At 61.8% G+C, this 223,594-nt stretch carries 223 protein-coding genes and 5 tRNA genes (2 of these 228 cut by a window edge); 110 read left to right on the plus strand and 118 right to left on the minus strand.

Translation table 11 applies throughout. The features are described 5' to 3' along the window. A protein-coding gene (cobS, locus tag ACR1XV_RS06215) for an adenosylcobinamide-GDP ribazoletransferase (RefSeq protein ID WP_480529523.1) crosses the window boundary here: on the minus strand, positions 1–657 show its 5' portion. The gene continues 108 nt to the left of window position 1, outside the view; only the first 657 of its 765 coding nucleotides appear in the window; it begins with the start codon at positions 655–657; its stop codon lies off the left edge, out of view. A 79-nt stretch (positions 658–736) separates the two neighbouring features. Between cobS and cobT the strand changes: the two genes are divergently transcribed. Continuing rightward, positions 737–1,747, plus strand: a complete 1,011-nt coding sequence (gene cobT / locus ACR1XV_RS06220; RefSeq protein WP_480529524.1) for a nicotinate-nucleotide--dimethylbenzimidazole phosphoribosyltransferase — start codon at positions 737–739, stop codon at positions 1,745–1,747. A gap of 88 nt (positions 1,748–1,835) precedes the next feature. Here cobT and ACR1XV_RS06225 read toward each other — a convergent pair whose 3' ends face one another. Continuing rightward, positions 1,836–3,719 (minus strand): monovalent cation:proton antiporter-2 (CPA2) family protein, encoded by a 1,884-nt coding sequence (locus tag ACR1XV_RS06225; protein WP_480529525.1) that lies wholly within the window; start codon positions 3,717–3,719, stop codon positions 1,836–1,838. A gap of 20 nt (positions 3,720–3,739) precedes the next feature. Next, positions 3,740–4,195, minus strand: coding sequence for an Lrp/AsnC family transcriptional regulator (locus ACR1XV_RS06230; RefSeq protein ID WP_480529526.1), 456 nt, complete (start codon positions 4,193–4,195; stop codon positions 3,740–3,742). Between the two features lie 146 nt (positions 4,196–4,341). Here ACR1XV_RS06230 and hppD point away from each other — a divergent pair, with 146 nt between their 5' ends. Further along, positions 4,342–5,439, plus strand: a complete 1,098-nt coding sequence (gene hppD, locus ACR1XV_RS06235; protein ID WP_480529527.1) for a 4-hydroxyphenylpyruvate dioxygenase — start codon at positions 4,342–4,344, stop codon at positions 5,437–5,439. 56 nt (positions 5,440–5,495) lie between these two features. On the opposite strand, the gene ACR1XV_RS06240 is transcribed toward hppD, so the two are convergent. Continuing rightward, complete coding sequence (locus ACR1XV_RS06240; protein ID WP_480529528.1) at positions 5,496–7,382, minus strand: hypothetical protein; 1,887 nt, start codon at positions 7,380–7,382, stop codon at positions 5,496–5,498. A gap of 164 nt (positions 7,383–7,546) precedes the next feature. On the opposite strand from ACR1XV_RS06240, the gene ACR1XV_RS06245 reads away from it, so the two are divergent. Further along, positions 7,547–8,242, plus strand: a complete 696-nt coding sequence (locus tag ACR1XV_RS06245; RefSeq protein WP_480529529.1) for an SIMPL domain-containing protein — start codon at positions 7,547–7,549, stop codon at positions 8,240–8,242. A gap of 2 nt (positions 8,243–8,244) precedes the next feature. Here ACR1XV_RS06245 and ACR1XV_RS06250 read toward each other — a convergent pair whose 3' ends face one another. The 3 genes from ACR1XV_RS06250 to ACR1XV_RS06260 all read right to left on the minus strand — a co-directional run bounded on the left by ACR1XV_RS06250 (position 8,245) and on the right by ACR1XV_RS06260 (position 11,314). Next, complete coding sequence (locus ACR1XV_RS06250) at positions 8,245–8,949, minus strand: GNAT family N-acetyltransferase (RefSeq protein ID WP_480529530.1); 705 nt, start codon at positions 8,947–8,949, stop codon at positions 8,245–8,247. A 4-nt stretch (positions 8,950–8,953) separates the two neighbouring features. Next, on the minus strand, positions 8,954–10,246 hold the full coding sequence (locus tag ACR1XV_RS06255; protein WP_480529531.1) for an O-acetylhomoserine aminocarboxypropyltransferase/cysteine synthase family protein: 1,293 nt from the start codon (positions 10,244–10,246) through the stop codon (positions 8,954–8,956). Between the two features lie 72 nt (positions 10,247–10,318). After that, positions 10,319–11,314 (minus strand): hypothetical protein, encoded by a 996-nt coding sequence (locus ACR1XV_RS06260; protein WP_480529532.1) that lies wholly within the window; start codon positions 11,312–11,314, stop codon positions 10,319–10,321. A 151-nt stretch (positions 11,315–11,465) separates the two neighbouring features. On the opposite strand from ACR1XV_RS06260, the gene ACR1XV_RS06265 reads away from it, so the two are divergent. From ACR1XV_RS06265 to preA, 3 genes are all read left to right on the plus strand, one after another. After that, entirely contained in the window at positions 11,466–12,098 is a 633-nt protein-coding gene (locus ACR1XV_RS06265; protein ID WP_480529533.1) for a cupin domain-containing protein, read from the plus strand. 163 nt (positions 12,099–12,261) lie between these two features. Beyond that, positions 12,262–13,596 (plus strand): NAD(P)-dependent oxidoreductase, encoded by a 1,335-nt coding sequence (locus tag ACR1XV_RS06270; protein WP_480529534.1) that lies wholly within the window; start codon positions 12,262–12,264, stop codon positions 13,594–13,596. A 45-nt stretch (positions 13,597–13,641) separates the two neighbouring features. After that, the gene (gene preA, locus ACR1XV_RS06275) at positions 13,642–14,946 is read left to right on the plus strand and encodes an NAD-dependent dihydropyrimidine dehydrogenase subunit PreA (RefSeq protein ID WP_480529535.1); all 1,305 of its coding nucleotides are present in this window, start codon (positions 13,642–13,644) and stop codon (positions 14,944–14,946) included. 51 nt (positions 14,947–14,997) lie between these two features. Here preA and ACR1XV_RS06280 read toward each other — a convergent pair whose 3' ends face one another. Next, on the minus strand, positions 14,998–15,144 hold the full coding sequence (locus ACR1XV_RS06280) for a hypothetical protein (protein WP_480529536.1): 147 nt from the start codon (positions 15,142–15,144) through the stop codon (positions 14,998–15,000). Between the two features lie 112 nt (positions 15,145–15,256). Then, positions 15,257–15,865 (minus strand): TetR family transcriptional regulator C-terminal domain-containing protein, encoded by a 609-nt coding sequence (locus ACR1XV_RS06285; RefSeq protein ID WP_480529834.1) that lies wholly within the window; start codon positions 15,863–15,865, stop codon positions 15,257–15,259. Positions 15,866–16,036: 171 nt separating this feature from the next. Between ACR1XV_RS06285 and ACR1XV_RS06290 the strand changes: the two genes are divergently transcribed. From ACR1XV_RS06290 to ACR1XV_RS06340, 11 genes are all read left to right on the plus strand, one after another. Continuing rightward, positions 16,037–17,287, plus strand: coding sequence for a Zn-dependent hydrolase (locus tag ACR1XV_RS06290; protein WP_480529836.1), 1,251 nt, complete (start codon positions 16,037–16,039; stop codon positions 17,285–17,287). Positions 17,288–17,378: 91 nt separating this feature from the next. Then, positions 17,379–18,833 (plus strand): dihydropyrimidinase, encoded by a 1,455-nt coding sequence (hydA, locus tag ACR1XV_RS06295; RefSeq protein ID WP_480529537.1) that lies wholly within the window; start codon positions 17,379–17,381, stop codon positions 18,831–18,833. Between the two features lie 10 nt (positions 18,834–18,843). Continuing rightward, positions 18,844–19,338 (plus strand): DUF4760 domain-containing protein, encoded by a 495-nt coding sequence (locus ACR1XV_RS06300; RefSeq protein WP_480529538.1) that lies wholly within the window; start codon positions 18,844–18,846, stop codon positions 19,336–19,338. Next, the gene (locus ACR1XV_RS06305) at positions 19,335–20,126 is read left to right on the plus strand and encodes an ABC transporter ATP-binding protein (protein ID WP_480529539.1); all 792 of its coding nucleotides are present in this window, start codon (positions 19,335–19,337) and stop codon (positions 20,124–20,126) included. Before ACR1XV_RS06300 ends, ACR1XV_RS06305 begins: the two co-directional genes overlap by 4 nt. Further along, positions 20,126–20,557, plus strand: coding sequence for an N-acetyltransferase family protein (locus ACR1XV_RS06310; RefSeq protein ID WP_480529540.1), 432 nt, complete (start codon positions 20,126–20,128; stop codon positions 20,555–20,557). Before ACR1XV_RS06305 ends, ACR1XV_RS06310 begins: the two co-directional genes overlap by 1 nt. Beyond that, a complete protein-coding gene (locus ACR1XV_RS06315) occupies positions 20,554–21,471 on the plus strand; it encodes an ABC transporter permease (protein WP_480529541.1) in 918 nt (305 codons plus the stop codon). The genes ACR1XV_RS06310 and ACR1XV_RS06315 overlap by 4 nt, the downstream gene beginning before the upstream one ends. Continuing rightward, positions 21,468–22,313: an ABC transporter permease gene (locus ACR1XV_RS06320; protein ID WP_480529542.1), complete on the plus strand. Its 846-nt coding sequence runs from the start codon at positions 21,468–21,470 to the stop codon at positions 22,311–22,313. Before ACR1XV_RS06315 ends, ACR1XV_RS06320 begins: the two co-directional genes overlap by 4 nt. 53 nt (positions 22,314–22,366) lie before the next feature. Next, the gene (locus ACR1XV_RS06325) at positions 22,367–23,356 is read left to right on the plus strand and encodes an ABC transporter substrate-binding protein (protein ID WP_480529543.1); all 990 of its coding nucleotides are present in this window, start codon (positions 22,367–22,369) and stop codon (positions 23,354–23,356) included. Positions 23,357–23,512: 156 nt separating this feature from the next. Continuing rightward, the gene (locus ACR1XV_RS06330) at positions 23,513–24,226 is read left to right on the plus strand and encodes an ABC transporter permease (protein ID WP_480529544.1); all 714 of its coding nucleotides are present in this window, start codon (positions 23,513–23,515) and stop codon (positions 24,224–24,226) included. Further along, positions 24,219–24,953, plus strand: coding sequence for an ATP-binding cassette domain-containing protein (locus ACR1XV_RS06335; protein WP_480529545.1), 735 nt, complete (start codon positions 24,219–24,221; stop codon positions 24,951–24,953). The genes ACR1XV_RS06330 and ACR1XV_RS06335 overlap by 8 nt, the downstream gene beginning before the upstream one ends. A gap of 22 nt (positions 24,954–24,975) precedes the next feature. Continuing rightward, positions 24,976–25,788: an ABC transporter substrate-binding protein gene (locus ACR1XV_RS06340; protein WP_480529546.1), complete on the plus strand. Its 813-nt coding sequence runs from the start codon at positions 24,976–24,978 to the stop codon at positions 25,786–25,788. 54 nt (positions 25,789–25,842) lie between these two features. On the opposite strand, the gene ACR1XV_RS06345 is transcribed toward ACR1XV_RS06340, so the two are convergent. From ACR1XV_RS06345 to ACR1XV_RS06390, 10 genes are all read right to left on the minus strand, one after another. After that, a complete protein-coding gene (locus tag ACR1XV_RS06345; protein WP_480529547.1) occupies positions 25,843–26,715 on the minus strand; it encodes a substrate-binding domain-containing protein in 873 nt (290 codons plus the stop codon). Then, positions 26,716–26,841, minus strand: a complete 126-nt coding sequence (locus tag ACR1XV_RS06350; protein WP_480529548.1) for a hypothetical protein — start codon at positions 26,839–26,841, stop codon at positions 26,716–26,718. A gap of 13 nt (positions 26,842–26,854) precedes the next feature. Then, positions 26,855–28,117 (minus strand): c-type cytochrome, encoded by a 1,263-nt coding sequence (locus ACR1XV_RS06355; protein WP_480529549.1) that lies wholly within the window; start codon positions 28,115–28,117, stop codon positions 26,855–26,857. After that, positions 28,118–29,299 (minus strand): formate dehydrogenase subunit gamma, encoded by a 1,182-nt coding sequence (locus ACR1XV_RS06360; RefSeq protein ID WP_480529550.1) that lies wholly within the window; start codon positions 29,297–29,299, stop codon positions 28,118–28,120. Between the two features lie 96 nt (positions 29,300–29,395). Then, a complete protein-coding gene (gene fdh3B, locus ACR1XV_RS06365; protein WP_010439472.1) occupies positions 29,396–29,989 on the minus strand; it encodes a formate dehydrogenase FDH3 subunit beta in 594 nt (197 codons plus the stop codon). Positions 29,990–30,000: 11 nt separating this feature from the next. After that, positions 30,001–32,895 carry a formate dehydrogenase subunit alpha gene (locus ACR1XV_RS06370; RefSeq protein WP_480529551.1) on the minus strand — a complete coding sequence of 965 codons (2,895 nt, stop codon included), beginning with the start codon at positions 32,893–32,895 and terminating at the stop codon, positions 30,001–30,003. A gap of 129 nt (positions 32,896–33,024) precedes the next feature. Then, complete coding sequence (locus tag ACR1XV_RS06375; protein ID WP_039535039.1) at positions 33,025–33,213, minus strand: ubiquinol-cytochrome c reductase iron-sulfur subunit N-terminal domain-containing protein; 189 nt, start codon at positions 33,211–33,213, stop codon at positions 33,025–33,027. Positions 33,214–33,270: 57 nt separating this feature from the next. Then, positions 33,271–33,879, minus strand: coding sequence for a TorD/DmsD family molecular chaperone (locus ACR1XV_RS06380; RefSeq protein WP_480529552.1), 609 nt, complete (start codon positions 33,877–33,879; stop codon positions 33,271–33,273). Positions 33,880–33,883: 4 nt separating this feature from the next. Next, positions 33,884–34,474 carry a DUF3306 domain-containing protein gene (locus ACR1XV_RS06385; RefSeq protein ID WP_480529553.1) on the minus strand — a complete coding sequence of 197 codons (591 nt, stop codon included), beginning with the start codon at positions 34,472–34,474 and terminating at the stop codon, positions 33,884–33,886. Continuing rightward, positions 34,471–35,025 (minus strand): DUF3305 domain-containing protein, encoded by a 555-nt coding sequence (locus tag ACR1XV_RS06390; protein WP_480529554.1) that lies wholly within the window; start codon positions 35,023–35,025, stop codon positions 34,471–34,473. The genes ACR1XV_RS06385 and ACR1XV_RS06390 overlap by 4 nt, the downstream gene beginning before the upstream one ends. A gap of 258 nt (positions 35,026–35,283) precedes the next feature. Between ACR1XV_RS06390 and ACR1XV_RS06395 the strand changes: the two genes are divergently transcribed. Then, the gene (locus ACR1XV_RS06395) at positions 35,284–37,239 is read left to right on the plus strand and encodes a 4Fe-4S binding protein (protein WP_480529555.1); all 1,956 of its coding nucleotides are present in this window, start codon (positions 35,284–35,286) and stop codon (positions 37,237–37,239) included. Here the strand turns inward: ACR1XV_RS06395 and ACR1XV_RS06400 are convergent. Then, positions 37,233–37,961: a hypothetical protein gene (locus tag ACR1XV_RS06400; protein WP_480529556.1), complete on the minus strand. Its 729-nt coding sequence runs from the start codon at positions 37,959–37,961 to the stop codon at positions 37,233–37,235. The genes ACR1XV_RS06395 and ACR1XV_RS06400 overlap by 7 nt on opposite strands. A 108-nt stretch (positions 37,962–38,069) precedes the next feature. Here ACR1XV_RS06400 and ACR1XV_RS06405 point away from each other — a divergent pair, with 108 nt between their 5' ends. From ACR1XV_RS06405 to ACR1XV_RS06415, 3 genes are read left to right on the plus strand one after another with little or no spacing between them, the layout of a single operon-like run. Continuing rightward, on the plus strand, positions 38,070–39,131 hold the full coding sequence (locus tag ACR1XV_RS06405) for an Mrp/NBP35 family ATP-binding protein (protein ID WP_480529557.1): 1,062 nt from the start codon (positions 38,070–38,072) through the stop codon (positions 39,129–39,131). Further along, positions 39,128–39,823, plus strand: a complete 696-nt coding sequence (locus ACR1XV_RS06410; RefSeq protein WP_480529558.1) for a biotin/lipoate--protein ligase family protein — start codon at positions 39,128–39,130, stop codon at positions 39,821–39,823. The genes ACR1XV_RS06405 and ACR1XV_RS06410 overlap by 4 nt, the downstream gene beginning before the upstream one ends. Continuing rightward, the gene (locus tag ACR1XV_RS06415; protein WP_480529559.1) at positions 39,823–40,302 is read left to right on the plus strand and encodes a DUF6505 family protein; all 480 of its coding nucleotides are present in this window, start codon (positions 39,823–39,825) and stop codon (positions 40,300–40,302) included. The genes ACR1XV_RS06410 and ACR1XV_RS06415 overlap by 1 nt, the downstream gene beginning before the upstream one ends. Here the strand turns inward: ACR1XV_RS06415 and ACR1XV_RS06420 are convergent. From ACR1XV_RS06420 to acs, 8 genes are all read right to left on the minus strand, one after another. Beyond that, complete coding sequence (locus ACR1XV_RS06420; RefSeq protein ID WP_480529560.1) at positions 40,299–40,799, minus strand: flavin reductase family protein; 501 nt, start codon at positions 40,797–40,799, stop codon at positions 40,299–40,301. The genes ACR1XV_RS06415 and ACR1XV_RS06420 overlap by 4 nt on opposite strands. Before the next feature lie 87 nt (positions 40,800–40,886). Then, complete coding sequence (locus tag ACR1XV_RS06425) at positions 40,887–42,299, minus strand: 3'-5' exonuclease (protein WP_480529561.1); 1,413 nt, start codon at positions 42,297–42,299, stop codon at positions 40,887–40,889. Positions 42,300–42,301: 2 nt separating this feature from the next. Next, the gene (locus ACR1XV_RS06430) at positions 42,302–42,820 is read right to left on the minus strand and encodes a hypothetical protein (RefSeq protein WP_480529562.1); all 519 of its coding nucleotides are present in this window, start codon (positions 42,818–42,820) and stop codon (positions 42,302–42,304) included. Between the two features lie 27 nt (positions 42,821–42,847). Next, positions 42,848–44,671 carry a DUF294 nucleotidyltransferase-like domain-containing protein gene (locus ACR1XV_RS06435; protein ID WP_480529563.1) on the minus strand — a complete coding sequence of 608 codons (1,824 nt, stop codon included), beginning with the start codon at positions 44,669–44,671 and terminating at the stop codon, positions 42,848–42,850. Between the two features lie 108 nt (positions 44,672–44,779). Further along, positions 44,780–46,564, minus strand: coding sequence for a sodium:solute symporter family protein (locus ACR1XV_RS06440; RefSeq protein ID WP_480529564.1), 1,785 nt, complete (start codon positions 46,562–46,564; stop codon positions 44,780–44,782). A 4-nt stretch (positions 46,565–46,568) separates the two neighbouring features. Beyond that, the gene (locus tag ACR1XV_RS06445) at positions 46,569–46,853 is read right to left on the minus strand and encodes a DUF4212 domain-containing protein (protein WP_480529565.1); all 285 of its coding nucleotides are present in this window, start codon (positions 46,851–46,853) and stop codon (positions 46,569–46,571) included. Between the two features lie 182 nt (positions 46,854–47,035). Then, complete coding sequence (locus ACR1XV_RS06450; RefSeq protein WP_480529566.1) at positions 47,036–47,719, minus strand: adenylate kinase; 684 nt, start codon at positions 47,717–47,719, stop codon at positions 47,036–47,038. Positions 47,720–47,726: 7 nt separating this feature from the next. Then, a complete protein-coding gene (gene acs, locus ACR1XV_RS06455; protein ID WP_480529567.1) occupies positions 47,727–49,691 on the minus strand; it encodes an acetate--CoA ligase in 1,965 nt (654 codons plus the stop codon). Positions 49,692–50,090: 399 nt separating this feature from the next. On the opposite strand from acs, the gene ACR1XV_RS06460 reads away from it, so the two are divergent. From ACR1XV_RS06460 to ACR1XV_RS06470, 3 genes are all read left to right on the plus strand, one after another. Beyond that, positions 50,091–51,107 carry a C4-dicarboxylate TRAP transporter substrate-binding protein gene (locus ACR1XV_RS06460; RefSeq protein ID WP_480529568.1) on the plus strand — a complete coding sequence of 339 codons (1,017 nt, stop codon included), beginning with the start codon at positions 50,091–50,093 and terminating at the stop codon, positions 51,105–51,107. Positions 51,108–51,168: 61 nt separating this feature from the next. After that, the gene (locus ACR1XV_RS06465) at positions 51,169–51,798 is read left to right on the plus strand and encodes a TRAP transporter small permease subunit (protein ID WP_480529569.1); all 630 of its coding nucleotides are present in this window, start codon (positions 51,169–51,171) and stop codon (positions 51,796–51,798) included. A gap of 3 nt (positions 51,799–51,801) precedes the next feature. After that, positions 51,802–53,205 carry a TRAP transporter large permease gene (locus ACR1XV_RS06470; protein WP_480529570.1) on the plus strand — a complete coding sequence of 468 codons (1,404 nt, stop codon included), beginning with the start codon at positions 51,802–51,804 and terminating at the stop codon, positions 53,203–53,205. A 222-nt stretch (positions 53,206–53,427) separates the two neighbouring features. Here ACR1XV_RS06470 and ACR1XV_RS06475 read toward each other — a convergent pair whose 3' ends face one another. After that, positions 53,428–53,751 (minus strand): HesB/IscA family protein, encoded by a 324-nt coding sequence (locus ACR1XV_RS06475; protein ID WP_480529571.1) that lies wholly within the window; start codon positions 53,749–53,751, stop codon positions 53,428–53,430. Here ACR1XV_RS06475 and ACR1XV_RS06480 point away from each other — a divergent pair. After that, positions 53,750–54,970: a deoxyguanosinetriphosphate triphosphohydrolase gene (locus ACR1XV_RS06480; RefSeq protein WP_480529572.1), complete on the plus strand. Its 1,221-nt coding sequence runs from the start codon at positions 53,750–53,752 to the stop codon at positions 54,968–54,970. The genes ACR1XV_RS06475 and ACR1XV_RS06480 overlap by 2 nt on opposite strands. Here the strand turns inward: ACR1XV_RS06480 and ACR1XV_RS06485 are convergent, their stop codons facing one another. Then, the gene (locus ACR1XV_RS06485; protein ID WP_480529838.1) at positions 54,971–55,519 is read right to left on the minus strand and encodes a putative pterin-binding protein; all 549 of its coding nucleotides are present in this window, start codon (positions 55,517–55,519) and stop codon (positions 54,971–54,973) included. Positions 55,520–55,655: 136 nt separating this feature from the next. On the opposite strand from ACR1XV_RS06485, the gene argS reads away from it, so the two are divergent. The 6 genes from argS (at position 55,656) to ACR1XV_RS06515 (ending at position 61,271) form a co-directional block, all read left to right on the plus strand. Then, positions 55,656–57,407: an arginine--tRNA ligase gene (gene argS / locus ACR1XV_RS06490; protein WP_480529573.1), complete on the plus strand. Its 1,752-nt coding sequence runs from the start codon at positions 55,656–55,658 to the stop codon at positions 57,405–57,407. A gap of 39 nt (positions 57,408–57,446) precedes the next feature. Beyond that, positions 57,447–58,538 (plus strand): SPOR domain-containing protein, encoded by a 1,092-nt coding sequence (locus tag ACR1XV_RS06495; RefSeq protein WP_480529574.1) that lies wholly within the window; start codon positions 57,447–57,449, stop codon positions 58,536–58,538. After that, positions 58,535–59,542, plus strand: coding sequence for a beta-N-acetylhexosaminidase (gene nagZ, locus ACR1XV_RS06500; RefSeq protein ID WP_480529575.1), 1,008 nt, complete (start codon positions 58,535–58,537; stop codon positions 59,540–59,542). The genes ACR1XV_RS06495 and nagZ overlap by 4 nt, the downstream gene beginning before the upstream one ends. After that, the gene (locus tag ACR1XV_RS06505) at positions 59,532–60,326 is read left to right on the plus strand and encodes a segregation and condensation protein A (protein WP_480529576.1); all 795 of its coding nucleotides are present in this window, start codon (positions 59,532–59,534) and stop codon (positions 60,324–60,326) included. Before nagZ ends, ACR1XV_RS06505 begins: the two co-directional genes overlap by 11 nt. Then, a complete protein-coding gene (gene scpB / locus ACR1XV_RS06510) occupies positions 60,319–60,966 on the plus strand; it encodes an SMC-Scp complex subunit ScpB (RefSeq protein WP_480529577.1) in 648 nt (215 codons plus the stop codon). The genes ACR1XV_RS06505 and scpB overlap by 8 nt, the downstream gene beginning before the upstream one ends. A gap of 65 nt (positions 60,967–61,031) precedes the next feature. Beyond that, positions 61,032–61,271: a hypothetical protein gene (locus tag ACR1XV_RS06515; RefSeq protein ID WP_480529578.1), complete on the plus strand. Its 240-nt coding sequence runs from the start codon at positions 61,032–61,034 to the stop codon at positions 61,269–61,271. A gap of 3 nt (positions 61,272–61,274) precedes the next feature. Here ACR1XV_RS06515 and ACR1XV_RS06520 read toward each other — a convergent pair whose 3' ends face one another. The 8 genes from ACR1XV_RS06520 to ACR1XV_RS06555 form a co-directional block, all read right to left on the minus strand. Beyond that, a complete protein-coding gene (locus ACR1XV_RS06520) occupies positions 61,275–62,354 on the minus strand; it encodes a 2'-deoxycytidine 5'-triphosphate deaminase (RefSeq protein WP_480529579.1) in 1,080 nt (359 codons plus the stop codon). Positions 62,355–62,415: 61 nt separating this feature from the next. Continuing rightward, positions 62,416–62,492 (minus strand) — tRNA-Pro (locus tag ACR1XV_RS06525). A 61-nt stretch (positions 62,493–62,553) separates the two neighbouring features. After that, entirely contained in the window at positions 62,554–63,126 is a 573-nt protein-coding gene (locus ACR1XV_RS06530) for a MerR family transcriptional regulator (RefSeq protein WP_480529580.1), read from the minus strand. 18 nt (positions 63,127–63,144) lie between these two features. Beyond that, entirely contained in the window at positions 63,145–63,447 is a 303-nt protein-coding gene (gene ihfA / locus ACR1XV_RS06535; protein ID WP_008755922.1) for an integration host factor subunit alpha, read from the minus strand. A 96-nt stretch (positions 63,448–63,543) separates the two neighbouring features. Beyond that, entirely contained in the window at positions 63,544–64,515 is a 972-nt protein-coding gene (locus tag ACR1XV_RS06540; RefSeq protein WP_480529581.1) for a beta-ketoacyl-ACP synthase III, read from the minus strand. A gap of 24 nt (positions 64,516–64,539) precedes the next feature. After that, positions 64,540–65,625, minus strand: a complete 1,086-nt coding sequence (plsX, locus tag ACR1XV_RS06545) for a phosphate acyltransferase PlsX (RefSeq protein ID WP_480529582.1) — start codon at positions 65,623–65,625, stop codon at positions 64,540–64,542. 24 nt (positions 65,626–65,649) lie between these two features. After that, positions 65,650–65,856 carry a 50S ribosomal protein L32 gene (gene rpmF, locus ACR1XV_RS06550; protein WP_037316137.1) on the minus strand — a complete coding sequence of 69 codons (207 nt, stop codon included), beginning with the start codon at positions 65,854–65,856 and terminating at the stop codon, positions 65,650–65,652. Positions 65,857–66,061: 205 nt separating this feature from the next. Beyond that, positions 66,062–66,598: a YceD family protein gene (locus ACR1XV_RS06555; protein ID WP_480529583.1), complete on the minus strand. Its 537-nt coding sequence runs from the start codon at positions 66,596–66,598 to the stop codon at positions 66,062–66,064. 85 nt (positions 66,599–66,683) lie between these two features. Between ACR1XV_RS06555 and ACR1XV_RS06560 the strand changes: the two genes are divergently transcribed. From ACR1XV_RS06560 to ACR1XV_RS06570, 3 genes are all read left to right on the plus strand, one after another. Next, positions 66,684–67,160 (plus strand): outer membrane protein assembly factor BamE, encoded by a 477-nt coding sequence (locus ACR1XV_RS06560; protein WP_480529584.1) that lies wholly within the window; start codon positions 66,684–66,686, stop codon positions 67,158–67,160. 96 nt (positions 67,161–67,256) lie between these two features. Further along, complete coding sequence (locus ACR1XV_RS06565; RefSeq protein ID WP_480529585.1) at positions 67,257–67,991, plus strand: GNAT family N-acetyltransferase; 735 nt, start codon at positions 67,257–67,259, stop codon at positions 67,989–67,991. 68 nt (positions 67,992–68,059) lie between these two features. After that, positions 68,060–69,868: an ABC-F family ATP-binding cassette domain-containing protein gene (locus tag ACR1XV_RS06570; protein ID WP_480529586.1), complete on the plus strand. Its 1,809-nt coding sequence runs from the start codon at positions 68,060–68,062 to the stop codon at positions 69,866–69,868. Positions 69,869–70,039: 171 nt separating this feature from the next. On the opposite strand, the gene ACR1XV_RS06575 is transcribed toward ACR1XV_RS06570, so the two are convergent. Next, the gene (locus ACR1XV_RS06575; protein WP_480529587.1) at positions 70,040–70,795 is read right to left on the minus strand and encodes a 3-hydroxyacyl-CoA dehydrogenase; all 756 of its coding nucleotides are present in this window, start codon (positions 70,793–70,795) and stop codon (positions 70,040–70,042) included. A gap of 181 nt (positions 70,796–70,976) precedes the next feature. On the opposite strand from ACR1XV_RS06575, the gene ACR1XV_RS06580 reads away from it, so the two are divergent. Further along, complete coding sequence (locus ACR1XV_RS06580) at positions 70,977–71,786, plus strand: hypothetical protein (protein ID WP_480529588.1); 810 nt, start codon at positions 70,977–70,979, stop codon at positions 71,784–71,786. Between the two features lie 77 nt (positions 71,787–71,863). Here ACR1XV_RS06580 and tyrS read toward each other — a convergent pair whose 3' ends face one another. Both tyrS and ACR1XV_RS06590 read right to left on the minus strand, forming a co-directional pair. Next, positions 71,864–73,108: a tyrosine--tRNA ligase gene (gene tyrS, locus ACR1XV_RS06585; RefSeq protein WP_480529589.1), complete on the minus strand. Its 1,245-nt coding sequence runs from the start codon at positions 73,106–73,108 to the stop codon at positions 71,864–71,866. An 81-nt stretch (positions 73,109–73,189) separates the two neighbouring features. Further along, on the minus strand, positions 73,190–74,458 hold the full coding sequence (locus ACR1XV_RS06590; RefSeq protein ID WP_480529590.1) for an MFS transporter: 1,269 nt from the start codon (positions 74,456–74,458) through the stop codon (positions 73,190–73,192). Between the two features lie 255 nt (positions 74,459–74,713). Here ACR1XV_RS06590 and ACR1XV_RS06595 point away from each other — a divergent pair, with 255 nt between their 5' ends. Beyond that, complete coding sequence (locus ACR1XV_RS06595) at positions 74,714–75,841, plus strand: anhydro-N-acetylmuramic acid kinase (protein ID WP_480529591.1); 1,128 nt, start codon at positions 74,714–74,716, stop codon at positions 75,839–75,841. Positions 75,842–75,915: 74 nt separating this feature from the next. Here ACR1XV_RS06595 and ACR1XV_RS06600 read toward each other — a convergent pair whose 3' ends face one another. Further along, a complete protein-coding gene (locus ACR1XV_RS06600; RefSeq protein ID WP_480529592.1) occupies positions 75,916–76,335 on the minus strand; it encodes a cupin domain-containing protein in 420 nt (139 codons plus the stop codon). An 87-nt stretch (positions 76,336–76,422) separates the two neighbouring features. On the opposite strand from ACR1XV_RS06600, the gene ACR1XV_RS06605 reads away from it, so the two are divergent. The 8 genes from ACR1XV_RS06605 to ACR1XV_RS06640 all read left to right on the plus strand — a co-directional run bounded on the left by ACR1XV_RS06605 (position 76,423) and on the right by ACR1XV_RS06640 (position 82,623). After that, a complete protein-coding gene (locus ACR1XV_RS06605) occupies positions 76,423–77,841 on the plus strand; it encodes a protein adenylyltransferase SelO (protein ID WP_480529593.1) in 1,419 nt (472 codons plus the stop codon). A 144-nt stretch (positions 77,842–77,985) separates the two neighbouring features. Next, complete coding sequence (locus ACR1XV_RS06610; protein WP_480529594.1) at positions 77,986–78,249, plus strand: hypothetical protein; 264 nt, start codon at positions 77,986–77,988, stop codon at positions 78,247–78,249. 45 nt (positions 78,250–78,294) lie between these two features. Further along, positions 78,295–78,999 carry an endonuclease/exonuclease/phosphatase family protein gene (locus ACR1XV_RS06615; RefSeq protein WP_480529595.1) on the plus strand — a complete coding sequence of 235 codons (705 nt, stop codon included), beginning with the start codon at positions 78,295–78,297 and terminating at the stop codon, positions 78,997–78,999. Between the two features lie 71 nt (positions 79,000–79,070). After that, the gene (locus ACR1XV_RS06620; RefSeq protein ID WP_480529596.1) at positions 79,071–79,484 is read left to right on the plus strand and encodes a Fur family transcriptional regulator; all 414 of its coding nucleotides are present in this window, start codon (positions 79,071–79,073) and stop codon (positions 79,482–79,484) included. A 137-nt stretch (positions 79,485–79,621) separates the two neighbouring features. After that, on the plus strand, positions 79,622–80,500 hold the full coding sequence (locus ACR1XV_RS06625; protein WP_480529597.1) for a DMT family transporter: 879 nt from the start codon (positions 79,622–79,624) through the stop codon (positions 80,498–80,500). Positions 80,501–80,636: 136 nt separating this feature from the next. Next, positions 80,637–81,914: a phosphopyruvate hydratase gene (gene eno / locus ACR1XV_RS06630; protein WP_480529598.1), complete on the plus strand. Its 1,278-nt coding sequence runs from the start codon at positions 80,637–80,639 to the stop codon at positions 81,912–81,914. A gap of 121 nt (positions 81,915–82,035) precedes the next feature. After that, positions 82,036–82,353 carry a hypothetical protein gene (locus ACR1XV_RS06635; protein WP_480529599.1) on the plus strand — a complete coding sequence of 106 codons (318 nt, stop codon included), beginning with the start codon at positions 82,036–82,038 and terminating at the stop codon, positions 82,351–82,353. A 102-nt stretch (positions 82,354–82,455) separates the two neighbouring features. Further along, a complete protein-coding gene (locus ACR1XV_RS06640) occupies positions 82,456–82,623 on the plus strand; it encodes a hypothetical protein (RefSeq protein WP_480529600.1) in 168 nt (55 codons plus the stop codon). Here the strand turns inward: ACR1XV_RS06640 and ACR1XV_RS06645 are convergent. From ACR1XV_RS06645 to mazG, 3 genes are all read right to left on the minus strand, one after another. Then, a complete protein-coding gene (locus ACR1XV_RS06645) occupies positions 82,620–83,069 on the minus strand; it encodes a GNAT family N-acetyltransferase (RefSeq protein ID WP_480529601.1) in 450 nt (149 codons plus the stop codon). The two genes, ACR1XV_RS06640 and ACR1XV_RS06645, sit on opposite strands and share 4 nt — an antisense overlap. After that, positions 83,066–84,004: a nucleoside hydrolase gene (locus ACR1XV_RS06650; RefSeq protein ID WP_480529602.1), complete on the minus strand. Its 939-nt coding sequence runs from the start codon at positions 84,002–84,004 to the stop codon at positions 83,066–83,068. Before ACR1XV_RS06650 ends, ACR1XV_RS06645 begins: the two co-directional genes overlap by 4 nt. Positions 84,005–84,070: 66 nt before the next feature. Then, on the minus strand, positions 84,071–84,928 hold the full coding sequence (gene mazG, locus ACR1XV_RS06655) for a nucleoside triphosphate pyrophosphohydrolase (protein WP_480529603.1): 858 nt from the start codon (positions 84,926–84,928) through the stop codon (positions 84,071–84,073). Between the two features lie 67 nt (positions 84,929–84,995). Between mazG and ACR1XV_RS06660 the strand changes: the two genes are divergently transcribed. The 4 genes from ACR1XV_RS06660 to ACR1XV_RS06675 are packed head-to-tail and all read left to right on the plus strand — an operon-like array spanning position 84,996 to position 88,603. Next, on the plus strand, positions 84,996–86,159 hold the full coding sequence (locus ACR1XV_RS06660) for a M20 aminoacylase family protein (protein ID WP_480529604.1): 1,164 nt from the start codon (positions 84,996–84,998) through the stop codon (positions 86,157–86,159). 12 nt (positions 86,160–86,171) lie between these two features. Next, complete coding sequence (gene speB / locus ACR1XV_RS06665) at positions 86,172–87,137, plus strand: agmatinase (protein WP_480515242.1); 966 nt, start codon at positions 86,172–86,174, stop codon at positions 87,135–87,137. Between the two features lie 59 nt (positions 87,138–87,196). Then, the gene (gene speB / locus ACR1XV_RS06670; protein ID WP_480529605.1) at positions 87,197–88,144 is read left to right on the plus strand and encodes an agmatinase; all 948 of its coding nucleotides are present in this window, start codon (positions 87,197–87,199) and stop codon (positions 88,142–88,144) included. Between the two features lie 57 nt (positions 88,145–88,201). Continuing rightward, complete coding sequence (locus ACR1XV_RS06675; RefSeq protein ID WP_480529606.1) at positions 88,202–88,603, plus strand: DUF1499 domain-containing protein; 402 nt, start codon at positions 88,202–88,204, stop codon at positions 88,601–88,603. On the opposite strand, the gene ACR1XV_RS06680 is transcribed toward ACR1XV_RS06675, so the two are convergent. After that, entirely contained in the window at positions 88,529–88,831 is a 303-nt protein-coding gene (locus ACR1XV_RS06680; RefSeq protein ID WP_480529607.1) for a hypothetical protein, read from the minus strand. The two genes, ACR1XV_RS06675 and ACR1XV_RS06680, sit on opposite strands and share 75 nt — an antisense overlap. Positions 88,832–88,894: 63 nt before the next feature. Between ACR1XV_RS06680 and prfA the strand changes: the two genes are divergently transcribed. The 3 genes from prfA (at position 88,895) to ACR1XV_RS06695 (ending at position 91,603) form a co-directional block, all read left to right on the plus strand. Beyond that, positions 88,895–89,950 carry a peptide chain release factor 1 gene (gene prfA, locus ACR1XV_RS06685; RefSeq protein WP_480529840.1) on the plus strand — a complete coding sequence of 352 codons (1,056 nt, stop codon included), beginning with the start codon at positions 88,895–88,897 and terminating at the stop codon, positions 89,948–89,950. Continuing rightward, on the plus strand, positions 89,947–90,792 hold the full coding sequence (gene prmC, locus ACR1XV_RS06690; protein WP_480529608.1) for a peptide chain release factor N(5)-glutamine methyltransferase: 846 nt from the start codon (positions 89,947–89,949) through the stop codon (positions 90,790–90,792). Before prfA ends, prmC begins: the two co-directional genes overlap by 4 nt. 241 nt (positions 90,793–91,033) lie before the next feature. Then, the gene (locus tag ACR1XV_RS06695; protein WP_480529609.1) at positions 91,034–91,603 is read left to right on the plus strand and encodes a DUF4167 domain-containing protein; all 570 of its coding nucleotides are present in this window, start codon (positions 91,034–91,036) and stop codon (positions 91,601–91,603) included. A 59-nt stretch (positions 91,604–91,662) separates the two neighbouring features. Here ACR1XV_RS06695 and rsmA read toward each other — a convergent pair whose 3' ends face one another. The 5 genes from rsmA to lptG all read right to left on the minus strand — a co-directional run bounded on the left by rsmA (position 91,663) and on the right by lptG (position 98,045). Beyond that, positions 91,663–92,505 carry a 16S rRNA (adenine(1518)-N(6)/adenine(1519)-N(6))-dimethyltransferase RsmA gene (gene rsmA, locus ACR1XV_RS06700; RefSeq protein ID WP_480529610.1) on the minus strand — a complete coding sequence of 281 codons (843 nt, stop codon included), beginning with the start codon at positions 92,503–92,505 and terminating at the stop codon, positions 91,663–91,665. Between the two features lie 65 nt (positions 92,506–92,570). Continuing rightward, entirely contained in the window at positions 92,571–93,551 is a 981-nt protein-coding gene (gene pdxA / locus ACR1XV_RS06705; RefSeq protein ID WP_480529611.1) for a 4-hydroxythreonine-4-phosphate dehydrogenase PdxA, read from the minus strand. Further along, entirely contained in the window at positions 93,548–94,795 is a 1,248-nt protein-coding gene (locus ACR1XV_RS06710) for a peptidylprolyl isomerase (RefSeq protein WP_480529612.1), read from the minus strand. Before ACR1XV_RS06710 ends, pdxA begins: the two co-directional genes overlap by 4 nt. Beyond that, positions 94,786–96,945, minus strand: coding sequence for an LPS-assembly protein LptD (locus ACR1XV_RS06715; protein WP_480529613.1), 2,160 nt, complete (start codon positions 96,943–96,945; stop codon positions 94,786–94,788). The genes ACR1XV_RS06710 and ACR1XV_RS06715 overlap by 10 nt, the downstream gene beginning before the upstream one ends. After that, positions 96,945–98,045, minus strand: a complete 1,101-nt coding sequence (gene lptG, locus ACR1XV_RS06720) for an LPS export ABC transporter permease LptG (RefSeq protein ID WP_480529614.1) — start codon at positions 98,043–98,045, stop codon at positions 96,945–96,947. The genes ACR1XV_RS06715 and lptG overlap by 1 nt, the downstream gene beginning before the upstream one ends. A 219-nt stretch (positions 98,046–98,264) precedes the next feature. Here lptG and ACR1XV_RS06725 point away from each other — a divergent pair, with 219 nt between their 5' ends. The 3 genes from ACR1XV_RS06725 to ACR1XV_RS06735 are packed head-to-tail and all read left to right on the plus strand — an operon-like array spanning position 98,265 to position 101,281. Then, positions 98,265–99,743, plus strand: a complete 1,479-nt coding sequence (locus ACR1XV_RS06725) for a leucyl aminopeptidase (RefSeq protein WP_480529615.1) — start codon at positions 98,265–98,267, stop codon at positions 99,741–99,743. 4 nt (positions 99,744–99,747) lie between these two features. Next, positions 99,748–100,206, plus strand: a complete 459-nt coding sequence (locus ACR1XV_RS06730) for a DNA polymerase III subunit chi (protein WP_480529616.1) — start codon at positions 99,748–99,750, stop codon at positions 100,204–100,206. 28 nt (positions 100,207–100,234) lie between these two features. Next, complete coding sequence (locus ACR1XV_RS06735) at positions 100,235–101,281, plus strand: aldo/keto reductase (RefSeq protein ID WP_480529617.1); 1,047 nt, start codon at positions 100,235–100,237, stop codon at positions 101,279–101,281. A gap of 69 nt (positions 101,282–101,350) precedes the next feature. Here ACR1XV_RS06735 and ACR1XV_RS06740 read toward each other — a convergent pair whose 3' ends face one another. Further along, positions 101,351–102,337, minus strand: coding sequence for a GlxA family transcriptional regulator (locus ACR1XV_RS06740; RefSeq protein ID WP_480529618.1), 987 nt, complete (start codon positions 102,335–102,337; stop codon positions 101,351–101,353). 131 nt (positions 102,338–102,468) lie between these two features. Here ACR1XV_RS06740 and bcoG point away from each other — a divergent pair, with 131 nt between their 5' ends. Both bcoG and ACR1XV_RS06750 read left to right on the plus strand, forming a co-directional pair. Continuing rightward, a complete protein-coding gene (gene bcoG, locus ACR1XV_RS06745) occupies positions 102,469–103,383 on the plus strand; it encodes a 3-dehydrocarnitine:acetyl-CoA trimethylamine transferase BcoG (RefSeq protein WP_480529619.1) in 915 nt (304 codons plus the stop codon). Positions 103,384–103,461: 78 nt separating this feature from the next. Next, positions 103,462–104,925, plus strand: coding sequence for a carnitine 3-dehydrogenase (locus ACR1XV_RS06750; protein WP_480529620.1), 1,464 nt, complete (start codon positions 103,462–103,464; stop codon positions 104,923–104,925). Here ACR1XV_RS06750 and ACR1XV_RS06755 read toward each other — a convergent pair. Together ACR1XV_RS06755 and ACR1XV_RS06760 are read right to left on the minus strand one after the other, a co-directional pair. Then, on the minus strand, positions 104,922–105,104 hold the full coding sequence (locus ACR1XV_RS06755) for a hypothetical protein (RefSeq protein WP_480529621.1): 183 nt from the start codon (positions 105,102–105,104) through the stop codon (positions 104,922–104,924). The genes ACR1XV_RS06750 and ACR1XV_RS06755 overlap by 4 nt on opposite strands. 72 nt (positions 105,105–105,176) lie before the next feature. Beyond that, positions 105,177–106,037 carry a helix-turn-helix domain-containing protein gene (locus ACR1XV_RS06760; protein WP_480529622.1) on the minus strand — a complete coding sequence of 287 codons (861 nt, stop codon included), beginning with the start codon at positions 106,035–106,037 and terminating at the stop codon, positions 105,177–105,179. A 108-nt stretch (positions 106,038–106,145) separates the two neighbouring features. On the opposite strand from ACR1XV_RS06760, the gene ACR1XV_RS06765 reads away from it, so the two are divergent. From ACR1XV_RS06765 to ACR1XV_RS06775, 3 genes are read left to right on the plus strand one after another with little or no spacing between them, the layout of a single operon-like run. Beyond that, positions 106,146–106,349 (plus strand): DUF2061 domain-containing protein, encoded by a 204-nt coding sequence (locus ACR1XV_RS06765; RefSeq protein ID WP_480529623.1) that lies wholly within the window; start codon positions 106,146–106,148, stop codon positions 106,347–106,349. Next, positions 106,342–107,244, plus strand: coding sequence for a fatty acid desaturase (locus ACR1XV_RS06770; RefSeq protein WP_480529624.1), 903 nt, complete (start codon positions 106,342–106,344; stop codon positions 107,242–107,244). Before ACR1XV_RS06765 ends, ACR1XV_RS06770 begins: the two co-directional genes overlap by 8 nt. Before the next feature lie 21 nt (positions 107,245–107,265). Next, entirely contained in the window at positions 107,266–108,168 is a 903-nt protein-coding gene (locus tag ACR1XV_RS06775) for an EamA family transporter (protein ID WP_480529625.1), read from the plus strand. Here ACR1XV_RS06775 and ACR1XV_RS06780 read toward each other — a convergent pair. From ACR1XV_RS06780 to ACR1XV_RS06790, 3 genes are all read right to left on the minus strand, one after another. After that, entirely contained in the window at positions 108,165–109,562 is a 1,398-nt protein-coding gene (locus ACR1XV_RS06780; RefSeq protein ID WP_480529626.1) for a DEAD/DEAH box helicase, read from the minus strand. The genes ACR1XV_RS06775 and ACR1XV_RS06780 overlap by 4 nt on opposite strands. Before the next feature lie 184 nt (positions 109,563–109,746). Then, the gene (locus ACR1XV_RS06785) at positions 109,747–110,688 is read right to left on the minus strand and encodes a glycosyltransferase family 2 protein (RefSeq protein WP_480529627.1); all 942 of its coding nucleotides are present in this window, start codon (positions 110,686–110,688) and stop codon (positions 109,747–109,749) included. A 21-nt stretch (positions 110,689–110,709) separates the two neighbouring features. Further along, the gene (locus ACR1XV_RS06790) at positions 110,710–112,314 is read right to left on the minus strand and encodes a peptide chain release factor 3 (protein WP_480529628.1); all 1,605 of its coding nucleotides are present in this window, start codon (positions 112,312–112,314) and stop codon (positions 110,710–110,712) included. Positions 112,315–112,423: 109 nt separating this feature from the next. Here ACR1XV_RS06790 and ACR1XV_RS06795 point away from each other — a divergent pair, with 109 nt between their 5' ends. From ACR1XV_RS06795 to ACR1XV_RS06830, 8 genes are all read left to right on the plus strand, one after another. After that, positions 112,424–112,786: a SnoaL-like domain-containing protein gene (locus ACR1XV_RS06795; RefSeq protein WP_480529629.1), complete on the plus strand. Its 363-nt coding sequence runs from the start codon at positions 112,424–112,426 to the stop codon at positions 112,784–112,786. Positions 112,787–112,855: 69 nt separating this feature from the next. After that, on the plus strand, positions 112,856–113,635 hold the full coding sequence (locus ACR1XV_RS06800) for an SDR family oxidoreductase (RefSeq protein WP_480529630.1): 780 nt from the start codon (positions 112,856–112,858) through the stop codon (positions 113,633–113,635). A gap of 2 nt (positions 113,636–113,637) precedes the next feature. Continuing rightward, positions 113,638–114,750 carry a hypothetical protein gene (locus ACR1XV_RS06805; protein ID WP_480529631.1) on the plus strand — a complete coding sequence of 371 codons (1,113 nt, stop codon included), beginning with the start codon at positions 113,638–113,640 and terminating at the stop codon, positions 114,748–114,750. Positions 114,751–114,848: 98 nt separating this feature from the next. Beyond that, complete coding sequence (locus ACR1XV_RS06810) at positions 114,849–115,895, plus strand: methyltransferase domain-containing protein (RefSeq protein WP_480529632.1); 1,047 nt, start codon at positions 114,849–114,851, stop codon at positions 115,893–115,895. A 122-nt stretch (positions 115,896–116,017) separates the two neighbouring features. Beyond that, on the plus strand, positions 116,018–117,061 hold the full coding sequence (locus tag ACR1XV_RS06815) for an ABC transporter ATP-binding protein (protein ID WP_480529842.1): 1,044 nt from the start codon (positions 116,018–116,020) through the stop codon (positions 117,059–117,061). Positions 117,062–117,181: 120 nt separating this feature from the next. Further along, positions 117,182–117,964 carry a 5'/3'-nucleotidase SurE gene (gene surE, locus ACR1XV_RS06820; RefSeq protein WP_480529633.1) on the plus strand — a complete coding sequence of 261 codons (783 nt, stop codon included), beginning with the start codon at positions 117,182–117,184 and terminating at the stop codon, positions 117,962–117,964. Further along, complete coding sequence (locus tag ACR1XV_RS06825) at positions 117,961–118,611, plus strand: protein-L-isoaspartate(D-aspartate) O-methyltransferase (protein WP_480529634.1); 651 nt, start codon at positions 117,961–117,963, stop codon at positions 118,609–118,611. Before surE ends, ACR1XV_RS06825 begins: the two co-directional genes overlap by 4 nt. Before the next feature lie 59 nt (positions 118,612–118,670). After that, the gene (locus ACR1XV_RS06830) at positions 118,671–119,828 is read left to right on the plus strand and encodes a peptidoglycan DD-metalloendopeptidase family protein (protein ID WP_480529635.1); all 1,158 of its coding nucleotides are present in this window, start codon (positions 118,671–118,673) and stop codon (positions 119,826–119,828) included. Positions 119,829–119,891: 63 nt separating this feature from the next. Here the strand turns inward: ACR1XV_RS06830 and ACR1XV_RS06835 are convergent, their stop codons facing one another. Further along, entirely contained in the window at positions 119,892–120,563 is a 672-nt protein-coding gene (locus tag ACR1XV_RS06835; RefSeq protein WP_480529636.1) for a helix-turn-helix transcriptional regulator, read from the minus strand. 21 nt (positions 120,564–120,584) lie between these two features. After that, positions 120,585–120,890 carry a hypothetical protein gene (locus tag ACR1XV_RS06840; protein ID WP_480529637.1) on the minus strand — a complete coding sequence of 102 codons (306 nt, stop codon included), beginning with the start codon at positions 120,888–120,890 and terminating at the stop codon, positions 120,585–120,587. 221 nt (positions 120,891–121,111) lie between these two features. Between ACR1XV_RS06840 and ACR1XV_RS06845 the strand changes: the two genes are divergently transcribed. The 4 genes from ACR1XV_RS06845 to ACR1XV_RS06860 all read left to right on the plus strand — a co-directional run bounded on the left by ACR1XV_RS06845 (position 121,112) and on the right by ACR1XV_RS06860 (position 123,629). Then, entirely contained in the window at positions 121,112–121,327 is a 216-nt protein-coding gene (locus ACR1XV_RS06845; protein WP_480529638.1) for a twin-arginine translocase TatA/TatE family subunit, read from the plus strand. Between the two features lie 6 nt (positions 121,328–121,333). After that, positions 121,334–121,792: a Sec-independent protein translocase protein TatB gene (gene tatB, locus ACR1XV_RS06850; RefSeq protein ID WP_480529639.1), complete on the plus strand. Its 459-nt coding sequence runs from the start codon at positions 121,334–121,336 to the stop codon at positions 121,790–121,792. Continuing rightward, a complete protein-coding gene (gene tatC, locus ACR1XV_RS06855) occupies positions 121,789–122,670 on the plus strand; it encodes a twin-arginine translocase subunit TatC (RefSeq protein WP_480529640.1) in 882 nt (293 codons plus the stop codon). The genes tatB and tatC overlap by 4 nt, the downstream gene beginning before the upstream one ends. A gap of 116 nt (positions 122,671–122,786) precedes the next feature. After that, complete coding sequence (locus tag ACR1XV_RS06860) at positions 122,787–123,629, plus strand: ATP-binding protein (protein WP_480529641.1); 843 nt, start codon at positions 122,787–122,789, stop codon at positions 123,627–123,629. A 62-nt stretch (positions 123,630–123,691) separates the two neighbouring features. On the opposite strand, the gene ACR1XV_RS06865 is transcribed toward ACR1XV_RS06860, so the two are convergent. The 3 genes from ACR1XV_RS06865 to purF form a co-directional block, all read right to left on the minus strand. Next, positions 123,692–124,336 carry an SDR family NAD(P)-dependent oxidoreductase gene (locus ACR1XV_RS06865; RefSeq protein WP_480529642.1) on the minus strand — a complete coding sequence of 215 codons (645 nt, stop codon included), beginning with the start codon at positions 124,334–124,336 and terminating at the stop codon, positions 123,692–123,694. Between the two features lie 42 nt (positions 124,337–124,378). Further along, on the minus strand, positions 124,379–124,627 hold the full coding sequence (locus ACR1XV_RS06870) for a hypothetical protein (RefSeq protein ID WP_480529643.1): 249 nt from the start codon (positions 124,625–124,627) through the stop codon (positions 124,379–124,381). A 249-nt stretch (positions 124,628–124,876) separates the two neighbouring features. Then, positions 124,877–126,397: an amidophosphoribosyltransferase gene (purF, locus tag ACR1XV_RS06875; protein WP_480529644.1), complete on the minus strand. Its 1,521-nt coding sequence runs from the start codon at positions 126,395–126,397 to the stop codon at positions 124,877–124,879. A 323-nt stretch (positions 126,398–126,720) separates the two neighbouring features. Here purF and ACR1XV_RS06880 point away from each other — a divergent pair, with 323 nt between their 5' ends. Beyond that, positions 126,721–126,942 (plus strand): hypothetical protein, encoded by a 222-nt coding sequence (locus ACR1XV_RS06880; protein WP_480529645.1) that lies wholly within the window; start codon positions 126,721–126,723, stop codon positions 126,940–126,942. Between the two features lie 60 nt (positions 126,943–127,002). On the opposite strand, the gene ACR1XV_RS06885 is transcribed toward ACR1XV_RS06880, so the two are convergent. From ACR1XV_RS06885 to ACR1XV_RS06900, 4 genes are all read right to left on the minus strand, one after another. Next, entirely contained in the window at positions 127,003–127,596 is a 594-nt protein-coding gene (locus ACR1XV_RS06885) for a CvpA family protein (RefSeq protein WP_480529646.1), read from the minus strand. Between the two features lie 41 nt (positions 127,597–127,637). Then, positions 127,638–129,002, minus strand: coding sequence for a DNA repair protein RadA (gene radA, locus ACR1XV_RS06890; RefSeq protein WP_480529844.1), 1,365 nt, complete (start codon positions 129,000–129,002; stop codon positions 127,638–127,640). Positions 129,003–129,123: 121 nt separating this feature from the next. Further along, on the minus strand, positions 129,124–129,900 hold the full coding sequence (locus ACR1XV_RS06895) for a DNA repair protein (RefSeq protein ID WP_480529647.1): 777 nt from the start codon (positions 129,898–129,900) through the stop codon (positions 129,124–129,126). 148 nt (positions 129,901–130,048) lie between these two features. After that, positions 130,049–130,501 carry a paraquat-inducible protein A gene (locus ACR1XV_RS06900; RefSeq protein ID WP_480529648.1) on the minus strand — a complete coding sequence of 151 codons (453 nt, stop codon included), beginning with the start codon at positions 130,499–130,501 and terminating at the stop codon, positions 130,049–130,051. 121 nt (positions 130,502–130,622) lie between these two features. Between ACR1XV_RS06900 and ACR1XV_RS06905 the strand changes: the two genes are divergently transcribed. Further along, positions 130,623–131,033: a hypothetical protein gene (locus ACR1XV_RS06905; protein ID WP_480529649.1), complete on the plus strand. Its 411-nt coding sequence runs from the start codon at positions 130,623–130,625 to the stop codon at positions 131,031–131,033. Here the strand turns inward: ACR1XV_RS06905 and ACR1XV_RS06910 are convergent. The 3 genes from ACR1XV_RS06910 to alr are packed head-to-tail and all read right to left on the minus strand — an operon-like array spanning position 131,030 to position 133,586. Then, complete coding sequence (locus tag ACR1XV_RS06910; protein ID WP_480529650.1) at positions 131,030–131,776, minus strand: ABC transporter ATP-binding protein; 747 nt, start codon at positions 131,774–131,776, stop codon at positions 131,030–131,032. The two genes, ACR1XV_RS06905 and ACR1XV_RS06910, sit on opposite strands and share 4 nt — an antisense overlap. After that, positions 131,773–132,555 carry an MlaE family ABC transporter permease gene (locus ACR1XV_RS06915; RefSeq protein WP_480529651.1) on the minus strand — a complete coding sequence of 261 codons (783 nt, stop codon included), beginning with the start codon at positions 132,553–132,555 and terminating at the stop codon, positions 131,773–131,775. The genes ACR1XV_RS06910 and ACR1XV_RS06915 overlap by 4 nt, the downstream gene beginning before the upstream one ends. Further along, entirely contained in the window at positions 132,552–133,586 is a 1,035-nt protein-coding gene (alr, locus tag ACR1XV_RS06920; RefSeq protein WP_480529652.1) for an alanine racemase, read from the minus strand. The genes ACR1XV_RS06915 and alr overlap by 4 nt, the downstream gene beginning before the upstream one ends. Before the next feature lie 294 nt (positions 133,587–133,880). On the opposite strand from alr, the gene ACR1XV_RS06925 reads away from it, so the two are divergent. Further along, entirely contained in the window at positions 133,881–134,426 is a 546-nt protein-coding gene (locus ACR1XV_RS06925; RefSeq protein ID WP_480529653.1) for a GNAT family N-acetyltransferase, read from the plus strand. Between the two features lie 3 nt (positions 134,427–134,429). Here ACR1XV_RS06925 and ACR1XV_RS06930 read toward each other — a convergent pair whose 3' ends face one another. From ACR1XV_RS06930 to ACR1XV_RS06955, 6 genes are all read right to left on the minus strand, one after another. After that, the gene (locus ACR1XV_RS06930) at positions 134,430–135,920 is read right to left on the minus strand and encodes a replicative DNA helicase (protein ID WP_480529654.1); all 1,491 of its coding nucleotides are present in this window, start codon (positions 135,918–135,920) and stop codon (positions 134,430–134,432) included. 198 nt (positions 135,921–136,118) lie between these two features. Then, positions 136,119–136,796 (minus strand): orotate phosphoribosyltransferase, encoded by a 678-nt coding sequence (locus ACR1XV_RS06935; RefSeq protein WP_480529655.1) that lies wholly within the window; start codon positions 136,794–136,796, stop codon positions 136,119–136,121. Between the two features lie 136 nt (positions 136,797–136,932). Next, entirely contained in the window at positions 136,933–138,114 is a 1,182-nt protein-coding gene (locus ACR1XV_RS06940) for an ammonium transporter (protein ID WP_480529656.1), read from the minus strand. Between the two features lie 185 nt (positions 138,115–138,299). Continuing rightward, positions 138,300–138,776 carry a CinA family protein gene (locus ACR1XV_RS06945; RefSeq protein ID WP_480529657.1) on the minus strand — a complete coding sequence of 159 codons (477 nt, stop codon included), beginning with the start codon at positions 138,774–138,776 and terminating at the stop codon, positions 138,300–138,302. Further along, entirely contained in the window at positions 138,773–139,270 is a 498-nt protein-coding gene (locus ACR1XV_RS06950) for a phosphatidylglycerophosphatase A family protein (protein WP_480529658.1), read from the minus strand. Before ACR1XV_RS06950 ends, ACR1XV_RS06945 begins: the two co-directional genes overlap by 4 nt. Next, positions 139,267–140,397 (minus strand): bifunctional 2-C-methyl-D-erythritol 4-phosphate cytidylyltransferase/2-C-methyl-D-erythritol 2,4-cyclodiphosphate synthase, encoded by a 1,131-nt coding sequence (locus tag ACR1XV_RS06955; protein ID WP_480529659.1) that lies wholly within the window; start codon positions 140,395–140,397, stop codon positions 139,267–139,269. Before ACR1XV_RS06955 ends, ACR1XV_RS06950 begins: the two co-directional genes overlap by 4 nt. A gap of 178 nt (positions 140,398–140,575) precedes the next feature. Between ACR1XV_RS06955 and dusB the strand changes: the two genes are divergently transcribed. The 5 genes from dusB (at position 140,576) to ntrX (ending at position 147,796) form a co-directional block, all read left to right on the plus strand. After that, on the plus strand, positions 140,576–141,559 hold the full coding sequence (gene dusB, locus ACR1XV_RS06960) for a tRNA dihydrouridine synthase DusB (protein WP_480529660.1): 984 nt from the start codon (positions 140,576–140,578) through the stop codon (positions 141,557–141,559). Continuing rightward, positions 141,556–142,635 carry a two-component system sensor histidine kinase NtrB gene (locus tag ACR1XV_RS06965; RefSeq protein ID WP_480529661.1) on the plus strand — a complete coding sequence of 360 codons (1,080 nt, stop codon included), beginning with the start codon at positions 141,556–141,558 and terminating at the stop codon, positions 142,633–142,635. Before dusB ends, ACR1XV_RS06965 begins: the two co-directional genes overlap by 4 nt. Next, positions 142,635–144,002 (plus strand): response regulator, encoded by a 1,368-nt coding sequence (locus tag ACR1XV_RS06970; protein ID WP_480529662.1) that lies wholly within the window; start codon positions 142,635–142,637, stop codon positions 144,000–144,002. The genes ACR1XV_RS06965 and ACR1XV_RS06970 overlap by 1 nt, the downstream gene beginning before the upstream one ends. 162 nt (positions 144,003–144,164) lie before the next feature. Next, positions 144,165–146,390 (plus strand): sensor histidine kinase NtrY-like, encoded by a 2,226-nt coding sequence (locus tag ACR1XV_RS06975; RefSeq protein WP_480529663.1) that lies wholly within the window; start codon positions 144,165–144,167, stop codon positions 146,388–146,390. Then, positions 146,387–147,796: a nitrogen assimilation response regulator NtrX gene (gene ntrX / locus ACR1XV_RS06980; RefSeq protein WP_480529664.1), complete on the plus strand. Its 1,410-nt coding sequence runs from the start codon at positions 146,387–146,389 to the stop codon at positions 147,794–147,796. The genes ACR1XV_RS06975 and ntrX overlap by 4 nt, the downstream gene beginning before the upstream one ends. A gap of 9 nt (positions 147,797–147,805) precedes the next feature. On the opposite strand, the gene ACR1XV_RS06985 is transcribed toward ntrX, so the two are convergent. Continuing rightward, positions 147,806–148,285, minus strand: a complete 480-nt coding sequence (locus ACR1XV_RS06985) for a hypothetical protein (RefSeq protein WP_480529665.1) — start codon at positions 148,283–148,285, stop codon at positions 147,806–147,808. A 96-nt stretch (positions 148,286–148,381) separates the two neighbouring features. Here ACR1XV_RS06985 and trkA point away from each other — a divergent pair, with 96 nt between their 5' ends. The 5 genes from trkA (at position 148,382) to ACR1XV_RS07010 (ending at position 153,263) form a co-directional block, all read left to right on the plus strand. Beyond that, the gene (gene trkA, locus ACR1XV_RS06990; RefSeq protein ID WP_480529666.1) at positions 148,382–149,758 is read left to right on the plus strand and encodes a Trk system potassium transporter TrkA; all 1,377 of its coding nucleotides are present in this window, start codon (positions 148,382–148,384) and stop codon (positions 149,756–149,758) included. Then, positions 149,758–151,299 (plus strand): TrkH family potassium uptake protein, encoded by a 1,542-nt coding sequence (locus tag ACR1XV_RS06995; protein ID WP_480529667.1) that lies wholly within the window; start codon positions 149,758–149,760, stop codon positions 151,297–151,299. The genes trkA and ACR1XV_RS06995 overlap by 1 nt, the downstream gene beginning before the upstream one ends. A gap of 131 nt (positions 151,300–151,430) precedes the next feature. After that, complete coding sequence (gene hfq / locus ACR1XV_RS07000; RefSeq protein ID WP_005982826.1) at positions 151,431–151,670, plus strand: RNA chaperone Hfq; 240 nt, start codon at positions 151,431–151,433, stop codon at positions 151,668–151,670. Next, positions 151,670–152,941: a GTPase HflX gene (gene hflX, locus ACR1XV_RS07005; protein WP_480529668.1), complete on the plus strand. Its 1,272-nt coding sequence runs from the start codon at positions 151,670–151,672 to the stop codon at positions 152,939–152,941. Before hfq ends, hflX begins: the two co-directional genes overlap by 1 nt. A 31-nt stretch (positions 152,942–152,972) precedes the next feature. Continuing rightward, positions 152,973–153,263 (plus strand): putative quinol monooxygenase, encoded by a 291-nt coding sequence (locus ACR1XV_RS07010; RefSeq protein ID WP_480529669.1) that lies wholly within the window; start codon positions 152,973–152,975, stop codon positions 153,261–153,263. Positions 153,264–153,269: 6 nt separating this feature from the next. On the opposite strand, the gene ACR1XV_RS07015 is transcribed toward ACR1XV_RS07010, so the two are convergent. From ACR1XV_RS07015 to hemB, 4 genes are all read right to left on the minus strand, one after another. After that, a complete protein-coding gene (locus ACR1XV_RS07015) occupies positions 153,270–153,665 on the minus strand; it encodes a nuclear transport factor 2 family protein (protein ID WP_480529671.1) in 396 nt (131 codons plus the stop codon). 105 nt (positions 153,666–153,770) lie between these two features. After that, the gene (locus ACR1XV_RS07020; RefSeq protein ID WP_480529673.1) at positions 153,771–156,233 is read right to left on the minus strand and encodes a penicillin acylase family protein; all 2,463 of its coding nucleotides are present in this window, start codon (positions 156,231–156,233) and stop codon (positions 153,771–153,773) included. Between the two features lie 165 nt (positions 156,234–156,398). Continuing rightward, positions 156,399–156,971, minus strand: coding sequence for a lipid-binding SYLF domain-containing protein (locus ACR1XV_RS07025; protein ID WP_480529675.1), 573 nt, complete (start codon positions 156,969–156,971; stop codon positions 156,399–156,401). Between the two features lie 143 nt (positions 156,972–157,114). Further along, positions 157,115–158,113 carry a porphobilinogen synthase gene (gene hemB, locus ACR1XV_RS07030; RefSeq protein ID WP_480529677.1) on the minus strand — a complete coding sequence of 333 codons (999 nt, stop codon included), beginning with the start codon at positions 158,111–158,113 and terminating at the stop codon, positions 157,115–157,117. A gap of 120 nt (positions 158,114–158,233) precedes the next feature. On the opposite strand from hemB, the gene ACR1XV_RS07035 reads away from it, so the two are divergent. Both ACR1XV_RS07035 and mfd read left to right on the plus strand, forming a co-directional pair. Then, entirely contained in the window at positions 158,234–158,758 is a 525-nt protein-coding gene (locus tag ACR1XV_RS07035) for a component of SufBCD complex (protein WP_480529679.1), read from the plus strand. 22 nt (positions 158,759–158,780) lie between these two features. Beyond that, positions 158,781–162,236 carry a transcription-repair coupling factor gene (gene mfd / locus ACR1XV_RS07040; RefSeq protein ID WP_480529681.1) on the plus strand — a complete coding sequence of 1,152 codons (3,456 nt, stop codon included), beginning with the start codon at positions 158,781–158,783 and terminating at the stop codon, positions 162,234–162,236. Here mfd and ACR1XV_RS07045 read toward each other — a convergent pair. The 5 genes from ACR1XV_RS07045 to ACR1XV_RS07065 all read right to left on the minus strand — a co-directional run bounded on the left by ACR1XV_RS07045 (position 162,233) and on the right by ACR1XV_RS07065 (position 168,085). Beyond that, a complete protein-coding gene (locus ACR1XV_RS07045; protein WP_480529683.1) occupies positions 162,233–162,910 on the minus strand; it encodes an SH3 domain-containing protein in 678 nt (225 codons plus the stop codon). The two genes, mfd and ACR1XV_RS07045, sit on opposite strands and share 4 nt — an antisense overlap. Further along, positions 162,907–164,571: a tetratricopeptide repeat protein gene (locus ACR1XV_RS07050; protein ID WP_480529685.1), complete on the minus strand. Its 1,665-nt coding sequence runs from the start codon at positions 164,569–164,571 to the stop codon at positions 162,907–162,909. The genes ACR1XV_RS07045 and ACR1XV_RS07050 overlap by 4 nt, the downstream gene beginning before the upstream one ends. A gap of 58 nt (positions 164,572–164,629) precedes the next feature. Then, on the minus strand, positions 164,630–165,838 hold the full coding sequence (locus ACR1XV_RS07055; protein ID WP_480529687.1) for an MFS transporter: 1,209 nt from the start codon (positions 165,836–165,838) through the stop codon (positions 164,630–164,632). Positions 165,839–165,911: 73 nt separating this feature from the next. Then, positions 165,912–166,571, minus strand: coding sequence for a DsbA family oxidoreductase (locus tag ACR1XV_RS07060; protein ID WP_480529689.1), 660 nt, complete (start codon positions 166,569–166,571; stop codon positions 165,912–165,914). Continuing rightward, on the minus strand, positions 166,568–168,085 hold the full coding sequence (locus ACR1XV_RS07065) for a class I adenylate-forming enzyme family protein (protein ID WP_480529691.1): 1,518 nt from the start codon (positions 168,083–168,085) through the stop codon (positions 166,568–166,570). The genes ACR1XV_RS07060 and ACR1XV_RS07065 overlap by 4 nt, the downstream gene beginning before the upstream one ends. Positions 168,086–168,151: 66 nt before the next feature. On the opposite strand from ACR1XV_RS07065, the gene ACR1XV_RS07070 reads away from it, so the two are divergent. Beyond that, complete coding sequence (locus ACR1XV_RS07070; protein WP_480529693.1) at positions 168,152–168,775, plus strand: helix-turn-helix domain-containing protein; 624 nt, start codon at positions 168,152–168,154, stop codon at positions 168,773–168,775. Here ACR1XV_RS07070 and ACR1XV_RS07075 read toward each other — a convergent pair. The 5 genes from ACR1XV_RS07075 to ACR1XV_RS07095 all read right to left on the minus strand — a co-directional run bounded on the left by ACR1XV_RS07075 (position 168,764) and on the right by ACR1XV_RS07095 (position 173,022). Then, entirely contained in the window at positions 168,764–169,000 is a 237-nt protein-coding gene (locus ACR1XV_RS07075) for a hypothetical protein (RefSeq protein WP_480529695.1), read from the minus strand. The two genes, ACR1XV_RS07070 and ACR1XV_RS07075, sit on opposite strands and share 12 nt — an antisense overlap. A 190-nt stretch (positions 169,001–169,190) precedes the next feature. Next, the gene (locus ACR1XV_RS07080; RefSeq protein ID WP_480529697.1) at positions 169,191–169,850 is read right to left on the minus strand and encodes an aquaporin; all 660 of its coding nucleotides are present in this window, start codon (positions 169,848–169,850) and stop codon (positions 169,191–169,193) included. Further along, positions 169,847–170,323, minus strand: a complete 477-nt coding sequence (locus ACR1XV_RS07085) for an arsenate reductase ArsC (RefSeq protein ID WP_480529699.1) — start codon at positions 170,321–170,323, stop codon at positions 169,847–169,849. The genes ACR1XV_RS07080 and ACR1XV_RS07085 overlap by 4 nt, the downstream gene beginning before the upstream one ends. Before the next feature lie 27 nt (positions 170,324–170,350). After that, entirely contained in the window at positions 170,351–171,175 is an 825-nt protein-coding gene (locus ACR1XV_RS07090) for an arsenate reductase/protein-tyrosine-phosphatase family protein (RefSeq protein WP_480529701.1), read from the minus strand. A gap of 32 nt (positions 171,176–171,207) precedes the next feature. After that, on the minus strand, positions 171,208–173,022 hold the full coding sequence (locus ACR1XV_RS07095; protein WP_480529703.1) for an extracellular solute-binding protein: 1,815 nt from the start codon (positions 173,020–173,022) through the stop codon (positions 171,208–171,210). 293 nt (positions 173,023–173,315) lie between these two features. On the opposite strand from ACR1XV_RS07095, the gene ACR1XV_RS07100 reads away from it, so the two are divergent. After that, the gene (locus ACR1XV_RS07100) at positions 173,316–174,089 is read left to right on the plus strand and encodes a 3-hydroxybutyrate dehydrogenase (protein WP_480529705.1); all 774 of its coding nucleotides are present in this window, start codon (positions 173,316–173,318) and stop codon (positions 174,087–174,089) included. A 64-nt stretch (positions 174,090–174,153) separates the two neighbouring features. Next, on the plus strand, positions 174,154–175,179 hold the full coding sequence (locus ACR1XV_RS07105) for a patatin-like phospholipase family protein (protein WP_480529706.1): 1,026 nt from the start codon (positions 174,154–174,156) through the stop codon (positions 175,177–175,179). Here the strand turns inward: ACR1XV_RS07105 and ACR1XV_RS07110 are convergent, their stop codons facing one another. The 4 genes from ACR1XV_RS07110 to ACR1XV_RS07125 all read right to left on the minus strand — a co-directional run bounded on the left by ACR1XV_RS07110 (position 175,180) and on the right by ACR1XV_RS07125 (position 178,391). Beyond that, positions 175,180–175,857, minus strand: coding sequence for a DUF502 domain-containing protein (locus ACR1XV_RS07110; RefSeq protein ID WP_480529708.1), 678 nt, complete (start codon positions 175,855–175,857; stop codon positions 175,180–175,182). 72 nt (positions 175,858–175,929) lie between these two features. Further along, positions 175,930–176,838, minus strand: coding sequence for a pseudouridine-5'-phosphate glycosidase (locus ACR1XV_RS07115; RefSeq protein ID WP_480529710.1), 909 nt, complete (start codon positions 176,836–176,838; stop codon positions 175,930–175,932). Next, positions 176,835–177,728, minus strand: a complete 894-nt coding sequence (locus tag ACR1XV_RS07120) for a PfkB family carbohydrate kinase (protein WP_480529712.1) — start codon at positions 177,726–177,728, stop codon at positions 176,835–176,837. The genes ACR1XV_RS07115 and ACR1XV_RS07120 overlap by 4 nt, the downstream gene beginning before the upstream one ends. Before the next feature lie 45 nt (positions 177,729–177,773). After that, positions 177,774–178,391: a thiamine phosphate synthase gene (locus ACR1XV_RS07125; protein WP_480529714.1), complete on the minus strand. Its 618-nt coding sequence runs from the start codon at positions 178,389–178,391 to the stop codon at positions 177,774–177,776. Between the two features lie 162 nt (positions 178,392–178,553). On the opposite strand from ACR1XV_RS07125, the gene ACR1XV_RS07130 reads away from it, so the two are divergent. The 4 genes from ACR1XV_RS07130 (at position 178,554) to ACR1XV_RS07145 (ending at position 183,235) form a co-directional block, all read left to right on the plus strand. After that, entirely contained in the window at positions 178,554–179,297 is a 744-nt protein-coding gene (locus ACR1XV_RS07130) for an RNA methyltransferase (protein WP_480529715.1), read from the plus strand. 61 nt (positions 179,298–179,358) lie between these two features. Further along, a complete protein-coding gene (gene ctaA / locus ACR1XV_RS07135) occupies positions 179,359–180,501 on the plus strand; it encodes a heme A synthase (protein WP_480529717.1) in 1,143 nt (380 codons plus the stop codon). 5 nt (positions 180,502–180,506) lie between these two features. Continuing rightward, positions 180,507–181,976 (plus strand): carboxypeptidase M32, encoded by a 1,470-nt coding sequence (locus tag ACR1XV_RS07140; protein WP_480529719.1) that lies wholly within the window; start codon positions 180,507–180,509, stop codon positions 181,974–181,976. A gap of 86 nt (positions 181,977–182,062) precedes the next feature. Then, a complete protein-coding gene (locus tag ACR1XV_RS07145; protein ID WP_480529721.1) occupies positions 182,063–183,235 on the plus strand; it encodes a DsbA family protein in 1,173 nt (390 codons plus the stop codon). Positions 183,236–183,280: 45 nt separating this feature from the next. Here the strand turns inward: ACR1XV_RS07145 and gyrA are convergent, their stop codons facing one another. Continuing rightward, entirely contained in the window at positions 183,281–186,007 is a 2,727-nt protein-coding gene (gene gyrA, locus ACR1XV_RS07150) for a DNA gyrase subunit A (RefSeq protein ID WP_480529723.1), read from the minus strand. A 192-nt stretch (positions 186,008–186,199) separates the two neighbouring features. Between gyrA and ACR1XV_RS07155 the strand changes: the two genes are divergently transcribed. Continuing rightward, positions 186,200–186,469, plus strand: a complete 270-nt coding sequence (locus ACR1XV_RS07155; protein WP_480529725.1) for an usg protein — start codon at positions 186,200–186,202, stop codon at positions 186,467–186,469. A 3-nt stretch (positions 186,470–186,472) separates the two neighbouring features. Here the strand turns inward: ACR1XV_RS07155 and ACR1XV_RS07160 are convergent, their stop codons facing one another. After that, positions 186,473–187,426, minus strand: a complete 954-nt coding sequence (locus tag ACR1XV_RS07160) for a radical SAM protein (protein WP_480529727.1) — start codon at positions 187,424–187,426, stop codon at positions 186,473–186,475. Between the two features lie 175 nt (positions 187,427–187,601). On the opposite strand from ACR1XV_RS07160, the gene zwf reads away from it, so the two are divergent. The 4 genes from zwf to ACR1XV_RS07180 all read left to right on the plus strand — a co-directional run bounded on the left by zwf (position 187,602) and on the right by ACR1XV_RS07180 (position 193,060). Then, entirely contained in the window at positions 187,602–189,050 is a 1,449-nt protein-coding gene (gene zwf, locus ACR1XV_RS07165; RefSeq protein WP_480529729.1) for a glucose-6-phosphate dehydrogenase, read from the plus strand. Next, on the plus strand, positions 189,047–189,718 hold the full coding sequence (gene pgl / locus ACR1XV_RS07170) for a 6-phosphogluconolactonase (protein ID WP_480529730.1): 672 nt from the start codon (positions 189,047–189,049) through the stop codon (positions 189,716–189,718). The genes zwf and pgl overlap by 4 nt, the downstream gene beginning before the upstream one ends. A gap of 5 nt (positions 189,719–189,723) precedes the next feature. Continuing rightward, a complete protein-coding gene (gene pgi, locus ACR1XV_RS07175; RefSeq protein ID WP_480529732.1) occupies positions 189,724–191,334 on the plus strand; it encodes a glucose-6-phosphate isomerase in 1,611 nt (536 codons plus the stop codon). A 106-nt stretch (positions 191,335–191,440) separates the two neighbouring features. Beyond that, positions 191,441–193,060, plus strand: coding sequence for a long-chain-fatty-acid--CoA ligase (locus ACR1XV_RS07180; protein ID WP_480529734.1), 1,620 nt, complete (start codon positions 191,441–191,443; stop codon positions 193,058–193,060). 6 nt (positions 193,061–193,066) lie between these two features. On the opposite strand, the gene ACR1XV_RS07185 is transcribed toward ACR1XV_RS07180, so the two are convergent. From ACR1XV_RS07185 to ACR1XV_RS07195, 3 genes are all read right to left on the minus strand, one after another. Continuing rightward, positions 193,067–193,141 (minus strand) — tRNA-Asn (locus tag ACR1XV_RS07185). A 118-nt stretch (positions 193,142–193,259) separates the two neighbouring features. Then, positions 193,260–193,334, minus strand: a tRNA-Asn gene (locus ACR1XV_RS07190). A gap of 75 nt (positions 193,335–193,409) precedes the next feature. Then, positions 193,410–194,324 (minus strand): MBL fold metallo-hydrolase, encoded by a 915-nt coding sequence (locus ACR1XV_RS07195; protein ID WP_480529736.1) that lies wholly within the window; start codon positions 194,322–194,324, stop codon positions 193,410–193,412. A gap of 44 nt (positions 194,325–194,368) precedes the next feature. Here ACR1XV_RS07195 and ACR1XV_RS07200 point away from each other — a divergent pair, with 44 nt between their 5' ends. After that, a complete protein-coding gene (locus tag ACR1XV_RS07200; protein ID WP_480529738.1) occupies positions 194,369–195,688 on the plus strand; it encodes an ATP-binding protein in 1,320 nt (439 codons plus the stop codon). A 2-nt stretch (positions 195,689–195,690) separates the two neighbouring features. Here the strand turns inward: ACR1XV_RS07200 and ACR1XV_RS07205 are convergent. Next, positions 195,691–195,767: transfer RNA gene (locus tag ACR1XV_RS07205), tRNA-Ile, on the minus strand. A 107-nt stretch (positions 195,768–195,874) separates the two neighbouring features. Between ACR1XV_RS07205 and purM the strand changes: the two genes are divergently transcribed. From purM to rnd, 3 genes are all read left to right on the plus strand, one after another. Continuing rightward, positions 195,875–196,921: a phosphoribosylformylglycinamidine cyclo-ligase gene (purM, locus tag ACR1XV_RS07210; RefSeq protein ID WP_480529740.1), complete on the plus strand. Its 1,047-nt coding sequence runs from the start codon at positions 195,875–195,877 to the stop codon at positions 196,919–196,921. Next, complete coding sequence (gene purN / locus ACR1XV_RS07215) at positions 196,918–197,514, plus strand: phosphoribosylglycinamide formyltransferase (RefSeq protein ID WP_480529742.1); 597 nt, start codon at positions 196,918–196,920, stop codon at positions 197,512–197,514. Before purM ends, purN begins: the two co-directional genes overlap by 4 nt. A 112-nt stretch (positions 197,515–197,626) precedes the next feature. Beyond that, a complete protein-coding gene (gene rnd, locus ACR1XV_RS07220; RefSeq protein WP_480529744.1) occupies positions 197,627–198,784 on the plus strand; it encodes a ribonuclease D in 1,158 nt (385 codons plus the stop codon). Here rnd and ACR1XV_RS07225 read toward each other — a convergent pair. Further along, positions 198,781–199,305, minus strand: a complete 525-nt coding sequence (locus tag ACR1XV_RS07225; RefSeq protein ID WP_480529746.1) for a hypothetical protein — start codon at positions 199,303–199,305, stop codon at positions 198,781–198,783. The genes rnd and ACR1XV_RS07225 overlap by 4 nt on opposite strands. 141 nt (positions 199,306–199,446) lie before the next feature. Here ACR1XV_RS07225 and ACR1XV_RS07230 point away from each other — a divergent pair, with 141 nt between their 5' ends. Continuing rightward, entirely contained in the window at positions 199,447–199,857 is a 411-nt protein-coding gene (locus tag ACR1XV_RS07230; protein WP_480529748.1) for a SufE family protein, read from the plus strand. Positions 199,858–199,860: 3 nt separating this feature from the next. Here ACR1XV_RS07230 and ACR1XV_RS07235 read toward each other — a convergent pair whose 3' ends face one another. Next, positions 199,861–200,520: a DUF1638 domain-containing protein gene (locus ACR1XV_RS07235; RefSeq protein WP_480529750.1), complete on the minus strand. Its 660-nt coding sequence runs from the start codon at positions 200,518–200,520 to the stop codon at positions 199,861–199,863. A 100-nt stretch (positions 200,521–200,620) separates the two neighbouring features. After that, the gene (locus tag ACR1XV_RS07240; protein ID WP_480529751.1) at positions 200,621–201,319 is read right to left on the minus strand and encodes a corrinoid protein; all 699 of its coding nucleotides are present in this window, start codon (positions 201,317–201,319) and stop codon (positions 200,621–200,623) included. Positions 201,320–201,626: 307 nt separating this feature from the next. Here ACR1XV_RS07240 and ACR1XV_RS07245 point away from each other — a divergent pair, with 307 nt between their 5' ends. Beyond that, positions 201,627–202,694, plus strand: coding sequence for a PA0069 family radical SAM protein (locus ACR1XV_RS07245; protein ID WP_480529753.1), 1,068 nt, complete (start codon positions 201,627–201,629; stop codon positions 202,692–202,694). 9 nt (positions 202,695–202,703) lie between these two features. Here the strand turns inward: ACR1XV_RS07245 and ACR1XV_RS07250 are convergent, their stop codons facing one another. From ACR1XV_RS07250 to gltX, 3 genes are all read right to left on the minus strand, one after another. Beyond that, positions 202,704–203,645, minus strand: a complete 942-nt coding sequence (locus ACR1XV_RS07250; protein WP_480529755.1) for an autotransporter outer membrane beta-barrel domain-containing protein — start codon at positions 203,643–203,645, stop codon at positions 202,704–202,706. A gap of 180 nt (positions 203,646–203,825) precedes the next feature. Further along, positions 203,826–205,121, minus strand: a complete 1,296-nt coding sequence (gltA, locus tag ACR1XV_RS07255) for a citrate synthase (protein ID WP_480529756.1) — start codon at positions 205,119–205,121, stop codon at positions 203,826–203,828. Positions 205,122–205,241: 120 nt separating this feature from the next. Beyond that, entirely contained in the window at positions 205,242–206,642 is a 1,401-nt protein-coding gene (gene gltX / locus ACR1XV_RS07260; RefSeq protein WP_480529758.1) for a glutamate--tRNA ligase, read from the minus strand. 77 nt (positions 206,643–206,719) lie between these two features. Here gltX and ACR1XV_RS07265 point away from each other — a divergent pair, with 77 nt between their 5' ends. Then, positions 206,720–208,747: a ComEC/Rec2 family competence protein gene (locus ACR1XV_RS07265; RefSeq protein ID WP_480529760.1), complete on the plus strand. Its 2,028-nt coding sequence runs from the start codon at positions 206,720–206,722 to the stop codon at positions 208,745–208,747. On the opposite strand, the gene lexA is transcribed toward ACR1XV_RS07265, so the two are convergent. The 6 genes from lexA to ACR1XV_RS07295 form a co-directional block, all read right to left on the minus strand. Then, positions 208,741–209,439, minus strand: a complete 699-nt coding sequence (gene lexA / locus ACR1XV_RS07270; RefSeq protein WP_480529846.1) for a transcriptional repressor LexA — start codon at positions 209,437–209,439, stop codon at positions 208,741–208,743. The genes ACR1XV_RS07265 and lexA overlap by 7 nt on opposite strands. Positions 209,440–209,509: 70 nt before the next feature. After that, complete coding sequence (locus tag ACR1XV_RS07275; RefSeq protein ID WP_480529762.1) at positions 209,510–210,682, minus strand: molybdopterin molybdotransferase MoeA; 1,173 nt, start codon at positions 210,680–210,682, stop codon at positions 209,510–209,512. Then, entirely contained in the window at positions 210,679–211,152 is a 474-nt protein-coding gene (gene moaC, locus ACR1XV_RS07280) for a cyclic pyranopterin monophosphate synthase MoaC (protein WP_480529763.1), read from the minus strand. Before moaC ends, ACR1XV_RS07275 begins: the two co-directional genes overlap by 4 nt. Beyond that, a complete protein-coding gene (gene trpC / locus ACR1XV_RS07285) occupies positions 211,152–211,964 on the minus strand; it encodes an indole-3-glycerol phosphate synthase TrpC (RefSeq protein ID WP_480529765.1) in 813 nt (270 codons plus the stop codon). The genes moaC and trpC overlap by 1 nt, the downstream gene beginning before the upstream one ends. Then, the gene (trpD, locus tag ACR1XV_RS07290) at positions 211,961–212,980 is read right to left on the minus strand and encodes an anthranilate phosphoribosyltransferase (protein ID WP_480529767.1); all 1,020 of its coding nucleotides are present in this window, start codon (positions 212,978–212,980) and stop codon (positions 211,961–211,963) included. Before trpD ends, trpC begins: the two co-directional genes overlap by 4 nt. After that, on the minus strand, positions 212,977–213,558 hold the full coding sequence (locus ACR1XV_RS07295) for an anthranilate synthase component II (protein WP_480529769.1): 582 nt from the start codon (positions 213,556–213,558) through the stop codon (positions 212,977–212,979). The genes trpD and ACR1XV_RS07295 overlap by 4 nt, the downstream gene beginning before the upstream one ends. Before the next feature lie 197 nt (positions 213,559–213,755). On the opposite strand from ACR1XV_RS07295, the gene ACR1XV_RS07300 reads away from it, so the two are divergent. Further along, a complete protein-coding gene (locus tag ACR1XV_RS07300) occupies positions 213,756–215,231 on the plus strand; it encodes a divergent polysaccharide deacetylase family protein (RefSeq protein ID WP_480529771.1) in 1,476 nt (491 codons plus the stop codon). Positions 215,232–215,262: 31 nt separating this feature from the next. On the opposite strand, the gene trpE is transcribed toward ACR1XV_RS07300, so the two are convergent. From trpE to fabI, 5 genes are all read right to left on the minus strand, one after another. Beyond that, positions 215,263–216,774: an anthranilate synthase component I gene (gene trpE, locus ACR1XV_RS07305; RefSeq protein WP_480529773.1), complete on the minus strand. Its 1,512-nt coding sequence runs from the start codon at positions 216,772–216,774 to the stop codon at positions 215,263–215,265. Positions 216,775–216,786: 12 nt separating this feature from the next. Next, on the minus strand, positions 216,787–218,628 hold the full coding sequence (locus ACR1XV_RS07310; RefSeq protein WP_480529775.1) for a peptidyl-prolyl cis-trans isomerase: 1,842 nt from the start codon (positions 218,626–218,628) through the stop codon (positions 216,787–216,789). Positions 218,629–218,699: 71 nt separating this feature from the next. Beyond that, positions 218,700–219,875 carry an aminotransferase gene (locus ACR1XV_RS07315; protein ID WP_480529777.1) on the minus strand — a complete coding sequence of 392 codons (1,176 nt, stop codon included), beginning with the start codon at positions 219,873–219,875 and terminating at the stop codon, positions 218,700–218,702. Between the two features lie 61 nt (positions 219,876–219,936). Then, entirely contained in the window at positions 219,937–220,446 is a 510-nt protein-coding gene (gpt, locus tag ACR1XV_RS07320) for a xanthine phosphoribosyltransferase (protein WP_480529779.1), read from the minus strand. Between the two features lie 3 nt (positions 220,447–220,449). Beyond that, the gene (gene fabI, locus ACR1XV_RS07325; protein WP_480529781.1) at positions 220,450–221,256 is read right to left on the minus strand and encodes an enoyl-ACP reductase FabI; all 807 of its coding nucleotides are present in this window, start codon (positions 221,254–221,256) and stop codon (positions 220,450–220,452) included. A 135-nt stretch (positions 221,257–221,391) separates the two neighbouring features. On the opposite strand from fabI, the gene pdxH reads away from it, so the two are divergent. From pdxH to ACR1XV_RS07345, 4 genes are all read left to right on the plus strand, one after another. Further along, positions 221,392–221,997, plus strand: coding sequence for a pyridoxamine 5'-phosphate oxidase (gene pdxH, locus ACR1XV_RS07330; protein ID WP_480529848.1), 606 nt, complete (start codon positions 221,392–221,394; stop codon positions 221,995–221,997). A 121-nt stretch (positions 221,998–222,118) separates the two neighbouring features. Further along, the gene (locus ACR1XV_RS07335; protein WP_480529783.1) at positions 222,119–222,646 is read left to right on the plus strand and encodes a cold-shock protein; all 528 of its coding nucleotides are present in this window, start codon (positions 222,119–222,121) and stop codon (positions 222,644–222,646) included. Positions 222,647–222,653: 7 nt separating this feature from the next. Then, positions 222,654–223,121 carry a DUF192 domain-containing protein gene (locus ACR1XV_RS07340; protein ID WP_480529785.1) on the plus strand — a complete coding sequence of 156 codons (468 nt, stop codon included), beginning with the start codon at positions 222,654–222,656 and terminating at the stop codon, positions 223,119–223,121. Between the two features lie 43 nt (positions 223,122–223,164). Beyond that, positions 223,165–223,241 (plus strand) — tRNA-Pro (locus tag ACR1XV_RS07345). A gap of 6 nt (positions 223,242–223,247) precedes the next feature. Here ACR1XV_RS07345 and ACR1XV_RS07350 read toward each other — a convergent pair. Then, positions 223,248–223,594: the 3' portion of a hypothetical protein gene (locus ACR1XV_RS07350; RefSeq protein WP_480529787.1), read on the minus strand. Its footprint extends 193 nt past the window's final position; 347 of the gene's 540 nt are visible here — the last part of the coding sequence; the start codon falls outside the window, past its right edge; it ends in the stop codon at positions 223,248–223,250.

The following is a 223,594-nucleotide window of genomic DNA, read 5'->3' on the forward strand; positions in this document are numbered from 1 at the left end:
GATAATCACAGCCCCCAGCAGGGCGCACAGCATTGGGGCGATGGCCGATCCGCCCAACAGCAGCAGAGACAGCAGGGCGGCCAGTCCAAGACCTGCCAACACCGAAGGCAACGGAGGTGCGCCGACCGAATGGCTGAGCCCCGCGCGCCGCGCATTCGGCAGGGCGCGCATCAGCACGGGCATCAGGGCGCGGGAAAACAGGCAGGCGGCCAGAACTCCGGTCAGCAGGCCTGCACCGATTAGGGTCATGATCGCCGCGACGCGCAGCATTTGGGATAGCAGCAAGGCCAGCACGCCGTAGGTGCCGATATGGCTGTCTTTCATGATCTCCAGGCGGCGTTCGGTCGTGAACCCGCCCCAGAGCCCGTCGGCTGTATCGGCCAGCCCGTCCTCATGCATCGCTCCGGTCGCGAGGATCAGGACGGCGACCAGCAAGGTGGCAGCGGCAAGGGTCGGCAACTGCGCCCAGACCGCAATCCACGCGACCCCGCAGGCCAGCGCCCCGACAACCAGCCCGGCCAGCGGATATGCCCATGCCGCACGCGACTGGCGGGCAAAGGCGTCCTCAGGCAGGTGTGGCAAGGGCAGGCGAGTCAACAGGACCAGAGCCAGCGGGATATCCCACAGGGAAAACGGGGTGGTGTCGTTTTTGGTCACTCCCAGGCCTTTCAGGGTCTTGTTGCTGTGCCAGCATTGGTTAAACACACAGGACCACTCTGATGCAACGAGGCTTTCCATGCTGCCCGAACTCACTGACCTCAATAGTTTCCGCGATGCGCTGACCGGCGCACCTGGCCCGGATACATCCGCCATACAGGGTGCCGAGGAGCGGAATGGCCAACTGACCAAACCTCCGGGCGCGTTGGGGCGGCTTGAGGATTTGGCGATCTGGTATGCGGGCTGGCGCGGAGATGCGCGGCCTCAGATCAATGCGCCTCAGGTCATTGTGTTTGCGGGCAATCATGGGGTGACGGCGCAGGGCGTGTCAGCCTTTCCGCCCGAGGTGACGGTGCAGATGGTCATGAATTTCGAACATGGCGGGGCGGCAATCAACCAACTGGCCAAGGCCGCGGGTGCGAAGATGGATGTGCACGCGCTGGAGCTTGATCGACCCACCGCAGATTTCACCCAAGGCCCAGCGATGAGCGAAGAGGAGCTGTTGAGCGCCCTTCGCACCGGCTGGCAGTCGGTTGACCGCCAAGCTGATCTGCTGGTGGTCGGCGAGATGGGGATCGGCAACACCACCCCCGCCGCCGCCATCGCCTGCGCTCTGTTTGGCGGGGATGCCGCTGATTGGACCGGGCGCGGCACCGGGGTGGACGAGGCAGGGCTGGTCAACAAGACCCTTGTCGTGGCCGAAGGTGTTGCCCTGCACGGGCATGACGACGGTCTGGAGGTCCTGCGCTGTTTGGGCGGGCGCGAGATTGCGGCTATGGCGGGGGCGATTGCCGCCGCGCGTCTGTTGCGCATTCCGGTCATTCTGGACGGGTTTATCTGTACGGCTGCAGCGGCCTGTCTGGCGCAACTTTCGGACACGGCGCTGGATCATGCGGTTGCCGGCCATCAGAGCGCCGAAGGGGCCCATGCGGCCATGCTGAGCCGGTTGGGCAAGGCACCGTTGCTGAGCCTTGGCCTGCGTTTGGGAGAGGGGTCCGGCGGTGCGCTGGCGATCGGTATTCTGAAAAGCGCGGTGGCGTGTCATTCCGGCATGGCCACCTTTGCCGAGGCCGGGGTTTCGGACGGCTGACGTCGGGGGGGCTCTGCCCCCGTCGCCCGTGGCGACTCCCCCGGGATATTTTTGGCCAGATGAAGCTGACGGGACCCGCTTTGTAGGGTCAGGCCGATTTTTTGGCGTGTTCTTCGGCAAGTTCCAGAAGGGCTGTTTCCAGGTCCTTTTCCAGTTGCTGCGCGCGTTCGATGTATTTCTTGTTTTCGGCGGTCGGCATTCCGGGGATCCAGAGCTCGGCCAGTTCCCGGACCGAGGTGCGGTCATGGTGGTAAAAGGTTTGTTCCGCCTGGGCGGCCTCGTATTCGCTGAGCCCGATGTTTTCCAGAACGTAGCGCCCGGCGCGCAGCGAGCCGTCGAACATCTCGCGGACGATGTCATTTGCGCCCGCCTGATACAGTTCGTAGACGTGGTTGCGATCCTTGGCCCGGGCGATGATATGAAGGTCGGGCCTTTGACGGCGGGCATAGCCGACCAGGCGGGTGACCTGTTTGCGGTCGTCCATGGCGGCCACCAGAACGGCTGCTTTTTCGATTCCGGCGGCGCGCAGCAATTCGGGGCGCGTCGGGTCGCCCAGAAAGCCTTTGACGCCAAACCGGCGCATCAGTTGGATGGTTTCGATATCATGGTCCAGAACCACGGTCTTGAATCCGCTGGCCTGTACCAGCCGGTTGACGATCTGGCCGAACCGTCCGATCCCCGCGATGATGACAGGGCCTTTTTCGTCGATCATATCGGGTTCGACCTGCGGTTTGTGTTCGCTGATGTAGCGCGAGAGCATCTCGTACACGATGAACAGCAGCGGCGTGATCAGCATGGTCAGCGCGATGATCATCAGCAGCTTCTGTGACAGGCCGGGAGGGATCACGTTCTGCTGGGTCGAGAAGGCCAGCAGGACAAAGCCGAACTCGCCCGCCTGCGCCAGCCCCAACGTGAACAGCCAGTGATCGCGCCCCCGCAGTTTGAAGGCGCGCCCGACGATGAACAGGATGATCCCCTTGGCCAGAATGACCAGCAGCGCCAGACCGATCAGGTCGAACGGATCGGCGAAGAAATAGCCGACGTCGATCCCGGCCCCGACGGTGATGAAGAAGAGGCCCAGCAGCAGGCCCTTGAAGGGTTCAAGGTCGCTTTCCATCTCGTGCCGGAACTCGGAGCTGGCCAGCACGACGCCCGCCAGAAACGCGCCCAGTGCGGGGGAGAGGCCGACCAGCGTCATCAGGAAGGAAATCCCGACCACGATCATGAGCGCCAGCGCCGTATACATCTCGCGCAGGCGGGTGGCGTGGATGAAGCGGAACAGCGGGCGGGTCAGGTAGATTCCGGCCAGCACGACAAAGGCAACTGCCCCGATGGTGACAAGCGTGACGGCCCATCCCGGCAAGCCTTCGACCAGCGACAGGGTGGCGTGGTGATCGGCGCCATGAGCCGCGTCGATGCCGCGGTCGATCGAGCCGTCATCCTCGATATGAATACTGGCAGGCAGCGCCAGCAGCGGCAGGAAAGCGAGGATCGGGATCACCGCGATGTCCTGTGTCAGCAAAACCGAAAAGGTGGCGCGTCCGCCGTTGGTTTGCATCAGGCCCTTTTCGGACAGGGTCTGCAACACAATCGCCGTTGAGGATAGTGACAGAGTCAGCCCGACCGCCAGCGCCACGGACCATGGATGGTTGGCGTAAAACGCCACCGCAGCAATCACGACCGTCGACAATGCGACCTGCAGGCCGCCCAGACCCAGTAGCTTGTCGCGCATGTCCCACAGGGCGCGGGGTTCCAGCTCCAACCCGATCAGGAACAGCATCATCACGACGCCGAATTCTGCCACATGCTGCAGGCTTTCGGTTTCGGCCCCCACCAGCCCCAGAACCGGACCGATTGCGATACCGGCGGCCAGATAGCCCAGGACCGATCCCAGCCCCAGTCGCGCCGACAGCGGAACCGCGATCACCGCCGCTGCCAGATAGATGGATGCCTGATACAGGAACTCGTTCATGATCGTCCTCGTTAGTGCGCTCAGGTCGGGAGCGGCGCGTCGCGTTTGAGTTGGTCCATCACGATCTGGCTTTGGACCCGTGCAACCGCAGGATGCGGCAGGATGACCTCGTGAAGCAAGCTGTTGAGCGCTGACAGGTCGTCACAGTAGACATGCAGCAGGTAGTCGGCCTCGCCGGTCATGGTCCATGCGCTGCTGATCTCGGGGCGGGCGTTGACCATGCGGGCAAAACTGGCGGACTGGTCGGGGCCGTGGGTGCCCAGATGTACCTGGATGAACCCCTGCACCTGCAGTCCGAGTTTCAGCGGGTCGAGCCGGGCGGTGTATCCGGTGATGTAGCCCTCGGCCTCCAGCCGTTGGCGGCGGCGGCCCGCCTGGCTGGCCGACAGGTTCAGCATCTCGCCCAATTGATGCGCGGTCAGATGCGCATCTTTCTGCAACGCTGAGAGCAGTCGTGTGTCGGTGGCGTCCAGCATATGCGGGAATTCCTCACATTATGATAGTTTCGCGCGGGATTTGCGCGTCTTGATGTAGTTTAGCTGAAAACAACGCGCAGAAACAGCGCCGATTAAAGCGTATTTTTGAATCAGCAAAGAAATTCCTCTTTTTCAGGAGACGCGCCATGGGTCCTTTCCCGCACAACGCCCCGAAATCTGTCATCAGTGACGAAAACCCCGCCGGCACCGACGGGTTTGAGTTCGTCGAATTCGCCCACCCCGAGCCGCAGGAGCTGCGCGATCTGTTTGCCCGGATGGGGTTCGAATATGTCGGCTATCGCCGCGATACGCCCAAGGTGGAACTGTGGCAGCAGGGCGATGTCACCTATATCCTGAATTCCGACCCCGACAGCTTTGCCGCCAAATTCGTGGCCGAGCATGGCCCCTGCGCCCCGTCGATGGGCTGGCGCGTGGTGGATGCGCAAAAGGCCTATGAGCACGCGATTGCCAAAGGGGCCGAGCCTTATGACGCTGCCGACAAGACCATGAATGTTCCGGCCATCAAGGGCATCGGTGGGTCGCTGATCTATTTCATCGACCAGTATTACGACACCTCGCCCTATAACGAAGAGTTCGAGTGGCTCAAGCAATCCAAGCCGGGCGGTGACGGGTTCTATTACCTCGACCACCTGACCCATAACGTGTTCAAGGGCAACATGGACAAGTGGTTCAAGTTCTACGGCGACCTGTTCAACTTCCGTGAAATCCGCTTCTTTGACATTCAGGGCAAATTCACCGGTCTTTACAGCCGCGCGTTGACCTCGCCCTGTGGTCGCATCCGTATCCCGATCAACGAAGACCGGGGCGAGACCGGGCAGATCGTGTCTTACCTGAAGAAATACAACGGTGAGGGCATTCAGCACATCGCCGTGGGCAGCGACGATATCTACGGCTCGACCGATGCGATTGCCGAAAAGGGGCTGAAATTCATGCCCGGCCCGAACGAGGCTTACTATGATATGTCCTATGACCGCGTCTCGGGCCATGACGAGCCCAAGGACCGGATGATGAAACACGGTATCCTGATCGACGGCGAAGGCGTCGTGGACGGCGGAGAGACCAAGATTCTGCTGCAGATCTTCTCTAAAACCGTGATCGGGCCGATCTTCTTCGAGTTCATCCAGCGCAAAGGCGATGATGGGTTTGGCGAGGGCAACTTCAAGGCCCTGTTCGAATCCATCGAACGCGAGCAGATCGAAACCGGCGAGATTTCCGCCGCCTGATCGCAGATCCATGAAAACACCAAAGCGCCGCGTCTGCCCGACGCGGCGCATTTCTTTTATCCGCGCGGCATTTTCAGCGTCACGTTCTGTCCGCGCTTCTGATAGCGCAGCTCGCTGTCACCGATGGCAACCACATTGCCACCGTCGATCCGGTCGCCGACTTTCAGCTTTTTGTAGCGCCCGCTGGGCAGGCGCACCAACGCGCGGCGGTTGGCCGGGGTGCCATAGACGCCGATCAGGTTGAGCTTACGCAGGTTGAGCGCATTGTCGATGGTCGCCTGACGCGCGACCGACGCTGTGGTGGGGATTTTGGGCTGCACCGCCTTGGGCTGGAATGATCCGGCCTCGTCGGTGCTGGCTGTCACGTTGGCGGTTGAGCCAAGCGGCGCGCTGCCTGTCTTTGGCTTTTGGGTCGCCCGGGCGGTGACGCTTGCGGGGCGCGTCTTGGGGCGCGGGACGCGGACCACCGCCAGCGCAGTCGGCGTGTGATCGACCTGCGGTTTGACCTGCAGCGTCTCAGGGCGCAGGCGGGGCCGGACCGAGGCCAGCTCCTCGCGCGAGCGTCCGCCAAGCTGCTGGCGTTCGAACTGGTCCACAAGGTTTTCGGGGCGCGGGCGGGGGCGCAGACCGGCCAACCGCTCGTCAACGGCATCAACGACCGGTTCGGCCTCGAACCGCGTGGGCGGCTCGGGCGGCACCGAGGAGGGGCGCCCGAGATAGACCATGACCCCATCGGGGTTCAGTGTGCCGTCGGTGCTGGGGGTCACCAGCCCCTGTTCATCGACGACAACCACCGGTTCCTCGGCCCCCGGCAATCTGATCGGCGGGAGTGGCTGGTCGGTGTTCAGGCTGGCCGCAGGGGGCAGGGCGACCGTATCCGTGGACAGATCGGCGCGATCGACCGATGTCAGATAGATATCGGCGGTCTGCGCGGGGGGCGGTCCCGGCAGTTCGGCGGGCTCGACCGGGGCGCTGCCGGTGAAGTCCTGAAACAGCGTCCGCGTTTCCGGCAGTTCGGCGATGTCCTCGACCGGCTCGGGCGCGACGTTCAGCGCCTCGAGGATGGCCTCATCGGTTGCCGACAGCGCGGTTTCATCCTCGGCTTCAGCTTCGGGCAGAGGTACGTCCTCCGGGGGGCTCTCGTCCTGCGCAACTTGTGTCTCGGCCGGTGTGGTGTCGGGCGTCGCTTCGACCGCGGGGATGGGACGTTCGGCAACCTGCGGGTCGTCGGCGGGCTCGGATCGGTTCAGGGACCATACCCCAAGCACCATCCCCAGCAGGACCGAGGCTGCCACCACGGGGATCGCAAACCGTCTGACGTCGGGTGTCGACAATCCGGTCTGCGCGCCCGTGGCCGACTGAAATGTAGCGGGTGTCGCGTCGCCTGCGATGGCATGAATCGGAACCTCGGGCTCTGGGTCGGCTTCGGGGGCGGACGGCGCTGCGGTCTCGGCTTTGTCGCTTTGCTGCGTCACCGGCAATTCAAAGACGGCATCGGTCAGGGCGTCCCCACCCATTGCGCTGGCCCAGAAGACCAGAGGTCTGAACCCGTGATCCACGGCGAAGGCACTGGCTTCGTCCAATGTTTGCCGGGCAACGGCGGCGACGCGGGTTTCGGCACCTTCGGAAGCCGTGACATAGACCAGCTCAGACAGATCGTAGGGGGTGGCCGAGGCCAGCGTGGCTTCGATCTGCTCCTCGGATACCTCTGCGTCCGTCCCCTCGACCTCGACGGTTATCAGTCGCACCTGATCAGGCGGAAGGATCAGCGCGCAGCCCAGATCGTTCTCCAGCGCGAACCCCTGATCGCGCAGCGCCTGCATCTGGTCGGGCAGATTCGGTGCATCCAGCGGCACGGTTCCGATGCAGTACCAGTCATCGTCTGACTGGTGATGCAGCGAAATGCCGGTATCAGAAAATGACAGCGCAAAGGCGGGTTTCATAATCCGGATGAACCATAATTATCAGCTTCAACGCAAACGCTTGGATGCCTGCCGTCCGAGATTAGGGCAGGAACCCGCCGAGGGAAAGAAAAAGGCGCGTTACCCTCTTGCCGTGTGCGGTGCGAGGTACCCATCTTAGGGCCAAGTCAATAGGAGGGATCACCTTGAAGACACTTGCTTTTCTGGCTGCGATGACCGCAGCCGTCGCCGCCATGCCGGCCCATGCGGAAGAACGTCGCATCTCGGTCAGCGGCACCGGAACCACCCTTGTCGCGCCCGATATGGCCACGATCACGCTGGGGGTGACGAACCAGGACAAACAGGCATCCGTGGCGATGCAAGCGACGTCAGATGCGGTGGCGCAAATCCTCAAGCGGCTGGATGAGATGGGGCTCGAGACACGCGACGTGCAAACCCGCGATCTGTCGCTGTCGCCGGTCTGGTCGGGGCGCAACAGTTCCGGCAACCAGCCGCCCGAGATCACTGGCTTTGCCGCCTCCAACCGGGTGTCGGTCCGGGTGCGTGATTTGGACAAGCTAGGTCAGATCATGGACGCGGTGATCAAGGACGGGGCCAACGATTTCGGCGGCTTGAGCTTTGGTGTGCAGGACCCCAAACCGCTTGAGGCCGAGGCGCGCGCCAAGGCCGTTGCGGATGCCACCGCCAAGGCGGAACAACTGGCGCAGGCGGCTGGGATCACGCTGGGGCCGGTGATATCGATCAACGATCACGGCGGCGGCGTGCGCCCGGTGGCTCAGATGCGCGAGCTGGCGATGTCAGATGCCGGTGGCGTCCCGGTTGCCGGTGGTGAGGTCTCGGTGTCGGTCAATATCGCGATGGAGTTCGCGATCGCCGAGTAACCTCAGGCGCGGGCTTGCAGCGGCTGACGCTGCTGGCCCGTTTCATCGAAGTTGTCGGGCGACAGCCATGCCTGAAAGGCATCCCGAATACGCGGCCATTCACTGTCGATGATCGAATACCAGGCCGTGTCGCGGTTGCGTCCCTTGTAGTGGGTCGCCTGCCGGAAAACGCCCTCGAAGGTGAACCCCAGCCGCTCGGCGGCCCGACGCGACGGAGCGTTCAACGCATCGCATTTCCATTCATAGCGGCGATAGCCCAATTCATCGAAGACGCGCTGCATCATAAGGAACATCACCTCGGTTGATTGCGGCTTGCGCTGCAAAAGCGGTGAAAAGTGGATGTGGCCGACCTCGACTGCGCCAGCCGCAGGCTCGACGCGCAAATAGGAGGCCATGCCGACAGGCGTCTCGTCCGCATCCAGAACGGTGTGAAACATCGGATCGGCATCCATGCAATTGGCCTGTGCCCAAGCGATGAATTCGGCCTCGGTCTCGAACGGACCGTAGGGCAGGTAAGTCCAGTTGCGACCGTCCACGTCATTGGCAAACGCCCGGTACAGGCCGGGCGCATGTCTGTTCACATCCAGGGGTGCGACTGAACAGAACCGGCCAACCATCGGCGTATAAGGCGGTGTGGGGCGCGGGAACGCGCCCGTGACCGGCAAGCCGATCGGTTGGCCCAGATCGTTGCTGTCGTGCCCGGCCATCGGATCAGGCGCTGGCTTTGGCGAGGGCCTGATCGAGATCGGCGATCAGATCGTCTGCATCTTCGATCCCGATGGAGACGCGCACCACGCCGGGGCCAGCACCCGCCGCTTCCTGCTGCTCGGGCGTCAACTGGCGGTGTGTGGTCGAGGCCGAGTGGATGATCAGCGACCGCGCATCGCCAAGGTTGGCCACATGGCTGAAAATCTCCAGCGCGTTGACCAGCTTGACGCAGGCGTCATAGCCGCCCTTGACCGCAAAGGTGAACAGCGCACCAGCCCCGCGCGGGTAATGCGCCTTGACCCGGTCGTGATAAGGCGATGAGGGCAGACCCGCGTAGGTCACGTAGTCCACGCGGTCATCCGCCTCGAGCCACGCCGCGATCTTCTGGGCGTTTTCGACATGGCGCTCCATCCGCAGCGACAGGGTCTCGATCCCCATCAGCGTGTAATGCGCCGCTTGTGGGTTCATGGTCATGCCCAGATCGCGCAGACCGATGGCGATGCCGTGGAAGGTGAAGGCCAGCGGGCCGAAGGTCTCGTGGAATTTCAGGCCGTGATAGGCTGGTTCCGGTTCACTGAGCGAGGGGAATTTGTCATTCGCAGACCAGTCGAACTTGCCCGAATCCACAATGCAGCCGCCGGTGACGGTGCCGTTGCCGGTCAGGTATTTGGTGGTCGAGTGCACAACCAGAGTGGCACCGTGTTCGATCGGGCGGCACAGGTAGGGCGTGGCCGAGGTGTTGTCGACGATCAGCGGAATGCCTGCTGCGTCGGCCACATCCGCCAGCGAACGGATGTCGGTGACATAGCCGCCGGGGTTGGCGATGGATTCGCAGAACACGGCGCGGGTGTTTTCGTCAATGGCGTCCTTGACGGCGTCCAGATCATCGGTGTCGACAAACTTGGCCGACCAGCCAAAGCGCTTGATGGTCTGGCTGAACTGCGTGACCGTGCCGCCATACAGACGGGTCGAGGCCACCACGTTGCAGCCCGGTCCCATCAGCGGGAACAGCGCCATGATCTGCGCCGCGTGACCCGAGGAACAGCACACCGCGCCGACGCCGCCTTCAAGCGTCGCGACACGTTCCTGCAGCACGGCAACGGTCGGGTTGGTCAGGCGCGAATAGATGAAACCCACTTCCTGAAGGTTGAACAGCGCGGCGGCGTGTTCGGCATCGCGGAACACATAAGCGGTGGTTTGATAGATCGGCGTCTGGCGCGCGCCCGTCGCAGGGTCGGGGCGGGCCCCGGCGTGAATTTGCAGCGTGTCGAAACCGTAGGTGGGGCCGTCAGACATCTTTGAAATCTCCTGTTGGAATGTGTGTTGCAGAATCTCTAGGACATTGCCCCGCTGCGCACAACGCCCGCGTCACCGTAGCCAAAGCCCCTTGGATTTGATCGTCTTGCGAATGACCTGTTCCCGCGCGGGCAGGTTGTCCCGGTCAAACAGCGCCCGGATCTTTGCGCCTTTGCGCTGGATCACCAGCTTTTTCAGCGGGTCATAGCCTTTGAGCACCTTCTTGATCTTGTTCGGGGCCACAACGGTTTCCAGTACCTCGACCACATGATCGCTTTCGCGGGCGTAGAGCAGGGGAAACAGGCGATAGTGGCAACTGACCGCGCCGTCCAGCAGCCCCTCGGGCAGCGCATCGCGACCGCCGCCGAATGAGTGGATGACCAGCGGCAGGGCGACCTGATCCAGCCAAGGGTCCAGGCTCTGCCCGGTCAGTTCGGGGATCTCTTCGTTCTGGATGGTGCGGGCATACTCCAGAAACCGCGCGCCAAACTGACGGGGGCATTTGTAGAAGAAATACCCCGCGTTGAAATACAGATACCGCCGCCAATGGCCCGCAGGTTGGCTGAGGTCGAGGGAACTTTCGAAATCCAGCCCGAACCGGTCGTAAAGCGCGCGCCAGATGCCTTCATGGCCGGGACCGTAAAGCGTGGGTTTCGGCCACGTCCCGTCGACGCGAAGCGAAGCGCCGGGCCGGTCGAAATCAAATGGGACATCCGTCAGCTCTCCGGTGATCAGCGTATCGCTGTCGAAGAAGATAAACGGCTCGCCTTCGGGCATCGCCAACAGGGCTTCGATTTTGTTGCCATGGGGATAGCTCGCGCCAAAGGTGTGCGACTCGAAGGGCAGAATCTCTGCCCCAAGATGCTGCAGCGCTTGCAAGACCTCGGCGTCCTGAATGGCCGGGTTCTGTGGCCAAAGCGGGCCGGTCTGCGGAACGCCCACGAATAGCCGACCTTGAAATCCGGGGGCGCTGTGACGCAGGGAAGCCGCGAACAAAAGCGCTTCGTATTGCAGACGGTTGTTTTGCCCGATGATGAGGATGTTGAATGTCGCCGGGCTTGCCTGCATCGTCTTGCGCTTTCTGATCGGGCCGATGATCGGCGTCTTGCTGGTCCCGACTACAACAAGCTGTGAGGGGCGTCAAAACCCCAAAACGGCCCCGTTTGAAAAATGGAACCTGGGGCCCATCTATTATGCCAGCAACGCAGGAGGATTGCAGATGCGGGTCAATGCGGATTTCAGTCAGCGGGTCGCGGTTCACTTTGATCAGACCGAATGGGTCGCCTCACCCGCCGCCGGGGTCGAGCGCAAGATGCTGGACCGGATCGGGGCCGAGGTAGCGCGCGCCACGACGATCGTGCGCTTTGCCCCCGGCAGCGCATTCTCGGCCCACACCCATGACGGGGGCGAAGAATATCTGGTGCTGGACGGCGTCTTTCAGGACGAAACCGGAGATTTTCCGGTGGGCAGCTATGTGCGCAACCCTCCGACTTCGTCCCATACGCCCTCGGCCAGCGAAGGGGCGACTATTCTGGTCAAGTTGCATCAGTTCGACCCAGACGACCGGACCGAGCTGCGCCGGTCGATCAATGGGGTCGGCAGCATCCGGCTGTATAACGATGCGCATGAGGATGTTCAGGTCCAACGCTGGGCCGCCGGAGAGCGCGTTGAACTGGATGCAAGCAAGGGGCTCGAGGCCTTCGTGATCGAGGGCGGCTTTGTCGAGGCGGGCGAGGAATTCGGCACCTGGGACTGGCTGCGCCTGCCGCCCGGATCACGCTCGACCGCCGTTGCTGGCGAGGGCGGGGCGCGGGTTTGGATCAAATCCGGGCACCTCGGCGGGATGGTGTAAGGCGGCGTGTGCTGCGAAATTGTGCAATTTACCTTGAAATCCGGGCGGATCCGCCCGGATTTCGTATTTTTTGACTCCTTGATAAATTTTACCAATTGATAAAAAATCAGATTGTGGCAAGCTTGAGCCCATAACAAACATATCAACCACAGGGAGTTGAGTGATGGCACAGGGCCAGATGGCACCCGGGATCGTCCCAGGGCGGCTTTCCAGCGATGAGCTGACCTCGAATTTCACCGATCTGCACCCGCCACTGGCCCCGCATGAGGCCGCCGTGGCTGCAGATCGCTGCTATTTCTGCTATGACGCGCCATGTGTGACGGCCTGTCCGACGGATATCGATATTCCGCTGTTCATCCGTCAGATACAGGCGGGCCAGCCCAAGGCGGCCGGGCAGACCATTCTGGAACAGAATATCCTTGGTGGCATGTGTGCGCGGGTCTGTCCGACCGAGACATTGTGCGAAGAGGCCTGCGTGCGCGAGGCCGCCGAAGGTAAACCGGTCGAGATCGGACGGCTGCAGCGTTTCGCGACGGACGATGTGATGGCCTCGGGCGCGCATCCGTTTGAACGTGCTGCCGCGACTGGCAAGACGGTTGCGGTTGTTGGGGCCGGGCCCGCGGGTCTGGCTTGTGCGCATCGTCTCGCGATGCTGGGACATGACGTAGTTATCCACGAAAGCAAGCCCAAGCCGGGGGGCCTGAACGAGTACGGAATCGCCGCCTATAAATCGACCAACGATTTCGCGCAGGCCGAGGTCGACTGGCTGTTGAAGATCGGTGGGATTGCCATCGAGACCGGCTCGGTTCTGGGTGAGGCAATCTCGCTGGACGGTCTGCTGCAGAACTATGATGCGGTGTTTCTGTCGATCGGTTTGGCGGGTGTGAACGCGCTGCGTGCCGACGGCGTTGATAAGGATGGCGTCCGGGCTGCGGTCGATTTCATCTCGGATGTGCGTCAGGCCAGCGATCTGGTGGATCTTCCGGTGGGCCGGAACGTCGTCGTGATCGGCGGCGGGATGACGGCGGTGGACGCGGCGGTGAAGTCAAAGCTGCTGGGTGCCGAGCATGTGACCATCGCCTATCGCCGGGGCCGCGACGCTATGGGGGCCAGCCGGTATGAACAGGATCTGGCGGCGTCGCACGGGGTGCGCATTCTTTGCAACGTGCAGCCGGTTGCCGTGCATGGAAATGGAGCGGCAGCTGAGATCGAGCTGGAATACACCGCCAGCCATGATGGCAACCTGACCGGAACCGGTGAGACGGTGCGTGTGCCGGCGGATCAAGTTCTGAAGGCCATTGGTCAGACGCTGGATGGTGCCCCCGAAGGCTTGGCGCTGGACGGCAACAAAATCGCTGTGACCGGGGCCGGACGCACGTCGATGGACGGTGTCTGGGCTGGTGGTGATTGCGTCGCCGGGGGCGAAGACCTGACGGTGACCGCCGTGGCCGAAGGGCGCGACGCCGCGATGGACATCAATGCGAGCCTGAGCACCTGAAACTCGAAGACAAAGATGCTAAACTGCATCAGGGAGGCCGGATAAATGGCTGATTTGACGACAAACTTTCTGGGAATCTCAAGCCCGAACCCGTACTGGCTGGCGTCTGCGCCGCCGACGGATAAGGAATACAACGTGCGCCGCGCTTTTGAGGCCGGATGGGGCGGTGTTGTGTGGAAGACGCTGGGGGCCGAGGGACCTCCGGTCGTGAACGTGAACGGGCCGCGCTATGGGGCGATCTATGGGGCCGACCGGCGGTTGCTGGGCCTCAACAACATCGAGTTGATCACCGACCGTCCGCTTGAGGTGAACCTTGAAGAAATGGCGCGCGTCAAGGCGGATTACCCGGACCGTGCGCTGATTGCCTCTCTGATGGTGCCGTGTGAGGAAGAGGCTTGGAAAGCCATCCTCCCGCGTGTGGCCGAGACCGGCGCCGATGGGATCGAGCTGAATTTTGGCTGTCCGCATGGGATGAGCGAGCGGGGTATGGGGTCTGCCGTTGGGCAGGTGCCGGAATATATCGAGATGGTGACCCGCTGGTGCAAACAGTATTATGACCGCCCGGTGATCGTGAAGCTGACGCCAAATATCACCGATATCCGCAAACCGGCGGCGGCCGCGCGGAACGGTGGCGCGGATGCCGTGTCGTTGATCAACACGATCAACTCGATCACCAGCGTCAATCTGGACACGTTCAGCCCCGAGCCCTCGATTGATGGCAAGGGAAGCCACGGCGGTTATTGTGGTCCGGCGGTGAAGCCGATTGCGCTGTCGATGGTGTCCGAGATTGCGCGGGCTGAAGCGACGCATGGTATGCCGATCTCTGGCATCGGAGGGGTCACGACATGGCGAGATGCGGCTGAGTTTATCTCGTTGGGCTGCGGCACCGTTCAGGTCTGTACCGCCGCTATGACCTATGGGTTCAAGATTATCGATGAACTGACCGCTGGCCTGTCAGAATGGATGGATGAGAAGGGCTATGCCAGCGTTGACGAAGTGATCGGGCGCGCGGTGCCCAACGTGACGGACTGGCAGTATCTGAACCTGAACTACATTGCCAAGGCGAAGATCGATCAGGACCAGTGTATCAAGTGCGGACGGTGTTATGCGGCCTGTGAAGACACCAGCCATCAGGCGATTTCGATGTCGGCGGATCGGGTGTTTGAGGTGATCGACGAGGAATGCGTGGCCTGTAATCTCTGCGTAGATGTGTGCCCGGTCGAAGGCTGTATCTCGATGGTGCCGATGGCTGCTGGAGAGGTTGATCCGCGCACAGGAAAAGTCGTTGATCCTGAGTATGCGAACTGGACAACACACCCCAACAATCCGATGGCCAAGGCGGCGGAATAGGTCGAGATTTTTCGTCGAAAAATCTTGGCTGAGAAAATTCGCCGAATTTTCTCAGAACAGGATGTCGATGGGGCCGTTGTGGCAGATGACGATGTATTGGTTGGCGGTGCGGATCAGATGGTATCCGCGCCGTTTGACTTCGCTCTGAAAGGCCGAGTGTCCCACTTCGCGCTCGACCCACGCGACCGAGCGACGCACGACTGCGCCCGAACGCGCAGAGCGCGATGAAAAGAGTTGTGCGATCCAGGGATCGGGGTTTGGCCTGCGGGTTATCATGTCGGGAGCTTTGCCCAGTAGGGTTAATCATCCCTTAAGGCGTCAGCAGTTTTCTGTAGAGGGTTTCGACAAAGGAGCCGGCACCGTCGAAGGGGTCTTCCTCTCCGAGAATGGCGCGGACCTGGACGTCGAAATCGGCATAGTGCTGGGTCAGCGCCCAGATCGAGAAGATCAGATGATAGGGATGGACGCGCGTAATTTTTCCCTGATCCATCCATCGGGTCAGAATCGCGGTTTTTGCGTCGACCAGTTTCTTCAGATCCGTCGAGAGCGACTCGTGAATGCGCGGAGCGCCCTGAACCAGTTCATTGGCGAACAGGCGGCTCTCGCGGGGCAGATCGCGGCTCATCTCAAGCTTGCGGCGAATATAGGACAGGATTTCTTCGAGCGGGTCGCCGGTTTCATCAAGCGTGTGCAACGGGGCCAGCCAGACCTCGAGCAGGCCGGACAAAAGGGCGGCGTGAATCGCCTCTTTCGAGGGGAAGTAATACAGCAAGTTGGGTTTGCTGAGGCCCGCCTCGGCCGCGATCTGGTCGACGGTTGCGCCGCGAAACCCATGGGCTGAGAACACGTTCAGGGCGGCGTCCAGAATGGCGGCGCGGTTTTTCTGCTGGATCCGGGTTGGGGCGCGGTCTTTGGGCATTTTCACCTGATGTCTCTTTTTCGGCCAGTCGGGTGCTGAATATGTCGAAAATTCCGGCAGGGCACTGCAATTTCTTGACTGATATCGAACCCGTGATAGCGTGAGTTTGACCAGATGGTCAAATCAAGACATCAAAAGCGAGCCAAATCGCAAGCGACAGGGAAGACAATGATGGCAGCTCCGGCGCAGAACCTCAGGATCAATGGCGACAGGTTGTGGGACAGCTTGATGGAGATGGCGAAGATCGGCCCCGGTGTTGCGGGCGGCAACAACCGTCAGACCCTGACGGATGAGGACGCCGAGGGGCGCGCGTTGTTTCAGAGATGGTGCGAAGAGGCCGGGTGTTCGATGGGTCTTGATCAGATGGGCAATATGTTTGCGCATCGTCCGGGAACAGACCCCGAGGCTTTGCCCGTTTACGTCGGATCGCACCTGGATACGCAGCCCACGGGCGGCAAATATGATGGCGTCTTGGGCGTACTTGGCGGGCTCGAGATCATTCGTACGCTGAACGATCTTGGTATCAAGACCAAACATCCGATTGTCGCAACCAACTGGACCAACGAGGAAGGGACACGCTATGCGCCCGCAATGTTGTCTTCGGGTGTTTTCGCCGGAATGCACGCGCAGGATTGGGCCTATGCCCGTGAGGATGCCGAGGGTAAGACGTTCGGGGATGAGTTGAGCCGGATCGGCTGGTGTGGCGACGAGGAGGTGGGCGCGCGTAAGATGCACGCTTTCTTTGAGTTGCACATCGAACAAGGGCCAATTCTTGAGGCTGAAGGCAAGGATATCGGTGTCGTCACCCATGGTCAGGGGTTGAGCTGGACCCAGATCACCGTGACCGGCAAGGATGCGCATACAGGTTCCACTCCGATGCCGATGCGCAAGAATGCGGGGCTGGCGATGGCGCGTATTCTTGAGAAAGTGGATGAGATTGCGTGGTCGCATGCGCCTCATGCGGTTGGGGCCGCGGGACATATCGATGTGTATCCGAATTCGCGCAACGTGATCCCGGGGAAGGTGGTGTTTACGGTCGATTTCCGCTCGCCCGAGTTGGAGGTGATCACCGATATGGAGAACCGGTTGCGGGTCGCGGCCGAGGGTATTGTCGATGAGATGGGTCTGCAGATCGAATTTGAGAAGGTCGGCGGCTTTGACCCGGTGAAATTCGATGAGGGCTGCGTGGCCGCCGTGCGCGATGCGGCCGAGCGGTTGGGGTATTCGCATACGGATATCATCTCGGGCGCAGGGCATGATGCCTGCTGGATCAACCGGGTGGCGCCGACGGCGATGGTCATGTGTCCCTGTGTGGATGGGTTGAGCCATAACGAGGCCGAAGAGATCAGCAAGGAATGGGCCGCGGCTGGGGCGGATGTTCTGTTCCATGCGGTTGTCGATACTGCGGAGATCGTGGAGTAGGGGGCTCTGCCCCCGTCGCCCGAGGGCGACTCCCCCGGGATATTTTTGGCCAGATGAAGCAAGTGGCGCAGGCCGCATCAGGGAGTTTGAAATGAGTAAAGTGATCAAGAACGGAACCATTGTTACCGCTGATCTGACCTATAAGGCGGATGTGAGGGTCGAGGGTGGGGTGATTACCGAGATCGGGCCCGATCTGCGTGGGGATAAGGAACTGGATGCGACGGGCTGTTATGTCATGCCGGGCGGGATTGATCCGCATACGCATCTGGAGATGCCATTCATGGGCACCTATTCGAGCGATGATTTCGAAAGCGGGACGCGCGCGGCGCTGGCGGGGGGGACGACGATGGTGGTCGATTTTGCTCTGCCCAATCCGGGTGAGGGGCTGCTGGATGCGTTGAAGCGCTGGGACAACAAGTCGACGCGGGCGAATTGCGATTATTCCTTCCACATGGCGGTGACATGGTGGGGCGAGCAGGTGTTCGATGACATCAAGACCGTCATCGAGACGCGCGGGATCAACACGTTCAAGCATTTCATGGCCTATAAGGGCGCGCTGATGGTGAATGACGATGAGTTGTTTGCCTCGTTCAAGCGGCTGGCCGAGCTGGGCGGAATCGCGATGGTTCATGCCGAGAATGGCGATGTGGTGGCCGAGCTGAGCGCCAAGCTGCTGGCCGAGGGCAATACCGGCCCCGAGGCGCATGCCTATTCCCGCCCGCCACAGGTGGAGGGGGAGGCGACCAACCGGGCGATCATGATTGCGGATATGGCGGGCGTTCCGCTGTATGTGGTGCATACGTCCTGCGAAGAGGCGCATGAGGCCATTCGGCGGGCCAAGATGCAGGGTAAGCGGGTGTGGGGGGAACCTCTGATCCAGCACCTGACGCTGGATGAGAGCGAGTATTTCCATCAGGATTGGGACCATGCTGCGCGGCGGGTGATGAGCCCACCGTTCCGGAACAAGCAGCATCAGGATAGTCTGTGGAACGGGCTGCATTCGGGGACGTTGAGCGTGGTGGCAACTGACCATTGTGCCTTTACCACGGAACAGAAGCGGTTCGGTGTGGGCGATTTTACCAAGATCCCCAATGGGACCGGAGGGTTGGAAGACCGGATGCCGATGTTGTGGACGCATGGGGTGAATACCGGGCGCCTGACGCCGAACGAGTTCGTGGCGGTGACGTCAACGAACATCGCCAAGATATTGAATTGCTATCCGAAAAAGGGTGCGGTTCTGGTTGGGGCCGATGCGGATCTGGTGGTTTGGGACCCCGAAAAGACCAAGGTCATCAGCGCGGATACGCAGCAGTCGTCAATCGACTACAACGTATTCGAGGGCAAAGAAGTCAAAGGGTTGCCGCGCTTTACGCTCACGCGGGGGCAGGTTGCCGTGCATGACGGCGAGATTCGGACGCAGGAAGGCCATGGTGCGTTCGTGGCGCGCGAGGCCAATACCCATGTGAACAAGGCGCTGAGTACGTGGAAGGAGCTGACGGCCCCGAGGCCGGTAGAGCGGACGGGGATACCGGCGACGGGGGTTTGAGCGCGGAAAGATGGGCTTGGAGTTTTGGCTGGATATCTCGGCGGATGTCGCAGCGATCCTTGCTGCGCTGGCTGTGATCGCGACCACCGCGTTTGTCTGGCGTCAGATGCGCCTGCAGGCGCGGGGGCAGGATAAGGACGAGCGCCGGTTTCTGCGCGAGTCGATCCATGTGATCCATGAAACGCTACAGGCCAGTCAGTTCCGGGACGCACGGCAGCGTTTCTTTGCTGGCCCACATCAGCACGACTACGGCGACCTGGAAAGCGAGGAGCGTGGGTTGGCGCGTTACATACTCAGTATCTACGGGCTTATGGCCCGGATGATCAAACATGGCGCGATTGATGAGGATATCCTGCGTGACTATTGGCGCACGGCGCTCTATCGCGATTGGGACAGGCTTGAGAATTTTGTCAGCGGCGAGCGGCTGAGGGCAAAGAATGGCAACCTTTTTGCCGCCACCGAGCACATGGTTGCCCGCTGGAAGACAACGGATAAAGAAACATGAACGAAGCGGGCGCAGCTGTTATCGAGGCCAAGAATCTCGACCTCACCTTCCAAACCAACGATGGCCCCGTTCACGCCCTGAAGGATGTGAACCTGACCATCGACAAGGGTGATTTCGTCAGTTTCATTGGCCCCTCGGGTTGCGGCAAAACCACGTTTCTGCGCTGTATCGCGGCGCTTGAGCATCCGACCGGAGGGTCTTTGACCGTCAACGGCATGACCCCCGATGAAGCGCGGCGCAAGCGGGCCTATGGGTATGTCTTCCAAGCAGCGGGGTTGTACCCGTGGCGGACGATTGCGAAGAACATCAAGCTGCCGCTTGAGATCATGGGTTATTCTGCCGCGAAACAGGATGAGCGGGTAAAGAACGTTCTGGAACTTGTTGATTTGGAAGGGTTTGGTGGCAAATTCCCATGGCAGCTTTCTGGCGGGATGCAGCAGCGGGCCAGCATTGCGCGGGCGCTGGCATTTGACGCCGACATCCTGCTTATGGACGAGCCGTTTGGCGCGCTGGACGAGATCGTGCGCGACCATCTGAACGAACAGCTTCTGGCACTTTGGGCGCGCACGGAAAAGACCATCGGGTTCGTGACGCACTCGATCCCCGAAGCCGTGTATCTCAGCACCAAGATTGTCGTCATGAGCCCTCGGCCCGGGCGGATCACGGATGTGATCGACAGCCCTCTGCCGAAAGAGCGGCCTCTGGATATCAGGGATGCGCCGGAATTCATCGAGGTGGCGCATCGGGTGCGCGAAGGGCTGCGGGCCGGGCACGGGGACGAGGTCTGATGGTGGGGGGCGAGATCAGACGCGCAGCTCCCGATGATGTGGCAGCCTGCGCGCGGGTGGTGAGGACGTGGCTCGAAGAAACGGACTGGATGCCCGAGGACCTGCCGCAAGAGAAACTGGCAGATCTGATCCGCGAGGCGTTTCCACACCGCGAGATTTGGGTCTCTGGTGATCCGGTGGATTGCTATATGTCCGTCGATCCCGCTGAGAATAAGGTCGGTGCGCTGTATTGCCTCCGCACCGGCGAGGGGATCGGCAAGCGGTTGCTGGATCAGGCCAAGGAGGGGCGCGATTTTCTGTGGCTGACAACCCATGTGCCCAATCGGGATGCGCAGCGGTTTTACCGGCGTGAAGGGTTTGTCGAGAAGGGAACTGAACCTCCGACACCGCCGGATACGGTGCCGGTCATTCGGATGGAGTGGCGGGCATGAAGCAGTTTACCGCAGTCATGGTGGTGATCGCGGCGATTGTGGCCGTATGGTACATCGCCTGTATCCCGATGAATATCGACAGCGCGCTGAACGCGGCCGAGCGCGCGGGTGAGGAAGTGGACCCGCCAACCGCCAAGGAACGCGTTCTGGAATACGACATCGTTCTGGTCTGGGACAACAGCTTTGCCATCCCCGACACGTGGGAGCAGAACCGCCCGCGCCTGCCCACGCCGCATGATGTGGTGTTGGAGCTGTGGGATTCGACGGTCAACAAGAAGATCACGTCCAAACGGTCTCTGGTCTATCACGGCTGGGTCACGCTGAGCGCGACGATGCTGGGGTTTGCGATTGGAACCGGGCTGGGCATTCTGCTGGCGGTCGGGATTGTGCACAGCAAGGTCATGGACCTGTCGGTGATGCCGTGGGCGATTGTCAGCCAGACCATTCCGATCATCGCTCTGGCACCGATGATCATCGTGGTGCTGTATTCGATCGGGGTGCAGGGGCTTATTCCCAAGGCGATCATCTCGGCCTATCTGAGTTTCTTCCCCGTGGTCGTGGGCATGGTGAAAGGGCTGCGCAGCCCGGATGCGATGCAACTGGATCTGCTGCGCACCTATAGCGCCAGCCGGTCGCAGAGTTTCTGGAAGCTGCGGCTGCCTGCGTCGATGCCCTACCTGTTTACCTCGCTCAAGATCGGGATCGCGGCGTCTCTGGTCGGGGCCATTGTGGGTGAATTGCCCACCGGCGCGGTTGCCGGGCTGGGCGCGCGGCTGCTGGCGGGCAGTTACTATGGGCAGACAGTGCAGATCTGGTCGGCGCTGTTTGGCGCGGCCATTCTGGCGGCTGCGCTGGTGGGGCTGCTGGGGCTGTTGGAACGAACGGTTCTGAAACGGATGGGGATGGCGCAATGATGCTGGTCCTGGGTGCGATCTTGCTGTGGGGTCTGGGCTGGTGGCTCAACAGCCGTCTTGCCAGCGGGCCGCAGGCCGACAGCCAGATGGTGCGGTTTCTGGCCCCGCTGATCTTTGGCCTGACCATCGTAGCGATCTGGGAACTGCTGGTGCGCGGGCTCGACGTGCCGCTGGTCATTCTGCCAGCGCCCTCGGTCATCGCCGTGCGGTTTGGCGACAGCCTGCCGATCCTGTGGGCCGACTTCGTGCAGACCATCCTCAAGGGCGCGCTGAGCGGTTACATCATCGGCTGCACCGCCGCGTTCCTGACGGCCATCGCGGTCGACCGGTGGGAGTTCCTGCGCCTCGGGCTGCTGCCCGTGGGCAATTTCGTGGCGGCCCTGCCCATTGTCGGAACCGCTCCGGTTCTGGTGATGTGGTTCGGGTTCGACTGGCATTCCAAGGCGGCGGTTGTGGTGGTGATGGTGTTCTTTCCGATGCTGGTGAACACCGTGGCCGGGCTGCGCGAGGCGACTGTGATGCAGCGTGACCTGATGGAGACCTATGCCGCAACCTATTGGCAAAGCTTCCTGAAACTGCGTCTTCCCGCCGCAATGCCCTTTGTGTTCAATGGCCTGAAGATTTCTACCACTCTGGCGCTGATCGGCGCTATCGTGGCCGAGTTCTTTGGCTCGCCCGTTGTCGGCATGGGCTTTCGGATTTCGACCAGCGTCGGGCAGCTTGCGCTGGATATGGTCTGGGCCGAGATCGTGGTGGCCGCGCTGGCCGGAACCCTGTTCTATGGGCTGGTCGCTATGATCGAGAAAACGGTGACCTTCTGGCACCCGTCGCAAAGAGGATAAGAATTCAACAGACCCCGAAAACGGGGCACCAACAGCAACTAGGAGACATGAAGATGAAGAAGCTACTCAGCGGGGCGGTCGCCGCCTTTAGCCTTGCCGCTACGGCGGCCTGGTCGGCGGATGAGGTGACATTGCAGCTGAAATGGGTCACGCAGGCTCAGTTCGCGGGCTATTACGTGGCCAAGGACAAGGGGTTCTACGAGGAAGAGGGGCTGGACGTCACCATCCTGCCTGGCGGCCCCGATATCGCGCCCACTCAGGTGATTGCGGGCGGTGGCGCGGACGTAACCGTGGAATGGATGCCTGCCGCGCTGGCCGCGCGGGAAAAGGGCCTGCCGTTGGTCAATATCGCGCAGCCGTTCAAAAGCTCGGGCATGATGCTGACCTGCTGGAAAGATGCGGGGATTGCCTCGCCCGATGATCTGAAAAACCGCACGCTGGGCGTCTGGTTCTTCGGCAACGAGTTTCCTTTCATGAGCTGGATGAGCCAGCTGGGCATCAGCACGGATGGCAAAAGTGACAGCGGTGTAGAGGTTCTAAAGCAGGGCTTTAACGTTGATCCTTTGCTGCAGCGTCAGGCCGATTGCATCAGTACCATGACCTACAATGAATACTGGCAGGTCATCGATGCAGGTGTCACGCCCGAAGAGCTGGTGACCTTCAAATACGAAGATCAGGGCGTCGCGACGCTAGAGGATGGTCTGTATGTGCTGGAAGAAAACCTGAGCGATGCCGCCTTTGTCGACAAGATGGAGCGTTTCGTGCGCGCCTCGATGAAGGGCTGGAAATACGCCGAGGAGCACCCGGATGAGGCGGCTGACATCGTATTGGAAAACGACGAGACCGGTGCGCAGACGGAAGAGCACCAGAAGCGCATGATGGGTGAGATCGCCAAGTTGACCGCCGGATCGAACGGTGCGCTGGACCCGGCGGATTTCGACCGCACGGTGGCGACGCTACTGGCGGGTGGTTCTGATCCGGTGATTACGGCTCAGCCCGAAGGGGCCTGGACGCATCAGATCACGGATGCGGCGCTGAACTAGCGCGACGCATCATAGATGCCTGAGGCGCGGTCCCTTCGGGGGCCGCGTTTTTTGTTGCAGATGTCGGATTTGTGTCTGTACTCAAGCGGCCGATGGGCTAGTATTTCACTGTAATATAGCGCATTTCATGACGAAATGCTGTCAACGCGGAATAAAATGCAGGGATTTGCATCAGAATTCAATCACGCCGTGACTCTGATCCTGAACGGCGATGCCGAGCTTTGGGCGATTGTGCTGCTGTCGCTGCGGGTATCGGTCTTTGCGGTCCTGATTTCTGCGGTGATCGGGATGCCGGTCGGGGCCGCTCTGGCGGTTGCGCGGTTTCCGGGGCGGCGGGTTTTGATCATTCTGATGAATGCGCTGATGGGCTTCCCGCCGGTCGTCGTTGGCCTGCTGGTCTATCTGATGCTGTCACGCTCGGGCCCGCTGGGCGTGTTGGAATTGCTCTACACCCCGACGGCGATGATCATTGCGCAGGTGGTTCTGGTCACGCCCATCGTCGCGGCTCTGACCCGGCAGGTGGTCGAGATGCTGGCCGAGGAATACTCTGAACAGCTGCGATCCTTGGGCGTCTCCCGTCTGGCTTCGGTTCCGGTACTGCTGTGGGATGCGCGGCTGGCGCTGGTGACGGCGCTGTTGGCGGGGTTTGGACGCGCCATTGCCGAGGTGGGTGCGGTGATCATTGTCGGCGGCAACATCAACCATGTGACGCGCGTGATGACCACGACGATTGCGCTTGAAACCTCGAAGGGCAATCTGGCGTTGGCGTTGGCACTGGGCGCGATCCTGATCGGGATTGCTGTTGCGGTGAACGCAATGGTCAGCGCTCTGACCCTGCGGGCCGAGCAGGAGGGGTTGCGTCATGCGTGATGTGGTGGCCGGGATGCCGGGCGTGATCGAGGTGCGTGATCTGCAGATCAGCCGCAGCGGCAAGGCGCTGCTTGAGGTGCCGCGCCTGAGCCTCGACGGCCCGGGGCCGACGCTGATATTGGGGCCGAACGGTGCGGGCAAAAGCCTTCTGCTGCGCTGTCTGCATGGGTTGATTGTGCCGGATCGTGGACGGGTGTGTCAGGACGGGCAACCGCTGAACGCCGGTCACAAGGCGCGGCAGGCGATGGTGTTTCAAAGCCCGGTGCTGCTGCGACGCTCGGTGTCAGCCAATCTGGATTTTGTGCTGAAGCGGCAGGCTGTTCCGCGCCGGCTTCGCAAGCAGCGCATTGCCGAGTTGCTGACCGAAGGTGGGTTGGAAGGCAAGGCGCGCCAGTCCGCCCGCTCGCTGTCTGGCGGCGAGGCGCAGCGGCTGGCCATCCTGCGCGCGTTGGCACTGGAGCCTGAGACGCTGTTTCTGGACGAACCCACCAGTGCGCTGGATCCCGGTGCGACGCAGGTGATCGAACGGATGGTGCTGCGCGCCTCGGCCCGCGGGGTGCGCATCGTGATGGTAACGCACGATATCGGGCAGGCGCGGCGGTTGGCCGAGGATATCGTCATGATGCAGGCCGGTCACGTGGTTGAACATGGCGCAGCACGGCAGGTGCTGGATGCGCCGCAAAGCGATGCCGCGCGCCGGTATCTGGCGGGCGGTTTGGTGACGTAATTTCGAATGACGGAGAAATTCAATGATGGGGTATTTCGCTCGGGCCCTGACGGTTGTGGTCGGGTTGGCCGCGGGGGCCTCGGCCGAAGAGGCCTTTATCGTCGTGCAATCCACCACGTCGACGCAGAATTCCGGCCTGCTGGATTACATCCTGCCGGGGTTTGAAGCGGAAACCGGCATCGACGTGCGCGTGGTGGCGGTCGGCACCGGGCAGGCCATCCGTAACGCAACCAATGGTGACGGAGACGTTCTGCTGGTTCATTCCAAACCCGCCGAAGAGGCCTTTGTGGCCGACGGCTGGGGCGTCGAGCGGCTGGATGTGATGTATAACGACTTTGTTCTGGTCGGGCCGGAATCTGACCCGGCGGGGGTGGCCGGGGGCAAGGATATTGTTGCCGCCTTGACTGCTGTGGCCGAGGCCGAGGTGCCGTTTGCCTCGCGTGGGGATGACAGTGGCACCCACAAGGCTGAGATGCGCCATTGGGCTGATGCGGGCATTGATCCGACCGGGGCGTCGGGGCGATGGTATCGCGAGACAGGCTCGGGCATGGGCGCGACGCTGAACGTAGCCAGCGGGATGGGGGCCTATGTGCTGACCGACCGGGCGACGTGGCTGTCCTTTGGCAATAGGGGCAATCTGACGGTGTTGGTCGAGGGCGATCCGCGTTTGTTCAACCAATACGGGGTGATCCTTGTGAACCCCGAAAAACACCCGGGCGTGAGGGCTGCCGCGGGGCAGCGGTTCATTGACTGGCTGATCGGGCCGCACGGGCAGGCGGCGATTGGGTCCTATATGGTGGACGGGCAGCAGTTGTTCTTTCCCAATGCGCGGTGAATTGGCCTGCGGTCAATGCCTTCGGCGAGAGTATTTGGGAAAAGATGAAGTGCGTCAGCCGCTTGCGCCGTTGTGGTGGATGCGGCCCAGATGGGTCAGGTCATAGCTGCCGAATTCTGCCGCGCGGGTGGCGAAGCGATCGCTGTGCAGGAAGTTCAGGAGTTTTTGCAGCGGAGCGTCGAAATAGGCACGTCGCCAGATGGCAAGGTCGAGACGTTCGGAATGGGTGGGGGCGAAGCCCAGATCGTAGAGACCGGCAAGCGCGCCCAGTCCGAAACCGGCCTCGGCCTTGCTGTCGTGCAGGGCGATGGCCAGCTCTTCCTCGGTGCGGGCGCAGGTGGGCAGGGTGTCGAGATCGGCGCGTGTCAGCCCGCAGGCTTTGAGCTGGGCGTCGAACAGATGCTGGCTGGCGGCGCTGTCTTGGCGCAGGATGACGCGCCGCCCCTTGAGGTCCATGAAGCCTGAGATGTCCGAGACACCCGGGGCCAGCAACAGCCCGCGCTGACGGTGGGCGATTTCCAGTAGGATCACCGGGGCCTCGCCAAAACCGTCGCGCAGGGTCTGGGTGTTGAAGCCGTCTTCCTCATGGATATGCAGGGCGGCGGCTTGGACGCTGCGGTCGCGCAGGCGGTGCAGCCCGTCGAAGGAGCCGTCGTAATAGGTGGCGAGGCCCGAGCCGCTTTCTCGTAACGCCCAGTCCAGCAGCGGGTCATGGCTGCCCGCGACAATCGGGGGCAGGGGTGGCTCTGCAACCTGCGGGCCCGAGCGTGAGGCGTTCAGCCAGGCGATGATTTCGGCCCGGGGGAACAGCAGTTTACCCATGGCACGGACGCAGGGGATTTCGCCCGAGGACGCCAGATCATAGGCCTTGCGCTCGCCGATGCGCAGCAGATCGGCCAGTTCGCGCGTCGTCAGATAATCCTGCATTCAGTCGAGGCGCACAGCCGGGCCAGTCCCCGCATCCGCCGCGCTGAACCCGATCTGGTCGAGCGTGTAAGGCGCTGCGGCGGTGATGACGGCCATCGCGGCGACGGCGGCTAGAAAGGCTTTCATAGTCTCCTCCGGCTCAGTTTTCCGGCACCGTGGCGCGGCGCAGAAAGGCGATCAGGTCGGCCCGGTCCTGCGGGGCCGTGATGCGCTGCATCGGCATCTTTGACCCCGGAATGTAGTGGTCCGGCCCCAGATCGAAAAGAGCGTTTATCGTCTGATCATCCCAAATGATATCAGAGTCTTGCAGGATGTCCGAGTACAAATATCCCGGTAGCGTTCCCGCCTGCCGCCCGAATATGCCGTGCAGCGTCGGGCCGGCCCGTCTTTGGCTGTCGGGGGTCAGGCTGTGGCAGATCGAACATTTGCGGGCGAATTGGCGCTCGCCATTGCTCATCTCATCGGGATCGCGCAGGAAGGAGGGCTCTTGTCCGCCCAGTTGTTCGTGATCCCCAAGTGCGGAAACCGGCCAGCTATACATTGCCTCGTCGATGCCGCCCGCATGGATGTTTTCCCCATCCGCCGAGAAGGCCAGTGCCCAGACCGGCCCGCGCAGCGTGGCGCGGAAGTCGTGTGCAATGCGCCAGTCGACCGTGTCGATGAACATGATGTAGCCCTCGCCATCCCCCACCGCCAGCAGCTGCCGGTCGGGGCTAAGCGCAAGGGCAAGGATCGGTCGACGGTCGAGGGTGAAGTCTCGTTCCTCGCCCGTGGTCAGGTCGTGTATGCGGGTGACGCCGTCGACGGCACCATAGGCGATCCAGTTGTCGGTGGCGTTCAGAACAAGTTCGTTGATGCCGAACCCATGCTCGACTAGACGTTGGGTTTCCTGACCAGTTGGTACATCCCAGCGGCGTATGGTGCCGTTCATTCCGGCGGAATAGAGCGTCTGGCCGTCAGGCGAGAACACCACCGCGTTGACGCCAGCCCCCGTGGGGCCCAGCATGCGCGGGGCCGAACCATCAACGGGCCACAGGCCGATGGTCCCGTCCCAACTGGCGGTGGCGACATGGGTTTTCGAGGCCGCAATGCCGACGATCTTGCCCTTATGCTGTCCGACGATCTGACCGCCCGGCCAGCGGCGCAGGGTGAAATCATCGCCCGCCGAATAGATCGCCGTGCCGTTGAAGGCGACGCTGTTGACCGCGGCGTCGTGCCCTTCAAGCCAAGTGGGCGCGCGCTCTGACCAGATACCCACCGAATTGTCGAAACTGGCCGTCGCGATCCGCCCGTCGGGGGCGGTTGCGATGCCCATGATGGGGCCACCGTGACCCTTTAGGGTAAAGAACTCGGCTGCGGCGGGCAGGGGCAGCAGCGCCAGAACCAAGGCCAGTGCGCGCATCTATTCCGCCGGAGAGGCCACGGCTTTGTCGGCCTCTTTTTCCTGCACCTCCTGCAGCCACAGCGAGTGATGCTCGCGCGCCCATTGTTCCTCGACCTCGCCGGTGCCCATCGCCTCGAACGCGCCCTCCATCCCGACAGAGCCGAGGTAGATATGGGCGATGATGATGGCGAGAAACACATAGGCGATCATCACGTGCCAGACCTGAGCGTATTGCATTTCCTCCTGCGGCGACATCTGGACGGGCAGGTTCAAGCCCATCATCTGCGGCAGGCCGGTTGCATTGGCGACCGAGAAGGTTTTGGCAAACAGCGGCAGTTCGAACGGGAACAGCAGCGACAGGCCGGACAGGCTGATCGAGACGCCGAGGACGATGCAGGACCAGAAGATGATCTTTTGCCCCGCATTGAACTTTTTGGCGGGCGGGTGGCTGTTCTTGGTGAACAGACCGCCGCCAGCGGCCAGCCAGCGCAGGTCGGTCCGGTTGGGGATGTTGTGGGAGATCCACTTCACGGTGATGATGACAAGACCCAGCATGAACGCCCAGGCCATGTTGTTGTGCAGCCACTTGCAGCCCTGCGCGATGGTGGCAAAGCCCTCTTTCCCGACGACCGGGATCAGGAAATCACGGCCATAGAGCGTCAGCAGGCCGGTGAAACCCAGCACAAGGAACGAGCCGCCGAACAGCCAGTGGCCAAAGCGTTCGACACCGGTGAAACGGGTGACGGTGCGGCCGGTTTTTTCTCCGTCAATTCTGATCTTGCCGCGGAGCAGGGCGAACAGGATCAGGATCACGAACATGCCGCCCAGAATATAGGTGCCGTATTCGCGCAGCGGGCCGGTGCGGAAATTCAGCCACCACATGCCGCCATCCTGGATCAGAACGCCGTCTGCCGGTCCCCGCGACGATACCGTGACATCGGCAGACCCGTAGCGCAGCGCGCGATATACTTCGCTGTCCGAGGCCACGCCGCGCGTCCCCAACTGCCCCAGCAGGCCCTCGACATTGCCCGCGCCGGTGTTTTCCGCACGAAAGCTGTTATCGACCTTTTCGCCGCGTTGCCGGGCGAGGATATCCTCAAGCGTCGTGGCACCGCCGGTTGATGCACGGTCCGGAGCGTCCTGTGCCAATGCAGGGACGGTCAGAACGAACAAACAAAAGAGAAGTCGCAGAAACGCCATGTCACCCTCGTCGACGGTTGCGGCCGAGATTTTTCGTCGAAAAATCTTTTGCTGCACCGGCGCATATCGCGCGCGCCGGTGCGTTTTGCGGACGGATCAGCCGTCTTTCTGGTCGTAGGCCGTGCCCCAGCCCCAGGCGCCCGAGCCGAACCCGCGCGCCACAACGCGTTCGCGGTAAACGGCGGACACCACGTCGCCGTCACCGGCGAGCAGGGCCTTGGTGGAACACATCTCGGCGCAGATGGGCAGTTTACCCTCGGCAATCCGGTTGCGACCGTATTTGGCGAACTCTGCGGTCGAGTGCGTTTCTTCGGGGCCGCCAGCGCAGAAGGTACATTTGTCCATCTTGCCGCGTGATCCGAAGTTGCCTGCCTGCGGGTATTGCGGCGCGCCAAAGGGGCACGCGTAGAAGCAATAGCCGCAACCAATGCACAGGTCCTTGGAGTGCAGGACGACGCCTTCTTCGTTCTGATAGAAGCAGTCGACCGGGCACACCGCCATGCAAGGCGCATCTGAGCAATGCATACAGGCCACCGAGATCGAGCGTTCGCCCGGGTTGCCGTCATTGATCGTCACCACCCTGCGGCGGTTGATGCCCCACGGGACCTCGTGTTCATTCTTACACGCGGTCACGCAGGCGTTGCACTCGATGCAGCGTTCAGCGTCGCAGAGAAACTTTGCTCTAGCCATTATCGTCCTCCTTACGCTGACCAGATTTTGCAGAGCGTCACCTTGGACTCCTGCATCTGTGTCACTGAATCGTAGCCATAGGTCTGGGCGGTGTTGGAGCTTTCACCCAAGACATAGGGATCTGCGCCAGCTGGATATTTCGACCGCAGATCGTCGCCCTGGTAATGGCCGCCAAAGTGGAAGGGCATGAAGGCCACACCGGCACCGACCCTGTTGGTCAGCATCGCCATCACCTTGACCTTTCCGCCCTCGGGCCCTTCGACCCAGACCTGTTGCCCGTCACGGATACCAAGGTTGTTGGCATCGCGCGGGTTGATCTCGACGAACATATCCTGCTGCAACTCGGCCAGCCACGGGTTCGACCGGGTTTCCTCGCCGCCGCCTTCATATTCGACCAGACGACCTGACGTGAGGATTATCGGGTAATCCTTTGAAAAGTCGTTCTTCTGGATCGAAGCGTAAAGGGTGGGCAGGCGATAAGCGTGCCGGTCCTCGTAGGTCGGATAGTCCGCCACCAGATCGCGACGCGGTGTATACAGCGGCTCGCGATGCAGCGGGATCGGATCCGGGAAGGTCCAGACGACCGCGCGGGCCTTTGCGTTCCCGAAGGGCGCACAGCCATGCTTGATCGCAACCCGCTGGATACCGCCGGACAGGTCGGTTTTCCAGTTGGTCTCTGGTCCCGCAACGGCGTCGATTGCCGCGCGTTCCTCAGCCGTCAGATCGCCGTCCCAGCCAAGATCCATCAGCATCTGCATCGTGAATTCGGGATAGCCATCCTGAATTTCCGATCCAACACTATAGACCCCTTCAGCCAGAAGGTTCTCACCATCCCGTTCAACGCCGAAGCGCGCGCGGAAGGTCAGGCCGCCTTCGGCCACCGGTTTGGACATGTCATAGAGGTTTGGTGTCCCTGTATGACCCATTTCCGGCGTTCCCCAGCAGGGCCACGGCAGGCCGTAGTATTCACCGTCGTTCGGTCCACCAATGGCTTGAAGCGTGGTTCTGTCGAACGTGTGCTGGTTGGCCATATGGCTTTTCAGACGCTCAGGCGACTGACCGGTATAGCCGATGGTCCAGAGGCCCGAGTTGAACTCACGCGTGATGCTTTCAACATTCGGGGTTTCCGGGTCGTCCATCTCGATATTGCGGAAGAACCGATCCGCCCAGCCGAACTTGTTGGCGAACTTGGCCATGATGACCTCGTCCGGCAGACTTTCGAACAGGGGCTCAACGATCTTGTCCCGCCACTGCAGCGACCGGTTCGAAGCCGTGACAGAACCACGGGTTTCGAACTGCGTACAGGCAGGCAGCAGGTAGACACCATCGGTGCGGTCATGCAGAACAGCCGAGACGGTGGGATACGGGTCGATCACGACCAGCATGTCCAGCTTCTCCATCGCGGTCTTCATTTCCGTCATCCGGGTCTGCGAGTTGGGCGCGTGGCCCCACAGAACCATGGCGCGGACGTTGTTGTCCTGATCCATGTTGGCCGGGTCTTCCAGAACACCGTCGATCCAACGAGAGACCGGGATGCCGCGCTCATTCATCAGCGGCTTGTCCTTGCCTTCCTTGTCCTTGATCGTAGCGAACTGACCTTTCAGCCAATCCAGATCTTCGCCCCAGACACGGCTCCAGTGACCCCATGCACCTGCGGACAGGCCATAGTAACCGGGCAGGGTGTGTGACAGAACACCAAGGTCCGTCGCGCCCTGTACGTTGTCATGGCCGCGGAAGATGTTGGTGCCACCGCCCGATGTGCCCATGTTGCCCAGCGCAAGCTGAAGCACGCAGTAGGCGCGGGTGTTGTTGTTGCCGTTGGTGTGCTGAGTGCCACCCATGCACCATACAACGGTGCCGGGGCGGTTGTTCACCATGGTACGGGCGACGCGGCGCAGCTGCGAGCCGGGCGTGCCGGTGACGCGCTCAACCTCGTCGGGGTTCCACTTGGCGACCTCTTCGCGGATCTGGTCCATACCCCAGACACGAGTGCGGATGAACTCTTTGTCCTCCCAGCCGTTGTCGAAGATATGCCACAGGATACCCCAGATCAGCGCAACGTCTGTGCCGGGGCGGAAACGGACATATTCATCCGCATGGGCCGCGGTGCGCGTAAAGCGCGGGTCGCAGACGATCAGGGGCGCGTTGTTCTGCTCTTTCGCCCGCAGGATATGCAGCAACGAGACGGGGTGCGCCTCGGCCGGGTTGCCTCCGATGATAAAGATGGCCCGGCTGTTGTGCATGTCGTTGTACGAGTTGGTCATGGCGCCGTAGCCCCATGTGTTCGCAACGCCCGCAACAGTGGTCGAGTGGCAGATACGGGCCTGATGGTCCACGTTGTTCGTGCCCCAGTAAGCGGCGAACTTGCGGAACAGATAGGCCTGTTCGTTATTGTGTTTCGCAGAACCCAGCCAGTACACGCTGTCCGGCCCGGATTCTTCGCGGATGTTCATCATGCCGTCGCCGATCTCGTCGATCGCCTGTTCCCAGCTGATGCGCTTCCACTCTCCGCCTTCCTTTTTCATCGGGTATTTCAGGCGGCGTTCGCCATGGGCGTGCTCGCGGACCGAGGCCCCCTTGGCGCAGTGTGCACCCAGGTTGAACGGGCTGTCCCAGCCAGGTTCCTGCCCGACCCAGACACCGTTCTGCACTTCGGCAACGACGGTACAGCCGACCGAGCAGTGGGTGCATACGGATTTGATATTTTCGACGGCCTGATTGGCCGCTGTCTGGGCGCTGGCTTGCGTCACGGTTCCACCCGTGGCGCTGATCGCGGCAAGGCCGCCGATCGTCAGGCCCGAGCCACGCAGGAATGCGCGGCGATCGACGGTTTTCTCGCCGACCTGGGACAGGATACTTGTCCGCTGGGGGCGTCTCGCAACCCCGTTGGTCTTTTTCCTAAGCATTACTTTCCTCCCTTGCGCGCCGTGTCAGCCACGGCTGGCTTGGTACTTCGAAAAACCGACGTCAGGGCCAATCGCAACCGTCAGTCGGGTGGTGAAAACGTCCGATTAGAACCGGGTGCTTTCGTCGTGCTAGAAGCGCGTGCTTTCTATGTATGCGCGGGTATGCGCAGTATCCTGCATCCGGGTTTCATCCGTCGGCAGCTCGGCTGCTTCGGCTTTCCCGGTCAGGCTGGCAGCGGCGACGGCAGCAGGCGCTGCGGTTCCGGCCAGTTTGAGGAAGTCGCGGCGGGTTGCGCCTTCTTCCTTGGTCTTGCTCATGGGCTCCTCCTGTCCCAATTGCGGTTTGATGCCCAAGGGGCACCGGCGAGTGGCGGGTTACGCCGTCATTCGGAACGCCTCGCGCTCGATCTCCATGAACACCCGACCGGCGGTGCCGACGGACGCATAGAGAACCGAGTTCTCGGCGGCTTCCAAATCTGAATAGAAATGTGCGGCCCAAGGGCCGATGTGCTTGTTCCAGAACGCTTTTTGGTCTTCCAACGGGGCGGGAGGGCCGAACCGACCGACGATCATGCCTGCCATCATCTCCATCAGCGAGGCGATGTTGTCTTCGGGCTCATAGACGTTTTGCGCTCGAGTGATCCCGCGCACGGCCATGTCATTGCGCAATTGCGCCAGAGGTTTTTCGTTCAGGAACCCGGTCAGGTAGAAACTGGCATAGGGCAGCAACTCGCCACGGCCCAACCCGATGAACAGCGCATTGAACTCACGTTCGGCAGCGGCGGGTTTGGTGACCTTGGCCACCCGTGACATCGCCTGAATGGCTTGACCCAATTCGCTGTCGTCGCCGCTGAGACCGGCCATTTGGTCCAGCAGCAGCTGATCGGGTGGACCGGCCAGCAGCAGACCAAGAAAATTGTAGAAATCCGCGCGCAGTCGATCCTCGGCCGAGATATCCATGTTTTGCGCTTCGCTTGCGGTCATCGGGTTATCCTTCAAATTCAAATTTCATGCGGCGCGGGACAGGGGGAAGCTCTGCAAGCTCTTCCGCCTCGTCCATTTCGGCGATCGGCTCAGGTGCGGCGGCCAATTCTTCAGTGGGTTCAACTGTAATCGGCTGAGCCTCTGGCGCGTCCTCTGTTTCCTGAGCTTCGGTCTCAACCTCGTCTTGTTCGGCTTCGGCGGCCAGCGCCTCGACATGGGCCAGCATGCCTTTGCCGACCTGATACGCGGTCTGCAGGTTTTCGATCACGCAAGCCGCGTCGGTGTAATCTTCGCCATAGTCGACCAGACCATCGACATTCGCCAGCACCGGGTTCAGCCGCCACAACCGGCGTAACGCGCGGCGGCGCAGACGATCCGGCACAGCCTTGGCCATGAAGCCCGAGACGTCATCTCCGGCCTTCAACTGGTCGGGGTCTGGCAGATTAAACTCAGCGAGTATCTCGGCGTCACTCTTTTCTTCCAGTTCGGCCTGTTGTGTCGCGATGATCTGTTCCTCGGCGGCCACAGCTTCGGCCTCAGCTTCGGCCTGAACGGCAGCCTTGCGGCGGGACCAGAAATCACGGGTCTCGGTCATTGGACGATCCTGCGCGGGGCGCGATAGACGTCCGAGTCCTGACGGATACGCGCATCGCCCTTGCCATCTTCGACAAGATCGACACGTTTCTTGTCGCGGCGGCGTTTCACGAACACCTCATCGCGGTGATGCTTCAGTGTGAAATCCCGAACCCACGCGACCAAGCCTTCCGTCATGGGGATTTTCTCGACAATCTCTTCGCCGGTATCCGCGTAATCCTGTCCTTCGTAAGGCGAAGCGGTGACCAGAACCGCATCCATGGGCCGCTGACCATCCAGCGCATCCCTGAGGACCAGATAAATCGACGGCATTCCGTCGGACAGGTTCACCAAATAAGCCTCGGTCTCATCCGCCCAAAGAGTCAGGGGCAGCGTGGCAGCGTGATATTCGATTGCGTCGCCCTCACGACGCATTTCCAGCCAATCGGCAGGGCCTGCGCCGGGTAATACGGCCACCGCACGCCAGTTCCACTTCGCCCAGCGGGTAACACCGGGTGTTTTGCGCACGACGACGCCGATTGGCATTTCAATCTGATTTGCGGCCTTCGCCACTTAGTCCTCCCCGGAAGGCTCTCCCCTGCCTTCCTCGATGTACTATGGTACATAAACTGGCGATCTGCCAAGTCCACATTGAACCCGCTATGTCGTATTCACTAACTCTTTATTCGTATTCCTGGTCTTCGGATGCGCGGTGCCCTCGCGGATGATGAAAAATAATGCATAAACCTTGTTTTCGTGTGGCCATCGCATTGCCTCGGACCGGATTAGGTCTAAGGTGCTGACGTGCAGAAGGCAGCGCCGGGAGGGGATATGGCCAGCAAGCTAGTTTTGTGCGATTGCGAGGGAACGCAAACGCTGAATCCCGATCGCATCTCTGCGGGTTGTGAGATGGGTTGCTCGAAGGTGCACACCGCCCTTTGCACACGAGAGTTGCAGGCTGCGGCCGAACTGCTTGGGTCCGGTGATCAGATTGTGATTGCTTGCGCCCAGGAAAGCGCCGTGTTCAGCGAGCTTGCCGAGGAGTTGGGCGCCGAGGATCCCGGCTTTGTCGATCTGCGCGACCGGGCCGGGTGGTCCGAACAGGGCGCGGACGCAACGCCCAAAATGGCCGCGCTGGCGGCCGAGGCGCTGCTGCCGCAACCGATCACGCCCGGCGTGGATGTGATCAGCGAGGGCACCTGTTGCATCATCGGCCCCGGAGATGTCGCCTATCCGCTGGCGGAACAACTGTCGGGCACTCTGGCGGTGACGGTTCTGGTGACCGATGACGCTGAACCTATGACCCGTGATTTTGACGTTGCGAAGGCGCGGATGCGCAATCTGACGGGCGCATTGGGCGGTTTCATTTGGCATTTGGATCAGGTGCAGCAGCTGGAGCCCGGCGGGCGCGGCGGGTTCAGCTGGAGCGCCCCGCGAGACGGGGCGACCTCGCGCTGTGATATCGTTGTTGATGTGACCGGAGGCACACCTCTGGTCACGGCCCCCGACAAGCGCGAGGGGTATCTGCGCGCCGACCCCCGCGATGCGGTTGCAGTCGCGCGCCTTGCCTTTGATGCGGTGCAACTGGTCGGGACTTTCGAAAAGCCGCTTTATGTGCGGCTGGACGAGACACTTTGCGCCCATGCACGGGCAGAGCAGACGGGATGTTCGAACTGCCTCGATATCTGTCCGACGGGCGCGATCACCCCTGCGGGCGATCACGTTGCCATTGACCCGATGATCTGCGCCGGCTGTGGCGAGTGTTCTGCCCTTTGCCCCTCGACTGCGATCACCTACGAAGACCCGCCGGTCTCGGCGCTGCTGTCGCGGATGCATATTCTGGCCCGCACGTTCCGGCGAGCAGGCGGCACCGCGCCGCGCCTGTTGATACACGATGCGCATGGCGCGCAGATGATCCGGATGGCGGCGCGGTTTGGCCGGGGCTTGCCTGCAGATGTCATTCCGTTGGAGCTGAACGTGGTCTCGGGCTTTGGTCATGCCGAAATGCTGGCCGGGCTGGCCCATGGCTTCGCGCGGGTCGATGTCTTGATGGGGCCAAAGACCGAGCGCGATGCGCTGGATCGGGAACTGCTATTGGCGCAAGCCATTGCAGGGCAGGGTGCCCTCGGCCTGATCGATGAGGCCGACCCGGATGCGCTGGCCGATCTGCTATATGCACAAGAGGTGCCGCCGCCTTTGGCCGATCCAGTACTGCCGCTTGGCAACCGCCGCCAAATCGCGCGGCTGGCGGCGCAGGCGTTGAACCCGGGTGCCGAGGCACCTCTGTCCTTGCCCGAAGGCGCACCCTATGGCGCGGTCGCGGTCAATGCCGACAGTTGCACGCTTTGCCTCAGCTGCGTATCCCTGTGCCCCTCTGGCGCGCTGATCGACAACCCGGACAAGCCGCAGCTGAACTTCCAGCAGGACGCCTGTCTGCAATGTGGTATCTGCCGCACGATTTGCCCCGAGCAGGCGATCACGCTGGTGCCTCAGCTTGACCTGAGTGACAACGCCCTGTCGCAGCAGGTGCTGAACGAGGAAGAACCGTTCGAATGTGTCGAATGCGGCGCGGCCTTTGGTGTGAAATCAACTGTTGAGCGGATTATGGACAAGCTGTCGGGCACGCATCCGATGTTTGCCACCTCGGATCAGGCGCGGATGATCCAGATGTGCGACAATTGCCGGGTGAACGCCCAGTTCCACAGCACTGACAACCCGTTCCAGTCGGCCCCCAGACCAAAGGTTGTCACCACTGACGACTATTTCTCAAAGCGCAAGGATCACTGAAGTTGCAGCGGAGCGCCCAGATCGGCGGCGCTGAGGGCGGCGACGAAGGCCAGAATGGCCTCGAGGTCGTCCAGACTCATCTCAACCGGATGAATGGGCGAGGGCCGCTCTGGCGGGAAGGGTTCAGTCACGCCCTCGATCTGCGTGAAGGCGGGGTGCGGGTTCAGTGCAAAGAAGGCCTGAAACCGCTCGGACCAGTCGGGCATTGCGCGCAGCACGGCAAAGGACGGGGTCGAGCCCAGCCCGTTCATACGGTTCTGCGGACCGATCACATGGCAGCGGCCGCAATGGGTCATGGACAGATCCTCGCCCAGCAGCGCGTTGCCGTCGATTTCGACGTCCTCGGTGACAACGGCGATCTCAAAGCTTGCAGTGAACGGAGCGCCTTCGGAGGGCGCAAAGCCCTCGACCGTGCGCTTGCCGATATCGGATTGCAGCCAGTCGCGGAACCGCTCCTGTTTGGCACTGTCATCGATGCGCAGGTGATAGATCACCCCATCACGGGCAAAGACCGGATCGCCGGGTGCGGACGGGGCCAGTGACATGACGCCGCTTTCATCCGCAACAACGCGTATCCCGGTCTTGAGAGAGAAGCGCGGAAGAATATGTTGCAAAAGACCCGAGTCTGTTACCTCATCCGGGGCGGCAAGGCCCAACGCCTCTTGCGACCAAGAGGGGCTGGCGGTGAGCGTCAAGCTCAGGCACAACAGGACAAAGCGCATGGTCAAACCTAACGGCGGCAAACCGGATGCGTCAAATAAACTGAATGAGACGGAGAGACATGCAATGAAAATCAACCACATGGTTGGGCAGGTAAACGGGGTAAAGGCATGAGTATCCGTGACGCGGTTCTGGCGAACCTGAAAAAGATCACCGACCCGGTTTCCGGGCAGGATATCGTCAGCGCGGGTATTGTGCGTGCGCTGAATGTTGAAGGTGACACCGTGCGGTTCGTGCTGGAGATCGACCCCAAGCACGCAGAAAAGATGGAGCCCGTCCGCGCCACCGCTGAGAAAGCGGCGCAGATGGTGGATGGGGTTGCCAATGTCTCGGCGATGATGACGGCGCATTCGGATAAGGCCCCGCCGGATCTGAAGCCGAAACCCAAGCCGTCACAAACCGGCCCACAGGCGGTGCCCGGCGTGGACCGGATCATCGCGGTTGCGTCTGGCAAAGGCGGTGTCGGCAAGTCGACTGTTTCGGCCAACCTCGCCTGCGCGTTGGCAGCCGAAGGACGGCGCGTGGGTCTGCTGGATGCCGATGTCTATGGGCCGTCGCAGCCCCGGATGCTGGGCGTTTCGGGTCGTCCGGCCAGCCCGGATGGCAAGACGATCCTGCCGCTGCGCAATCACGGGGTCACGATGATGTCCATGGGTCTGATGACCAATGAAGGGCAGGCGGTTGTCTGGCGTGGTCCGATGCTGATGGGCGCATTGCAGCAGATGATGAGTCAAGTGCAATGGGGCGCGCTTGATGTGCTTATCGTCGACCTGCCACCCGGCACCGGTGACGTGCAGTTGACGCTGAGCCAGAAGTTTCAGGTGGATGGGGCCATCGTCGTCTCGACCCCGCAGGACGTGGCCCTGATCGACGCCCGCAAGGGTATTGATATGTTCAACCAGCTCAAGACCCCCATCGTTGGGATGATCGAGAATATGTCGACACATATCTGTTCCAACTGCGGGCACGAAGAACACGTCTTTGGCCATGGCGGCGTCGCGTCCGAGGCTGAATCGCTGGGCGTTCCGCTGCTGGGGGAAATCCCGCTGCATCTGGATATCCGTGTGGCCGCCGACGGAGGCGCGCCGATCGTGGTCAGCAAACCCGACACACCGCAGGCCGAGGCCTTCCGCAAGATCGCCCGTGACCTGATCGCTAAAGGCAGCGCATGACCCAGCCGGTCTTTCCCCCGCTACTCGACGGGCACCCCGCAAAGGCCGGACAGGACCCGTTCGAGCAGGCGCAAGCCATGGCGGCGCTGGGTTGCGATGGGGGGACGGTGGTCCACAACATTCAGGCAGATCGGCTGCGCGTGGCCATCGTTTTTGCGCCCGAGGTTCCGCTGCAGGACGCGATGGCGATGCTGCCGCTGTGCGCGGTCGGGTTTCAGAACGCGCTGGGCGCGCTGGCCCCGCCCGAGGTTGCAGTGCATCTGGGCTGGAATGGGCTGATCTGTGTGAACGGGGCTAAATGTGGGATGCTGAAGGTTGCCGCCTCGTCGACTGATGCGGATGCGGTGCCCGATTGGCTGATCGTCGGCTGGGAACTGGCGCTGCTGCAGACCAGCGACGCGCCGGGGGAAAACCCGGATGTCACCGCGCTCTATGACGAAGGGTGCGCCGAAGTTTCGGCGATGCAACTGGTCGAAAGCTGGTCGCGCCACATGCTGACCTGGCTGAACCGTTGGCAAGAGGACGGTAACGCGCCTCTGCACGCCGAATGGATGGGCCTGCTGCGCGGTGTCGGAGAGCCCATCGGCGACACCGGCGTCTTTCTGGGCACCGATGAGCGGTTCGGAATGCTGATCCGCGATGGGGCCGACACCCACCTGCGCCCGCTGACCGATTTGTTGGAGACCACCTGATGAAACTCGCCCGCGCAATCCACTTCGATGAAAGCGATATGAATGTGTTCCATTCTCCTGCCCGGACAGGCGAATGGTGCATCTCGGGTGGGTTCGAGTTCTCGAACTGGGGTGAGGGCGATCTTGAGGGCAAGGCGCGTCAGGCCTTCGCCAATGGCTGGTTGGGGCTGGAAACCTTCGGGCGCGTGACCTTTGTCGCCGTCACGCAGGTCGAACAGGCCGAGATTGACCAGATCACGCAGTATCTGGCCGAGCATTTCGTGCAGTTCTACGGCGCGCCCTCGGTCGAGGCCGCGATGGAAGTGGCGCAAACCGAAATCGCGCATATGGCCGAGATGTGCGAGGATCACGCGCCGAATACGCTGCTGACCGTCGCCCGCGAACTGACCGGGGCAGGGGTGCACGAGGCGTTTCGCGTGATCACCCCGCAAGAGACCCAGCTTGAGGCTTTGGCCATTCACGGGTCTCTGGACGATTAGATCAGGTCCGCGAACCCGCCAAACTGACCGCGTTTGAAGATCAGCCCCTGACCGGGGCGGTGCATGACCTTGTCGACATGACCGACAAGGATCAGATGATCCCCGGCCTCATGACGGTCTGAAAGGCGGCAGTCGAACCGGGCGAGGCATTGTGCAAGCCGGGGTCGTCCGGCGTCATCTTCCTGCCAATCCGCGTGGGAAAAATCGAACCCGTCGCGCGCGAATTGCAGCGCCTGATCATGCTGATCCTGCGCCATCACGTGGATCGCGTAATGCTCGCAGGTGCTAAACGCATCATACCGGTTCGAATTCCGATCCAGACACCACAGAACCAACGGCGGGTCCAGCGAGACAGAGGCGAACGAGTTCACCGTGATTGCAGCAGGCCCTTGCGCGGTTTGGGTGGTCACCACCGTGACGCCGGTGCCGAAACAGCCCAAGGCCTCGCGAAAGGCAAGGCTCTGTTCAGGGCCGGGAATGAAAGTCTTTTCCGTCATCGCGCGCTTATCCAATGGGCCTGTCTCAGGTGCCATGCGCCGCGGGGATTGTCCACGAAAAGCTGACGCGATTTCGGGAATTTCCGGTCAGTTCAGATCTTCCAGCAATCGCCCATGTTTGCGCGTTTCCGCGATGACGTCGCCAAAGGTCACCATGCCGCGTGCGCTCAGCATCGGCAGCATCCGAACCAGCACCTCGGCGGTCGCGACGGCATCGCCCAAAGCCGTGTGGCGTAGGGTTTCGGGGATTTCTATGCTCAGCCGGTCACAGACCGCATCCAGCGTATGCGTCTCGCTGGCTCCGAACAGGACCGCAGACAACAGAACCGTGTCCAGAATGGGGTGGGTCCACTCGACCCCCATTCGGTCGGCGTGGCGGCGCAGGAAAGCCATGTCGAATGGCGCGTTATGGGCAACAATCACCGCATCGCGGGCGAATTGGTGAAAGCTCCGCCCGGCTTCTGCAATGTCCGGCGCGCCCTGAACCATCCGGTCGCTCACCTTGTGCACCTTGGTCGAAGCGGGCGGGATCGGAATGCCGGGATCGACCAGAGTGTCCAGTCGCTCCCCCTCGACAATCTTGCCTTTGACGACGCGCACCGCGCCAATCTGTACGATTTCATCCTTGTGGGGCAGAAGTCCGGTGGTTTCCGTGTCGAACACCACAAAACAAAGATCCGACAAAGGCCGATCCTCGAACGCGTCATCACCGGGTGTGTCCAGAAGTTCGAAATCATAGACCAGCGGGCGAGCGTCGTGCGGGTCGATCCGCGCCACGCTGTCTTCGAACACCAGCATATAGCCGGGCGCGTCGCCAAGCGGCTTCATCCGCGCCGAATAGGTCTGCCGCCCATCAACGCTGCTGAGGCTGCAGTAGACGTCCTTGCCGGTCTTGATCAGCTTGGCATAGGCATCCGTCAGGCCTGTTGCTTCCAGATAGTCGAACAGCGACGCATTCAGCCGCGGATGCGCGATCTGGGCCAGTACTTCGGCGGCTTGCGCGTCATAAAGGACGATCTGGTGCTTTGGTCCGGCCAGCAACATGGCAACCGGAATTTCGGTCAGCAGCGCGGTGAGACGCTGTTTTTCCGAGGCCAGATGAGCAGTTTCTGCGGCGACGGCCTCGGCTGTGCTCATGGCGTTGGCGGCCAGTTGCTCTGCCAAGCCGGCGGCGGCGGGGGCCAGATCGCCCAAATAGCGGGCGGCCTGCAGGTCCAAATCGGTGCTGACCCCGGCATGGGCCCGGGCCCGCAACTGGGCCGAGAGCCGCTCGATCGGTTTGGCGACATTATCGTCAAACAGCAACCAGACACCGACGATCAGGGCCAGCAGACCGAAAGCGATCAGAATCTCGGCAAAGATATAGGCATCAATCAGGGCTGGGTTGTCGAGGCGCTTGTAGCTGATCCAGAGAGCCAGCGCGCTGATAATCAGCCCACCCGCTGCCAGCAATAGGAAGAACAGAAAGACCCTCAGGCGCAGGCTCAGGTGGTTGAGCATCGTCAGACTCCGCAGGTTGCCTCGATGACGGGATCATTGGCCGGGGCTTTGATCCAGTCGGCGTTCACAAGACGCCCGTCATCGGCGAATTCAGCCCCGTCAGCCAGATTGGCACGGCTGTTATCGGCGCAGTTCACCGCGACAGGGATCATGGATCGGGGGGCCCAGCGGCCAAAGAAATAGAGATCGACCAGACGTTCGTCTGGTAAGTTGTTGTTGGTGCGCACCGATACGGTGTCGATGGCGGCGAACCGGTCCACGAAGGGCACCGCATAGGTCCACGGGCGATAAAAGGCGCGGCTTTCGACCTCTTGCACGATCTCCAACCCCTCGGGCAACGTGTCGACGGTGCGGCCGTACCACGAATACTCGCTTGAGATCGTCATGCCGATCATCCCGACACCGGCGGCGACGGGCGCGGCCCATTTGGGCAGGCGGCCCCCAGTCAGCTTGTTCAGCACCATCACGATACCCGCAAACGCGAAGCCCGCGAAAACCGTGCCGATCAGTTCCAGAAACATCGTGTCTCTCCGTTCTTGCGAAGGGTCTTAGCCCAGCATTCCTTTGCCGTGGCCCACCGCCGATTGCATTGTTTTTACCACCACGAAGGCGTCGCGCAGATGACTTCGCTCAAAGTCCGACAACTCGGACGGCGGCAGGTAGTTGTCCGGCGCGGCGCCCGATTTGACCAGCCGGACCTGATGCTCCAGCCGGGTTTCGGCGATCAGGTCATAGGCGTCCAGAAGGTCGCGCGCGCCCGACGGGCTAAGGACACCTGCAGCCTCGGCTGCGCTGAGCCGGGCGCGGGTGTTAGCCTCGGTCAGCCGCCCTTGAAGGCTGTAGACCCGGGCCAGATCGACCACCGGAACCACGCCGTTGTGCTTGAGGTCCAGCGTATTTCGATGCTCGCCTGAGCGGATGGTGGCAAACCCGCGCAGCAGGCCCAGCGGGGGTGTGTGTTTCAGCGAATTTGACACCATATGCGCCACAAAAATCGAGTTCGCGTTGGCTGCCGCGAGCGTATCGGTCTGCAGATCGGTGAACAGCGCGAAGGTGCCGCCGATCGGTCGCAAATCGAACATGACCGAGGCCAGCATCTGCGCCTCGGGGTTGGGTTTGGCGATCCAGCCTTTGAAATAGTCGCGCCACACGCGCACCGGCTGGCACCAGCGCGGGTTGGTCGCCATCATGTCGCCGGGGCAATAGAAATATCCGCAGGTGTCCAGCCCGTCCGAGACGAACTTGGCCAGTTCGGCGAAATAGGGCATCTGGGCCTCGGTCACGCTGTCATCCAGCATCAGGCAGTTGTCCTGATCGGACACGCCTGTCTGTTCCTGCCGACCCTGTGATCCGCAGGCCAGCCACAGATACGGCACCGGCGGCGGGCCCAGCTTGGCCTCGGCCAGTGTCAGCAGGCGGCGGGTTGCGGTGTCGGCGATGTCGGTGATCAGGCGGGTGACGATCTCGTGCCGGTTACCGCCCGCCACAAGCTGCACCAGCAGTTGCGGGATCTCGGCGGTGACGACAGCCATTTCCGTGGCGGTATCCGCCCGCGCGATCCGGCGCACCAGTTCGGCGGAACTGACGGCCTGATAGTGGGTCAGGTCGGTCTGCGTGACCATGCCGACCAGCCGACCGCCCTCGGCGATGGGGATGTGGCCGATGCCGCGTTCCATCATCACATGCAGAACGTCCGAGCCGATATCGGACGGCGACAGGGTGGTCGGATTGCGGGTCATGATGGCCGAAACCGGGGTTGCCGCGGGCATGGCGTCAGCCACGTATTTGCCCGAGACATCACGCAGGGTCGCAATGCCCTGCAGGGTGTCACCCTCGGTGACGCACAGCGATGAGATATGGCGGTCGCGCATGATCTGCGCGGCGGTCTGAACCGGCGTGTCGGGCGCGCATGTTGCCGGGTTGCGGGCCATCAGAGTATCCACCGCGCTGGTGGCCAGGCTGTGCGGTCCGATCCGGTTGCCGCGCGTCCGGTTGAAGAATTTCGAAACGACATCATGCCCGGCAATCAGGCCGCGCACCAGATCGGGGGGCAGCACGATCAGGACCGAGGGCGTATGCGCCTGCGCCTTGGTCGCGGCTTTGCCATCCTTCAGAAGACCGCGTTCGCCGAACGAATTGCGCAGGCCCAGATGGGACACCACAGCACCGTTTTCATCCGTGATTTCGACCTGTCCTTCATAGATGACAAACACACCGGGCATGGCGTGGCCCAGTTCGTACACCGACGCGCCTTCGTCGATTTCCCAGACGTCGATATGCTTGGCCAGATCGTCCAGCGCCTCGGCGGGCAACGAATCGTAGGGGTGGACGGATTTCAGAAACCGCGTGATCTCGTCATGGGACAGGGGCATGGGGTGTCTCCGGGGTTCTGAATGAAAAATCCCGCCCGGTGGAATGCCGGGCGGGAACAGTGGATCGAAAAATGCGGTCAGAGGCAAGGGCCGCCGACCGCATTAAACTCAGTGATCCTGAGCCGCGCCCGCACCACGGGGAATGCGGATGCTTTCGACCATATCTTTGATCTCCTGCGGGGTCTCTTTGGTCATGCCGGCAACCACGTAGGCGACACCGAAGTTGACCATTGCACCGATGGCACCGAACGAGGTCGACTTGATCGGGCCCAGCAGCGGGTCAGCATCGGTGAACGAGTTGGTGCCCGGAATGAACAGCCAGCCCTTATGCAGGAAGATGTAGACCAGTGTGACGACCAGACCGGCCAGCATGCCAGCAACCGCGCCGGTGTTGTTGATGCGGGTCGAGAAGATCCCCATCATCAGCGCCGGGAAGATCGAGGCAGCCGCCAGACCAAAGGCCAGAGCAACAGTCTGCGCCGCGAAGCCCGGAGGATTCAGACCCAGATAGGTTGCCACAACGATGGCCACAGCCATTGCGATCCGTGCCGACAGAAGCTCGCCTTTTTCCGAGATCTGCGGGTTGATCGCGCCCTTGATAAGGTCGTGGGACACAGCAGACGAGATCGCCAGCAACAGGCCCGCAGCGGTCGACAGAGCGGCAGCCAGACCACCTGCAGCGACCAGACCGATCACCCAACCCGGCAGGTTGGCGATCTCAGGGTTGGCCAGAACCAGGATGTCGCGGTTGAACTTGGTCAGCTCGTTACCGACCCAGCCTTTTTCTTCCGCAATCGCCTGCATCGATTCAGACTTGTCGTTATAGTACTGAATCTTGCCGTCACCGTTCTTGTCTTCCCAGTCCAGCAGACCGGTTTTCTGCCACGTGGCCATCCAGTCATAGCGCGGATCGGAGTCAATTTCTTCGACCGAGACAGCGCCACCTTCGATGCCACCATTGGGCCACATCATGTCGGTGATGTTCAGACGCGCCATTGCGCCAACCGCAGGGGCGGTCAGGTACAGCAGAGCGATGAACACCAGCGCCCAGCCAGCCGACCAACGTGCGTCGGACACTTTGGGAACGGTGAAGAAGCGCATGATGACGTGCGGCAGACCCGCGGTACCGATCATCAGCGACAGGGTGAACAGCACCATGTTCAGCGTGTTCGAGTGGTGGGCGGTGTAATCGTTAAAGCCCAGCTCGGTCACGATGGCGTCCAGCTTGGTCAGCAGGGGCTCACCACTGGCGGTGTCACCAAACAGACCCAGCGCCGGAACTGGAGTGCCGGTCAGCTGCAGCGAGATGAAGATCGCCGGGATGGTGTAGGCGGTGATCAGCACGCAGTATTGAGCGACCTGAGTATAGGTCACACCTTTCATCCCGCCAAACACCGCGTAGGCGAACACGACTGCGGCACCGATCAGAAGACCCGAAGTATTGGACACTTCGAGGAAGCGGCCGAAGGCCACGCCAACGCCGGTCATCTGACCGATCACGTAGGTCACCGAAGCCACGATCAGGCAGACAACCGCCACGATACGTGCGGTTTGGCTGTAGAAACGATCGCCGATGAATTCCGAGACGGTGAACTTGCCGAACTTGCGCAGGTAAGGTGCAAGCAGCAGCGCCAGCAGCACGTAGCCACCGGTCCAACCCATCAGGAAGGTCGAGTTGTCATAGCCGGTAAAGGCAATCAGGCCTGCCATCGAGATGAACGAGGCCGCGGACATCCAGTCCGCCGCTGTCGCCATACCGTTGGTGACCGGGTGAACGCCGCGACCGGCGGCGTAGAATTCCGATGTGGAACCCGCACGGGCCCAGATCGCGATGCCGATATACAGCGCAAAGGACGCGCCGACAAACAGCAGGTTGATGGTAAACTGGTCCATGCTGTTACTCCTCGTCGACGCCGTATTCAGCGTCCAGCTTGTTCATGCGCCAGGCGTAGTTGAAGATCAGCACCAGAAAGACCAGGATCGATCCCTGCTGAGCGAACCAAAAGCCCAGATCGGTTCCGCCCACGGCGATCCCCGACAGCATCGGACGCAGCAGAATGCCGAATCCAAACGACACCAGCGCCCATATCACGAGGCTGATGTAGATAAGACGCAGGTTGGCCTGCCAATAGCCCTTGTCGGACTCGGCAGCCTGCGCTGAGTTGGTTGAATTATCCGCCATCGCGGGTTCCTCCTTGCTTGCTCGTTTGGCGGCCCGGTGCCCAATCCTCCAGTGCGATGGGCCGCTTCTCGATTGTGCCAAACGCCGATTGGCGCCGGGCAAAACTCCACCGGTCCGCCAAGGCGGGTCCATTGAAGTATTCTCTTTCAGGATCAAAGCCTTAAAAGGCCTCTCTCCTCCCCTTAGTTCATGACCTCGCCCACAAGGTCTTGCAGGTTGCGGGCGATGTCGTCGATCTGTCCCATGGCGTCTGTCCGTTTCAGAACGCCCTGTGAGTGGTAGTAATCAATCAGCGGCGCAGTCTGCGCGTGATAGGCTTCAAGCCGCGAGGCTACGGTTTCCGCGTTGTCATCCGCGCGGCGCTTGAACTCGGTGTGACCGCATTTGTCGCATTTGCCGTCGACGGCGGGTTGCTTGAACGTGTCGTGAAACCCTTCGCCGCAGCCCGCACAGGTGTAGCGGCCCGAGATCCGCGTCACCATCTCGGCATCCTCAACCTCGAGGCTGATGGCGGCACCGATCTTCTGATCGCTTGAGGCCAGCAATCCGTCCAGCGCCTGCGCCTGAACGGTGGTGCGCGGAAAGCCGTCCAGAATGACGCCCTTGGCGCAATCCGGCTCGGCCATGCGGTCGCGCAGGATGGCGATCACGATGTCATCGCTGACCAGATCGCCGGCTTCCATTACGGCCTTCGCGGCCTTACCTGCCTCGGTCCCGGCGGCAACGGCAGCGCGCAGCAGGTCACCGGTGCTGAGTTGAACCAGTCCGAACTGATCCTCCAGCATACGGGCCTGTGTACCCTTCCCGGCGCCCGGAGGGCCGAGAAGGATCAGAACGGCGGGGGCGGTGGTGGCTGTTGCGTCCATCACACCCTCACTTATTCGCGCGGTTCTTGATCAGATCATCGACGACCGACGGATCGGCCAGCGTCGACGTATCGCCCAGCGAGCCAAAATCGTTCTCGGCGATCTTGCGCAGGATGCGGCGCATGATCTTACCTGAGCGGGTTTTGGGCAGGCCCGGAGACCACTGGATCACGTCGGGGCTGGCAATCGGGCCGATCTCGGTACGGACCCAGGTGCGCAGCTCTTTCAGCAGCTCATCCGACGGCTCGCGATCATTCATCAAGGTGACATAGCAATAGATGCCTTGTCCTTTGATTTCATGGGGGTAGCCCACAACGGCGGCCTCGGCCACGGCGGCATGGGCGACCAGCGCGCTTTCCACCTCGGCGGTGCCCATACGGTGGCCCGAGACATTGATCACGTCATCGACGCGGCCGGTGATCCAGTAATCACCATCCTCGTCGCGGCGGCAGCCGTCACCGGTGAAGTAGTACCCCTTGTAGTCCGAGAAATAGGTCTTTTCGAACCGCTCATGATCGCCCCAGACGGTGCGCATCTGGCCCGGCCAGCTGTCTTTGATGCACAGAACGCCTTCAACACCGTTGCCCGAAATCTCGACACCCGATTGCGGGTCCAGAACCACCGGCTGCACGCCGAAGAACGGTTTCTGCGCCGCGCCGGGTTTCAGCGCATGTGCGCCGGGCAGGGGGGTCATCATGTGCCCGCCGGTCTCGGTCTGCCACCAAGTGTCGACGATGGGGCACTTACCTTTGCCGACCACGTCATTGTACCAGTTCCAGGCCTCGGGGTTGATCGGTTCACCCACGGTGCCCAGCAGGCGCAGATCGCTCAGGTTGTGCTTTTCGACCCATTCATTGCCCTGACCCATCAGCGCGCGGATCGCGGTGGGGGCGGTGTAGAACTGGTTGACCTTGTGCTTGGCGCAGACCTCCCAGAAACGACCGGCGTCGGGATAGGTCGGCACACCCTCGAACATCAACGTGGTCGCACCATTGGCCAGCGGGCCATAGACGATATAGCTATGGCCGGTGACCCAGCCCACATCGGCGGTGCACCAGTAAACGTCGCCCTCGTGATAGTCGAAGGTGATCTCATGCGTCAGCGAGGCATAAACCAGATAGCCGCCGCTTGTGTGCACGACACCCTTGGGCTGACCGGTCGAGCCTGAGGTATACAGGATGAACAGCGGGTCCTCGGCGCTCATTTCGGCCGGGGCGCAATAGTCGTCGGCCTCAAGCGCCATTTCGTTATAGTCATAGTCGCGGTTGGCGATCCATGTGGTCTGGTCACCGGTGCGCTTGACCACCAGGCACTTCACAGTGTCCTTACAGTGCAGCAGCGCCGCGTCAGTGTTCGATTTCAGCGGCGTTTTGCGGCCGCCGCGCGGGGCGTGGTCGGCGGTGATGACCACCTTGGCGTCACAGCCGTTGATCCGGGCCGCCAGCGCGTCAGGCGAGAACCCGGCGAAAACGATCGAGTGGATGGCGCCGATGCGGGCGCAGGCCAGCATGGCATAGGCCGCCTCGGGGATCATCGGCAGGTAAATGATGACGCGGTCGCCCTTACGCACGCCCATCGATTCCAGAATGTTGGCCATCCGGCAGGTGCGGCGGTGCAGCTCGGCATAGGTGATGTGCTGCGCCTCATCCTTGGGATCATCGGGTTCCCAGATGATCGCGGTCTGGTCGCCGCGTGTCTTCAGGTGACGGTCCAGACAGTTGGCCGAGACGTTCAGCGTACCGTCCGCATACCAGTTGATCCCGACCGAGCCGAAATCATAGCTGACATCCTTGACCTGCGTGTAAGGCTTAATCCAGTCAATCCGCTTGCCTTGCTCACCCCAGAAGCCCTCGGGGTCGTTGATCGAGGCGGCGTACATATCCGCATATTTGTCGGCATCGACATGGGCGCGGGCCACGGTCTCTGCGGATGGCGGATATACGTTGGCATCTGCCTGGGCAGCGGTAGTCATTGTTGAGGCTCCTCCCTCTGGACTGGATTGTGTTGGTTCGACGTTGCCCGCGGATCAGGCCATATCGATCCTGCTTCCTCCCCAAGCTGGATAATACGGAGTTCGGAAAAGAAATAAATAAATTGCCGTAATGTCAGCATTTGTTTGTAAATAAATTTCAAGATTTGCATGTAACTTGTAAATAAATTCGGTGCTGATTGAAAATATCTTTGTTAATCAATGCCTAAACTGTAACGCGCTTCGGGCTGTTATGCGTCGTGGCCAGGTTGTTGCCAGTCCACACTCGTCGTCACAACCCGGATCGGGGTGGCCGGACGCGGGGGTTGGCACATTCGGGGCGACGCGCTAGCTTCAACCTCAAGCGCCTCGGGAGGGGGCGCATCAATGGGAGAAATCACTATGAACAAGATGTTGAGCGGCGCAGCCGTCGCCGCCCTGAGCATGGCGTTTGTCACCGAGGCCGCGGCGACCGAATGGAACGCCTCGGTCTGGGGAAAACGCCGGGCCTTTACCGAGCATGTGGAGAAGCTGGCGGAGCTGGTCAGCGAGAAAACCGGCGGCGAGTTCACCATCAATGTAAGCTATGGAGGCCTGTCCAAGCCCCGCGAAAACCTCGACGGGATCGAGATCGGCGCGTTCGAGATGGCGCAGTTCTGCGCGGGCTATCACCGCGACAAGAACCGAGCGATCACGGTTCTGGAGCTGCCGTTCCTCGGTGTGAACACGTTGGATGAAGAGGTGGCCGTCAGCCACGCCGTCTATGACCATCCGGCGGTCAAGGACGAGATGGCGCAATGGAATGCGCGCATCATCATGACCTCGCCCATGCCGCAGTATAATCTGGTCGGCACTGGTGAGGCGCGCGACAAGCTGACCGATTTCGAAGGGATGCGGGTGCGCGCCACCGGCGGTCTGGGTCAGGCGTTCGAGGCGGTCGGAGGTGTGCCCACATCCGTCCCCGCGACCGAGGCCTACAATGCAATGGAATCCGGTGTCGTCGACACCGTGGCGTTCGCCCAGCACGCGCATCTGTCCTTCGGCACGATCAACGAGGCCGACTGGTGGACCGCCAACCTGAACCCCGGCACGGTGAACTGCCCGGTCGTGGTGAATATCGACGCCTATGATGCGCTGTCCGACGAGCACCGGGAAGCGCTGGACAGCTCGATTGACGAGGCCATCGCGCATTATCTGGCCAATTACGGGGGTCTGCTTGAAAAGTGGGACGGAGTGCTGGCCGAGAAGGGCGTCGAGAAGGTGATGATCGACGACGCCGTGATCGCCGAGTTCCGCGCCAAGGCCGCTGATCCGATCCGCGAAAAGTGGATCGCGGATATGGCCGCTCAGGGCTTGCCCGCGCAGGAGCTTTATGACCTTGTTCAGGCCACCCTGCAGCAGCAGCGCGGCGGCAACTGATCGCTTGGCCGGGGGCCTCTCGCGGGTGCCCGGCCTCTCCGACAGATAAAGGAACACGCGGATGGCAGGACATGCCACGGTGCTGGAGGATAGCAGCCTTCTCAGCCGTCTGGACCGCGGTCTGCTGCGGATCGAGCGGGCCTTGGCGCTGATCAGCGGGCTTGCGGTGTTCGGGCTGATGGTGCTGGCGGTCGTGTCGGTCAGCGGGCGTAATGCGCTGAACGCCCCCTTGCCGGGCTACGTGGACTGGATCGAGCAGGCGATGCCGCTGATCGCCTTTCTGGGCATCTCATATGTGCAGCGCGATGGCGGGCATATCCGTATGGATATCGTGATCTCGCGGCTGAAGGGCAGGGCGCTGTGGCTGTTCGAACTGATCTCGGTCCTGCTGATCCTGATCCTGATGCTGGCGCTGGTCTGGGGCAGCTGGTCCCATTTCGACCGGTCCTTCGATTTCTCGGCCCCGCTCTGGAGCCGTGACAGTTCCATCGATATCGGTATCCCGATCTGGCCCGCCAAGCTGTTGGCCCCCGTCGCCTTTTCGGTACTGAGCGCGCGGCTGATCCTGCAGATCTGGGGCTACGGCCGCGCCTTTGTTCTGGGTGTCGAGCACCCGGTTGCTGTGCCGCTGATACAGGATGCGGCCGCTCAGGCCGCAGCCGAGGCCGAGCAGTACGAAGGGCACAGTTGACCAATGGACACGATTGAAATCGGCCTCTGGATCACGGGCGGGTTGCTGGTGCTTGTGGTCACCGGAATGCGTGTGGCCTTTGCGGCGGGGCTTGCAGGGTTGGTGGGGCTGGTCTGGATCTTCTGGGCCAAGTTCGGCTATGATCCGGGCCGCTTTGGCAAGGCGCTTACCATCGGGATTAAGACTGCGGGGCAGGTGCCCCATTCGAAAGTGGCCTCGCACACACTCAGCCTGATCCCGACCTTCATCCTGATCGGCTATCTGGCATATTACGCCGGGCTTACGCGCGCGTTGTTCGAGGCGGCAAAACGCTGGATCGCCTGGGTCCCCGGCGGGCTGGCGGTGTCGACCATCTTCGCAACCGCGGGGTTTGCAGCGGTGTCGGGCGCGTCGGTTGCGACCTCTGCCGTCTTCGCCCGGATCGCCATCCCCGAGATGCTGGCCGTGGGCTACAACAAACGCTTCGCCGCCGGAGTGGTGGCGGCTGGCGGAACTCTGGCCTCGCTGATCCCGCCCTCGGCCATCCTGGTCATCTACGCCATCATCGTGGAGCAGGACGTCGGTAAACTGCTGCTCGCAGGGTTTATCCCGGGCGCGTTTTCGGCGGTGATCTACGGCCTGCTGATCGTGGGGATCGCTGTTGTCTTCAAGTCCGTGGGGCCGCCGGTGACGGGCTTCAGTTGGAAACAGCGGCTGGCCGCCCTGCCGGGTGCCCTTCCGATCGTGGCCGTGATCCTGATTATCATCTGCTTCGTCTACAACCCCTTTGGCGATCAGGCCTGGGGTACCCCCACCGAGGGCGGCGCAATTGGGGCCTTCATCGTATTCTGCTTCGCCCTGGTCCACGGGATGCGCTGGCCCGAGTTCAAATCGGCCCTGCTCGAGACTGCCAAACTGACCGCGATGATCTTTGCGATCATCTGGGGCGTTCTGATCTACGTGCGGTTTCTCGGCTTTGCGGACCTGCCGGGCGCGTTTTCTGACTGGATCACCTCGCTTGAAATGTCGCCGATGCTGATCCTGATCTGCATCCTGCTGGCCTATGCGGTGCTGGGCATGTTCATGGACGCAATCGGAATGCTGCTGCTGACCCTGCCGGTCGTCTACCCCGCGGTCATGGCGCTGAACGGTGGTGAAACGGTCAGCGCCGCCGAAAGCGCCTTTGGCATGTCGGGCCCGATGTGCGCGATCTGGTTCGGAATACTGGTGGTTAAGATGGCCGAGTTCTGCCTGATCACCCCACCCATCGGCCTGAACTGTTTCGTTGTCGCGGGGGTAAGGCCCGACCTCAGCGTGCAGGATGTGTTCAAAGGGGTCACTCCATTCTTCATCGCGGATGCCCTTACCATCGCGCTGTTGGTGGCTTTTCCGGGCATTGTCCTCTACCTGCCATCCTTTGCCGGGTAGCAAACGTTTTTTGCGAGGCTCTGCCTCGCGCTCCGGGATATTTTTAGCCAGATGAAGTAATGGATCCTTAACCAATCCGCGGGAGATTTCATCTGCGGTACAGGCGGGGACGCCGATGACCGCGCCAGGTGAAGCTCTCCGGCGTCACGGTCGGAGAGTGGATCCCTGCTTCATCTGGCCAAAAATATCCTGGGGGTGTGGGGGCAAAGCCCCCGCCGGTCGCTACATCGAAAAAGAGGTGCCGCAGCCGCAGGAGGAGGTGGCGTTGGGGTTTTCGATGACAAACCGCGCCCCGATAAGTTCTTGCGTGAAATCAATCACCGCATTCTCCAGAAACGGCAACGAAACAGAGTCGACGATGACCTTCTGGCCCAACCCCTCCAGCACGAGGTCGTCTTCACGGGGTTGGTCCAGCGCGATTTCGTATTGAAAACCAGAACATCCGCCGCCTTCTACCGCAACGCGCAGGGCCTGACCCTGATCGGCGGCTCCGATCTCGGCCAGGCGTTCAAAGGCGCGATCTGTGACTGTTGGGGGCAGATTCATGCCGGACTCCAAAGGTTTATTTCCTCAGCGCTCTACAATATATGAAATCCAGAGACAGGCGACAAGGACAAGACCATTGGAGCGAGCGGGTTTTGCCTCGGATCCGAGCCGCGCGCGGGGGCGGCTGGTACCCGAGGACGAAAGCAGTTTCCGGTCATGCTTTCAGCGAGATCGGGACAGGATTATTCATGCCAGCGCCTTTCGGCGGCTCAAGCACAAGACGCAGGTTTTTGTCGAACATGAGGGCGACAGCTATCGCACCCGTCTGACCCATTCGATTGAGGTCGCGCAGGTGGCACGGACCATTGCCGGGGCGCTGGGTCTGAACCCCGAACTGACCGAAGCAGTGGCGCTGGCCCATGACCTGGGGCACACGCCGTTCGGCCATACCGGTGAGGATGCCTTGCACGCTTTGATGGCGCCTTACGGTGGGTTCGATCACAACGCGCAGGCCATTCGCATCGTCACCCGGCTAGAACGTCACTATGCCGAGTTCGATGGCTGCAATCTGACCTGGGAATGTCTGGAAGGGATCGCAAAACACAATGGCCCCGTTGTGGGGCAATTGCCCTGGGCGCTGGCCGAGTGCAATCAGGGGTTCGATCTGGAACTGCACACACATGCCAGTGCCGAGGCGCAGGTGGCGGCGCTGTCTGATGATGTCGCCTACAATAACCACGATCTTCTAGATGGGCTGCGGGCTGGCTTGTTCACGGATGAAGAGATTCAGCAACTGCCCATCGTGGGCGACTGTTACGCTGAGGTGGACCGGAAATACCCCGGTCTCGACACCTATCGTCGCCGGCACGAGGCGCTGCGCAGGGTGTTTGGGGTCATGGTTTCGGATGTCATAGAGACCTCTGCAGACCTGATCGCGCGATCCGGTGCGCAGTCGGTTGATGACATTCGCCATCTGGGCCATCCCGTGATCCGCTTTTCGGCCGGGCTGTGGGCGCAGCTGAGACAAATCCGGGCGTTTCTGTTCGCCCGCATGTACCGTGCGCCCAGCGTCATGGCCGTGCGCGCGCAGGTCAGCAAGGTGGTCGAGGAGCTTTTCCCGATCTACCTGAATGACCCCCGGCAAATGCCCGCGCGCTGGCATCCGGATATCGAAACCGCGCGCGATGAAACGGCGTTGGCACGGATTGTTTCGGATTACATCGCCGGGATGACGGACCGCTTTGCTCTGCAGGACCACGCCCGGCTGACAGGGGGCTGACTACTCGATCCCGATATAGGCCAGCGCCCAGACCTGTTGCCCGGCCTGTTCCTGCGCCAGATCGGCATCGTCGGTGGGCGGGAAGACGATCATCGTCGGCCCATAGCCCCCGATCCCCATCGGCGCACCGTCTGCATGGGTCGCGACGATGGGTTGGTGTGCTTCGATGCTGGGCCATGGGATTTCGGCCTGATAACCGTCCAGCGCCATGGGCAGGGCCGATTTGCCGGTGGCCCCTGCCATGGCCATGACCTCGGACAGCAGCGGGCCCGAGAAGGTGTAGTCGCGCTGATGGCCTTCGGGGCCATAGGGGATGGTGATTTCGACCTGCGCAAGCCCGTCCAGCATGGCGGCGTCAAAACCGGCGGCCCCGTCATGGGTGACCTCAAGAAACCCAAGTAATCCGCCGTCATTTTCGCCCCGCGCGGGCAGGTTGGTTTCGTCAACCGCGCCGCCCAGCGTCAGGATCACATGGCCCTGCGGTGCGGGCATTTCAGCCCAGACAGAAGAGGCGGTCAGCAACAGGGTAAGGGGCAGGGCAAGGCGCATCACTGGGGGCTCCGGCGGTTGTATTGCAAATAGGACATTACCGGTCTGCGCGGCTGAACCAAGTGCAAACTTTAGGCGTCCATTGACCTTGGCGCTTTGCGTGATAAACCGCACGGCAAGCAGAAGGACATTCGAAATGAACCTGTTTTCCGAGATCCGCGTCCTTGTTCTGGACGCGCTGGCACAAATGCAGTCCGAAGGCGCGTTGCCCGAGGGGTTGAGCTTTGACAATGTGGCGGTCGAACCTCCGCGCGATGCGGCGCATGGCGACATGGCGACCAACGCGGCGATGGTACTGGCCAAGCCCGCCGGACTGAAGCCTCGCGACATTGCCGAAGCTCTGGCAGGTAAGCTGGCGGCGGATGACCGGATCACCAGCGCCGAGGTTGCAGGCCCCGGGTTCCTGAACCTGCGACTGGCGTTGCCGGTCTGGCAGGGCATTGTGGGATCGGTTCTGGAAAAGGGCACGGATTACGGCAAGTCTGACATGGGCGCGGGCAAAACTGCGAATGTGGAATTTGTCTCGGCCAACCCGACGGGACCGCTGCATGTGGGCCATTGCCGCGGCGCGGTGTTCGGCGATGCGCTGGCGGGTCTGCTGGATTATGCCGGGTTCGACGTCACCCGGGAATACTGGGTCAATGATGGCGGCGGGCAGGTCGATGTGCTGGCGCGGTCAGCCTATGAACGCTACCGCGAGGCCAACGGGCTGGAATTCGAGGTGAAAGAAGGGCTGTACCCCGGCGATTACCTCGTGTCGGTGGGCGAAGCGCTGAAAGAGAAGTTCGGCGACAGCATGATCGACAAGCCCGAGGCCGACTGGCTTGTCACCTTCCGCGATTTCACCATTGACGAAATGATGCGGCAGATCCGCGAAGATCTGGGCATGCTGGGGGTTCAGATGGATGTCTGGACGTCCGAGCGGTCTTACTACGACAGCGGCAAGATCGAAAAGACGCTGGAAGAGCTCAAAGAGATGGGGCTGGTCTATCGTGGTGTGCTGGAACCGCCCAAGGGCAAAGCCCCGCCCGAGGACTGGGAACCGCGCGAACAGATGCTGTTCAAGGCGACCGAGTATGGCGACGATGTCGACCGCCCGGTGCAGAAATCGGATGGCGGCTGGACCTATTTCGCGCCCGATCTGGCGTATCACTATGACAAGATCAAGCGTGGCTTTGATGTCATCATCGACGTGTTCGGGGCTGATCACGGCGGCTATGTCAAGCGGATGAAGGCGATTGTGGCCGCTCTGGACCATGAAAAGCGGGTGTCATTCGACATCAAGCTGACGCAGCTTGTGAAGCTGTTCAAGAATGGTGAGCCGTTCAAGATGTCGAAACGCGCAGGGACGTTCATCACCCTGCGCGACGTGTTGGAGCAGGTCGGCCCCGACGTCACCCGCTTTGTCATGCTGACCCGGCGCAACGATGCCTCGCTGGATTTTGACTTTGACAAGGTGCTGGAACAAAGCCGCGAGAACCCGGTGTTCTACGTCCAATACGCCCATGCCCGCGTCATGAGCGTGCTGCGCCGCGCCGCCGAGGCCGGGATCGACGCGCAGGATGCGGCCCTTGCCGAGGCGGATCTGGGCAAGATCGAGCATGGTGCGGAACTGGCCGTTGCGAAGAAGCTGGCGGAATGGCCAAGGTTGGTCGAGATCGCCGCCCGCACCAACGAGCCGCACCGGGTTGCCTTCTATCTGTATGAACTTGCAGGGGATTTCCATGCGCTCTGGAACAAGGGCCATGACGAGGTCGGGCTGCGTTTCATCCAGGATGGCGATGTTGCCACAAGCCAGTCGAAAATCGCATTGGCCCGCGCTGTTTCTGTTGTGATTTCAGCGGGCTTGGGTATTCTTGGCGTTACCCCGGCGCAGGAGATGCGGTAAACAATATCGCCCGAACCGCCGGTACGAGGTAGGCAAGAAATGACCCGCGCGCCACGTTTTAAGGCGCAATCGGGCGGTGAGGCGGATATGGCACGTTACGATTACTCGGGGCAGGCAGGCCCCGAGCAGATGCATTACACGAATCAAGCGCATCCCGAGGATGCGTATGACTATTCCGACGAAAGCTATGTCTATGACGAGGCCCCGCGCGCAAGCGCAGGGCTGGGTCGTATTGTCAACGTGCTGGGGGCGGTTGCATCTTTGGCATTGGTCGCAGGCGTTGGTGTCTGGGGTTACAAGCTGGTGATGCGGGATGTCAGCGGCGTTCCCGTGGTGCGCGCCGCCGAAGGGCCGATGCGCATCCAGCCGGAAAATCCGGGCGGAACGCCCGCTGACCATCAAGGGCTGGCGGTCAACACCGTGGCCGCCGTGGGATCTGCTGCAGCTCCGGCTGACCGGCTGATCCTCGCGCCGCGCCCGGTGTCGCTGACTGACGAAGACAAGCCGATGGGTGTGCCGCAGGCGAGAAACGCCCTGCATGTGGTCGAGGAACCGGCCTCGGATCAGGCGGCTGTGAATGCGCTGGTCGAGGGGCTGGCCGCTGAAATCCAGCCCGAACAGACGCCCGAGCAGGGTGTGCAACTGGCTGCGTTGGTGACGCCCGAGGAAGAACCGGCGATTGATCCGGTGGATTTTGCCGCTCAATTGCCTGATCCGAAGATCGCGGCGCTGCCTGGTGTGCGACGTTCGCTGCGCCCGCATGTGCGCCCGGCGCGGGCGACCCCCAGCTCGGTTTCATCCAGCAGCGCCACCGAGGCGGCCATAAATGCTGCCGTCAAGGCTGCTGTTGGTCTGGATGTGGACCCGAACGCTTTGCCCAAGGGAACGCGGTTGGCGCAGTTGGGGGCGTATGAAAGCTCGGACGTGGCGCATGCGGAATGGGCACGCCTGAATGACAGGTTTGGCGAATATATGGATGGAAAACAGCGTGTTATCCAAAAAACCTCGAGCGGTGGTCGTACCTTCTATCGCTTGCGCGCCATGGGGTTCGATGATCTGAGCGACTCGCGCCAGTTCTGTGCTGCGCTGGTGGCGCAGGGGGCTGACTGTATCCCGGTCGCCGTCCGGTGAGCTTTGGCGCGGTTATCACCGACGCAGAAGGGCTGCGCCTGACATCCGACGAAAAGGCCTTATTCAAGGAAATGAACCCGTTCGGGTTCATTTTGTTTGCCCGAAATATCGAAAGCGCTGATCAGACGCGTGCCCTGTGCGAGGATTTTCGCGAGGCTGTGGGGCGCAACTGCCTGATCACAGTGGATCAGGAAGGTGGCCGGGTGCAGCGGCTGCGAGCGCCTATGGCGCGCGAATGGATGCCGCCTTTGGATCATGTCGCCCGCGCCGGGGATCAGGCGGAACGGGCGATGTATCTGCGCTATCGCCTGATCGCGCATGAATTGCTGGGGTTGGGGATCGACAGCAACTGTGCTCCGATGGTCGATCTGGCCCGCGAAGACACCCACGCGTTTTTGAAGAACCGCTGCTATGGCTCTGATCCGAAACAGGTTTCTGCGATTGGCCGGGCAGTTGCGAACGGTCACATGGATGGCGGCGTCCTGCCGATTATCAAGCATATGCCGGGCCATGGCCTGTCGACGCTCGACAGTCATCATGACCTGCCGCATGTGGACCTTGCGCTGGAAACACTTGAGCACGCCGATTTCGCCCCGTTCCGTGCGCTCAATGACCTGCCGATGGGGATGACGGCGCATCTGGTCTATGACCGGATCGACCCTCAGCCCGCGACGATCTCTGCGGCGATGATGACGCTGATCCGCGAGCGTATCGGCTTTGACGGATTGATCATGACCGATGATATCACGATGAAGGCTCTGCAAGGCGCGCCTGCCGATCTGGCGCGTCAGGCGCTGGACGCCGGGTGTGATGTGGTTTTGCACTGTAACGGGGCGTTTGACGAACGCGCTCAGGTGCTGGACGCCGCCGGTCAGATGTCTGATGCGGCACAAGCCCGCGCAGATCGCGCGCTGGCGCTGCGCCAGCCACCGCAGGAACTTGACATCCAGGCCGCCGAGGCGGAACTATCTGCCCTAATGGGCGGGCAGGTATATGCAGGATAACCTTTTCAGCGAAGATCCGGTCTCGGTCGCGGATCGGCTTGCCGCCGAGGCGTTGATCGTCGATGTGGACGGGTTCGAGGGCCCGCTGGATGTGCTGCTGACCCTGTCGCGGACGCAGAAGGTAGACCTGCGCAAGATCTCGGTGCTGGCGCTGGCGCAGCAATACCTGACCTTTGTCGAAAAGGCGCGGCAACTCCGGATTGAGCTGGCCGCCGACTATCTGGTCATGGCGGCGTGGCTGGCCTTTCTCAAGTCCCGCCTGTTGCTGCCGCCCGACCCCGATGACGAAGGCCCCTCGGGCGAGGAACTGGCGGCGCATCTCGCGTTCCAGCTGGAACGCCTGCAGGCCATGCGCGATGCCGCTGCACGACTGATGGCACGCGATCAGCTGGGCCGTGATTTCTTCAAACGCGGGCAGGGCGAAGACGTCACCCGCATCCGCACCGTGACCTATTCCGCGACGCTGCTGGACCTGATGCAAGGCTATGCGCGCATCCGCACGCGTGACGAATTCCGCCCCTTCGTCATGGATCGCGACGCCGTTTTCACGATGGAACAGGCGCTGGAACGGATGCGCCCTCTGATCGGGTTTGCTGGCGCTTGGACGGATATGGAAACCTATCTGCCCGACGGCTGGGACGCCGATCCGGTGCGCCGCAGGTCCGCCACGGCGGCGACCTTTGCGGCCTCGCTGGAACTGGTGAAGGAAGGACATATGGAGATCAAGCAGAGCGAGACCTTTGCCCCGATCCATCTGCGCAAGAGGACCGAAACCCGTGACTGACGCCCCCGAAGAAACCGGCACCCTGTTCGAAGCGCCCCCCTTGGCCGAACAGGAACGTATGGTCGAGGCCGTGCTGTTCGCCAGCGCCGAACCGGTGACCATCGCCGATCTTGAGGCGCGGATGCCTCATGGCAGCACTGCCGCGCAAGCTGTTGAATCGCTTCAGAAACGGTACGAAGGGCGCGGCGTACGCGTGGTGCGTGTGGGCGAAGCCTGGGCAATCCGCACGGCCCCTGATCTGGGCTTCTTGATGCAGAAGGAAACCGTCGAGACCCGCAAGCTGAGCCGCGCCGCCATCGAAACGCTGGCGATTGTGGCCTATCATCAGCCCTGCACCCGCGCCGAGATCGAGGAAATTCGCGGCGTGTCCGTTTCGCGCGGGACCATTGATCAGTTGCTTGAGATGGAGTGGATCAGGCTGGGCCGTCGCCGCATGACGCCGGGTCGTCCGGTGACATTTGTCGTGACGCCCGAGTTTCTGGATCATTTCGGGCTGGAAAACGCCCGCGACCTGCCGGGTCTGAAAGAGCTGCGCGCTGCTGGTTTGCTGGAAAACCGACCTCCGCCCGGAGCGGTGCCGCTGGGGGAAGGGCAAGAGGAAGAAGACCAAGATCAGACCGAGCTGTTCGAGGAAGAGTGATCGCGCAGCCCTTTTATTGCCGCAGAACCTGCCTATTCTAGCGCGCAGGAAACGGAGTTAAGCGAATGAATGCCAATCGGATCATCGATATGATCGTGCGTCAGGTGATGGGCCGTCTTGTAAACCATGGGGTCGACAAGGGGATTGATATGGCCAGCCGCGTGGGCCGTAAACCTGACCAGTCAGCGGGCGCTGGCAGCCCGGAAGCTGATCGCCAGATGCATGAGACCGCCGCGCGCCAGAAACAGGGTGCAAAGCAGATGAAGCAGGTGTCCCGTCAGATGCGCCGGTTCATGAAGTTCTGACGATTAGCCTACGGGCTTGAAATGTTTGGACAGTTTCAGGCCCTGACCCTGATAGTTCGAGGCAATGCCAGCGCCATATAGCTGCGTCGGCATCTCGGCCATTTTCTCATAGACCAACCGTCCGACAACCTGTCCGTGTTCCAGCACGAAGGGTGCTTCGTGACAGCGTACTTCCAGTACGCCGCGTGACCCCGCGCCACCGGCCTCGGCATGACCGAAGCCGGGGTCGAAGAAACCAGCATAGTGCACCCGGAACTCGCCTACCATAGCCAGATAGGGGGCCATTTCGGCGGCATACATGGGCGGGATGTGGACCGCTTCGCGGCTGACGAGAATGTAAAACGCGCCGGGATCGAGGATGATGCGCCCGTCCTTCGTGTGCACCTCTTCCCAGTATTCCTGCGGGTCGTATTCCCCGATCCGGTCCAGATCGATCACGCCGGTATGGGGTTTGGCGCGATAGCCGACCAGATCTGTGTCGGGCAGTTGCAGGTCAACCGAAAAGCCCAGCCCGTCCTGAATGACGGCGGGCCCGTCTACCAAAGGAGTCTGGCCGTGCAGCGCGGTCAGTTCTGTGTCACTCAGCACCGCCTGACCCTTGCGGAACCGGATCTGGTTCAGCCGCATCCCCGGACGCACCAGAACCGAAAACGAGCGCGGGCAAATCTCGGCATAAAGCGGACCGGTATAGCCTGCGGGGACGCGGTCGAACTCGGTCCCGCCATCGGTGATGGTGCGGGTCAGCAGGTCCAGCCGCCCGGTCGAGCTTTTGGCATTGGCCACCGCGCTGACGTCATCGGGCAGGGCCAGCGATTCCATCAGCGGCACCAGATAGACGCAGCCCTTTTCCAGAACCGCGCCGTCGGTGATGTCGATGCGGTGCATCTCGAATTCGGCCAGACGGTCGGAAACCGAGCGGCCTTCACCCGCCAGAAACGAGGCGCGGACGCGGTAAGCCACTGTTCCCAAACGCAGATCAAGACTGGCCGGTTGCACCTGCGCGGGGATGACATCGGGGCTGGCGGTGATCTCATCACGCGCAATCATCGCCTCAAGCTGCTGATTTGGGCAAACACCTGTCATCTCGATCCCCTCTGATGCCAGAGCGGGATCTGGCCTATGTGCCATAAACGTCGGTGTGATTTGGTCGGGCTAGCAGGACTCGAACCTGCGACCTTCCGTCCCCCAGACGGACGCGCTACCAGGCTGCGCCATAGCCCGACGTTGAGGTGTTCATAAAGACTTTCCCGGCAGGGGCAAGAGGAAATCATCGCCTTTTTTGCTATCCCGCCGCGTGGTTTTCGACCCGGTCCAGCCACCGGCGCAGGTCCTTGGCGATGGGTGCGATCTGATGCAGCAGCGCATCGTCATATTCGTCCCGATTCCACGCCAGCGACGTGATGCCCCCCATCAGCGGAGCCGCGTCGACTTCATCCGGTTGCCGGGATGGTTCCGGGGCTGCCGCCACGGCGGGTTTGGCGGGCTCGCCCAGATCCATATTGATCTGATCCGCCGGTTCTGCGGGTTTGGCCGTGAAAGGGATAACCGTGCTGTCGACGATCGGCTCGGACCCGGTGCCGTCCAGAGCAGGGGACAGCGACGCCACATGCGCTACGCCTTGCTCGCGCAGGATGCGCTGAACGCCTTTGATGGTGATCCCGTCCTCGTGCAGTAATTTCTTGATGCCGCCCAGCAGCCGCATGTCATTGGGGCGGTAGTACCGCCGCCCCCCGGCGCGTTTGACCGGTTTGACCTGCGTGAACTTGCTTTCCCAGAATCGCAGCACATGAGCCTGAACTCCGAGCCAATCCGCAACTTCACTGATGGTGCGAAATGCGTCGCGAGACTTACTCATAACACGGACGTCCTGACCTTACTTGCGGTTCCCGGCGGCGACGCGATCCTTCATCAGGTGCGACGGGCGAAAGGTCAGCACGCGGCGCGGCTGAATTGGAACTTCTTCACCGGTTTTGGGGTTGCGGCCGATGCGGGCGGTTTTGTCCCGAACGCTGAAGGTCCCGAAAGACGAAATCTTGACCTGCTCGCCACGCACCAGCGCGTCGGACATATGGTTCAATACGCTTTCGACCAGTTGCGCGCTTTCGTTGCGTGATAGGCCAACCTCGCGAAAGACGGCCTCGCTCAGATCCATTCGGGTCAGTGTTTTGTCGCCCATGCTTTTTCCCCTGTTGATGGGCAAGCATATGGCGATGCAAAATTCGCTGTCAATATCAATGAATTGCGGGCGGCTTTGTAAGCCGGATTGTGCCGGTTACCAGCGCAGGGCAACCGCGCCCCAGGCCAGACCTCCGCCGATTGCCTCGGTCACGATCAGATCGCCTTGCTTGATCTGCCCGCGCTCTTTGCCAACGGACAGGGCCAGCGGGATCGATGCGGCCGAGGTGTTGCCGTGGTCCTGAACGGTGACGACGACGTTGTCCATCGGCAGGCCCATTTTCTTGGCGGTGCCCTGAATGATGCGGATATTGGCCTGATGCGGCACGATCCAGTCGACGTCATCACCGGTCAGTCCGGCGCGTTCCAGCGCGATTTCGGCAGTTTTTGCCAGTTTTTCAACGGCATGGCGGAAGACCTGATTGCCCTGCATCCGCAGGTGCCCGGTGGATTGGGTCGACACGCCGCCATCTACATAGAGAAGATCCTTATAGCGCCCGTCCGAATTCAGATCGGTTGCCAGAATACCGCGATCGTCGGGCGTGCCTTCGCCTTCCTGTTCTTCCAGCACCAGCGCGCCCGCGCCATCGCCGAACAGCACACAGGTCGACCGGTCGGTCCAGTCCATGATTCGCGAGAATGTCTCGGCCCCGATCACCAGCACGCGCTTGGCCTGACCTGACAGGATCAGCGCGTTGGCGTTGCTCAGCGCAAAGACGAAGCCGGCGCAGACCGCCTGCACATCGAAGGCAAAACCTTTGGTCATGCCCAGTCGGGCCTGCACCATGGTGGCGGCAGAGGGGAAGGTCAGGTCAGCGGTCGAGGTCGCCAGCACGATGGCGTCGATATCATCCGCGGTCAGCCCCGCATCGGCCAGCGCGGCCTCGGCGGCTTTGGTGGCCAGATCGGATGTGGTTTCACCCTCGGCGGCGAAGTGGCGACGCTCGATTCCGGATCGGCTGCGAATCCACTCGTCCGTGGTATCCAGCGTTTTTTCGAATTCCGCGTTCGGTACGACACGTTCCGGCAAATAATGCCCGACACCTACAACAACTGAGCGGCCTGCCATGCTGGGGTACTGCCTTTTTTGTTATTATTCCGATTGAGACACGGAATGGGCCGCATCTTGTGCAAGCGCGGCTGTTGATGCAACCCGTGCTGCCAATTTTTCCGAGAAACCGGATTCGGCCAGTGTAAAGGCCAGTTTGACCGCCGCCGAAACGCCGGTCGCGTCTGCTCCGCCATGGGATTTGACCACGGTGCCGTTGAGCCCTAGGAAGACGCCGCCATTCACCTGACGCGGGTCGATCCGTTTCTTCAGACGGTTCAGCGATGTGATCGCAAGGACCGAGGCCAGACGCGAGAGCGGAGAATACTTGAATGCCTGGCGCAGAAGGTCTCCGATCAGGTTAGCGGTGCCTTCGCCGGTTTTGATCGCGACATTGCCGGTGAATCCATCGGTGACGATTACGTCGGCCTTATCGCCGGGAATGTCGCTGCCTTCGACAAAGCCCACAAATTCGAAATTCGCCTGATCCGCGAAGTCCGAGATCATGGCGTGGGCCTCTTTCAACTCGGCCCGGCCTTTGTGTTCCTCGGTGCCGACATTCAGCAGCCCGATGCGCGGACGGCCAAGCGCCATGCCGTTGCGCGCGTAAGAGGCCCCCATCAGCGCGTATTGCAGCAGGTCCTTGGCGTCGGCGCGCACGTCTGCACCAACGTCCAGCATCACGTTGAACCCCTGCGGATTGCGCGAGGGCCACAGGATCGCAATCGCAGGGCGGTTCACGCCGGGCAGTTTGCGCAGACGCAGCATCGACATCGCCATCAATGCGCCGGTATTGCCGCACGAAACCGCGCCATGGGCCTCGCCCGAGCGCACCGCCTCAAGCGCCGACCACATCGAGGTGTTCTTGCCGCTGCGCACCACCTGACTGGGTTTGTCATCCATCGTGACAACGTCGGGGCAATCACGAAAAACGACGCGCCCGTCAAGGACACGCCGTTTGGAAACCAGCTTGCGCAATTCCTGTTCCTGACCGTGCAGGATGAACCCGATATTGGGGTTCTTGTCCGCAGATTTGGCAATGCCCGCCACAACGACGGCAGGGCCCGAATCTCCGCCCATAGCGTCAACCGAGATGGTGATCCGTCCGGTTTGCGTGGGCTGATCCGTCATGCCTTGGCCTGCGTCCAATCAGGCTTAGGCCGCGTCTTCGTCCAGGTCGATTTCGTCGGCCTGAGCGACGACTTCACGGTCATCATAGTGGCCGCAGGACGCGCAGACGTGGTGCGGGCGCTTCAGCTCACCGCAGTTTGCGCATTCGTTCGGGTTTGCAGCAACCAGAGCGTCATGTGCGCGGCGATTGTTGCGGCGCGACTTGGAAACTTTGTTCTGTTGGACGGCCATGGTCTCAACCTTTGTCTGATATGGGCCAGCAGATTCGCCGCCAGCCGGGTTACGTTCTTCGTTTTCTCGTGGTTTGACGCGCGTTTAAGGGGCTTGCCCCGCAATGTCCAACCCAAAATCCAATGAGCGCGCGAAAATACTGCGATTCTCGGCATGTTCAAGCGGTTTTTCTGGCCGCCTGCTATGACAGGAAATCAGCCCCCTGTCACTCGTCTTTTTTCAGCGCATCGCGCAGCCCAGCCAGACCGGCGAAGGGCTTCACGTCCTCGTCCGTCATCGCCTGTTTGCCCGGCTCGGTATAGTCCGCCTGACCCAGTTCGGCCCCGTCCTTGCGGGGGTATTGGGGCAGGGCCAGCGACAGCGCCTCGACCATGATCTGCGCGGGGTCGATCTCGGTGCCCAAGGGCTCGGTCTCGTCGCCTTCGGGGATTTCGAACTCGGGCTCGTCCGGGTCGGTCCAATCGGCCAGAAACACTCGAGTCACGGGGGTATCGATGCGCGTGGTCACCGGTTCCAGCGTCACAACGCACGGCTGGATCACCGTCGCGCCCAGTTTTGCCTCAAGCACCCAGTCGCGCTTGCCTTGCGCACGCAGCGCGCCCACAAAGCTCAGCTTGCGCAGGCCCTGCAGGCCAAGTTCCAGCTTGATCGCCTCCAGCGCCTCGCCGGTCGGGCGCAGTTCGAAGGGCGTCGGTGCGTTTTGCGGCAGGTCGGTGACGCGCAAAGATGTCGGGTTGCTCATTCGTGAGGTTTTCCTGTGTTGAACCGGGGCTGCGGTTTGATGTAATCGGATAGGGTCCGCAAGGGGCCAAGGCAAGAGGGTGTGCATGTTGATGGGTGTGAACAGGGTGAAACCGGCGTCGAAAACGCTTGTCTTTGCGGCCTGTCTGGTAATCGCGGGCGCATGTTCGCCGGTGTTCAAGAATCACGGCTACGTGCCGCCGCCCGAGGATCTGGCCAAGATCAAGGTCGGTGTCGATACGCGCGAAACAGTGGAAGAGGCCATCGGCGCGCCCAGTTCTGCCGGTCTGGTCCGGGACTCGGGCTATTATTATGTCGCCTCGCGCATCCGCACGTCGGGCGTCCGGCGGCCCGAGGTCGTCTCGCGCCGGCTGGTCGCGATCAGCTTTGATCAGCGCGGCGTCGTGCGCAATATCGAGCGGTTCGGCCTTGAAGATGGCTATGTCATCGTGCTGGACCGCCGCGTGACCGATTCCAACGTCGAGGACAAAGGGTTCCTGCGTCAGCTGCTTGGCAATATCGGCAACTTCAACCCGGCAAACATCCCCGGGGCCACCAACTAAATCGCCCGGACCTCTTGCAGAGGTCACGCGTTCGTCACACCTGTTATGGTAGGGCAGGACAAGACGAACGGTCAGCAACCGCATAAGGGGGCGATGATGGCTGAGCTGTTGAACAAAGGCCGATACCGGGCCCGGCTGGCCGGGTCTGCGCGGGATGTGGCCGCGGCGCAGGCGCTGCGGACGCTGGCGTTCGGAACGTCGGGCACGGATCGCGATATGTATGACGCCCAATGTGCCCATGTTCTGATCGAGGATATGCGGTCCGGTGGGCAGTTGGTCTGCTGTTTCCGTATGCTGACGATGCAGGACGGCTCGGAGATCGGGTGCAGCTATTCGGCGCAATTCTACGATCTGTCCGCTTTGAACGGGTTTTGTGGTCCGATGGTCGAGATGGGCCGGTTCTGCATCCACCCCGATTGGACCGATCCCGACATTCTGCGCGTGGCATGGGGCGCGATGACGGCCTATGTGGATCAGAACGGCATCGAAATGCTGTTTGGCTGTTCTTCCTTCGCAGGGACCGAAACAGACGAGTATCTCGACGCGTTCGCCATGCTCAAGCATCGTCATCTGGCGCCCAAGCGCTGGCTGCCGCGGGTCAAAGCGCCGGACGTGTTCCGCTTTGCCGCCCGTCTGCGGCGCAGGCCGAACGTGAAACAGGCGATGCTGCGGATGCCGCCCTTGCTGCGGACCTATCTGATGATGGGTGGCTGGGTCAGCGATCATGCGGTTGTGGATCGGCATATGAACACCCTGCATGTGTTTACCGGGCTCGAGATCGGGGCGATTCCCGCTGAACGCAAACGTCTGTTGCGGGCGGTGGCCGGGTGATTTGAGTATTTATGAAAAGGTGAAGCAGGGGCGTTGACGCCTTGTGTTCACCGGTTTAGCTGGCGGACATGGCGAGAATTCCTTTGTTGCAGATGTCCGGTATTTCCCTGACCTTCGGGGGCGATCCGGTGTTTTCCGATCTTGATCTGGTGGTTCAACCGGGCGACCGCGTGGCGCTGGTCGGGCGGAACGGGTCGGGCAAGTCGACCCTGATGAAAGTGATGGCTGGTCTGGTCGAGGCCGATCAGGGGGATATCGTGATCCCGCCTGGAAAATCAGTCGGTTACATGGAGCAGGACCCGGGGATGGAGGGGTTCGCGACGCTGGGCGACTATGCATCAAGCGGGTTGGAGCCGGGAGAGCTGTATAAGGTCGAACGCGCCGGAGAGGGGCTGAAATTCGACCCCGAACGTGCAGTCGAGACCGCCTCGGGCGGCGAGCGGCGGCGGGCGGCGCTGGCCAAGCTGATGGCTGAAGCACCGGATCTGATGCTGTTGGACGAACCGACCAATCACCTGGATATCGAAGCGATTGCATGGCTAGAACGCGAGCTGGGCGCCACCCGGGCGGCCTATGTTCTGATCTCGCATGACCGGGCTTTTTTGCGCGCGCTGACGCGGGCGACCTTGTGGATCGATCGCGGCGTTGTACGGCGGCAGGAGCAGGGGTTCGAGGCCTTTGAGGGCTGGCGCGACAAGGTCTGGGAGGACGAAGATCAGCAACGCCACAAGCTGAACCGTCTGATTAAGTCCGAGGCGCGGTGGGCCGTCGAAGGCATCAGTGCGCGGCGTAAGCGTAATCAGGGCCGGGTGCGCGCCCTGCAGGCGCTGCGGGCCGAGAAGGCGGCGCAGATCAAACGTCAGGGATCGGCTGCTATGGCGTTGGAATCCGGTCCAAAATCGGGACGCAAGGTGATCGAGGCCAAAGGTGTGACCAAGGCGTTTGGCGCACAGCAGATTGTGCGTAACTTTGACCTGCTGGTGCAGCGCGGGGATCGAGTGGCCTTTGTCGGGCCTAACGGGGTGGGCAAAACCACACTGTTGAAGATGCTGCTGGGTCAGATGGAGCCGGACGAGGGCAGCGTCTTGTTGGGCACCAACCTTGAAATTGCGGTGTTCGATCAGGCGCGTGCGCAGTTGGACCCCGAGATGACGCTGTGGGACAGTCTGACAGGTGACCCCGAGATGCGGGTTTCCGGCAAGGCCGATCAAGTGATGGTGGGCGGTCAGCCCAAGCATGTGGTGGGGTATCTCAAGGAGTTTCTGTTCGACGATGCGCAGGCAAGAGCGGCTGTTAAGTCCTTGTCTGGTGGGGAAAAAGCACGGTTGTTGCTGGCCAAATTGATGGCGAAGTCGTCGAACTTGCTGGTGCTGGACGAACCAACAAACGATCTGGATGTCGAGACGTTGGACCTGCTGCAAGAGTTGCTGGACGACTATGACGGGACCGTTCTGCTGGTCAGCCACGACCGGGACTTTCTGGACCGCGTGGCCACCACGACCATCGCGATGGAGGGCAACGGCCGGGCCACGGTTTATGCCGGAGGCTGGTCCGACTATATTGCTCAACGTGGCGACTTATCTGAGAAAAAAGAAGATAAAACAAAGGCATCAAAGCCAAAGGTGAAGCAAGAGGCGAAGCCGAAAGCAGGGTTGTCTTTCTCGGAACGACACCGGCTTGAAAAGCTACCCGCCGAGATCGCGCGGCTTGAGGCCGAGATTGCCAAGCTGGAAGAGTTGATGTCGGATCCGGACCTGTTCTCGCGTGAGCCGGTGAAGTTCCAGAAGGCGACTGAAGCGTTGGTTGAGCGGCAGGAAAAACTGTTGGCGGCTGAGGAAGAGTGGCTGACTCTGGAAGAGAAGGCCGAAGCCGGTTGAGTTCGTTTTGTACGTCCGCGAAACGGTGGTTTGTTTGAATTGTACAAATTTTCAGCCGCAGAGACTCCGGTTTTGCCAACGGTTTGTTAACCGATCCATGTGATGTGTCGGGTACCAAATCGGAGACCGTTCTGTGGCCGGCGGTTCGGGGCGCTGGTCCGGTCTCTCGGCTCAGCGCATCCGCAATGCGCCGTCGATGCGGATGACCTCTCCGTTCAGATAGCCCATCTCGACGATGAACCCGGCCAGTCGTCCGTATTCCCGCGGGTCGCCCAGGCGGGCGGGATTGGGGACGTCGGCGGCAAGCTGGTCCTGCACTTCTTGCGGTAGGCCAGACAGCATCGGGGTCATGAAGATGCCCGGGGCGATGGCCATGACGCGGATGCCGGTTGAGGCGAGATCGCGCGCCATCGGTAGGGTCATGCCGACCACGCCGCCCTTGGATGCGGCATAGGCAGCCTGACCTTTCTGGCCGTCGAAAGCGGCGATGGAGGCGGTGTTGATGATCACGCCGCGCGCGCCGTCGGGGTCGGGGGCGTTGCGGGCCATCTCGGCGGCGGCGAGACGCGAGACGTTGAAGGTGCCGATCAGATTGATGTCGATGGTGCGCTGGAAGGCGTCCAGCGGGTGAGGGCCATCTCGGCCAACGGTCTTTGCGCCGATGGCGATCCCGGCGCAGTTCACGGTGGCGGTGATGCGCCCCATTTGGTCCTTGGCCTGCGCGATGGCATTGGCGACCGAGGCTTCGTCGGTGACATCGGTCTGGGCGAAATACCCGCCGATCTCGACCGCGACCTGCGGGCCACGCTCGGCATCGCGGTCGAGGATGGTGACCTGCGCGCCCTGTTCGGCGAAATAGCGGGCGGTGGCTTCGCCCAGACCGGACGCGCCGCCGGTGATGATCGCTGCGGTGGTGGATAGCTGCATGGTCGCTCCTCCCAAGGATTTGAACAATTGTTCATTAAACGGATCGCCGGGGTGCTGTCTACTGTTTTGAGGGTGTCTGGCCTGTTGGGGAAGGCTCGAACTGACAGTTCACGGTCGGGTCGCTGTTTCGTGAATGAACAACCCGTGGGCCGGGCGTGTTTGGTTTTCAGGAGGTACCGATATGGTGATGTTAACGAATGCGAAGCGCACACTGGGCGCGATTGTTGCGGCTCCTGTCGTGGGGGTGATGATGGCGGGCAGCGCGGCGGCTGCCACCGAGGTATGCGATGGGCGGGTTGCACGCGATCTGGCCAACGCAGGGGATTATGCGGGGCTGTGCGATTGTGCGCAGGTGACGCCGAGTTTCCTCAAGCGGCTGCAGAGGCGGTCGGATTTCGAGACGGTTCTGGGTGTGACCGGGGCGCAATGCCCGGGTCTGGCGGGGCTGTTGACCGATCTGCCCACGGCGAGCATCGCGGCGGCGTCGCCGCGGGGCGAGGATCGCAACTCGGACCCGAATGAGTTTGACGGCGGGCCCGGCGGCGATACTGGCGGCGGTGGCGATACCGGTGGCGGTGGCGATACCGGTGGCGGTGGGGATACTGGCGGTGGTGGTGATACTGGCGGCGGTGGAGATACCGGCGGTGGTGGTGATACCGGTGGCGGTGGCGATACTGGCGGCGGTGGCGATACTGGCGGCGGTGGAGATACCGGCGGCGGAGATACTGGCGGTGGTGGCGATACTGGCGGCGGTAAGCCGGGCGCTGAGAAGGATGGTCAGGCCCGCGCTGAAAAGGCCAGAGCTCGGGCCGACGCGGCGCGCGACAATGCCAGAGCCAAAGCGGCCGAAGCCCGATCCAGAGCCGAAGCGGCCCGGTCCGGGTCCAGAGGAAACGGTGGCACTGGCAGCCAGAGCAACAATGGAAATGGCAACGGGCCCGAAGGCAGCAGCCCCGGTCAGGGCAACAATGCCAATAATGATGAAGGGTGAAGGCAAGCCTAAGCAGTAACGCGGACAAGAAACGGCCACCGATCAGGGTGGCTGTTTTTCGTTTCTGCTGTCTGGGTTTAGCCCAGCTGCACCAGCGCGTGCCGCTTTTTGCCCGCGCTCAGCTTGATCGGTGAGGACAGCGCGCCCGCGTCGATCATCAGGCCGGCATCGGTCAGGGGGGCGTCGTCCAGCTTGGCTCCGTTCTCGGCGATCAGGCGTTTGGCCTCTTTGCCCGATTTGGCGAGGCCGGATTTGACGATGATCTGCACGATCGAAGCGGGCAGGTCGGCGGCGTTCAGCGTCAGGGTCGGAAGGTCCTCGCCCACGCCACCTTTTTCGAACACTTCGCGGGCGGTGGCCTCGGCCGTTGCGGCGGCTTCGGCCCCGTGCAGCAGGGTGGTGACTTCGTTGGCGAGGCGAATTTTGGCCTCGTTGATCTCGGACCCTTCCAGCGCGGCCAGACGGTCGCATTCGTCAACGGGCAGTTCGGTGAAGATTTTCAGGAACCGGCCCACATCGGCGTCAGTGGTGTTGCGCCAGAACTGCCAGAACTCGTAGGCCGACAGCATGTCGCCGTTCAGCCAGATCGCTCCGCCCTGCGATTTGCCCATCTTGCGGCCATCGCTGGTGGTCAGCAGCGGCGTGGTCAGGCCATAGATTTCCTGATCCAGCACGCGGCGGGTCAGGTCGATACCGTTGACAATGTTGCCCCACTGATCCGAGCCGCCCATCTGCAGAACGCAGCCATAGCGGCGGTTCAGTTCCAGGAAGTCATAGGCCTGCAGGATCATGTAGTTGAATTCGAGGAAGCTAAGCGACTGCTCGCGGTCCAGACGCGATTTCACGGATTCGAAGGACAGCATCCGGTTGACCGAAAAATGCCGCCCTATATCGCGCAGGAAATCGAGGTAGTTCAGGCTGTCCAGCCATTCAGCATTGTTCAACATCAGCGCTCCGGAGGCGCTGTCATCATAGGACAGGTACTTGGCGAACACATTCTGCATTCCGGCGATATTGGCGTCGATCTGTTCGGGGCCCAGCAGGGGGCGCTCGTCCGAGCGGAACGAGGGGTCGCCCACCTTGGTGGTGCCGCCGCCCATCAGGGTGATCGGTTTATGGCCGGTTTTCTGCAGCCAGCGCAGCACCATGATGTTCATCAGGTGGCCGACATGCAGCGACTGTGCGGTGGCGTCGTAACCGATATAGGCCGTCTGCACCCCGCTGATCAGCGCGTCGTCAAGGCCCTGATAATCGGTGCAGTCGGCGAGAAAGCCGCGCTCGATCATCGTGGCGATGAAATCCGATTTGGGGTGGTAGGTCATATCGTGCCCTTTGGGTTGATGTTGCGGGGCACTGTATAGGCGGCGGGGTGGGTAAGGAAAAGATGCGTTTTTCAGCCGCTGTCAGGGCTTTTTCTGCGCGGTCGTCGCGGGCAGGCCCATGGCATAGGCCATGGCTGCCAGATTGAGCGCCGCCAGCGCAAAGATCGGCGTGATCGGATCGTGCAGATGCGCCACCGCGCCGAGGATGGCGGCAAAGACGATCCCCACCAGCCCGGCACTGACATCGCCGAGGGCGACGAGGTAGGGGCGCTCTTTTTCGTCCGTCATTTCAATGACGTAGAGGTAGCGGCCATAGATCACTCCGTTGCCGCCCAGCGACAGAAGGCCGATCACCAGCGCGTAAAGCTGGACGTTCTGGGCATAGCCCATCAGCGTGAAAGCCAGCGCCATCAGCGCTGAGGCCGCCGAGATCAGGCAGCCCATCCACATCACCGGTTTGACCGAGATGCGGCTGCTGAGCCAGCCCCAGACCAGTGATCCGATCACCATTCCGGCGCTGGCGGCGATGACGAAATAGCTGAGCGAGTGTTTGGTGCCCACGTGATAGGTGGCGGCGTGGATGGTGTAGAAAGGCATCGCCAGTTCGACCGAGATGAAGATCAGCCGCGCCAGCAGGAATTTGCGATACCACGGGTAGGCCATGCCGGTTTTGAACCCGGTCGCCAGTTCCGCCAGCGGTTTTGGCTTGGCGGTGGGTTTGGGGACAGGCCGGTCGTCTTCAAAGATGCGCACCCCGGCAAAGCTGATCCCGGCGGCGAACATGGCGAAGACGCCACACCACATCACGACGATATGGCGCTGCATGGGCTGGTCCGAGACCAGAAGGTCTTTGGTAAGCCACACCACCGCGATGGCCAGCGCGCCCGAGATCGTGGCCTGCGCAAATACCATGCGGTTGCGTTTGTGGTCGGGAATCGAAACGCCGTAAATCTGGCTGGTGCCGAGGCTGGTGATGCCCTGACACAGGCCCATCACAATCGCCGTGGTCAGAAAGAGCAGCACCACCAACAGTTGCGGAAGTCCGGTCGCGAACAGCGCCACGACGGACAGGATCAGCGCGGTCAGCAGGTTGGGGATATAGACCGCCAGCTTGGCGCGGGTGACGCGGTTGACGAAGGGTGAGACGAAGATTTCCGCGATCAGCCGCGCTGCGGTGACGAAGGGCAGAAGCAGGCTGGCGACGAATGTGGGGGCCCCGAGCGCCAGATAGAGGAAGGGCAGGACAAGGCGGGGATTGACCAGTTGCCCTCCGATCGTGGAGAGCGCGCCGGACCAGAAGATCAGCTGATAGTTGCGGTTTTCCACCGGGGCTGTGGTGTTCTTTTCCATGTCTCGGCGCTGTGTTCTGTCAGATGCATCAGGGGTTTCTTGCGTCATATTACATAAGTTCAGAAATTGGCTTGCGAAAATCTTGCCCATGGGCGTGCCTTTGCAGAGTCTGTGACCGAAAAATACCGGCTTTGCGGTGAATGCGTCTTGTCAGGGGCAGGGGTCTGGGGGCAGTTTGAAACTTGTGCAGCGTCTGGTTGAGTGGCCCTTGCGGGCCGTCGCGGATGGACGCGCGGGATTGAGCAGGAGAGAGGCGTGAGCCGGAGCAACGGAAAAACCGGGCCGATCCGGGCGCTGGGGGCGATGTCGGGGACCTCGCTGGACGGTGTGGATGCCGCTGTGGTCGAAACCGACGGGCAGCGGATTTTTGGCTTTGGCGAGAGCCGCTATCGCGCCTATTCCGAGGCCGAGCGCGCGGTTCTGCGGGCGGCGTTGGGCCAGTGGCACGGGGCCGAGGTTGAGGCGGCAGGCGAACTGGTGACGCTGGCCCATGCCGAGGCTTTGGCCGAGTTTGAAGAGGTCGACATGATCGGCTTTCACGGCCAGACCTTGGCGCATGAGCCGCGGGGACGCGGGACGCTACAGGTGGGCGATGGGATCGGCTTGTCGCAGGCTTTGGGGCTGCCAGTGGTCTGGGATTTCCGCAGCGACGACGTGGCTTTGGGCGGAGAGGGTGCGCCGCTGGCGCCGTTCTTTCACTTCGCTTGCGCCAAGTGGATTGGCGCGGATGAACCGCTGTGTTTTCTGAATCTGGGCGGTGTGGGCAATCTGACCTATGTGGACCCCGCCTTTGACGGCCCCGAAGCGCCGGGAGCGCTGCTGGCTTTTGATACCGGGCCAGCGAATGCACCGGTGGATGATTTGATGCAGGCGCGGCTGGGTCTGCCGATGGACCGGGATGGGGCGCTGGCGCGCGGCGGGACGGTTGAAACCGGCGCGCTGGAGCTGTTTCTGGCCGAGCCGTTTTTTAACCGAATGCCGCCGAAGTCCCTGGACCGCAATGATTTTGCCGAGATGATCGGGTTGGTGCAGGAACTGAGCGATGCGGATGCGGTGGCGACCCTGACCGGCATGTGTGCGGCGGGTGTGGTCCAAGGGATGGAGCATTGCCCCAAGCCGCCTGCGCGTCTGCTGGTCACCGGCGGAGGGCGGCGCAATCCGGTGTTGATGGAGATGCTGCGGGTCGCGCTGGATTGTCCGGTTGAGCCTGTCGAGGCCGTGGGTCTGGATGGCGACATGCTGGAGGCGCAGGCCTTTGCCTATCTCGCCGTGCGGGTGGCGCGGGGGATGCCGACCTCTTGCCCCGGAACAACCGGGGTTGGTGCGCTTGTCGGGGGCGGGGTTGTGTCGTCTCCGGCGCGGGAGGTTGTGGCGCGCGGGTAGGGGGCTCTGCCCCCGTCGCTGCGCGACTCCCCCGGGATATTTTTGGCCAGATGAAGAGGGGGTTCGGGGTGGGCTCAGCCGCGGGGGATGTCGAATTCGGGGGCGGCGAGGGTGAAGCCGTCGAATTCGAAGCCGGGCGAAACGGTGCAGCTGACGAGGGTGAAGCCTCCGGTACTGCGGGCGGCTTGCCAGTGGTTTTCGGGGACGATCAGTTGTGGGGTGCCTTGGGTCAGATCCGGGGTCAGCAGGTGATCGGTGGCGGGGCCGTCATCGGTGGCGCTGAGCGACAGGATCAGCGGGGCGCCGGCGTGGTAGAGCCAGATCTCGGTCGCGTCGACGCGGTGCCAGTGGCTGTGTTCGCCCTCGGCCAGCAGGAAGTAGATGCAGGTGCCGGTGGCGCGACCTGCGTTCTGGGCGCGCCAGGTTTCGCGGAACCAGCCACCCTCGGGGTGGCGTTGCAGGTTGAGGTGGGTGATGATGTCCTGTGCGGTCATTGCGGGCCTTTGGTTGTTTGAGGCGATTATGCACGGGCGGGTGCGATCTGCTATGGCAATTGTGCATGTAGGGCATATGTTTGCCGCATGACCCTGACGATCCCGTTTGACAACAGCTATGCCCGTCTGCCCGATGCGTTTTATGCGCGGCAGGCCCCGGTGCCGGTGCGCGCGCCGCATCTGATTGCGTTCAATGCCGATCTGGCGCGATTGCTGGGGATTTCGCCGGGCGATGTGGAAGAGATGGCTGAGGCTTTTGGCGGGAATAGTGTGCCCGAGGGGGCGCAACCGTTGGCGCAGCTGTATTCCGGGCATCAGTTCGGCAATTACAATCCGCAGCTTGGTGACGGGCGTGCCGTGTTATTGGGTGAGACGGTGGGCACCGATGGTGTCCGGCGTGACATTCAGTTGAAGGGGTCGGGGCCGACGCCGTTTTCGCGTCAGGGCGATGGGCGCGCGTGGCTGGGGCCGGTGCTGCGGGAATATGTGGTGTCCGAGGCGATGTATGCGCTGGGAATTCCGACCACTCGTGCGCTGGCGGCGGTCGAGACCGGTGAGATCGTGCTGCGTGAGGGGCCGATGCCCGGCGCAGTGCTGACCCGTGTGGCGCAGAGCCATTTGCGGGTGGGGACCTTTCAGGTGTTTGCCGCGCGCGGGCAGTTGAACAGTTTGCGGCGGCTGACTGACTATGCCATCGCGCGTCATTACCCGGAGACCGAGGGGCCGATGGGGTTATTGCGCGCGGTGCGGGATGCGCAGGCGCGGCTGATTGCCCAGTGGATGAGCGTTGGGTTCATTCATGGGGTGATGAATACGGATAACTGCTCGATTGCGGGGGAGACCATTGATTACGGGCCGTGTGCCTTCATGGACAGCTATCATCCGAACACGGTCTACAGCTCGATCGATCGGATGGGGCGTTATGCCTATTCCAACCAGCCCGAGATTGCGGTGTGGAATCTGGCGCAGTTGGCGACGGCTCTGATCCAGCAGGTTGAGGATAAGGAGGCCGCGGTGGAGGAGGCGACCGAGATCGTGCATGCCATGCCCGATCTGCTGCAGGCCGAGTGGTTGCGGCGGTTTCGGGCCAAGATCGGTCTGTCGCGGGCCGAGGATGGGGATTTGCAGATGATCTCGGACCTGCTGGTGCGTATGGCTGGGGGTGGTGCGGATTTTACCAATACGTTCCGGGCGCTGGGTGGGGATCGGGCGCGGGATGAGTTCATCGATCCGGTTGCATTTGACGGATGGGCCGAGGGCTGGCGTGCGCGGCTGCAGCGCGAGGCGACCCCGGCGAAGGTGATGGCGGCGGCCAATCCGGCCTTTATCCCGCGCAATCACCGGGTCGAGCAGATGATTCAGGCTGCTGTGCAGGGTGATTACGCACCGTTTCATCGTTTGAACGCGGTGTTGTCGCGGCCTTATGAGGATCAGCCTGATGCGTCTGATCTGATGCGACCGCCGGCTGAGGGCGAAGTTGTTCAGGCGACGTTCTGCGGGACGTGATAGGCGCGGTTTCTTAAAAAGAAACCGGCCCTGAAACTTTTGAAGTTTCAGGTACTGGTGGTGAGGTTTGCCGGTGGGAACTTGCGGCTTCAACTCCTGTTGCTTTGCGACTAAGTTGCAGAGACCACAAAACTGGAGAATTTTATGAAACTCGTGTTCGCTCTGACGCTCATTCTACCCTTCGTGGCGTGCTCGACCGGGCCGGTTGCGAATGTGACCAGGGAAGAAGCGATTGAGTTGCTGAATGCGGGGCGTGTCTCGGCCATTGGTGTGTCGCATTCCGGGTGGACGAGCCTGTCATTGGACGACGGTGAAACCCGTCAGAACAAGGCAGAGGTCATCGGATACCCGGACAGCCTGTTGGCGGAATGCGAAGATTGCAGCAATGTCGCCCAATGGATTGAATAGCGGGGCTAGTGGTTTGCGTGCGCGCCGATCGGATCTTTGCTTGCCATGACCCAGCCGCCAACCCTGCGCCTTGCCAGCTATAACATCCAGAAATGCGTGGGCCTCGATTTTCGGCGGCAGCCGCAGCGGATTTTACAGGTCATCGAGAGTATGCGGGCCGATATCGTGGTACTGCAGGAGGCCGACAAGCGCCTGCCGCCGCGCCCTGCCGCCCTGCCGCATTTCATGCTGGATGAGGCTGGTTGGCAGATTGTCGATCTGGGTGGTGCAGGGAGTCTGGGATGGCATGGCAACGCCGTGATCTGGCGTGGGGACGCCATCCAGGTGCGCCAGACCGGGCATCACGATTTGCCGGGGCTGGAGCCTCGGGGGGCGGTGCGGGTCGAGTTCGAAACGCAGATCGGGCCGCTGCGGGTGATGGGAATGCATCTGGGGTTGCTACCTGCATCGCGGCGGCAGCAGATCGGCCATATCCGGCGCTGCGATTCTGATCTGGATGACATGCCCACCGTCTGGGCAGGGGATTTCAACGAATGGTCGCGTCAGCCCGTGCTGGACCATCTGGCCCCGGATATGCGGTTTCTGCCGCCGGTACCCAGCTTTCCCGCGGCGCAGCCTTTGGGGGCGCTGGACAGAATCGCGCTGGGGCATGGGCTTGAGGCGACCTTGCATGGGGTGCATGACGCGCGGCCTGCGCATATTGCCTCGGATCATTTGCCGGTCTGGGCGGACCTGCGCCGCGCGGCCTGAGGCAAAATCGTCGGTGGCGCAGGGCGCGTGGACATACTAAGACTGAGGTCCGAACAAGTCCGGGGGTCACCATGTCCGACACGATCATCGCCCGTTGCGAGGCCAAGGGCCTGCGCATGACCGGCCAGCGCCGGACCATTGCGCGCGTGTTGCAGCAGAGCGCCGATCACCCGGATGTGGAAGAACTCTATGCCCGTGCCTCGGCCGAGGATGCGGGGATTTCCATCGCAACGGTATATCGCACCGTGAAGCTGTTTGAAGAGGCAGGCATTCTGGAACGGCTGGAGTTCGGCGATGGCCGCGCGCGTTATGAGGATGCCGAGCGGGATCACCATGATCATCTGATCGACATGCAATCGGGCGAGGTGATCGAATTCGTCGATCCCGAGATCGAGGCTTTGCAGGAAAAGATCGCGGCCAAGCTGGGCTATAAGCTGAAAGGGCACCGGCTGGAGCTGTACGGCGTACCTCTGGACAAGGACTGATCCATCAGGGAACGCGATTGGCCGTATCACGGCAAGTCATCGAAGCTGTCGTAATCAGGCTTGCGGTGTCGGAGATGTTCCTGTTCTGCTGACATGACGGCCCGGAGATCACCGGACCGCCCCCAACGGAAACGCGCATGAACAATGTAAACGGTATTTTGCTGATCATCGTCTCGATGGCGGCTTTCTCGATTGAAGATATGTTTATCAAGCATCTGTCGGGGAGCGTACCGAGCGGTCAGATCATGATCGTTCTCAGTCTGTTTTGCGGCTTGGTGTTTGTTGCACTGTCGGTGATCACCGGAAAGCGCATCTTTGATCCGTTGGCTTGGCGCTCGCTGACCATGGCGCGCGCGCTGGCCGAAGCGGTTGGGACATTGGCTTTTGTCGCAGCGTTGTCGCGGGTTGAGCTGTCAATCGTTGCCTCGGTGTTTCAGGCCATGCCGCTGGTGGTGACCATGGGGGCTGCGCTGTTTCTGGGTGAGCAGGTCGGTTGGCGACGCTGGAGCGCTGTCAGTATTGGCTTTCTCGGTGTTCTGATGATCATCCGACCGGGGTTCGATGGGTTCAGGCCCGAGCTTTTGCTGGTTGTGGTCGCCGTAGTTACTATTGCAGCACGGGATTTGATTACCCGGCGGCTGGACGCTCGCGTAGCGTCGTCGGTGGTTGCCGTTCAGGCTTATTTGGCTGTGGGGCTAGTCGGTGTGATTGCGATGATCTTGTTTAATCAGCCGGTTGCACCACTTCAGGCAATGCAGGTTGGCCCCTATCTGGGCGCTATCGGCTTTGGAGTTCTGGCCTACTACTGTATCGTGACGGCGATGCGGGTCGGAGAGGCTTCGGCCCTTATGCCTTATCGCTATACCCGGCTGGTGTTTTCGATCCTGATAGGCGTGACGGTCTTTGGCGAACGCCCCGATGCGATGACGTTAGCCGGTGCGACGCTGATCATCGCCTCGGGCCTTTACACCTTTGTCCGCGAACGCCGTCTGGCGCGTCAGTTGACCGCCGCCTGATCGCTGTTGGCGCAAACAGGCAAGTGTTAGCCCTAAAGGCAGGAAAATATGCTTGTTAGCGATAACGGACCCGGTTTACTTTTCGCCGGTTGCTGCTATGACGCGTGCAACCGAATGCAGCCATAGGGACAGCCTCATGAGCACGATCATCGACATCCACGCACGCGAAATTCTGGACAGCCGGGGCAATCCGACGGTCGAGGTGGACGTGATTCTGGAAGACGGCACCATGGGCCGCGCGGCGGTGCCCTCGGGCGCGTCAACGGGGGCCTATGAGGCGGTGGAAAAGCGCGATGGCGACAAAGCGCGTTACATGGGCAAAGGCGTGCTGGAGGCGGTCGCCGCCGTGAACGGTGAGATTGCCGAGGAACTGGTGGGCTTTGACGCGACCGAGCAGGTCGCCATCGACCAGACCATGATCGAACTGGATGGGACTGACAACAAGGGCCGTCTGGGCGCAAACGCCATTCTGGGCGTCTCGCTGGCCACCGCGAAAGCGGCGGCGGATTTCACCACGCAGCCCTTGTATCGCTATGTTGGTGGCACCTCAGCCCGGGTTCTGCCGGTGCCGATGATGAACATCATCAACGGCGGTGAGCATGCCGACAACCCGATCGACATTCAGGAATTTATGATTATGCCGACCGCAGCCGCGAACATCCGCGAGGCGGTACGCATGGGGTCCGAGGTGTTCCACACGCTGAAAAAAGAGCTGTCGACGGCGGGTCTGGCCACCGGTGTGGGCGACGAGGGCGGCTTTGCCCCGAACATCGCCAGCACGCGCGAGGCGTTGGACTTCATCCTGAAATCCATCGAAAAGGCGGGTTACAAGCCGGGTGAAGAAATTCATCTGGCCCTCGATTGCGCCGCGACCGAGTATTTTAAGGATGGTAAGTACGTTCTGGCGGGCGAGGGCATCTCGCTGACGTCCGACGAAAACGCCGCTTATCTGGCCGCACTGGTCAATGACTACCCGATCATCTCGATCGAAGACGGCATGTCCGAAGATGACTGGGACGGCTGGCGCGCCCTGACCGATCTGCTGGGTGACAAGGTGCAACTGGTGGGCGACGATCTGTTCGTGACCAACCCCGAACGTCTGGCCGAGGGGATCAGGAATGGCTGCGCCAACTCGATGCTGGTCAAGGTGAACCAGATCGGGTCGCTGACCGAAACCCTGCGCGCCGTCGATATGGCTCATCGTGCACGGTACACGAACGTGATGTCCCACCGCTCGGGCGAGACCGAGGACGCGACGATTGCGGATCTGGCGGTGGCGACGAACTGCGGTCAGATCAAGACCGGCAGCCTTGCGCGGTCGGACCGGTTGGCCAAATACAACCAGCTGATCCGCATCGAGGAATCGCTGGGCGAAGTCGCCGAATATGCGGGCGCGTCGATCCTGAAACGGTGATCGCAGCGCCGATCCAGACCCGGATCAGGCCTCGGCGGTAACGCCGGGGCCATTTTTTCTTTGCGTCCTTCGCGATCCGTCTAAGCTGAACCCCAGCAGCCAGGATAGGAGAGGACGTCTTATGACCACATTCAAACACATCGCAGGCGCGGGGGCGCTGTTGATCCTGCCTCAGCTTGCTTGGGCCGATCATCCACCCGAAGCGGTGTGTCAGAAGATGGTCGAGGGCGATCCCAGCGGGCAGATCACGATGGAGGAGTGCCTGTGTACCTATAACGTCGCTGACACGGTTCTGGACGACGATATCAAGGCGCTGCTGTTTCAGTCGTGGTACACGGGCGAAAACGTGACCTCGCAGTTGGAGGCGCTGCCGGAGCCCAAGCGGGTGCAAAGACAGTTCAAGACCATGGAGCGGACGTTCAAGAAGAACTGCCTCTAGGTCTCACGCTCTGCTGACATAAATTTGCGTATGTGTGAACTGGTTCCTATTACCCTCACGTAACCCCCGGTATCCTGCCTGTATTGCAGAAAGGGGGACATTATGTCTGCTTCAAAGGTCTTTCTTGTAATTTCAATGCTTTCCGCCGGAATGCTGGCCGCATGTTCAGAGCCGGGGACCTATCCGATCACGGGGATGGAGGTCTCGCAGGATGATCCGGTGCGGGAAATGTACAATCCGGGCCTGATTTTCCGGGGCGAGTCGCGCTAGAGCGATTTGCTCATGAGCATATAGCGGTCGCGCGGTTTGAAGCCTGAGCGCAGATAGAGTTTCTGCGCGGTCTCGTTGGTGCGATCGACTTCGAGGTGCAGCGCCGTCAGCCCGGCCTCGGCCAGCGCCTTTGGCAGGTCCTGCAACACTTCGCTGGCGATGCCGCGGCCCCTTACGGCGGGGCGGATGTAGATTTCGTCGACGAAGGCGTCCATGCCGCCGAACTCGACCGACCAGCCGAAGGTGAGGATGACATAGCCCAGCGGCGCGCGGCCCGGGCCGATCAGATAGATGCAGCCATGCGGTATGCCGTCCAGCAGAGGGGCCAGCGCGGTGCGGCGTTTGTCGTCATCCTGTGCGATGCCGGATTCAGAGTGGAAAGCCGACACCAGCGCCATCAGGCGATCCAGATCGTCGGGGCGGGCAAGGCGGAGAGCGGCGGTCATAGGCGGGCCAGCCTTTCTGTGAGCAGGTCGAAGAAACCCTGAGCGTCGACGTCGCCCATGAACATGGCATTGGGGGCGCGGTCTGTGACCCGCCACCAGTCGGCGACAGTCATGCCCAGCGTCAGTTCGGACTGCGTTTCGATCTCGACATTGATGTGACGGCCCGAGAACAGGTTTGGCTGGATCAGATAGGCGGTGACGCAGGGATCGTGCAGGGGAGCCCCTTCAGAGCCGTATTTCTCCTTGTCGAACCGTTCAAAGAAGTCGGTCATCTCGGCAACCGCATGGCCCACCTTGCTGTCCAGCGCGCGGAAGGCATCGTTGCGGTGCGGCGTGACCAGCGCGTCATGGGTGACATCCAGTGGCATCACCACGATAGGGGCACCGGATTTGAACACGATATCAGCGGCTTCGGGGTCGACATAAATGTTGAATTCCGCTGCCGGAGTGATGTTGCCGACCTCGAAATACGCCCCGCCCATCAGCACGATTTCCTGCACTCGGTCAATGATATCGGGCGCCTTTTGGAATGCTGTGGCGATGTTGGTCAGTGGCCCAAGCGGGCAGAGGGTCACGGTGCCGGGCTCATGTGCGCGCAGGGTGTCGATGATGAAATCGACCGCGTGCCCCATGGCCAATTCCATCTGCGGATCGGGCAGGACCGGGCCGTCGAGCCCGGTTTTGCCGTGCACATGCTCGGCCGTGACCAGAGGGCGCTTCAGAGGTCGGTCGCATCCGGCATAAACGGGAATATCCGTGTGGCCTGCCAGTTCGCAGACGATGCGGGCGTTCTTGGCGGTCAGCTCCAGCGGTACGTTCCCGGCGACGGCGGTGATGCCCAACACCTCGATCTCTTCGGGGCTGGCAAGGGCCAGCAGGATGGCGACGGCGTCGTCCTGACCGGGGTCGGTATCGATGATGATCTTGCGGGGCATGGGGGTCTCCCGGAGGGGGTGTGAGGGCCGGACACTCGCAAGTGCTGCGCGACTTGTCTAGCGGATTTACGTGCCCGCCGGGGCGTCCACCGGCGGGAGTTTGCCATTGGCGCGGTGTTCTTCGGTTTTGACCTCGTCCCACAGCGCGTCCATCTCGGCCAGATCGCTTTGCGACGGAGTTTTGCCGCGTTCGGCGAGCCGTGCCTCGACCTGTTCAAAGCGGCGGGTGAACTTGGCGTTGGTGCGGCGCAGGGCGGCCTCGGGCTCGATCCCCAAATGGCGGCCAAGGTTGACCATGACGAAGAGGAGGTCTCCGAATTCATCCTCGAGCGCGTCGGGGTCCATGCTGTTGCGGGCCTCTTCCAGCTCGGCGGCTTCCTCGGTGATCTTGGCCAGCACATGGCTGGCGTCGGGCCAGTCGAACCCCACCCGGGCGGCGCGTTTCTGCAGCTTGTGGGCGCGCAGCAGGGCGGGCAGGTTGGCAGCCACGCCGTCCAGCGCACCTTTCTGTTCTTTGCCTGCGCGTTCGGCCGCTTTGATGGTTTCCCAATCGCGGGTTTGCTGGTCGGCGGACTTGTCGCGGGACTCGTCGCCGAACACATGCGGATGGCGGGCGACCATCTTGTCGGACATGGTGCGGACCACGTCCTGAAAAGTGAAATGCCCAGCTTCTTCAGCCATTTGCGCGTGGAAGACCGATTGGAACAGCAGGTCGCCGAGTTCGCCTTTCAACTCGTCATAGGCCTCGCGTTCGATGGCGTCTGCGACCTCATAGGCTTCTTCGATCGTGTAGGGGGCGATGGTGGCGAAATCCTGTTCGATGTCCCATGGGCAGCCGGTTTGCGGGTCACGCAGGCGGCGCATGATTTCCAGCAGGCGTTCAATGCCTGCGTCCGTATCGTGGATCAGAGGATTTTCGGCCATTGCGAACCCTTTCGTTCCGGTGTCAGATGCCATCCATCCCGCAGTCCCGATCAGGAGTCCACCCCAGATGCCCGTCGTCAACCGAATTGCCGATTACGCCGCCGATATGGCCGCTTGGCGCCAGCACCTGCATACGATCCCCGAGCTGGAGTTCGAATGCTATGAGACCGCCGCTTTTGTGGCCGAGCGGCTGCGCGAGTTCGGGGTGGATGAGCTGCACGAGGGGATCGCCAAGACCGGCATGGTCGCGATTATCAATGGGCAGGCGGACGGCCCAACCATCGGCCTGCGCGCGGATATGGACGCGCTGCCGATCACCGAGGAGACGGGGCTGGACTACGCTTCGACCAATCCCGGCAAGATGCACGCTTGTGGGCATGACGGGCATACCACGATGCTGCTGGGGGCCGCGCGCTATCTGGCTGAGACGCGGAATTTCGCGGGCCGCGTGGCGCTGATCTTTCAGCCTGCCGAGGAAGAGGGCGGTGGCGCGGGTGTGATGGTCGAAGAGGGGATCATGGAGCGGTTCGATATCTCTCAGGTCTATGGCATCCACAATGACCCCGGGAACCCCGAGGGCGCGTTTTACACAACGCCCGGGCCGATCATGGCGGCGGTGGATACGTTCGAGATTCATATTCAGGGGGTTGGCGGCCATGGGGCCATGCCGCATCAGACCAAGGACCCGGTGATGGCGGCCTGCGGCATTGCGCAGGCGATCCAGACGATTGTCAGCCGCAACCATTATGCGGTTGAGGATTTGGTGGTCTCGGTCACGCAGATCCACGCCGGGACGGTGAACAACGTGATCCCGGATACCGCTTTTCTGAACGGCACGGTGCGCACGTTTGACCCGTCGGTACAGAAGATGGTGATGGAGCGAATGGAGCAGATCGTGGCGGGGCAGGCGGCTTCCTACGGGGTTGAGGCGCGGCTGGACTATCAGGTGGGCTATCCGGCGACGATCAACGACGCCGAGAAGGCGGCGTTCGCGGCAGACGTCGCGCGCGAGGTGTCCGGCGCAGAGCGTGTGGTTGATGATATGGGCCGCGATATGGGGGCCGAAGATTTCTCGTACATGCTGCAGGCCCGCCCCGGGGCTTATCTGTTCATGGGGCAGGGCGAGGGCGCGGGGCTGCACCATCCAAAATACAACTTCAATGACGATGTCGCGCCGGTTGGCGCCTCCTTCTTTGCGCGGATCGTCGAAAAGGCGCAGCCCCTGGGCTGATAAGGAAAAGACATGGCACTGGAAGATTCGAAGAACTACGTCGACGAGGCGTTCACCAACCCCGAGTTGAAAGGTGTCTCGTATGAAAACACTTTTGGCGGCGCAACGTCGTTCCTGCGGCGCCTTTATACCAAGGACCTGACAGGTGCGGATATCGCGGTAACCGGTATTCCGTTTGATCAGGCGGTGACCAATCGCCCCGGCACCCGTCTTGGCCCCCGCGCGATCCGCGAGGCCAGTGCGCTGCAATCGCCCGATGAACCCTATGGCTGGCCGTTCAAGGCGCTGAATGAGCTGGCAGTGGTCGATTATGGCGATCTGGCCTATGACTACGCCAATATCCCGGCCTTTCCCGACACGTTGACCGATCACATCCGTACCATTCTGAAGGCCAATGTCGCCTCGGTCGCGCTGGGGGGGGATCACTATATCAGCTTCCCGATCCTCAAGGCTTATGCCGAGAAATACGGGCCGATGTCCTTGCTGCAATTCGATGCGCATACGGATACGTGGGCCGATGACGATATGTCCCGCGTGGATCATGGGACGATGTTCTACAAGGCGGTGAAATCGGGGATCGTGGACCCCAAACGCTCGGTTCAGGTGGGGATACGCACGACGAATGAGGACACGCTGGGCGTTAACATCATCGACGCACGTGAGGTCTACGAATCCGGCCCTGCCGCCGTGGCCCAGAAGATCAAGGGCATCCTCGGCGACAGCCCCGTCTATCTGAGTTTCGACATTGATGGTCTGGACCCGGCCTTTGCCCCCGGCACCGGCACACCGGTCTGGGGCGGGCTGAGCTCCATTCAGGCCCAGATCATCCTGCGTGACATCGCCGGGATCAATATCAAGGGCGGCGATGTGGTCGAGGTTTCTCCGCCCTACGACACCTCGGGCGCGACGGCGATCGCGGGGGCCCATGTGGCGACGCAGATCATTTGCCTGTTGGGGTGGAACAAGCTGAGGCCTTAACCTTTGGTTAGGCATAATTCCGGTATCTGCTGGATGAGGCACCAGATCGGAGACATCACATGACCCAATACAACCAACCCATTGGCGGCAATGATCTGGCACGGTTCTCGGGGCCGAACACGTTCATGCGGCTGCCGCAGGCGGCCTCGCTGGACGGGCTGGATGTGGCGGTGCTGGGCATTCCGATGGATATCGGCACCTCGTGGCGGTCGGGCACGCGGTTCGGGCCCAAGCAAATCCGCAGCGAAAGCGCGATGATCCGGCCCTATAACATGGCCAATGCGGCGGCGCCGTTCGACAATTTGCAGATCGCCGATATCGGGGATCTGGCGATCAACACGTTCTCGCTGGCCGACAGTCTGAGGATCATCAAGGACAGCTACGACGGCATTCTGGCGCAGGATGTGATCCCGGTGGCGATGGGCGGGGATCATTCGATCACCTTGCCGATCCTGCGGGCCATCGCGGCCAAGCACGGGCCGGTGGCTTTGGTGCATGTGGATGCCCATGCCGATGTCAATGACGAGATGTTTGGCGAGAAGGAAACCCACGGTACCGTCTTCCGCCGCGCTTACGAAGAGGGGCTGATCGTCCCCGACAAGACCTTCCAGATCGGCATTCGCGGCTCGGGCTACGCCGCCAGCGACTTTACCGAGGCGAAGGGCTGGGGCTTTCGCCAGTTCCCGGCGTGGGAGCTGTGGCAGCAGAACCTGACCATGATCGGTACGCAGATCCGCAAGGCGGTGGGCGAGCATCCGGTCTACATTACCTATGACATCGACAGCCTGGATCCGGCCTATGCACCCGGCACCGGCACGCCCGAGATCGCGGGTCTGACCACGCCGCAGGCGCTTCAGCTGATCCACGCTTTGGGAGGGATGAACGTGGTGGGCTGCGATCTGGTCGAGGTGTCTCCGCCCTACGATCCATCGGGCAACACGGCGCTGACAGCGGCGAACCTGCTGTTCGAGATGTTGTGCATTCTGCCCGGGGTGACGTCACGATAGGGATGCGGGGCACCGTCCGAACAGGGTAGGCAGGGGCCAAAGGGGCAGAACAGGCATATGAAAATGGTGTTGTGGCTGGTGATTGCCGTGGGCGTGGCGATGGGGGCTTATGTCCGTTTTGCTCCGTCCGACCCTGCGCGCTGGCATGTGGCGCCCGAAGGTGCGGATCGCGACCTGAAAGGTGGGGTTGTTCGCGTTTTCGAGACCGGTCCGGACGGGCTGGCGCGTCTGGATGCCATTGCCCGCGCAACGCCGCGTACGCATGCATTGGCCGGATCGGTCCAAGAGGGGATGGTGACCTATATCACCCGCACCAAGGTGTTCGGCTTTCCCGATTTCACCACCGCTCAACAGGATGGCGACACGTTGCGCATCTATGCGCGCCTAAGATTTGGCCGGAAGGATTTCGGCGTCAATCGGGACCGGGTCACCGGTTGGCTTGCTCTGCTGCAGCCCTGACGACAAACATCCCTCCTGAACCTCGCGCCACATGGGCACGTTCAGGGACATCTGGCACTGGGCCATGAACATGCGGCCGTCGACCTGCAGGCAGATCATCTCTCCCAACTCGATGCGTGACCCGGATGTGTCGGTGCAATAGCAGTCACGGACCTTGCCATCCGGGCCGACGTAGTCCGCCAGCGCCGGTGTCGAACAGAGGGTGAGGACCAGGATTAGACGTTTCATACCCCCGAACCTAGCACAAGGCCGGGCCTTGACCAAAGCCGCCGGATGATAGAAACCGCGCGGATGATCCCCGAAGAACGCCTTGAACAGATCACACAGCGATTCCAATACCTCGAAGCGGCCATGGCCGATGGGGCTTCGGGCGGGGATATTGCGGCTTTGGCCAAGGAATATTCTGACCTCAAACCCGTGGTCGATCAGATCATGGGCTGGCGTCAATTGGTAGCCGATCTCGCCGAGGCCGAGGCGATGCTGTCCGATCCGGATATGAAAGAGCTGGCCGAAGAGGAAATCCCCGACTTGCAGGCCCGCATCCCCGAGGCCGAACACGCCCTGCAACTGGCGCTGTTGCCCAAGGACGCGGCGGATGCGCGCCCGGCGATGCTGGAAATCCGGCCCGGGACAGGTGGCGATGAGGCCGCGCTGTTCGCCGGGGACCTGCTGCGCATGTATCAACGCTACGCCGAGGCGCGGGGCTGGCAGTTTGAGATCATTGAGGAGCAGGCATCCGATCTGGGCGGGGTCAAAGAGGTCGTGGCCCATATCAAGGGTGACAACGTTTTTGCACGGATGAAATACGAATCCGGCGTGCATCGGGTGCAGCGGGTGCCCGAGACGGAAAGCGGCGGGCGCATCCATACCTCGGCGGCGACGGTGGCGGTGCTGCCCGAGGCCGAAGATGTCGACATCCAAATCGACGCCAATGACATCCGCATTGATACGATGCGGAGCTCGGGAGCGGGCGGGCAGCATGTGAACACTACGGATTCGGCGGTGCGGATCACGCACCTGCCCAGCGGGATCGTGGTGACCAGTTCCGAGAAATCGCAGCACCGCAACCGCGAGATTGCGATGCAGGTGCTGAAGACCCGTCTGTACGATCTGGAACGGCAGCGGATCGACAGTGAACGGTCGGCGGACCGGGCTAGTCAGGTGGGCTCGGGCGATCGGTCGGAGCGGATCAGGACCTATAATTTCCCGCAAGGGCGCATGACTGATCACCGCATCAATCTGACGCTATATAAGCTGGATCAGGTGATGCAGGGCGATCTGGATGAGGTGATCGACGCACTGACCGCCGATGATCAGGCGCGGCTGCTGGCGGAGATGGCGCTATGATTGCAGCGCTCACAGCAGCGCAGGCGATGGTCGCCGCAACCGCACGTTTGCGGGCGGCGGGCGTGTCCGATCCGGCGCGGGATGCGCGGGTTTTGCTGGCCCACGCGGCGCGGATCGAGGCCAGCCGGGTGACGCTGATCGCGCCCGAGGAACTGCCAGTGGACATCGCGGAACGCTATGACCAGCTGATCTCGTTGCGCGCCATTCGGGTGCCGGTGTCGCATCTGCTGGGCGAGCGTGAATTCTATGGCCGCCGTTTCAAGGTCAGCCGCGACGTGCTGGACCCGCGCCCCGAGACCGAGGCGTTGATCGAGGCGGCGTTGAGCGAGCCGTTCGATCATGTGCTGGATCTTGGGGTGGGCTCGGGCTGTATCCTGATCACGCTGCTGGCAGAGCGCGCCAGCGCGTCGGGGGTGGGTGTGGACCTCAGCGAATCTGCCTGTCTGCAGGCCAGCGCCAACGCGGTGCAGCATGGGGTGCAGGCGCGGGCAGAGATTCGGCAGTCGGACTGGTTTGAGAACATTGAGGGCCGGTTTGACCTGATTGTTTCGAATCCCCCCTATATCTCGGCAGCCGAGATGCAGGACCTGTCCCCTGAGGTGCGCGAGCACGAGCCGCGCATGGCGCTGACCGATGAGGGCGACGGGCTGGGGGCCTATCGTCGGATCGCGGCGGCGGCCCCCGATTTTCTGATGCCGGGCGGGCGGTTGCTGGTCGAGATCGGGCCGACGCAGGGAAAATATGTCGCAGCCCTGTTCGACGCGGCGGGTCTGGCCGAGCCGTGCGTGATCCCCGATCTGGACGGGCGTGATCGGGTGGTCGGCGCCAGAATGCCGCAGTAGAGGGCGATCACTGAGGCCGAAAAACGCCGATTGATGTAAAAAAGCCGCGAAATATCGGACAAACCCCTTGTCTGGGCGGGCAGGACATGCTTACTCAGGTGTAGTCGGAGAGGTTGACGCTGTTTCAGCGCGCCCCTGACGCCAAGCCCAAAAAGTCGACATCGCGTTACGGCACAAGCCACTGAGCAGCGTAAGGTACGGGTTGATCGGCAGAGAAGTGATAAGGCTGACGTAAAGTAAGATGAGATCTTCCAAATCCCGTTCGCGGGCCAAGAATAACCGCAATCGTCCTTCTGGCGGCAATGTTGTAAACCGGGTCTTTGACAGCTCGGGGCCGGAAGGCAAGGTGCGTGGCACGCCGCAGCAGATCATTGACAAATACAACCAACTGGCGCGCGATGCGCAGCTGGCCAATGACCGCGTGGCGGCCGAGAACTTTCAGCAACATGCCGAGCATTATCTGCGGTTGCTCAGCGAGGCCCAGCGCGAGATGGAGGCCCGCCGCGAGGAACAGGAGCGGCAGAACCGCGAACGTCAGGCCGAGCGCGACCGCGAACGTGCCGAGCGTCAGGAACGCGAAGCTGCCCGTCAGGCCGACCCGGCCGAGGCACCGCAGCCTGATGTGATGGATTTTGGCGCGCCAGAGGCTGCCCCGGAAAGCGGCCTGGTCGAGACGCCGGAAAGCAAAGGGGCAGAGGCCCCCGAGAAGAAGGACAAGCCCGCGCGTAAACCGCGGGCGCGCAAGCCCAAGGCTGCGCCTGCCGAGAGCGCGCCATCAGATGAGGGTGACGCGCCGGAAGCGGCCGAGTAAGACGGCCCCCGGAAAAAGACAAAGCCCCGTGGTTTGGCCTCGGGGCTTTTTTCATGGCTTCAGTTTTTTTTGATTTCGCGGGCCAGTGCGCAGAACGCCTCGAGCGGGACTTGCTCGGCGCGTTCGGTGGGCTGGATGCCGGCGGCGATCAGGCGGTCCTCGATATCGGGGGCGGTGCCTTTCAGCGCGGCGCGCAGCATTTTGCGGCGCTGGTTGAAGGCCGCCGCGACGACGCGCGACAGGGTGGCGGCGTCTGCCGGGTAGCGCGGTTGAGGCAAGGCGGTCAGGTGGACCACCGCGCTTGAGACCTTGGGCGGCGGCGTGAAGGCCCCGGGGGGCAGCGACATGGCGATGCGCGCCTCGGCCCGCCATTGGGCGAGGATGGCGAGGCGGCCATAGGCCTTGCTGCCGGGCTGGGCCACGATACGCTCGGCCACTTCGCGTTGGAACATCAGCGTCAGGCTTTGCCAGAAGGGCGGCCAGTCGGGCGGGGTGAGCCAGCGGACCAGAAGCTCGGTCCCGACATTATAGGGCAGGTTGGCGGCGACGCGGATAGGTGGGGTCAGGTGCGCCAGCGGGTCGATTTCCAGCGCGTCGCCGTTGATCACCTCAAGCTGGCCGGGATAGGCGGCGGCGATCTGGTTCAGGGCGGCGATGCAGCGGGTGTCTTTTTCCACCGCGACCACCTTGCGCGCGCCCTCGGACAGCAGCCCCCGGGTCAGACCACCGGGGCCGGGGCCGATTTCCAGCACGTCGCATTGGCTGAGGTCTCCCGCCTGCCGCGCGATCTTGGCCGTGAGGTTGAGATCCAGTAGAAAGTTCTGGCCCAGCGATTTGCGGGCCGAGAGCTGGTGGGTGGCGATGACCTCGCGCAGGGGGGGGAGGGAGTCGATGGCGCTCATGGCTTTATCGTGGTGCGGTTTGGTGGGGTGGTGCCAGAGATTTTTTGCCTCCGGCGGGGATATTTTTAGCCAGGTGAAGCATTGGGGCTGCGCGCCATGGTTTGGGCGAGGCGCAGGGCTTCGATCAGGCTGGTGGGGGTGGCGATGTTCTGGCCGGCGATGTCGAGCGCGGTACCGTGATCGGGCGAGGTGCGGATAAAGGGCAGGCCGAGGGTGACGTTCACGCCTTTGTCGAAATCCAGTGTCTTGATCGGGATCAGGGCCTGATCGTGATACATGGCGATGGCGGCGTCATAGTGGGCGCGGGCGGCGGCGTGGAACAGCGTGTCGGCCGGGTGCGGGCCGGTGAGGGTTGTGTTTTCTATCGTCAGGTCCTGCAGAAGGGGGGCGATCCAGTCGAGCTCCTCGGTGCCCATTTTACCGCCTTCGCCGGCGTGCGGATTCAGGCCGGCGATGGCGATCCGTGGTTGGGCGATGCCGAATTGGGTGCGCAGGCTGTGGGCGGTGATTGCGATCGTGTCGCGCAGCAGGTCGGGGGTGAGCGCTGAGGGGACCTGTGACAGCGGGATGTGGATGGTGGCGGGGACGACGCGCAGCTGTGCGCTGGCCAGCATCATCACCACGCGTTTGCGCCCTGCAAGGGCGGCGAGGAATTCTGTGTGGCCGGGAAAGGCAAAGCCCGCCCCGTCGATCAGCGCCTTTTTGTGGATCGGCGCGGTGCAGAGCGCCGAGGCGGCACCCGATTGCACCAGCGCGACGCCCCGTTCGATGGAATCGATGACCGAGGGCGCGTTGGCCGGGTCGGGATGGCCCGCGCGGTTGGGGGCCGGGAAATCCAGTTGCAGCACGGGCAGCGCGGTGCGGCTGGCGGCTGGGGCTTCTGCGGGCTCAGAGATTTGCGCAACCGGCGTACCCGCAGGCAGATGCGCGGCGTCGCCGATATAGAAGAAAGGGCAGCTGTCGCGCAGCGCGTCCCAGGCTTTGGCGGCGATCTCGGGGCCGATCCCTGAGGGTTCGCCACAGCTGAGCGCGATGGGCGCGGTCATTGTTCGACGATGATGGCTTCGGCCCGGAGTTGTTCCAGAAGGCTGTCGGCAAAGGCCTGCAGCCGCTGCTGGGTCAGCGCGTTGGCTACATCGGCGCGTGATGTTTCCTCGCCCAGATCGCGGGTGCGGCTGCACAGCATCAGGAACATCAGCGTCTGACCGTTGTTGCGGGTCAGCGTGGTCGAGACCTCGTTCGGGTCCAGCTTGCCAAGCTCCAGCGCCACGTCGCGCGGGATTTCAGCGGGCTTGGCGGTGACGCGGTCAAGCACCTCGGCGGGTTGGCCCTTGGCGAGGCCGTAAAGGTCGTCGCAGGTGTCGATCTCTTCCCTCAGCCGCGCCGCGCGGGACAGGGTTTCGGCGCTGCGACCGCCGGGCAGGTAATAGATCGCATAGTCGATCTCGGAATAGTTGGGTGTGCCGCTGGGGGCCTCGCGGATGCCGCGCATCTGGAACAGGGCGACGGCGTTGGGCAGGGTCAGGGGATCGGTGATCTCGTCGGTCTTGAGGCTGAGAATCACGGGCTGCAGTGCTGGGGGCAGGTTTGTGATCGGCAGCCATTCCAGACGCCCGCCATTTTCGCGCGTGGCGGCGGCGGAATATTGCGTGGCGGCGGCGGAAAAGCTGGCCTGATCGGGAAGCCGGGCGATTTCCTCGGCCAGTGCGTCGGCCTGTGCAAGGGTTTGCGGTGTGACGGGGATGATCACCTCGGACAGCAGGACCTGCAGGCCGCCGCCATTGCCCTGACCCAGAGCGCGGTTGATCTCATCCTCGGAGGGGCGGGCCTGTGACAGGTAGCGGGCGGCGACATAGTCGCGCCATGACAGCTGATCGGCGATGAAATCGCGCACGGTTTCCTGCGAGATGCCCGACTCGCCCAGCAGCCTAAGGAACTCCTCGCTGCTGAGATTGCCGCGCGAGGCGAATTCTTCGATGCCGTTCTGGACGTCCTCGGGGGCGGCCTGAATTCCGGCTTCGCGCATCGCCTGTCCGCGCAGGCGGTCGTCGATCAGGGCCTGCCGGACTTCGGATTCGGAACTGCCGGGGACGCCCAGCAGTTCAAGGAATTGCTGGCGTTGCTGAAGTTCAAACCACGTGACGATGTCCTGATTGACGCGGATGGCGGGTGAAAACAGGCTTTGCGCCTGCACCGGGGCATCCGCGATCAGCGCAGCGACAAGAACCGGCAGCACCGGGTTGCGCCAGCCAGCGCGGAGGAGTTTTGTGAAACCTGAGATCAGCTGCATCTTTTCCTGAACTTCTTACCATCGCTTTCGACGGAATACCCCGTGAGGGCTACGGTAAACCCGAATTCTGTCGAAGGCTCAATACTTGATGACGAGGTAAAGCGTCTGTTGACGGTCATATTCACCTGCACGCACTCGTTACTATAGGTCATCCCGAACCCCAGGCGCAGCGGCTCAGATTCGCTGAGGTCATAGCGGGCGTTGGCCCGGGTTAGCCAGTTCTGGTCGATCCGATAGCGTCCCGCAACCCGGATTTCAGAGATTTCATCGGTGTTGAGTTCAGCGGGGTCGGGTTCAAGCCAGACATAGCCACCGCTGATCGAGTTGTCGCCGCGGCTCCAGGCGGCGCGCAGTTCGGCCTTGGTAAAGCTGAAATCGTCATTGAGCAGCCCGCGTGCGGCAAGGGTCAGGCCGCGGCCATTGTTCAGCTGCCCGGCCAGCAGCAGATCGGATTGAGTGCCCTGCAGGCCCGAGGTCAGGGTGAAATCGGGGTCGGCATCGGCGCGGAACACCTGACCCACGGTGGCCAGCGCGTGCCAGCCATCGGCGTTGTAGCGGGCCCAGTTCAGGCCCACGACTGCCGTTGCCCCGTCCTCACGACGATCTTCGGCAGGAAACCGCGAAAGGGCCAGAAGGTTGCCCTGATCGAATTCCTGAAAGGTGCTTTCGTCATTCGGCACGTCCGTGTCCGACACATGGGTCCAGCCGACCTGAGCGATGGGCTCCAGAAACTGGGTCGCGCCGCTTTGTTCGCGCCGCAGCAGCGGATAGCGCAGGGTGAAGGCCGCGCGCGGGGTGGCGCGGGTGACGTCGCTGGGAAAGCTGCTGTCGTTGCGGATGTGGAAGGTATCAACCGCAGCGCCCAGCCGCGCATCGGCGCGCAGGCCGGTGGCAAAGGTCCAGCTGCGCAGCCATTCGGCATCGAACGTGGCGCGGGCCACGTCGCGGCCGATGATATCCTCGTCGCTGGTGCGGGTGTGGGTGTGGCCAATCAGGGCCAGCGCGACCTCGCCCCCCAGCGCCTTGGGGAAATAGCGCTTGCGGTAGTTGATGTCGAAGATGCGCGAGGGGATCTCGTCCTGTTCTTCGCTGTCCCGCAGGGTTTCATAGTGGATGAAGCTGGTCTTGAACGCGGTGTCGCGCTTGATCCGTTCCAGCGCGATTTCGCTGCGCAGGCGGTCGAAATCTGGCAGGCCGTAATCGGCCAGATAGGCGTCGTCCGAGGTGGTTCGGATGTCGAAGCTCAGCCGGTAATCGTTGCGCAGGCCGAACGCGCCGTCGGCGAACAGATAGCCGCGGTCCTGATTGGGCTGCAGGTCATCGCGCGTGAAGGCCCCGCGCAGGCGGATGCGCCCGGTCTTGAACGCCTGCCGATAGCGCAGGCCAAGGGTGCGGGTGTTGGGCGACACATAAGGCGTGACCGTCAGGTCCTTGTGGTCGCCCAGCTTGAAGAAATACGGCACCTGCACCCCGGTTCCCAGCTGCGAGGTGGTGCGGATCGAGGGCACCAGAAACCCGGTGGCGCGGTCCAGCGTCGGGTCGGGCAGGCGCAGGGCCGGGAAATAGAACACCGGTACGTCCAGCACGCGGAACTGGGCCCCTTCAAAATACAGCTGCCGCTCGACCTGATCATGGGTCACCTTGCGGGCGCGGATCTGCCACAGCGGCGGTTTGCCGTTGGCGCAGACATGGCACGAGGTCGCCGCGACCTTGCTGAACTGCGTATAACGCCCCGCCGCGCGCGTTGCCTGAACCGAGGCGATCTGCACCTGCTGGTCAAACACCATCCGCGCGCCGGTCAGTAGGCCGTTCTGAATGCCGCTGTCCAGCTGCGCCGACTCGGCCAGCAAGGTGGACTGGCCGCCCTGATCGATGCGGATCGGGCCGGTCAGCGTCAGCTCTCCGGTGTCGCGGTCATAGGTGATGCTTTGGGCGGTCAGTTTGACGTCGCCCTGATAGGCCTCGACATTGCCTTCGGCGACCAGCTTGCGGTCGGGGGTGATAAAGATCTGGTCGGCCACCAGCAGGGCGGGCTGGTCCTGTTCGGCGGTACCGTTTTGAGCAGCGGGGTCCTCGATCTGCGCGCGGACGGGGGCGGGCAGCGACAGGATCAGGGCGCTGGACAGCAGCAGGGGCAGTAGGGCGCGCATCAGCCGTCCTCCGCATGAAGCAGCAGGCCAAGGGACAGCAAGATCCCCGCGAACGGAGGGGCCCAGGCGGCGACAAGGATGGGCAATTGGCCGTTTTCGCCCAGAATCTGCGCGAAGTTGCGGATGAAATAGATGCCAAAGCCCAGCAGCACGGCGGTCAGAACCGCAATCCCAGTGCCGCCAAAGCGCACATGACGCATGGTAAAGGCCGCGCCGATCAGCACCATCGAGACCAGAAATAGCGGCCGCGCCAGTTGGACCTGCAGCCAGACCTCGTATTGCTTGGTCGAGAACCCAGCCTCGCGCAGGTCCTGGATCAGCTTGGGCAGATCGTAGACCGAGACCGAATCCTGCTGCCCCAGCGTATCCAGAATGCGGTCGCGGGTCAGCGTGGTCGGCAGGTTCAGGACCTCGTGGCTGACGGCGTTGGTTTCGGGGTTCAGATCATCGGCAAGCGTCCAGACCTTTGCGTCGTGCAGCGCCCAGTGGCCGTTTTCCAGATCGGCGCGTCGGGCGGCGATCTGTTCGGTGGGTTTGCCGTCGGGGGCGAAGGTGGTGATGGTCACGTCGCGCAGCGAGAACCGGTCGCTATTGACGGTGCCAAGCGCATGGATCACCGACTGCCCGCTGGCCGAGCCCTGCCGCAGCCACAGCCCGTCGCGGCTGATCGACAGGGCAGAACTGCCGTTGTTGCGGTAGCCGTCCGACAGGCGTTGATATTCCTCGGACGTGGCGGCGGAGATCGGATTCAGCAGGGCGACCGCCAGCGCGCCTATGGTCAGTGCCAGCAGCACCGGGGCCAGCAAGGCACGGATGCCCGAGCGCCCGATGGCGCGGGTCACCACCAGTTCCGAGCTGCGCGCCAGACCGACGAACAGCGCAATGGTGGCAAGGATCATCAGCAGGGGCAGCATCTCGCTGATGGCGGCGGGGGTGTTCAGAAGGGTCAGCCGCAGCAACTGCCCGAAGGACAGGCCAACCCCGTCAAAGCGGCGCACCTGCTCGATCAGGTCGATCAGGATCATCAGGGTCAGAAAGATTCCGCCGATCACCAGAAAGCTCTGCAGAAAGCGGCGGGCAAAGTAACGGTCAAGGATCATGCAGGCATCTCGGCCCGATCACGGCACAGGGGATTCGCGGTGGGGCATGCAATCATGCGCGACGGCCTATGCCTGCCGATTGGTGTCACGTTCTCTCCCCCGAGCCTGCCGTTATTTTGGCGCGACCATAATGCAAATGGCTGGCGGGGAAAACTGCTATCTGGTCATCTGCGACCGCGCGGGCTAGGTCTGTGGCAACGCATTTTTCAGGAGAAAGACATGAGCAGTCTGGTGCCCGTCCGTTTTACCCCCGTCGATCTGGATGCCATGGCCACGGCCAAGGGGCGTGTCGCGATCATCATCCCCGACGACGGCAAGATGAGCCCCGCCGCGCGCCGGGCCAATCGCCTGACCAAGGGCGCGGTGGCGCGGCTGGTGGAAAGCGAGCGCTTTGGCAAGGCCAAGTCCGGCGATGTGATCTCGCTGGCGTGGCCCACGGGGATGGAGGCCGAGGCGTTGGACGTGCTGGTCCTGCCGCGACGTCCCGACCATGACGAGGCGCGCAAGGCCGGGGCCAAGCTGGTGAAGCTGGCGGGCGGCAAGGCCGTTCTGGTGATGGCGGCCAATCAGGTGCGTGCCGAGGAACTGGTGCTGGGCATGGTGCTGCGCGCCTATGAGTTCGACGCGCACAAAACCAAGGACTCGGACCCGGCCGGAGAGATCGTGATCGCCCATGCCAAGCCCGACGAGGCCGAGGCCGCCTTTGCTCCGCTGTATGCGGTGGCCGATGGTGTGCGCATGACGCGTGATCTGACCAACGAGCCTGCGAATGTGCTGACCACCACCGAGTTCGCCGACCGTCTGGCCGAGATGGAAACGCTGGGCCTGAAGGTCGAGGTGCTGGACGAGGACAAGCTGGCCGAGCTGGGGATGCGTACGCTGCTGAGTGTCGGGCAGGGGTCCGACAGCCCGTCGAAGGTTGTCGTGATGGAATGGAGTGGCGGCGACAAGGATGACGCACCGCTGGCTTTGGTCGGCAAGGGTGTTGTGTTCGATACCGGGGGGATCTCGCTGAAACCCGCGGCGGGCATGGAAGACATGACTATGGATATGGGTGGCGCGGGCGTCGTTGCAGGCACCATGCGGGCGCTGGCCAAGCGCAAGGCCAAGGCCAACGTCGTGGGTCTGGTTGGGCTGGTCGAAAACATGCCCTCAGGCAATGCCACGCGGCCGGGTGATGTGGTCAAGTCGATGAAGGGCGACACCGTCGAGATCATCAACACCGATGCCGAGGGCCGTTTGGTTCTGTGCGACGTGATGTGGTACGCGCAGGATCGGTTCAGCCCGGTGGGCATGATTGATCTGGCCACCCTGACCGGGGCGATCATCATTGGTTTGGGGCATGAGAATGCCGGGGTCTTTTCCAACAATGACACGTTCTGCGATGCTTTCCTGAAATCGGCCAGGGCCGAGGATGAGGGCGCTTGGAGGATGCCTCTGGGTGAGAAATATGACGAACTGCTGAAATCGCGCATCGCCGATATGAAGAATGTCGGTGGCCGGTATGGCGGCTCGATCACCGCAGCCCAGTTCCTGCAGCGCTTCGTCAAGGAAGAGACGCCGTGGATTCACCTGGATATCGCGGGTGTGGCCTCGGTCGCGTCCGAGACGTCTTATGCGCCCAAAGGCGCCACGGGATGGGGCGTGCGCGCGCTGAGCCGGTTCGTGCAGGACAATTTCGAGACGGCGGAAGACTGATCCCGTGGGGGCCGTCTATTTCTACCACCTGACCCGTCAGCCGCTGGAGCACACCTTGCCCGTGCTGCTGGACAAGGCGCGGCAGGCCGGGTGGCGGATTGCCGTGCGGGGCGTTGACCCTGCGCGGATGGACTGGCTGGATGAAAAGCTGTGGCTGGGGCCCGAAGAGGGGTTCCTGCCACATGGCCGCGCCGGTGGGCCGCATGACGCGGGGCAGCCGATTTTACTGACCACCGGGGCCGAGGCTGCCAATGACGCGAGCTGCGTCATGGCGGTGGATGGTGCGGCGGTCGAGGCCGATGAGGTCACGGCGCTCGAGCGGGTTTGTATCCTGTTTGACGGGAATGACCCGGAGGCGGTTCAGCGCGCGCGGGGCCAGTGGAAGGCGCTGACCGGGGCGGGGTGTTCGGCGCAGTATTGGTCAGAAGAATCAGGACGTTGGGAAAAGAAGGCCGAGGCGTGATCGGCCGCGCGATTTCAGGAGAATTCGGATGGAAATGAAGCCTTTGGGCCGCACGGGGATCATGGTGTCGGATCTGTGTCTGGGCACGATGACCTTCGGCACACAGACCTCGGAAGCGGATGCGCATCGTCAGATGGACATGGCGCTGGCTGCCGGGATCAATTTCGTCGATGCGGCCGAGATGTATCCGGTGAATCCGATTTCGGCAGAAACCGTCGGGCGAACCGAGGAGATACTGGGCAACTGGAACGCCGCCAACCCCGCGCGTCGGGGCGAGTATGTGCTGGCGACCAAGCATTCGGGTGCCGGGTTCATGCATGCGCGCCGCGGGGCACCGATCTCGAAGGAGACGATCCCCGAGGCAATCGAGGGCTCGCTGCGCCGGTTGCAAACGGATTGCATCGATCTGTACCAGTTTCACTGGCCCAATCGCGGCAGCTATATGTTCCGTCAGAACTGGGATTTCGCACCATCGGGGCATAACCGGGATGAGGTTGTGGCCGAGATGCAGGATTGTCTGGTTGCGCTGCAGGCGCAGGTGGACAAGGGCAATATCCGCGCCTTTGGTCTGTCGAATGAAAGCGCGTGGGGCACGGCGCAATGGCTGCGGGCAGCGGAGGAGGTCGGGGGCCCTCGGGTCGCGTCGATCCAGAACGAATACTCCCTGCTATGTCGGTTGTTCGATACCGATCTGGCCGAGCTTTGTTTGTTCGAGGATGTCGGTCTGCTGGCGTTTTCGCCTTTGGCCGCCGGGTTTCTGACCGGCAAGTATCAGGGTGGTGCGGTGCCCGTCGGGTCGCGCATGTCGCTGGTGCCCGAGATGGGCGGGCGCAAGTCAGCGCGTGTGTTTGATGCCGTGGCAGCCTATCTGGATATCGCCGCGCGGCATGGGCTGGACCCGGTGCATATGGCGCTGGCCTGGTGCCGCAGCCGGGCGTTCATGGAGTCTGTGATTTTTGGTGCGACGACCCTGGCGCAGCTGGAGCATGTGCTGGCGGGCAAGGATTTAACATTGTCGTCTGAGGTGATGGACGAGATCAGCGCGGCGCATCGGGCGTTTCCCATGCCTTACTAAGGGGGCTCTGCCCCCGTCGCCTTTGGCGACTCCCCCGGGATATTTTTGGCCAGATGAAGGGGGATCCGGTTAGTGATGGGTGGGTTGCGTGCGATCTTGCCTGAGGTCGCGGGCCGAGAGGCCGTGGGCGGTTCGGAAGGCACGGGCGAAGCTGGATTGTGAGGTGAAGCCGGTGGCCAGCGCCACGTCCATCAGCGAGAGATTGGTGTCGGTGACCAGACGGCGGGCCTCGGCCAGTCTGAGCTGCAGGTAGTGGTCCTGTGGCGTGGTGTTGAGGCGCAGGCGGAATTGTTGCTGCAAGGTGCGCGGGCTGGTGCCCAGTGTTTCGGCGAGATTCGCGAGGGGGAGGGGATCGTCGAGCGATGCCTCCATCAGCGCGTTTGCTTTGGCAGTCAGGGCGGTGTGGCGGTGCGGCGCGCCTGTGCGGCTTTGGGGTTTTGAGGGCTCGGATGTACCTTCGTAGAGGAACAGGCCCGAGACGCGGGCGGCGAAGCCTGCGCCGTGGCGGGCGGCGATGATGTGCAGCATCATGTCGACAGCCGGGACGGCCCCGCCGGAGGTCAGGCGGTTTTCGGAGACGGTGAAGCGGTCGGGGCGGACGTCGATTTTGGGGAAGCGGGCGGCGAAGTTTTCCAGGTCTTCCCAGTGGGTGGTTGCGGCGTGGCCGTCGAGCAGACCGGCTTCGGCCAGCAGCCAGGGGCCGCCGTCGATGCCGGCCATGGTGGCCCCGGTTGCAGCGATGCGGCGTAGACCTGCGAGGAGGCTGGGTGTGGCGTGGCGGGCCAGTTGGAACCCGGCTGCGACGATCATCAGGTCGCAGCCTTGTAGACGGGCCAGCGGGATGCCGGGGACGGTCAGGGCGCTGGTGAGCATGGCGGGTTCGGCGGTAGCGGTCACATAGTCCCAGTCAAAGGCCGGGCGGTCGGCCAGCCGGTTGGCGGCGCGCATTGGATCGACGGCAGCGGCAAAGCTGAGCGTGTTGCAGTCGTCCAGCACCAGCACCGCCGTTTTCAGGGCACGATGTTCGGGCTGGAGGATATTTTTTGCGGATTTCATCAAGTTCGATTCGCATTCTGGCAAGTGTTTCTGCAAGGCTGCGTCAGAGTTGGAAACAACGCAAATCGATAACCGGGGAGAAGTCTGGGGAAAAACCACAGCACAAGCCGGTATAAACTGGGGAAAACGCCATGCCTTTGGAAATGAACCGCGACGTCTTTATTACCTGTGCCGTGACCGGCTCGGGCGGGACGCAGGATCGCAACCCGCATGTGCCACGCTCGCCAGCGCAGATTGCCGAAAGTGCCATTGCTGCGGCCAAGGCTGGGGCGGCGGTGGTACATTGCCATGTGCGTGATCCTGAAACCGGCGCGCCGAGCCGTCGGCAGGATCTGTACCGCGAGGTGACGGACCGGATACGCGAGGCGGATGTGGACGTTGTGCTGAACCTGACCGCGGGGATGGGCGGGGATATTGTGTTTGGCGGGGTGGAGGCTCCGTTCCCGGTGGCGGAGGGGACCGATATGATCGGCGCGTCCGAGCGGGTGGCGCATGTTGCCGCGTGTCTGCCCGAGATCTGTACGCTGGATTGCGGCACGATGAATTTTGCCGAGGCTGACTATGTGATGACCAACACGCCCGGCATGTTGCGGGCGATGGGGCAGATGATGACCGATCTGGGGGTGAAGCCCGAGATCGAGGCGTTTGACACCGGGCATCTGTGGTTTGCCAAACAGTTGGTGGCAGAGGGGGTTCTGGAGCCCGATGCTCTAGTCCAGCTGTGCATGGGCGTGCCGTGGGGGGCACCGGATGACCTGAACACCTTCTTGGCGATGGTCAACAATGTGCCGGATGACTGGACCTTCAGTGCGTTTTCGCTGGGGCGGAACCAGATGGCCTATGTGGCGGCCTCGGTGCTGGCGGGAGGCAATGTGCGTGTCGGGCTTGAGGATAACCTGTGGCTGGACAAGGGTGTGTTGGCCGAGAACTGGCAGTTGGTTGAACGGGCGGGGACTATCATCGAGAATATGGGGGCGCGGGTGATTGGGCCCGAGGCCGTGCGTGAGAAGCTGGGGCTGGTGAAGCGGGCTCCGGTCGCGATGTAGGGCGGATAGGGTGGATTGGGGGCCAGCCCCCAAACCCCCGGGATATTTTTGGCCAGATGAAGCTTGGGATGGGATGAGATGAAGACGGCAGCGATCATTGGGGGCGGGGTTATCGGTGGCGGATGGGCTGCCCGGTTTCTGCTGAATGGTTGGGATGTGCGGGTGTTTGACCCGGACCCCGAAGCCGAGCGCAAGATTGGTGAGGTTCTGGACAATGCGCGGCGGTCTTTGCCGGGGTTGAGTGATGTGCCGTTGCCGCCTGAGGGGGCGTTGAGTTTTCATCAGGATATGGCTGACGCGGTTCAGGGCGCGGTCTGGATTCAGGAGAGCGTGCCGGAGCGGCTTGATCTGAAGCTGAAGGTTTACAAGGGCTTGCAGGAGGTTTGTGATCCGGGGGCTGTTATCGGCTCGTCAACCAGCGGGTTCAAGCCGTCCGAGTTGCAGGAGGGCGCGGTGCGGCCCGGGCAGATCGTGGTGACGCATCCGTTCAACCCGGTCTATCTATTGCCGCTGGTCGAGCTGGTGCCCTCGGACAAGAATGCACCCGAGATGGTGGCGCGGGCGCAGGAGATGCTGAGATCGGTCGGGTTCTTCCCCCTGCATGTTCGCAAGGAAATCGATGCGCATATTGCGGACCGGTTGCTTGAGGCGGTCTGGCGCGAGGCGCTGTGGCTCGTCAGTGACGGGATCGCCACGACCGAAGAGGTGGATGAGGCCATCCGCATGGGCTTTGGCCTTCGTTGGGCGCAGATGGGGCTGTTCGAGACCTACCGCATTGCGGGTGGCGAGGCCGGGATGCGGCATTTCATGGCGCAGTTCGGGCCTGCGTTGAAATGGCCTTGGACGAAACTGATGGATGTGCCCGAGTTTACCGATGGGTTGGTCGACATGATCGCCGATCAGTCGGATGCGCAGTCGGGGATGCGTTCGATCCGGGAGCTGGAGCGGATTCGGGACAACAATCTTGTGGGCATGATGCAGGCGCTCAAGGCGCAGGACTGGGGCGCGGGGGCGGTGTTGAACCGGCATGATGCGGCGCTGAGGCCCGGGGCGCTGCCGACACTGGATCAGGCAGATCTGAGCCAGCCGATCCTGACCCTGTCGCGTGCGGTACCGTTGGACTGGACGGATTATAATGGTCACATGAACGAGGCTAAATACCTCGAGGCTTTCGCCGCCGCCACCGACCGGTTCATGGAGATCATCGGATGTGACGCCGATTACATAGCCTCGGGCGGCAGCTATTTCACCGCAGAGAATCACATCCGTTATGTGCACGAGGCCCATGCGGGCGCGCGGATCGAGTGCCGGACCCAGATGTTGTTGGGACAGGGCAAGAAGCTGCATGTGTTCCACAGCATGTATGAAGGCGACCGGCTGCTGGCCACGGGTGAAAGTTTTTTGCTGCATGTCAGTCTTGAGACCCGGCGCCCCAGCCCTCCGTCGCCCGCGATTGAGGCCGCGATGACGCGGATCGCGCAGGCGCAGGCGGGGCTGCCTTATCCAGACGGGGCGGGAGCGGCGATCCGCAAGCCCGGCTAGCCCTGATTGGGCCCGCGCATCTGGCGGATCGTGCTGCGTACGGCCTGCCAGTCCTGCGCCTGTTTCCGGTTTCCGGCGGCTTCGCATTCGCGCATCTTGCGGGCGGCTTCGGCCTCGGCCTGATCGCCGTGGGCGGTGTAGAGCGCGCGGGCGTATTCTGCGGTTTTGAGTGCGTCCATTCCTGTCATCCTCCATCTCGGATCGAAAAGGTCTGAGGGTTCGCGCAGGGTGACTATACTATAGGTTGCCGCCTAGGTCATGTTTGCGCGCAATTGCTGCAGATGGGCGGGAAACTGGCGGGCGGTCATGTCGGCCTCGCGCACGAGGCGGTCGAAATGGCGGGTAAAGACCTCGATCCGGTCGCGGTCGCGGAAGGCCATGTAGTGACTGCCGGCGTAGAACACGCACAGCAGCGGGCCGAAGATCGTGACCGGCGCGGAATAAAGTCGTTTTGCATCAAACAGATAGATGCGCAGGCGAGGGTAAAGCTGTTCGCAGAGCGTCAGCAGGTGGTCGATCTGATCCTGTCGTGTCTGCAACGGCAGCCCGTGGTAATAGCCGGTGGCGTGGGCAAAGCTGTGAAGCTCATACAGCGGCATGGCGATTTCGTAGTCCGACTGGGCGCGGCGCATCCATGACAGCCGGTCCTCGGACGCGCCGATGGCTTGATCCGCGGTGCGACCCAAATGCGGGGCATATTCCCATTCCAGCACCGCGCGGGTTTTCAGCATGTCGGGCAGGGTGGCCGGGACATAGCGGATCTTGTAGCCCGCCGCCTCTTGATGCCATTCGAAGATGCGTTCATCGACCAGCGCGCGGGCGGCCTCGGTCAGGGTCAGGGAACCCGCCAGCAGCTCGGCCGCGCTTTCGGGGCGGTCCGAGAGCCCCAGCAGCCAGTCGGCCGACACACCCAGCGCTGCGGCGCAGCTGCCGACCACATGCGCGTTGGGCAGGCGCGCGCCGGCGCCGGTCAACAGTTGCGAGACAGTCGAACGATCCACGCCGATATCGCGGGCCAGGGCGCTTTGGCTGATGTTCCGGTCCTGCATCGCGCGGGTCAGCCGCTGGCGGAACTGAGCCGCGCGGTCTCGTTTGTCGATCTTTTCAATCATGTGATTATAAATATCACAGATGATGAGGATTGTTAATCATATCCAGAATTCCCGACCCATAGCCCGATCTGTAACGCTGGGGGCATAAAAACAAGAATGGGGTCCGGAATGGAGACGCGACGAAGATCGGTCGTGAAGGCTGTGCTGTGGAATGTGATGGGGCTGGCGGTGATGACGTTGGTCGGGTTGATCGCCACGGGGTCTGCCGCCTTTGGCGGGGCGTTGGCGTTGGTCAATACGGCCATCGGTTTGACGATGTATGTGGTGTACGAGCGGATCTGGGCCGGGATCGCGTGGGGCCGTCATGGCTGAGCCCACTACGCCACAATCGCCGGAATGGGGTACGTTCGGCCTGATCGTGGGATGTTATCTTGCGTGGTTGGGGGTGATTTTCGGGCTGGTGGGTGTGACCCTTTGGCTGGCCATCCCTGCCATGGGGCTGGTCGCGGCGCTGCATTCGTCGCTGACGCATGAGGCGCTGCATGGGCATCCGTTCCGTCAGAAATGGCTGAATGAGGCGCTGATGGCGCTGCCTCTGACGCTGTTCATCCCTTTCAACCGGTTTCGGGACCTGCATCTGGCGCATCACTGTGACGCCAACCTGACCGATCCGTATGACGATCCGGAAACCAACTACCTCGATCCGCAGGTCTGGTCCGGGCTGATGGGTTGGCAGCGGCGGATGTACCGGGTCAATAACACCTTGCTGGGTCGGATGATGCTGGGGCCTGCCATCGGCCAGATCGCGTTTTTGCGCGATGAGTGGCGCGGCGCGCGGCGGGGGGATCGGGCCATTCTGCTGGCCTGGGGGCTGCATCTGCCCGGAGTGGTCGCCGTGCTGTGGATCGTAGCGCTGTCACCGATGCCGGTTTGGGCGTTTGTCCTGTCGGCCTATCTGGGCCTGGCTCTGGTCAAGATCCGCACCTTTCTGGAACATCGCGCGCATCAGAACTCCCGCGCGCGCACCGTCATAGTCGAAGACCGCGGCCTGCTGGCTTTTCTGTTTCTGAACAACAACCTGCATGTGGTTCATCACATGAATCCGGCGGCGCCATGGTACCGTCTGCCTGCGCTGTATCGTGCCGGGAAAGAGCGTTATCTGGCCTGTAATGAAGCCTATGTCTATCGCTCATACGGGCAGATATTCCGGGCCTATTTCTGGCGGACCAAGGACCCGGTGGCGCATCCGCTCTGGCCAAAGCCCTGATTTGACGACAAAAGGGAGCCCATGAGCTTGTGGATTCCCGTCACCATCGCTGCCGCCGCGTTCCAGACCGTGCGGTTCATGCTGCAGAAATCGCTGAGCAGCGTGAAACTGTCCGCCGCCGGGGCGACCTTTGCGCGGTTTGCCTATTCGATGCCGCTGGCCGTGCTGGCGCTGGTCGGCGCGCTGCAGGTCACGGGGTTTGAGCTGCCGCCGCTTTCAGCGCGGTTCTGGTTGTACGCGGTGATCGGTGGCACCGCGCAGATTCTGGCGACGATCTGTGTCGTCGCCCTGTTCAAGCAGCGCAATTTCGCGGTGGGCATTACCTTCAAAAAAACCGAAGTTATCCAGACCGCCATCGTCGGGTTTCTGGTTCTGGGGGACGAGGTCTCGACCGGGGCGCTGGGGGCGATTTTGCTGGGGCTGATGGCGGTGCTGCTGCTGTCGAAGATGCCGGGGGGCGGGGGCGCTTGGTGGCGCAATCTGACCAATCGGGCCTCGCGTCTGGGGCTGGGATCGGGGGTGCTGTTTGCATTTTCCTCGGTCAGCTACCGGGGCGCGACGCTGGAGCTGGGCGATGTTGATGCGTGGTTCCGCGCGCTGGTGACGCTGGCGGCGGTGGTGACGTTCCAGTTCCTCAGCATGGGGCTGTGGCTGCTGTGGCGCGACCGGGCCGAACTGCGCGCGGTGTGGGACACGCGGCGCACCGGCGTCTTTGTCGGGCTCACCAGCCTCAGCGGTTCGTTCTGCTGGTTCGTGGCCTTTGCATTGCAGAACGCGGCCTATGTGAAGGCGTTAGGGCAGGTCGAACTGATCTTCAGTCTGCTCGCCTCGATCCTGTTTTTCCGCGAGAAAATCACCCGGCGAGAGATCGCCGGGATTGGCCTGTTGGGTTTGTCGATACTGGCGCTGGTGCTGGCCATCTAGGACGCGTCGGCGTCGGTCAGTTCCGTCGGTGTCCCGGCGCGGCGTTCATCAAAGCTGAGCGCGATAAAGCTGGGCAGATGATCGCCCATGCCCACGACCGCCGGGCCGCCGTCATCGCGGCGGCCGCGACTGCGCGGCTTCGGATCACGCTCGCGGCGGCCTTCGCTTTTCTTGCCTTCGGACGGTTTCGCCTTTTTCTCGGGTTTCGGCCGTTCGGCTTTGGGCTTTTCGGCCTTGGGCTCGTCCTTGACCGGGTTGTCGAGGCGCGGGATGTCTTTCTGGATCAGCTTTTCAATCGCATCCAGAGCCTTTTCATCGCGGCCCGAGCAGATCGTGATCGCCTTGCCCTCGCGCCCTGCGCGACCGGTGCGGCCAATGCGGTGGACGTAATCCTCGGCATGGCCGGGGACGTCGAAATTGAACACATGGCTGACCGAGGGGATATCCAAGCCGCGCGCGGCTACGTCCGAGGCCACCAGCAATCGCAGTGATCCATCACGGAACCCATCCAGCGTTTTCATCCGCTGCGACTGATCCAGATCGCCATGGATGGCGGCGGCGTTATAGCCGTATTTCTTTAGCGACTTGGCGCAGATGTCCACATCCGTCTTACGGTTACAGAAGATGATCGCGTTGGTGCAGGCGTCGCCCTCGGCATCGATCAGCGCGCGCAGGGTCTTGCGCTTGGCGCTTGCCTCACGGTCGCGGCGACCGCCCTTGAACATGACCACACCCTGTTCGATGGTCTCGGACGCGGTGGCCTGACGGGCAACTTCGATCCGGGCGGGGGCGGACAGGAAGGTGTCGGTGATCCGTTCGATCTCGGACGCCATGGTGGCCGAGAAGAACAGCGTCTGGCGCGTGAACGGCGTCAGCGAGAAGATGCGTTCGATATCGGGGATGAACCCCATATCCAGCATCCGGTCGGCCTCATCCACCACCATGATCTGAACGCCGGTTAGCAGCAGCTTGCCGCGTTCGAAATGGTCCAGCAGACGGCCCGGCGTGGCGATCAGCACGTCGACGCCACGGTCGATCAGCGCGTCCTGTTCCTTGAAGCTGACGCCGCCGATCAACAGCGCCTTGGTCAGTTTCAGGTGTTTGGAATAGGTGTCGAAGTTTTCGGCCACCTGGGCGGCCAGTTCCCGCGTCGGGCACAGCACCAGCGACCGCGGCATCCGCGCGCGCGCGCGGCCACGGGCCAGCAGCGTGATCATCGGCAGCGTGAAGCTGGCGGTTTTGCCCGTCCCGGTCTGGGCGATGCCCAGCACGTCGCGCCCTTCCAGCGCAGGGGGAATCGCGCCTTCCTGAATCGGGGTGGGGGTTTCGTATCCGGCTTCCTCAATGGCTTTGAGGACCTTCGGGTTCAGGTTCAGTTCGTTGAATTTTGTCATGTATGTCCGGTTCATGCGGACACGTGTACCTGGCCCGCGCGTATGAAAAATGCCGGGCCCGGATGGCCATGCGCCTTGTGCGCATATCGGCTGAAGCGGGGCATAACAAAAACGTGGGGCAGGGTCAAATGAAGAGGGCTTAACCTGTTGCATCTTCGCCGGGTCGGCGAATTCCTGCAACAATTCAGAGGGTTCCGGGGAAGTGTTTCGCCACTTTCCGGTCCAGATCCAGCGGCCGGTGCCGGATCAGGTTGTGATCTTCCAGCCGCGCGCGCACATCCGGATCGGTGGCGCTCATCTCATCGTAAAAGGCGCGCAGGCCCTCGGGGCCCTGTTCGGCCTCGATCCAGCTGAGCAGTTCGTTCATGTTCAACCCGCCCCGGTCGCGCGGCATGTTGGGGGACATGCCCGCCTGATACGAGCCGCGATCCATGCGGAACCTCAGATGCGCCTGCCAGTGATCCCAGCTTGGCGCGTGGCGGTGGCACAGGTCGATCTGCGGCAGTTCGGTTTTGACCGGCAAAATCTTCTTGTTCTGAAACAGGTTATGGATGCGGTAGTTCAGGTTCTCCATCCCTGTGCGCACAAACAGCTTACCCTGCACATGGCTGAGGAACCCGCCCAGAACAAAGCCGCCATAGTTGGGGTAAAGCGTCTCAACCAGCGCCTCGCGCTGCGGGCTTCTGGGGATATGCGCCTTATAGAGGTCATCATCCCCGGCGATGGCCTCAAGCGGGCGCATGCGGACGGCGGGGATGTCTTGGGGGATATCCCGCAACAGCTCGGCCACCGGTTTGGCGGGCCACAGGAATTCGTCCATATCCAGATGGGCCAGCCAGTCCAGATCGGTGTTGCGATAGACAAAGGTGGCGTGGACGGTTTGGCGCAGCTGGTGTTTTTCAGGCCGGTTGCGTCCGCGCTTTTGCCAGAAGGCATCATCGCAGATGCGCACCCGAACCTTTGGATGCCGCCGCAGCGCGCGAAAGGCGCGGCGGTTGGGCTCGTCCAGATAGACGTACATATAATCCGCACCCAGATCGAGGTGGTGGGCGACGAATCGTAGGATATCCATCGCATCGCCACGGACCATCGAGACGGTCCCCCAGGTGGGGCGATCCTGCGTCATATCCGGGCCATCATCCGCGCGTCAGGTCATCATTTCTTTGGTCGCGGTCAGGTTCAGCGCCGGATAATCGCGCTCGACCCGGTCGATGTCCCATTGCAGCCGCGTCAGGTACACGATGTCGCCGTCGTGGTCATGGGCGATGTGCTGCTTGTTGGCGTTGACGAATTTCTCGACCTCGGCCTTTTCACCCCTGACCCAGCGGGCGCTGGTGAATTGCGACGCCTCAAAGCGCACGGGCAGGCCGTATTCCATCTCAATCCGGCTGGCGAGTACTTCGAATTGCAGCGCGCCGACGACGCCGACGATAAAGCCCGACCCGATCGAGGGTTTGAACACCTTGGCCGCGCCTTCTTCTGCAAACTGCATCAGGGCCTTTTCCAGGTGCTTGGCCTTCATCGGATCACCCGCGCGAACGCCTTGCAGCAATTCAGGCGCGAATGAGGGGATTCCCTTGACGCGGATCGCTTCCCCTTCGGTCAGCGTGTCACCGATGCGCAGCTGCCCATGGTTGGGGATGCCGATGATGTCGCCGGCCCAGGCTTCCTCGGCCAATTCACGGTCCGAAGCCAGGAACAGCACCGGGTTCGAGATTGCCATCGGCTTCTTGGTGCGCACATGGGTCAGCTTCATGCCGCGCTTGAAATGGCCTGAGGCCATGCGCACGAACGCCACCCGGTCGCGGTGCTTGGGGTCCATGTTGGCCTGTACCTTGAAGACAAAGCCTGCGACTTTCTTTTCATCGGGCGCAATCTGACGGGGTTCGGCGGACTGAACCTGCGGTTGCGGGCCGTATGCGCCTATGCCTTCCATCAACTCTTTCACACCGAATGAATTGATCGCCGATCCAAACCAGATTGGGGTCATGTGCCCTTCGAGCACCGCCTGCGGGTCCAGCTTGGGCAGCAGTTCGCGCGCCATCTCGACCTCTTCCAGCAGCTTCTCCAGCAGATGCTCGGGCACGTGTTCAGCCAGCTTTGGATCGTCCAAGCCATTGATTTCGATGCTTTCGGCCACCTTGTTGCGGTCGGCGCGGTCCATCAGCTCCAGCCGGTCGCGCAGCATGTCGTAGCAGCCGATGAAGTCGCGACCCACGCCGATGGGCCATGCGGCAGGCGTGACGTCGATTGCCAGCATTTCCTGAATTTCGTCGATGATCTCGAACGTATCGCGGCTTTCGCGGTCCATCTTGTTACAGAAGGTCAGGATCGGCAGATCGCGCAGGCGGCAGACCTCGAACAGTTTCTGCGTCTGGCTTTCCACACCTTTCGCACCGTCGATCACCATCACGGCGGCATCCACCGCAGTCAGCGTGCGATAGGTATCCTCGGAGAAATCCGAGTGACCGGGCGTATCCACCAGATTGAACCGGAAATCGCCATAGTCGAACGACATCGCCGAGGCGGAGACCGAAATACCCCGATCCTTCTCCATCTGCATAAAGTCCGAGCGCGTGCGCCGCGCCTCGCCTTTGGCGCGGACCTGACCGGCCATCTGGATCGCACCGCCATACAGCAGGAACTTTTCCGTCAGCGTCGTCTTGCCCGCATCGGGGTGCGAGATGATGGCGAATGTCCGGCGCCGCGCAATCTCGGGCGGCAGAGAGGGTTGGTTCGAGGTATCAAGCATAGTCGCGCGTATAGGCGGGGAAACCCGCCGAGGCAAGACAAAGGGGGTGGTTCGAATCATGTCACTATGGCAATAAGAACATATAGTGAACAAATAATGGAGTGGACCGATGAATTTGAAAGAGATTGCAGACGAGCTGGTCGCGGGTTGCCGCGAGAACCGGGCGAAGGAGAACCTTGAAAAGCTCTATGCGCCTGATGCCGTTTCGGCTGAAGCGGTCGATTATTCGGGTATGGGACGTGAGGTGAAGGGCCGCGACGCGATCCGTGGCAAACACGAATGGTGGGAAGGCGCGCATGAGGTTTCGGGCGCATCCGTCAGCGATCCGTTTGTGCACGGCGAGGACCGCTTTGCCGTAATTTTCGAAGTGCAGGGCAAGGTGAAGGAAAGCGGCGAGGCCTTTGATATGCGCGAAGTGGGCGTTTATCACGTTGCTGATGGCAAGATCGTCCGGGAAGAGTTCTTTTACTGACGCGGCCTGAATTCTGGTCTTCCTTGCCGGGCCGGTGCTAGATGTGTGGCAAGGACAGGGAGGATCAGAATGGATTTGGGAATTCGCGGAAAACGCGCGCTGGTCTGCGCCAGTAGCAAGGGATTGGGCTTGGGCTGTGCCGAGGCCCTGGCCGAGGCGGGCGTTGATCTGGTGATGAACGCGCGCGGGGCCGAGGCGTTGGAGGCGGAGGCCGCGCGCCTGCGCTCGGACCATGGCGTCGACGTACAGACTGTGGCTTGTGATGTGACCTCGGCTGACGGTCAGGCGCAGGTGATAAGTGCCGCGCAGGGCGTTGATATCCTTGTGACAAACGCAGGTGGCCCACCTCCGGGCATGTGGTCGGACTGGGAGCGGGACGATTTCATCAAGGCGCTGGATGCCAACATGCTGACGCCGATTGCGTTCATGAAGGCGCTGCTACCGGGGATGATGGACAAAGGTTGGGGGCGGGTGGTGAACATCACCTCGCAATCCGTGCGCGCGCCGATTGCGGTGCTGGGTTTGTCGAATGCAGCGCGGACCGGGCTGACCGGGTATGTGGCCGGAACCTCGCGGCAGGTCGCGCCGCATGGGGTGACGATCAACAATCTGCTGCCGGGCATTCATGCGACGGACCGGGCAGATGCGCTGGATGGTGCAGTTTCGCTGCAGAAAAACATCTCGATTGAGGATGCGCGCGCAGAACGGGCCGCAACAATTCCAGCACGCCGTTATGGCACACGGCAGGAATTCGGAGCGGCCTGCGCGTTCCTCTGCTCGCAACATGCGGGCTTTATCGTTGGGCAGAACATCCTGCTGGATGGCGGCGCGACCAATATGACGATGTAGCCATGGCGCAGGGCTTTTCGCTTAAGGACCAGTTGTTCAACGCCGAAAAGGTAAGCTACCTCAGTGGCTTGTTCTCTGATGCTGAGCCGGCATTTGATGGCGTAGCCTTCGAGGCGCGGGTTATGTCGCGCCTGTTGAAGTTGGAACTGAAAGAGCGGATGGCCTGGATCGCGGAATGCCTGCAAGAGGCTTTTCCGGGCGATTTACCAGCGGTTGCTCCGGTCATTCTGCAGGCATTGCCGCTGCCGCTGGATCCCGGCAAAAGCGATGATGATTTCGGCGATTTCATCTTTGCGCCCTTGGGTGATTGGGTCGTTTCGGTCGGGCTGGATCACCCGGACATGGCATTGGACGTGCTTGAGGAACTGACCCAGCGGTTCTCGATGGAATGGGCGATCCGCCCGTTTCTGAACCACCATCCCGATCTGGTCATGGCGCGGATGGCGCAGTGGTGTGACCACCCCAGCTATCACGTGCGCCGATTGGTCAGCGAGGGCACCCGGCCAAGGCTGCCATGGGGGCAGGCCGTCGGGCTGGACCTGTCCGATCCGCTACCGCTGCTGGACAGGTTGCACGGGGACAAGACGCGCTATGTCACGCGATCGGTGGCCAATCATTTGAACGACATTACCAAGAAAGACCCGGATCTAGTGCTGGACCAGCTGCAGGGCTGGCGAGGGGCCGGACAGCAGGCGGGGGAAGAGTTGGACTGGATGACCTCACATGCTTTGCGGGGGCTGGTGAAAGCGGGTCATCCGGGGGCGATGAAAGCGCTGGGATATGACCCGGATGCCGAGATCTCGGTTGAGATCACGTTGAATGCAGAGGCGCGGATTGGTGGGGCTTTGGATTTTGACGTCGCCCTCAGAGGGGATGCAGGACAGCCCGTTCTGGTGGATTATATCGTTCATTTTCAGCGCCCTGGGGACAAAATATCACCCAAGGTGCATAAGCTGAAACAAGCGGTGCTGGTGGATGGCGCGCTGACTCTGTCGAAACTGCACAAGCTTAAGGGCAATGCCACGACCTTCAAGCTGGTGCCGGGGCCTCATCGGTTGGAGGTTCAGGTGAACGGCCGTGTCCGCAACAGCACAGAATTCGACCTTTTGGCCTGATCTCGGTCACGGTTTCGTCAGATCATGCGGCATCCGATTGCGACGCGCAGGCGGCTGCACTAGCTGCGTTGTAATCACTCACGAAAGGGAATGCGGCGATGAAGCATGAGGCTGTGCAGAATTACTATGGCGAGGTGCTGCAGGGCAGCGCGGATTTGCAGACGAATGCCTGCTGTACGCCTGACGACATGCCGGATCACCTCAAGGCAATTCTGTCGCAAATTCATGACGATGTGCTGACACGTTACTATGGCTGCGGGTTGATCGCGCCGCTGGATCTTGAGGGGATGTCGATCCTCGATCTGGGCTGCGGTGCGGGGCGGGATGTCTATGCCCTGTCTGCGATGGTGGGTGAAACGGGCCGCGTTGTGGGCGTGGACATGACGCCCGAACAACTGGACGTCGCCCGCGCGCATCAGGACTATCACGCGAAGGCCTTTGGTCACGCGGCCAGCAATGTGGAATTTCACCACGGCTATATCGAAAAGCTGGACGAACTGGACCTTGAGCCGGGCAGCTTTGACATCATCGTCTCGAACTGTGTGATCAATCTGGCGACCGACAAGGCCGCTGTTTTGCGCGGTGCGCATCGGTTGCTAAAAGAGGGCGGCGAGATGTATTTCTCGGACGTTTATGCAGATCGCCGGGTTCCCAAATCGATGACTGAGGATGAGGTGCTGTATGGCGAATGCCTGTCGGGCGCGCTCTATTGGAATGACTTCCTGTCGATGTCGCGTGCTGCTGGGTTCCATGATCCGCGTCGGGTGACGCACCGCCCGTTGACCATTGAAAACCCGGTTCTGGAACAACGGGTTGCACCGCTGAGTTTCATCTCGGCCACTTACCGTCTGTTTAAACTGTCTGCGTTGGAACCTGCCTGTGAGGACTACGGTCAGGCGGTCATCTACAAGGGCACGATCCCCCATGCGCCGCATGAATTTGCGCTGGACGATCACCATGCAATCGAGACCGGCAAAGTCTTCCCGGTCTGCGGCAACACATGGATGATGCTGCAGGACACGCGCTTTGCCCGGCATTTCGAGTTCATCGGCGATTTCTCGACCCATTATGGCATCTTCGAAGGCTGCGGCGGCGACAGCCCGTTTGTGGTCGAAGGCGACACAGCGTCCACCGGGTGCTGCTGATCCCTTGCACCTGAGAGGCGGGGTTGCTATCCCCGCCCAAGCCCGATGGATTTGATCGGGAAAGGCTACGGGGTCCATCGGTGAACGTGAATACAGCTCCTCCGCGACTGGAAATCCGCAATATGGTGGCGCGCTTTGGCGGGCGCACAGTGGTGGATGACGTCTCGCTGACGGTGCAGGCAGGGAAAGTGACTTGTTTGCTGGGGCCGTCGGGCTGCGGCAAGTCGACGACGTTGCGGATGATTGCGGGGGTCGAAATGCAGACCTCGGGCGAGATTTATGTCGATGGCAAGCTGATCTGCGACACGGTGTTTCGGGTCCCGCCTGAACGGCGCGAGATTGGCCTGATGTTTCAGGACTTTGCGCTGTTTCCACATCTGAGTGTTGCGGACAATGTGGGCTTTGGCCTGAAAGGCAGTCGGGATGAAAAGCGCGCCCGGGTCGAGGAATTGCTGACCAAGGTCGATCTGATGCGGTTCATCGATGGCTTTCCGCATCAGCTTTCGGGGGGGGAGCAACAGCGGGTGGCGCTGGCCCGTGCGCTGGCTCCGCGTCCCCGGATCATGCTGATGGACGAGCCGTTCTCGGGCCTCGACAACCGTCTGCGCGACGGTATCCGGGATGAGACGCTGGCGATCCTCAAGGAAGAGGACGCCGCCGTTCTACTGGTCACGCATGAGCCGGAAGAGGCGATGCGCATGGCCGATGAGATCGCGCTGATGCGGCGCGGTAAGATCGTGCAGCAGGGGGCTCCGTACAACGTCTACACCCGTCCTGCGGATAAGGCGGCGGTTGCATTCTTCAGCGATGTCAATGTGTTGAAGGCGCAGGTTAATGGGGCGCTGGCGCATACGCCCTTTGGGCGCTTTCTGGCGCCGGGTGTGCCGGATGAAACCGATGTCGAGATTGTGTTCCGCCCCCAGCATGTGAAGCTGGATTTTGACCGCAACGGCAAAGGCCCGATGCCGACGCCCACCGATGGCGTTGCGGCGCGTGGCGTCGTGGAGCGGGCGCGCTTTCTGGGGAATGAAAGCCTGATTGAATTCCGCATGGACTATGACGGCTCGATTCTGAAAGCGACGGTGCCGAACGTCTTTGTGCCCAAAGAGGGTCGGGTGATGTGGCTGACCATTCGCCGCGACCGGTGCTTTGTGTTCCCGGCCTGAGGCCGCCATGCCACGATTTCCGGCCATGTGGTGCGCGAATGCCGCAGATTGCGGGTGCCGGTCGCTTGCCGCGGCGCGGGGGCGGGTCTATCAAGGGCGAAACGCGGGGGTAGAGCAGCCATGCGCATTCTTCTGACAAATGACGACGGCATCAACGCGCCGGGGCTGATCGTGCTTGAGGCGATTGCCAAAGAACTGGCCGGGCCTGACGGAGAGGTCTGGATCGTGGCCCCTGCCTTTGAGCAGTCGGGCGTGGGGCATTGCATCAGCTACACGCACCCCATGATGGTTGCCAAACTGGACGAGCGCCGGTTCGCTGCCGAGGGCTCTCCGGCGGATTGTGTGTTGGCGGGGCTGCATGATGTGATGAAGGATGCGCCGCCGGATCTGGTGTTGTCAGGCGTGAACCGGGGCAACAACTCGGCGGAGAATGCGTTGTATTCCGGTACGTTGGGCGGCGCAATGGAGGCAGCGCTGCAAGGCGTGCCCTCGATTGCTCTGTCGCAGTTCTTTGGCCCGCGCAATCTGGGGCTGGATGATCCGTTCGAGGCAGCCGCGCGGCATGGCGCGGCGCTTGTGCGCCGGATATTGGATGCGACGCCCGAGGCACAGGGGGACTACCGGCTGTTCTACAACGTGAACTTTCCGCCCGTTCCTGCGGATGAGGTTCTGGGCACGCGGGTTGCACCGCAGGGGTTCCGCCGCGACACGCATTTCTCGGTCGAACCGCATAGCTCGCCCTCGGGGCGTCGGTTCCTGTGGATCAAGGGTGGGTACCAGCACAATCCGACCGCGCCGGGGACGGATGCGGCGGTGAATCTGGAAGGTTACATCTCGGTCACGCCGATGAGGGCTGATCTGACGGCGCATGATGCGCTTGAGGCGTTGAAGACAATCGAATGACCGGACCAAGCGCAGAAACCACGATGCAGTTCCTGTTTGCCCTGCGCTCGCGCGGGGTGACGGACGCGCGCGTGCTGGCGGCGATGGAGCAGATCGACCGGGGCCGGTTCGTCAAGGGCCTGTTCGCCGAACGCGCCTATGAGGACACGCCGCTGCCGATTGCCTGCGGGCAGACGATCAGCCAGCCCTCGGTCGTGGGGCTGATGACGCAGGCGCTGAAGGTGCGGCCCCGGGACACGGTGCTGGAGGTGGGGACGGGCTCGGGCTATCAGGCGGCGATCCTGTCGAAACTGGCGCGGCGGGTCTATACGGTTGAGCGGCACAAGCGGCTGGTGCGTGAAACCGGGCAGTTGTTTCGCGAACTGGGTCTGACCAATGTCACCGCGATGCTGTCGGATGGCTCGTTTGGCCTGTCAGAACAGGCCCCGTTTGATCGTATCATTGTGACCGCAGCCGCCGAGGACCCGCCCGGGCCGCTCTTGGCCCAGTTGAAAATCGGCGGTATTATGGTGTTGCCGGTTGGACAGTCGGATGCGGTGCAGACCCTGATCCGGGTCACGCGGACCGAAAGCGGGCTGGACTATGACGAACTTTTACCCGTTCGTTTCGTGCCCTTGTTGGAAGGGCTGGGAAAAGACGGCGTTTAAAGCTATATTCAAAGGTACCGGAACCCCGGAGAACAGGGGCAGGTGTTGAGGACGACAAAATGAGAGCAGTTTCCAGATCAGCAATGCGCCGCTGTGCGACAGGCGTGGCCGCACTGACCCTATTGGCCGCGTGCGAGGGGCCCTTTGACTATGACCTGCGGGGCAATGTCGGCGGGTTTTCGACCGCCGATGCCGCCCTTGGGGCGACCGCAAGCCGTCCCGCGCCAGACGCGCGCGGGGTGATCACCTATCCCAATTATCAGGTTGCTGTGGCGCGTCAGGGCGACACAGTCGGTGATGTTGCGGGGCGCATCGGGATGCCGGTGGCCGAACTGGCGCGGTTCAACGGGCTGCAGCCCAATGACTCGCTGCGCGATGGCGAGGTTCTGGCCCTGCCGCGCTCGGTCGGTGGTGGCAGCAATGTCGATATTGCAAGCATCGCAGGCACCGCGATTGATGAGGCGCCCGATACCGGGTCGGTTCAGACCACGGCGTTGGCTCCGGCGCAGCCCGCACCAGCCCCTGTGCCAGCAGGCCCCGAGCCGATCCGGCACAAAGTCAAGCGCGGCGAGACGGCCTATACCATTTCGCGCCTCTATCAGGTGTCGGTGGAATCGCTGGCCGAGTGGAACGGGCTGGGCTCGGATTTCACCGTGCGTGAGGACCAGTATCTGCTGATCCCGGTCAAGGACCAGTCTGCGCCACGCGCGGCGGCTCCGGCAGCGACCGCGACGGCGGTGACCCAGCCGGGGCAGGGCTCTCCGACCCCGACGCCGCCGAGCGCGACGCAGCCTCTGCCGGATGAGCAGGTGGCCGCCGCGACGCCTGCGCCGGATGTGACGGCCGAAGCTCCGACGAATACCGGGTCTTCTGCGTTGGCCCTGCCGGTGAGCGGGTCGATCATTCGGCCTTACAAGAAGGGTAAGAACGAGGGGATCGACATTGCGGCTGCCCCCGGAACCTCGGTCACCGCGGCCGAGGCCGGTACGGTTGCCGCGATCACCGCGGATGCGGATCAGGTTCCGATCATTGTGGTCAAACACAACAACGACCTGCTGACGGTTTATGCCAATGTCGAGACGATCACCGTCAAAAAAGGGGATCGGGTGCGGCGGGGGCAGAAGATCGCCTCGTTGCGCGGGGGCGATAATGCCTATGTGCATTTTGAGGTGCGGCAGGGGTTTGAGTCGGTCGATCCTGAGCCTTATCTGAAGTGATCTGAATGGCCCGTGCCGGGCCATGCCTCCGGCGGGGATATTTATGGCCAGATGAAGGGTGGATCACCCGTTCGGGTCGTAGTCGCTGAGGCGTTTGCCGGGTTCGTCAGTGAAGAGTTTCGGTAAGGGCGTGACGCTTTCGATCAGGTCGATGCGGAAGACGCGGAAACCTGTGCGCAGCTCGCACCACGCGGTCAGGGTCCAGACGCGGCCCCAATATTCCATGTGCAGGGGGCGGATGGTGCGCTCGGTCAGGGTGCCGTCGATGCGGCGATAGCTGAGCTGCAGTTTCTGGCGCGATTTGATGGCGGCGCGGATCGGGGCCATATGGGCCAGACCGCGTGCGGCATCTGCAAAGGGGTAGACGGCGAATTTCCAGCTGTCCGCCTCGGCGATGACCTGCGTGGGCAGAACGGCGTCGATCTTTTCGGCAAGGGAATTGGCGGCGGATTTGAGGTCGGGGTCGGCGGCCTCGGCCACGATGGCCATGCCGAGGTTGAGGGCTTCGAGTTCGGCGGGGGTCAGGTTCAGCGGGGGCAGGGTGATCTGCTCGCGCACCATATAGCCCACGCCGCGTTCCCCTTCGACCGGGACGCCTGAGGCGACCAGCGTATCCATGTCGCGATAGATCGTGCGGACCGATACTTCGAGCCGGTCCGCGATGTCCTGCGCGCGGTACAGTTTGCCGTCACGCAGGATCTGGATGATGTCGAACAGGCGGTCAGTACGGCGCATGACACGCCGTCTGATCCGCGTTTAGGCGGTCATGTTCCATAGCACGGTCTCGTGGCGCATCTGAGCGCTGTCGGGGTTGATCGCGGCCATCAGGGCTGGCGCGAAATCCTGCTGCATGAAGGCAGCGGCAGCGTCCTTTGCCGATTTCATATCGGTCCAGACGACATAATCTGTCCAGCGACCATCCTCGCCCTGGCTCAGTTGGCGGTGGGCAAAGCCCGGTGCGGCGCGGACGAAAGCCTCAGTCGTCTGGCTGAGTTTCACGAACTCTTCGGGCCGGGTGCCGTCAGCAAGGCTGAAGGTGACGATTTCTGCGACATGGGTCATGTGGGTCTCCGTTGACTTGGGTTTCAATGTCGCCTTGTTAGACCTTTTCAACTGACATAAACCTGTCAGTTGGAAAATGCGAGTCTGCAAAAAATCCGGGATTTGTTCACTTTCAGGCGCAGATTTGATCTGGCTCACTTTTGCTGGCAGCCATCCGGGCGTAGACACGGGGCCAGATCATATTCCCGGCGCGTCCGCGCCGACGCAGAAGGAGACAAGACATGCTTAACAATATCGGCCTTCCCGGCCTGCTGCTGATTGCCGTCGTGGTGCTGGTGCTGTTTGGCCGCGGCAAGATCAGCTCGTTGATGGGCGAAGTAGGCAAGGGCATCACCGCGTTCAAGAAAGGCGTCAAAGACGGCACCGAAGAGCTGGAACAGGACGCGTCCGAGCTGGCCAAAGACGTCACGCCTGAGACCGACAAAGACAAGGTCTGAGCTTAGATGTTTGATCTGGGCTGGACCGAGCTTCTGGTCATCGGCATCGTCGCGCTGATCGTGGTGGGGCCGAAAGACCTGCCTGTGCTGTTTCGCAATGTCGGGCGGTTTGTCGGCAAGGCGCGGGGCATGGCGCGCGAGTTCAGCACCGCGATGAACGAGGCCGCGGACGAGGCTGGCGTCAACGAGATCAAGAAGGGCCTGAATGCGGCGGCCAATCCCGTGAGCACCGCGATGGACGGGATCAACGAGGCCGCGCGCGACGTGGCCAAATCCATCGACCCGACCAAGTTCGATCCCGACAGCGAGACCGGCAAGCTGGCCGCTGAACGGGCCGAGCAGGCCAAGAAGATACAGGCCACGACTGCCCGCGCGGCTGCTGAACGCAAGGCCAAAGAGGCCGCGGATGCGCTGACCAAGGCAGAAGAGGCCGAAGCCGCGCTGAAGACCGAAAGCAAGACATGACCAAGACCGACGAGATCGAAGACAGCTCGGCCCCATTGATTGAGCATCTGACCGAGCTGCGCTCACGGCTGATCCACAGTGTCGTGGCGTTTCTGATCGGGATGATCATCTGTTTCACGGTGGCGACGCCGCTGTTCAACTTCCTGACCCAGCCGCTGTGCGAGGTTCTGACCGAACGTGGGCAGGATTGCGGGCTGATCTTCATCTCGCCGCAGGAAGGATTCTTTGTGGCCATCAAGGTTTCGCTTCTGGGCGGGTTCATTCTGGCGTTCCCCTATATCGGGATGCAGATGTGGCGGTTCGTGGCGCCGGGGCTCTACAAGTCCGAGAAAAACGCGTTTCTGCCATTCATGCTGGCCTCGCCCTTCATGTTCCTGCTGGGGGCAAGCTTTGCGTTCTATGTGGTTACGCCGCTGGCCTATGACTTCTTCCTAGGGTTCCAGCAGTTCGGGGCCGAGGGCGAAGCCGTCGCCGATGGCACCAATGCCGCGCCGCTGAGCGTGGTGTTCCAGGGCTCGGCGCAGGAATATCTGAACCTGACGATCAAGTTCATCGTCGCCTTTGGCCTGTGTTTTCAACTGCCGGTCTTGCTGACCCTAATGGGCAAGGCGGGGCTGGTCAGCGCCGAAGGTCTGGGTGCCATGCGCAAATACGCGGTGGTCGGCATTCTGGTGCTGGCGGCGATCGTGACGCCGCCGGATGTAATTACTCAGATCATCCTCTTCGTAGTGGTTTACGGCCTTTATGAAGTGTCGATCTTCCTCGTTGCCCGCGTTGAGAAGAAGCGTGAAGAACAACTGCGCGCCGATGGCTACTATGACGATGAAGAAGCCGAGGCCGATGCGGACATGATGCAGGACTACGAAGAGACCAAGTAATCCGCTGCAAACTTTGAAAGGGCGCGCCCATCACCGGCGCGCCTTTTTCTTGTTCCGCCCTTGTTGTACCGGGCCGAACATGGTTGAACTTCGCCGAAACACCCGCGGAGAAACCGATGGACGATCAAGCCCTGAACCGTATCGCCGACGCGTTGGAACGCATGGCCCCCGCGCCACTGGCCACCCCCGATTTCAACGCAGCCCCGGCCTTCGTCTGGCATGTGGAACCCGATAGGCTGGAACCGGTGACGCATGTCAATCGCGTCGATCTGGATCTGCTCGTTGGCATTAATCGCTCGCGCGACACGCTGCTGGACAACACGCGCCGCTTTGCCGCCGGGTACAAGGCCAACAACGCTCTGCTTTGGGGCGCGCGCGGAATGGGGAAATCCAGCCTCGTCAAAGCGGTGCATGGCACGCTGCAGACCCACCACCCTGATCTGAAACTGGTTGAGCTTCAGCGCGAGGATATGGGTTCGGTCGCGCGCCTGCTAAATCACCTGCGCGCAGCCCCGCATCGGTTCATCCTGTTCTGCGATGACCTGTCGTTCAGCCACGATGACCAGCACTACAAATCGCTCAAGGCGGTGCTGGATGGTGGCATCGAAGGCCGCCCGGAAAACGTGGTGTTCTATGCCACCTCAAACCGCCGCCACCTGATGCCGCGGGACATGATCGAAAACGAACGCTCCAGCGCTATCAACCCGTCCGAGGCGGTCGAGGAGAAGGTCTCGCTATCGGACCGCTTTGGCCTGTGGTTGGGCTTCCACCCCTGCGATCAGGACGAATACCTCGCCATGATCGACCGCTACTGCGCCGCCCACGGTGTCACGGTCGACCCCGACACGCTGCGCGCCGAGGCCATCGAATGGCAGGCCACCCGTGGCGCACGCTCGGGCCGCGTCGCATGGCAATTCTTCGTCGACCTCGCCGGACGCAACGGCGTCCATATCGGGTAATCCACCCGCTTCATCTGGCCATAAATATCCCCGCCGGAGGCATGGCCCGCAAGGGCCATCCCCTAAAGCTGCGCCAAAATCCGCGCTGCCTCATCCGCCGTGCTGGTCAGAGCGTCCCGATCTTCACCCGGATGAAACCGGGCCCGCACCGCCGTGGGCATCGGCGCGGGCTCAACGATCGTTACACGGGGACCGGTCCGCGCGGTCTCGGCGGCCCAACTGCGGGCCAGAGCCATCTGCGCGGCCTTGGTGGCGCCGTAGATGCCATAGAACTTCTCACCCGCCTTGGGATCGTCGAAGAACACCGCCTGACCCGCCTCGCCCAGCAGGGGCGTGATATAGGGGATCAGAACCGAGGTTGCTGTCGCGTTGATATTGACCGCCTTTGCCCACTCCTTCGGATCAACGAAATGCGCGGGCGTCAGGGCCGAGGTGTGAATTGCCGTATGCAACCACAGATCAACCTTGCCCCAGCGGTCATGAATGCCCCGGCACAGGGTCGCCATCGCATTGGGATCGGCGATATCCATCGGGGCCAGAGTGGCCGCGCCGCCCTTGGCCTGAATGCGGTCGTCCAGCTCTTCCAGCCCGCCGGTGGTGCGGGCGACGGCGACGATGTGATACTCGGGGCTGAGGGCCTCGGCCAAAGCCGCACCCAACCCGCGCGAGGCCCCGGTAATCAGGGCGATTTTGGTCTGATCGGTCATGATTGGGGTTTGAACCCGCGCGCGCAGGGCGTCAAGTCAGGATCAACTGCCGGGAATGGCGATCCGGCGGTTCTGGCCGCTTTGTCGCAGTACCACGCCGTCCTGATCAATGGCGACCACCTTGCCCGTGCCAACACGGCTGCCGGGCTTGACCTTCTTGACCCGTCCCGATGACAGGCGCATCAGCGCCTGCAACTCGGCCGCGGGACCAAAAACGCCCAGCACCGAAACCAAATTTTTCTCGAGCGCACCCACCTGTGTGGCGGCGCTGCTGACCGTTGTATTTGCCATGATCTGCGGCCGGGCTGTGCGCCCGGACCCTGTTTTGTGAGTGGTTCAGGGCGCCCGGCTACCACAGCAACCACCGGGTCAAAAGGACCCTTTGGCCCCGTTTCAGGTGGTCCTTGAAGGGGGCAATGGAACCCGCTGCAAACGCAGCCAGTTCAGCAAAAGGTTGTAGGCGGATTTTGACCGATGGTTCGGGTCATCCCCAATTGCCTGGCCACACCCGGCCAAAGCGATTCGCCTGACCGGGCAGGGTTAGCCCGACGCCAGCTTAGCCGCGTTCCACGACCCGCCGACAACCTGCATATCCTCACGCTTCTTGCTGACCCGGCTGCTGGTTTCGAGGCTGTTCAGATAGTCCTCATCAATCCCGGTGACATAGTTGCCGTCGAAGCAGGAACAGTCAAAGGCCTCGATCTCGGGGTTGCCCTCTTTTGCGGCCCAGATCAGGTCGTCGAGGTTCTGATAGAACAGCGCATCCGCGCCCAGTTCCTCGCGGATTTCCTCGATCTCTTTGCCGTTGGCGATCAGTTCGTGCCGGGTGGGCATGTCGATGCCGTAGACATTGGGATATTTCACCGGCGGCGAGGCGCTGGCGATATAGACCTTCTTTGCGCCAGCCTCGCGGCACATCTGGACGATCTTCTTGATGGTATTGCCGCGCACAATCGAGTCGTCGATCAGCAGCACGTTATGCCCGTCGAACTCCAGCGGCACCGCGTTCAGCTTGCGGCGGACGGATTTCTGACGCTCGGCCTGACCGGGCATGATGAAGGTGCGCCCGACATAACGGTTTTTCACCAGACCCTCGCGATAGGGAATGCCGGTGATCTTGGCAGCCTCAAGCGCGACGGGGCGGGCGCTGTCGGGGACGGGGATGATACGATCTATTTCAAGTCCTGAGTCCTGAATCTGTTTCGCCAGCGTCTGACCCATCCGCATCTGGGTCTTGTAGACCGAAACCCCATCCAGCAGGGAATCCGGGCGGGCCAGATAGACATATTCGAAGATACAGGGCGTCAGTTGGCCTTCGACGGCCTGAAACTCGTGCATGTTGCCATCAAGATCGATCAGGATCGCTTCGCCGGGGTTCAGGTCGCGCAGCTTGTCAAAGCCGTTGATGCCAAAGGCCACGTCCTCGGAGGCGAAAGCATAATCATCGCCATCACCCGGCGCTGCGCGTTTGGCCACCGACAGCGGGCGGATGCCGTAGGGGTCGCGGAAGGCCAGCATCCCGACGCCTGCGACCAGACAGATCACGGAATAGGCACCCTGCACCCGCTCCATCGTCATCTTGACGCCTGCAAACAGGTTGTGGATCGGGTCGGCATTGCCGTTGACCTTGATCGCATCGGCGACCTTGTCGGCCAGCACGTTCAGCAGAACCTCGGAATCCGAAGTGGTGCGCAGGTGGCGGCTGTATTTGGCAGTGACTTTTTCGCGCTGCTTTTCGGTGTTGGTGATGTTGCCGTTATGGACCAGATAGATGCCGTAAGGTGCGTTCACAAAGAACGGCTGCGCCTCGGCCGCGCTCAGCGAGCCTGCGGTGGGATAGCGGACATGGCCCATGCCGACCCGGCCCAGCAGGGTTTCGGCGTCGCCGGTGTTGAACACGTCCTTGACCAGGCCGTTAGCTTTTTTCTCGCGGAAGAACTCACCATTATAGGTCACGATCCCCGAGGCATCCTGGCCCCGGTGCTGCAGCATCAGCAGCCCGTCATAGATTTCCGCAAAGACATCATGTGTCCGGCTTGCGATCCCCAAAATCCCACACATACACGGGCTCCGTTTTCTATGGCTTGGTCTGGCTGACGGTCTGGTCGGAGGGACTGCGGCACGGTATCTGGTGCATCCCGCGGGGACGGCACGCCTGCACAAGCGCGGCGGCCAGTGCGAGTGAGAACAGATACAGCAAGATCGGCAGCTCCGATTCCATGTCGGTACGGCCCCGACATACTGCCTAACGCTGCGCGTGTCATCAAAGGATCACATATGCGGTTTGCCGCAGGCGGGATTTCTGCAGGACGCGGGTAATGGATGACAAACCGGCTGGCCTGTGCTGTCATGTTTCCCGAACGCGATTGGGTGGAAGGCCAGCCATGTGGCAGCACAAGCAGAACGCTCCGAAGGACAAACCGGTCAAGCGGCGGTGCCATCGGTGTCGTGGGTCCGGGCGTGCGCCCTGCGAGATTTGCAAAGGCAGCGGCGAAGTGGTCAAAAGCCGCGATCAGTTCGGCAAGCCGATCCCCAGCCGGTGCGACGGCTGTTTTGGTCTGAAAAGCATCCGCTGCACGATCTGCGGTGGCGAAGGGTTTATCTGAGCGGGCATGAAAAAGCCCGGTCGGCGCCGGGCTTCTTACGTTTATTGCTGTTTTGGCGGATCAGCTGTCCGAGGCCTCGGCCGGGGTGTCCGCCGTGCTGTCGGCGGTGCAGCTTGCGACCAGTTCTTCGTATTGCGCGGTGACCCAGCCCAGAGCAGCCTCGGGGTTTTGTTCTTCGATCTTGCCGCTGAATTGTTCGAACACCTTGGCCGAGCGGCTTTCGTCGACCATCGTGTAAGATTGACCGGTCATCACGGTGTCGTAGACAAAGAACGCGATCGCCACCAGCAGGATGCCGCGCGCGATGCCGAAGAAGAACCCAAGCGCCTGATCCAGTCCGCCAATCGCCGAGCGTTGGACGAGCGACGAGAACAGCGGCGTGAAGATGCTGACCACGATCAGGGCCACGGCGAAGACGGCGGCAAAGCCCGTGATCACCGAAAGCTCGCAACTGTCGCGCAGGAACTCTCCGACCACCGGGACCTCTTTGACCAGCGGCACAGCTTGCGGCGCGAAGATGAACGCCAGAACTGCGGCGGCGACCCAGCCCGCGATGGCCAGAACCTCGCGCATGAAACCGCGCGAATAGGCCAGAAGGCCCGACAGCACGATGATCAGGGCGACAACCCCGTCAATAATTGTAAAACCTTCCATGGCCCTCGCCTGTTCTTTTTACTGCCCCTCGGGGCGCGACCTTAACCTGCTCCGAAGGTTTCGCCAACAAACCCAACCAAATCAGAGGGTCGGGTGAGTGTCAGACCTGCCACAGTGCCGGTTTTGCCACCCGCCGGAGCAATTGCCGCCGTGAAACCAAGTTTTTGCGCTTCTTTCAACCTGTTTTCGGTCTGCGGTGCGGGTCTAAGTGCCCCGGACAGCGAGATTTCTCCGAAAACCACGGTGTCTGCGGGCAGGGCAGTATCTTCGCGCGCGCTCAGCAGCGCCGCGGCCACCGCGAGGTCGGCGGCGGGTTCGGACACTTTCAGGCCACCGGCCACGTTCAGATACACGTCGAGCCCCGCGAAGGGGATGCCGCAGCGGGCCTCTAACACGGCGAGGATCATAGCGAGGCGTCCGCTGTCCCAGCCAACGACTGTTCGCCGGGGCTGAGAATGGGGTGAGGGGGCGACGAGGGCCTGCAATTCGACCAATACCGGACGGGTGCCCTCGATACCTGCAAACACGGCTGAGCCGGGGCTGGGCGTACCACGTTCCGACAGAAACAGGGCCGATGGGTTGGTGACCTGCGCCAGCCCCTTGCCGGTCATTTCGAACACGCCGATCTCGTCAGCGGGACCAAAGCGGTTCTTGACGGCCCGCAGGATGCGGAACTGGTGGCCGCGCTCGCCTTCGAAATACAGCACCGTGTCGACCATGTGTTCCACGACGCGCGGCCCTGCGATCTGGCCTTCCTTGGTGACGTGACCCACCATGATGATCGAGACCCCATGTCGTTTCGCAAATGTGGTCAATTCATGCGCTGCGGCCCGGACTTGTGACACCGAACCCGGCGCGCTGTCCACATTGTCGGCCCACATGGTCTGGATCGAGTCGATGATGGCGAGGCCGGGCTTTTCGGCCTCAAGCGTCGTCAGGATGTCGCGCAGGTTGGTTTCAGCGGCGAGTTGGACCGGAGAGTTCTCGAGGCCCAAACGACGCGCACGCATCCGCACCTGCGCGCTGGCTTCCTCGCCTGAGACGTAGATGGTTTTGATCCCATTGCGGGCAAAGCGGGCGGCGGCCTGCAGCAGAAGGGTGGATTTGCCGATGCCGGGGTCTCCGCCCACCAACAGGGCCGAGGCGGGGACGAGGCCGCCGCCGAGGACGCGGTCGAGTTCTTCGACACCGCAGAGCGTGCGAGGTGGGGGTGTTTCCTCGGTCGACAGGTCTGATAGTGCGATGGATTGGCCGCGTTTGCCGCCAAGGGATTTTTTCGCAGGGCCAGCCGAGAGAGGCGTTTCCTGAACGATGGTGTTCCATTCACCGCAGCCATCGCAGCGGCCGGACCATCTGGTGTGTGAGGCACCGCAGGCGGAGCAGGAGAAGGTTTGTGTCTTTGCCATGGCGCCCTTGGTGCCCGAGGCGGGGCGGTTCTTCAAGCCCTTGCGGGCTTTCCTCACCGCCGGGGGCGGGCCGCGTCGTCAGGCCCTGCGGGCCATCCTCTGCGGCGGGCGCTTTCAGCGCCTATTCGGCGGCCCGAGGCGGGGTCATGGCAACCACGCTGGCGGGTGTTTTGTCGTCCGTCGAGGATTGCAGTTGCGCCGAGAGTTCAGGCAGCAGATCGAACAGCTCATCTCGCAGACGCGCGAGTTGCGATTTGGCGATGGATTCCTCGATCTCGATGTCGCGCGTCCATTGGCGCAACTCGTGCTGGATGATCTGGGCCTCTTCGATGCGCTGCTGGAACTGTTCGACCTCTTGCTGGCGTTGCTGCAGGAAGGTGCGGGCGCGGTCCACTTTGGCGTCGCCATAGGTGTCGGCCAGTTCCTGACTGATCTGGCTCATCTGTGCAGCCAGTTCCAGCACCTGCGGCTCCAGCCCCTGCAGATCGGGGTGGTCGCGCAGAAAGGCCATGCGTTCCTTGACTGCGTCGAATTCGGAGGACAGCGAGAAGGCTCCGCTGCGGTCGGCGGCGTGGGCCATCTGATAGGCCCCGGCTACGTCCTGCATGTTCAGGGAAAAGTTCCGGTGGGTCCGTTCCAGCGCCATCATGCGAGCGCTGGAGGGCAGGTAGAAGGCCAGCATCAGGATTAGCGCGGTCAGGCCGATCTGGATGTAGATGCCTGCGTCGATCACGCCGGCTTCACCGAACCCGGCCTGCATCGAAAGCCAGGGAATGATGCCAAGGGCCGACAGAGCGGTGGCTGTAACCGCGCCCAGAGCGGCGGCGCAGATCAGGAAAAACGTGAACTTCAGGAAAACATTCTGGAATTGCAATGTTGCTGCGTGGAGGGCGGCCATGGTCGTCGAACTCCTTCATCTACCGATACGAAACCGGGCCGAAGCGGAGGGTCATTAAACACGATCTGGCCCGCTGCGGACCCGTGAACTACAAACACGTTGCTGCTCGAAATATCTAAATGATACCTAGAAGTGCGTTTTCAATCAATTAGGTCTGAGGTTTTCGTGAACCGAATGTCATCTCTGTAATATGCCCCAGCGTCAAAGAGGCGAGGATGCAGCCGGTGAAAAGATAGAGGCCCCAGGCGGTTTCGATGGTGGCGTAAGAGATGCCTTTGGCCAGAGTGATATACAGCGCAATGAGGAAGATATCGGCCATCGCCAGCTTGCCGAGGATGTTGAGCGCGGGCTGCACGCGCGGGTCCAGCAGGTTCCATTGTATCAGCGCGGTGCCGATGGTTTTGACGTAGGGTGCGAAGAGGGCGAAGACGGTGACGACCAGTGCGAGGAAGATGTCGGATTTCCACAAGGATTGGAGGCCGGTGATGACGCTGATCTCTGATAGCCCGAAGATCGGGAGAAGGCCCGCGCGCATCAGCGGGGCGAACCACGCGATGGGGTAGAGGATCAGGAGCGAGAGGGTGGCGAGGCGGAGGGTCATAGACAATCCCTGACAAGGCAATTGATATCTATGAGGTGGCCAGATCGCGCGCAAGTTTTTCGTTGTAGCCGCCCAAGCTAGCGCTATGGTTGCAAGCTGTTGTCAACGTCTTTGAGGTGTAATGCCTGAACCTGTCATAAAAGTTTTGAGTGGTCCTTCTGCATTGAGCAAAGGTATGTCGGACGCCCTGACAGGCGGCGCAAGCGCCGTGTTGTCGGCCGGAAGTGCGGCTGCAGATCGGTTGCCATTCGACCGAGAACAACTCTTTGGTGTGCTGCATTTTCGGCTCTATGAAGCCGATGAGGCGCGGAAGAGGGGGCGTTGGTTCGGAGGTCGGCTCTACAACAGATTTTCCGGGGAGGATCCGGCGTATATTCCGGTTTCCGGCATCCATCTTCGACAGACTCTTGAAGTCGTGCGCACTCAGACGCCTGATTTCGTTGTCAACGCAGGAAAATATCTGCTGCGTTATGACTATGCCAAGCGGGCGTATGAGCAGATAAAGCGCGATCGTGAGGCGGAGAAAGCTTAGCGCACCGCCTCAATCGGCCCTTCAGCGCTCCCACTGATAAACTGCTCCACATAAGGATCACCCGAGGCATCCATCTGACCGACCGGGCCAGTCCACTGGATCACGCCTCCGTGCAGCATAGCCACGTTATCGGCGATTGCGCGGACCGAGCTCATGTCGTGGGTGATGGTCATTGCGGTGGCACCCATCTCGGTCACGATTTCGCGGATCAGGTCGTTGATGACGCCGGACATGATCGGGTCCAACCCCGTGGTGGGTTCGTCGAAAAAGATGATCTCGGGCTCGGCGGCGATGGCGCGGGCGAGGCCGACGCGTTTTTGCATCCCGCCTGATAATTCCGCCGGGAACCGGTCGGCGACGTTGGATTTCAGGCCCACACGGCGCAGTTTCTCGATGGCGATTTCGCGGGCTTCCTCGGCGGGGCGTTTCAATGAGCCGCGCAGCAGGCGGAAGGCGACGTTTTGCCAGACAGGCAGCGAGTCAAACAAGGCCGCGCCCTGAAACAGCATCCCGAAGCGCGCCAGAAACGCATCCCGGTCACCTTTCTGGGCGTCCTTGCCGTCTACATAGATCATGCCGCTGTCGGGCTTGATCAGGCCGAGGATACATTTCAGCGCCACCGACTTGCCCGTGCCCGAGCCACCGATGATGACCATCGATGTGCCCTTGGGGATATCCAGGTTCATGCCTTGCAGGACGTGGTTGTCGTCAAAGGCCTTATGTACGTTCTCCATCCGGATCATAGCGAGAAGAACACCCCTGTGAGTACGAAATTGGCGGCGAGGATCAGCACGGCGGCGGCCTCGACCGAGCCTTTGGTGGCGCGGCCCACGCCTTGCGCGCCGCGGCCGGAGGACATGCCATAATAGCAGCCCATGATGGCAGCGATGACGCCGAAGGCGGCCCCTTTGACCAGTGACGAGACGATGTCGCGCGCCTCAAGGAAATCGACGGTGTTTTTCAGATAGGCCGCCGGATTGAAGCCCAGGTTTTGCGTGGCGACGGTGTAGCCGCCTGCGATGCCGATGATATCTCCGATCGCGACCAAGGCCGGAACCGTGATCAGCGCCGCCAGAACGCGGGGGGCGGTGAGGTATTTCATCGGGTGCGTGGATAGGGTGACCAGGGCATCGATCTGCTCGGTCACTTTCATGGTCGCAATCTCGGCAGCGATCGAGGAGGTCACGCGGGCGGCGATCATCAGGCCGACCAGTACGGGGCCAAGCTCTCGCACCATGCCGATGGCGACGATCTGGGGCACCACGGCCTCGGCGTTGAAACGCGCGCCGCCGGCATAGATCTGCAGCGCCAGCGCGCCGCCGGTGAAGATGGCGGTCAGGCCGACCACGGGCAGGGACAGCCAGCCGATATTCAGCAGGGCGATGCCGAATTCACGCGGATAGAACGGAGGCCGGAAAATATGCGAAATCGCGTCCAGCGCGAACAAAGCGACGCGGCCAAACGCGGCCAGCATGGTCAGGATAGTCCGACCAAGTTCCCCCAGCAATGAGAGGGGGGTCATTCCACGTAGCCTCGGGAATAGCGGCTGCCGAGCGAGGTCAGAATCTCATAACCGATGGTGCCGGCGGCTTCGGCCAGATCATCGACGGTTTGGTGCCCGTTCAGGATACGCAGGCGGTCAGGTTTGTACGGCAAGTCGGTAACATCCACGGTGATCAGGTCCATCGAGATACGTCCTACCACCGGGCAGGGCTGATCACCAGCGAATGTATCGATGCCGCCGCCGATGGCACGATGCAGCCCATCGGCATAGCCTGCGGCCACCGTCGCGATCTTCGACGGTCGGCGCGCGGTCCAGCTGTTGCCGTAGCCCACGGTTTCGCCCACCGCGACGTCGCGCACCTGAATCACCGGCAGATCGACCGTGACCACGGGCTTGGCCCCGGCGAATGGCATCCCGCCATAAAGGCCAATGCCCGGACGGCAGAAATCGAAATGGAATTCCGCCCCCAGCAGGGTGCCTCCGGTCGCGGCGAGTGAACGCGGCACCTCGACCCCGTCGGTCATCTGCTTGAAGGTCTCAAGCTGCTGGCGGTTCATCGGGTGTTCGGGCTCGTCGGCGCAGGCCAGATGAGACATCACGACCAGCGGATCGCGCTCTAGCGCTTTGTGCTTCAGCTCGGCCCAGTCCGCGGGCTCCAGCCCAAGGCGGTTCATGCCGCTGTCCAGCTGGATGCCGAAGGGATGGTTGGGCAGCGCCTCAAGATGGCGCTTGAACTGTTCGGGCGAGTTGATCAGCGGCGTCAGGTTGTGGTTGCGCAACAGTTCGCTGTCACCTTCCATATGGCCCGAGAACACGGCGACCAGCGCCTCGGGTCCCACCGCCTCGCGCACGATGGCGCCTTCTTCGGCGGCGGCGACGAAGAATTTGCGCACGCCTTCTTCGGCCAACGCCCAAGCCACCGGTTCCGCGCCCAGACCGTAAGCGTCGGCCTTGACGACTGCGCCGGTTTCGACATCCGTCTTTGCATCCAGTGCGCGCCAGTTATGGGCGAGCGCGTGAAGATTGATCGTTAAACGTGCGGTACTCATAATCCCGTTCAAGACATTGCCTGATCCGAGGTCAAGAGGGAATGATGATTTGCAGATGGGTTTAATGCCCGGAACTGAGAGCGCGATGTCGCAGGGCCAATAAATCCAAGGATTTGGCTGACTTGGAGGGTTGGGTGGTTCGATCCGGGATTGTGTTCACATCGGTGTTAAAGCGCGTCGGGATGGCCTATCGTTCATGTTTTGCGTGTAGGCCCTAACACGCGCTGAATTGGCGGTTGCGTTTAGGGCCTGACCGAGGGCACTCTGCCACCCTGGCAGAAATGGGTGTCGAAGATGGCTATCGGGTTTATTTCAGGTCACGACGGGCGTGAGGCCGAGATCCGGGCGCTTTTCATCGATGTGTTCACCGCCTCGGACGGCGCAGATGAGGGTAAGCTGGTCGGTGAGTTGGTGCGCGAGCTGATGGAAACCACGCCTGATGAGGACTTGTTTGTGTTCTCGGCCATGGAATATGGCGCGTTGTTGGGGTGCATCTTCCTGTCGCGTCTGCGGTTTGATCAGGACGACCGGCAGGTGTTCATCCTGTCGCCCGTGGCGGTCAGCACTGGCTATCAGAGAAGCGGTGTCGGGCAGGCGTTGATCCGTCATGGGCTAGGTCAGCTGCGTGCGGCGGGCGTTGATTTTATCATCACTTACGGAGACCCGGCCTATTATTGCAAAACCGGATTCCAGCCGATCACCGAAGGGTTTGCGCGGGCTCCGCTCAAGCTGAGCCACCCCCATGGTTGGATCGGGCAGCCCTTGTCGGCCCGTGGTGACACGCCGCTAGAGGGCACGTCGCGTTGTGTCGAAGCGTTGAACCAGCCGGCGCTTTGGTAGGGATCAGTAGCCTTCGATCTGGCCGTCCTGCTGCCACGGCTTAACGAGGTTGCCAAAGCGGGTGAACTGCGCCTCGAACGAAAGCTCGACCGTGCCGATGGGGCCGTGGCGTTGCTTGCCGACAATGACCTCGGCCTTGCCATGCAAGCGTTCCATAGCCTGCTTCCACTCTTCCATCTTATCAAGCTCGTGATCGCCGGGCTTTTCACGTTCTTTGTAGTATTCCTCGCGGAACACGAACATCACCACGTCGGCATCCTGTTCGATCGAGCCCGATTCCCGCAGGTCAGACAGTTGCGGGCGCTTGTCGTCGCGGCTTTCGACCTGACGAGACAGCTGAGACAGCGCGATGACCGGGATGTTCAACTCTTTGGCGATGGCTTTCATGCCCATCGAAATCTCGGCGATTTCGTTGACGCGGTTGTCGGCCATGCCGCGGCAGAGCTGCAGATAGTCGATCACCAAAAGGTCCAACCCATGCGTCCGCTTGAGCCGCCGGGCGCGGGCGGCAAGCTGTGAGATCGGCAGGGCAGGTGTGTCGTCGATGAACAGCGGGCAGGCTTCCAACTCTTTCGCGGCGTCCACGAAGCGGCGGAATTCGGATTCGGTCATGTCGCCCTGACGAATCTTGTGGCTCGAAATTTCCGAGGCTTCGGCCAAAACCCGACCGGCCAACTGCTCGGCGCTCATTTCCAACGAGAAGAAGCCGACCACACCGCCGTCAATCGCACCTTCGCTGCCATCGGGCTTGGTGCCGCGCTTATAGGCTTTGGCGACGTTGAAGGCCACGTTGGTCGCCAACGAGGTTTTCCCCATCGACGGACGACCGGCCAGAATGATCAGGTCAGACGGGTGCAGGCCCCCAAGCTGTTTGTCCAGGTCGGCCAGACCGGTGGAAATCCCCGCCATGCCGCCACCGCGCTGATAAGCCTCGTTGGTGACGTTGACGGCTTCTGTGACCGCCTTGAGGAAGGATTGAAATCCCTGTTCGGTCTGGCCCTGCTCGGACAACTGGTAAAGCTGTTGCTCGGCCTCGACGATTTGTTCTTTTGGTTCGCTGGACACATCAACCCGCGCCGCCTTGTCCGAGATGTCGCGACCCAGCCGGATCAACTCGCGCCGGATGGCGAGGTCATAGATCATCTGGGCATAGTCATGCACCGCGAAGGCGCTGATCGAGGCACCGGCCAGTTTGACCAGATAGGCCGGGCCGCCCAGTTCTTTCAGGCCCTCATCCTCGGCCATGAAGGATTTGAGCGTCACAGGCGAGGCCAGCGCATTTTTGGCGATACGCGTGGCCGCTACCTCGTAGATCCGTGAGTGGACCGGGTCATAGAAATGCTCGGCCCCGATGATCGAAGCCACCCGGTCATAGAGATCGTTATTCGTCAGGATCGCACCCAGAAGCTGCTGCTCGGCCTCGATGGAGTGCGGCATGGTCTCGGGGTTCTGAATCTGTGCGGCTGCCTGCTCGATACTGCTGATCTCGTTCATTGCTGCTCTCTATGCCTGTTGGCACAGTCCATAGCTCAGCCCCGCCCGAGGGGGCAAATTGTATGTTTCTGGGGATAGGCTGTGCATATCTCCGAACCCCACCATATTGACGGATGGCAGGGCTATTCGTCAACATATTGTGCGATTGGATCGCTGTGCACGGACGTTGTTTCCAAACCGTGCACAGATGTCGCAGCGTCAGCTTTTGTTGGCTTCCTGCCAGCCGCGCGGGTCGTTCAGGAAGGCTTCGACTCCGTCTAGTGTCTCTTTGTCGAACGCTTTCTGAGCCTTAGCTTCGGCCAGCACGTCCCACCAGGTGCACAGGGAATGCAGTTGCACGCCGTGATCGCCCAAGGTCTTCTCGGTCTCGGGGAAAATGCCATAGTAGAAGATCACCGCCGTATGCCCGCAGGTCGCGCCGGTTTCACGGATTGCATCCACGAAGGACAGCTTGCTGCCGCCATCGGTGGTCAGATCCTCGACCAGCAGAACACGTTCGCCTTCGCTCATCGCGCCTTCGATGCGGGCGTTACGGCCATAGCCTTTAGGTTTCTTGCGCACATAAGTCATCGGCAGGGCCATGCGTTCGGCAACCATGGCGGCAAAGGGGATGCCTGCGGTCTCACCGCCTGCGATATTGTCAAACGCCTCGAACCCGGCATCGCGCATCACGGTGACGGTCAGGAAATCCATCAGGGTCGAGCGGATGCGCGGGTATGAGATCAGCTTGCGGCAGTCGATGTAGGTCGGGCTGGGCAGGCCGCTGGCCAGCGTGAACGGTTCGCGCGAATTGAAGTGCACCGCCTTGATCTCCAGCAGCATCCGCGCGGTCAGGCGGGCGATTTCGGAGCTGTCGGGGAAGGAACTGGGGATCATGGCGCAAACCTCTGGGTTAAAGGGACGTTGCGGGCTGATAGCGTGACCCTTAGGGCAGAGTCGAGAGGGCCAAAAAAGAAAAGCGGACCCCAAGAGGTCCGCTTTCGCCCATACGGGCGGAACAGCCAAGGTGGGCCTAGCTGCTCATGTCATAGGCACGTTCTCCGTGTACCGAGAGGTCGAGCCCGTTTGTCTCGGTCTCTGCGTCTACGCGAAGCGGCGTGATCAGTGCAACCACCTTGACCAGCACAAAGGTGACAATTGCCGTAAAGGCACCCACGATGATCAGGCCGCCAAGCTGCGCTGTCCAAGTGCCCAGACCGAACAACGCGATCATGATGGTGCCGAAGATGCCGCCGACGCCGTGCACGGCGAACACGTCCAGCGTGTCGTCGATGTTCAGCTTGTTGCGGATGACGTTCACGGCCTCTTGGCACAGCACGCCCGCGACGGCCCCGATGATCAGCGCCTGTACCGGACCCACAAAGCCCGAAGCTGGTGTGATCGAGGCCAGACCTGCGATGGTGCCCGTGACCAGACCCACCATCGACGCTTTGCCGAACCGGATACGTTCCCACAGCGCCCATGTTAGCGAGGCGGTGGCGGCGGACAGGTGTGTGACGGTCATCGCCATGGCAGCACCGCCGTCAGCGGCCAATTGCGAGCCGCCGTTGAAGCCGAACCAGCCGACCCACAGCATCGCGGCACCCACCATCACGTAGCCGGGATTGTGCGGAGGCGTGGTGCGGTTGCGGCGCGGGCCGAGGATGACGGCGATGATCAGCGCGGCCAGACCTGCGGTTTCATGGACCACGATACCGCCCGCAAAATCGCGCACGCCGATCTCACCCAGTATGCCGCCGTCTGCCAACATGCCACCGCCCCAGATCCAATGGACCACGGGCGCGTAACACAGCAGCATCCAGAGGGCCGAGAAGGTGAGTACAAAGCCAAAGCCCACACGTTCCACATAGGCACCGACGATCAGGGCTGGTGTGATGATGGCAAAGGTCATCTGGAAGGCGAAGAACAGGATCTCGGGTAGGGTGCCCGCAAGGCTGTCGGCGTCGACACCGCTCAGGAACGCCTTGCCAAGTCCGCCCCAAAGACCGCTTTCACCGGGCCCGAAGGCGATGGAATACCCTGCGACCAGCCACAGAATGCTCATCAAACAGGCAATCGAAAAACAGTGCATGAAGACGCTGAGCACATTTCGCGCACGCACAAGCCCGCCATAGAACAGGGCAAGCCCCGGCAATGTCATGAACAGGACCAGTGCTGTTGCAACGATGATCCAGGCTGTATCGGCTCCGTTCATGGGCCGCTCTCCTTTCTCTGTGGGCATCCGGCGGGGTGCCCGACGCTTCGTGAGTGGTGTGCGGCGGGTTGAAGCCGAGCGACGGCGGGGAAAAAAGACGCAATGGCAGAAAATGCCGCTTATTTTGGCGGCTTTTTCTCAACTGTTGATGAAATTTGCGCCCGTTGGGCGTGTTTGCGCGAAATTTAGGCGGATTGCGAAAGGCTGTGCAGCAGCATCTGCAGCGCATGGTCGCGCGCGGCTTTGCGAACAGACTCCCGGCCCAGCGGGCCGAATTCGACCGTCTCGGTGCGGGTCGGTTGCCCCTCCATGGCCAGCCCGAAGCAGACGCGGCCTTCGGGTTTGAACTCGGACCCGCCGGGGCCCGCGACGCCGGTGATCGAGACCGCCAGCTGCGCATGTGAATGTTGCACAGCGCCCTCGGCCATCTCGCGCGCAACCTGTTCCGAGACCGCGCCGTGCGCGTCGAGCGTTTCGCGGCGCACGCCCAGCATCTCTTGCTTGGCGGAGTTGGTGTAGGTCACGAAGCCCCGTTCGACCACGGCGGAGCTGCCGGGAATGTCGGTCAGCGCGGCGGCTACCATGCCGCCCGTGCAGCTTTCGGCGGTGGCAATCATCACGCCTTGCGCTTTGGCGCGGTCCAGCAGGTCGGCGACGATCACAGGCCCATCACCCCATGCGCGATCCCGGCAAGGATCAGGACACCGATGGCGGCAAAGACCCCCGCGATCACGTCGTCGAGCATCACGCCCATTGGGTCTCCGCGCCGGTCGGCCCAGCCGACGGGGCCGGGTTTGGTGATGTCGAACAGGCGGAACAACAGGAACCCTGCGACCCAGCCGGGCCAGAGCGCCGTGATCTCGATCCCATGCGCCCAGGCCGGGTAGGACACGGCCCAAAGCGCGATGAACTGGCCCGCAACCTCATCAATGACGATCTCCGAGGGGTCGTGATCATCTTGCCCTTCGGTCATGACGCGCGTGGCCCAGAGGCCAGCGGCGAAGGCTGCCGCGGTCGCCAAGACCAGCAACGGAAAGCCACCGATCACATGCAGCAGCCAAGCCAAAGGCAACGCCGCCAGAGAGCCCCATGTGCCGGGGGCAGGGCGCAGATAGCCCACGCCGCAGACGGTTCCGATCAACTGCGCCGCCGTCATGATTTCACCAGACAGGCGGTGGCGAGCGATGCGATACCCTCGCTGCGGCCGGTAAAGCCCAGCCGTTCGGACGTGGTGGCCTTGACCGAGACCTGATCCGCGCGCAGACCCATGATCCGCGCCATCTCGGTGCGCATGGCCTCGGCATGAGGGCCGATCTTGGGGTATTCGCAGACCAGCGTGCAGTCGACGTTCGAAATGGCGTAGCCCATCTGCCCGGCCAGTTCGACGGCGTGGCGCAGGAATATCTCGCTGGCGGCCCCTTTCCATTGCGGGTCGGAAGGCGGGAAATGCTGTCCGATATCGCCCTGCGCCAGCGCGCCATAGATGGCATCGGTGACCGCATGCATCCCCACATCGGCATCCGAATGGCCCTGAAGCCCGCGATCATGCGGGACCCTCACGCCACACAGGATAACATGATCCCCGTCACCAAAGCGGTGCACATCATAGCCGTTGCCCAGCCTTACATTCATATCCGTTCCCATTGTGCGCTCGGCCCGGGTGAAATCCTCGGGTCGGGTGATTTTCAGATTATCTGCGTCGCCGGGGACGATGACCACCTCAATCCCGGCGGACCGCGCAACCTCGACGTCATCCGCCGCGTCGCCGGGGTGGGCGGCATGGGCTGCGGTGATCGCGTCATAGTGAAACCCCTGCGGCGTTTGCGCAGCAAAGAGGCCTTTGCGATCCTGCGTTCCCGTCACCAGCGATCCGTCCCCGGTCCAGAGCGCATCTGTGACCGCCAGCCCGGGCGCAGCGGCGGCGTGGCTGTCGAGCGCGGCCAGCACATCGCCAATGATCCGGGCGCTGACACAGGGGCGCGCAACGTCGTGGATCAGGACCTTGTCGACATTATGCGCCGCCAAGGCCCGCAGCCCGCTTTGAACCGATGCGGCACGGCTGGCACCGCCCGACGTCAGGATCAGATCCGAGACGCTGAATTCTTCCCACGCATCAGTGTCGTCTTCCGACAGCACCAGAACGATATGATCGACGCACCCCCGGAACCGATCGAGGGTCCAGTCCGCCACCCGTCGCCCGCCCAGCCCGCGCCACTGTTTGGGTACACCGCCCCCGGCGCGCTGGCCGCGTCCGGCGGCGACGATGATGGCGGCTGTGGTCATCTGTGGGTTCCTTCGATTGGGCTTTGTTTAGGCGGCGGTGAATGCAGAGGCAATCACCCGCGTCAAGATGCCTAAAAATTAATCACGTGATGATTTTGCGGGCTTGAATGGCGCTGTTTTGTTGTTCATATGCTGCGATTTCGATATCAAATGCACAATTGCTCAAGGATTAGGCACGTTGACCCTGCGTCTTGCTGAAAAGGATCTGACCCCTCCGGTGCTGTTGGCACCCATGGCCGGAATCACCGACCGGCCTTTCCGCGATCTCGTGATGCGCTTTGGCGCCGGTATGGTGGTCAGCGAAATGGTCGCCAGTCAGGAAATGGTGCAGGCCAAGCCGGGCGTGCGCGAACGGGCCGAGCTGTCAGCGGATGTGGAAAACACCGCCGTGCAACTGGCCGGGCGCGAGGCGCATTGGATGGCCGAGGCCGCGCGGCAGGTTGCCGACCGCGGCGCGCGGGTGATCGACATCAACATGGGGTGCCCCGCCAAGAAGGTGACGAACGGGTATTCCGGGTCTGCTTTGCTGAAGACGCCGGATCATGCGCTGACGTTGATCGAGGCTGTCGTCGCTGCGGTGGATGTTCCGGTGACGCTGAAGACCCGTTTAGGCTGGGATGACAGCCTGCTGAACGCGCCGGATGTGGCGCGGCGGGCGCAGGAGGCCGGTATCCGGATGGTCACGATCCACGGGCGCACCCGTTGTCAGTTCTACAAGGGACGCGCCGATTGGCAGGCGATCCGGGCAGTGAAAGAGGCGGTCTCGATCCCCGTCATCGCCAACGGAGATATTGTCGACACCGATACCGCGCGCATGGCGCTGGAACACTCCGGCGCGGATGGCGTGATGGTGGGGCGGGGCGCGCAGGGCAAGCCGTGGCTGTTGGCGCAGGTCTGTCATGATCTGTACGGGGCGCAGGCCCCAATCATTCCCAAGGGGGCAGACCTGATCGACATGGTGCGCGGTCACTATCAGGCGATGCTGGACTTCTACGGCACCGATCTGGGCCTGCGCGTGGCGCGTAAACACTTGGGCTGGTATATGGATGAGGCCGCAACGCCCGCCAACCTGCGGCGCGCGGTTCTGACGTCGCGCGACACGGATGAGGTGCTGCGGTTGCTGAGCGATGCGCTGAGCGGCCCGGCAGAGGCGGCGGCATGAATTCGGATCAGAGCATCTGGGCTTCGTTGCCCGTACCGGCCTTTATCATCGACGCCGAGGATCGGATATCGGATGTCAATTCCTCGGGCGAGGGTTTTTTGAACGCCTCGCACAAGGCGGTTGTCGGGCACCCGGTCTGGGACCAGATCGCCGTCGATGCGCCGCTGGAAGAGGCGTTTTTGCGGGCCCGCCAGCAGGGCACGCCTTTGTTTGTGAATGATGTGGATGTGGGGTCCGGCAACCGCGCGCCGCTGCAATGCGCGCTGCAGATCGCGCCGCTGATGGGACACCCTGGGTCGATGATCATGATCATCTCGCCTCGCGAACTGGCCGGGCGGATGACGCGCGGGAACACAGTGAAATCTGCGGCGCAATCGGCCATCGGCATGGCCGAGATGCTGGCGCATGAGATCAAGAATCCCTTGGCTGGGATCACCGGTGCGGCGCAGCTGCTGAGCATGAACATATCACAGCAAGACCTTGAATTAACAGATCTTATCGTCGAAGAAAGCCGCCGGATCGTGAAGCTGCTCGAGCAGGTCGAACAGTTCGGAAACCTCTCCGAACCCGCGTTCAAGCCGGTCAATATCCATGACGTTCTGGACCGCGCCCGCCGCTCGGCGCTGCTGGGCTTTGGCGCGCATATGACCATTGTCGAGGACTATGACCCGTCGCTGCCACTGGCCTATGGCGATCCGGATCAGTTCTTGCAGGTGGTGCTGAACCTGCTCAAAAACGCCTCGGAAGCCGCTGAGGAAAAAGGCACAATCCGGCTGCGCACCTATTTCGAACACTCGTTCCGGCTGCGGCGCAGCGACGGGTCGGGCCACTCGCTGCCCCTGCAGATCGAGATCATTGATGACGGCCCGGGGCTGCCCGAAAATATTCGAAGCGATATTTTTGATCCCTTCGTCTCAGGCAAGGAAAACGGCACGGGTCTGGGGCTGGCTCTGGTCAGCAAGATCGTGTCCGACCATGACGGCTGGATTTCGGCGGATTCGGTGCCCGGACGCACCGTCTTCCGCCTGTCCCTGCGGCGCGCGCCGCCGGACGCATATGATAAGGAGAGCATCTGATGGATGGCACAGTTCTGGTTGCCGATGACGACCGCACGATCCGCACGGTTCTGACACAGGCGCTGACGCGGGCAGGGTGCAAGGTGCACGCGACGTCGTCTCTGACCACGCTGATGCGCTGGGTCGCCGAGGGCAAGGGCGACGTCGTGATCTCGGACGTGGTGATGCCGGACGGGAACGGGCTTGAGATGCTGCCCAAGATTGCACAGGACCGGCCCGGATTGCCGGTCATCGTGATCTCGGCCCAAAACACGATCATGACCGCCATTCAGGCAGCCGAGGCGGATGCCTATGATTACCTGCCCAAACCGTTCGATCTGCCCGATCTGATGAAGCGCACGGCGCGCGCGCTGGATCAGAAACAGCGTGCTCATGCCGAACCGGTTGAGGCCAGCGAGGACCGCCCAGATGAGCTGCCTTTGGTTGGGCGGACGCCGGTGATGCAGGCGCTCTATCGTTTGGTGGCGCGTGTGATGAATACCGATCTGTCGGTGATGATCTCGGGCGAAAGCGGCACGGGCAAGTCATTGATCGCGCGCGCTATTCACGATTTCTCGGACCGGCGGACATTGCCGTTTGTCACAGCAACAGCGGCTGATCTGAGCGATCTTGAGGGCCCCGCACGGGTCATGGCGCGGGTGCGCGGTGGCACGCTGCTGATCGACGAAATCGCCGATATAGATGACGAGATTCAGGCGCGCATCGTGCGGATGATGGACACTCCGGGCGATCACGTTCCGCGCTTCATGGCCACCAGCCAATCTGATCTGACCGACGCGATGGAGAGTGGTCGGGTACGGCAAGACCTGTATTATCGCCTGTGCGGTGCGACGATCCATGTCCCGGCTCTGCGCGAACGTGTCGACGATATTACCCTGCTGACCGACCATTTTCTGGTGCGCGAAGAACGCGACAGCGGCGCGCAACGCCGCCTGAGCCCCGAGGCCGTGGAACTGGTGCGCCGCTATTCCTGGCCCGGCAATGTCCGCCAGTTAGAAAACGCGATCCGTCGCCTCAGCCTGACCAGCCGCGCCGATGAAATCTCGCGCACCGAGGTCGAGATGGTGCTGGGCAGCCAGCCCGAGGCCGAGCCGGTTTTGGGCGATGGCGAGCGCGAGAAACTGTCATCCTCGGTGGGTCGCCACCTGCGGCGTTACTTCGATCTGCATGGAAATATCCTGCCGCCTCCTGGCCTGTATCAACGTATTCTGCGCGAGGTCGAGGCACCGTTGATCGAGATTGCGCTGGATGCGACCGGGGGCAATCAGGCAAAATGTGCTGATCTTCTGGGGATTAACCGGAATACGCTGCGGAAAAAGATCACGGACCTCGATATTCAGGTGACACGTCGCCGCAAACTGATGTAATATCGCCACACAAGCCGTGGCATTCGGGTTCGCTCCCGACAACGACCACGACATATGGCGGTCAGCCGCACAGGCGGCACATCAGTAAGAGGGCAGACGGTGGCAACCCGGGCACAGAGCGGGCCGATCCTATGGATCAACCGGTGGCGTAAGTCCCGGAAAATGCGCAATTTCAGCACTCTGGGGCTGGTCGTTTTGGGCCCCGTGCTGACGCTCGCAACCTATCTGGTCATTGGTCCTTTCGATCTAGGTGCTGCGGCCCCCACGCTGCGGCTGATTCTGCTGGCCGATCTGGTCTATGTGCTGGTTGTGGCCGCGCTTGTGCTGGGGCAGCTGTTCAGCCTGATCGCGGCGCGGCGGGCGAAATCGGCGGGCTCTCGCCTGCACTTGCGTCTGATCGGCGCGTTCACGTTGCTGGCGCTGGTTCCGACGGTCACCGTGGCGATTTTCGCCGGGCTGACGGTGAATATCGGTCTCGAGGGTTGGTTTTCGGACCGAGTGCGGCAGGTGGTGGGATCATCGCTGAGTGCAGCCGAGGCTTATGAGCAGGAACATCGGCAAGGCCTGACGCAAGACGCGGCCGTATTGGCGCGGTTTCTGGATAATGCCCGCGCACTTGACTATTACATCTCGGACGCCGAACTGCGCGAGGTTCTGGCGCAGGGGCAGGCGCAGATTCAGCGCGGTCTGCGCGAGGCTTATGTGATCGACGGCAGCGGCGAGATCCGGTCGCGCGGGGACCGGTCCTACCTGTTCGATTACGAAGCGCCGACACCCGAAGAGATGGTCGAGGCCAACGATCAGGGCATGGCCATCATTGCCGATTGGGACAACAGCGAATTCCGCGCGCTGGTGCCGTTGAAGGCTTATCTGGACCGTTACCTCTATGTCAGCCGCGAGGTGGATGGTGAGCTGCTGACACTATTGGACGAAACTAAGGAAACGGCGCAGTTCTACAGCCAGTTGGAAAGCGAACGGGGCAGGGTACTGTTCGAATTTGGCCTGTTATATCTTGGATTTGCGGTCATCCTGATCCTTGCCGCCATGTCACTGGGCATGTGGTTTGCCGAGCGTCTTTCCCGGCCCGTCGGGCGTTTAACCACAGCGGCGCAACGGGTGGGCGCGGGCGATCTGAGCGTTCAGGTCTATGAAGAGGCCAGCGATGACGAGATCGCCATGCTGGGCCGGTACTTCAACCAGATGACGCGCCAGTTGAAGGGTCAGCGCGACACGTTGCTGGACAACACACGCCATATCGAACGCCGTCGGCGGCTGTTTGACTCGGTGCTGAGTTCGGTGACTTCGGGCGTGGTCGGCGTTGACCCCGATGGCTGCGTGACCTTCGTGAACCGATCAGGCGAACGTCTGCTGGGCTGGTCCGGTGGGGAACAGAACCTGGCGATCGGCATTGCCGTGCCCGAGTTCCTGCCGTTGTTCGAAGAACTGAAAGCCAGCGGACAAGAGGCGATTCAGGGTGAGGTCAAGGTGACCCGTAAAGGCCAGTTGGAAAACCTGCTGGTGCGGATGGCCACGCGGCGTGGCGAGGATGGTGGGCTTGAGGGCTATGTGGTCGCCTTCGATGACGTCACCGATCTGGTCAGCGCGCAGCGGATGGCGGCGTGGGGCGACGTGGCGCGGCGCATTGCGCATGAGATCAAGAACCCTCTGACCCCGATCCAGCTGAGCGCCGAGCGGATCAAGCGCAAATTCTCACGCAAGCTGGACGAGGATGATTGCGATAGTCTGGAATCGATGACCGACGTCATCGTACGGCAGACCAACGACCTGCGGCGGATCGTGGATGAGTTCTCGAAATTCGCCCGCATGCCCGAGCCGGAGCGGCAGGAAGAGAACATCGTAGGGTTGGTCCGAGAGGCGGTGTTACTACAGCAGGCCGGGCAGCCGGATGTGCAGATTGATGCCGACCTTCCCGATCAGCCCATCGCAGCCGATGTGGATGCCACGATGCTGAGCCAGGCGCTGACCAATCTGATCAAAAATGCCGGTGAAGCGATTGAAACCCTGAAAGAAAAAGGTGCACCGGATAATCTAAAGCCGCAGATCAAGGTGGTGGTTTCCAGCGATGACGCCGGAACGCAGATCACCATTGCCGACAACGGCATCGGCCTGCCCGAGGACCGGGCACGGCTGTTTGAACCCTACGTGACCACCCGCGACGAGGGCACCGGCCTTGGCCTGCCCATCGTCAAGAAGATCATCGAAGAACATGGCGGAGCGCTGACATTGGAAGATGCGCCCACATTCGACGGACAGGACCATTTCGGCGCGATGGCTGTCATTCGTCTTCCCGGGGCCTCAGGCGGCCCGTCAATCGCGCCAGACAAACAGGCGATTAAAACAAACAAACTGAAAGCAGGCCAAAGATGAGCGACATTCTGATCGTAGATGACGAACGCGATATTCGCGAATTGGTGTCCGATATTCTCGAGGACGAAGGCTATTCCACCCGGTTGGCGGGAAACTCGGACGATTGCATGGCGGCCATCAACGCCGAGCCTCCGGGGCTGTTGATCCTGGATATCTGGCTGAAAGACAGCCGCATGGACGGGATCGACATCCTGAAGGCGGTGAAACGCGACAACCCGGATGTGCCGGTGGTGATCATTTCAGGTCACGGCAATATCGAAATCGCGGTCGCCGCGATCAAGCAGGGCGCTTACGACTTTATCGAAAAGCCCTTCAATATTGACCAGTTGATGGTGGTGATCCGCCGCGCAATGGAAACCTCACGCCTGCGGCGTGAAAACGCCTCGCTGAAACGGCAGGAGGTCAGCTGCTCCGACATGATCGGCAAATCGGCCTCGTTCCGGGCAATGCAGGGGCAGTTGGACAAGGTGACCAAATCCAACGGTCGCGTGATGCTCAGCGGTCCGGCCGGGTCGGGTAAGGAAATCGCGGCGCGCTATATTCACGCCCATTCCAACCGCGCCAATGCGCCCTTTGTCACTGTGAACTGCGCCGGGATTGAGCCTGAGCGGGTTGAAGAAGTTCTGTTCGGCCGCGAATCCTCGGAGCGCGGGATCGAGTCCGGTCTGCTGGAAGAGGCCCATGGCGGTGTTGTGTATTTCGACGAGGTCGCGGATATGCCGCTGGGCACCCAGTCGAAAATCCTGCGGGTGCTGGTGGATCAGCAGTTCCAGCGGGTGGGCGGTAGCGACAAGGTTCGGGTTGATCTGCGCGTTATCTCGTCGACCAACCGCGATCTGGAAGAAGAGATCGCCGCCGACCGGTTCCGCGAAGAACTCTATCACCGGCTGAACGTGGTTCCGATCGCCGTACCCTCGCTGGAAGAACGGCGAGAGGATATCCCGGTTCTGGCGCAGCACTTCATCGAAATGTGCAACGAGACGCAGGGCTTGCCTGCGCGTGAGTTGTCGGACGAGGCGGTTGCTTTACTGCAAACGATGACATGGCCGGGCAATGTGCGCCAGTTGAAGAACCTGATCGAACGGGTGCTGATCCTTGGCGATGGCACCGACCCGATCGAGGCGCGCGAGCTGCCCAGCGAGGAAGAGAAATCCGACGAATCCGGGCGCGTGGTCCTGTCGGGTGCATTGGCGACCCTACCGCTGCGCGAGGCGCGCGAGGCGTTCGAGCGGGAATATCTGCTGACCCAGATCAACCGGTTTGGCGGCAATATCAGCCGCACCGCCAGCTTTGTCGGCATGGAACGCAGCGCGCTGCACCGCAAGTTGAAATCGCTGGGCGTCGTGACCTCGAACAAATCCGGTGCTCGGGTGGCGCAGATTGACGAACCTGAACCGGCGGAGTGATCCGCCGGGTTAACCCGTCTGGCCCGGCGTGATGATCTGGAACGATCCATCGTCGAATTTGACGAAACAGCTCTCGGTGCTCAGCGGCGGCAGGGTGGTTGTGCGCGCAGGCGTCACCCGTGATTTCACCCCTTGCCTGCAGGGCCGCAGGCTGACCGGCTGATAGCCTTTGGCGGCCATGCATTGCGCCTCGACCGTGCTGCGCAGCCCCGAGTTGACATCGACGGTGTAGATCCGCCCCGGCTCCCACCAGCCGGGATTGCGATAGCAGCGGCCGTTGCGGTCGCAATAGGTGCGACCGGGCCAGTAGGTCGGTGGGCTTTGCCGGACCTGATTGGCCACAGGGGCGTCTTTCAGCGCCTGCACCTGGCAGGCCGTGGTCTCGGTCTGCATCCGCGCAACGCTCTCACCTTCGCGGTAATACAGCGACAGCGGGCCGCAAGCCGAAAGGGTCAACAGGCAAATCAGGACAGGCAGCATTGTTTTCATGCGCTTATTCTGGCGCAGCTTGTGCGGCATGACAATTCAATTGACCGCTTCGGGGGCATCTGTCATTCAAAGATTTCAGGCAGAAGGGCCAGTAATATGAAGGTCATCATATGCGGTGCCGGTCAGGTTGGCTGGCAGATTGCGCGTCACCTTTCGGGCGAGCTGAACGATGTGACGGTGGTCGACAACAATCCCGATCTGGTGCGCCGCGCGACCGAAACGCTGGACGTGCAGGGGATCGCAGGCTTTGCAAGCTACCCCGACGTGCTGGAGCGGGCAGGGGCCCGCGATGCCGATATGATCATCGCCGCGACTCATTCGGACGAGGTGAACATGGTCACCTGCCAGATGGCGCATTCGGTTTTTTCGATCCAGCGCAAGATCGCTCGTTTGCGGTCGAAATCCTATCTTGAGGCGATCCATTCCGACCTCTACCGCCGCGATCACCTGCCCATCGATGTGGTGATCAGCCCCGAACGCGAGGTTGCAGCGGCTGCCATGCGCCGCCTGTCGGCGCCAGCCGCCTTTGACACCGAACTGTTTATGGATGGCAAGGCGCAGTTGCTGGGCATTCGGGTCGATGAGGACTGCCCCATCGTGAATACCCCCCTGCGCCAGCTGACCGACCTGTTCTCGACCCTCAGCTCGATTGTCGTGGGCGTCCGGCGCGAGGGGTCGCTGTTCGCCCCCGAGCCGGATGATCAGTTGTTCGTCGGCGACGAATGCTATGTCTTCACCAGCGTCAACGATGTCGACCGCACGATGGAGGTGTTCGGCAAGGCGCAACGCAAGCAGGACCGGGTTGTGATCGTTGGCGGCGGCAACGTCGGGCTGGAAGTGGCCCGCACACTCGAAGAGCGCGAAAGCCGGGTCCGGGCGAAGGTTATTGAACGCGACCGCAAATGCGCCGAGATCGCGGCCGAGGCGCTAGAACGGACGATCGTTCTGAACGGCGACGGTCTGGATTCCGCGTTGCTGAGCGAGGCGGGGATTGAACGCGCCGATGCGATGCTGGCGGTCACGGACGATGACCGCACCAACATGCTGGCCGCGGTGCGGGCCAAGGGCGAAGGCTGCGCGCTGGCCATTGCGCTGATCAACGATCCCAGCATGGTGGCGCTGATGGGGCCGCTGGGAATTGACGCTTATATCAACCCGCGCGCAACCACCGTCAGCTCGATCCTGCGGCATATCCGGCACGGGCGTGTTCGCCAGGTCTATTCCATCGGCGATGCCGAGGCCGAGGTGATCGAGGCTGAGGTGCTGTCGACCTCGCCCATGGCGGGGCAAAAGCTGCGCGATATCGATTTTCCCGAAGGCGTTCTGGTCGGGGCGGTGCGCAAAGGCGACGAGCTTTTGCGCCCGACTGGCAGCCTGCGGATCGACGAAAAGGACGTGGTCGCGATCTTCGCCATGGCCAAGGACGTGCCCGAGGTCGAACGCCTGATGCAGGTCTCGATTGATTTCTTCTGATGGTGCAGGCGCGCGCACAGCAACAGGTCGGGGTGCTGCGGCGGTTGCCGCTGCTTCTGATGATCTGGGGGATTGCCGCGCTCGCAATGTGGATACCTGCCGCCTACGCGCTGGTGCTGGACGATCATGCGACGTCGCGGGCGTTTTTCTATGCGGGTCTTCTTGGCTTGTTCTGCGTGTCGATTATCGCGGTGGCGATGTCGAACCGAACGCCGCGCCGGGGTACGTTGGGGCAGCTGGCGGTATTGCTGGCGGCCTTCACGATCATGCCGGTGTTTCTGGCGATCCCGTTCCATGATGCGCTGGGAACCACCAGCTTTCTGAACGCCTATTTCGATATGGTCAGCGCGCTGACCACAACCGGGGCAGATCTGTTCCCCGATCCGGCGCGGCTGTCTGCGCCATTACATCTGTGGCGCGCCCTTGTAGGGTGGATGGGTGGCCTGCTGATGTGGATTTCGGCGGCGGCCATCCTTGCTCCGCTGTCGCTGGGCGGGTTCGAGGTCACCGCGCGGGGGCAACCAGGCCGCCCGGTCTCGGGCGTGGCGCAGAGCGAAAAGACCGACCCGCGCGGGCATCTGATCCGCGTGACCCGCACGCTGAGCCCGGTCTATGCGGGCCTGACCGTGGTGATCTGGATTTTGCTGCTGATCGCAGGGGAACAGGGGCTGACGGCGGTTTGCCATGCGATGTCGGTGATGGCGACCTCTGGTATCTCTCCGGTCGGCGGACTGGAAGGGTCGACGGCGGGCTTCACTGGCGAGGCGATCCTGTTCCTGTTTTTATTCTTCGCCCTTTCACGGCTGACCTTTTCCACCGATACGGCGACCTCGGGCTATGCGCGGCTCGACAAGGACCCTGAGTTCCGCATCGGCATTTCGATCGTGCTGGCGGTGGCGCTGCTGCTGTTTCTGCGGTTCATGGCCGGTGTGGCCGAGTTGAGCATCGAGATTTCCCCGTTGCAGGCGCTGCAGGTGATCTGGGGCATGATCTTCACCGCGATGTCGTTTCTGACCACCGCCGGGTTCGAAAGTGCGAACTGGAACGATGCGCAGCAGCTGTCAGGTCTGGGCACGCCGGGCCTGATCCTGATGGGGCTGGCGTTGATTGGTGGCGGTGTGGCGACCACGGCAGGCGGGGTCAAGCTGCTGCGGGTCTTTGCGCTGTACCTCAATGGCAAGCGCGAGATTGACCGGCTGATTTATCCCTCATCCATCAGCGGCGAGGGCGGGGGCAACCGTCGCATCCAAAGCGATGGTGCCTTTATCGCGTGGATCTTCCTGATGATGTTCGCCCTGACGCTGGCGTTCTTCAACCTGCTGCTCGCCGCGATGGGGGTCGGGTTCGAGCAGGCGATGGTGCTGGCGGTCGCAGCACTCAGCACGACGGGGCCGCTGATCGAGCTGGCAACCGATGTGCCGATCCGCCTGATCGATCTGTCTGATGCGGCCAAGCTGACCGTCTGCGCGGGGATGGTGATTGGCCGGCTTGAGACGCTGGCCATCGTCGCGCTGATCACGCCGACGCTGTGGCGCGATTGACCTATCGTCATCGATTGGCGTTACTGCCTGATTTTTCATCTGGAATATCTGTGCGCGCCGCTCCATAGTGAGCGGGAGGGAGCGCGTTGGTCCGCAGCGCGTAGCAAGAACAATGGCGAGATTATAACAATATGGCTTCGGACAGACAAAATCTGCAGGACGCGTTCCTGAACAATGTACGTAAGGCAAAGGTCCCGGTCACGATATTCCTGATCAACGGCGTGAAATTGCAGGGTGTGATCACCTGGTTCGACAATTTCTGTGTGCTGCTGCGCCGCGACGGACAGTCGCAGCTGGTCTATAAGCACGCGATTTCGACCATCATGCCGTCACAGCCGATCAACCTGTATGAGGGCGAAGACGCCTCTTGATGGAACATGAAAGGGCGCGCACCCGGGCTTGGGTGCTGCATCCTGAAATCAAATCAGATGAACAGCGCCGCGTCCCTGAACCGGCGCTGGCCGAGGCGGTTGCGCTGGCTGCCGCATTGCCCGATTTGGATGTGATCGGGTCCGAGATCGTGCGCCTTCCGCGCGCGCAGGCCGGATTGCTGTTCGGCAGCGGCAAGATCGAGGAACTGGCTGACCGCCTGCATGACAATGACGTCGAACTGGTTCTGATCGACGGTCCGGTGACGCCGGTCCAGCAGCGCAACTTGGAAAGGGCTTGGAAGGTCAAAATCCTCGACCGGACCGGGCTGATCCTGGAAATCTTCAGCGACCGCGCGCGCACTCGTGAAGGGGTGCTGCAGGTCGAGATGGCTGCGCTCAGCTATCAGCGCACGCGTCTGGTACGGGCCTGGACCCACCTGGAACGTCAGCGGGGGGGCTTGGGCTTTGTCGGTGGCCCTGGTGAGACTCAGATCGAGGCCGACCGCCGCGCGATTGACGATCAGCTGGTGCGCCTGCGCCGTCAGTTGCAGAAGGTGATCAAGACCCGCACTCTGCACCGCGCCGCCCGGGCCAAGGTGCCGTATCCGATTGTCGCTTTGGTTGGCTACACCAACGCTGGAAAATCCACCCTGTTCAACAGCCTGACCGGGGCCGAGGTGATGGCCAAGGACATGCTGTTCGCCACGCTGGACCCGACCATGCGCCGGGTCGAACTGCCCGATGGCCCCGAGGTGATCCTGTCGGACACGGTGGGGTTCATCTCGAACCTGCCGACCGAACTGGTCGCCGCCTTCCGCGCCACGTTGGAGGAGGTGTTGGGCGCTGATCTGGTCGTCCATGTCCGCGACATCAGCCACGAAGAGACCGAGGCGCAGGCGCAGGATGTGGAAACGATTCTGACCTCTCTGGGGGTCGAGGATGACCGGCCCCGGCTGGAGGTCTGGAACAAGATCGACCTGCTGGATGCGCAGGAGCGCGAAGCCACGCTGGCACGGGCCGAGCGTGATCCGGCGATTTTTGCCATATCTGCTGTGACCGGCGAGGGGGTCACGCATTTGCTGTCCGAAATCGCCACGATCCTGCAGGGCGCGCGGCATGAAACCACGCTGACGCTGGGCTTCGCCGAGGGCGACAAGCGCGCGTGGCTGTTCCGTCAGGACGTGGTCCGCGCAGAAGAGCAGACCGACGACGGGTTCGAGATCACCGTGCTGTGGACCGACAAGCAGGCGGCTCAATTCGCGGCGCTTTGACCTCGGATTTGCCTAACCGCGGGGGGTGAGGATGACGCAGGACAACGGCAAGGTCTATCTTCGAGGGCACATCACGGTGCCACAAGATCGTCTGGAACAGGTGCGGCAGGCGTTGCCTGTGCATATCGCGCTGACGCGGGCGGAAGAGGGCTGCATTGCTTTTGAGGTCAGCGAAGATGCAGAGTACCCCGGGCGGTTCAACGTGTCCGAGGTATTCGCAAATCAGACTGCCTTTGATGCCCATCAGAACCGGACGCGGAATTCGGATTGGTTCCGTATCACACAAGGCATCCCGCGCGACTATGTGGTGACCTCAGAGTAAATCAGGTCAAGACCCGTCGATCTGGCTTTGCCGTTCATCCGCATCGAACCATTCCAATGAGCTTTGGATCTTGTGGTCCGGCGTCAGTTCCCATTGCTCCCACCCGCGCGTGATAACGCGGTTTCCTGTGGTTTTGTGGTGCCCTTCGAGTGTCCTGACGAACAGGGCATGAGGCCCGGCCCACCGCATCATGTCGCAACGGACTTCAAGATCGGGAAACTGGGCGTACAAGTCGCGCGCCATCTCGGCGATGGCGGCGTGACCTTGCAGAGGTTCGCTCCGATTGATGATGATCTGTCCGTCGGGCGCGAAGAAGTTGGCGACGGCGTCGGGATCTCCTGAACTCCAGGCGACGGCGTAGTCGCGCGCCAGATTGTTCAGGGTATCGCGAAGGCTACCCATGAAATTACCCCCTTCTTGCCAATGCCACGACCCGTTGAATTTAGGCGAAAAGCACCGGCGGCGTCCACGCGGGGTGTAAAAGGGCGCGGGTAATTGCCGATCACTTCAGCGCGGGTTCAGCACCGTCACCCCAACCGCCGCCGCGCGGGCCAACCCGATATCTAGCGACATGGGGATATATTCGCCGCGCCGCCACAGCTGCGCCTGATCATCGTAATAGCGTGACAGGAAATGGCCGGATTGGCCGGTGGCGGTGATGAAAACCGAGCTGTCGGGGTCGGCAAAATCATAGACGCCGCGATAGCCCGCGCCATGTACGTTCTGGAACGGGTCCGGCCCTTCGCCCGAGGTGCGCCCGCGCAGCAGGGTGTTGTCACCGCCGCTGGTGGACTGGCGGATGTTGACGAAAAAGCGCAGCACAGGAACCTCTCCCAGAACCGGGTGGTCATGGGTGGCCTGATGCGCATCGCCCCAGCGCAGGGACTGTAGCGCCGTACCGTAGCGCTCGGAAATCCAGATGATCGCATCGTCCAGCGCCAGCCGCGCCATGTCGGTACAGGTCTCGACCGGGGCGCTTTGGCTCACGTCGCACCAGACCGAGGCGCCGTCGATATCGCGATACACCCGTTCGATGAACAGTGGCTCGACATGCTTGTACTCAGCCGCCAGCGGGCCAAGCTCGTCCGAGATCAGGCGGATTTGCAGCGCCCTCAGCCAGGCGGCGTAGATCAGCGGCTCGGGCAGATGCTCGTTCATCTCCCCGTTCCAGTTGGCCAGCAGGTCCAGCGCGATCTGTCGTTGACGCTCGGGTGTGCCTTCGGGCGCGGATTCGCCGGTGAACCACAGGTCGGCTCCGATCAGTGGCAGCAAAGAGCGGGCAGTGAAGCTGACAGTATCCAGTTGCGCCTCGATAAAGCTGTCGCGCGTATGTACCTCGCGCGATTGCATCAGGCGTTCCCAGCGATTGACCCGCTGCGTATCACCCCACTCATACGAGACATGGCGCGGGAACGGGCGGTCGATGATCTTGTTGTTGGTGTTGCCCAGCACACCGCCCACCGGGGCCACAAATTCCGGGTTGTCGGCATAGGGCAGACGACCCTGCCAGCGGTTGCGGTCCAGCCAGCCGGGCGTGGGAATGCGGCCCCGGCTTTGGTTATTCAGATCGCGCCGGGGCATCGCGCCGATTAGTTTCAGCCCGATCGTGTCCTTGTCGACCAGCGACAGGTTCTGCGAGGGGGCGATGAAACCTTCGGCCAGATCGATGGCTTCGCGCACGGTATCCGCGTTCATCAGCGCCAGCGAGGCGCTGATTGAGGTGTCGCGGGGGCTCAGGGCGCTCCATGACAGGGACGCGACATGACCGGGTGGTGTGATAGTTTCCAGATCGTAATGCGTACCCGGCAGAACGGGGCCGTTTTCCGTCCAGCGCAGGGTCAGGGTGATGGGAGCGGCATCCTTGATCTCGATGATCGAGGGGCGGGTCTGAAAGCGTTTGTAGCCGTCGGGCGTCAGGTATTCCTCGGGGTTGTCGGGGTTCAGCTGCTCGATATGCACGTCCTGATCGTCCAGATAGGACGAGGTCAGCCCCCATCCAAGGCGATCGCTGCGCCCGGTCATCACGGGCGGCGCACCGGGAATCGTCGCGCCGATCACGCCGCCCTTGGCCAGTTCCAGCCGTGCCAGATACCAGATGCCGGGGGCGGTGAAACCCAGATGGGGATCGTTGGCCAGCAAGGTGCCGCCGCTGGCGGATCGCGACGGCGCGGCGGTCCAGGCGTTGGACGCGCCGGCCAGCCCGCGTTGAGGGAAGGGGGACAGCGCCGTGTCGGGCATCGGCGCGCCCTGCGCATAGCGTGGCAGGTTGGGAAACAGCGCAGCATATTCGGGCAGCGCCGCGATGCCGGGGCCGGGGACGTTGGGCAGAATATCCGCCAGCCGCGCAGGATCCTCGAGCACCAGAGAGGTCCGGGCCCGCAGGACTTCATCGGCGAGATGACCGGATAGCTGCAGGCCCATCAGCTTGATGATCGCAACGCTGTCGCCCGGTTGCCACGGGGGCATGGGGGCGTTGAACAGGAACATCTCGGGCGCGCCGCGTCCCAGCGCTTGTTCGTTGATCTCGGCCAGTCGCGCGTTGATCCCGGCGGAATAGGCGCGCAGCGCGGCCTTGGTATAGTCGTCCTGCACCTCGACCGAGCGATGGGCGAGCCCGTAAAGGTCCAGCCGCCGCAGCAGCTTGTCGATATGCACGGTGCGTTGGCCGAACACCTCGGACAGGCGCCCCTGAACGGTACGGCGCAGAACTGTCATCTGCCACAGCCGGTCCTGCGCGTGGGCGTAGCCCAAGCCAAAGAACACATCCGGGTCGGACTGGCCCAGAATATGGGGCACATTCGCGGTGTCGCGGACGATCTCGACCGGGGCAGTGATGCCTTTGACTTCAACGGTTTGATTGTAGTCGGGCAGGGATTGGCTGGCCAGAAAATAGACCAGCCCCACAGCGGCAACAGCAAGCAGGATCAGGCCTGTCGCAAGTCTTACCAGCCAACGAAAAACCAGACCCATCTGTCCCCCGAGATATCCGTGTCGTCCTTTGCGCCAAGGTTACTGGAACCCCCGCTGAACCGAAAGGGCAATGCTACCGGAATTTGTGGAAATTCACCAAAAGTCAGAGCCCCGCCACAAGATGTAGCGGGGCCGGATCGAGGGGGGAGGGTGGTGTTGCTGCGCTTAGGGGATGATGCGGGTGTATTTTGTGCCTTCGACCGTTGCGCCGAATTTCAGGCCGGCTTGCCCGAAGACGGCTGCCAGTACCGGTTTGCGCAGTTGGGTGGTGTCGGTGGACAGGGATTCTCCGGTCGCGTCGACCACATAGCCGATATCGGCCCCGGCCGTCCAACCGCTGGAGCGGCGGAAATCGTTCAGCGCCTCGTCCGTCATGAAGAACAGCACATGCGCATATTGCTGCGCGCCGATCTGCAGGCCCGCGCTGCCCGAGATGGCCGAGTAATAGTCGACCGTCGCACCCTGAATACGCAGCGCGCCTTGCCCATAGGCACCGCCAAAGATGAACCCAGCTTCGGTGATCAGCGGCATGACGAGCATGCCGTTGGCCTTGTCGGCGATCTCGCGCGTATTGGGGTATTTGTTGTACATCTCGTTCAGCGTCGCATCGACGCGCGCGTCGATTGTGGCTGCGTTCGAGTTGCCGACACCGTTGCCGCAGGCGGCAGTCAGGGTCAGTCCGGCCATGCCAAAGGCAAAGCCACGACGGCTGAGTCGGGGGGAGTTGGAACTGCTCATGTTTCTCTGTCTCTGTGTATGTGCCTGATATGTCGGGTGTTCCCGATCTTATGTGCAAGTTTACGCCGATTGCGGCCGCCTGTCACGGGAAAGCTGCGCCGCGACCGCGTCAGATCGGCGAAAAATTGCGACAAACTCAGGCTTTAGCCCTGCAGGATGCGCGCGGCCTCGGGCGCGAAGTAGGTCAGGATGCCGTCACAGCCCGCGCGTTTGAAGGCCAGCAGGCTTTCCAGCATGACCTTTTCGCCATCAATCCAGCCGTTTTGCGCAGCCGCCTGGATCATCGCGTATTCGCCCGAGACCTGATAGGCATAGGTCGGCGCGCCGAAACTGTCCTTCACCCGGCGGCAGATATCCAGATAGGGCATTCCCGGCTTGATCATGACCATATCCGCGCCCTCGGTCAGGTCGCGCTCGATCAGGCGCAGGGCCTCGTCCGAATTGGCAGGGTCCATCTGATAGGTCTTCTTGTCCCCGGTCAGCGCGCCCGAAGCGCCCACCGCATCGCGGAACGGACCATAGAAGGCGCTGGCATATTTCGCGGCATAGCTCAGGATCATCACCTTGTGATGCCCCGCGACCTCAAGCGCATTGCGCATCGCGCCGATACGGCCATCCATCATATCCGAGGGGCCGATGATGTCCGCCCCGGCCTCGGCCTGTGCTAGAGTCATCTTCACCAGCGCCTCGACCGTCTGGTCGTTCACAATCTCGCCATTGACAACGTATCCGTCATGGCCGTTGATATTATAAGGGTCCAGCGCCACGTCGGTCATCACCGCGATATCCGGCGCGGCGGCTTTGATCGCACGGATGGCGCGGTTTGACAGGTTGTCGGGGTTCCACGCCTCGGCACAATCCTCGGTCTTCAGGCTGGGATCGGTATAGGGGAAGATACAGATCGCCGGGATTCCAAGAGCTTGCGCCTCGACCGCGGCTTTGGCTATCAGGTCGACCGAGCGTCGCACGACACCGGGCATCGATGGGACGGGTTCTTCGATGCCTTCACCACCGCGCACGAAAACGGGCCAGATAAAATCATTCACGGTCAAGGTGTTCTCGCGCACCAGACCTCGGATCGCCTCGGATTGGCGGGCCCTGCGGAACCGCGTGAGGGGATAATGGGCGATTGTCGGTTTCATGGCGCGCTCTCCTTGAACAATTGCGCATTGGGTGGCATGAATTGCACGTGGTCTCAAGGGTAACAATGGACGCGTCAGTGTGATGAGGGTCCCTGCGGACGGTGAATAAAGGGCTGGCGCTTGGACATATACTCTTCGATCTTCGAACTCATCGATATGCGCAGCTTTTCGAATCTGTGGTACTGGATCGGGCTGGCGGTGTTGTGGTCATCGGTCAGCCATTGGACGATGGGCATTCCTTACGATCTGGTGGTACGCGCGCGTCGCGTGGGTGGCCAGACGGAACGCGACTTGCTGGACATTGTTCGCATCAACGGGAACCGGTTGCTGTATATCGTTGATGTGTCGGGACTGGTCATTTTTGCATTGTCGTGCTTCGCGTTCACCGGGCTGGCGGTGCTAGGTTTCTTCTATGACGTCGAGTTTGCACAGGCGGTCTTTATGCTAATGTTCCCATTGTGCTTTGTGATGTTGGCGAATATCGCAGCAGCCCGGCGACTGCGCCGGGAAGTGCCGACGTTGGAGATCGTCTCGAAAACACTGACGCGGTGTCGGCTTTTCACGCAGATCATCGGGATGATTTCGATCTTGATCACGTCCCTTTGGGGGATGTACCAGAACCTTTCGATCGGCGTTTTTGGCTGACAACTGCGGAAAGGATGCGGCGATGACGGCTCCGAACCACGTAACGGTTGGCGGCGCCCCTGAGGGGTTTGACGCGCAGCTTGTCCTGAACGAGATCGCCCGGTCAGGCGGTCCGGTGTGCCACGTCGCACGGGACGACAAGCGCATGGAGGCGGTGCGCGCCGCGCTGACCTTCTTTGCGCCCGACATGCCGGTCTTTGTCTTTCCGGGTTGGGACTGTCTGCCTTACGACCGGGTGTCGCCCAATGCCGATATCTCGGCCGCTCGGGTGGCGACGCTGGCGGCGCTGGTGCATCAGATGCCGGATCGGTTCGTGCTGCTGACCACGCTGAACGCCGCGACCCAACGTGTGCCTGCCCGCGAGGTGTTGCGCGAGGCGGCGTTTACCGCACGCGTGGATCACCGCATCGATGAAGTGGCGTTGCGTAACTTCCTCGTCCGTATGGGGTTTATCCAAAGCCCCACAGTGATGGAGCCCGGCGATTACGCGATCCGCGGCGGCATCATCGACATCTTCCCTCCGGGCGATTCCGGCCCCGTGCGTTTGGACCTTTTCGGAGACGTTCTGGACGGTGTCCGCCGTTTTGATCCCGTCTCGCAACGCACGACCGAAAAGCTTGATATCGTGGAACTGGCTCCGGTCTCCGAGGTCATTCTGGACGAGGCTGCCATCACCCGGTTCCGCCAGAACTATCGCATCGAATTCGGCGCTGCCGGAACCGATGATCCGCTTTATGAGGCGGTCAGCGCAGGCCGCAAACATCAAGGCATCGAACACTGGCTGCCGTTTTTCCATGAAAAGCTGGAGACCCTGTTCGATTATCTGCCCGATGCGACGATCACCGTGGATGATCAGGTGACACCTGCGCGGCTGGCGAGATGGGATACGATTGCCGATCAATATGAGACGCGTAAGCTGGCGCTTGAAAACCGGTCGCGTATGGATACGGTCTATAAACCGACCCCGCCCGGACTGCTGTATATGGACGACGCAGCGTGGGAGCAGGCGGTGGGCGACCGTCGCGTGCTGCAGTTCAGCCCTTTGCCGCAGGCCAGCGGGCCGGGTGTGATCGACGCCGGCGGACGGATCGGACGCAACTTTGCGCCCGAACGTCAGCAGGAAAGCATCAGCGTGTTTGGTGCGTTGGCCGCGCATATCACTGAAAAGATGGCGAAAGGCCCCGTGCTGATCGCGTCCTATTCCGAAGGCGCGCGTGAACGTCTGACCGGCCTGATCGAGGACGAAGGTCTGGCCGAGGCGATCCCTGTCAACGATGGCACCCGCGTCGGCAAACGGGGGCTGCATCTGGCCGTCTGGGCGTTGGAGCACGGGTTCGAAACGCCCGATCTGACGGTGATCTCAGAACAGGACGTGTTGGGCGACCGCCTGATCCGCCAGCCCAAGAAACGCCGCAAGGCCGAGAACTTCCTGACCGAGACCCAATCGCTGTCTCCTGGTGATCTGGTTGTGCATGTGGATCACGGCATAGGTCGCTATCAGGGGATGGAGGTCGTGACAGCCGCCGGGGCCGCGCATGAATGCCTGCTGTTGGAATATGCCGAACAGGCCAAGCTGTACCTGCCGGTCGAGAATATCGAACTGCTGTCCAAATACGGTCATGACGAAGGTCTGCTGGACCGGCTGGGCGGCGGCGCATGGCAGGCCAAGAAGGCCAAGCTGAAAGAGCGCATCCGCGAGATGGCGGACAAGTTGATCCGCATCGCCGCCGAACGCGCGTTGCGGAAGGCTCCGGTCATGGACCCACCTCCACACGCGTGGGAGGAGTTCAGCGCGCGTTTCCCCTATCAGGAAACCGACGACCAGTTGCGGGCGATTTCCGAGGTGATGGAGGACATGCATTCCGGCGCGCCGATGGATCGTCTGATCTGCGGCGACGTGGGCTTTGGCAAGACTGAGGTTGCGATGCGCGCGGCCTTTGTCGCAGCCATGTCCGGCGTTCAGGTCGCGGTGATTGCGCCGACCACGCTGTTGGCGCGCCAACATGCCGCGAGCTTCAAGGACCGTTTCCGGGGTTTCCCGCTGGAGGTGCGTCAATTGTCACGCTTTGTCTCGGCCAAAGAGGCGCAGCAGACCCGTGACGGGCTGGCGCGCGGCACCGTGGATATCGTGATCGGCACCCATGCGCTGCTGGCCAAGGGGATCCGGTTTCAAAACCTTGGACTGCTGATCATCGACGAGGAACAGCATTTTGGCGTGGGCCACAAAGAGCGCCTGAAACAGTTGCGCTCGGACGTGCACGTCCTGACCCTGACCGCAACGCCGATCCCACGGACGCTGCAACTGTCGCTGACGGGTGTGCGCGACCTGTCGATCATCGGTACGCCGCCCATCGACCGGCTGGCGATCCGCACCTATGTCAGCGAGTTCGATGCGGTTACCATTCGCGAGGCGCTGCTGCGCGAGCATTACCGTGGTGGACAGAGCTTCTATGTGGTCCCACGCATCTCGGACCTGCCCGAGATTGAGGAGTTCCTGAAAGATCAACTGCCGGAACTGACCTATGTGGTCGCGCATGGACAAATGGCGGCGGGTGAGCTCGACGACCGGATGAACGCCTTTTACGACGGCAAGTATGATGTCCTGCTGGCCACGACGATTGTGGAAAGCGGGCTGGATATTCCGACCGCGAACACGATGGTTGTGCATCGGGCGGATATGTTTGGGTTGGCGCAGCTCTATCAAATCCGCGGCCGGGTCGGGCGCTCGAAAACCCGCGCTTACGCTTATTTGACCACAAAACCCCGCGCGCGCCTGACTGCGACGGCCGAGAAACGTCTGCGCGTTCTGGGCTCGCTGGATACGCTTGGGGCAGGGTTCACGCTGGCGTCGCAGGATCTGGACATTCGCGGCGCGGGGAACCTGCTGGGCGAGGAACAGTCGGGCCAGATGCGCGACGTGGGTTATGAACTCTACCAGTCGATGCTGGAAGAGGCGATTGCCAAGATCAAAGCGGGCGAGATGGAGGGGCTGTTAGATGCCGACGACCAATGGGCACCGCAGATCAATCTGGGCGTGCCGGTACTGATCCCCGAGGACTATGTGCCCGATCTGGATGTGCGTCTTGGCCTCTACCGTCGTCTGTCGTCGCTGTCGACCAAGGTAGAGTTGGAAGGGTTCGCCGCCGAACTGATCGACCGCTTTGGCACTTTGCCAAAGGAGGTCAACACCCTGATGCTGGTCGTCCGCATCAAAGCCATGTGCAAACGGGCCGGTATCGCGAAACTGGATGGAGGGCCCAAAGGCGCGACGATCCAGTTCCACAATGACAAGTTCGCTTCACCCGAAGGGCTGGTGGAGTTTATCCAGAACCAGCGCGGGCTGGCCAAAGTCAAGGACAACAAGATCGTTGTCCGGCGCGACTGGAAGAAGGACAGCGACAAGATCAAGGGCGCGTTTGCCATCGCCCGCGATCTGGCCGAGAAGGTTGTCGCCGTGAAGAAAAAGGCGAAAACCTAGTCGCCTGTGACAAACGTGCAAAGCTGCCACTGGCCCGCGTCGGATTTCACGAACGCGGCGCGATAGCCGACCATCGGGGTCAGAAAATCCGTGTGCATATAGCCCGATGTCCCGTCGGTCAGGCGGACGTTCTGGTAGGTTTCCTCGGGCTGATAATCCGGCACGAGCACAACTTCATAGCTGATCAGGCCAAGGATTGCCGCACCGAGCGACGGGCTTTGACGCAACGAGATGTCCTGAGCCGTGACGAAATACGCCGTGAACGGGTCGACCGAGGCGGGCAGGGCGATGCGCCAGTGGGTTGGCATCCAGAACTCGCCCTGATCGTCAAAATAGCCCGGCTGGGACAGCGTGGTTTGCAAATCCGTCCAAAAGGCATTGCGCAGGTTCGCTGCCTCGTCGCGAAACTCTTCGGCGAGCGTTTCCGGAGGGACCGTCAGGTTGATGCGAAACTCGTCCGGACCGCCCGCGCTCCCGTGGCTGAGGTAGATGTCGTCGCAGGCCGCCGCCACAACCGCGTCCGTGTCACGGGCCTCGATCTTGGTTCGCAGGTTCTCGCGGAACGCGACCAGAGAGGGATCGCGATCCGCCTCGTCAACGGGCGCAAAGGTCTGACGCTGGGCAAGGGCTGGGCCGGCAATCAGCAGGCTTGCCATCAGCAGCGGTATTCTCATTCAGCGGCCCTCATCGCGGCTTGTGCGCAGAAACAGGACGCGCCAACAGCGCGGTCGGCGCGGGCTAAGGCGAGATCAAGCCGTTGTTTGATTTGCAGGATTTCCACATTTTCACCGCGGGCTTTCAAGCAATCATGCAGGCCCTTCAGGCTCCAGACATTGTCCGGATGGATCGAGGCGCGGCTGAGCGTGCCGCCAAGCCCCAGATCTTCGCGATAGACCTGCTCGGCCTCGTCCGTATGGCCCTGTTCAAACAATAGCGCCCCGAGCGCATGGCGGGTGGGCTGCATCCAGCCCCATGGCTCATCATAGGGCAGCGTGTCGTCCAACTCGACCGAGCGGCGCAGATGGGCATAGGCGATTTCGTGGTTTCCTTTGCGGTACTCGATCTCACCGCGCAGCATTTCGGCGGCGATCTCCAGCAGGTCGATGACGCGGTTGTTGTGCAGGCGGCGGGTTTCGGGGACGCAGGTCTTGGCGCCGAGGAACAGTTGCTCTTCGGCCTCGGCCTGTGCCACTTCGCCGGTGGCCGCGTGCGCGATGGCGCGGGCGTAATGCGTGGTCGCGGTGAGCGTGCGGTAGAGGTCGGGATCCTCGGGCAGTTCCAGCGCCTTGGCCTCGTCCCAGCGGCCAAAGCGGATCAGGATATGCGGTCCCATGGACATATAGCTTTCGAAATAATCCGCCATGGGCGGGCTTTCGATCCGCAGCATATCCTCGGGCGTGGTGTCCCAAAGCCCCTGATTGGCGCGCAGGGCCGGTTCCATCTGGCCAAGGAACAAAGCCCCGTAGATGGTGAAGTGATAATTGTGCTGGCGATAGCCAGTATAGATGTTGAACGCGCCCTCACGCTCGTAATATTTCAGATCCGCGACAGAGGCCTGTGCGTTCCAGTGGACGACGTTCTGGTAATGGCCGCACAGCACGTCGATATGGGTGGGCATATGCACCAGATGCCCGGCGTCGGGCACCAAGGTCCGCAGGATATCCCCGGCTTTCAGGGCCTTTTCCGGGGTGGGCGACATCTCCATCAGATGCACATAAAGGTGCAGCAGGCCAGGATGTGACATGGCGGCCGGATCGTCGGCCATTGCCGTTTCCAGCGCCTCTTGCGCCTCAAGCGTGGCCGCGCCTTCGGCGGGCTGGCCGGTTTTCAGGTCCCACATCTGCCACGGCGTCAGGTTCAGCAGCGCCTCCACATAGATCGTGCGCAGGTCCAGATCACCCGATTGTTCGGCAAAGGCCGCGCGCATGGCGTCGGCATAGTCATAGTCCCAGCGGTGCATATCCTCGGTCGGATCCCGCTGCGGGTATCGCGCGGGCAGGGCGCAGATCAGCGCCTGTTCGACCGGCGTGCATCCGTCCAGCAATGCCATCGCGCGCTGCGTCGCGTCATAGGCGGTCGCCAGCGCTTTGGTCTGGCCTTGTTCGTCGCGCAAATCCCAGGGCAGGTTATAGTTCGGTCCCGCCGCATAGGCGACGCCCCAATGGGCCATGGCGCAGTCGGGGTCGTGCTCGGCAGCTTTCTGAAAACAGGCCACGGCCTCGTCATGGTTGTAGCCATAGGTCCAGACCAGACCGCGATTGAACCAAAGCTGCGCCTCGGGCGATGCTGTGGTGACGGCACAGGAATATGTGCCCAGATCGTAGTAGTCGCTCATGAAGCCCCCTCCCCAAGAATTGAGGGAAGGTTAGCGCGATTCAGGCGGTCTGCACAGATCAGGCGGGTAGTCTGTTTTCGATCCGGCCCATATGCAGCATCAGACCGAAACCGAGGATGCACATGATCAATATGGCCGTCGTCAGCGGAGTGATCGAGCCGTCGAACAGCAGACCCACAGGGGCTGCGATAGCTGCCGCCAGAACCGTGGCAATCGACCCGATCACCGAGGCTGCCATGCCCGCTATATGGCCCATCGGCTCCATCGCGATAGCGTTCAGGTTGCCCATGGTGATGCCCGCCATAAAGAAGACGGTCGTTTGCCACGTAACGAACAGCGCGAACGAGGCGTCAGGCGACAGCGGGGTCATGTTCAGGACAATGACGCAGCTTGTGATCAGGATTTGTCCACCCAAGGCCCATGTCACCATGCGACGCATACCCACGCGGACCACCAGCGCCGCATTCAGCAGACTGGCCGAACCAGAAATCAGCGCAATGAATCCGAACCAGAACGGGAAGCTTTCGGCCCGGTCGTGGACGACATCGAAAATGGGTTGCACCATCGTCAGCATGGTGAACAGCAGCCCCATGCAAAGGGTCTGTACAAGGATCGACAGGCGCACGGTTGGATGAGCGATCATCTCTTGCACCGCGGCGATCATCAGCGGCAACCGGAAGGGGCGGCGGTTTTCGGGGGCCAGGGATTCGGGCAGCCGGATGGACATCCAAAGCACGATGATCGACGCAAACAGGATGAACGACACGAAGATGCCACGCCAACCAACCAGAGCAATAACGCCCGCACCCAGCAGCGGCGCAATCGCCGGGACCAGCGTAAAGATCATCATGGCGATTGAGATGATGCGCGCCATCTCGCGTCCCGCAAACAGGTCCCGAATGATTGCCATCGCGACGACGCGCGGACCGGCGGCACCCAGCCCCTGCGCCACGCGCGCGGCCAGCACCAGCTCTAGTGAGGAACTGGCCCATGCGACGGCAGAGGCCAGAATATACAAGGCGACACCACCATAAATCACCGGCTTGCGTCCCACCGCGTCCGAGATCGGCCCGGTGAAAAACGTACCGATCCCCATGCCCAGCACGAAGGATGTCAGGATCAGCTGCGCCTTGTTGAGATCACCGGGGCTCAGCTCGGCTCCGATCTCGGGCAGGGCGGGCAGCATGGAATCGATCGAAAAGGCAATCGTGGCGAACATCATCGCGACCAGCGCAATGAACTCGCCCCGTGACATGCGGTTGGTCATGGGAAGCTCCTTCCCGGCAGCGCTATCACGGGGCCGGGTGTCGGACTAGATCAGAAATGCACAGAGGTCTGTGCTATTCTGCAGGGGAAGCCTCAAGTTGAGACATGATGTCCGCGATCACTTTCCCCCACAATTCAGGAGGTTGCGCGCCGGGAACGGCGTGCTGATTGGCGACGATGAAAGTGGGGACTGAGCTCACGCCCATCTGGCGCGAATGGGTATCGCGGGTGCGGATATCTTCGCGGTCGGCGTCGGATTTCAGCAGTTTCGCCACCACGGCGGCGTCCATACCGGCACTGTCGGCGATGTCGGCCAGAACCTCATGGTCGCCGATATCGCGCGCCTCGACGAAATAGGCGTTGAACAGCGCGTCGACCACGGCGTTCTGCTTGCCCTCGATCCCGGCCCAATGGATCAGGCGGTGGGCGTCCAGCGTGTTGGGCGTGCGCTTCATCCCCTCGAAATCGATCTTCAGGCCTGCGTTTTCGGCATGTTCCACCACAGGCGCATAGGCGCGGACGGCACCGTCCTTGCCGCCGAACTTACGCTCAAGGTACTCGCGCCGATCCATGCCTGCGTCGGGCATATCGGGGTTCAGCTGAAACGGGTGCCATTCGATCACGAAGGGATGGTCGGGGACCTCGGCCAGCGCCTTGTCCAGATGGGTCTTGCCGATATAGCACCACGGGCAGATCGGATCGGACATGATGTCAAGCTTAACGGTCTGTGTCATTCGGACGTCGCCTTGAAATAGGCCGGCAGGGCGCGGCGCAGGAGTTTGCCGTTGCCTCCGGTGGGCAGGGCGGAGAGATAAACAAAGGCGCGCGGTTGCTTGTAGCGCGCCAGCTTGGTCTCGACATAGGTCCGCAGGTCCGCTTCGTCCAGCTTTTCCGGGCCGGTGTAGAAGGCGGCGATCACGAATGTGTCCTCTTTGACCTCGACCGCAGCCGCGCCCACTTGCGTGATTCCGGGATGGTGCGAGAGGGCGGATTCGACCTCGACCGGGGACACGCGATAGCCGCCTGCATTCATCATGTCGTCGTCGCGGCCCAGATAGGTGATCTGCCCGTCCGCCGCCATCGCGCCCTGATCGCCGGTCAGGAACCAGTTGCCTTGCATTCGGGCCTTGGCCTCGTCTGGCGCGTTGAGATAGGTCAGCATCAGACCGGGGTCGTCGTGATGGATGGCGATGGTCCCCTCTTGCCCCTGCGGGACCGGGCCGTTGGGTCCAACGATCGCGATCCGCCGCCCGGTTTGCGGCTGGCCTAACGCGTCGCCGCGCGCCGGATGGCTGGGGCTGGAAGAGATGAAGGTCGAGCATTCGGACATGCCATAGGCCTCGAACAATTCGGTGCCGGTGGTTTGCACCCAAAGTTCATGCAGATGGCGCGACAGTTTCTCGCCCGCACTGAGGCCGTGGCGCAGGGCGGGCAGGCTAAGGCGGTCGGGGTCTTGCAACATCCGGCGATAGACGCCGGGCGCGGCAGCAAAGATCGTGGCGCGATGCCGGTTCAGCAGCCCGGGCAGGGCGGCGATATCGGTGCGCGGCTCAGGGATCAGCGCCGTCGCACCCATGGTCCACGGGTCCATCAACCCGGTCCCCAGCGTATAGGTCCAGTTGAACGCGCCCGCATGGCACAACCGATCCGTTGGCGTCAGGCCGTACCAGCCGTCGACCATCATCTGCCGCGCCCAGATCGCCCGGTGTGCATGGGCGACGGCGCGGGGCTTGCCGGAGGTGCCCGAGGTATAGATGACGTAAGCCAGCCGGTCGGGGTCTCCCATCTCAAAACGGGCCGGGGGCAGGGGGCGCATCTCGGTCAGATCGAACAGGGTGATTTGACGGGGGTGCGGGGCGCAGGACACGTCCGGGTCGCGCAGGATAGCCGCCGGGTTGAGATCGCGCAGGATGCCCGCCGTCTCGGCCTCGGTCAGTTGCGAGGATGTCGGCACTGGCACCAGTCCCACGGCGATGGCCCCCAGATAGGCAATCGGGAAATCGACTGTATTGCCCAGCCGCATCAGCACGATGTCCCCGGGCGTCAGACCTGCCTGAAGCAACCCGGTTCCGGTGCCAAGGATTGCGGCCTGCAGCTGGGCATAGGTCCAATCCTGCGCAGATTCCGCACCAAGAACCGACAGCGCCGTCTTATCCGCACAATCATCGGCATGGCGCAGAACATGCGCGGCCAGATTGAACGGGCTGGGGCAGGGCGCAAAAGGCCCCTGATCGAAGATCGACAACATGACCAAAGGGCTATCGCCGGGCGCGGCGCGTTGCAAGCGGCGCGGGCTGGCCCTATAGAAAGAGCCATGAGCGCGAAAGACCACAAATCCATCGTCCGAATTGCCCGTGACAACGGCGCCAGCACCGAACTGGAGCCCGTCGATCTGGGCGCTCGTGTGCGCGAATTGCGCAAGGCGCGGAAATGGACGCTGGAACAGGCTGCCAATCAGGCGGGGCTGGCGCGTTCAACGCTCAGCAAGATTGAAAACGGACAGATGTCGCCGACCTATGACGCGCTGAAAAAGCTGGCGACAGGGTTGGAGATCTCGGTGCCGCAACTGTTCACGCCGCCACAGCGCGATCAGGTGATTGGCCGTATGGCGGTAACCAAGATGGGTGAGGGTGCGGCTCACGCGACCACAACTTACGAACATGAGCTGCTGGCGGAAACACTGACCAAAAAGCAGATGCTGCCCTATCGCGCCCGCGTGCGTGCGCGGTCGATGGAGGAATTCGACGGCTGGGTCCGCCATGATGGCGAAGAGTTTCTATATGTTCTGACCGGCGTGGTACGCCTGTTCACCGAGTTCTATGAACCAGTCGAAATGCGCCGTGGCGACAGCGCCTATTACGATGGAAGCATGGGGCACAATGTCATCTCGGTCAGCGACGAGGATGCGACGATCCTGTGGGTCACATCACTTACGTAGCACCTGGCTGGCCTCGCGGTTCAGCCCCTCGATAAACAGAAAGTCCTCAAGCTCTTCGCGCGCTTCGTTCACCGTCAGATGATGGCGCTCGGCCAGATAGGCCTCGAACTGTTTGCGATCTTCGCCAACGCGCGCCATATCCTGATCGCGCAGGTTCGGGAACCTGCGTTTCGCGCGCGCATAAGACGCGCCCCAATCTTGCGTCAGATCAGCCCAGTTTAGCATCTGCGAGCCTTCCTTTGTTCGGGTTTCAGGACTGCTCTCCCCCAAGTCAGCGTACGGAGACGGGCGGGATGCTGCGGACATGACAAAATGTCGCAGGCTGCCGTTGGGTCAATTGGACGTGAAAAAACCCGCTGCGGCTAAACCGCAACGGGCAGACGGACCTGCTGTTAAGTGAGTGGCGGCCGGTCCGTTATTCCTCTGGCTTGAACAGCCAGTTCAGTAAAACATGCCCGATAAATACAGCAATTATCTGCATTAAGATGAACATCTGGATATGGGCAGGGTATATCCCGGCGAACGTATCCGTAAAGCCTCTTGCGATGGTCACCGCCGGATTCGCAAAACTTGTGGACGATGTGTACCAGTAGGCGCCGGTGATATAGAGACCCACAAGCGCTGGTACCGTGTCCGGTTTGTGCCGAATTCCGCCGAAAATCACGAACAACAGGCCCAGCGTTGCGATGATTTCTGAAAACCACTGGTGCGACCCGGTGCGGTGCAGGGTTTCCGAGGTCTGAAGAATCGGCAGGTCGAACATATAGTGGCTGGCCCAGACGCCCGCGATCCCGCCTGCGATCTGCACCAGCATGTACGGTGCCACGGCGCGCCACGGGTGTTCGCCGCGCAGGGCAAAGGCCAGCGTTACCGCCGGGTTGAAATGCGCGCCCGAAACGGGGCCCAGCGTGGTGATGATTGCATAGAGCATACAGCCCGTCGCAATCGCATTGGCCAGCAGCGCGAGCGCGATGTTATCGCCTGCCAACGTCTGCGCCATGATGCCTGAACCGACGACGCCGATCAGCAGGAACGCGGTGCCGAGGAACTCGGCGAAATACTGGCGGGCGGTCATGTGATGTCTCCGATACGTCTGAGCTGAGCGGTCAGTGCGGTACTGTCCATGGTCTCGATGGGCAGGGCCAGCAGCGCCTCGGCGCGGCGGCCCAGAATGTCGTAGGCGGTGCGAAAGGCGGCGTCCCACTCGGGTTCGGCTGCTGCTGCGGGATCTTCGACGCCCCAATGGGCCCGGACCGGAGCACCGGGCCAGATAGGGCAGGTTTCTTCAGCGGCTGAGCCGCAGACGGTGATCACCATATCCATCGTCGGCGCGTCATCTGCCGCGAATTCGTCCCAGCTTTTCGAACGAGCGTCGCGGACGTCATGGCCTTCGCCGCCCAGAAGGGTCAGGGATTGCGGATGCACCTTGCCGGTCGGGTTCGATCCGGCCGAATAGGCGCGCACCCGTCCGTCACCGGTATGGTTGAAGATCGATTCCAGCAGTATCGACCGGGCAGAGTTGCCCGTGCACAGAACCAGTATGTTCATCAGAGATGTCCTTGGGTTGGTCGCGGGTCACTCGGCCATGCGGCCAATATCGTCGACGTGATGTTGGAGCGAGATACGGTCGAGCGTTTCGAACGGAAGGCTCGCGAAGGCGGTGATACGGTTGCGCAAAAGGCCGTAGGCTTGCTGAAACGCCAGCTGCTTCTGCGCCTCGGTGCCCTCGGCCTTGACCGGGTCGGGCAGGCCCCAATGGGCGCTCATCGGCTGGCCGGGCCATGCGGGGCAGGCCTCATTCGCGGCGTGATCGCAGACGGTGAACACAAAGTCCATCTTTGGCGCGCCGTCGGCGGCGAACTCATCTACGGATTTCGAGCGCAGATCAGAGATGTCGTAGTCTTTCTGCTGCAGCAACTCCAACACGGTCGGGTTCGGCCCATCCGAGGGCGCGGTTCCGGCCGAGAAGGCGCGGATCATGCCGTTACCCGCGCTGTTCAGAATAGCCTCGGCCATGATCGAACGGGCCGAGTTGCCGGTGCAGATGAAGAGGGCATTCATAACGCGGTCTGGATTTGCCATCAAAGCGTCCTCGGACGGTTGCAGGCACAGATCGGGGCGGTTCTGACAGCATTCTCCCAGCAGGCCATCGAACAACCCCCGGACGGCGGGCAGGTTGGCCGTATACTGCAGCGACGTGCCTGCACGGGTCTGCTCGATCAGACCCGCGGCCTTAAGCGCATTGAGGTAGGTTGAGGTTGTATTCGGCTTCAGCGCCAGCGCCTCGGCAATCTGACCCGCCGGGACGGAATCCGGATAGCGGCGCATCAGCAGCCGGAACAGGTCCAGCCGTTTGGGATGCGCCAATGCGCCCAGTCTGTCATGAATCTCTATTTCCATAATTCATGAAATATGGAAATATAGGGTGTGCGTCAATCCTGATACCACCAGACCTGAGGCATATATTCCGGACCGTCGCCATAGATCGGCAGGGTTTCGGGCTGCTTCAGTTCCTTGGCATGGGCGATGCGCCCGACATCGAAGCTCCAGATCGGGATGACATAGCGCCCGGCGGTCAGAACCCGATCCAGCGCGCGGGTGGCGGCGACGAAATCCTCATGGCTTTCCGAGGCCAGCATCGCGTCAATCAGCCCGTCGACCGCGGGCGAGTCGACACCCATCAGGTTCCGTGTACCGGGCGTATCTGCATTCTCGCTGCCCCAATACAGCCGCTGTTCGTTGCCGGGTGACAGGGACAGGGCGCGGCGGAAGATGGTCATGTCGAAATCCAGCTCGGACGTGCGCCCAGTATATTGCGCGCTATCGACCTGTTCGATTGTCACCGCGATCCCCAGACGCTCCAGCGCGCGGGTGTAAATCTCCATCGCTGTCATGTTGTCGGTATCGCCCTGCGGCAGCAGGACGGTGATGGTAAACGGCTCACCCTTGTCATTGCGCAGGACGCCGTCCTGAATGGTCCAGCCGGCCTCGGCCAGCAGCTTTGTCGCTTCTCGGATATTGGCGCGGTTGCGGGCCGATCCGTCCCCTGCAGGCGGGCTGTAGCCTTCCAGCGTACCTGGCGGCAGATCGGCCGCGTAAGGTTCCAGCAGTTCCGCAACCCGGCCGGTGGCGGGCCCCGGCTGCATCGCCAGATCAGAGCCCGAGAAATACGAGGTGATCCGGGGCTGCGCGCCGCCGGTGATGGTGTCGTTGATGAACTCGAAATTGAAGGCCAGCGTCAGCGCCTCGCGCACGCGCCAGTCATTGAAGGGGGCCTTGCGGGTGTTCATGACATAGCCGGTCATGCCCGAGGGCTTACCGTGCGGGATCTCGGTTTTGACCACATCGCCCCGCTGGACGGCGGGGAAGTCGTACTGGGTGTCCCATTTGTCGGCGTTGAACTCGCGCACGGCGGTCAGTTCTCCGGCTTTGAAAGCCTCGAACAGGACGGTGCCGTCGCCGTAAAACTCGATCCGCATTTCATCGAGGTTCATGGTCCCCTTGCGGAACGGGATATCCGCGCCCCAATAGTCGGGGTTGCGGCGCAGGGTGACATAGCGCCCGGCCTCATAGTCATCGACAACATACGGTCCGCTGCCGATGGGAATGTCGTGCAGGGGGGCCTCGGCGAAGTCTTTTCCCTCCCACTGGGCTTTCTGCAGGATCGGGCGCATCCCGGCGATCAGTGCCAGTTCGCGGTCCGGTTCGTTGAAAGTGATCCGCACGCTGCGCGGGCCGGTCTGTTCGATGCTATCGATCTTGCCCCACAGCCCGCGATAGCGCAGGTGCCCTTCGGTGCCCAAAGTCTCATACGACCAGATCACATCGTCGATGGTGACGGGCGTTCCGTCCGAGAAAGCCGCGTTTTCACGGAGGGTAAATTCGACCCAGGACCGGTCATCTGCAGTCTCAACTGATTCGGCTAACAACCCGTAAAGAGTGAAAGGTTCGTCCCAGGACCGGCCCATCAGGCTTTCATGGGTCCAAAATCGCAACTGCCAGGGTGGGGTGCCTTTTTGCACAAATGGGTTAAGGCTGTTATAGCCGCCGGTGTTTCCGAATACGACTTTGCCGCCTTTGGGTGCATCCGCATTTGCATAGGGCAGCGACACAAAATCCGGTGGTAGGGCCGGGTCACCATACATAGCTATGCCATGAGCCGATTCTGCCGACGCCCAAGAGGCGGCAAAAACGCAGGTGATTCCGGCAATCACGGGACGAAGCGGGCGGAGATAATCGGGGCTCATTTTGGAAACAATCCTGCTCTGGCCTTATTTTGTTTGGGATTCACCGTAGCCATGATTTTTCATATTATCAAACTTTTAGCTTGGACGAAGGCGCAGAATTGCTTATAAAGGTGCCACTGCTCGATAGGTTTCTTGCCTGTATGAAACCTGCCTCAATAACTTAACGCCCGCTTCGTGCGGGCGTTTTTTTATGCAGATTTTGTCTGGGAAACAGACCCGCGCTCATTCCCCGTTTTCTTTGCAGGTGCAGCATGGCACTGTGGCGGCGAAACGAAACATTGAGGGACAGCGTCATGAGTCTGGCAGGCAAGACAGCCGTTATTACGGGATCGAATTCGGGGATCGGCTTGGGCATCGCGCGCGAACTGGCAAAGGCCGGGGCGGATGTGGTGTTGAACTCTTTCACCGACCGGGACGAGGATCACGCGCTGGCCGCCGAGATCGGACAGGAGACGGGGACCAAGGCACGTTACATCAAGGCGGATATGTCAAAGGGCGATGAATGCCGCGCGCTGATCGAGCAGGCGGGGGCTTGCGATATTCTGGTGAATAATGCGGGCATTCAGCATGTTGCGCCCGTCGATCAGTTTCCGGTCGACAAATGGGATGCGATTATCGCGATCAACATGAACTCGGCCTTTCATACCATGGCGGCGGCGCTGCCGATGATGCGGCAAGCCGGATGGGGACGGATCGTGAATATTGCCTCGGCCCACGGCTTGACGGCCTCGCCCTTCAAGGCGGCCTATATCGCGGCCAAGCATGGCGTTGTGGGCATGACCAAGAGCGTCGCACTGGAGACCGCGCAAGAGCCGATCACCTGCAATGCGATCTGTCCGGGTTATGTCCTGACACCTTTGATCGATTCCCAGATTCCTAACACGATGAAAGAATACAACATGACCAGAGAAGAGGTCATAAAGAACGTCTTGCTGGAGCGGCAGCCCTCGAAGGAGTTCGCGACAATCGAACAATTGGGCGGAACCACCATTTTCCTGTGTTCGGATGCTGCAGCGCAGATCACCGGGACGACGATTTCGGTCGATGGGGGATGGACGGCGCTTTAGGTCATCGTGGGGGCTCTGCCCCCATACCCCCGAAGTATTTTTGAACAGAAGAAGGGCTTGGGCCGTGAAGAGGATCAATCTGGCGCTGCAGGGCGGTGGGGCGCATGGGGCGTTTACCTGGGGGGTGCTGGACCGGCTGCTGGATGAAGAGGATATCGAGGTTGCGGCGATCACCGGGACCTCGGCCGGGGCGCTGAACGGGGCGGCGTTCAAGTCGGGGATGGTGCGGGACGGGCGTGCTGGTGCGCGTGAATGTCTCGATGGTTTGTGGCGGCGCATGGGGTCGGTGGAGGACGCGCGTATCGGCGACTGGATGCGTGGGATCGAGCCCGGCCATATCGCGCGGGCGCTGGAGTATTCTTGGCCGGTCGCAATGGCCGAGGCGTGGTCGCGGCTGGTGTCGCCCTATGCCTATGGGCCGTTTTATCGCAACCCCCTGGCCTCGGTTGTGGATCGGTTCAACTTTGATGAAATCTGCACCGAGGAAGGGCCCGCGCTATTTGTCTGTGCGACCTGTGTGCGCAGCGGCAAGATAAGGGTCTTCACCGGGGGCGAGATTTCGACGGATGCGATTCTGGCCTCGGCCTGTTTGCCGAACCTGTTTCAGGCGGTTGAAATCCATGATCCCAAATCGGGTCGGACCGAGGCCTATTGGGATGGTGGTTATACCGGGAACCCGGCGCTGTATCCGTTGTTCAATGGGGGACTGCCGGATGATGTGGTGATCGTGAACATCAATCCGCTGGAACGGGACGAGGTGCCCAAGACCCCGCAGCAGATTCAAAACCGGATCAATGAGATCAGCTTTAATTCATCGCTGTTTCGCGAGTTGCGGGCGATCAGCTTCGTGCAGCGTTTGCTGGCCGAAGGCAAGCTGAAAGCGGGGGAAATGAGCCGGGTTCTGGTGCATATGATCGCCGATGACGCGCTGATGAACGACCTGTCGGCTGTGACCAAGACCGTGCCGAACCCGGTGGTGCTGAACCGGTTGAAGCAGGCCGGGCAGGCGGCGGCGCATCAGTTCCTGCGCGATCACAAATCCGATCTGGGTGCGCGCAGCACGGTCGATCTGCCGGCGATGTTCGGGTGATTACTCGGGCGGCTGGGTCGGGTCTTTTTCGTTCGGATAAACCAGCCCGGCGGAAATCACCAGCTTGGCGGCCTCTTCGATGGTCATGTCCAGCAGGATGACATCCTCGGCCGGGAAGAACAGCAGAAAGCCCGATGTGGGGTTCGGTGTGGTGGGAACAAAGACGCCCAGTAACTCGCCCCCGGTTTCGGCGCGCTGGCTGACCTCGCCCTTGGCGGTGGTCGAGACAAAGCCGATGGCCCAGATGCCCCGGCGCGGGTATTGGATCAGGCAGGCCTTTTCAAAGGACCGCTCGGTCTGGGCGAAAACCGTTTCCGATATCTGTTTGATCCCGGAATAGACTGACCGTACGACCGGCATCCGGTCGACCACGCTTTCGGCGAAGTGGATCAGCGAGCGGCCGAGGATGCCCTTGGCCACCCAGCCGACGATGATGGTGAAGATCAGGAAGATGACCACGCCCACGCCGCGCAGGTTGATGCCCACATATTCCGAAGGTTGGAACTGCTGCGGGATCAGGGGCAGGACAGCGCTGTCGATCCAGCCGACCACGGACCAGATCAGCCAGATCGTCAACCAGACCGGCGCAATGACGACAATCCCGGTCAGAAACGACGCCCGCAGGCCCGAGAGCAGGCCCGGGCGGCGGTGTGGTTCTTCGTCAAAGGGTGTGTTCATCGCTGTTCCGAGTGGCTTGCCCGTGTAGTTAGGCAGTTTTTCGTGCCGTTACAATAGGCTGACGCGGCTGTGTCAAACGGTTGTCAACGCCTGTGCAATCCCGGCGGCCAGCCGGGCATTATTGCGCACCAGCGCGACATTGGCCGTCAGCGACCGGCCCTCGGTCTGTTCAAAGATGCGCTGCAGCAAATAAGGTGTCACGCCTTTGCCGGTGATGCGGTGCGCCTCGGCATCGGCCTGCGCGGCGGCGATGATCGGGGCCATCTCGGCAGCAGGGATCTCGTCGGTGGCAGGGATCGGGTTGGCGACCAGTTGCCCTCCGGGCAGGCCCAGGGCGCGGCGGGTGGCGTGGGCGCGGGCGATCTGATCGGCGCTGTCCATGCGTAGCGGTGCGTCATGGGGCGACTTGGCGGACCAGAAGGCGGGGAATTGATCCTGTCCATGGGCGATGACGGGGACGCCCAGTGTTTCCAGAACCTCGAGCGTTTTGGCAAGGTCGAGGATCGCCTTGGCCCCCGCAGCAACCACCGTGACCGGCGTTTGCGCCAGCTCGTGCAGGTCGGCGGAGATGTCGAACGAGGTCTCGGCCCCCTGGTGCACACCGCCGATGCCTCCGGTGGCGAAGACCTCGATCCCGGCGCAATGGGCCGCGATCATCGTGGCGGCCACGGTGGTTGCCCCGGTGCCGCCCGTCGCGATGCAGGCGGCCATATCTGCGCGTGAGAGTTTGGCGACGCCCTGCGCCTGACCCAGATCGGTCAGTTGTTGTGGCTCTAACCCCACATGCAGCTTGCCCGCGATCACGGCGATGGTCGCGGGGGTCGCGCCGGCGTCGCGGATGTCCTGTTCGACCTGTGCGGCGACCTCGATGTTCTGAGGGTAGGGCATACCATGGGTAATGATGGTGCTTTCCAGCGCCACGATGGGTTGGCCTGCGTCTTTGGCGGCGCGGACCTCGGCGGAATAGTGGATGTCGATCACAGGGGGGTCTCTCCGGAAACGTAGGTTGCGGCGGCGTGCAGGGCGCGGGTCAGGGCCTGTTCGGTGTCGGCCCCGGCGGCCTCGGACGCGATATGCGCCGCCATGAACGTGTCGCCCGCGCCGGTCACACGCGTGACCAGAACGGACGGAGGTGTCTGGGTCAGAACGCCATCCGCGCTGCCGATGGTGGCCGAATTGCCGCCATCGGTCACCAGCGCCCGCAGCGCGCCGCGGTCCAGCAGGCCCTTGGCGGCGGATTCGGAATCCGCAAACTCGCGCTGGCACAAGATGCCGGCCTCTTCGAGATTCACGTAAAGCGTCGCGCGGGCGTGTTTGAGAATGGGCAGCAGCCGTTCGGCCTTGCCGGGCGAGGCCGGGGCCACGCGCAGGTCTGCGCGGGCAAAGGCGGGGCTTTGGGCGATTTCTTCCAGCAGGTTCAGCGTCAGGTTGCCGTCCAGCGCGATGAGACCCTGAAACGGAGCGGTGTCGCTGCCCAGCGGGCCATGCACCAGCGGGTTGAGAATCTTCGCTCCTGCCGCTTCCAGCGAGTGCGCGTCGGCGATGGCCGCGATCAGGCCGTTTGCGCCCTCGACAGCCATGTAGCGGTCGGTGGGCAGGTCCTGCGAGCGATAGATATGGTCCGTGACCATACCCAGCCGGGCGCAGGATTGGATCAGTTCGTCTCCGTCCGCATCGCTGCCAATGGCGGTCAGCAGGGTTGGTGTCATGCCGAACCGGATCAGCGTCATGGCGATGTTCATGGCCACGCCGCCGGGCAGGCGGGTGATGCGGCCCGGAACGTCCGAGCCCTGCCGCATGGCGCTGGCCGACCGACCGATGATGTCCCACAGGACCGAGCCGATACACAGGATTTCGCTGTTCTGAGTCATGCGCGTGTCATGCCGCAGCCCCGGCGCAGGTGCAAGGGCGAAGGCTCAGATCGCGTCGGTCAGGGTTTTCAGCGCGGCCAACGGGTCGTCCTGCGACCAGATCTCGGCCCCGATGCCGAAGAAATCGGTGCAGGGGCTCAAGTCGCGGATCAGGTTGGGGGTCAACCCGCCTTCGGCCACGACGGGGACCTCGATCATCTCGGACCACCATTGAAACAGGTCTTTCTCGGCCTGCGTGCCGTCGCCCAGCGCCGACGCGCCGACCGGGCCGAAGGCGACGTAATCCACGCCTGCCTCGCCCGCGGTCATGCCGTCATGGCTGGAGGCCCCGCAAAAGCTGCCGACAATGGCGTCCGCGCCCAGTTCCTTGCGCGCCGCCCGGACCGAGCGCGCCGCATCATCCAGATGCACCCCGTCCAGCCCCAGCCGCTGCGCCAGCAGAACGTGGTTCGAGATCACCAGCGCCACATCGCGCGCATGGGCCACCTCGCGGCAGGCATCGGCGGCGCGGGCGATGGTGTCCTCGTCGCTGCCTGCCAGCGCAAGGCGGATGCAGGCGATCTCGGCCCCGTCCAGGACGCGAGCCAGTTGATCCGGGAAGGTGCTGAGCGCGATGGTCGGCGGGGTGATCAGGTAAATCTGCGGCTGCTCGGGGGTGTCCATGGCGCGTCCTTTGGGTGTTCCGTCTTGGGCGCGGTTTAGCGGATTGGGCGGGGGAAGCAAACTTTTATGCCTCCGGCGGAAGTATTTGGGAACAGAAGAAGGGATCGGGTTGCTCTGACACGGCAAGCGGATTAGAGCGGGCAAGCGTTTTCGGAGACAGCCATGCTCAGCGATATATCCCAGCCGTCTTTTGTGCTTGTGCGCCCGCAGATGGGCGAGAACATCGGAGCCGCGGCGCGGGCGATGTGGAATTTCGGGCTGGACCGGATGCGGATCGTGGCCCCTCGGGATGGGTGGCCCAACCCCAAGGCGGTGGCGATGTCGAGCGGGGCGGGGCGGCTGCTGGACGAGGCGCAGCTGTTCGATGATCTGGCAGGGGCGCTGGGGGATCGGACCTATGTCTTTGCGACCACCGCGCGCCAGCGTGGGCTGACCAAGCCGGTCTACAGCCCCGAACGCGCCATGCAGATCGCCGCCGAAAAGGTGGCGGCGGGCGAAAAGGTCGCCGTGCTGTTCGGCCCCGAACGCGCGGGGCTTGAGAATGAGGATATCGCCAAGGCCAATGCCATCATCTCGGTCCCGGTGAACCCCGAATACGCGTCGCTGAACCTTGGGCAATGCGTTTTGCTGACGGCCTATGAATGGATGCGCCAGACCGGGGATGTGGTGCATGAGGCGACCGATCTGGGCAAGGGCGACTGGGCCACGGGGATCGAGGTCGAGAAACTGGTCGAACATTACGAAGATCGGTTGGAGGAGGCCGGGTTCTTCTATCCCCCTGAAAAGGCCGAGGGGATGAAGACCAACCTGCGCAATCTGTGGTCCCGGATGCGGATGACACGGGCCGATGTGCAGATGTTGCACGGGGTCATGCGGCAGATGGTCCGCTGGAAGGACAAGGGCTGAGGCTGGACCTTGGCCCCCGGTGGCCCTAGCTTGCGACGAAATTCAAAGGCATGAGGACAGCATGAGCGGCAAGCGCAGCATCTTCGAAGAGGTCTCGGACACCGAAAAGCAGACCGCCCAGCCCGGCATGATCGATCGGGGGCGCAAGGGCGCGCGCGGGGCCATTCGGATATGGCTGATGGCGCTGTTCGCACTGGTCGTCATCATGATCGCCGTGGGCGGGCTGACCCGGCTGACCGATAGCGGGTTGTCGATCACCGAATGGCGACCGATCACCGGCGCGCTGCCGCCAATGTCCGAGGCGGACTGGCAGGCCGAGTTCGACAAATACAAGCAGATCGACCAGTGGCGCATTCAGAATCAGTGGATGGAGCTGGACGATTTCAAAACGATCTATTGGTGGGAATGGGGGCACCGGCAGCTTGGCCGCGTGATCGGCCTTGTCTGGGCGGTCGGGTTCTTTGGCTTTCTTGCCGCGCGTCAGATTCCTGTGGGTTGGACCGGTCGTCTGTTGATCCCCGGCGTGCTGGGCGGTGTGCAGGGAGCCGTCGGCTGGTGGATGGTCGCCTCGGGCGTGACGCAGGGCGAGGGGATGACCGCCGTGGCCAGCTATCGTCTGGCGGTGCATCTTGGGCTGGCATTTGTGATCCTTGGCTACCTTGCGTGGTACATCTTCATGCTGGGCCGCGAAGAACGCGATCTGATGCAGGCCCGCCGCGCGAAAGAGGCCAAGCTGTTTTCGCTTTCGACCGGCCTGATGCATTTCGCCTTTTTGCAAATACTCATCGGCGCGCTGGTTGCCGGAATTGACGCCGGTCGATCCTATACCGACTGGCCGCTGATCGGCGGGCAGTTGCTGCCGCCCGACGCCACGATGCTGGAACCCATGTGGCGCAACTTCTTCGAAAGCCCCGGTCTGGTGCAGTTCATTCACCGCTGCGCAGGTTATCTGCTGCTGGCCTTCGGCATCGTCGTCTGGCGGCGTGGCAGCGGCAGCGCCCATCCGCAGACGCGGTTTGCCTTCAACGCCGCCTTTGCCGCCCTGTCGCTGCAGGTCGTCGTCGGCATCATGACGGTGATTTACGCCGCACCGTGGCCGATTGCCATCTTCCACCAATTCCTGGCCGTAGTGGTCTGGACGCTGATCCTGCGCGCCCGGTTCCTGACGGCATACCCCATAGCAACCTCTGTGCGCGGAGCATGACCCGGATGACAGCTTTTGACGACCTGATGGCCTTTCAACGTGAAACCTCGGCGCTTGGCCAGATCGCCGGGCGGCTGGGCTGGGATCAAGAGACGATGATGCCCCGGGGGGCCGCCCCACAGCGGGCCGAGGAGATGGCCGCGATCGAGGCCGTTCTACACGCCCGTCGATCCGACCCGCGCGTGGCCGAGTGGCTGGACAAGGCCGAGCCCGCAACCGACGCCGACGCAGCACAGCTGCGTGAAATTCGCCGGTCCTATGACCGCACCATCAAGGTGCCCGCCGATCTGGCCAAAGCCATCGCGCGGGTAACCTCGGCGGCGCAGGGCAAATGGGCCCAGGCCCGCGCGGACGAGGACGTGGCCGCCTTTCTGCCCGTTCTGGACGAGGTTGTTGCCCTGAAACGCGAAGAGGGGGCCGCGTTGGCGCAGGGCGGAGACATCTATGACGCGATGGTCGAGGATTATGAGCCCTACACGACCGGAGCGCAGATCGCCGCGATCTTCGATGCTATGCGCCCGCGTCTGGTCGCCCTACGTGCAGCGGTTCTGGACCGGCCCGCGCCGCAAGCCCTGTCAGGCACATTCGACGAACTGACCCAGATGCGCCTGTCGCAGAAACTGGCCGAGACCTTCGGCTATGACCTGCGCCACGGGCGCTTGGACAAGGCCGTTCATCCATTCAGCTCCGGCAGCGGTCTGGATGTGCGCATCACCACCCGGACCAGTGAGACAGACCCGTTCAATTGCTTCTATTCCACCATTCACGAGGTCGGCCACGCCGCCTATGAACAGGGCATCGATCCGGCCTATGTGCTGACCCCGCTGGGCTGCGGGGTATCGATGGGTGTGCATGAAAGCCAAAGCCGTATCTACGAAAACCAGCTGGGCCGGTCGCGGGCCTTTACCGGATGGCTCTATGACCAGATGACCGAGGCGTTTGGCGACTTTGGGATCACGGATGCGGATGCGTTCTATGCCACGGTCAACAATGTCCACAACGGCTATATCCGCACCGAGGCGGATGAGGTGCAGTATAACCTCCACATCATGCTGCGCTTTGATCTCGAACGCGCCCTGATGGCCGGGGACCTGCAGGTCAAAGATCTTGAGGCGGCGTGGAACGACCGGTTCAAGGCCGATTTCGGCTATGCGGTCGACAAGCCGTCGAATGGATGCCTGCAGGATGTGCACTGGTCGGTGGGCTTGTTTGGCTATTTCCCGACCTATTCGCTGGGCAATGTCTATGCCGGATGCCTGTATCAGGCACTTCGTACCGCGGTGCCGGGGCTGGATGGGCAACTGGCGCAGGGCGATACCTCAGGGGCGACCGGCTGGCTGCGCGAGACGGTGCAGCAGCACGGGGGGCTCTACGCCCCGCGTGAAATCATTGAACGCGCCAGCGGGGTCAAGCCGGGGCCCGAGCCTTTGCTGGCTTATCTGGAAAGCAAGTTCGGCGATCTTTACGGGCTCTAGGCCGACGGGTCACTTTACCGTCAGGCCGCTGGGCTTTGTCAGCGGTCCGGGTAATCTGGCGGCAAATAACCCGCCGGAGCAGTGCATTGTCCTTTGACCGCCACATCAAATCCCGCATCGCCGAGGTGCTGACCGGGCGCACCCTTCTGAGCGCCCGCAGGCAGGCTCACGCGATCAGGCACCGGTTGCGGGGCGGGGCGCATGTGGTGCATTATTTCCATGACGCAGCGGACCCGTATTGCCACTTGACTGCGCAGGTTTTGCAACGGTTTCAGGACAGATATGCGGTCGAGTTGAGGCCTCATCTCATTTCGCGCCCGCCGCCGCAGGCGTTACCTGATCCGGACGCGTTTTATCGCAACGCTCAGATTGATGCTGCCCGGCTGGCGCACAAGCTAGGCCTGGAACCGCCACAGAGTGCGGCCGATGTTCATGCGCAGGCGGCAGGCCTCGGGATCGAGATCGCCGATCTGCCAGCGACCAAACACGCCGGAGACCGCAAGCTTGCCGCGTTGGGTCACTATCAGGGCGGCACGTTTTATTACGCCGGGGAATGGTATTGGGGCGTCGACCGTCTGCATTACCTTGAGGCGCGGTTGCAGCGCGCGGGACTTGGCACGCCATCGCCCTTCCTTGCACCGGTGCCGCAGCTGCGCACCGATCCTGCAGATGCCGCCGGCGCAGAGGTCGAGGTCTTTTTGTCTTTCCGCAGCCCTTATTCCTATCTGGCCTTCGAGCGGGTCGTGGATATGGCCCGCCGTCACAATGCACGGCTGACCGTGCGCCCGGTTCTGCCGATGCTGATGCGCGGCTTGCCGGTTCCCAAGCTGAAATCCTCGTACATTCTTCAGGATTGCGCGCGCGAGGCGCGGCGTCTGAATGTTCCCTTCGGGCGCATTTGTGATCCGCTCGGCACTGGGGTCGAGCGGGGATATGCCCTGCTGAACTATGCCGAGGAGCAGGAGCGCTTGCCCGAGTTCTGCGCGGCGTTCATGCGCTCTGTCTGGTCCAAGGGGGTCGACGCGGCTACGGATCGGGGCTTGGCGGAGATCGTTGGGCAGGCGGGCCTGGATTGGAGTAAGGCACGGCGTGGCTCCGAAAAGACCACATGGCGCAACCGCATCGAGGTCAATCAGGCGCGGCTGACCGATATCGGGCTGTGGGGCGTGCCCAGTTTTCGGGTGCGGGGGCAGAGCATCTGGGGGCAGGATCGGCTATGGGCGGTCGAGGACGCGTTGCTTGGCCCCGAATGGAAATGAGCGCCGCAGGACATGCGACGCTCGGTATTCTCTTGACCGAAGGCCTTATTCTTCGGCTTCGTCGTCCGCGCCCTGATCTGCAATCCACGCGACGCTGACCACTTCTTCGCCCTTACCGGTATTGAACACCTTGACGCCACCGGCGCTGCGCGAGCGGAAGGATATCCCATCAACGGGCACTCGGATCGACTGGCCTTTGGACGTGGCCAGCATGATCTGATCGTCGATCTCGACCGGGAACGAGGCCACCAGTTCGCCGCCCCGCATCGCCTTGTCCATTGCCGCCACACCCATGCCGCCACGTCCGCGGACGGGGTAGTCATGGCTTGAACTCAGCTTGCCCGCACCGCCCGACGTGATGGTCAGGATCAGGTTCTCGGCCGCCGACATCTCGGCATAGCGTTCCTGGGTGATCGTGCCGGGGGTGCCTTCATCCTCATCCGTTTCTCCGTCATCGGCGATACCGGCCACGGCACGACGCATCTTGAGATAAGCGGCGCGCTCATCCGACCCAGCCTCGAAATGACGGATGACGGACATCGAGACCACGCGGTCGCCATTGGTCAGCCTGATACCACGAACACCGGTGGATTCGCGCGAGTTGAACACGCGCACATCGGTGGTGCGGAAGCGGATCGCACGGCCCGAATTGGTCACCAGCATCACGTCTTCGTCTTCCGAGCAGATGCGGGCGTTTACCAGTTCCACGTCCTCGGGCAGTTTCATGGCGATCTTGCCGTTGCGGCGGACATTGGTGAAATCCGACAGGCGGTTACGCCGCACGTCGCCCGCGCTGGTGGCGAAGACGATCTGCAAGTTCTCCCACTCTTCATCCGGCACATCGACGGGCATGATCGCAGCGATGGAAACGCCGGTCGGGATCGGCAGGATGTTGACGATGGCCTTGCCTTTGCCGGTGCGGCTGGATTGCGGCAGTCGCCAGGTCTTGAGCTTGTAGACCATGCCTTCGGTGGTGAAGAACAGCAGTTGGGTATGGGTGTTGGCGACGAAGAGGTTGGTGACAACATCCTCTTCCTTGGTCTGCATCCCCGACAGGCCCTTGCCGCCGCGCTTCTGAGCGCGGAAATCGGCCAGTGGCGTACGCTTGATGTAACCGCCAGATGTCACGGTCACGACCATATCTTCACGCTCGATCAGGTCCTCATCTTCCATGTCACCGGACCAGTCGACAATCTCGGTGCGACGGGGCACGGCGAATTGGTCGCGGACTTCGCGCAACTCATCACCGATAATCGACATGATGCGTTCGCGCGAGGACAGAATATCGAGGTATTCCTTGATCTTGGCGGCCAGTTGTTCCAGCTCGTCCGTGACCTCTTTGACACCCAGTTGCGTCAGCCGCTGCAGACGCAGTTCCAAGATTGCGCGGGCCTGAACCTCGGTCAGGTTATAGGTGCCGTCGTCGTTCATCTTGGACAGAGGATCGTCGATCAGGCGCAGATAGCCTTCGATCTCGGCCGCAGGCCAGCGGCGGGTCATCAGTTTCTCGCGCGCCTCGGCGGCGTCGGCGGATGAACGGATCGTTGCAACCACTTCGTCCACGTTCGAGACCGCCACGGCCAGACCACATAGGATGTGGCTACGCTCGCGCGCCTTGCGCAGGTCATAGGCGGTGCGACGGGCAACGACATCCTCGCGGAAGTCGATGAACGAGGTCAGGAAGCGGCGCAGCGTCAACTGCTCGGGCCGGCCACCATTCAGGGCCAGCATGTTGCAGCCGAACGAGGTTTGCATCGGCGAGAACCGATAAAGCTGGTTCAGCACCACCTCGGGCGTTGCGTCGCGTTTCAGTTCCACAACCACGCGCACGCCGTTCCGGTCGGATTCGTCCTGTACGTGGGCGACACCTTCGATGCGTTTTTCACGCACCGCTTCGGCGATCTTTTCGATCATCGAGGCTTTGTTCACCTGATAGGGGATCTCATCCACCACAATCGCATATCGGTCGCGGCGGATTTCTTCCACGCGGGTCTTGGCGCGGATGATGACGCTGCCGCGCCCCTCAAGATAGGCCTTGCGCGCGCCCGAACGGCCCAGCATGACGCCTCCGGTCGGAAAATCTGGGCCGGGGACGTATTCGATCAACTGCTCGGACGTCAGGTCCGGGTCGTCGATCAGCGCCAGAGTGGCGTCGACCACCTCACCCAGATTGTGCGGAGGGATATTCGTGGCCATACCCACGGCGATACCACCGGCGCCATTGACCAGCATGTTCGGGAATCGGGCGGGCAGGACGGTTGGTTCCTGATCCTTGCCGTCATAGTTGTCCTGAAAATCGACCGTTTCTTTTTCGATATCGGCCAGCAGGGCGGCGGCGGGTTTGTCCATCCGCACTTCGGTATACCGCATCGCCGCCGGGTTATCGCCATCCATCGAGCCAAAGTTGCCCTGACCATCCAGCAGCGGCAGCGACATCGAGAAATCCTGCGCCATCCGCACCAGCGCGTCGTAGATCGCGCTGTCGCCGTGCGGGTGGTATTTACCCATCACATCGCCGACCGGACGGGCCGATTTGCGGTATGCCTTGTCATGCGTGTTGCCGGTTTCGTGCATCGCGTACAGGATGCGCCGATGTACCGGCTTGAGCCCGTCGCGCAGATCGGGGATCGCGCGGGAGACGATGACCGACATTGCATAGTCCAGATAGGACGTGCGCATCTCGGATTCGATGGACACCGTCGGACCGTCGTAAACAGGGCGCTCGGGTGGGGTTTCATCCATGTTTTCAGGAATTTCTGGCGTATCGCTCACGTAAACTGCCCGTGTCTTGTTTTGGGTCTATATCTTGTGGATGCACTCTATCAGACCCGGCATATAAGGTGCAAGCAAGCTAATCATTTCGCTGAAAATACCGCGGTAACACGGGGGTAACACTTTGTTATCGCAGAATTTGGAAGGTTCCGTGTTACCCTAAAGAGACCTTGCAAGAAATTGGAGGTCTGCATGGCGCAAAGTGAAACAGAGTTAATGCTTAAGGGATACGGGCTGACGACGGCGGAATTCTTCTATCACATGCCCGACTATATTCATGTTCTGAACACGTTTATCTGGCAGGAATACGACCTTGCCCCGGATCATCCGAAACTGTTCAAATTCATCGAGTTCTGGCAGCGCGAGATCGAAGGCCCGCTGCATTCGGTGAAATTCACCCACCGCAAGATGATCGCCCCCGGCGAGTGGCGTAACATGGTGGGCGAGTTCCGGGTGAACTAGGCCTCAGGCCGAACAACTTGCTCCGCCCAAAACGCAGAACTTGGCGCAATGCGGGTGATTTAGGTGTACGTCAGTCTCTGCCTCTTCCAGCGTCTCACCCAGTTCGAACTCGGGCGCGTAGGGCAGCAGGGTGCAAGCTAGAACTGCGGGACGTTTGGCGCCCTTGCGCTTCACCACCATGCGGGAACTGGCGCACATCACCGCGTCGGGGGATTTGTCCAGAATGCCCCAGCAGGCGGTTGTGATCTCGGGCACTTCGACGGTTTCATCCATTTCGGGGAACAACACGGTCTGACCAGGGTTTTGCGCGTCGATATCAAAGCCGTGCTCGGCAAAGAACGTGGCATAGCCCGCGCGGCTTTCAGCGTCGGTGTCGCCCCAGACGGTCCGCCCGGCAATGGCCATGCGGAAACCGTTGTCACGCAGCCATTCCATGCCCGCTACCGTTTTGCCAAAGCTGCCCTTGCCGCGTTCCTCATCGTGCAGTTCGGGGCGATAGTGATCAACCGATATGCGCAGGGTCAGCCTGTGACCATAGGTCCGCTGCAAGTCCAGCAATCCCTCGCGCATTTTTGGACGCATCATCGGGGCCATGGCGTTGGTCAGGATCAGCACCTCGTAACCGCGCTCTAACGCGGCGCGGGTCATGGCGATCATCTCGGGGTTCATGAACGGCTCACCGCCGGTAAAGCCGATCTCGCGGATGGGCCAGTTACGGGCCTCGATCTGGTCGAGATAGTCGCGCACCTCGTCGGCGGTGATATAGACCAGCGCATCGTTGGTCGGGCTACTGGCGATATAGCAGTTCACGCATTCGATGTTGCACAGCGTTCCGGTGTTGAACCACAACGTCTCGGGGTTGGTCAGCGCAACCGAGGCGCGCGCCTGACCATCGGCTGTCACCAAACTGTCCTGAAACTTGCCGATATTGGCGACCTGAGGGGCGTTGTCTTTCATTCCGGCATCCGGTTGTCATTGGCTCGTCGATCTGACTTAACCTTTTGCGCGGGTTTCGTTAAGTGCGGTAGCCTGTCGCTGACAGAGTTTTGATGACGGACATTTCTCGCCAGATTCTCACAATATGGTGGCGCTAACATTGGACAGGGCTGAGGTGGTAAGGTAAGGAAAACCCATGGTTTCTCGTGTCATACCTGTTGACCCATTTGATCTGGCCATTTTCGGCGCAACCGGCGATCTGGCGCAGCGCAAGATCGTTCCGGCGCTGTTTCGCCGCTATTGCGCCGGTCAGTGGCCGCAGGACGCGCGGATCATCGGAGTAGCGCGCCGTCAGCTGGGCCGGGATGCGTTTCGGGCGCTGGTGCGCGAATCGCTGCAGCGGCATGTGAGAGGACAGGTTGCAGACGCCGATGCGCTGAACGGTTTCCTGGAACGCATCGACTATGTCCCGCTGGATGCGCTGTCTGATGAGGGATGGGCTAAGCTGGCCGGTAAACTGCAGCCCGGGCGGGTGCGCGCGTTCTATTTCTCGGTCGGGCCACGTCTGTTCGGGCCGCTGGCCGAGCAGATCAAGGCGCATGACATGGCCACGGATCAGACCCGGATCGTGGTCGAAAAACCCTTTGGTCATGATCTGGACAGCGCCCGCGCGCTGAACGCGACGCTGGCGGCGCATTTCGACGAAAGCCAGATCTACCGGATCGACCATTATCTGGGCAAAGAAACGGTCCAGAACCTGATGGCCGTCCGGTTCGGCAACATGCTGTTCGAGCCGTTGTGGAATAGCCAGTACGTAGATCACATCCAGATCACGGTGGCCGAAACCGTCGGCATCGACGGGCGCGAGGAGTATTATGAGCGCGCAGGGGCGATGCGCGACATGATGCAGAACCACCTGATGCAGCTTTTGTGCCTGATTGCGATGGAACCCCCGGCGAAATTCGACCCCGATGCGGTGCGCGACGAAAAGCTGAAGGTGATCCGGGCGCTCGACCCGGTTGAGCCGCACCATATCGTGCGGGGTCAGTTCTCGGGCGGGGCCAGAGGGTATCGTGAGGTGGTGGGCAACCCGCGCTCGACGACGGAAAGCTATGTGGCGCTGCGGGCGCATGTCAGCAATTGGCGATGGGCCGGCACTCCGTTCTATCTGCGCACGGGCAAGGAACTGGTCGCGCGGTCGTCAGTCATCAACGTGATGTTCAAGGACGCGCCGCATTCCATCTTTGGCGAAGAGGCCGGGCGTCATGCCAATGCGCTGTCGATCCGGCTGCAGCCGAACGAAGGCATCACGCTGAAGGTGACGATCAAGGAACCGGGGCAGGGCGGGATGCGCCTGATTGACGTTCCGCTGGACATGAGCTTTGCTGAGGCTCTGGGGCCGGAAAGCCAGACCCCACCCGACGCATATGAGCGCCTGGTCATGGACGTCATCCGCGGCAACCAGACCCTGTTCATGCGCGGTGACGAGGTCGAGGCCGCCTGGGCCTGGACCGATCCGATCATTGCCGGGTGGGAAGCGCGTGGCGATGTACCCAAACCTTATGAAAGCGGCAGCACCGGCCCGGGCGACGCCGAGTTGCTGATGAAACGGGATGGTCGCCGCTGGCAGGGGATAAACCCATGAATATCAAAGAATATGCCGACCGGGACATGCTGGCGATTGATGTCGCCAACAATCTGGCCGGAGACCTCGAATCCGCGTTGCTGCACCACGACACGGTGACACTTGCGGTACCGGGTGGGACAACGCCCGGGCCGATTTTCGACGGTCTGTGTGCCGCCGATCTGGATTGGGACCGGGTGCGCATCCTGCCCACCGACGAACGCTGTGTTCCGGGGAATAGCGAGCGGTCGAACGAGCGTCTGATCCGCGAACGTTTGCTGACCAACCGCGCGTCGGTCGCGCAATATGTGCCTCTCTATGTCGAAGGCCGTGCGCCCGAAGAGATTCTGCCCGAGATCGAAAGCCTGATTAACCCCGTTCTGCCGCTTTCGGTTCTGGTGCTTGGGATGGGTGAGGACATGCATACCGCCTCGCTGTTTCCGGGGATGCAGGGGTTGGCAGCGGCGCTGGACAGCCGCGCACCAACGCTGGCTGTGGCGCGCACTGATGTGCAGCCCGAGCCGAGGATTACGCTGACCGCGCCTATTCTGGACGGGGCATTGTCCAAGCATCTGGTTATCTATGGCGAAGCCAAGCGCGAAGCGCTGCAGCGGGCTGTGACCCTGCCAGCGGACGAGGCGCCGATTGCGGCGGTGCTGCGCGATATGACAGTTCATTGGGCGGAGTAGACTTGGTGCAGTTAGACAGCCTCAGAACCTTTGCCGCAATGACCCACGACCGCCGGATCGAGGATTTGTTCCAAGACGATCCCATGCGAGCGCAGAGCTTTTCGGCCTCGGCTGGTGATCTGCTGTTTGACTATTCAAAAACGCAGATTGCCGAGGATATCCGATCGGGTCTGATTGATCTGTGCGATCAGGCGGGGTTGGCAGAGCGTCGTGAAGCGATGTTTGCGGGCCAGAAGATCAACGAGACCGAGGGCCGCGCGGTGCTGCATACGGCCCTGCGCAACCTCGACGGCGGACCTGTCGAGGTCGACGGGCAGGAAGTGATGCCCGAGGTGCTGGCGACCCTGCAGCGGATGCGGGTCTTTGCCGAGGAAGTGCGCGGCGGCGCGGTCAAAGGGGCAGGGGGCAGTTTCACCGACGTGGTGAATATCGGCATCGGCGGTTCCGATCTGGGACCGGTTATGGCCACCCATGCGCTATCGCCGTATCACGACGGACCGCGGCTGCATTATGTGTCGAACGTGGATGGGGCGCATATTGCCGATACGCTGCGCCCGCTTGATCCGACGCGTACGCTGATCATCGTGGCCTCGAAAACCTTCACCACCATTGAGACCATGACAAACGCGCGCACCGCCCGCGCATGGATGCAGGATGGTGGCGGAGACCCGGCACAGCAATTCGCAGCCGTCTCCAGTGCCGTCGACAAGACCGCCGTCTTCGGCATCCCCGAGGCGCGCGTCTTCGGGTTCGCCGATTGGGTGGGCGGGCGTTATTCCGTCTGGGGCCCGGTTGGCCTGCCGGTGATGATCGCCGTTGGCTCGAACGCGTTTGATGCGTTTCTAAGGGGCGGGCAGGCGATGGATTTGCATTTCCGCTCGGCCGAGTGGGTCGAGAATATGCCGGTGATGCTGGCCCTTGTGGGTATCTGGCACCGTCAGGTTCTGGGACACGCCAGCCGCGCGGTGCTGCCCTATGATCAACGTCTGCTGCGGCTTCCTGCCTATTTCCAGCAGCTTGAAATGGAATCCAATGGCAAATCGGTGGCCATGGATGGCAGCGATCTGACGATGCCTTCTGGCCCCGTGGTTTGGGGCGAACCGGGTACAAACGGGCAGCACGCATTTTATCAGCTAATCCATCAGGGCACCGATGTGATTCCCTGCGAATTCATGGTCGCCGCCGAAGGCCACGAACCCGAACTGGCCCATCATCACCGCTTGCTGCTGGCCAATTGCCTCGCCCAGTCCGAGGCCTTGATGCGGGGCCGTTCGCTGGACGAGGCCCGGTCGCGGATGGCCGACAAAGGCCTGACCGGCGACGAGTTGGAACGTCAGGCGCGGCACCGGGTGTTTCCGGGCAATCGTCCCTCGACCACCTTGATCTATCCGCTGCTGACGCCCTTTGTTCTGGGCCAGATCATTGCGCTTTATGAGCATCGCGTGTTTGTCGAAGGCGTGCTGCTGGGCATCAACTCGTTCGACCAATGGGGCGTGGAGCTGGGCAAGGAACTGGCAACGTCTCTGGGGCCGATTGTGGACGGCGAGGCCGGCACCGAAGGCAAGGACGGATCGACCGTGGCGCTGGTCGCCTATGCCCTGCGCCATCGCGGTTGACGCGGCACCCGGTCGCACTCTCTTATTGTCAGACAATTAAAATCTTGGCAGGGTCAATGCCAAGATAAAACGGCGCGGCACAGCGCTGCTGATGGGAGGAATGTCCATGCTGGGACAGATGATGACGCAGCCCTTGCTGATTTCGTCGCTGATTGATCACGCCGAACGCTATCACGGCCAGACCGAGATCATCTCGGTGGAGACAGACGGAACCGTGACCGAGACCAACTGGGCCGGGATTGCGCGTAACGCCCGTTGGATGGCTTCGGCGCTGGTAAAGCTTGGGCTTGAGCCGCAGGATCGCGTCGGCACGCTGGCTTGGAACAACCGCCGTCATCTTGAGATCTATTTTGCGGTCTCGGGCGCTGGCTTCGTGTGCCATACCGTCAATCCGCGCCTGTTCCCCGAGCAGCTGACCTATATCATCAACCATGCACAGGACCGGGTCTTATTCTTCGACTCGACCTTTCTGCCGCTGGTCGCCGCGCTGCGCGAGCATCTGACAGAGGTGCAGCATTACGTGCTGATGGGTGCCCGCGATGAGGCCGCGCTGTCTCAGGTGCCGGGGCTGGTTTTCTATGATGAGCTGATCAAGACCGGAGATCAGGACTATGCCTGGCCCAGCTTTGATGAAAACACGGCGTCCAGCCTGTGCTATACGTCGGGAACAACAGGGAATCCCAAGGGTGTTCTCTATTCCCACCGGTCCACTTTGCTGCACAGTTTTGCGTCGAATACCCGTGATGTGATCGGCTATTCCGCGATGGACGTGGTGATGCCTGTGGTGCCGATGTTCCACGTCAACGCGTGGGGGTCGCCTTATGCCAGCGCGATGTCCGGTTCGCGGATGGTGATGCCGGGGCCGGATTTGCATGGGGAAGCACTGGTCAACCTGATCGACACCTATGGCGTAACGCTTGCGATGGGCGTGCCGACCATCTGGCAGGGCTTGCTGGCCCATGCTGCGAAATGCGGCACCAAACTGGAAAGCCTCAATCGCACGGTGATCGGCGGCGCGGCCTGTCCGCCCTCGATGATCGAAACCTTCCGCGAGACCTACCGCGTAGATACCGTCCACGCCTGGGGGATGAGTGAGATGAGCCCGCTGGGCACCACAAACTACCCAATGGCCAAGCATCTCGAGATGCCCCTCGAAGCGCAGCATAAACTGCGCGAGAATCAGGGGCGTCCGCCCTTTGGGGTCGAGTTGAAGATTGTTGATGATGACGGCAATGATCTGCCCCATGACGGAGAAACGCAAGGCGATCTGATGGTGCGCGGCCACTGGGTTCTGGACAGCTATTTCCACATGCAGGACGATGCGCTTTTGCAGGATGGATGGTTCGCGACCGGAGACGTGGCAACGCTTGACCCCGACGGCTACATGACCATCCGTGACCGGTCGAAGGACATCATCAAATCGGGCGGCGAATGGATCAGCTCGGTGGAGTTAGAGAACATCGCCGTCGCGCATCCTCAGCTCGCAACTGCTGCTGTTGTGGGTGTCCCGCATCCGAAATGGGACGAACGGCCTTTGCTGGTTGCTGTCAAGGCTGAAGGCGAAGAGCCGACCGAGCGGGATTTGCTTGCCTTTTTCGACGGCAAGATCGCCAAATGGCAGGTGCCTGATAAGGTTGTGTTCGTGGATGCGCTGCCACTGAACGCGACGGGCAAGGTCCTGAAACGCACTTTGCGTGCGGATTTCAGTGATGTCCTGATGGGTTAGGGAAAATGGCTCCGGCGGTAGGGATCGAACCTACGACCAATTGATTAACAGTCAACTGCTCTACCGCTGAGCTACGCCGGAACGGTTCGCGCCGTATAGCAACCCGTATCTGCGGCGTCCAGAGGGGGGATTGAGTTTTTTCGACGAAAAAGCACGCCCGTGATAGAGAGTGCGATTTGGGTCTGAAATGCGGTGAATTTGGCTCCGGCGGTAGGGATCGAACCTACGACCAATTGATTAACAGTCAACTGCTCTACCGCTGAGCTACGCCGGAACTGAGGGGCGTATAACAACCACGATTTTCGCCGTCCAGAGGGGAAGCGCATGGGCGGGCAAAATTTTTGTTCGCTCAATCGATGCGCCGAAAACGGGCTGTGGCTGACAGGGCATCGTCCGGCGCGATGTGGGATCTGCGGGTCAGGTCTACCAGATGGGCAAAGACGTTGCGCTCGGCCGCAGGCAGCAGGGTTTTGGGGATGTCGGTGTAGATGCGCTGCGCCAGCTCATGGGCGGTGGCAGCGCCTTGTGACAGGGCGTCGAGGATTTGCGCCTCGCGTCCCAGCCGGTGATTGATCAGCCAATCCAGACGCTCGGCGGGCTGGGTTATGGGGGCTCCGTGGCCCGGGTGAAACACCGACCAGTCGCGTCCGCGCAGACGGTGGCAGGCGTCCATGAAATCCGTGAGGTCTCCGTCCGGGGGCGAGACCAGCGAACTGGCCCAGCCCATGACGTGATCAGCAGTGAAACAGGCATCGCCCCAAGCCAGTGCGATGTGATTGCCCAGATGGCCGGGCGTGTGGATCACCTCGAGCTGCCAACCGTCGGTAGCGATTGTCTCACCATCTGCAAGTTCGATGTCCGGGCGGAAGTTGGCGTCGATTCCCTCGCCACCCCCCGCAAGGCCCTGTTGCGCCAGTTGTGTCATCACGGCGCTGCGCCCGGCCTGCGGACCGCCAAACGCAAGGATCGGGGCACCGGTGCGCGCGGCCAGCGGCGCGGCCAGCGGAGAGTGGTCCAGGTGGGTGTGGGTCACGAAGATATGGCTGATGCGCTGCCCGGGCTGCAGCGCCGCCAGAATCGCGTCGAGATGCGCGTCGCTCAGCGGGCCGGGGTCGATCACAGCGATATCGGTCTGGCCCAGAAGATAGGTGTTGGTCCCGCGATAGGTCATCGGAGAGGGGTTCGGGGCCAGCACCCGGCGCAGGCCCGGAGACAGCTCAGCAACCAAACCCGGGGTGGGGTTGAAATCGTCAGGGGCTGGCATCGTCACCTCTTCCTCTTGCCCGGGCAGCCCGCTAGGTTTAGCGCATGTCGACGCAATGGCTCAAACCCTATATGCCGCGCAGCCTTTATACCCGCGCTGCGCTGATACTGGTTCTGCCGGTCATCGTTGTCTTGCTGGTTGTTTCCATTGCCTTTCTGCAAAAACACCTTGAGGAAGTTACGGCCCAGATGACCCGCACTGCCGCGCGCGAGGTTATGTTGGTGCTGGATGTGATGCAGGGCGCAGAAACCCAGCAGCAGGCCTTGGCCGCGGTGCGCAAGGATTTGTCTGTTCTGGACATGCAAGCTCGGTTTCTGGCACCGAACGAGATGCCGCAACTGGGCTCGCGGCGCTGGTATGATTTCATCGCACCGCAGGTCGAGGCAGAGATGCGGGCGCTCTTGCCTGAAACAGTGGACATTGCGCTGCCTGACGGCAATGAGGTGCGGTTGTATCTTGCCACCGATCTGGGTGTGCTTGCGCTGAGCTTTGATCGCAGGCGTTTGTCGCCGACCGCTCCGCATCAGTTGATCGTGACGATGGTGTTTTTTGCGGGTCTGATGACTTCGATTGCCTTTCTCTACATGCGCAATCAACTACGTCCGATCACGCGTCTGGCCGATGCGGCGCAGGCCTTTGGCAGAGGACGGGTGGTGCCTTATACGCCCGGTGGTGCGATTGAGGTGCGCGCCGCCGGCAGCGCCTTTGTCGACATGCGCGCCCGGATCGAACGGCAGATTGAACAGCGGACCTTGATGCTGTCCGGGGTCAGTCATGATCTGCGCACGCCGCTGACGCGATTAAAGCTGGGTCTGGCGCTGTTGCCCGAAGAAGACGCGTCCCCGTTGCTGCAGGATGTCGATGAGATGCAATCCCTGCTGGACGCGTTTCTGGATTTTGCGCGCGGGACATCCGAAGCTGCGCCTGAGTCGGTCGATCCCGAAAGCTGGCTGCGCCAGATCGTCGACGATGCGCAGCGTGCTGGCCAGCAGGTTGAACTGACGTCCGTCGAAGGGCAGGGCGACGCCATGTTGCGCCCCACGGCCATGCGACGAGCGGTCGAGAATCTGATCGGTAACGCGATCCGCTATGGAACGAGGGCCGAGGTCAGCTTGTCCCTGACGCCGAAGTCGCTGCGAATCCGGGTCGAGGATGACGGCCCCGGTATTCCGCGCGACCAACGTACCGAGGCGGTCAAGCCATTCACGCGCCTTGATCCCGCACGAAACCAGAATCAGGGCAGTGGTGTGGGTCTTGGCCTTGCCATCGTGGCCGATATCGCCCGGGTGCATGGGGGTACCCTGCGGCTGGGCAGCAGCGAGCAGCTGGGCGGTTTGTGCGCGGATATCGTGATTGGACGGTGATTTGGTAGGCCCGGCAGGACTTGAACCCGCAACCAAAGCGTTATGAGCGCTCTGCTCTAACCAATTGAGCTACAGGCCCGCCATGTCGCCTTGGGTATCACGATCAGTCCCCGCGTCAAGCCTGACCGTTGCAACATGGGCCACAATCGAATAACCCGCGCGCAAAGCACTCATGAGGGACTGGCCATGACAGCGGGCAAGAACGGAATCACCTACGCCGATGCGGGTGTGGATATCGATGCGGGGAACGCTCTGGTCGATCGCATCAAGCCTGCAGCCAAGCGGACCAACCGTTCGGGTGTGATGAGCGGTCTAGGCGGTTTTGGCGCGTTGTTCGACCTCAAGGCGGCGGGTTATCAGGACCCGATTCTGGTTGGGGCCACCGATGGCGTTGGCACCAAGCTGCGGATTGCCATCGACACGGGCGTTGTAGATGGCGTCGGCATTGATCTGGTGGCGATGTGCGTCAATGACTTGATCTGTCAGGGTGCTGAGCCGCTGTTCTTCCTTGATTACTTCGCCACCGGCAAGCTCGACACCGACACCGCCGCGCGGATCATCGAAGGTATTGCCGAGGGGTGTGTGCAATCCGGTTGTGCCCTGATCGGTGGTGAAACCGCCGAGATGCCGGGGATGTACCCGGATGGCGATTTTGATCTGGCCGGGTTCTCGGTCGGCGCGATGGAACGCGGTACGGCGCTGCCCGAGGGTGTGCTGCAAGGAGACGTTCTTCTGGGGCTGGCCTCGAACGGGGTGCATTCCAACGGTTATTCTCTGGTGCGTAAGCTGGTCGAAATGTCCGGGCTGGGCTGGGATGCCGCGTCGCCGTTTGGTGGCGGTACGCTGGGCGAGGCGCTGCTGACGCCCACTCGGCTGTATGTTCAGCCTGCGCTGAATGCGATCCGCGCAGGCGGCGTGCATGCGCTGGCCCATATCACCGGAGGCGGCCTGACCGAAAACTTGCCGCGCGTGCTGCCCGAGGGGCTGGGGGCCGAGATCAATCTGGACGCATGGGATTTGCCACCCGTCTTCAAATGGATGGCAGAAACTGGCGGGACCGCCGAGGCCGAGATGCTCAAGACCTTCAACTGCGGTCTCGGCATGATCGTGGTCTGCGCTGCGGATCAGGCTGAGGGGCTGGAGGCGCTTTTGGCCGAGGCAGGCGAAACCGTCTCGCGGATCGGCAACGTGACCGACGCGCCGGGTGTCGCCTATTCGGGCAAGCTGCTGTGAGCCATAAGCGCGTCGCCATCCTGATTTCCGGAGGCGGCTCGAATATGCTGTCTCTGGTCGACAGCATGACCGGCGACCATCCCGCGCGGCCCTGTCTGGTTCTGTCCAACGATGCCGAGGCGGGGGGGCTGAAGAAGGCAGCGGCTCGGGGTATACCGACAGCCTCGGTCGACCACCGGCCTTTTGGCAAGGATCGCGCGGCGTTTGAGGCTGAATTGCTGAAACCTCTGCTTGCGGCGAAACCCGATATCGTCTGCCTTGCCGGGTTCATGCGGGTTCTGACCGGTGATTTCGTCTCGCGCTTTCAGGGGCGGATGCTGAATATCCACCCCTCGCTGCTGCCCAAGTACAAAGGGCTGCACACCCATGCCCGCGCGCTTGAGGCGGGCGACGCCGAACATGGCTGCACCGTGCACGAGGTGACCGCAGCGCTGGATGATGGCCCTGTTCTTGGGCAAGCGCGCGTGGCGATCAAAGCAGGTGATACGTCTGAAACGCTGGCGGCCCGCGTGTTGGAATGGGAGCATAAGCTCTATCCGGCGGTCCTGCGGCGGTATTCTGAAGGCAACACTGATCCGGTTCTTTTGCCCTGAGCCGCAGCGGCGATTTACACGCGTCGATTATTCGTCTTATGGTCCCGTAACGCTCGGGACGTGGTCAAGACGGGCAGCAACAAAAACCATAAAAGCAAGAACACAACGGCGCATGAAAACCCTGACAACGACGCAAGAGCTGGCCGCGTTCTGCACGGCCGCCGCGCAGCATCCCTATGTCACCGTAGATACCGAGTTTCTGCGCGAACGGACCTACTATTCCAAGCTGTGTCTGGTGCAACTGGCGTTTCCGTCCGAGGATCCCGACAGCGCCGTTCTGGTTGATCCGCTGGCCGATGGCCTGTCGCTTGAGCCGCTGTATGAACTGTTCCGCAACGAAGACGTGGTCAAAGTGTTCCATGCCGCGCGGCAGGACCTTGAGATTTTCTGGGTCGATGCCGGTGTCTTTCCCACGCCCCTGTTTGACACGCAGGTTGCGGCCATGGTCTGCGGCTTTGGTGAACAGGTCGGCTATGAGACGCTGGTGCGCAAGATTTGCAAAGAAGGGGTCGACAAGACCTCACGGTTCACCGACTGGTCGCGCCGCCCGCTGAGCGATGCGCAAAAGACCTATGCGCTGGCCGATGTGACCCATCTGCGGCGCATCTACGAATATCTCGCGGCTGAGCTGGAAAAGACCCGGCGCGATCATTGGGTCGCGGAAGAGCTGCGCATACTGACCCGCTCTGAGACCTACGATATCCGCCCCGAGGACGCGTGGCGGCGCGTCAAGACACGCACCAACTCGGCTAAGTTTCTGGCCGTGGTGCGCGAGCTGGCCGAATTCCGCGAGGCTTATGCGCAGGAAAACAACGTCCCGCGCAGCCGGGTGTTCAAGGATGATGCGCTGATCGAGATGGCCTCGACCAAGCCGAAATCGCACTCAGATCTGGGTGGGTCGCGCATGCTGCTGCGCGAGGCGCGCAAGGGTGCGATTGCGGATGGCATTCTGGCGGCGGTGAAGCGGGGGGTGAACTGCCCGCCGGACAAGCTGCCCAAGGTGGATAACAGCCGCGACAAGCTGAAAGTAAACCCGGCGCTGGCCGACTTGCTGCGGGTGCTGCTGAAATCCAAGACCGAAAGCGCGGGTGTTGCGGCAAAACTGATCGCCTCAAGCGCCGATCTGGATCAGATCGCTGCCGGAGAGCGCGAAGTGGCTGCCTTGTCCGGCTGGCGGTTTGAGGTGTTTGGCCAGGATGCGCTGAAACTCTGCGATGGCAAGATCGCCCTTGCGGCCAAGGGCCAGACGGTACGCGTCGTGTCGCTCTAGCGGCGGCGCGATTCCAGCGCGTTCTGTGCACCTTTGACGCGAACCAGGCGAATACCCTCAAGGTCCTTTGTGCTGACGGTAACGGCCTCAGACACCATGCGCGACCGCGGGGTGCCCTGCACGGTGGCATTTTCCGGATAATCGACGCGGAAGGTGAATTCCATCACCCCGTTCTTGCTGAGCTCGTCGGATCGGACACGAGCAAGCTGGGCATTAAACGCGCCCTGACGGATTGCAGTTCCGGCGGCATAGATGATCGCACCGTTTGGCGTCGGGTCGATACGCAGCTCGTCAATCGTGGCGATTGGGACGCTGTTGTCCTCGGCTTCGGGCCGATTGAACAGGCTGACGCCCTCGCTTTGCTGCGGCACCAGCGCATTTGCGTCATCGACCGAGAATTCAGCCGGGGCGGGGGTGCTGCTGCCAAACCAGTTCGACGGATTCGCGCGGGAATCGCGCCACGCACCACATGCAGACAGCGACATCGCGGCGACCAGAAGAACGGACAGAGTTTTGTGCATGGACCCAACACTTTGCGCAACTTTACCTGCAACGGGTTAGCGCAAATTCGGCGGCTTGAAAAGCCACGCAAGGGGCTGGACAGCCGCGAAAGCTGAGCATAGGTCATTTTTTGTGATCGCGTAATGCAAGGACAGCCCGCCATGGCCACGCCCGCCTTTGAAGAAATTGTCGAGGATTTCGAGTTCCTGGAGGACTGGGAAGATCGCTATCGCCACGTGATCGAGCAGGGCAAGGCGATGGAACCGCTGGACGAAGCCTTCAAGGTGCCTGCCACCAAGGTCACAGGCTGCGCCAGTCAGGTCTGGCTGCAACCGACCATCGAGAACGGTCAGTTCCACTTTGACGGCGACAGCGATGCGTTGATCGTGCGCGGCCTGATTGCCGTGCTGCGCAAGCTTTACAACGGCCTGCCGGTGGCGGATGTCCCCAAGGTGGATGCGGGAGGCGAGCTTGCACGGCTGGGCCTGCATGATCACCTCTCGGCGCAGCGTTCGAATGGTTTGAGGGCCATGATCGAACGCATACGCGAAGTGGCGCTCGCCAGCGCCTGATCGTCAGTCGCGCGTCGCCCAATCTGACAAGGTGGTCTCAAGATCACCGTAACCGGTCAGGCGACGTTCGAACTCAAGCCCCATGCGTTGGGCACAGTCCTGTGCGCGGCGGGTGAGGTCGGGATTATCCGTCTGCGCTTGATAGACCAGTTTGGTGTAATTGCCGAAATACATATCTCGCAGCTCGGGATGGCGGTCGAGACCCAGAGGTTTCCAGACGAAGGCGTCGAACTGCCGGGCCAGAAAATCGGTCAGATAAAACGCAGTCGTCTCATCTTCGCCATGGGCGGCAAAGGTCCTGTTTCCTTCGAAGAAGGAATAGCAATGGGGGCCTTGAATCATCTCGACCCCCAGTTTTTCACAAGCGGTTTGCAGCAACCCGCCGGTACCGCAATCGGCATAGACGACGTAGATGCGGTCGTAATTGTCACGGTGTTTGGCCACGGCCTCTTCGACGGCCTGCGTGATCTTTTCGGGGTGAACATGCAGGATGGCGGGCAGGCAAGTCAGCGCCATGTGATCCCAGCCATTGCGTTCCTTCAGGTCCAGGATTTCGCGGGCCAACGCCCCGCAGGCAATCAGAAGAATGGATTCGGCAGCGTGGGGCGCGGCATAGCCCTGGCGGGTCAGGCTTTCATCATCTGGCAGGGGGGCATCGGTCATCTGATCTCTCCTCCGGGCTGACTTCACATAGGTACGCGCATCTCGGACGAAAAAGGCCGCCCCTTTGCAGGACGGCCTGTCTCACAGCATTGTCTGTGGCTCAGCCGGCCAGCGAGTTGTGCTTGCGCGACATGAAGTCCTTGGCCATTTCCACGGCCACAGCGGCATCGCGGCAGTAACCGTCGGCGCCGATGGCTTTGCCGAACTCTTCATTCAGCGGCGCGCCACCAACCAGAACCACGTATTCTTCACGCAGGCCTTGTTCGACCATCGTGTCGATCACAACTTTCATGTAAGGCATGGTAGTCGTCAGCAGGGCGGACATGCCCAGAATATCCGGCTTTTCGTTTTCCAGCGCTTCCAGATAGTTCTCGACCGGGTTGTTGATGCCGATATCGACAACTTCGAAACCTGCGCCTTCCATCATCATCGACACGAGGTTCTTGCCGATGTCGTGGATGTCGCCCTTGACGGTGCCGATCACCATCTTGCCGACGCGCGGCGCGCCGGTTTCGGCCAGCAAGGGCTTCAGGATCGCCATGCCGCCTTTCATTGCGTTGGCGGCCAGCAGCACTTCGGGAACGAACAGGATGCCGTCGCGGAAGTCATGGCCCACGATGGTCATGCCGCCGACAAGGGCCTTGGTCAGAATGTCGTAAGGCATCCACCCGCGTTCCAGCAGGATGTTCACACCTTCCTCGATTTCCTCTTTCAGGCCGTCATAAAGGTCATCGAACATCTGTTCGACAAGTTCGTCGTCGTTGAGTTCGGACAGGACGATGTCTTCTTCGTCGGACATGGAGCGTTTCCCTGAGCTTGGCGGGCCCGTGGCCCGTGGTGGCAATTTTTATCGTTTTGGCCATTTCGTCGCAGGTCGACTGTGACGATTGCGACCTCGGTCGATCCGAGACCGACCTATATGAGGAAATGTGACAACCAGCGACAGAATAATTTGCAAGATCATCCTGCATTCCTTTCATTTTTCCACATCAGATCGTCGTTCTGTCAACTGTCATTTCAGTCCAAGGACAGATGCAGCGATGTGCTCATCTTGTCGCGGAACTGCATTTGAGCTAAATCTGAGCTATGGAACATATAGTGAACAAATGCCGCATCACCTGAAAACGCCGGGGCGGGGCACCACTACCAACGCAACCGGTAGGTTCGAACGTTTTGGGACCGAAGCAGCCGACGATGGCTGGGATTTGCCCGATGACTTGCCGCCGCTGAGGACCGAGGTGCGGGATGAGGTCGCCCGCAGTCTGATCACATATAACCGGTCGCCGGATTTGCCCTTTGACCGGTCGATCAATCCTTATAGGGGTTGCGAACATGGCTGCGTTTATTGCTTTGCCCGTCCGACCCATGCCTATCTTGGTCTGTCGCCGGGTCTGGATTTCGAAACACGCCTGGTCGCGCGGCCCAATGCGGCAGACGTGTTGCGGCAAGAACTGTCTCGGCGCTCGTACAAGGTTGCCACGATCGCGTTGGGCACCAATACTGACCCCTACCAACCGGTCGAGAAAACGCGTGAAATAACAAGGTCCTGCCTGAAAGTTCTGGGCGAGTTCGGTCATCCCATTGGCATCGTGACCAAAGGCGCGCTGATCGAGCGGGATCTGGATATTCTAGCCCCGATGGCGCGCAAGAATCTGGTCCGCGTCGGGATTTCGCTGACCACGCTGGACGCGGATCTGTCGCGCCGGATGGAGCCCCGGGCACCATCCCCGCAGCGCAGGATTCGCATGATCCAAAGGCTGACAGAGGCCGGAGTGCCGGTGCGAGTGATGACCTCGCCCATTGTGCCGGGGCTGACAGATCACGAGCTTGAGCAGCTGCTTGAAGCAGGCCGTGACGCCGGTGCCGACGCGGCAAGCTGGATCATGCTGCGCCTGCCGCGCGAGGTTTCGGACCTGTGGCAGGATTGGCTGGCCGAGCATCAGCCGGGCCGGGCCGAAAAGGTGATGGCGCGGCTGCGCGAGATGCATGGTGGCAAGGACTATGACCCGCGCTGGGGGCACCGGATGCGGGGCGAGGGAACCTATGCTCAAATGGTTGCGCAGCGCTTCAAGGCGGCTTGCAAAAGACTGGGGCTTGCCATCAGGACGCCGCCACTCAGCACGGCGCATTTTGCGCGTCCGCCGCAGCCGGGCGATCAGTTGTCGCTGTTCTGAACCGCAGGCTCAGAAACTGATCCCCAGCCCGACCGTGAACCCGTTGACCGTGTCGCTGCCATAGTATCGCACCATGAGCCGGGTCGTCGTCACCCATGGCACCCATGTGTCCGAAAGGTCCACCTCGACCCCGCCGCCAACACGGGCCAGCCAGTCGGTGCCAAGCACAATGGATTGATCCCCTATCAGATAAGACAGGGACAAATCTCCGACCCAGCGCACAGGGCGACCGAACATCCGCTTGCCTGTAGGGAACCGATACCGGGTCCACAGAACCGTATTGGCAGCGGTGGACTGAACCAGCAGGTCTTTGTCGTCGCCGATCGGCCAGTATTCGATATGCGTGTGGCGCAGGCTCGCTTCGAATTCACGGTCGTTTTTCAAAGGCAGGTGGTAGTCGAGCGTCAGCGACCCCCCAGCGCCACCGGCCCACAGACCTCCGCTTTCGACGAAATCCCCTTCGATGCCCAGCCGATTGGCGATCACCTGCGTCGCCACGGATGCATCGGACTGGGTCCGGCCAACTGAGATATGGGCCATCGGAGTCACCTTCCACCGCTCACCCAGATCGAACTGATATCCAACGCCTCCGGTCGCGACGACGCTGGTCCATTTCAACGGCAGAGCTGTGGTCTGGTCCGTACCGCTGAACGTCAGCACCGGGTCGTACCGGGCGTATCCGATATATCCCTCCAGATAGATCGGGACACCTTCGCTCAACCGGAAACCTCCACCCAGTTGCGCGGATTTGAAATCGTAGTCGCGATTTCTGGTGTCGGATTGCAGGGAAATCGCGCTGGCCGAATCGTCAGGGATGCCAGCCAGCCCCATCACGGCCAGCGACCCGGCTGCGTTTTCGCGTTGCAGCTTTTCGAACGCGTTCTCAAGCAGGTCCTGCGCTGCAACGGGGCTGCTGAGCATGAAAGCCAGAATGATCAGAATGATACGCATGGATTCGAAGACCTGCCGGAAATTTTGACGCAAACTAGGCAGCAGACCCATGGCTGCAAAGTAAAGCGGTGGCCGGAGCTGCAGATTTCCCACTAAGGCTACATTTCGGACACACAACAAGACAAAGCCCCGGCGAACCGAGGCTTGTTGTGTAGGCGTTATCGGGATGCCGAACAGCGCTTAGCGGTTTTCGATATCCACATAATCCCGGGTGGTCTCGCCCAGATACAGCTGGCGCGGACGGCCGATCTTGTTCTGCGGGTCGGCGATCATCTCTTTCCACTGGCTGACCCAGCCCACGGTGCGCGACAGCGCGAAGATCGGGGTAAACATCGAGGTCGGGAAACCCATCGCCTCAAGGATGATGCCCGAATAGAAGTCCACGTTCGGGAACAGCTTCTTCTCGGCAAAATACGGATCTTCCAGAGCCTGTTTTTCCAACGCCTTGGCGACCTGCAATTTGGGGTTATCTTCAATTCCCAGCAGGTCCAGCACTTCGTCCGCCGACTGCTTCATCACCTTGGCGCGTGGGTCGAAATTCTTGTAGACCCGGTGACCAAAGCCCATCAGGCGGAACGGATCGCTCTTGTCCTTGGCGCGGGCGATGTATTCGGGGATGCGGTCGACGGTCCCGATCTCCTCCAGCATCTCAAGGCAGGCCTGGTTGGCACCGCCATGCGCCGGACCCCAGAGGCAGGCGATGCCCGCGGCGATACAGGCAAACGGGTTCGCACCCGAAGACGACGCCAGACGCACGGTCGAGGTCGACGCGTTCTGTTCGTGATCGGCATGCAGCGTAAAGATCCGGTCCATCGCGCGGCTGAGGATCGGGTTGACCTCATATTCCTCGGACGGCACGCCAAAGCACATGCGCAGGAAGTTCGAGGCATAATCCAGGTCGTTGCGCGGATAGATGAACGGCTGGCCGATGTGATACTTATAGGCCCAGGCCGCGATGGTCGGCATCTTGGCCAGCAGCCGGTGCGAGGCGATCTCGCGCTGGCGCGGGTCGGTGATGTCGGTCGAGTCGTGATAGAAGGCCGACATCGCGCCCACAACGCCCACCATGATCGCCATCGGATGCGCGTCACGGCGGAAGCCGCGATAGAAATACTGCATCTGCTCGTGCAGCATCGTGTGGCGGGTGATCGTGGTCTCGAATTTCTCAAGATCTTTTGCGACCGGCAGCTCACCGTACAGCAGCAGATAACACACTTCGAGGAAGTGAGATTTTTCCGCCAATTGATCAATCGGATAGCCGCGATGCAGCAACTCACCCTTTTCACCATCGATAAACGTGATTGTGCTGTCGCAGCTGGCAGTCGAGGTAAAGCCGGGATCATAAGTGAACACGTCGGCCTGACCATAAAGTTTGCGGATGTCGATGACATCGGGGCCCGCGGTGGGCGAGTGGATCGGCAGCTCGTACGTGTTGCCGTGGACAGTCAGGGTCGCTGTTTTTTGGCTATCGGTCATTTGTCCCTTCCTCATTCATGCGCATGTCGGGTCGCTGTCCGACGCTGCGGGCAACGGCTGCGCGCGGGCGCGCAGTCCGGGTGTTAGCGGAGCAGCGTTACCCTAATATGAAGATCGGGTTTAAGTCGCTGCATCAGAAAGCCGCGCCAGGGTTTCATCCCGCCCCAGCACGAGCATCATGTCAAAAACCGAAGGTGTGACTGCCCGACCGGCCAGCACCGCACGTAGCGGACCCGCCAGCTTGCCGAACTTGATCCCTTTCGCTTTGGCGAAGGAATTCAGAGCCTCCTCCAGCTCGTTCCGGGACCAGCTAACATTTTGCAGATGCGGCGTCAATTCTTCCAGTATACCGTCGGATACAGACGCCAGCGCATTTGCGGCTTTCTCATCTGGCGAAATCGGGCGTGACGTGAGCGCAAAGTGAGCCTTTTCAAGAAGTTCCGGGAAGGTCCGTGCCCGATCCTTGAGGCAATACATCGCACGTTCCAGATCACCAGATTGTGCATCGCTTAACGAGGGCAGGTCTGCAGCAGCCAGATATGCCTGGATTTCCTGCCGCAACGCAGCATCATCCGAGACGGCGATATGCTGTCCACAGAGGTTCTCGAGCTTTTTCAGGTCGAACCGCGCGGGGCTTTTGCCGATTCCGTCCAGATCGAACCACTCCTGCGCCTGCGCGTCGGTGAAGAATTCGTCGTCTCCGTGGCTCCAGCCCAGACGCGCCAGATAGTTCCGCATCCCGGCGGCGGGGTAGCCCATCGCCTGATATTCCTGCGCACCAAGCGCGCCGTGGCGTTTCGAAAGCTTCTTGCCGTCGGGCCCGTGGATCAGCGGGATATGCGCCCAGACCGGAACATCCCAGCCCATCGCCTCGTAGATCATCATCTGCCGGGCGGCGTTGTTGAGGTGATCATCGCCCCGGATCACGTGGGTGACGCCCATATCATGATCGTCCACCACAACGGCCAGCATGTAGACTGGCGTCCCGTCCGAGCGCAGCAGGATCATGTCGTCCAGCTGATCGTTGCGGATGGTCACATCACCCTGCACCTGATCGCGGATCACGGTTGCCCCATCCTGCGGGGCCCTGATGCGGATTGCAAACGGTGCATCGGGGTGCGAGGCCGGATCAGCATCCCGCCACGGACTGCGGAACAGCGTTGATCTACCCTCGGCCCGGGCTTGTTCGCGGAAGGCCGCGATTTCGTCTTGCGTCGAGAAACACTTATAGGCCTTGCCTTCGGCGAGAAGCTGCTGCGCGACCTCGGCGTGCCGGGCGGCCCCTTCGAACTGGCTGATCACGTCGCCGTCGTGGTCCAGCCCCAGCCACGCCATACCTTGCAAAATCGCCGCCGTCGCTTCGGGGGTCGAGCGTTCGCGGTCGGTATCCTCGATCCGCAGCAGGAACTTGCCGCCACGACCCCGCGCATACAGCCAGTTGAACAGCGCGGTGCGCGCGCCGCCGATATGCAGAAAACCGGTAGGAGAGGGGGCAAAACGGGTGACGACCTGATCGGACATTGTGTGGATTAACCTTTTGGTAACCTTAGCGGCATAGTTTTGCGACTATCTACCCAGCCCGAAGGACGGGGGCAACCATGCGTGTTCTGGCACGGGCCACCGCTGCATTGCTGAACCAACGCGGGCATCTGTTTCCATGGTCGCCGGTCTGTCTGGCGGTGGGAATCGGTTGCTATTTTAGCCTGCGGTTTGAACCCGGACTGGGGCTCTATGGCGCTGCTGCCGCTCTGGTGCTTTGCTGTGTGTTGGCAAGTCACCGGATGGGCGCTGCCTGGTCGCCGCTTGCTGTTGCTACAGCGCTGATTGCGGCTGGGTTTCTGCTTGCGGGTGCGAGGGCTCACAAGGTTGCAGAGCCGGTTCTGCAATGGCGCTACTATGGCCCGGTCGAGGGGCGGGTCGTGGCGCTGGACCGCTCTGCGTCGGATGCGCTGCGGATCACTCTGGATCAGGTGCGGATCGGGGACGTTCCTGCAGATCAGAAGCCGCGGCGCGTCCGGCTGTCCGTGCATGGTGATAATGTGCATCTGGCACCCGGGCAGCGGATCATGACCACAGCACACTTGTCACCGCCTCAGGGTCCGGTTGAACCCGGAGGCTTCGATTTCCGCCGTCATGCGTGGTTTCAACGGCTTGGCGCGGTTGGCTATACCCGCGTCCCGGTCCTGACCTCCGCGCCTGCGGCAGGGGCGCAGGGCGGGGTTCGGGTTACAGCTTGGCGCATGGCGATCTCGGATCGCGTGCGCGCTATCCTGCCGGGCGAGACCGGAGGGTTCGCCGCCGCTGTCACCACCGGCGACCGGAGCGGGATGGGCCAGGGGTCGCTGGAGAAACTGCGGGCCTCGAACCTGGCGCATCTGCTGGCGATTTCGGGTCTGCATATGGGCCTGCTGACCGGTTTCGTTTTTATGGCCTGCCGGATCGGGTTGTCTATGCTGCCTGCGGTGGCCCTGCGGCTGCCGGTGCGCAAGCTGGCGGCGATCTGCGCCTTGGTCGCGGCGACGATCTATCTGTTCCTGTCGGGCGGCAACGTGGCGACCGAACGCGCCTTTGTCATGGTTTGCGTCATGCTAGGTGCGGTGCTGTTGGACCGCCGGGCAATATCTCTGCGGGCCGTGGCGATTGCGGCCCTGATCGTCCTGACGATGCGGCCCGAGACGCTGTTGAGCCCGGGGTTCCAGATGTCTTTTGCAGCAACGACAGCGCTGGTTGCTGTCTTCGGCGGGCTGCGGGACTACGGGCCGTTACCGGGGCCGACGTGGCTGCGGCCGGTGGTTGCTCTGCTGATGTCCTCGGCCATCGCCGGGCTGGCCACCGCCCCGATCGGGGCCGCGCATTTCAACACGATGTCGCATTACGGGTTGCTGGCGAACCTGCTGTCGGTACCCGTCATGGGGACGGTGGTCGTTCCGGCGGCTGTGGTCGCAGCGCTGCTCGCACCTTTTGGGCTTGAAGCACTGGCGTTGCAGGTGATGGGAGCGGGGCTGCGCTGGATCTTGACCGTCGCAGATCGGGTGTCGACCCTGGATGGGGCACAAGGCTACGTGGCCAGCCCGCCTGGGTTTCTGTTGCCGGTGCTGGCGATTGCACTTTTATGGCTCATACTGTGGCGGGGACGTGCGCGTTGGCTGGGTGCAATACCGGCGGTTGCGGTGCTGGCGCTCTGGGGGCAGGGGCAGCGGCCCGAGGTCCTGATCGCCGAGACCGGTGGCCTGGTCGGCGTCATGACCGAGCGGGGCCGCGCGCTCAGCAAACAGAAAGGCAGCGGTTTCGTCGCATCGGTCTGGCTGGAAAATGACGGCGACGGGACAGACCAGCTGCAGGCGGCGCAGCGGTGGCCCGAAGCCACGGGTGGTATTCAGCGCTATCTGCTCGGCAGCAAGGAACTGATCCACATCACGGGCAAAAGAGCCGCAGGCACCTTTGATGAATGCCGGAAAGACCAGATTATCGTCGCGCCCGTGTCACTGGCACTGACCGGCGACTGTTGGATTTACGATCCTGAAAAGCTCAGAAAGACAGGCAGTCTTGCCCTGTCCGACGGGCGTCTGCGCAGCAGCGCTGCGGTTTCGGGCGACCGGCTCTGGTCGCCCAAACCTGATCAGTAGCTGCGGATCAGGCCCACGAGGCGACCCTGCACCTTCACCTTGTCCTCGGGCAAAACGCGTGTCTCATAGGCCGGGTTCGCAGCCTCAAGCGCGATGGCCTGACCGCGCCGGAAAAAGCGCTTCAAGGTGGCCTCCTGATCCTCGACCAAGGCGACAACGATATCTCCGTTGTCCGCAGCAGACGTTTCTCGGATTACCACGACGTCGCCATCATTGATGCCAGCGTCGATCATCGAATCTCCGCGCACCTCAAGCGCATAGTGCTCGCCCGCGCCCGAAACCATTGAGCCCGGCACGGCAACCCGATGCGAGACATGGCTGATCGCCTCAATCGGGACACCGGCGGCGATGCGGCCCATGACCGGCAGCTCCAGCGCATCCACTGTCACCGGCTCGAAATTCGCCGGGCGAGGCCCTTCGGGACGGTCGCCTTCGATCACGCGGGGTTTGAAACCTGCGGTCGGTTCGCCGCCCAAGCTCTCGGGCAGCTTCACGATTTCGATCGCGCGGGCCCGGTGGGCGAGGCGGCGGATAAAGCCGCGTTCCTCCAAGGCGGTGATCAGACGGTGGATGCCGGATTTCGACCGCAAGTCCAACGCGGCCTTCATTTCATCAAAACTGGGCGGAACACCGTCCGCCTGCACGCGTTTGTGGATGAATTCCAGCAAATCCAATTGCTTCTTGGTCAGCATCGCTCGCACCTCATCGCTCATGCGTTTTCTTTTGTTCTACGCATGTTCACGTTTTGTGTCAACGGATTTGCTAGATCGGCAGGTACAGCACCTCGTCCCCCGCATCGCGCGGCGGGTCATGCGGCTGGCGCACCAGCAGCGCATTGGCCTGCGCCAGAACGCTGAGCAGTGAGCTGTCCTGATCATCACAGGCACGGATGCCATCCTGATCCAGAACCGCCCGCATATAGTGCTCTCGCGGGCCATTCTGAGCGATGGGCGCAGACAGGCGCGCGCGTTTGAACGGGTTCAGAATCTGCTCGATCCCCAACATGCGCCGCACCATCGGGATCAGGAACAGATAGCCGCAGACCATCGCGCTGACCGGGTTTCCCGGCAGACCAACCATGGCCGCATCGCCAAGCCGACCTGCCATCAGTGGTTTGCCCGGACGCATGCGGATTTTGTAGAAAGACCGCTCCATCCCCAGCGCTTCGGAAACATCCGAGACCAGATCATATTCGCCGACCGAGGCCCCGCCGATCGCGACCACCAGATCAGCGCCCCGTGCCAGACCGAAGGCGGTTTCCAGCGACGCGACCGTGTCCTGCGCGATGGGTAACACACGCACATGCGCGCCAGCTTCCTCGAGTAACGCCTTGAGGCCAAAGGTATTTGAGGCGATGATCTGATCGGGGCCGGGGGTCTCGCCGGGCATCACCAATTCATTGCCGGTTGAGATCAGCGCCACCACCGGTTTGCGCGTCACTGGGACCGAGGCGATGTTCATCGCCGACATCAAAGCGACATCTTCAGGGCGGAGACGTCGTGGTGCCGAGATTTGCGCACCAATGGCGAAATCGACGCCTGCGGGACGAATGTTGGTTTTCGGGCCGGGTGCATCCGTAATGGTGATCAGATCGCCGCGTCGGTCGATGTCTTCCTGAATGACCACAAAATCCGCGCCATCGGGCACGGGCGCGCCGGTGAAGATGCGGACCGCCTGGCCGGGTCCGACCGTGCCCTCAAATCGCTTACCTGCCGCCGCTTCGCCCACAAGTTTGAACATGGCGTGCAGTTCAACCTCGGTCGCCTTAACCGCGTAGCCATCCATAGAGGACGCGGCAAAGGGAGGCTGATCTCGAGTGGCCGCAACGTTCTGCGCCAGTACGCGCCCCGCAGCGTCGATCAGGGGAACAGTCTCAGCAGGCAACGGAGAAACAAGGTCAAAAAGTAGCGCGCGGGCGTCTTCGACTGAGATCATGTCGCCTCGTAGCGGCCTGATTTACCGCCATCTTTCAGGAGAACGCGGATACCACCGATCTCCATCGCCTTGTCGACCGCCTTGGTCATGTCATAGACCGTCAGAGCCGCCGTCGAGACTGCAGTCAGCGCCTCCATCTCGACCCCGGTTTGGCCCGAGGTCTTGACGGTCGCCTCGATCCGCACGCCCGGCAGGTCCGGGTCCAGTGTCAATTCCACGGCCACCTTGGTCACGGGCAACGGATGGCAGAGTGGGATCAGGTCCGGCGTTTTCTTTGCCCCCATGATCCCGGCAAGCCGCGCAACGCCCAGCACATCGCCCTTTTTGGCGCGACCTTCTGAAATAAGATCAAAGGTTTCCTGGGCCATCTTGATGTGGCCTGCTGCAACAGCAACCCGGTCAGTCACCGCCTTGTCCGAGACGTCAACCATATGGGCCTGACCCTGAGCGTCGAAGTGCGTCAGCGGCATCACATCACCCCCGGGATCAGCGGGTTGGCGAGCAGGTTTCGGGTGGCCGAGGCGACGTCCTCCTGCCGCATCAGGCTTTCGCCGATCAGGAAGCATCGCGCGCCATAGCGGGCGATATCGGCCAGATCGGCGGGCGTGCTCAGTCCGCTTTCGCAAACGATGGTCCGGTCTGCAGGCACCAGTTTCGACAGGTGCCGCGTTGTATCAAGACTGGTCTCGAACGTCTTGAGATTACGGTTATTTATCCCGATCAGGGGGCTTTTCAACTGCGTCGCGCGCTCAAGTTCTGCGGCGTCATGCACCTCGATCAGAACATCCATACCCCAGTCAAAGGCGGTCTGCTCAAGCTCTGCCGCCTGTGCATCCTCGACCGAAGCCATGATGATCAGGATGCAGTCAGCACCCAACGCACGGGCCTCGACCACCTGATAGGAGTCATACATGAAATCCTTGCGCAGCGCAGGCAGCGAACAGGCTGCGCGCGCTTCGGTCAGAAACTCTTTGGCACCCTGAAAGCTGGGCGTGTCGGTCAGCACCGAAAGGCAGGCGGCGCCGCCGTCTTCATAGGCTTGGGCCAGAGCAGGCGGGTCGAAATCCTCTCGGATCAAGCCCTTCGAGGGGCTGGCCTTTTTGACCTCTGCAATCAGCCCGTAACCGGTGCGGGTGGCGGTCTGCAGCGCCTTGGCGAAACCGCGCACTTCCGGCGCATTGCGCGCCTCGGATTCCAGCGTTTCCAGTGATTTATGCGCCTTGTCTAAAGCGATTTCTTCCAGCTTGTAGGCTTTAATCCTGTCCAGAACGGTCTCGGTCATGCGGCTTCCTGTGTAATGCGTGCCAGAGCGTTGATTTTGTCCCGCGCCTTGCCGCTGTCGATGCTTTCGCGTGCCATGGCGACACCTTCGCGCAGGTCGTCTGCGGCATCGGCCACGACCAGAGCGGCGGCGGAGTTCAGCAGCACCGCGTCGCGATAGGCCGAGGGTTGCCCGTCCAGCAAAGCGCGGAAGGCGACTGCGTTTTCCTCGGGTGTGCCGCCGAGGATATCTTCGAACGGGTGTACCGGCAGGCCTGCGTCCTCGGGATGAATCTCGACCTCTTTGACTGTGCCGTCCTCGACCGAGGCGACCCAGCTGACGCCGGTGATTGTCAGCTCATCCGTGCCGTCTGACCCGTGGACCAGCCAGGCATGTTCTGCGCCCAACAGGCCCAGCGTTTCGGCCATGGGGCGGATCAGGTCGCGGCTGAACGCCCCCGTCAGCTGGCGTTTGACGCCTGCGGGGTTGGTAAGCGGGCCCAGAATGTTAAAGATCGTACGCGTCCCAAGTTCCTGCCGCGAGGGCATGACATGGGCGATCGCGGGATGGTGCATGGGGGCCATCATGAAGCCTATCCCGACTTCTTGCAGAGCTTTTTCAACCACTTGCGGCCCGACCATCACGTTGATTCCGAGTTGTCCCAGCGCATCCGCCGCGCCCGATTTGGAACTCAGGTTCCGGTTGCCATGCTTGGCCACTGTGACCCCGGCACCCGCCGTGACAAAGGCCGTCGCGGTCGAGATATTCAGGGTGCCTTTGCCGTCGCCACCGGTGCCAACGATATCAATCGCACCCGCCGGAGCCTTAACCGCGTTACATTTCGCGCGCATCACGGCGGCGGCGGCGGCGTATTCGTCCACCGTTTCGCCCCGCGTGCGCATGGCCATCAGCAGCCCGCCGATCTGGCTGGGCGTCGCGGCACCGTCAAAGAGGATGCCAAAGGCCTGTTCAGCCTCGGCACGGGTCAGAGGCCGATCCGCCGCAGCGCCGATCAGCGGTTTCAGAGCGTCGCTCATGCGGGGACTTTCATCTCATTCAGGAAATTCTTGAGCAGGGCATGACCATGCTCGGACGCGATGGATTCGGGATGGAACTGCACACCGTGGATCGGCAATTCGCGGTGTTGCAGGCCCATAATGGTGCCATCCTCAAGCTCTGCCGTGATCTCAAGACAGTCGGGCAGGGTGTCGCGATCGACAACCAGCGAATGATAGCGTGTGGCCTCAAAAGGCGATGGTAGCCCGGCAAAAACGCCTTTGCCGGTGTGGTTCATCGTGCCCATCTTGCCATGCACGATCTCATGGCACCGCACGACCTGGCCGCCAAAAGCCTGACCGATGGTCTGATGACCAAGGCAAACCCCCATCAGCGGTGTCTGTGTCTCGGCGGCGGCCTCGGTCAATGCCAGACAAATGCCCGCCTGATCCGGGTCGCAGGGGCCGGGGCTGAGCAGGATTCCAGCGGGGTTCATCGCCATCGCTTCTTGCACATCCAGCGCATCGTTCCGGCGCACGACCATCTCTGCCCCAAGCTCACCTAAGTAGTGAACGAGGTTGTAGGTAAACGAGTCATAGTTGTCGATCAGCAGCAGCATTTGGGCACTTATCTTCCTATGGGCATTTCAGGCTGGCGATGCAGCCTATAGCCACGGTATGATGTCGGAACATACATGCTCAGGCTTGTGCGGCAGCGTCAAGAGGACATACCGATCCTGACGCCGTACGGGTGAGCGCCGCAGCAGATGGCGCCGGGGCGGTTGAGGCAAGAAACAACGCGAAAGGCGAGATTTCGATGGGCGGATTTTACGGTGGACTGATCGCCGGGGCGGTCTCGGTGCTGGCTTTGGGCGCTGTTCTGTCGCTGACGGCCCCTTTGTCGCGCAAACCGGAACTGGCCGAGGACGCGCCGCAGGTGGCCGAGGCTCCGGCGCCTGTGCAGCCGGTCGAGGTCGACGATACCGGAGTGGATGCCGATCTGGTCGAGCTGCCGCCCTCGGGTCCGGAAAGCCCGGATGCGGAAACGGATTCGCTTGATGCGCTGACGGGGATCGAGCAAGAGCCCGGTCAACGCCCCGAAACGGCCGCCGCGCCAGCCGGGTCCGATGCGCCAGCGATTGGTTCGACGACGACTGTGACGGTCCAAACCGACGCGCCCGCTGCGCCTCCGGCACCGGCTCCGGTCCCGGACTCGCCTTTGCAAGAGGCCGATCCCGAGGTGCTTGCCAAAGCGCCTCCGGCACCGGAGCCCGAGCATACCCCAGAGCCCGAAGTGATCGAAGAGGTGCCCGCTGAGGAGGAGCCCGAGATCGCGGCCCTGCAGCCCGAGGTGCCGAAGGACGAACCAGAAGCCACCGAACCACAGGTTGCCCAGCCCGAGGCGGCACCCCAAGACAATCCAATCGCGGTTGAGGGCGAAGAGGATACCCGACCGGTCGTCCAGCCCCGCGTTCTGGCGTTGCCACAGATCCGGGGCGATGGCCCCACGGTTTCGGGTGGATTGATCGGCAAACGGGTGGTCCCGCTGACCGAGCGCGACGACGCACCCGCCGAGGCGTCCGATCCGGTCGCGGTGGCGCGAAAACCGATCGAGGAACACGCGGCCAGCTTTGAAAACCCCGAAGCCAAGCCTCTGATGTCGATTATTCTGATTGACGACGAAGGCGCGTTCGGGGCTGAGGCGTTGCAGGATTTTCCATATCCGCTGAGCTTCGCCATCAGCCCTTCGGACCCTGATGCCGCCGAGAAGATGGCCCGCCATCGCGAGGCCGGGTTCGAAGTTCTGGCCCTGATCGACATGCACGAAGCCGCCAGCGCGCAGGATGCCGAGGTGTCCTTGTCCGTGTGGCTGGATCAGCTGCCCGATACCGTTGGTATTCTCGAAGGCGTCGGCTCGGGCATTCAGGGCAACCGCAAGCTGGCTGATCAGGTGGCGGCGATTGCGGGCGATACCGGGCGTGGGCTGGTTACGCAGGATAACGGTCTGAACACGGTACAGAAGCTGGCCGCGCGCAATGGCGTGCCGTCGAGCGTCGTGTTCCGGGACTTTGATGGGGCCAAGCAGGACCCCAAGGTTATGCGGCGGTTCCTGGATCAGGCGGCCTTCCGCGCCGGGCAGGAGGGGGCCGTTGTGATGCTGGGCCGCCTGCGCCCCGAAACGATCTCGGCCCTGCTGCTGTGGGGGCTTGAGGATCGCGGAGGCCGGGTTGCGATGGCACCGATCTCAGCGGTGATGATGAACGAAGTCCAGCCAGACGAATCGGGATCCTGACGCGGCAGGCGGTGAACTCGCCGCGTCGGGTTTAACCGTTCCCGCTGCCGGTAAAGCGCGCCGCATCTGCCGCCGCACGGCGGATGGCGTTCGACTTGTGCACGGTCTCCATGTATTCCGCCTCGGGGTCGCTGTCATAGACCACGCCGCCGCCTGCCTGGATATAGAGCTTGTGATCTTTCACGATGGCCGTTCGCAGCGCGATGCACATATCCATGTCGCCGCCCGCGCTGAAATAACCGACCCCGCCGCCATAGATGCCGCGTTTCTCGGGCTCCAACTCGTCGATGATCTCCATCGCGCGCACCTTGGGCGCTCCCGATACAGTGCCCGCTGGCATCCCGGCAAAGAAGGCGTCCAGCGCGTCTTTGTCCTCGGCCAACTCTCCGACCACGTTTGACACGATATGCATCACGTGGCTGTAGCGTTCGATGACGAACTCTTCGGTGGGGCGCACGGTGCCGATTTTCGAAACGCGCCCGGTGTCGTTTCGGCCCAGATCCAGCAGCATCAGATGCTCGGCCAGTTCTTTCTGGTCGGCCAGCAGATCGACCTCATTGGCCTTGTCTTCCTCGGGCGTTGCGCCGCGCGGGCGGGTGCCTGCGATGGGGCGAATGGTGACTTCGTCGCCGAAGACACGCACGAGGATTTCGGGGCTGGCCCCGACAACCTGAAAGCCGCCGAAGTTGAAATAGAACATGAAGGGCGACGGGTTGGTGCGCCGCAGCGATCGGTACAGGGCAAAGGGCGGCTGCGGGAAATCCTGCGTCCAGCGTTGCGCCGGGACGACTTGAAAGATATCGCCCGCGCGGATGTATTCCTTGGCCTTTTCGACCGCCTCCATATAGCCCGACTTGGTGAAGTTCGAGGCCGGAGGCCCGACCTCAATCGCCTCACCCAGATCGCGGGTTTCGGCGGGCATCGCGCGTTCCAGATCGCGCACCGCGTCCATCACACGTTCAGCCGCCTGCGCATAGGCCGCCTTGGCGGACTGGCCTTCGCTGACCCATGCGGGCGAGACCACGGTAACCTCGCCCTTGACGCCGTCCAGTACGGCGACGACCGAGGGGCGCAACATGATCGCATCCGGCAGGCCCAGCGGGTCGGGGTTCACATCCGGCAGGTATTCCACCAACCGCACCATGTCATAGCCCAGGTAGCCGAACAGCCCGGCCGCGGCCTGAGGCAGATCATCCGGCAGCGCGATGCGGCTTTCGGCCAGCAGGTCGCGCAGGTTGTCCATCGGGTTGCCATTCTGCGGCTGAAACGCCTCGGCATCGAAGCGGGCGGACCGGTTCAGCGCGGACGTCTCGCCGTGACAGCGCCAGACCAGATCGGGCTTCATACCGATGATCGAATAGCGCCCGCGCACCTCTCCGCCTGTCACAGATTCAAGCATGAAGGCGTCTTTCTGCGCCCCCGTCAGCTTGAGCATCAGCGAAACCGGCGTATCCAGATCGGCGGCAAGGCGGGTGTAGACAACCTGATTTTCGCCCGCGTCGTAGGCGCGTGCGAAACTGTCATAATCCGGGGTCAGGGCCATCTGAGGTCTCGTTCAATAGCTGGCCCGGACTGCGTTCAGCGCCTGCTGATCGACCACCGGGCGCGCGCGGGTCCGGGCGTTGCGCACGTAGACATCAAAAATGTTCTGCGCCAGCGCCTGATTGAGCTGTGCTGCCAGCGCATCCTGCATCTGACGCTGCTCGTCGGTTTCTGCGGGGGGCAGTTCCTCGTCCAACCGCACGATCAGTGCTGTGCCATTGCCGGGGATGACGCGCAGCTCTGCGGGCTCCATTTCAAAAACCTGGGTCATGAAATCGGCCGGAACATCGTCAAGAAACGCTGTACGGGTCAGGGCATTCTCGACGCGGAACGGCAAGCCGGTCGCGGTGAAGTCGCCATCGGTTGCAAGCTGGGTCAGTACCGTATTGGCCTGACTTTGCAATGCTTTTGCAATCTCATCCTGCACCCATGCGCCTGCAACCCGGGGCCGCGCGCTGTCGAGCGGCTCGGGGCGTTGCGGCAGCACTTCGTTCAGGCGCAGGGCAAAGATGGAGCCATCTTCGAGGAATGCGATCTCGGGGAAATCGCCGTCCTGCACGGCGACAGCCGCCTCGCGGAAGCCGTTATAGGCGGCAACACCTTCGTCGCTTTGCTGGGTCCAGTCGATCTGGCCCAGCTCCATCTCGGTCTCACCAGCCAGCTCTTCCAGCGTGGCCCCGCCGGCCAGCAGGTCGTTGATATCTTCGGCCAGCGCCTCGATCTGGCGACGGGCGCGATCAGCGGCCAGTTCTTCGCGCAGCTCAGGCTCGGCGTCTTCGAAGGTCACTATGTTTTCGGCCAGCGAGCCGTTCACGCGGAACAGGGCAGGACCAAACAGCGACGGCAGCGGGCCGACAACGTCGTCGATTTCTGCCGCGAATACGCGGTCTGCAGCCTCGCCAAGGTCTTCGCGGGTCACGTCGCCCAGATCGACATCGCTGAGTTCCAGCTGACGATCCCGCACCAGCTGTTCAAAATCAGCGCCGCCGACTTCCAGTTGAGCCAGCGCTGCGGTCGCCTCGGCCTCGCTGGGGTAGGGCAGGCGTTCGACCAGACGGCGCTCGGGCTGGTTGTACTGGTCCGAGCGCTGATCGTAGAGGCGGCGCAGCGCATCCTCATCAACCTCGACACTATCCACCAGCATCTCGGGCGACAGGATGGCATAGGTCAGACGTTTGGTGCGGGGCAGGGTGAAACGGTCGGCGTTCTCATCATAATATGCTTGCACCTGTGCGTCCGTCGGTTCAGCCACCGGGGTTTCCAGAGCGTCCGACGACAGAGTAGCGACGGTAAAGCTGCGGCGGGCGAGGACGTAGTTCGACAGGGCCTCGGTCAGGGTGCGGGGCATTTCGACACCGCTCATGACAGCGCCCTGAACGATGGTGCGCGCGGATTCCTTGCGCAGGTCCGATTCGAACTCGGTGTCGGACATGCCGACCTGATCCAGTTGAAAGCGATAGGCCTCGCGGTCGAACGTGCCATCGACGCCCTGGAACGAGGGGATTTGCACGATCTCGCGCTGCAGGTTCTCATCGCCAATCGAGATACCAAGCTGACCGACCTCATTGTCCAGCGCAGCCAGCGCTACAAGACGGGACAGGGCAAGTTGATCCAGCCCCAGATCATGGGCCTGCGAGATTTGCATCGGTTGGCCGGTTTGTGCCTCAACTGCGCGGATTTCGCGCTGCAACTCGCGGAAATACTCGTCGACCGAAACACTTTCGTCGCCCACCTGAGCGACCGTGCGCACGGTGCCGGTCAGGCTGGTTGCGCCAAAACCTGCAAGGCCCAGCATCAGAAGGCCCATGAGAATCCAGACAAAGGTTTTGGATAGCTTTTTTACGCCTGCGGCCATGGTGCCCTCTTGGTTATGTCTGCCCTGTCGGTTGCGGCCCTGAATACGATGCACGCCGCCGGGGGGCAAGCTTAGAAGGTGAGGGTTTCCAGCCGCTCGAACAATTGCGCGATTCCGGCGCGGTCGAGATTGGCAAATGCGATGCGGACCTGGCGCTGTCCGGCGGAGTCATGCGTGGGCATAAACATGGTGCCGGGCAACAGTAGCACACCCGCATCGGCGACCAGCCGCTTGGCCAGTTCGTCCGAGGGCATGTCGAACGGGTGTTCGAGGTAGGCAAAATAGGCCCCCAGCCCCAGCAGACGCCAGCCCTTGTCCGCAAGGCGCGGCATCCCTTCGGTGATCGCAGCGCGGCGGTCTAGGATTTCATCCCGCTCTCCGGCGACCCATTGCGACAGGTTCTGCATCCCCCAGAGCGCGGCGAACTGGCCGATTTGGCCCGGGCAGATGGCCACGGTGTCGAGGAATTTCTCGATCTCGGCCAGCAAGGCAGGGTTGGTCGCAAGCGCCCCGACGCGGTGGCCGGTCAGGCGGTAGGCTTTCGAGAAAGAATAGAGATGGACAAGCGAGTCGTCCCACGCGTGTTGCTGGAACAGTTCGTGAGGGGGGCCGCTGCGGCTGTCGAAATCGCGGTAGGTTTCGTCCACCAGCAGGTACAGGCCGGTTTCCTGTGCAAGATCATAGAAAGCGCGCACCAGCTCGGCTGGATATTCCACGCCGCCGGGATTGTTCGGCGTGACCAGCGCGATTGCACGGGTTTTGTCGGTGATCAGCGCGCGGGCTTGCTCGGGGTCGGGCAGAAGGTCATCGCCGGTGGGCAGATCGATCGCGGTGACACCGGCCATATCCAGCCACATTTTATGGTTAAAATACCATGGGGTCGGCAGGATGACCTGATCCCCCTGATCGGTGATGGCTGAGATGACGGCCGAAAACGCCTGATTGCAGCCCGAGGTGATGGCGATCTGATTGGCGGCGACCTGCGCGGCGTAGTGGGCGCTGATTTGCGCTGCGAGCTCGGACCGCAGATCGTCATTGCCCAGAACCGGGCCATAGAGATGCGCGCTGTCCTGCGACACCGCGAAATCTGCCATGGCCTGACGCAGCCCCAGCGGCGGCGGGTCAACCGGGGCTGCCTGGCTTACATTGATCAGGGGGCGATCCGCGGGGAAGGTGACACCGTCAAGCCAGCGGCGCGCCTCCATCACCGGAGGGGGGAAGGTGGCGCTGGTGCGGGTCTGTGTCATGGTGTGAGTATATTGCGAGGCTCTGCCTCGCGCTCCGAAGTATTTTTGAACAGAAGAAGGATCAGTCGGTGCCGCGGTAGGGTTCGACATATTGCAATGCCATATCCCACGGGAAGAAGATCCATGTGTCCTGAGAGACCTCGGTGATGTAGGTGTCGACCATCGGACGGCCTTTGGGTTTGGCGTAGACGGTGGCGAAATGGGCCTTGGGGTACATTTCGCGCACCAGTTCCAGCGTTTTGCCGCTGTCGACCAGATCGTCGATGATCAGGACGCCGGTGCCGTCGCCCATCAGGTCGGTGTTGGGGGCCTTGAGCACCTCGGCCTCGCCCTGAGCTTGATGGTGGTAGGATTTCACGCTGACCGTGTCGACGGTGCGAATGTCGAGTTCTCGGCTGACGATCATCGCGGGCGCCATGCCGCCGCGGGTGATGGCCACAACGGCGCGCCATGCGCCATCGTCGGGGCCTTGCCCGTCGAGCCGCCATGCCAGCGCGCGCGAGTCGCGGTGAATTTGGTCCCAGCTGATGTGAAAGCCTTTTTCGTGGGGCAGGCGGTCCTTGGCGCTCATGACTTAACCCTTTTCAACGTCTGGTGCGTCAACGGCTTTCATGCCGACGATGTGATAGCCCGAATCCACATGCAGGTTCTCTCCGGTCACGCCGCTGCTGAGATCGGACAGCAGATAGAGCGCCGAGTTGCCGACATCGTCGATGGTCACGTTGCGGCGCAGGGGCGAGTTATACTCGTTCCACTTCATGATGTAGCGGAAGTCGCCAATGCCGCTGGCGGCCAGTGTCTTGATAGGGCCCGCCGAAATGGCGTTTACGCGAATGCCGTCCTTGCCGAGATCTTCGGCGAGGTATTTGACCGACGCTTCCAGCGCGGCCTTGGCGACACCCATGACATTATAGTGCGGCATCACCTGTTCGGCCCCGTAATAGGTGAGTGTGACGGCGCTGCCGCCTTCGGTCATCAGCTTCTCGGCCCGCTGCATGACTGCGGTGAAGGAATAGACCGAAACATCCATGGTCAGGCTGAAATTGGCGCGGCTGGTGTCGACATAGCGGCCGCGCAGTTCGTTTTTGTCCGAAAAGCCAATGGCGTGGACAACGAAATCCAGCTTACCCCACTTCTGTTCAAGCGCTGTGAACAGCCCGTCGATGGACTCTTCGTCGCTGACATCGCAGGGCAGGACGATCTCGCTGCCCAGTTGCGCCGCCAGAGGGTCGACGCGTTTCTTCAGAGCGTCGCCCTGATAGGAAAAGGCCAGCTCGGCCCCGGCATCGGACAAGGCGCGGGCGATTCCCCATGCGATTGATTTGTCATTGGCCAGTCCCATGATGAGGCCGCGTTTTCCGGCCATCAACTGATTTGACATCTTCGGTTCTCCGCCTGTCGTCGCATTGCTTTCGGTTGGTTTATGCCATTGATTGGCCTGCATCAAGGCCATGTCCTCTTGCCCGCAGCGGCTTCTCGCCTTAGGGTCGGAAACAATTGTTTCCAGGGGATGGAAATGAACGAGCGCAGTGGCATCTTTGCCGGAACCGATCCGTTTGAAATTGCGGGCCGGTGGCTGGCCGAGGCGGAAAAGACCGAGACAAACGACCCGAATGCGATTGCGCTGGCAACCGTCGATGAACAGGGTTTGCCCAATGTCCGGATGGTTTTGCTGAAAGAGATCGAGCCGGATGCGTTTGTATTCTACACCAACTATAAAAGCGCCAAGGCTGAGGAGTTGAGCAGCGCAGGCAAGGCCGCGTTTGTGATGCACTGGAAATCATTGCGGCGTCAAATCCGCGTTCGTGGTACAATCACCCGCGAAGATGGGCCGAAAGCCGATGAATATTATGCCTCTCGCTCGCTTAAAAGCCGTTTGGGGGCGTGGGCTTCACGTCAATCGCAGCCGCTGAAAAGCCGCGCATCGCTGATGGCAGAGGTGGCGAAGCTGACAACTAGGCTGGGACCGAATCCGCCGCGTCCGGAATTCTGGGGCGGGTACCGTTTGACGCCGGTCGAGATCGAATTCTGGGCGGATGGCGCCTTTCGGCTGCACGACAGGTTTCAATGGCGCCGGGACAACCCTGATTCCGAATGGCAAGTGCAGAGGCTGAATCCATGACTCTCACGTATCGCGAAATGCAAAGGCCAGCAAACAAAGGTTTTTTTCAGCTTGAATTTGCGGGCCAATACCATAAACAACAGACCCTTAACGACCCCGCTAGCATCGTAATGGGAAAACAGTGCCAGAAGATCTGAACAGCATGTATCGCGTCCGTGGACACGTCAAATGGTTCGACCCCGCCAAGGGGTACGGATTTGTTGTGTCCGACGAAGGCGGCCCTGATATTCTGTTGCATGTCAACGTCTTGCGGAACTTCGGGCAGAGCTCGGTCGCGGATGGTGCGGGCATTGAGATCATGACCCACAAGACTGACCGGGGTGTTCAGGCGGTCGAGGTTGTCAGCATTGATCCGCCCGTGCGGACTGAAACCATGATGCTGGCTGACTTTGCCGAGCTCGATCCCAGCGTGATCGGCAGCGCTCCGCTTGAGGCGGCGCGGGTCAAGTGGTTTGACAAAGGCAAGGGCTTTGGCTTTGCCAATGTGTTTGGCAGCAGCGAAGATGTCTTCTTGCACATCGAGGTCTTGCGCCGTTCTGGGTTGGCCGACCTGCAGCCGGGTGAAGCGCTTGCGATGCGCGTCATTGACGGCAAGCGCGGGCGTATGGCGGCACAGGTTCTGGCCTGGGAAGCGGCCCTGGGCGACTAATCGGCAGATGAAAAAGTTCGCGGCAGTTCTGGCGGTTCTCACGGCTTTGTCCGGTGGAGCGGCTCGTGCGGAATGCCGCGCCGACCGGATTGAGCTGCGGAACGATCTGGCGCAGGTCAGGTTTGACATCGAACTGGCGGTGACGCCGCAAGAGCGCTCGCGCGGGTTGATGTTTCGGGAAACCATGCCAAGCCGGTCCGGGATGCTGTTTATCTTCGACCCGCCACAGCCGGTCGCATTCTGGATGAAGAACACGCTGATTCCTCTGGATATGATTTTCATTGACCGCACCGGAACCGTGACGCGGGTTCATGAGGGGGCCATACCGGGCGACCTGACGCCAATCGAGGGCGGCGATTCGGTTTATGCAGTGCTCGAGATCAACGCGGGTCTGGCCGAGCGCTATGCCCTTCGTCCGGGAACCCAGATGCGGCATGAAGTTTTTTCGCAAGGCCCCGCGATTTGGCCCTGTTAGGGCTTTTCAAATCAAACCACCACGTTTAGGAAGGCGCACGGTCCGGGGCGTGGCGCAGTCTGGTAGCGCACCTGTTTTGGGTACAGGGGGTCGTAGGTTCGAATCCTGCCGCCCCGACCACTTTAATCACACCGGCGTTCCACCGAAATCGGTGTAGAGCCGTGAAAAATCCCGATCCAGATCTTTGCTTTCAACTGGTATCCTGACGGTCTTGCCGTTTTTCTGCGGCACAAGGAAGAACAGTTCCGCGTCTACCCGATAACCCGCTTGGTTTTTACTGGAACTCAGGCGGGTTACGATCTGCGGCAGGTTTTGCGGGTACCCATCGAAATTGAGAATCAGATAGGCCGTCGCCTCGGGCGAAAGGGTCTCGCGGCATTCGACGCTGTTTGTGCCGGTCTTTCGGTAGCTGTCACCGGGGCCGGCGCAGTCTGTCTTGAAGGTGCGGAACAGTTTTTGTGGGTATTCGGGGA

The sequence above is a fragment of the Ruegeria sp. AD2(2025) genome (genome assembly GCF_056542385.1).

Bases quoted from the DNA above. Each gene is read 5' to 3' on its own strand.
- ACR1XV_RS07045 (WP_480529683.1), bottom strand. From the start codon at position 162,910: ATGAGAATACCGCTGCTGATGGCAAGCCTGCTGATTGCCGGCCCAGCC.
- ACR1XV_RS06860 (WP_480529641.1), top strand. From the start codon at position 122,787: ATGGACGATCAAGCCCTGAACCGTATCGCCGACGCGTTGGAACGCATG.
- ACR1XV_RS06230 (WP_480529526.1), bottom strand. From the start codon at position 4,195: ATGCTGGACGCCACCGACACACGACTGCTCTCAGCGTTGCAGAAAGAT.
- ACR1XV_RS06900 (WP_480529648.1), bottom strand. From the start codon at position 130,501: ATGACCCTCCGCCTCGCCACCCTCTCGCTCCTGATCCTCTACCCCATC.
- ACR1XV_RS07025 (WP_480529675.1), bottom strand. From the start codon at position 156,971: ATGAGCAGTTCCAACTCCCCCCGACTCAGCCGTCGTGGCTTTGCCTTT.
- ACR1XV_RS06785 (WP_480529627.1), bottom strand. From the start codon at position 110,688: ATGACGCAGGATCGCCCCACCTGGGGGACCGTCTCGATGGTCCGTGGC.
- ACR1XV_RS06635 (WP_480529599.1), top strand. From the start codon at position 82,036: ATGACCACATTCAAACACATCGCAGGCGCGGGGGCGCTGTTGATCCTG.
- trpE (WP_480529773.1), bottom strand. From the start codon at position 216,774: ATGGCCCTGACCCCGGATTATGACAGTTTCGCACGCGCCTACGACGCG.
- ACR1XV_RS06710 (WP_480529612.1), bottom strand. From the start codon at position 94,795: ATGCAGCTGATCTCAGGTTTCACAAAACTCCTCCGCGCTGGCTGGCGC.
- alr (WP_480529652.1), bottom strand. From the start codon at position 133,586: ATGAGTACCGCACGTTTAACGATCAATCTTCACGCGCTCGCCCATAAC.
- ACR1XV_RS07075 (WP_480529695.1), bottom strand. From the start codon at position 169,000: ATGCTAAACTGGGCTGATCTGACGCAAGATTGGGGCGCGTCTTATGCG.
- ACR1XV_RS07125 (WP_480529714.1), bottom strand. From the start codon at position 178,391: ATGGACACCCCCGAGCAGCCGCAGATTTACCTGATCACCCCGCCGACC.
- ACR1XV_RS06410 (WP_480529558.1), top strand. From the start codon at position 39,128: ATGACCCAGCCGGTCTTTCCCCCGCTACTCGACGGGCACCCCGCAAAG.
- ACR1XV_RS07055 (WP_480529687.1), bottom strand. From the start codon at position 165,838: ATGACCAACCGCATGTCACGGGGCGAGTTCATTGCGCTGGTCGCGATG.
- ACR1XV_RS06650 (WP_480529602.1), bottom strand. From the start codon at position 84,004: ATGCCCCGCAAGATCATCATCGATACCGACCCCGGTCAGGACGACGCC.
- ACR1XV_RS06305 (WP_480529539.1), top strand. From the start codon at position 19,335: ATGAACGAAGCGGGCGCAGCTGTTATCGAGGCCAAGAATCTCGACCTC.
- ACR1XV_RS06830 (WP_480529635.1), top strand. From the start codon at position 118,671: ATGAGAGCAGTTTCCAGATCAGCAATGCGCCGCTGTGCGACAGGCGTG.
- ACR1XV_RS07275 (WP_480529762.1), bottom strand. From the start codon at position 210,682: ATGATCTCAGTCGAAGACGCCCGCGCGCTACTTTTTGACCTTGTTTCT.
- ACR1XV_RS07070 (WP_480529693.1), top strand. From the start codon at position 168,152: ATGAGCGCGAAAGACCACAAATCCATCGTCCGAATTGCCCGTGACAAC.
- ACR1XV_RS06320 (WP_480529542.1), top strand. From the start codon at position 21,468: ATGATGCTGGTCCTGGGTGCGATCTTGCTGTGGGGTCTGGGCTGGTGG.
- bcoG (WP_480529619.1), top strand. From the start codon at position 102,469: ATGCCTTTGGAAATGAACCGCGACGTCTTTATTACCTGTGCCGTGACC.
- ACR1XV_RS06240 (WP_480529528.1), bottom strand. From the start codon at position 7,382: ATGAAACCCGCCTTTGCGCTGTCATTTTCTGATACCGGCATTTCGCTG.
- ACR1XV_RS06405 (WP_480529557.1), top strand. From the start codon at position 38,070: ATGAGTATCCGTGACGCGGTTCTGGCGAACCTGAAAAAGATCACCGAC.
- ACR1XV_RS06520 (WP_480529579.1), bottom strand. From the start codon at position 62,354: ATGACAGGTGTTTGCCCAAATCAGCAGCTTGAGGCGATGATTGCGCGT.
- ACR1XV_RS06910 (WP_480529650.1), bottom strand. From the start codon at position 131,776: ATGATCCGGATGGAGAACGTACATAAGGCCTTTGACGACAACCACGTC.
- radA (WP_480529844.1), bottom strand. From the start codon at position 129,002: ATGGCAAAGACACAAACCTTCTCCTGCTCCGCCTGCGGTGCCTCACAC.
- ACR1XV_RS06350 (WP_480529548.1), bottom strand. From the start codon at position 26,841: ATGAAAGCCTTTCTAGCCGCCGTCGCCGCGATGGCCGTCATCACCGCC.
- purM (WP_480529740.1), top strand. From the start codon at position 195,875: ATGACAGCGGGCAAGAACGGAATCACCTACGCCGATGCGGGTGTGGAT.
- ACR1XV_RS07245 (WP_480529753.1), top strand. From the start codon at position 201,627: ATGCCGCATCACCTGAAAACGCCGGGGCGGGGCACCACTACCAACGCA.
- ACR1XV_RS06345 (WP_480529547.1), bottom strand. From the start codon at position 26,715: ATGCAGGATTATCTGACGACGCGCGAACTGGCCGATCTGCTGCGCATC.
- hppD (WP_480529527.1), top strand. From the start codon at position 4,342: ATGGGTCCTTTCCCGCACAACGCCCCGAAATCTGTCATCAGTGACGAA.
- ACR1XV_RS06460 (WP_480529568.1), top strand. From the start codon at position 50,091: ATGAACAAGATGTTGAGCGGCGCAGCCGTCGCCGCCCTGAGCATGGCG.
- ACR1XV_RS06420 (WP_480529560.1), bottom strand. From the start codon at position 40,799: ATGACGGAAAAGACTTTCATTCCCGGCCCTGAACAGAGCCTTGCCTTT.
- gltA (WP_480529756.1), bottom strand. From the start codon at position 205,121: ATGACCGATAGCCAAAAAACAGCGACCCTGACTGTCCACGGCAACACG.
- ACR1XV_RS06475 (WP_480529571.1), bottom strand. From the start codon at position 53,751: ATGAATCTGCCCCCAACAGTCACAGATCGCGCCTTTGAACGCCTGGCC.
- ACR1XV_RS06290 (WP_480529836.1), top strand. From the start codon at position 16,037: ATGGCAGCTCCGGCGCAGAACCTCAGGATCAATGGCGACAGGTTGTGG.
- ACR1XV_RS06675 (WP_480529606.1), top strand. From the start codon at position 88,202: ATGAAAATGGTGTTGTGGCTGGTGATTGCCGTGGGCGTGGCGATGGGG.
- ACR1XV_RS06815 (WP_480529842.1), top strand. From the start codon at position 116,018: ATGGTGGCGCGCTTTGGCGGGCGCACAGTGGTGGATGACGTCTCGCTG.
- ACR1XV_RS07100 (WP_480529705.1), top strand. From the start codon at position 173,316: ATGAGTCTGGCAGGCAAGACAGCCGTTATTACGGGATCGAATTCGGGG.
- ACR1XV_RS06610 (WP_480529594.1), top strand. From the start codon at position 77,986: ATGAAACTCGTGTTCGCTCTGACGCTCATTCTACCCTTCGTGGCGTGC.
- ACR1XV_RS06575 (WP_480529587.1), bottom strand. From the start codon at position 70,795: ATGCAGCTATCCACCACCGCAGCGATCATCACCGGCGGCGCGTCCGGT.
- ACR1XV_RS07090 (WP_480529701.1), bottom strand. From the start codon at position 171,175: ATGGAAATAGAGATTCATGACAGACTGGGCGCATTGGCGCATCCCAAA.
- hflX (WP_480529668.1), top strand. From the start codon at position 151,670: ATGGAACATGAAAGGGCGCGCACCCGGGCTTGGGTGCTGCATCCTGAA.
- ACR1XV_RS06515 (WP_480529578.1), top strand. From the start codon at position 61,032: ATGAATGCCAATCGGATCATCGATATGATCGTGCGTCAGGTGATGGGC.
- hydA (WP_480529537.1), top strand. From the start codon at position 17,379: ATGAGTAAAGTGATCAAGAACGGAACCATTGTTACCGCTGATCTGACC.
- ACR1XV_RS06250 (WP_480529530.1), bottom strand. From the start codon at position 8,949: ATGGCCGGGCACGACAGCAACGATCTGGGCCAACCGATCGGCTTGCCG.
- ACR1XV_RS06750 (WP_480529620.1), top strand. From the start codon at position 103,462: ATGAAGACGGCAGCGATCATTGGGGGCGGGGTTATCGGTGGCGGATGG.
- ACR1XV_RS07200 (WP_480529738.1), top strand. From the start codon at position 194,369: ATGTCGACGCAATGGCTCAAACCCTATATGCCGCGCAGCCTTTATACC.
- rnd (WP_480529744.1), top strand. From the start codon at position 197,627: ATGAAAACCCTGACAACGACGCAAGAGCTGGCCGCGTTCTGCACGGCC.
- ACR1XV_RS06625 (WP_480529597.1), top strand. From the start codon at position 79,622: ATGAACAATGTAAACGGTATTTTGCTGATCATCGTCTCGATGGCGGCT.
- ACR1XV_RS06225 (WP_480529525.1), bottom strand. From the start codon at position 3,719: ATGAACGAGTTCCTGTATCAGGCATCCATCTATCTGGCAGCGGCGGTG.
- ACR1XV_RS06560 (WP_480529584.1), top strand. From the start codon at position 66,684: ATGTTGATGGGTGTGAACAGGGTGAAACCGGCGTCGAAAACGCTTGTC.
- ACR1XV_RS06885 (WP_480529646.1), bottom strand. From the start codon at position 127,596: ATGGAAGGTTTTACAATTATTGACGGGGTTGTCGCCCTGATCATCGTG.
- ACR1XV_RS06880 (WP_480529645.1), top strand. From the start codon at position 126,721: ATGTGGCAGCACAAGCAGAACGCTCCGAAGGACAAACCGGTCAAGCGG.
- ACR1XV_RS06640 (WP_480529600.1), top strand. From the start codon at position 82,456: ATGTCTGCTTCAAAGGTCTTTCTTGTAATTTCAATGCTTTCCGCCGGA.
- zwf (WP_480529729.1), top strand. From the start codon at position 187,602: ATGGTTTCTCGTGTCATACCTGTTGACCCATTTGATCTGGCCATTTTC.
- ACR1XV_RS06865 (WP_480529642.1), bottom strand. From the start codon at position 124,336: ATGACCGATCAGACCAAAATCGCCCTGATTACCGGGGCCTCGCGCGGG.
- ACR1XV_RS06260 (WP_480529532.1), bottom strand. From the start codon at position 11,314: ATGCAGGCAAGCCCGGCGACATTCAACATCCTCATCATCGGGCAAAAC.
- ACR1XV_RS07095 (WP_480529703.1), bottom strand. From the start codon at position 173,022: ATGAGCCCCGATTATCTCCGCCCGCTTCGTCCCGTGATTGCCGGAATC.
- ACR1XV_RS06565 (WP_480529585.1), top strand. From the start codon at position 67,257: ATGGCTGAGCTGTTGAACAAAGGCCGATACCGGGCCCGGCTGGCCGGG.
- ACR1XV_RS06580 (WP_480529588.1), top strand. From the start codon at position 70,977: ATGGTGATGTTAACGAATGCGAAGCGCACACTGGGCGCGATTGTTGCG.
- ACR1XV_RS06775 (WP_480529625.1), top strand. From the start codon at position 107,266: ATGAGCTTGTGGATTCCCGTCACCATCGCTGCCGCCGCGTTCCAGACC.
- ACR1XV_RS06495 (WP_480529574.1), top strand. From the start codon at position 57,447: ATGACCCGCGCGCCACGTTTTAAGGCGCAATCGGGCGGTGAGGCGGAT.
- ACR1XV_RS06660 (WP_480529604.1), top strand. From the start codon at position 84,996: ATGCCCGTCGTCAACCGAATTGCCGATTACGCCGCCGATATGGCCGCT.
- ctaA (WP_480529717.1), top strand. From the start codon at position 179,359: ATGAGCGGCAAGCGCAGCATCTTCGAAGAGGTCTCGGACACCGAAAAG.
- ACR1XV_RS06310 (WP_480529540.1), top strand. From the start codon at position 20,126: ATGGTGGGGGGCGAGATCAGACGCGCAGCTCCCGATGATGTGGCAGCC.
- ACR1XV_RS06940 (WP_480529656.1), bottom strand. From the start codon at position 138,114: ATGAACGGAGCCGATACAGCCTGGATCATCGTTGCAACAGCACTGGTC.
- ACR1XV_RS06375 (WP_039535039.1), bottom strand. From the start codon at position 33,213: ATGAGCAAGACCAAGGAAGAAGGCGCAACCCGCCGCGACTTCCTCAAA.
- ACR1XV_RS06425 (WP_480529561.1), bottom strand. From the start codon at position 42,299: ATGCTCAACCACCTGAGCCTGCGCCTGAGGGTCTTTCTGTTCTTCCTA.
- ACR1XV_RS06970 (WP_480529662.1), top strand. From the start codon at position 142,635: ATGGATGGCACAGTTCTGGTTGCCGATGACGACCGCACGATCCGCACG.
- ACR1XV_RS06760 (WP_480529622.1), bottom strand. From the start codon at position 106,037: ATGATTGAAAAGATCGACAAACGAGACCGCGCGGCTCAGTTCCGCCAG.
- rpmF (WP_037316137.1), bottom strand. From the start codon at position 65,856: ATGGCCGTCCAACAGAACAAAGTTTCCAAGTCGCGCCGCAACAATCGC.
- surE (WP_480529633.1), top strand. From the start codon at position 117,182: ATGCGCATTCTTCTGACAAATGACGACGGCATCAACGCGCCGGGGCTG.
- ACR1XV_RS07110 (WP_480529708.1), bottom strand. From the start codon at position 175,857: ATGAACACACCCTTTGACGAAGAACCACACCGCCGCCCGGGCCTGCTC.
- ACR1XV_RS07300 (WP_480529771.1), top strand. From the start codon at position 213,756: ATGGGCGGATTTTACGGTGGACTGATCGCCGGGGCGGTCTCGGTGCTG.
- ACR1XV_RS06400 (WP_480529556.1), bottom strand. From the start codon at position 37,961: ATGCGCTTTGTCCTGTTGTGCCTGAGCTTGACGCTCACCGCCAGCCCC.
- ihfA (WP_008755922.1), bottom strand. From the start codon at position 63,447: ATGGGCGACAAAACACTGACCCGAATGGATCTGAGCGAGGCCGTCTTT.
- hfq (WP_005982826.1), top strand. From the start codon at position 151,431: ATGGCTTCGGACAGACAAAATCTGCAGGACGCGTTCCTGAACAATGTA.
- ACR1XV_RS07140 (WP_480529719.1), top strand. From the start codon at position 180,507: ATGACAGCTTTTGACGACCTGATGGCCTTTCAACGTGAAACCTCGGCG.
- ACR1XV_RS06725 (WP_480529615.1), top strand. From the start codon at position 98,265: ATGAGCAGTCTGGTGCCCGTCCGTTTTACCCCCGTCGATCTGGATGCC.
- ACR1XV_RS07180 (WP_480529734.1), top strand. From the start codon at position 191,441: ATGCTGGGACAGATGATGACGCAGCCCTTGCTGATTTCGTCGCTGATT.
- ACR1XV_RS06755 (WP_480529621.1), bottom strand. From the start codon at position 105,104: ATGGACGCACTCAAAACCGCAGAATACGCCCGCGCGCTCTACACCGCC.
- ACR1XV_RS06385 (WP_480529553.1), bottom strand. From the start codon at position 34,474: ATGACCGAGACCCGTGATTTCTGGTCCCGCCGCAAGGCTGCCGTTCAG.
- gltX (WP_480529758.1), bottom strand. From the start codon at position 206,642: ATGTCCGATCAGGTCGTCACCCGTTTTGCCCCCTCTCCTACCGGTTTT.
- ACR1XV_RS06845 (WP_480529638.1), top strand. From the start codon at position 121,112: ATGCTTAACAATATCGGCCTTCCCGGCCTGCTGCTGATTGCCGTCGTG.
- ACR1XV_RS06465 (WP_480529569.1), top strand. From the start codon at position 51,169: ATGGCAGGACATGCCACGGTGCTGGAGGATAGCAGCCTTCTCAGCCGT.
- ACR1XV_RS06985 (WP_480529665.1), bottom strand. From the start codon at position 148,285: ATGAAAACAATGCTGCCTGTCCTGATTTGCCTGTTGACCCTTTCGGCT.
- ACR1XV_RS06440 (WP_480529564.1), bottom strand. From the start codon at position 46,564: ATGGACCAGTTTACCATCAACCTGCTGTTTGTCGGCGCGTCCTTTGCG.
- speB (WP_480529605.1), top strand. From the start codon at position 87,197: ATGACCCAATACAACCAACCCATTGGCGGCAATGATCTGGCACGGTTC.
- ACR1XV_RS06935 (WP_480529655.1), bottom strand. From the start codon at position 136,796: ATGATCCCCAGTTCCTTCCCCGACAGCTCCGAAATCGCCCGCCTGACC.
- ACR1XV_RS06810 (WP_480529632.1), top strand. From the start codon at position 114,849: ATGAAGCATGAGGCTGTGCAGAATTACTATGGCGAGGTGCTGCAGGGC.
- ACR1XV_RS06285 (WP_480529834.1), bottom strand. From the start codon at position 15,865: ATGCCCAAAGACCGCGCCCCAACCCGGATCCAGCAGAAAAACCGCGCC.
- ACR1XV_RS07295 (WP_480529769.1), bottom strand. From the start codon at position 213,558: ATGCTGCTGCTGATCGACAACTATGACTCGTTTACCTACAACCTCGTT.
- ACR1XV_RS07250 (WP_480529755.1), bottom strand. From the start codon at position 203,645: ATGCGTATCATTCTGATCATTCTGGCTTTCATGCTCAGCAGCCCCGTT.
- speB (WP_480515242.1), top strand. From the start codon at position 86,172: ATGGCACTGGAAGATTCGAAGAACTACGTCGACGAGGCGTTCACCAAC.
- gpt (WP_480529779.1), bottom strand. From the start codon at position 220,446: ATGAGCGCCAAGGACCGCCTGCCCCACGAAAAAGGCTTTCACATCAGC.
- ACR1XV_RS06485 (WP_480529838.1), bottom strand. From the start codon at position 55,519: ATGCGCCTTGCCCTGCCCCTTACCCTGTTGCTGACCGCCTCTTCTGTC.
- ACR1XV_RS06555 (WP_480529583.1), bottom strand. From the start codon at position 66,598: ATGAGCAACCCGACATCTTTGCGCGTCACCGACCTGCCGCAAAACGCA.
- purF (WP_480529644.1), bottom strand. From the start codon at position 126,397: ATGTGTGGGATTTTGGGGATCGCAAGCCGGACACATGATGTCTTTGCG.
- ACR1XV_RS06925 (WP_480529653.1), top strand. From the start codon at position 133,881: ATGGCTATCGGGTTTATTTCAGGTCACGACGGGCGTGAGGCCGAGATC.
- ACR1XV_RS07060 (WP_480529689.1), bottom strand. From the start codon at position 166,571: ATGACACAGACCGTTAAGCTTGACATCATGTCCGATCCGATCTGCCCG.
- pgl (WP_480529730.1), top strand. From the start codon at position 189,047: ATGAATATCAAAGAATATGCCGACCGGGACATGCTGGCGATTGATGTC.
- ACR1XV_RS06765 (WP_480529623.1), top strand. From the start codon at position 106,146: ATGGAGACGCGACGAAGATCGGTCGTGAAGGCTGTGCTGTGGAATGTG.
- ACR1XV_RS06255 (WP_480529531.1), bottom strand. From the start codon at position 10,246: ATGTCTGACGGCCCCACCTACGGTTTCGACACGCTGCAAATTCACGCC.
- fabI (WP_480529781.1), bottom strand. From the start codon at position 221,256: ATGTCAAATCAGTTGATGGCCGGAAAACGCGGCCTCATCATGGGACTG.
- ACR1XV_RS06570 (WP_480529586.1), top strand. From the start codon at position 68,060: ATGGCGAGAATTCCTTTGTTGCAGATGTCCGGTATTTCCCTGACCTTC.
- ACR1XV_RS06835 (WP_480529636.1), bottom strand. From the start codon at position 120,563: ATGCGCCGTACTGACCGCCTGTTCGACATCATCCAGATCCTGCGTGAC.
- ACR1XV_RS06840 (WP_480529637.1), bottom strand. From the start codon at position 120,890: ATGACCCATGTCGCAGAAATCGTCACCTTCAGCCTTGCTGACGGCACC.
- ACR1XV_RS07130 (WP_480529715.1), top strand. From the start codon at position 178,554: ATGCTCAGCGATATATCCCAGCCGTCTTTTGTGCTTGTGCGCCCGCAG.
- trkA (WP_480529666.1), top strand. From the start codon at position 148,382: ATGAAGGTCATCATATGCGGTGCCGGTCAGGTTGGCTGGCAGATTGCG.
- acs (WP_480529567.1), bottom strand. From the start codon at position 49,691: ATGACTACCGCTGCCCAGGCAGATGCCAACGTATATCCGCCATCCGCA.
- ACR1XV_RS06370 (WP_480529551.1), bottom strand. From the start codon at position 32,895: ATGCTTAGGAAAAAGACCAACGGGGTTGCGAGACGCCCCCAGCGGACA.
- ACR1XV_RS06600 (WP_480529592.1), bottom strand. From the start codon at position 76,335: ATGACCGCACAGGACATCATCACCCACCTCAACCTGCAACGCCACCCC.
- ACR1XV_RS06340 (WP_480529546.1), top strand. From the start codon at position 24,976: ATGATGGGGTATTTCGCTCGGGCCCTGACGGTTGTGGTCGGGTTGGCC.
- ACR1XV_RS07340 (WP_480529785.1), top strand. From the start codon at position 222,654: ATGAAAAAGTTCGCGGCAGTTCTGGCGGTTCTCACGGCTTTGTCCGGT.
- rsmA (WP_480529610.1), bottom strand. From the start codon at position 92,505: ATGAGCGCCATCGACTCCCTCCCCCCCCTGCGCGAGGTCATCGCCACC.
- pdxA (WP_480529611.1), bottom strand. From the start codon at position 93,551: ATGACCGCGCCCATCGCGCTCAGCTGTGGCGAACCCTCAGGGATCGGC.
- pdxH (WP_480529848.1), top strand. From the start codon at position 221,392: ATGAACGAGCGCAGTGGCATCTTTGCCGGAACCGATCCGTTTGAAATT.
- ACR1XV_RS06930 (WP_480529654.1), bottom strand. From the start codon at position 135,920: ATGAACGAGATCAGCAGTATCGAGCAGGCAGCCGCACAGATTCAGAAC.
- ACR1XV_RS06895 (WP_480529647.1), bottom strand. From the start codon at position 129,900: ATGGCCGCCCTCCACGCAGCAACATTGCAATTCCAGAATGTTTTCCTG.
- ACR1XV_RS07155 (WP_480529725.1), top strand. From the start codon at position 186,200: ATGGCGCAAAGTGAAACAGAGTTAATGCTTAAGGGATACGGGCTGACG.
- ACR1XV_RS07230 (WP_480529748.1), top strand. From the start codon at position 199,447: ATGGCCACGCCCGCCTTTGAAGAAATTGTCGAGGATTTCGAGTTCCTG.
- ACR1XV_RS07240 (WP_480529751.1), bottom strand. From the start codon at position 201,319: ATGTCCGACGAAGAAGACATCGTCCTGTCCGAACTCAACGACGACGAA.
- ACR1XV_RS06360 (WP_480529550.1), bottom strand. From the start codon at position 29,299: ATGGCGTTTCTGCGACTTCTCTTTTGTTTGTTCGTTCTGACCGTCCCT.
- ACR1XV_RS06645 (WP_480529601.1), bottom strand. From the start codon at position 83,069: ATGACCGCCGCTCTCCGCCTTGCCCGCCCCGACGATCTGGATCGCCTG.
- ACR1XV_RS07235 (WP_480529750.1), bottom strand. From the start codon at position 200,520: ATGACCGATGCCCCCCTGCCAGATGATGAAAGCCTGACCCGCCAGGGC.
- ACR1XV_RS06300 (WP_480529538.1), top strand. From the start codon at position 18,844: ATGGGCTTGGAGTTTTGGCTGGATATCTCGGCGGATGTCGCAGCGATC.
- ACR1XV_RS06680 (WP_480529607.1), bottom strand. From the start codon at position 88,831: ATGAAACGTCTAATCCTGGTCCTCACCCTCTGTTCGACACCGGCGCTG.
- ACR1XV_RS07065 (WP_480529691.1), bottom strand. From the start codon at position 168,085: ATGTTGTCGATCTTCGATCAGGGGCCTTTTGCGCCCTGCCCCAGCCCG.
- eno (WP_480529598.1), top strand. From the start codon at position 80,637: ATGAGCACGATCATCGACATCCACGCACGCGAAATTCTGGACAGCCGG.
- ACR1XV_RS07085 (WP_480529699.1), bottom strand. From the start codon at position 170,323: ATGAACATACTGGTTCTGTGCACGGGCAACTCTGCCCGGTCGATACTG.
- ACR1XV_RS06355 (WP_480529549.1), bottom strand. From the start codon at position 28,117: ATGCGCGCACTGGCCTTGGTTCTGGCGCTGCTGCCCCTGCCCGCCGCA.
- ACR1XV_RS07050 (WP_480529685.1), bottom strand. From the start codon at position 164,571: ATGAGCGACTACTACGATCTGGGCACATATTCCTGTGCCGTCACCACA.
- ACR1XV_RS06870 (WP_480529643.1), bottom strand. From the start codon at position 124,627: ATGGCAAATACAACGGTCAGCAGCGCCGCCACACAGGTGGGTGCGCTC.
- ACR1XV_RS07265 (WP_480529760.1), top strand. From the start codon at position 206,720: ATGCGTGTTCTGGCACGGGCCACCGCTGCATTGCTGAACCAACGCGGG.
- lptG (WP_480529614.1), bottom strand. From the start codon at position 98,045: ATGATCCTTGACCGTTACTTTGCCCGCCGCTTTCTGCAGAGCTTTCTG.
- ACR1XV_RS06740 (WP_480529618.1), bottom strand. From the start codon at position 102,337: ATGAAATCCGCAAAAAATATCCTCCAGCCCGAACATCGTGCCCTGAAA.
- preA (WP_480529535.1), top strand. From the start codon at position 13,642: ATGGCTGATTTGACGACAAACTTTCTGGGAATCTCAAGCCCGAACCCG.
- ACR1XV_RS06480 (WP_480529572.1), top strand. From the start codon at position 53,750: ATGCCGGACTCCAAAGGTTTATTTCCTCAGCGCTCTACAATATATGAA.
- tyrS (WP_480529589.1), bottom strand. From the start codon at position 73,108: ATGACCTACCACCCCAAATCGGATTTCATCGCCACGATGATCGAGCGC.
- ACR1XV_RS06715 (WP_480529613.1), bottom strand. From the start codon at position 96,945: ATGCGCGCCCTACTGCCCCTGCTGCTGTCCAGCGCCCTGATCCTGTCG.
- ACR1XV_RS06380 (WP_480529552.1), bottom strand. From the start codon at position 33,879: ATGACCGCAAGCGAAGCGCAAAACATGGATATCTCGGCCGAGGATCGA.
- ACR1XV_RS06445 (WP_480529565.1), bottom strand. From the start codon at position 46,853: ATGGCGGATAATTCAACCAACTCAGCGCAGGCTGCCGAGTCCGACAAG.
- ACR1XV_RS06805 (WP_480529631.1), top strand. From the start codon at position 113,638: ATGGCGCAGGGCTTTTCGCTTAAGGACCAGTTGTTCAACGCCGAAAAG.
- ACR1XV_RS07120 (WP_480529712.1), bottom strand. From the start codon at position 177,728: ATGACTCAGAACAGCGAAATCCTGTGTATCGGCTCGGTCCTGTGGGAC.
- tatC (WP_480529640.1), top strand. From the start codon at position 121,789: ATGACCAAGACCGACGAGATCGAAGACAGCTCGGCCCCATTGATTGAG.
- ACR1XV_RS06540 (WP_480529581.1), bottom strand. From the start codon at position 64,515: ATGGCAGGCCGCTCAGTTGTTGTAGGTGTCGGGCATTATTTGCCGGAA.
- ACR1XV_RS07225 (WP_480529746.1), bottom strand. From the start codon at position 199,305: ATGCACAAAACTCTGTCCGTTCTTCTGGTCGCCGCGATGTCGCTGTCT.
- ACR1XV_RS06825 (WP_480529634.1), top strand. From the start codon at position 117,961: ATGACCGGACCAAGCGCAGAAACCACGATGCAGTTCCTGTTTGCCCTG.
- ACR1XV_RS06605 (WP_480529593.1), top strand. From the start codon at position 76,423: ATGACCCTGACGATCCCGTTTGACAACAGCTATGCCCGTCTGCCCGAT.
- ACR1XV_RS06395 (WP_480529555.1), top strand. From the start codon at position 35,284: ATGGCCAGCAAGCTAGTTTTGTGCGATTGCGAGGGAACGCAAACGCTG.
- ACR1XV_RS06530 (WP_480529580.1), bottom strand. From the start codon at position 63,126: ATGAGTAAGTCTCGCGACGCATTTCGCACCATCAGTGAAGTTGCGGAT.
- ACR1XV_RS06615 (WP_480529595.1), top strand. From the start codon at position 78,295: ATGACCCAGCCGCCAACCCTGCGCCTTGCCAGCTATAACATCCAGAAA.
- ACR1XV_RS07080 (WP_480529697.1), bottom strand. From the start codon at position 169,850: ATGACCGCCCGCCAGTATTTCGCCGAGTTCCTCGGCACCGCGTTCCTG.
- ACR1XV_RS07195 (WP_480529736.1), bottom strand. From the start codon at position 194,324: ATGCCAGCCCCTGACGATTTCAACCCCACCCCGGGTTTGGTTGCTGAG.
- ACR1XV_RS06330 (WP_480529544.1), top strand. From the start codon at position 23,513: ATGCAGGGATTTGCATCAGAATTCAATCACGCCGTGACTCTGATCCTG.
- ACR1XV_RS06795 (WP_480529629.1), top strand. From the start codon at position 112,424: ATGAATTTGAAAGAGATTGCAGACGAGCTGGTCGCGGGTTGCCGCGAG.
- trpC (WP_480529765.1), bottom strand. From the start codon at position 211,964: ATGACCGAGACCGTTCTGGACAGGATTAAAGCCTACAAGCTGGAAGAA.
- mazG (WP_480529603.1), bottom strand. From the start codon at position 84,928: ATGGCCGAAAATCCTCTGATCCACGATACGGACGCAGGCATTGAACGC.
- ACR1XV_RS06435 (WP_480529563.1), bottom strand. From the start codon at position 44,671: ATGCCCCTGTCCCATGACGAGATCACGCGGTTTCTGAAATCCGTCCAC.
- ACR1XV_RS06780 (WP_480529626.1), bottom strand. From the start codon at position 109,562: ATGACAAAATTCAACGAACTGAACCTGAACCCGAAGGTCCTCAAAGCC.
- argS (WP_480529573.1), top strand. From the start codon at position 55,656: ATGAACCTGTTTTCCGAGATCCGCGTCCTTGTTCTGGACGCGCTGGCA.
- ACR1XV_RS06325 (WP_480529543.1), top strand. From the start codon at position 22,367: ATGAAGAAGCTACTCAGCGGGGCGGTCGCCGCCTTTAGCCTTGCCGCT.
- ACR1XV_RS06995 (WP_480529667.1), top strand. From the start codon at position 149,758: ATGGTGCAGGCGCGCGCACAGCAACAGGTCGGGGTGCTGCGGCGGTTG.
- ACR1XV_RS06790 (WP_480529628.1), bottom strand. From the start codon at position 112,314: ATGCTTGATACCTCGAACCAACCCTCTCTGCCGCCCGAGATTGCGCGG.
- ACR1XV_RS06800 (WP_480529630.1), top strand. From the start codon at position 112,856: ATGGATTTGGGAATTCGCGGAAAACGCGCGCTGGTCTGCGCCAGTAGC.
- fdh3B (WP_010439472.1), bottom strand. From the start codon at position 29,989: ATGGCTAGAGCAAAGTTTCTCTGCGACGCTGAACGCTGCATCGAGTGC.
- ACR1XV_RS06620 (WP_480529596.1), top strand. From the start codon at position 79,071: ATGTCCGACACGATCATCGCCCGTTGCGAGGCCAAGGGCCTGCGCATG.
- ACR1XV_RS06770 (WP_480529624.1), top strand. From the start codon at position 106,342: ATGGCTGAGCCCACTACGCCACAATCGCCGGAATGGGGTACGTTCGGC.
- ACR1XV_RS07310 (WP_480529775.1), bottom strand. From the start codon at position 218,628: ATGGCCGCAGGCGTAAAAAAGCTATCCAAAACCTTTGTCTGGATTCTC.
- ACR1XV_RS06955 (WP_480529659.1), bottom strand. From the start codon at position 140,397: ATGACCACAGCCGCCATCATCGTCGCCGCCGGACGCGGCCAGCGCGCC.
- ACR1XV_RS06470 (WP_480529570.1), top strand. From the start codon at position 51,802: ATGGACACGATTGAAATCGGCCTCTGGATCACGGGCGGGTTGCTGGTG.
- ACR1XV_RS06915 (WP_480529651.1), bottom strand. From the start codon at position 132,555: ATGACCCCCCTCTCATTGCTGGGGGAACTTGGTCGGACTATCCTGACC.
- prmC (WP_480529608.1), top strand. From the start codon at position 89,947: ATGATTGCAGCGCTCACAGCAGCGCAGGCGATGGTCGCCGCAACCGCA.
- ACR1XV_RS06735 (WP_480529617.1), top strand. From the start codon at position 100,235: ATGGAAATGAAGCCTTTGGGCCGCACGGGGATCATGGTGTCGGATCTG.
- ACR1XV_RS07015 (WP_480529671.1), bottom strand. From the start codon at position 153,665: ATGGGTAGCCTTCGCGATACCCTGAACAATCTGGCGCGCGACTACGCC.
- ACR1XV_RS06315 (WP_480529541.1), top strand. From the start codon at position 20,554: ATGAAGCAGTTTACCGCAGTCATGGTGGTGATCGCGGCGATTGTGGCC.
- ntrX (WP_480529664.1), top strand. From the start codon at position 146,387: ATGAGCGACATTCTGATCGTAGATGACGAACGCGATATTCGCGAATTG.
- ACR1XV_RS07010 (WP_480529669.1), top strand. From the start codon at position 152,973: ATGACGCAGGACAACGGCAAGGTCTATCTTCGAGGGCACATCACGGTG.
- ACR1XV_RS07315 (WP_480529777.1), bottom strand. From the start codon at position 219,875: ATGACACAGACCCGCACCAGCGCCACCTTCCCCCCTCCGGTGATGGAG.
- tatB (WP_480529639.1), top strand. From the start codon at position 121,334: ATGTTTGATCTGGGCTGGACCGAGCTTCTGGTCATCGGCATCGTCGCG.
- lexA (WP_480529846.1), bottom strand. From the start codon at position 209,439: ATGCTGACCAAGAAGCAATTGGATTTGCTGGAATTCATCCACAAACGC.
- ACR1XV_RS07160 (WP_480529727.1), bottom strand. From the start codon at position 187,426: ATGAAAGACAACGCCCCTCAGGTCGCCAATATCGGCAAGTTTCAGGAC.
- ACR1XV_RS06590 (WP_480529590.1), bottom strand. From the start codon at position 74,458: ATGGAAAAGAACACCACAGCCCCGGTGGAAAACCGCAACTATCAGCTG.
- ACR1XV_RS06950 (WP_480529658.1), bottom strand. From the start codon at position 139,270: ATGACGGCGGCGCAGTTGATCGGAACCGTCTGCGGCGTGGGCTATCTG.
- ACR1XV_RS06270 (WP_480529534.1), top strand. From the start codon at position 12,262: ATGGCACAGGGCCAGATGGCACCCGGGATCGTCCCAGGGCGGCTTTCC.
- ACR1XV_RS06335 (WP_480529545.1), top strand. From the start codon at position 24,219: ATGCGTGATGTGGTGGCCGGGATGCCGGGCGTGATCGAGGTGCGTGAT.
- hemB (WP_480529677.1), bottom strand. From the start codon at position 158,113: ATGAAACCGACAATCGCCCATTATCCCCTCACGCGGTTCCGCAGGGCC.
- moaC (WP_480529763.1), bottom strand. From the start codon at position 211,152: ATGCCGCTGACGCACTTCGACGCTCAGGGTCAGGCCCATATGGTTGAC.
- ACR1XV_RS06695 (WP_480529609.1), top strand. From the start codon at position 91,034: ATGAGATCTTCCAAATCCCGTTCGCGGGCCAAGAATAACCGCAATCGT.
- ACR1XV_RS06430 (WP_480529562.1), bottom strand. From the start codon at position 42,820: ATGTTTCTGGAACTGATCGGCACGGTTTTCGCGGGCTTCGCGTTTGCG.
- ACR1XV_RS06975 (WP_480529663.1), top strand. From the start codon at position 144,165: ATGCGCAATTTCAGCACTCTGGGGCTGGTCGTTTTGGGCCCCGTGCTG.
- ACR1XV_RS06505 (WP_480529576.1), top strand. From the start codon at position 59,532: ATGCAGGATAACCTTTTCAGCGAAGATCCGGTCTCGGTCGCGGATCGG.
- plsX (WP_480529582.1), bottom strand. From the start codon at position 65,625: ATGACGGATCAGCCCACGCAAACCGGACGGATCACCATCTCGGTTGAC.
- ACR1XV_RS07020 (WP_480529673.1), bottom strand. From the start codon at position 156,233: ATGGGTCTGGTTTTTCGTTGGCTGGTAAGACTTGCGACAGGCCTGATC.
- cobT (WP_480529524.1), top strand. From the start codon at position 737: ATGCTGCCCGAACTCACTGACCTCAATAGTTTCCGCGATGCGCTGACC.
- prfA (WP_480529840.1), top strand. From the start codon at position 88,895: ATGATCCCCGAAGAACGCCTTGAACAGATCACACAGCGATTCCAATAC.
- ACR1XV_RS06905 (WP_480529649.1), top strand. From the start codon at position 130,623: ATGCCTGAACCTGTCATAAAAGTTTTGAGTGGTCCTTCTGCATTGAGC.
- ACR1XV_RS06450 (WP_480529566.1), bottom strand. From the start codon at position 47,719: ATGGACGCAACAGCCACCACCGCCCCCGCCGTTCTGATCCTTCTCGGC.
- ACR1XV_RS06265 (WP_480529533.1), top strand. From the start codon at position 11,466: ATGCGGGTCAATGCGGATTTCAGTCAGCGGGTCGCGGTTCACTTTGAT.
- ACR1XV_RS06965 (WP_480529661.1), top strand. From the start codon at position 141,556: ATGAATTCGGATCAGAGCATCTGGGCTTCGTTGCCCGTACCGGCCTTT.
- ACR1XV_RS06415 (WP_480529559.1), top strand. From the start codon at position 39,823: ATGAAACTCGCCCGCGCAATCCACTTCGATGAAAGCGATATGAATGTG.
- mfd (WP_480529681.1), top strand. From the start codon at position 158,781: ATGACGGCTCCGAACCACGTAACGGTTGGCGGCGCCCCTGAGGGGTTT.
- trpD (WP_480529767.1), bottom strand. From the start codon at position 212,980: ATGAGCGACGCTCTGAAACCGCTGATCGGCGCTGCGGCGGATCGGCCT.